The sequence below is a fragment of the Streptomyces sp. SID8352 genome, assembly GCF_009862265.1.
In the GTDB taxonomy this organism is placed as follows: Bacteria; Actinomycetota; Actinomycetes; order Streptomycetales; family Streptomycetaceae; genus Streptomyces.
Genome location: NZ_WWGX01000038.1, coordinates 1 through 181,228, shown reverse-complemented (window position 1 = coordinate 181,228; position 181,228 = coordinate 1). Strand labels below are relative to the sequence as shown.

155 protein-coding genes, 1 tRNA gene, 1 rRNA gene and 5 pseudogenes are annotated in these 181,228 nt (G+C 74.8%); 60 read left to right on the top strand and 102 right to left on the bottom strand.

What is annotated here, in order from left to right:
- The 7 genes from GTY84_RS13735 to GTY84_RS13700 all read left to right on the top strand — a co-directional run.
- Positions 1-925, top strand: a 925-nt coding sequence (locus tag GTY84_RS13735; protein ID WP_161226522.1) for a hypothetical protein, incomplete at its 5' end; no start/stop codon positions are given.
- A gap of 47 nt (positions 926-972) precedes the next feature.
- On the top strand, positions 973-1,869 hold the full coding sequence (locus GTY84_RS13730; RefSeq protein ID WP_237532251.1) for a hypothetical protein: 897 nt from the start codon (positions 973-975) through the stop codon (positions 1,867-1,869).
- 600 nt (positions 1,870-2,469) lie between these two features.
- Complete coding sequence (locus tag GTY84_RS13720; RefSeq protein WP_161226519.1) at positions 2,470-4,029, top strand: NlpC/P60 family protein; 1,560 nt, start codon at positions 2,470-2,472, stop codon at positions 4,027-4,029.
- Positions 4,030-4,101: 72 nt separating this feature from the next.
- Positions 4,102-5,022: an N-acetylmuramoyl-L-alanine amidase gene (locus tag GTY84_RS13715; protein WP_161226518.1), complete on the top strand. Its 921-nt coding sequence runs from the start codon at positions 4,102-4,104 to the stop codon at positions 5,020-5,022.
- A 14-nt stretch (positions 5,023-5,036) separates the two neighbouring features.
- Positions 5,037-5,216, top strand: coding sequence for a hypothetical protein (locus GTY84_RS13710; protein WP_161226517.1), 180 nt, complete (start codon positions 5,037-5,039; stop codon positions 5,214-5,216).
- A complete protein-coding gene (locus GTY84_RS13705; protein WP_161226516.1) occupies positions 5,216-5,641 on the top strand; it encodes a hypothetical protein in 426 nt (141 codons plus the stop codon). Before GTY84_RS13710 ends, GTY84_RS13705 begins: the two co-directional genes overlap by 1 nt.
- Positions 5,631-5,999, top strand: coding sequence for a hypothetical protein (locus GTY84_RS13700; RefSeq protein WP_161226515.1), 369 nt, complete (start codon positions 5,631-5,633; stop codon positions 5,997-5,999). Before GTY84_RS13705 ends, GTY84_RS13700 begins: the two co-directional genes overlap by 11 nt.
- A gap of 48 nt (positions 6,000-6,047) precedes the next feature.
- On the opposite strand, the gene GTY84_RS13695 is transcribed toward GTY84_RS13700, so the two are convergent.
- Positions 6,048-6,731, bottom strand: coding sequence for a hypothetical protein (locus tag GTY84_RS13695; RefSeq protein WP_161226514.1), 684 nt, complete (start codon positions 6,729-6,731; stop codon positions 6,048-6,050).
- 221 nt (positions 6,732-6,952) lie between these two features.
- Positions 6,953-7,384, bottom strand: coding sequence for a hypothetical protein (locus GTY84_RS13690; RefSeq protein WP_161226513.1), 432 nt, complete (start codon positions 7,382-7,384; stop codon positions 6,953-6,955).
- 432 nt (positions 7,385-7,816) lie between these two features.
- On the opposite strand from GTY84_RS13690, the gene GTY84_RS13685 reads away from it, so the two are divergent.
- On the top strand, positions 7,817-8,506 hold the full coding sequence (locus GTY84_RS13685; RefSeq protein WP_161226512.1) for a hypothetical protein: 690 nt from the start codon (positions 7,817-7,819) through the stop codon (positions 8,504-8,506).
- 262 nt (positions 8,507-8,768) lie between these two features.
- Here the strand turns inward: GTY84_RS13685 and GTY84_RS13680 are convergent, their stop codons facing one another.
- Complete coding sequence (locus GTY84_RS13680; protein ID WP_161226511.1) at positions 8,769-9,437, bottom strand: HAD family hydrolase; 669 nt, start codon at positions 9,435-9,437, stop codon at positions 8,769-8,771.
- Between the two features lie 80 nt (positions 9,438-9,517).
- On the opposite strand from GTY84_RS13680, the gene GTY84_RS13675 reads away from it, so the two are divergent.
- The 4 genes from GTY84_RS13675 (at position 9,518) to GTY84_RS13660 (ending at position 11,805) form a co-directional block, all read left to right on the top strand.
- Entirely contained in the window at positions 9,518-10,720 is a 1,203-nt protein-coding gene (locus GTY84_RS13675) for a helix-turn-helix transcriptional regulator (protein WP_161226510.1), read from the top strand.
- A gap of 103 nt (positions 10,721-10,823) precedes the next feature.
- Positions 10,824-11,333, top strand: coding sequence for a hypothetical protein (locus tag GTY84_RS13670; RefSeq protein ID WP_161226509.1), 510 nt, complete (start codon positions 10,824-10,826; stop codon positions 11,331-11,333).
- Complete coding sequence (locus tag GTY84_RS13665) at positions 11,330-11,659, top strand: hypothetical protein (protein WP_161226508.1); 330 nt, start codon at positions 11,330-11,332, stop codon at positions 11,657-11,659. The genes GTY84_RS13670 and GTY84_RS13665 overlap by 4 nt, the downstream gene beginning before the upstream one ends.
- On the top strand, positions 11,656-11,805 hold the full coding sequence (locus GTY84_RS13660) for a hypothetical protein (RefSeq protein WP_161226507.1): 150 nt from the start codon (positions 11,656-11,658) through the stop codon (positions 11,803-11,805). The genes GTY84_RS13665 and GTY84_RS13660 overlap by 4 nt, the downstream gene beginning before the upstream one ends.
- A gap of 46 nt (positions 11,806-11,851) precedes the next feature.
- Here the strand turns inward: GTY84_RS13660 and GTY84_RS34655 are convergent, their stop codons facing one another.
- Positions 11,852-12,085: a helix-turn-helix transcriptional regulator gene (locus GTY84_RS34655; protein WP_161226506.1), complete on the bottom strand. Its 234-nt coding sequence runs from the start codon at positions 12,083-12,085 to the stop codon at positions 11,852-11,854.
- A 498-nt stretch (positions 12,086-12,583) separates the two neighbouring features.
- On the opposite strand from GTY84_RS34655, the pseudogene GTY84_RS13650 reads away from it, so the two are divergent.
- Positions 12,584-12,718, top strand: a pseudogene (locus GTY84_RS13650) (3-hydroxyacyl-CoA dehydrogenase family protein); the annotation flags it as partial.
- Between the two features lie 214 nt (positions 12,719-12,932).
- Here the strand turns inward: GTY84_RS13650 and pheT are convergent.
- The 7 genes from pheT to infC all read right to left on the bottom strand — a co-directional run bounded on the left by pheT (position 12,933) and on the right by infC (position 20,372).
- Positions 12,933-15,446, bottom strand: coding sequence for a phenylalanine--tRNA ligase subunit beta (gene pheT / locus GTY84_RS13645; protein WP_161226505.1), 2,514 nt, complete (start codon positions 15,444-15,446; stop codon positions 12,933-12,935).
- The gene (gene pheS / locus GTY84_RS13640) at positions 15,446-16,567 is read right to left on the bottom strand and encodes a phenylalanine--tRNA ligase subunit alpha (protein ID WP_161226504.1); all 1,122 of its coding nucleotides are present in this window, start codon (positions 16,565-16,567) and stop codon (positions 15,446-15,448) included. The genes pheT and pheS overlap by 1 nt, the downstream gene beginning before the upstream one ends.
- Positions 16,568-16,712: 145 nt before the next feature.
- Positions 16,713-17,864: an ATP-binding protein gene (locus GTY84_RS13635; RefSeq protein ID WP_161226503.1), complete on the bottom strand. Its 1,152-nt coding sequence runs from the start codon at positions 17,862-17,864 to the stop codon at positions 16,713-16,715.
- A gap of 53 nt (positions 17,865-17,917) precedes the next feature.
- On the bottom strand, positions 17,918-18,778 hold the full coding sequence (locus GTY84_RS13630; protein WP_161226537.1) for an RNA methyltransferase: 861 nt from the start codon (positions 18,776-18,778) through the stop codon (positions 17,918-17,920).
- Positions 18,779-18,918: 140 nt separating this feature from the next.
- Positions 18,919-19,302, bottom strand: coding sequence for a 50S ribosomal protein L20 (rplT, locus tag GTY84_RS13625; protein WP_004002577.1), 384 nt, complete (start codon positions 19,300-19,302; stop codon positions 18,919-18,921).
- 97 nt (positions 19,303-19,399) lie between these two features.
- The gene (gene rpmI / locus GTY84_RS13620; RefSeq protein ID WP_003977225.1) at positions 19,400-19,594 is read right to left on the bottom strand and encodes a 50S ribosomal protein L35; all 195 of its coding nucleotides are present in this window, start codon (positions 19,592-19,594) and stop codon (positions 19,400-19,402) included.
- 106 nt (positions 19,595-19,700) lie between these two features.
- Complete coding sequence (gene infC, locus GTY84_RS13615; RefSeq protein WP_161226536.1) at positions 19,701-20,372, bottom strand: translation initiation factor IF-3; 672 nt, start codon at positions 20,370-20,372, stop codon at positions 19,701-19,703.
- 399 nt (positions 20,373-20,771) lie between these two features.
- On the opposite strand from infC, the gene GTY84_RS13610 reads away from it, so the two are divergent.
- The gene (locus GTY84_RS13610; RefSeq protein WP_161226502.1) at positions 20,772-21,128 is read left to right on the top strand and encodes a DUF1844 domain-containing protein; all 357 of its coding nucleotides are present in this window, start codon (positions 20,772-20,774) and stop codon (positions 21,126-21,128) included.
- 36 nt (positions 21,129-21,164) lie between these two features.
- Here the strand turns inward: GTY84_RS13610 and GTY84_RS13605 are convergent, their stop codons facing one another.
- From GTY84_RS13605 to GTY84_RS13595, 3 genes are all read right to left on the bottom strand, one after another.
- A complete protein-coding gene (locus GTY84_RS13605) occupies positions 21,165-21,896 on the bottom strand; it encodes an SseB family protein (protein WP_161226501.1) in 732 nt (243 codons plus the stop codon).
- Positions 21,897-22,008: 112 nt separating this feature from the next.
- A complete protein-coding gene (gene mycP / locus GTY84_RS13600) occupies positions 22,009-23,199 on the bottom strand; it encodes a type VII secretion-associated serine protease mycosin (protein ID WP_161226535.1) in 1,191 nt (396 codons plus the stop codon).
- Between the two features lie 53 nt (positions 23,200-23,252).
- Entirely contained in the window at positions 23,253-24,068 is an 816-nt protein-coding gene (locus tag GTY84_RS13595; protein ID WP_161226500.1) for a hypothetical protein, read from the bottom strand.
- A gap of 2,058 nt (positions 24,069-26,126) precedes the next feature.
- Here GTY84_RS13595 and GTY84_RS13590 point away from each other — a divergent pair.
- Positions 26,127-27,329 carry an amino acid deaminase/aldolase gene (locus GTY84_RS13590; RefSeq protein ID WP_161226499.1) on the top strand — a complete coding sequence of 401 codons (1,203 nt, stop codon included), beginning with the start codon at positions 26,127-26,129 and terminating at the stop codon, positions 27,327-27,329.
- 10 nt (positions 27,330-27,339) lie between these two features.
- On the opposite strand, the gene GTY84_RS13585 is transcribed toward GTY84_RS13590, so the two are convergent.
- Complete coding sequence (locus GTY84_RS13585; protein WP_161226534.1) at positions 27,340-28,329, bottom strand: DUF2510 domain-containing protein; 990 nt, start codon at positions 28,327-28,329, stop codon at positions 27,340-27,342.
- 673 nt (positions 28,330-29,002) lie between these two features.
- On the bottom strand, positions 29,003-29,956 hold the full coding sequence (locus GTY84_RS13580; RefSeq protein ID WP_237532250.1) for a LysR family transcriptional regulator: 954 nt from the start codon (positions 29,954-29,956) through the stop codon (positions 29,003-29,005).
- Between the two features lie 70 nt (positions 29,957-30,026).
- Here GTY84_RS13580 and GTY84_RS13575 point away from each other — a divergent pair, with 70 nt between their 5' ends.
- Positions 30,027-31,184: a TDT family transporter gene (locus tag GTY84_RS13575; RefSeq protein WP_161226498.1), complete on the top strand. Its 1,158-nt coding sequence runs from the start codon at positions 30,027-30,029 to the stop codon at positions 31,182-31,184.
- Here GTY84_RS13575 and GTY84_RS13570 read toward each other — a convergent pair.
- From GTY84_RS13570 to GTY84_RS13555, 4 genes are all read right to left on the bottom strand, one after another.
- The gene (locus GTY84_RS13570) at positions 31,111-31,836 is read right to left on the bottom strand and encodes a helical backbone metal receptor (protein ID WP_161226497.1); all 726 of its coding nucleotides are present in this window, start codon (positions 31,834-31,836) and stop codon (positions 31,111-31,113) included. The genes GTY84_RS13575 and GTY84_RS13570 overlap by 74 nt on opposite strands.
- Positions 31,833-32,402 (bottom strand): XRE family transcriptional regulator, encoded by a 570-nt coding sequence (locus tag GTY84_RS13565; RefSeq protein WP_161226496.1) that lies wholly within the window; start codon positions 32,400-32,402, stop codon positions 31,833-31,835. The genes GTY84_RS13570 and GTY84_RS13565 overlap by 4 nt, the downstream gene beginning before the upstream one ends.
- A 528-nt stretch (positions 32,403-32,930) precedes the next feature.
- Positions 32,931-35,549, bottom strand: a complete 2,619-nt coding sequence (locus GTY84_RS13560; RefSeq protein ID WP_161226495.1) for an ABC transporter permease/substrate binding protein — start codon at positions 35,547-35,549, stop codon at positions 32,931-32,933.
- Complete coding sequence (locus GTY84_RS13555) at positions 35,542-36,630, bottom strand: glycine betaine/L-proline ABC transporter ATP-binding protein (protein ID WP_161226494.1); 1,089 nt, start codon at positions 36,628-36,630, stop codon at positions 35,542-35,544. Before GTY84_RS13555 ends, GTY84_RS13560 begins: the two co-directional genes overlap by 8 nt.
- 192 nt (positions 36,631-36,822) lie before the next feature.
- Between GTY84_RS13555 and GTY84_RS13550 the strand changes: the two genes are divergently transcribed.
- The 3 genes from GTY84_RS13550 (at position 36,823) to GTY84_RS13540 (ending at position 40,326) form a co-directional block, all read left to right on the top strand.
- On the top strand, positions 36,823-37,728 hold the full coding sequence (locus GTY84_RS13550) for a 5'-3' exonuclease (protein ID WP_202551097.1): 906 nt from the start codon (positions 36,823-36,825) through the stop codon (positions 37,726-37,728).
- A 300-nt stretch (positions 37,729-38,028) separates the two neighbouring features.
- Positions 38,029-38,868, top strand: coding sequence for a siderophore-interacting protein (locus tag GTY84_RS13545; protein WP_161226492.1), 840 nt, complete (start codon positions 38,029-38,031; stop codon positions 38,866-38,868).
- A 489-nt stretch (positions 38,869-39,357) separates the two neighbouring features.
- Positions 39,358-40,326 (top strand): pseudouridine synthase, encoded by a 969-nt coding sequence (locus GTY84_RS13540; protein ID WP_161226491.1) that lies wholly within the window; start codon positions 39,358-39,360, stop codon positions 40,324-40,326.
- Between the two features lie 55 nt (positions 40,327-40,381).
- On the opposite strand, the gene GTY84_RS13535 is transcribed toward GTY84_RS13540, so the two are convergent.
- The 11 genes from GTY84_RS13535 to GTY84_RS13485 form a co-directional block, all read right to left on the bottom strand.
- Complete coding sequence (locus GTY84_RS13535) at positions 40,382-43,234, bottom strand: DEAD/DEAH box helicase (RefSeq protein WP_161226490.1); 2,853 nt, start codon at positions 43,232-43,234, stop codon at positions 40,382-40,384.
- Positions 43,235-43,292: 58 nt separating this feature from the next.
- Positions 43,293-44,240: a twin-arginine translocase subunit TatC gene (tatC, locus tag GTY84_RS13530; protein WP_161226489.1), complete on the bottom strand. Its 948-nt coding sequence runs from the start codon at positions 44,238-44,240 to the stop codon at positions 43,293-43,295.
- A gap of 48 nt (positions 44,241-44,288) precedes the next feature.
- On the bottom strand, positions 44,289-44,570 hold the full coding sequence (tatA, locus tag GTY84_RS13525; protein ID WP_161226488.1) for a Sec-independent protein translocase subunit TatA: 282 nt from the start codon (positions 44,568-44,570) through the stop codon (positions 44,289-44,291).
- 318 nt (positions 44,571-44,888) lie between these two features.
- Positions 44,889-45,083 carry a hypothetical protein gene (locus GTY84_RS13520; protein WP_161226487.1) on the bottom strand — a complete coding sequence of 65 codons (195 nt, stop codon included), beginning with the start codon at positions 45,081-45,083 and terminating at the stop codon, positions 44,889-44,891.
- A 164-nt stretch (positions 45,084-45,247) separates the two neighbouring features.
- Positions 45,248-45,481 carry a hypothetical protein gene (locus GTY84_RS13515; protein ID WP_161226532.1) on the bottom strand — a complete coding sequence of 78 codons (234 nt, stop codon included), beginning with the start codon at positions 45,479-45,481 and terminating at the stop codon, positions 45,248-45,250.
- A 56-nt stretch (positions 45,482-45,537) separates the two neighbouring features.
- Positions 45,538-46,680, bottom strand: coding sequence for a WYL domain-containing protein (locus GTY84_RS13510; RefSeq protein ID WP_161226486.1), 1,143 nt, complete (start codon positions 46,678-46,680; stop codon positions 45,538-45,540).
- Between the two features lie 17 nt (positions 46,681-46,697).
- A complete protein-coding gene (locus GTY84_RS13505) occupies positions 46,698-47,651 on the bottom strand; it encodes a WYL domain-containing protein (RefSeq protein ID WP_161226485.1) in 954 nt (317 codons plus the stop codon).
- A 123-nt stretch (positions 47,652-47,774) separates the two neighbouring features.
- Positions 47,775-48,146: an FKBP-type peptidyl-prolyl cis-trans isomerase gene (locus GTY84_RS13500; RefSeq protein WP_161226484.1), complete on the bottom strand. Its 372-nt coding sequence runs from the start codon at positions 48,144-48,146 to the stop codon at positions 47,775-47,777.
- Positions 48,147-48,205: 59 nt separating this feature from the next.
- The gene (locus GTY84_RS13495) at positions 48,206-49,216 is read right to left on the bottom strand and encodes an FKBP-type peptidyl-prolyl cis-trans isomerase (protein ID WP_161226483.1); all 1,011 of its coding nucleotides are present in this window, start codon (positions 49,214-49,216) and stop codon (positions 48,206-48,208) included.
- A gap of 143 nt (positions 49,217-49,359) precedes the next feature.
- A complete protein-coding gene (gene pafA, locus GTY84_RS13490) occupies positions 49,360-50,721 on the bottom strand; it encodes a Pup--protein ligase (protein WP_161226482.1) in 1,362 nt (453 codons plus the stop codon).
- Between the two features lie 9 nt (positions 50,722-50,730).
- The gene (locus tag GTY84_RS13485) at positions 50,731-51,990 is read right to left on the bottom strand and encodes an MFS transporter (protein WP_161226481.1); all 1,260 of its coding nucleotides are present in this window, start codon (positions 51,988-51,990) and stop codon (positions 50,731-50,733) included.
- 105 nt (positions 51,991-52,095) lie between these two features.
- Between GTY84_RS13485 and GTY84_RS13480 the strand changes: the two genes are divergently transcribed.
- Positions 52,096-53,133, top strand: coding sequence for a LacI family DNA-binding transcriptional regulator (locus GTY84_RS13480; RefSeq protein WP_161226480.1), 1,038 nt, complete (start codon positions 52,096-52,098; stop codon positions 53,131-53,133).
- A 325-nt stretch (positions 53,134-53,458) separates the two neighbouring features.
- On the opposite strand, the gene prcA is transcribed toward GTY84_RS13480, so the two are convergent.
- The 5 genes from prcA to arc all read right to left on the bottom strand — a co-directional run bounded on the left by prcA (position 53,459) and on the right by arc (position 59,305).
- Entirely contained in the window at positions 53,459-54,223 is a 765-nt protein-coding gene (gene prcA / locus GTY84_RS13475; protein WP_161226479.1) for a proteasome subunit alpha, read from the bottom strand.
- 71 nt (positions 54,224-54,294) lie between these two features.
- Positions 54,295-55,140, bottom strand: coding sequence for a proteasome subunit beta (gene prcB, locus GTY84_RS13470; RefSeq protein WP_161226478.1), 846 nt, complete (start codon positions 55,138-55,140; stop codon positions 54,295-54,297).
- A gap of 266 nt (positions 55,141-55,406) precedes the next feature.
- Positions 55,407-55,625 carry a ubiquitin-like protein Pup gene (locus tag GTY84_RS13465; RefSeq protein WP_161226477.1) on the bottom strand — a complete coding sequence of 73 codons (219 nt, stop codon included), beginning with the start codon at positions 55,623-55,625 and terminating at the stop codon, positions 55,407-55,409.
- A 176-nt stretch (positions 55,626-55,801) separates the two neighbouring features.
- The gene (dop, locus tag GTY84_RS13460; RefSeq protein WP_345943425.1) at positions 55,802-57,313 is read right to left on the bottom strand and encodes a depupylase/deamidase Dop; all 1,512 of its coding nucleotides are present in this window, start codon (positions 57,311-57,313) and stop codon (positions 55,802-55,804) included.
- Positions 57,314-57,538: 225 nt separating this feature from the next.
- A complete protein-coding gene (gene arc, locus GTY84_RS13455) occupies positions 57,539-59,305 on the bottom strand; it encodes a proteasome ATPase (RefSeq protein ID WP_161226476.1) in 1,767 nt (588 codons plus the stop codon).
- A 248-nt stretch (positions 59,306-59,553) separates the two neighbouring features.
- Between arc and GTY84_RS13450 the strand changes: the two genes are divergently transcribed.
- A complete protein-coding gene (locus GTY84_RS13450; protein WP_161226530.1) occupies positions 59,554-59,859 on the top strand; it encodes a ferredoxin in 306 nt (101 codons plus the stop codon).
- 97 nt (positions 59,860-59,956) lie between these two features.
- Here the strand turns inward: GTY84_RS13450 and GTY84_RS13445 are convergent, their stop codons facing one another.
- The 3 genes from GTY84_RS13445 to GTY84_RS33825 all read right to left on the bottom strand — a co-directional run bounded on the left by GTY84_RS13445 (position 59,957) and on the right by GTY84_RS33825 (position 63,896).
- Entirely contained in the window at positions 59,957-60,532 is a 576-nt protein-coding gene (locus GTY84_RS13445) for a hypothetical protein (RefSeq protein ID WP_161226475.1), read from the bottom strand.
- Positions 60,533-60,834: 302 nt separating this feature from the next.
- Positions 60,835-61,737, bottom strand: coding sequence for a tRNA (adenine-N1)-methyltransferase (locus tag GTY84_RS13440; RefSeq protein WP_161226474.1), 903 nt, complete (start codon positions 61,735-61,737; stop codon positions 60,835-60,837).
- Between the two features lie 47 nt (positions 61,738-61,784).
- On the bottom strand, positions 61,785-63,896 hold the full coding sequence (locus GTY84_RS33825) for a site-2 protease family protein (RefSeq protein ID WP_345943424.1): 2,112 nt from the start codon (positions 63,894-63,896) through the stop codon (positions 61,785-61,787).
- A gap of 151 nt (positions 63,897-64,047) precedes the next feature.
- On the opposite strand from GTY84_RS33825, the gene GTY84_RS13425 reads away from it, so the two are divergent.
- Both GTY84_RS13425 and GTY84_RS13420 read left to right on the top strand, forming a co-directional pair.
- Positions 64,048-65,013: a RecB family exonuclease gene (locus GTY84_RS13425; protein WP_161226473.1), complete on the top strand. Its 966-nt coding sequence runs from the start codon at positions 64,048-64,050 to the stop codon at positions 65,011-65,013.
- Between the two features lie 150 nt (positions 65,014-65,163).
- Positions 65,164-65,835, top strand: coding sequence for a response regulator transcription factor (locus GTY84_RS13420; RefSeq protein ID WP_161226472.1), 672 nt, complete (start codon positions 65,164-65,166; stop codon positions 65,833-65,835).
- A gap of 134 nt (positions 65,836-65,969) precedes the next feature.
- Here the strand turns inward: GTY84_RS13420 and GTY84_RS13415 are convergent, their stop codons facing one another.
- From GTY84_RS13415 to metH, 3 genes are all read right to left on the bottom strand, one after another.
- Positions 65,970-67,568 (bottom strand): ABC transporter substrate-binding protein, encoded by a 1,599-nt coding sequence (locus GTY84_RS13415; RefSeq protein ID WP_161226470.1) that lies wholly within the window; start codon positions 67,566-67,568, stop codon positions 65,970-65,972.
- 610 nt (positions 67,569-68,178) lie between these two features.
- Positions 68,179-68,883, bottom strand: a complete 705-nt coding sequence (locus GTY84_RS13410) for an HAD family phosphatase (RefSeq protein WP_161226468.1) — start codon at positions 68,881-68,883, stop codon at positions 68,179-68,181.
- Positions 68,884-69,096: 213 nt separating this feature from the next.
- Positions 69,097-72,609, bottom strand: a complete 3,513-nt coding sequence (gene metH, locus GTY84_RS13405; protein ID WP_161226467.1) for a methionine synthase — start codon at positions 72,607-72,609, stop codon at positions 69,097-69,099.
- A 412-nt stretch (positions 72,610-73,021) separates the two neighbouring features.
- On the opposite strand from metH, the gene GTY84_RS13400 reads away from it, so the two are divergent.
- The 4 genes from GTY84_RS13400 to GTY84_RS13385 all read left to right on the top strand — a co-directional run bounded on the left by GTY84_RS13400 (position 73,022) and on the right by GTY84_RS13385 (position 78,163).
- Positions 73,022-73,786, top strand: coding sequence for an IclR family transcriptional regulator (locus GTY84_RS13400; protein ID WP_161226465.1), 765 nt, complete (start codon positions 73,022-73,024; stop codon positions 73,784-73,786).
- A gap of 483 nt (positions 73,787-74,269) precedes the next feature.
- Complete coding sequence (locus GTY84_RS13395) at positions 74,270-75,061, top strand: MIP/aquaporin family protein (protein ID WP_161226463.1); 792 nt, start codon at positions 74,270-74,272, stop codon at positions 75,059-75,061.
- 334 nt (positions 75,062-75,395) lie between these two features.
- Entirely contained in the window at positions 75,396-76,934 is a 1,539-nt protein-coding gene (gene glpK / locus GTY84_RS13390; protein WP_161226461.1) for a glycerol kinase GlpK, read from the top strand.
- A gap of 242 nt (positions 76,935-77,176) precedes the next feature.
- Complete coding sequence (locus tag GTY84_RS13385) at positions 77,177-78,163, top strand: PAC2 family protein (protein ID WP_161226459.1); 987 nt, start codon at positions 77,177-77,179, stop codon at positions 78,161-78,163.
- Positions 78,164-78,232: 69 nt separating this feature from the next.
- Here the strand turns inward: GTY84_RS13385 and mshC are convergent, their stop codons facing one another.
- The 4 genes from mshC to GTY84_RS13365 all read right to left on the bottom strand — a co-directional run bounded on the left by mshC (position 78,233) and on the right by GTY84_RS13365 (position 81,759).
- Positions 78,233-79,462 (bottom strand): cysteine--1-D-myo-inosityl 2-amino-2-deoxy-alpha-D-glucopyranoside ligase, encoded by a 1,230-nt coding sequence (mshC, locus tag GTY84_RS13380; protein WP_161226457.1) that lies wholly within the window; start codon positions 79,460-79,462, stop codon positions 78,233-78,235.
- 138 nt (positions 79,463-79,600) lie between these two features.
- Positions 79,601-80,434, bottom strand: coding sequence for an SCO1664 family protein (locus tag GTY84_RS13375; RefSeq protein WP_161226455.1), 834 nt, complete (start codon positions 80,432-80,434; stop codon positions 79,601-79,603).
- Positions 80,398-80,988 carry a DUF3090 domain-containing protein gene (locus GTY84_RS13370; RefSeq protein ID WP_161226453.1) on the bottom strand — a complete coding sequence of 197 codons (591 nt, stop codon included), beginning with the start codon at positions 80,986-80,988 and terminating at the stop codon, positions 80,398-80,400. The genes GTY84_RS13375 and GTY84_RS13370 overlap by 37 nt, the downstream gene beginning before the upstream one ends.
- A gap of 84 nt (positions 80,989-81,072) precedes the next feature.
- On the bottom strand, positions 81,073-81,759 hold the full coding sequence (locus GTY84_RS13365; protein ID WP_161226451.1) for a histidine phosphatase family protein: 687 nt from the start codon (positions 81,757-81,759) through the stop codon (positions 81,073-81,075).
- 61 nt (positions 81,760-81,820) lie between these two features.
- On the opposite strand from GTY84_RS13365, the gene GTY84_RS13360 reads away from it, so the two are divergent.
- The gene (locus GTY84_RS13360; RefSeq protein ID WP_161226449.1) at positions 81,821-82,816 is read left to right on the top strand and encodes a magnesium and cobalt transport protein CorA; all 996 of its coding nucleotides are present in this window, start codon (positions 81,821-81,823) and stop codon (positions 82,814-82,816) included.
- 154 nt (positions 82,817-82,970) lie between these two features.
- Here GTY84_RS13360 and GTY84_RS13355 read toward each other — a convergent pair whose 3' ends face one another.
- Positions 82,971-83,762, bottom strand: a complete 792-nt coding sequence (locus tag GTY84_RS13355; protein WP_161226447.1) for a ferritin-like domain-containing protein — start codon at positions 83,760-83,762, stop codon at positions 82,971-82,973.
- A 267-nt stretch (positions 83,763-84,029) separates the two neighbouring features.
- Positions 84,030-85,085, bottom strand: coding sequence for an LLM class F420-dependent oxidoreductase (locus GTY84_RS13350; RefSeq protein WP_161226445.1), 1,056 nt, complete (start codon positions 85,083-85,085; stop codon positions 84,030-84,032).
- Positions 85,086-85,197: 112 nt separating this feature from the next.
- Here GTY84_RS13350 and GTY84_RS13345 point away from each other — a divergent pair, with 112 nt between their 5' ends.
- Together GTY84_RS13345 and GTY84_RS13340 are read left to right on the top strand one after the other, a co-directional pair.
- A complete protein-coding gene (locus GTY84_RS13345) occupies positions 85,198-86,184 on the top strand; it encodes an aldo/keto reductase (protein WP_161226443.1) in 987 nt (328 codons plus the stop codon).
- Positions 86,181-88,766 carry a helix-hairpin-helix domain-containing protein gene (locus tag GTY84_RS13340; protein WP_161226441.1) on the top strand — a complete coding sequence of 862 codons (2,586 nt, stop codon included), beginning with the start codon at positions 86,181-86,183 and terminating at the stop codon, positions 88,764-88,766. Before GTY84_RS13345 ends, GTY84_RS13340 begins: the two co-directional genes overlap by 4 nt.
- A 282-nt stretch (positions 88,767-89,048) precedes the next feature.
- On the opposite strand, the gene GTY84_RS13335 is transcribed toward GTY84_RS13340, so the two are convergent.
- Positions 89,049-89,807 carry a hypothetical protein gene (locus GTY84_RS13335; RefSeq protein ID WP_161226439.1) on the bottom strand — a complete coding sequence of 253 codons (759 nt, stop codon included), beginning with the start codon at positions 89,805-89,807 and terminating at the stop codon, positions 89,049-89,051.
- A 47-nt stretch (positions 89,808-89,854) separates the two neighbouring features.
- Between GTY84_RS13335 and GTY84_RS13330 the strand changes: the two genes are divergently transcribed.
- Positions 89,855-90,043: a DUF5703 family protein gene (locus tag GTY84_RS13330; RefSeq protein ID WP_161226438.1), complete on the top strand. Its 189-nt coding sequence runs from the start codon at positions 89,855-89,857 to the stop codon at positions 90,041-90,043.
- Positions 90,044-90,149: 106 nt separating this feature from the next.
- Here the strand turns inward: GTY84_RS13330 and GTY84_RS13325 are convergent, their stop codons facing one another.
- The 3 genes from GTY84_RS13325 to GTY84_RS13315 all read right to left on the bottom strand — a co-directional run bounded on the left by GTY84_RS13325 (position 90,150) and on the right by GTY84_RS13315 (position 92,761).
- Positions 90,150-90,794, bottom strand: a complete 645-nt coding sequence (locus GTY84_RS13325) for a chaplin (protein WP_161226436.1) — start codon at positions 90,792-90,794, stop codon at positions 90,150-90,152.
- 230 nt (positions 90,795-91,024) lie between these two features.
- Positions 91,025-91,258 (bottom strand): chaplin ChpH, encoded by a 234-nt coding sequence (gene chpH / locus GTY84_RS13320; protein ID WP_161226434.1) that lies wholly within the window; start codon positions 91,256-91,258, stop codon positions 91,025-91,027.
- Between the two features lie 177 nt (positions 91,259-91,435).
- Positions 91,436-92,761, bottom strand: coding sequence for a M20/M25/M40 family metallo-hydrolase (locus tag GTY84_RS13315; RefSeq protein ID WP_161226433.1), 1,326 nt, complete (start codon positions 92,759-92,761; stop codon positions 91,436-91,438).
- A 146-nt stretch (positions 92,762-92,907) separates the two neighbouring features.
- Here GTY84_RS13315 and GTY84_RS13310 point away from each other — a divergent pair.
- Positions 92,908-92,995, top strand: a tRNA-Leu gene (locus tag GTY84_RS13310).
- A 136-nt stretch (positions 92,996-93,131) separates the two neighbouring features.
- On the opposite strand, the gene GTY84_RS13305 is transcribed toward GTY84_RS13310, so the two are convergent.
- Positions 93,132-93,677 carry a GNAT family N-acetyltransferase gene (locus GTY84_RS13305; RefSeq protein ID WP_161226431.1) on the bottom strand — a complete coding sequence of 182 codons (546 nt, stop codon included), beginning with the start codon at positions 93,675-93,677 and terminating at the stop codon, positions 93,132-93,134.
- A gap of 78 nt (positions 93,678-93,755) precedes the next feature.
- Here GTY84_RS13305 and GTY84_RS13300 point away from each other — a divergent pair, with 78 nt between their 5' ends.
- Positions 93,756-94,130, top strand: a complete 375-nt coding sequence (locus tag GTY84_RS13300; protein WP_161226430.1) for a YchJ family metal-binding protein — start codon at positions 93,756-93,758, stop codon at positions 94,128-94,130.
- Positions 94,131-94,260: 130 nt separating this feature from the next.
- Positions 94,261-94,794, top strand: coding sequence for a gluconokinase (locus tag GTY84_RS13295; protein ID WP_161226429.1), 534 nt, complete (start codon positions 94,261-94,263; stop codon positions 94,792-94,794).
- 461 nt (positions 94,795-95,255) lie between these two features.
- Here the strand turns inward: GTY84_RS13295 and GTY84_RS13290 are convergent, their stop codons facing one another.
- Both GTY84_RS13290 and GTY84_RS13285 read right to left on the bottom strand, forming a co-directional pair.
- Positions 95,256-96,794, bottom strand: a complete 1,539-nt coding sequence (locus GTY84_RS13290) for an APC family permease (RefSeq protein WP_161226428.1) — start codon at positions 96,792-96,794, stop codon at positions 95,256-95,258.
- 64 nt (positions 96,795-96,858) lie between these two features.
- Complete coding sequence (locus GTY84_RS13285) at positions 96,859-97,809, bottom strand: hypothetical protein (RefSeq protein WP_161226426.1); 951 nt, start codon at positions 97,807-97,809, stop codon at positions 96,859-96,861.
- Between the two features lie 211 nt (positions 97,810-98,020).
- Here GTY84_RS13285 and GTY84_RS13280 point away from each other — a divergent pair, with 211 nt between their 5' ends.
- From GTY84_RS13280 to GTY84_RS13260, 5 genes are all read left to right on the top strand, one after another.
- A complete protein-coding gene (locus GTY84_RS13280) occupies positions 98,021-98,539 on the top strand; it encodes an NUDIX domain-containing protein (RefSeq protein WP_161226425.1) in 519 nt (172 codons plus the stop codon).
- Positions 98,540-98,905: 366 nt separating this feature from the next.
- The gene (locus GTY84_RS13275) at positions 98,906-99,298 is read left to right on the top strand and encodes a DUF202 domain-containing protein (protein WP_161226424.1); all 393 of its coding nucleotides are present in this window, start codon (positions 98,906-98,908) and stop codon (positions 99,296-99,298) included.
- The gene (locus GTY84_RS13270) at positions 99,295-99,600 is read left to right on the top strand and encodes a DUF202 domain-containing protein (RefSeq protein ID WP_321162654.1); all 306 of its coding nucleotides are present in this window, start codon (positions 99,295-99,297) and stop codon (positions 99,598-99,600) included. Before GTY84_RS13275 ends, GTY84_RS13270 begins: the two co-directional genes overlap by 4 nt.
- A 490-nt stretch (positions 99,601-100,090) precedes the next feature.
- Positions 100,091-101,116, top strand: coding sequence for a phosphotransferase family protein (locus GTY84_RS13265; RefSeq protein WP_161226421.1), 1,026 nt, complete (start codon positions 100,091-100,093; stop codon positions 101,114-101,116).
- A 6-nt stretch (positions 101,117-101,122) separates the two neighbouring features.
- On the top strand, positions 101,123-102,358 hold the full coding sequence (locus tag GTY84_RS13260; RefSeq protein WP_161226420.1) for an acyl-CoA dehydrogenase family protein: 1,236 nt from the start codon (positions 101,123-101,125) through the stop codon (positions 102,356-102,358).
- Between the two features lie 435 nt (positions 102,359-102,793).
- Here GTY84_RS13260 and GTY84_RS13255 read toward each other — a convergent pair whose 3' ends face one another.
- On the bottom strand, positions 102,794-103,387 hold the full coding sequence (locus GTY84_RS13255; protein WP_161226418.1) for a TetR/AcrR family transcriptional regulator: 594 nt from the start codon (positions 103,385-103,387) through the stop codon (positions 102,794-102,796).
- 306 nt (positions 103,388-103,693) lie between these two features.
- On the opposite strand from GTY84_RS13255, the gene GTY84_RS13250 reads away from it, so the two are divergent.
- Positions 103,694-104,941: a DUF1343 domain-containing protein gene (locus tag GTY84_RS13250; protein ID WP_202551068.1), complete on the top strand. Its 1,248-nt coding sequence runs from the start codon at positions 103,694-103,696 to the stop codon at positions 104,939-104,941.
- A 16-nt stretch (positions 104,942-104,957) separates the two neighbouring features.
- Here GTY84_RS13250 and GTY84_RS13245 read toward each other — a convergent pair whose 3' ends face one another.
- Entirely contained in the window at positions 104,958-107,774 is a 2,817-nt protein-coding gene (locus GTY84_RS13245) for a penicillin acylase family protein (RefSeq protein ID WP_161226415.1), read from the bottom strand.
- A 309-nt stretch (positions 107,775-108,083) separates the two neighbouring features.
- Here GTY84_RS13245 and GTY84_RS13240 point away from each other — a divergent pair, with 309 nt between their 5' ends.
- Positions 108,084-108,689 (top strand): hypothetical protein, encoded by a 606-nt coding sequence (locus tag GTY84_RS13240; RefSeq protein WP_161226413.1) that lies wholly within the window; start codon positions 108,084-108,086, stop codon positions 108,687-108,689.
- An 811-nt stretch (positions 108,690-109,500) separates the two neighbouring features.
- On the opposite strand, the gene soxR is transcribed toward GTY84_RS13240, so the two are convergent.
- Complete coding sequence (soxR, locus tag GTY84_RS13235) at positions 109,501-110,070, bottom strand: redox-sensitive transcriptional activator SoxR (RefSeq protein ID WP_161226412.1); 570 nt, start codon at positions 110,068-110,070, stop codon at positions 109,501-109,503.
- A 254-nt stretch (positions 110,071-110,324) separates the two neighbouring features.
- Between soxR and GTY84_RS13230 the strand changes: the two genes are divergently transcribed.
- Positions 110,325-110,789, top strand: coding sequence for a MaoC family dehydratase (locus GTY84_RS13230; protein ID WP_161226411.1), 465 nt, complete (start codon positions 110,325-110,327; stop codon positions 110,787-110,789).
- Here GTY84_RS13230 and GTY84_RS13225 read toward each other — a convergent pair.
- Positions 110,780-111,454, bottom strand: coding sequence for a TetR/AcrR family transcriptional regulator (locus GTY84_RS13225; RefSeq protein ID WP_161226410.1), 675 nt, complete (start codon positions 111,452-111,454; stop codon positions 110,780-110,782). The two genes, GTY84_RS13230 and GTY84_RS13225, sit on opposite strands and share 10 nt — an antisense overlap.
- Before the next feature lie 132 nt (positions 111,455-111,586).
- Positions 111,587-111,877: a YiaA/YiaB family inner membrane protein gene (locus GTY84_RS13220; protein ID WP_161226409.1), complete on the bottom strand. Its 291-nt coding sequence runs from the start codon at positions 111,875-111,877 to the stop codon at positions 111,587-111,589.
- Positions 111,878-112,173: 296 nt separating this feature from the next.
- Between GTY84_RS13220 and GTY84_RS13215 the strand changes: the two genes are divergently transcribed.
- On the top strand, positions 112,174-112,818 hold the full coding sequence (locus GTY84_RS13215) for a TetR/AcrR family transcriptional regulator (protein ID WP_161226408.1): 645 nt from the start codon (positions 112,174-112,176) through the stop codon (positions 112,816-112,818).
- Positions 112,819-113,004: 186 nt separating this feature from the next.
- Here the strand turns inward: GTY84_RS13215 and GTY84_RS13210 are convergent, their stop codons facing one another.
- From GTY84_RS13210 to GTY84_RS13200, 4 genes and pseudogenes are all read right to left on the bottom strand, one after another.
- Positions 113,005-114,336 (bottom strand): ABC transporter ATP-binding protein, encoded by a 1,332-nt coding sequence (locus GTY84_RS13210; RefSeq protein WP_161226407.1) that lies wholly within the window; start codon positions 114,334-114,336, stop codon positions 113,005-113,007.
- Between the two features lie 593 nt (positions 114,337-114,929).
- Positions 114,930-115,111 (bottom strand): annotated as a pseudogene (locus GTY84_RS33820) (hypothetical protein).
- Between the two features lie 140 nt (positions 115,112-115,251).
- The gene (locus GTY84_RS13205) at positions 115,252-116,103 is read right to left on the bottom strand and encodes a TetR/AcrR family transcriptional regulator (RefSeq protein WP_161226406.1); all 852 of its coding nucleotides are present in this window, start codon (positions 116,101-116,103) and stop codon (positions 115,252-115,254) included.
- A 167-nt stretch (positions 116,104-116,270) separates the two neighbouring features.
- On the bottom strand, positions 116,271-116,825 hold the full coding sequence (locus GTY84_RS13200; RefSeq protein WP_161226405.1) for a hypothetical protein: 555 nt from the start codon (positions 116,823-116,825) through the stop codon (positions 116,271-116,273).
- Positions 116,826-116,988: 163 nt separating this feature from the next.
- Between GTY84_RS13200 and hmgA the strand changes: the two genes are divergently transcribed.
- The 3 genes from hmgA to GTY84_RS13185 are packed head-to-tail and all read left to right on the top strand — an operon-like array spanning position 116,989 to position 120,260.
- On the top strand, positions 116,989-118,305 hold the full coding sequence (gene hmgA / locus GTY84_RS13195; protein ID WP_161226404.1) for a homogentisate 1,2-dioxygenase: 1,317 nt from the start codon (positions 116,989-116,991) through the stop codon (positions 118,303-118,305).
- A gap of 27 nt (positions 118,306-118,332) precedes the next feature.
- Positions 118,333-119,082, top strand: a complete 750-nt coding sequence (locus GTY84_RS13190) for a GntR family transcriptional regulator (protein ID WP_161226403.1) — start codon at positions 118,333-118,335, stop codon at positions 119,080-119,082.
- A 23-nt stretch (positions 119,083-119,105) separates the two neighbouring features.
- The gene (locus GTY84_RS13185) at positions 119,106-120,260 is read left to right on the top strand and encodes a type ISP restriction/modification enzyme (RefSeq protein WP_202551067.1); all 1,155 of its coding nucleotides are present in this window, start codon (positions 119,106-119,108) and stop codon (positions 120,258-120,260) included.
- A 445-nt stretch (positions 120,261-120,705) separates the two neighbouring features.
- Here the strand turns inward: GTY84_RS13185 and GTY84_RS13180 are convergent, their stop codons facing one another.
- Both GTY84_RS13180 and GTY84_RS13175 read right to left on the bottom strand, forming a co-directional pair.
- On the bottom strand, positions 120,706-120,972 hold the full coding sequence (locus GTY84_RS13180) for a hypothetical protein (RefSeq protein ID WP_161226399.1): 267 nt from the start codon (positions 120,970-120,972) through the stop codon (positions 120,706-120,708).
- Between the two features lie 656 nt (positions 120,973-121,628).
- Complete coding sequence (locus GTY84_RS13175) at positions 121,629-122,435, bottom strand: SGNH/GDSL hydrolase family protein (RefSeq protein ID WP_161226397.1); 807 nt, start codon at positions 122,433-122,435, stop codon at positions 121,629-121,631.
- 281 nt (positions 122,436-122,716) lie between these two features.
- Here GTY84_RS13175 and GTY84_RS13170 point away from each other — a divergent pair, with 281 nt between their 5' ends.
- Complete coding sequence (locus tag GTY84_RS13170; RefSeq protein ID WP_161226395.1) at positions 122,717-123,811, top strand: DUF5925 domain-containing protein; 1,095 nt, start codon at positions 122,717-122,719, stop codon at positions 123,809-123,811.
- Between the two features lie 80 nt (positions 123,812-123,891).
- Here GTY84_RS13170 and GTY84_RS13165 read toward each other — a convergent pair whose 3' ends face one another.
- Positions 123,892-124,260, bottom strand: a complete 369-nt coding sequence (locus tag GTY84_RS13165) for a GntR family transcriptional regulator (RefSeq protein ID WP_161226394.1) — start codon at positions 124,258-124,260, stop codon at positions 123,892-123,894.
- Positions 124,261-124,398: 138 nt separating this feature from the next.
- Between GTY84_RS13165 and GTY84_RS13160 the strand changes: the two genes are divergently transcribed.
- Both GTY84_RS13160 and GTY84_RS34650 read left to right on the top strand, forming a co-directional pair.
- Positions 124,399-124,899 (top strand): DUF402 domain-containing protein, encoded by a 501-nt coding sequence (locus tag GTY84_RS13160; protein ID WP_161226393.1) that lies wholly within the window; start codon positions 124,399-124,401, stop codon positions 124,897-124,899.
- A 118-nt stretch (positions 124,900-125,017) separates the two neighbouring features.
- Positions 125,018-125,152, top strand: a complete 135-nt coding sequence (locus tag GTY84_RS34650; RefSeq protein WP_265293011.1) for a hypothetical protein — start codon at positions 125,018-125,020, stop codon at positions 125,150-125,152.
- 740 nt (positions 125,153-125,892) lie between these two features.
- On the opposite strand, the gene GTY84_RS13155 is transcribed toward GTY84_RS34650, so the two are convergent.
- Positions 125,893-126,903 (bottom strand): hypothetical protein, encoded by a 1,011-nt coding sequence (locus GTY84_RS13155; RefSeq protein ID WP_161226391.1) that lies wholly within the window; start codon positions 126,901-126,903, stop codon positions 125,893-125,895.
- On the bottom strand, positions 126,900-130,544 hold the full coding sequence (dnaE, locus tag GTY84_RS13150) for a DNA polymerase III subunit alpha (RefSeq protein ID WP_161226390.1): 3,645 nt from the start codon (positions 130,542-130,544) through the stop codon (positions 126,900-126,902). Before dnaE ends, GTY84_RS13155 begins: the two co-directional genes overlap by 4 nt.
- 152 nt (positions 130,545-130,696) lie before the next feature.
- Between dnaE and GTY84_RS13145 the strand changes: the two are divergent.
- Positions 130,697-131,753: pseudogene (locus GTY84_RS13145) on the top strand (DUF3533 domain-containing protein).
- A gap of 246 nt (positions 131,754-131,999) precedes the next feature.
- Here the strand turns inward: GTY84_RS13145 and GTY84_RS13140 are convergent.
- The 4 genes from GTY84_RS13140 to GTY84_RS13125 all read right to left on the bottom strand — a co-directional run bounded on the left by GTY84_RS13140 (position 132,000) and on the right by GTY84_RS13125 (position 136,916).
- Complete coding sequence (locus GTY84_RS13140) at positions 132,000-133,082, bottom strand: S1 family peptidase (RefSeq protein ID WP_237532249.1); 1,083 nt, start codon at positions 133,080-133,082, stop codon at positions 132,000-132,002.
- Positions 133,083-133,507: 425 nt separating this feature from the next.
- Positions 133,508-134,419, bottom strand: coding sequence for a S1 family peptidase (locus GTY84_RS13135; RefSeq protein ID WP_161226389.1), 912 nt, complete (start codon positions 134,417-134,419; stop codon positions 133,508-133,510).
- A gap of 352 nt (positions 134,420-134,771) precedes the next feature.
- Positions 134,772-135,668 (bottom strand): DUF1684 domain-containing protein, encoded by an 897-nt coding sequence (locus GTY84_RS13130; protein ID WP_161226388.1) that lies wholly within the window; start codon positions 135,666-135,668, stop codon positions 134,772-134,774.
- Positions 135,669-135,764: 96 nt separating this feature from the next.
- Positions 135,765-136,916, bottom strand: coding sequence for a DUF5685 family protein (locus tag GTY84_RS13125; protein ID WP_161226386.1), 1,152 nt, complete (start codon positions 136,914-136,916; stop codon positions 135,765-135,767).
- A 289-nt stretch (positions 136,917-137,205) separates the two neighbouring features.
- Here GTY84_RS13125 and GTY84_RS13120 point away from each other — a divergent pair, with 289 nt between their 5' ends.
- Positions 137,206-137,640 (top strand): cell division protein SepF, encoded by a 435-nt coding sequence (locus tag GTY84_RS13120; RefSeq protein ID WP_161226384.1) that lies wholly within the window; start codon positions 137,206-137,208, stop codon positions 137,638-137,640.
- A gap of 75 nt (positions 137,641-137,715) precedes the next feature.
- On the opposite strand, the gene GTY84_RS13115 is transcribed toward GTY84_RS13120, so the two are convergent.
- Together GTY84_RS13115 and GTY84_RS13110 are read right to left on the bottom strand one after the other, a co-directional pair.
- On the bottom strand, positions 137,716-138,906 hold the full coding sequence (locus GTY84_RS13115; RefSeq protein ID WP_161226383.1) for an acyl-CoA dehydrogenase family protein: 1,191 nt from the start codon (positions 138,904-138,906) through the stop codon (positions 137,716-137,718).
- Between the two features lie 136 nt (positions 138,907-139,042).
- Positions 139,043-140,641 carry an MFS transporter gene (locus tag GTY84_RS13110; protein WP_161226381.1) on the bottom strand — a complete coding sequence of 533 codons (1,599 nt, stop codon included), beginning with the start codon at positions 140,639-140,641 and terminating at the stop codon, positions 139,043-139,045.
- A gap of 657 nt (positions 140,642-141,298) precedes the next feature.
- Here GTY84_RS13110 and GTY84_RS13105 point away from each other — a divergent pair.
- Both GTY84_RS13105 and GTY84_RS13100 read left to right on the top strand, forming a co-directional pair.
- Positions 141,299-142,477, top strand: coding sequence for a glycosyltransferase family 39 protein (locus GTY84_RS13105; protein WP_161226379.1), 1,179 nt, complete (start codon positions 141,299-141,301; stop codon positions 142,475-142,477).
- A gap of 312 nt (positions 142,478-142,789) precedes the next feature.
- Entirely contained in the window at positions 142,790-143,854 is a 1,065-nt protein-coding gene (locus GTY84_RS13100; protein ID WP_161226378.1) for a phosphatase PAP2 family protein, read from the top strand.
- Between the two features lie 66 nt (positions 143,855-143,920).
- Here GTY84_RS13100 and GTY84_RS13095 read toward each other — a convergent pair whose 3' ends face one another.
- Together GTY84_RS13095 and GTY84_RS13090 are read right to left on the bottom strand one after the other, a co-directional pair.
- Entirely contained in the window at positions 143,921-144,136 is a 216-nt protein-coding gene (locus GTY84_RS13095; RefSeq protein WP_161226377.1) for an I78 family peptidase inhibitor, read from the bottom strand.
- A gap of 409 nt (positions 144,137-144,545) precedes the next feature.
- Positions 144,546-145,340 carry a hypothetical protein gene (locus GTY84_RS13090; protein WP_161226376.1) on the bottom strand — a complete coding sequence of 265 codons (795 nt, stop codon included), beginning with the start codon at positions 145,338-145,340 and terminating at the stop codon, positions 144,546-144,548.
- 432 nt (positions 145,341-145,772) lie between these two features.
- Between GTY84_RS13090 and GTY84_RS13085 the strand changes: the two genes are divergently transcribed.
- Both GTY84_RS13085 and GTY84_RS13080 read left to right on the top strand, forming a co-directional pair.
- Positions 145,773-146,573: a hypothetical protein gene (locus tag GTY84_RS13085; RefSeq protein WP_161226375.1), complete on the top strand. Its 801-nt coding sequence runs from the start codon at positions 145,773-145,775 to the stop codon at positions 146,571-146,573.
- Positions 146,574-147,123: 550 nt separating this feature from the next.
- Positions 147,124-147,438, top strand: coding sequence for a hypothetical protein (locus GTY84_RS13080; RefSeq protein WP_161226374.1), 315 nt, complete (start codon positions 147,124-147,126; stop codon positions 147,436-147,438).
- A gap of 95 nt (positions 147,439-147,533) precedes the next feature.
- On the opposite strand, the gene der is transcribed toward GTY84_RS13080, so the two are convergent.
- The 5 genes from der to aroH form a co-directional block, all read right to left on the bottom strand.
- On the bottom strand, positions 147,534-149,012 hold the full coding sequence (gene der, locus GTY84_RS13075) for a ribosome biogenesis GTPase Der (protein ID WP_161226373.1): 1,479 nt from the start codon (positions 149,010-149,012) through the stop codon (positions 147,534-147,536).
- Between the two features lie 74 nt (positions 149,013-149,086).
- On the bottom strand, positions 149,087-149,674 hold the full coding sequence (locus GTY84_RS13070; protein ID WP_161226528.1) for a lysophospholipid acyltransferase family protein: 588 nt from the start codon (positions 149,672-149,674) through the stop codon (positions 149,087-149,089).
- Between the two features lie 128 nt (positions 149,675-149,802).
- Entirely contained in the window at positions 149,803-150,498 is a 696-nt protein-coding gene (cmk, locus tag GTY84_RS13065; RefSeq protein WP_161226372.1) for a (d)CMP kinase, read from the bottom strand.
- A gap of 109 nt (positions 150,499-150,607) precedes the next feature.
- Positions 150,608-151,693, bottom strand: a complete 1,086-nt coding sequence (locus GTY84_RS13060) for a prephenate dehydrogenase (RefSeq protein WP_161226371.1) — start codon at positions 151,691-151,693, stop codon at positions 150,608-150,610.
- Complete coding sequence (gene aroH / locus GTY84_RS13055) at positions 151,690-152,052, bottom strand: chorismate mutase (protein ID WP_161226370.1); 363 nt, start codon at positions 152,050-152,052, stop codon at positions 151,690-151,692. The genes GTY84_RS13060 and aroH overlap by 4 nt, the downstream gene beginning before the upstream one ends.
- A gap of 338 nt (positions 152,053-152,390) precedes the next feature.
- Between aroH and GTY84_RS13050 the strand changes: the two genes are divergently transcribed.
- Entirely contained in the window at positions 152,391-153,152 is a 762-nt protein-coding gene (locus GTY84_RS13050) for a nucleotidyltransferase domain-containing protein (protein ID WP_161226369.1), read from the top strand.
- Between the two features lie 58 nt (positions 153,153-153,210).
- Here the strand turns inward: GTY84_RS13050 and GTY84_RS13045 are convergent, their stop codons facing one another.
- From GTY84_RS13045 to GTY84_RS12995, 11 genes and pseudogenes are all read right to left on the bottom strand, one after another.
- A complete protein-coding gene (locus GTY84_RS13045; RefSeq protein ID WP_161226368.1) occupies positions 153,211-154,230 on the bottom strand; it encodes an ADP-ribosylglycohydrolase family protein in 1,020 nt (339 codons plus the stop codon).
- Positions 154,227-154,961 (bottom strand): NUDIX domain-containing protein, encoded by a 735-nt coding sequence (locus GTY84_RS13040; protein WP_161226527.1) that lies wholly within the window; start codon positions 154,959-154,961, stop codon positions 154,227-154,229. Before GTY84_RS13040 ends, GTY84_RS13045 begins: the two co-directional genes overlap by 4 nt.
- Before the next feature lie 316 nt (positions 154,962-155,277).
- A complete protein-coding gene (locus GTY84_RS13035; protein WP_161226367.1) occupies positions 155,278-156,345 on the bottom strand; it encodes a pseudouridine synthase in 1,068 nt (355 codons plus the stop codon).
- Positions 156,345-157,043 (bottom strand): SMC-Scp complex subunit ScpB, encoded by a 699-nt coding sequence (gene scpB, locus GTY84_RS13030; protein WP_202551062.1) that lies wholly within the window; start codon positions 157,041-157,043, stop codon positions 156,345-156,347. Before scpB ends, GTY84_RS13035 begins: the two co-directional genes overlap by 1 nt.
- 113 nt (positions 157,044-157,156) lie before the next feature.
- Positions 157,157-158,365 (bottom strand): annotated as a pseudogene (locus tag GTY84_RS13025) (segregation/condensation protein A); the annotation flags it as partial.
- Positions 158,366-158,384: 19 nt separating this feature from the next.
- Entirely contained in the window at positions 158,385-158,960 is a 576-nt protein-coding gene (locus GTY84_RS13020) for a hypothetical protein (RefSeq protein WP_161226365.1), read from the bottom strand.
- Positions 158,945-160,072, bottom strand: a complete 1,128-nt coding sequence (locus tag GTY84_RS13015) for a ParA family protein (RefSeq protein WP_161226364.1) — start codon at positions 160,070-160,072, stop codon at positions 158,945-158,947. The genes GTY84_RS13020 and GTY84_RS13015 overlap by 16 nt, the downstream gene beginning before the upstream one ends.
- A 437-nt stretch (positions 160,073-160,509) precedes the next feature.
- Entirely contained in the window at positions 160,510-161,625 is a 1,116-nt protein-coding gene (ald, locus tag GTY84_RS13010) for an alanine dehydrogenase (RefSeq protein WP_161226525.1), read from the bottom strand.
- A gap of 143 nt (positions 161,626-161,768) precedes the next feature.
- On the bottom strand, positions 161,769-163,796 hold the full coding sequence (locus tag GTY84_RS13005) for a tetratricopeptide repeat protein (RefSeq protein ID WP_161226363.1): 2,028 nt from the start codon (positions 163,794-163,796) through the stop codon (positions 161,769-161,771).
- Positions 163,797-164,114: 318 nt separating this feature from the next.
- Positions 164,115-164,741, bottom strand: coding sequence for an NUDIX hydrolase (locus tag GTY84_RS13000; protein ID WP_161226362.1), 627 nt, complete (start codon positions 164,739-164,741; stop codon positions 164,115-164,117).
- A 79-nt stretch (positions 164,742-164,820) separates the two neighbouring features.
- Entirely contained in the window at positions 164,821-166,470 is a 1,650-nt protein-coding gene (locus tag GTY84_RS12995) for a CTP synthase (protein WP_161226361.1), read from the bottom strand.
- A 529-nt stretch (positions 166,471-166,999) separates the two neighbouring features.
- On the opposite strand from GTY84_RS12995, the gene GTY84_RS12990 reads away from it, so the two are divergent.
- Both GTY84_RS12990 and GTY84_RS34645 read left to right on the top strand, forming a co-directional pair.
- Positions 167,000-168,802: a glycoside hydrolase family 15 protein gene (locus GTY84_RS12990; RefSeq protein ID WP_161226524.1), complete on the top strand. Its 1,803-nt coding sequence runs from the start codon at positions 167,000-167,002 to the stop codon at positions 168,800-168,802.
- Between the two features lie 597 nt (positions 168,803-169,399).
- Positions 169,400-169,552, top strand: a complete 153-nt coding sequence (locus GTY84_RS34645) for a helix-turn-helix domain-containing protein (RefSeq protein ID WP_345943427.1) — start codon at positions 169,400-169,402, stop codon at positions 169,550-169,552.
- Between the two features lie 401 nt (positions 169,553-169,953).
- On the opposite strand, the gene GTY84_RS12980 is transcribed toward GTY84_RS34645, so the two are convergent.
- The 5 genes from GTY84_RS12980 to GTY84_RS12960 form a co-directional block, all read right to left on the bottom strand.
- The gene (locus GTY84_RS12980; protein ID WP_161226360.1) at positions 169,954-171,096 is read right to left on the bottom strand and encodes a glycosyltransferase family 4 protein; all 1,143 of its coding nucleotides are present in this window, start codon (positions 171,094-171,096) and stop codon (positions 169,954-169,956) included.
- A 497-nt stretch (positions 171,097-171,593) separates the two neighbouring features.
- The gene (gene recN, locus GTY84_RS12975; RefSeq protein ID WP_161226523.1) at positions 171,594-173,312 is read right to left on the bottom strand and encodes a DNA repair protein RecN; all 1,719 of its coding nucleotides are present in this window, start codon (positions 173,310-173,312) and stop codon (positions 171,594-171,596) included.
- Between the two features lie 165 nt (positions 173,313-173,477).
- A complete protein-coding gene (locus GTY84_RS12970) occupies positions 173,478-174,383 on the bottom strand; it encodes an NAD kinase (RefSeq protein ID WP_161226359.1) in 906 nt (301 codons plus the stop codon).
- Entirely contained in the window at positions 174,380-175,195 is an 816-nt protein-coding gene (locus GTY84_RS12965; protein ID WP_161226358.1) for a TlyA family RNA methyltransferase, read from the bottom strand. Before GTY84_RS12965 ends, GTY84_RS12970 begins: the two co-directional genes overlap by 4 nt.
- A gap of 7 nt (positions 175,196-175,202) precedes the next feature.
- Positions 175,203-175,496, bottom strand: a complete 294-nt coding sequence (locus GTY84_RS12960) for a hypothetical protein (protein ID WP_161226357.1) — start codon at positions 175,494-175,496, stop codon at positions 175,203-175,205.
- Between the two features lie 39 nt (positions 175,497-175,535).
- Between GTY84_RS12960 and GTY84_RS12955 the strand changes: the two genes are divergently transcribed.
- Complete coding sequence (locus GTY84_RS12955; protein ID WP_161226356.1) at positions 175,536-175,883, top strand: sterol-binding protein; 348 nt, start codon at positions 175,536-175,538, stop codon at positions 175,881-175,883.
- 188 nt (positions 175,884-176,071) lie between these two features.
- On the opposite strand, the gene GTY84_RS12950 is transcribed toward GTY84_RS12955, so the two are convergent.
- Positions 176,072-177,103 (bottom strand): HAD hydrolase-like protein, encoded by a 1,032-nt coding sequence (locus tag GTY84_RS12950; protein WP_161226355.1) that lies wholly within the window; start codon positions 177,101-177,103, stop codon positions 176,072-176,074.
- 72 nt (positions 177,104-177,175) lie between these two features.
- Here GTY84_RS12950 and GTY84_RS12945 point away from each other — a divergent pair, with 72 nt between their 5' ends.
- Positions 177,176-178,468 (top strand): DUF1015 domain-containing protein, encoded by a 1,293-nt coding sequence (locus GTY84_RS12945; RefSeq protein WP_161226354.1) that lies wholly within the window; start codon positions 177,176-177,178, stop codon positions 178,466-178,468.
- Positions 178,469-178,492: 24 nt separating this feature from the next.
- On the opposite strand, the gene GTY84_RS12940 is transcribed toward GTY84_RS12945, so the two are convergent.
- The 3 genes and pseudogenes from GTY84_RS12940 to rrf all read right to left on the bottom strand — a co-directional run bounded on the left by GTY84_RS12940 (position 178,493) and on the right by rrf (position 181,062).
- Positions 178,493-179,392 (bottom strand): hypothetical protein, encoded by a 900-nt coding sequence (locus tag GTY84_RS12940; protein WP_345943426.1) that lies wholly within the window; start codon positions 179,390-179,392, stop codon positions 178,493-178,495.
- 87 nt (positions 179,393-179,479) lie between these two features.
- Positions 179,480-180,844: pseudogene (locus GTY84_RS33810) on the bottom strand (hypothetical protein); the annotation flags it as partial.
- A 101-nt stretch (positions 180,845-180,945) separates the two neighbouring features.
- A 5S ribosomal RNA gene (rrf, locus tag GTY84_RS12930) occupies positions 180,946-181,062 on the bottom strand.
- Positions 181,063-181,228 lie beyond the last annotated feature (166 nt).

Genomic DNA, 181,228 nt, shown 5'->3' with positions numbered 1-181,228 from the left:
CACCGGCACCGTCACGGCCCGCTGGACCGACGACCTCGGCCGGATCGCCGGATACCTCACCTACCCCGACCCCGCCAAGGCGTGGACCGCCCAGACCACCTACCTCGACGAGACCCGGAAGTTCCCCGGGGTGAACGCCGAGTCGATCATCCGCAGCCTCGTGAACGAGAACTGCGGGCCCAGCGCGCTCGCCGCCCGCCGGATTGAGCGGCTCGTCCTGGACACGGTCGCCGGGGTCGGCACCAACCGGACGATCAGCACGCGGTTCGAGCCGCTGCTCGACGCGTGCCGGGCCGCGGCCGTCAGCGACGGGCTCGGCTTCCGCACCCGCCAGGTCGGCAGCGAGATCCGCTTCGGGGTGTACGCCCCGCGCGACCGGACCGGGACAGCCCGGTTCTCCAGCGGCCTCGGGAACCTGCGGCGCGTCGCCTTCACGCTGGGGGCGCCGACCGGCACGTCCGCCCTGGTCATGGGCGGCGGCGACCCAGCCCAGCCGTCCACCCCGCCCAACCTGCGCTTCTACCTGGAGACGGCGTCGGGCGCCGCCGCCACCTGGTACCGGGTCGAGCGCCTGGTCCAGGAGNCCGGCACCGACGACGACAGCGAAGGCGANCTNACNCTCGCNGCCCGCCGGGCCCTGGCCGACGACGCCGCCCAGGTCTCCCTGTCCACCGAGACNGTGGACACCGACGACCTCCAGGCGGGCCGCGACTACGGGCTCGGCGACCGCGTCACGGTCGAGCTGCCGACCGGGCTGGAGGTCACGGACATCGTGCGGAGCATCCGCCTGGAGGCCACCCCCGAAGGCGGCGAGCAGGTGACCTCGGTCATCGGCTCCACTGACCAGACCACCGAGACCCGCATGGTGCGCACCGTGCGGGACCTGGCGTACCGCCTGGGACGAATCGAAGCGAAAGGCAGGTAGCCATGGCCCAGCAGTCCTGGCCGAGTCCGGAGCACAATGACCGCTTCTTGACCGATGTCGAGTACGAGCAAATGGCCCGCCACTTCACCGGGAGTGGCGTCTACGGCTCGCCTGCCGATCCCGCCGTCGTCACCGCCGGCGTCGGCCTGACCGTCAAGGTGCGGGCCGATCAATTCGCCTGTGTCTCTGGGCACGGCTGGACGTCGGGTACGACCGGCGACGTCCTCACCATCGACCCCAATACGTCGGGGCAGGCCCGCGTCGACCGGGTGATCCTGCGCCTGTCGCGCACGACCTGGACGGTGCGAGCCGTCGTGAAGAAGGGCACCCCGGGCGGCGGGCCACCGACCCTGGCCACCGGCCCTGACCTCCCCAACTACGAGACCTTGCTGGGGAACGTCACGGTTCCGCCGGGCGCTCTGTCGGTGACCGTGACGCGCGGTGAGCGGTACGTGGGCCGGACCATCCGAGTAGGAACGTCGACTGCCCAGACCAACCCGAACCCGGAGGTCGGGGACGTCACGTGGGAGACCGACACCAAGCGGCTGCGGATCTACGACGGTGCCAAGACGATCACCCTCTACGAGGCTGCGGGCACGGTCATCGTGACCGCCCCTCAGTCCGGCTGGGCCGTGGAGGCGGACTCGGTCCTCGACTACGCGGCCGGGCAGGTCAATCTGCGGCTCGGAACCTTCCAGCGGACCGGCGGGGAGGTCGCGCCTGCGGCGGAGTCGCGGCTCCCGGTGCTGATTCCGTCGACCTACAGGCACCCCACGCGGTCCATCCGGTCGATCGCCTANGTGTCCGGCGCGCGGCCGGCGGCGGTGACCATCCACGCCGCGAACGAATCGGCGAGGGCGGGTCAGGTGTGGCTGACCTCGCATCCCACCATCTCCGCCGGGGACTTGATTCTCCCCGGCCAGGTCTCTTGGGCGGTGAACTGAGTGCGGTACTCCTTCGGTGCAGGCATCGGGGACTTCGTGGTGATTCCGGTGGACGGACAGTGGGGCGTGGGCGCCGCGCGGGAGATCACCTTCTGGGACTCGAAGGTCGACGGGACCCGGTACACGGATCTGCTCGACTCGACGGGCGCCGCTGTCGAGTCGGTCTTCTCCGACGAGNACGGGGCGATCCCCGATCTCCAGGGCCCGCACTGGGTGGACGGGATGTGGGGGGACGCGGGCGGGCCNCGGGTGTGGCTGGACGCGCACGTCAGTGCCCGCCTGCGGGAGTCGTCGAAGGCGGTGGTCGTCACGGCGCCGGCGGCCGGGGCGTGGGTGATCTGGCGGGCGCCGAGTCCCGGCACGATCACCGCGGTCCGTGGCTACCGCGTCGGCGGGACCGGCCTCACCATCAACGCCACCAGGAACGGGGGCGACCTGCTGCCCACCGACCTGTCTCTGTCCGTGGCGGACACGTGGCTGTCGGGACCGGAGATCCAGGGCGCGACCTTCGACACCGGGGACACCTTCGCGGTCGCCGTGCGCAGCGCCTCCGGGGCGCCCACCGCGGTGACCATCCAGCTCGACATCAGGGGGCTCTGAATGCCGCTGCTCGCTGTGCTGGACGACCAGCACGACCGGCGCCCGCCGAGCGCACCGCTGGTGACGGAGGTGGTCGCGGGGGTCCCGCGGCTGCTGCGGGTGTACGACCCCCGCGGGCTGCTGGCGACGCTGACCGAGGGCGCGAAGACCGTGACCGTGCGCGGCGCGGCGCGGTCCTTCACCGAGGACAAGAGGCCGTTCGTCGACGTCTTCCAGCGGACGACCACGAGCGGATGGGGGGTGTCGCCCGCAGGCGGCTCCTGGTCCAACTCGAACGGCGTCGATACCGACTACACGGTGACGCCCGGCCGGGGCCTCATGGCGATCACGGCGGTCAACGCCTCCCGGCACACGTCGCTGGTCAACGACGTGACGGACCTGGACGCCCGCTTGTCCTGGTCGCTGGACAGAATGCCCACCGGCAACGCCTCGTCGCTCGCCTTGAGCTTCGCCTACACCACCAGCACCAGCCAGTACCGCGCGCGGCTGTCCGTCCTCACGAGCGGGGTCGTGCAGCTCGTGCTGGAGTGCCAGACCCCCAGCGCCACCACGACCCTCGGCGCGGCGGTCGAGCTGGGCACCGGCTACACGGTCGGGGACGTGTGGCACATCCGGGCCCAGCGGCAGGGCACGACGCTGCGGTGCCGGGCCTGGAAGGACGGCAGCCCGGAGCCCGCCACGTGGGCGCACGAGGTCGTGGACGCGACGCTCGGCGCCGGGCGGATCGGCGTCCGCGGCATCGCCTCGTCCGGCTCGACGGCCGTGCCGTTCGTCTTCCGCGTCCACGACGTGCAGCTCTACAGCGGGGCNTGGCCGGACCCGCCCGTGATCACCCACGACACCTGGGTGCGTACCTTGCCCCAGCCGTTCACCGGGCAGTGGTCCCCGGCGCTCGCCGCGCAGATCCAGGCATGGGCCGCCGACACCACCCCCGACGCGCTGGCCTACGCCGTCATGTACGCGACGGGCGCCCCGCCGGTGTTCGACCCTCGGCTCGGTGCCGGGGTGCAGGTGGCCGGGCAGTCCATGTACGGGCCGTCCGGCCCGGACGGATTGCGCATCGAAGGCGCCGACTTCCACGACTACATGGGCGTCGACTGGACCTTTCCCAATGGGGAGTCGGAGACCGCCAAGGCCACCGAGCTGGGCTGCATGGACTGCTCCGGATTCGTGCGGATGGTCTACGGCTNCCACATGGGCCTCCCGATGATCCGGACCCGCAGCGCCGACTTCAACGGGATCAACCTGCCTCGGCAGACGAAGAACATCGGACCGTCCGGGCCCGGGGTGATCGTCGCCCAGGCGGTGGACACCGCGCCGCCCCTCACCGCCATGCTGCCTGGGGACGTCCCGCACTTCGACGCCGACAGCTCCGACCCGGTCGCGGGCCAGCTCGACCACAACGGCATCTACCTCGGCGTCGACCAGCACGGCCGCCCCCGCTTCATCAACAGCAGGAAAACGCCCAATGCGGCCACCTTCGGCGACCTGGGCGGCAGCTCCGCGCTCGACGGCACCGGTCTCTACGCCACCAGCCTGCGCCTGATCCGACGCTTCTGACCTCCGCACACCCCGCCCGCCCCGCAGCCCCGCGCCGACCCGGCCGGGGCTTCTCCTATGTCTGGAGGCCCCATGGCCGACCCCATGCCCGCGCCCGCCTTCCTCGCCGCCCTGGAGGCCGAGGGCCTCATCGTCGTCCAGGAGGGCGCCTGGCCAACCCGCAACCGCGACCACAAGGGCCCCTGGGGCCCGGTGCACGGCGTGATGGTCCACCACTCCGTCACCCGGGGCACCGCCGCCACCGTCCGGATATGCCGCGACGGGCACTCCGACTTGCCGGGCCCGCTGTGCCACGGCGTCATCGCGAAGGACGGCCGGGTGCACCTGGTCGGCTACGGCCGCGCCAACCACGCCGGGCTCGGCGACCCGGATGTCCTCGCCGCGGTCATCGCCGAGCGCCCCCTGCCGCCCGACAACGAGGCGTCGACGGACGGGAACCGGCACTTCTACGGCTTCGAGTGCGAGAACCTCGGCGACGGCCAGGACCCGTGGCCCGGCGTGCAGGTCGAGGCGATCGTCCGCGCGGCCACCGCGGTCTGCCGGCACCACGGCTGGGACGCCCGGTCCGTGATCCGGCACCTGGACTGGCAGCCCGGCAAGGTCGACCCGCGCGGGCCGGGCCTGGACTGGGCGGACATCGAGCGGCGGATCGCGAAACGGCTCGGGGCCAAGACCCCGGCCCCCGCGCCGCGGCCGGTCCCGGCCCGGCCGGTCGTCGACCTGTCCGAGCTGGTGAAGGCCGCCCGCTCCAACCCGGGCCTGCGCGGCACTCCCGTGACCTACGCCGGGGTCCGGACCGTAGAGGCCGCCCTCGTCGACGAGGGCCTCCTCGCGAAGAGGTACAGCGACGGCCACTTCGGCACGACCACCGTGACCGCCTACGCGGCCTGGCAGCGGCGCCTCGGCTACACCGGCAAGGCCGCCGACGGCATCCCCGGCCGGGCCTCCCTCGACCGCCTCGGCGACCGCCACGGCTTCGCCGTCACCTCCTGACCGGAAGGACCCTCATGCGTATCTCACCCATCGCCAAGAGCATCGTCGGCGGCCTCGCGGCGGGCGCCACCGCCGCCGTCACCGCCGTCCAGGACGGCGTCCTGACCACCGGGGAGGGCATCACCATAGCCCTCGCCGTCCTCGGCGCCTGGGGCATCGTCTACGCCGTCCCCAACCGGCCGAAGGAGAGCTGATGCGGGCGCGGCGGCCCGCCGAGCGGCTCGGCCGCCGCGGCGCGCTGCTCACCCTCAAGGGGGTCATGGCCGTGGGCTACGGCGCCGGGCAGATCGTCCAGCCGACCGGCGACGAGCAGGGCCTGGCGCTGCTGCTGACGGTCATGCCGCTCGACTCATGGGGCTGGGCGTGGATCACGGCCGGGGCCGCCGCGCTGGCCTGCGCCTGGCTGCCGCCCCGCCGGGACTGGCCCGGGTTCCTCGCGGTCTGGGCCATCGCCTCCGCGTGGGCCGGCGCGTACCTCGTGTCCTGGTGGCCGCTCGGCGAGTCCCCCCGCGGCTGGGTCATCGCCACCATCTTCGCGGCGTTCGGCACGGTCTGCCTGGTGGCGATCGGCTGGGACGAACCGCCGCGCGCACGATCGGAGCCCCCGCGTGAGACCTGAAATGCTGACCGCGCTGTCCGCCCTCGCCGTCGCCGGCGTCACCGCGGTCGGCGGGATCACCACCGCCGTCATCGGCCGCCGCCAGCCCCGGGGCCAGCGCAGGCGGGACGACTTCACCGCGGTCACCGACCGCATGGAGCGGGAGATCACACGGCAGGGCGAGCGGATCGACGAGCTGGAGGCCGAGACCGAGCGGGACCGGGAACGCATCACGGCCCAGGACTTCGCGATCCGCTACCTCGCGGGCTGGGCCCGGTCTCTGGTCGGCTACATGCGCGCCCAGCACCTGGAGCCGCCGCCACCACCGCAGCCGGTCCCCGACGAGGTCCAGCCCTACCTGCACGACCTCACACCATGACCACGGCCCCGCCCTTCCCCCCGCCGGGGGAAGGGCGGGGCCGCTTCGTCATGCTCGGGGCGTGCGCTTCGTCGCGGGCCGCTTGGACCGTTTGGTCGGCTCCGGGAGCGGTGGGTGTCCGGGGTGCCCGGCGCCCTTGTGCGGGCAGGCGCGGAGGTTGTCCTCGGGCATCTGCCAGGCCCGGGAGCAGAACTTGCACTGCACCCACCAGAGCTGGCCCTCGCCGGGGTAGTCCTCCAGGGCCCGCAGGTTCTTCGTCTGGAGCTTGCCGGTCCGGTGCTTCACGACGTCCTGGAGCCACTCCCGTTCGGCCCTCTGGCGCCGCAGTTCGGCGACCTGCTCGGCGGTGTTTTCCGTCGGCCGGACCGGGTGGTGGCACGGCTTGACCGCGGCGGGGGTCGAGAGGCGCCGCGAAATCCCCTGGCAGGAGGTGCACCGCAGGTCCCATCCGGCGGACGTGGAGCCGGGGAAGGGCTCCGCGGGCTCCCACCCGGCGGCGCGGACCCGCTCTGTCGCCGCGGCCTCCAGCGCTGCGGCCTTCGCCTGCTGCGTGGGGGACAGGGGCTTGCCGTGGAGGCACGGGGACAGCATCGCGTACTGGCGCCGGACTTCGGCGCCGCACGTCAGGCAGCGCATCCGCCACCATTTCCGTGTGGAGCCGGGGTAGTCCTCAAGCGGCTGGAGCCCCCGCTCGGCGAGCTTCTCGAAGCCCCTCGCTTTCATGTAGTCCACGTGCGTCTCCTCCGTGAGGTCGGTCCGGGCCCCTCGTCCGGGTCGGGACCGGTGGGCGGTGCGGATCTGGTCGGCGTCGTACAGGGCGGTGATGCGTCCGGCCGTGGACTGTCCGGTCCCGGCCCGGGCGATGCCCCAGCGGGAGAGCTGTCTTCGTGCCGCGTCCGGAGTGAGGCCGAGGTGTACGGCGGCCTGGTCAGCGGACCAGAGTTCTCGGGTGATCAGTAGTCCCCCTTCAGTGAGGTGATGTAGAGCGAGGCCTTCGCGCGGGTCAGGGACTCGATCCCGGCGCGGTCGGTGGGGCCGTTCATGATGAAGCCGCCGCCGTCTCCGCTGCGGTGCCGCTGCGCGAGCAGGTCCAGGATGTACTCGACCTGCGCGGGTGTGGCCATCGGGGTTCCGGGCGGGGGCAGCACGGTTCCGGCGGCCTTCGCGGCCTCGGCCGCGGTGGCCTGCTCCTGGTCCCGGACGTGTCGGCGGATGCGGGCCCGGACCTCGTCGGCCTGGCGGGCCTTGAGGGTGCCGGTGTGGTCGGTGATGGCGAACTTGTATCCGCCGGCCTCCTCGGTCCACGCCTCGACCGTGGCGTCGGGGATGCCGGCGTCCTGGGCAAGGCGGTGGATCCTCTCGGCGTCGTGGCTGCTGATGGCCATGATGGTTCCCCCTGGGGTGGTGTCGGGCGGTCGCCTGACGACACCTCAACTATGCCTCACGTGAGGCATAGTTGGCAACTATTCTCCTCCGGGAGAGCGGGGCCGTTTCGTTGTGGGGCCCGGCACTGAGGAGCCGTTCGCTGGGCGGCGCGCCGGAGTTGACCGGCTCGACGCCTCGCCCCTATCGTCGGGGCCTGGCGGACGCGCCACTTTCCCCGCACTGCGGGGGTGGCCCAGTTGGGTGCTGTACACCCATCAGTGGGCGCTGTCGTTCCCCGCGTATGCGGGGGTGGCCCCTAGCCTTGCGTGGCTGTCGAATGGGCTTTCTCATTGTCCCCGTGCACGCGGGGGTGGTCTGCGAGAGCGTTAACAGCGGACGCAAGTGGAACACGTACTCCCCGTGCATACGGGGCGGGACGGAAGGACAGCAGGATGCCGCGCAGCAACGCCCGGCCACAACCTCACCCCCTGGCCGCATACGCGGACCAGATCGACCCCGTGACGACCTACGCGCTCCGGGACGTGGCCGCGTTGCTCGGCCTCTCCCTCTCCAACGTCTCCGGCATGGCCCTCCACGGCTGGCTCCCCGGCAGCCGCCTGCGACCCCACCGGCGCGGCGGCCGGACCTACACCTGGACCGGGAAGCAGCTACTCCGCATCGCCGCGCGCCCGATCCGGGTCGAGTACGACCACGACCGGTACGGGCCCGCCACGCTCTACCGTGTCGGTTGCAGGTGCCCCGTCTGCATGCGGGCTCACACCGCCGAGAGCCGGGAGCGGAAGCGGGCGCTGTCCGAGGAGGCGTTCCCTGCTGAGACGCGGGCCGAGGTCATCACCCTTGTCGCGGCAGGTACGCCCATCGCGGACGCCGCCGCCGAGGCCGGTGTAAGCCTGGCGAAGGTGTACGGCCGGGCGACCTGGGACCTCGCGTTCGGCGACCAGCTCGACGAAGCCGCCTGGTCCCTGTGCGTGCTGGGTGAGAACGCTCCGGGCTGCGGCTCCCCCGCCGGGTACCGGGGGAAGCCGAAGGGCCGGGCCACACGGCCGGCCTGCCGGGGCACCGGATGCCGGGAGTGGCGGCGGGCTCAGGCCCAGGCGGAGCGCTCCGCCGCCGAGGAGTAGAGCACCTCACCGCGGTGGAGGACGTATGCCGGAAGGGCCGGGCGCCCCGACGCGTATCCATTCGCCTGGATACGCGGCGCCCGGCCCTGTGTCTTCCCGCGTTCAGCAATACACAGGGACAGGGCGGAGCGTACTGGCTTCCCTGTCCAGGTGAATGGCTTTCAGCCAGGCGGGGTGCCCCGGCTTTCACCCTGTATCAGGCCCTCGGCCACTGGCCACCGGCCCCGTTCTCCCCTGCCATGGGGGAGGCGGGGCCGATTCGTCATGCGTTGATGGCGGCCATCACCGCGGGCAGGTCCGCGAGCGATCCGAGGACCTCGGCGGCCCCGGCGGCCCGCAGTTCGTCGGCGGACGCCCGGCCGGTGGCCACCGCGATGACCCGGACTCCCGCCGCGCGACCGCCGGTGACGTCGGCGGGGGTGTCGCCGAGGAACACAGCGGCTCCCGGGAGTACTTCCGCCCGGGCCAGCGCCCTGCGCAGCAGCTCCGGCCGTCCCTCCCCGTCCTCGCCGTAGGCTCCCTCCGCGAGGTTCACGTAGCTGTCCAGGCCGAACGTGGCCAGCTTCACCTCGGCGACGGCCCGCACGTTGCCGGTGACCACCGACTGGCGCACGCCCTGCCCGGCGAGGGTGGAGAGGACCGCCGCGGCACCGGGGAGCGCGTGGCCGCGCTCGCGCAGCTCTGCCGCGCGCCGCACGTGCGCCCCGCCGAGCGCGCGGGCGAACTCGGTGAACAGGTCCTCCGTGTAGGGGATCCCGTGCAGGCGGGCGGTCTCACGCAGGATCACACGCTCCGTCGACCCGGTGACATCGGCCTGCTCGCGCATGGATACGCCCGTCACCTCGGAGAACGCCTGCGCCCACAGAGCGCGGCCCAGGCCTCGCATCGCCATCAGTGTGTGGTCGATGTCCCATAGCACCAGCTCCGGCACCCGTGTCTCCTCTCGTCCCGAAACGCGTTCCCCGCGTAGCGGGCACCCTACGCTCGGAGACCGGAGCAAGGAGATGGCACATGGTCGCAGTGGACCTCCCGATCGGGGACCGGATTCGGCACTACCGCGGGGGCCGCCGCCAGGACGCGGTCGCCGGTCTGATCGGCATCACACCCGACTACCTGTCCCAGATCGAACGGGGGCTGAAAGTCCCGTCCCTGCCGATCCTCTACGCGCTGGCGCGCGAGCTGGGGGTGCCGGCCGCCGCGCTGCTGTCCGAGCAGCCACCCGCCGAGGCCGACGACGTGGACACGGCCGAGGCCGCCGTCGGCCGTGCGCTCCTCGGCTACGGCCCGGCACGCAGCGCGCAGCCCGTGCGGTCGGGGGAGCTGAGGGACCGGGTGGAGGCGGCGTGGTGTACCTGGCAGACCGCCGGTGACCGGTTCTCCCGGGCGGCCGAGACGCTGCCCGGGCTGGTGGCCGACATCGAGCACGCCGTGCGGGCGGCCCGGGCGGGCACGGACGCGGCCGAGCGGCGCGCGGTCCTGCGGGCGGCATCGGATCTGTACTGCCTGCTCCGCTCCTACCTTCGCCGCACGGGCCGGGTCGACCTCGCCACGCTGGCCGCGGACCGGGCGATGCGCGCGGCCGAGGACGCTGACGATCCGCTGCGGATCGCCGCGGCCCAGTGGAATCTCGGGCATGTGCTACTCGCCGCCGGGCAGCCGGCCGAGGCCGAGGAGCTGGCGCTGCACGCGGCCGAGCAGGTGGCGGCCGCGCCGCTGCCCGCAGTTGAGCAGGCGGCGATGGGCGGCGCCCTCCAGCTCGTCGCCGTGGTGGCTGCCGCGCGCCGCCGCCGGTGGTGGGAGGCCCGGGACCGGCTCGTGACGCATGCCGCGCCCGCGGCCCGCCAGGTGCCCGACACCAGCAACGTCGGCCGGACAGTGTTCGGTCCGACGAACGTTGCGCTGCACGCCGTGTCCATCGAGATGGAGGCGGGCGAGACGGGTGAGGCCCTGCACACGGCCGACGCCATCGACACCACCGGCCTGCCCTCCCTGGAGCGGGCGTTCACGTTCGGCCTGGAGGTGGCAGCCTGCCATAGCCAGCGGCGGGACGACGCCGCAGCCCTGCTGTCCCTGCTGGCCCTGGAGTCGGCGGCGCCGGAGGACCTCGCACGCAATCCGGCCGCCCGGCAGGTGGTCCTGACGGTGATCCGGCGGGCCCGGGCGATGCACGCCCGGCAGGCCGAGCACCTGGCACAGCGGATCGGCCTCGTCTGATCCGAGCCCGTGGTCCACCCGAACTGTCAGCTCGGTTGGACCACGGAACCCTACTTACGGTTACGTACATGAGACAGAATGCGATGACCGTAGAGGGCACGCCATGACCGCCGACGAGGCGGCCCTTCCCCGGCTGACCGCAGAACGCTGGCTGCTGTCGGCGCTCGACACCCCGTCCCGGGCCCGGGCCCGGGACGAGTGGGGCGCGCAGGGCATCACCCTGCTCCCGCTCGGCGAAGCCTTCTCGGCGGTGCGTCTGCCGCTGCCCCTCGTCCTGGCCGTCACCGGCGGCACGGGGCCGGGCGGGGCTGTCGACGCCGCCCTGGCCGCCGTTCTCCGGGGGGCCGTGATCTGCGACGTCGAGGGGCGCCGCTACTACGCCCTGGTCGCACCCGGCACGGCCGCTGCCGAGGTGGGCCACGCCCTCAAGGACGGCGTGGCCCACCTCGGCAGCGGCACATACCTCGGCGTCCCGCGCTGCGACCGGACCTCGTACAGCGCGACGACGCGGGCCTCGTACTGGTCCGTCCCCCCGAGCGCCAGCCGCCTGTGCGACGCCGCGATCGTGGCCCGGATGACCACCACGGCGGTCAGCGCAATGGGGACGCCATGAGCGCCCAGGCGGCGAGCACGCCGGAGCAGCGCGGTACGACCATGCTGGCGCTGCCGCAGTTGCGCCTCCTCTCCGACGCCCAGCGCGACGGCCGGGCCTGCCCCTGGTGTGCGACCTCGGTCACCGAGGACACCGGCGTCGACCTCGGCATCCGCCCCAGCCCCGCCGGCGTTCCCATCCACCCCCGCGGCTGCCGACCGTGCGTCCACCGCGTCGCCGCCACCACCTACACCAAGCACCCCAATGGCTGCGATCAGTGCGAGAGGCGGCGCCCGTGTGAAGCGCGCCGCACCCTCCAACTCCTCACGGAAGAAGGACCCCAGTGAACTGCGCACGCTGCGACAAGCCGATCAAGGGCACGTCGGAGACCATCCCGATCCACTCCGCGTCGGGCGCCGCCGAGGTCGTCGTGCACCCCGTCCACTGCCCGGCATCACGGAAGCAGACCGCCCCGGACGGGCCGGTGCGATGAGCCCGGGTCGGGACACCGCCGATCGCTTCGGCGCGGACCCCGGCGCTCACCGGAGGAGGTCGGCAGGTGGGACGTCCAGGACCCAGGCGATGCGGAGCAGGGTGGTGAGCTTCATCTCTCGCCCGGCCTCGATGTTCTGGACAGTACGGCGGTCGACCCGCGCGGCCTGCCACACCTCATCCTGGGTCAGGCGCTGCCGCCGCCGCTCAGCCCGGACGCGATCTCCGATAGCTCGGAGTCGCGCGGCCGTCCAGTCGTCGTCTTCGGGCAGGTCTCGCACCCGTCACACGTTCTGGCGATCAAGGTCGATTGTCTGCGTACTGCATTCCGCTTTTTGCGATCTTGGGGGATGGCAGGGGAGACTCAGGCTCGTACTACTCGGTAGGTGAGACCCGGCACACCTCTGGCATATGCCGCCCACCTGCCTGTACCGTGCAGTAATCGAACACACACTCGGGAGTATTGATGCGGCTCCCCTACCCGAGATCCGTCGCAACGTAAGGCCAAGCCGCGCCTGCACCCCGCCACGAGACCGCCCGCCGGCGACGCCTTGGGAAGCGCGCCGCCGGTATGGGTGGGACCCCTCTGCGCCCACGACCGGCGCAGAGGGGTTCGTCATTCTGGCATCCAGCACCCTCATCGCGAGGGAGGTTTCTGGGAGGTTCAAGGCCGTGAGGGAGTTCTCAGGGGGGCGCAACCTGAAAGTTCAGGGAACCTCGGGAAAGGTTGCGAAAGGGGATACACGCCTGGTCAGGGGCCTGTAGCCCTGGGCCGCCGGGTCGCCTCGGTCGCCCATTCGATGTACGAGGAGTTCAAGGAGCCGCTGTACGCCGCTCCCCCGCTGCTCCAGCGGATGGTCGACGCGGGCCGTCTGGGCCGGAAGAGCGGCTCCGGCTTCTACAGCTACGGCTGACGGCGGGCGAGGCCGCCGGGCCTCGGGGGGACCCTCTCGCGAAATGCGTGAGCAGATGTCGCCGAACCGTCCATAGGCCGCTCACATGAGTGGCGATGGAACATCCGGACGACAGATGCCCACGTATTTTTCTCTCCGCACACCACCAGGCGCCCCCCGCACCCGGAACACGAAAGAGCGGGGGAACCGGATCTCCGGTTCCCCCGCTCTTTCCCTACGCGCGCAGCACCGCGCCCGTACGCTCACCCGCGAGCGCCACCGCCGCGTCGCGCGCGGCCGAGGCCTCGTCGACGGTCAGGGTGCGGTCCGCCGCGCGGAAGCGCAGCGCGTACGCCAGCGACCGGCGGCCCTCGCCGAGCTGCTCCGCGTTGTCGTAGACGTCGAACAGCCGGATGGACTCCAGCAGCTCGCCCGCGCCCTCGCGCAGCGCCGCCTCCACGTCCGCCGCCGGGACGAAGGTGTCGACGACCAGGGCCACGTCCTGGGTGGCGACCGGGAAGGTGGAGATGCCCGGTGCCCGCGGGGTGTCGTCGCCGACGCTCTCCAGGGCGTCGAGGTCCAGCTCCATCGCACAGGTGCGCGCGGGCAGGCCGAGGCTCTTCAGCACCCTCGGATGCAGCTCACCGGCGTGGCCGATGATCCGCTCCGTGCCGTCGGCCGTGATGGTCAGCTCGGCGCACCGGCCGGGGTGCCAGGGCCCGTACTGGCCCTTGCGCACACCCAGTCCGGCACCGGCCTCGCGGGCCACGGTCCGGGCGGCCTCGACCGCGTCGGCCCAGTCGGCGGGACGGCCGGCGCCCCACCAGCCGCTCTGCTCACGGGCACCGGACAGCACGACGGCGACGTGCCGCGGCTGGAGGGGCAGCGCGGCGTTCAGCGCGGCCAGATCCTCGGCGCTGGGGCGCCGCTCGACCGACGGCCGGGCGGCGGGCCCGCCCCCGTCGCGCGGGTGGAAGACCAGTCCGGTCTCGAACAGGGCCAGGTCGTGGGCGCCCCGCCCGTCGTTGCGGCGCAGCGCGGTGAGCAGTCCCGGCAGCAGCGAGGTCCGCAGCGCGGGCTCCTCGTCGTTGAGCGGGTTCGCCAGCCGGACGACCCGGCGGTCCGGGTCGTCGGCGTCCAGGCCGAGCTGGTCGAAGACCTGCTCGGACACGAACGGGTAGTTCGGCGCCTCCACGTATCCGGCGCCGGCCAGCGCCCGTCCGACCCGGCGGTGCAGCCGCTGCCGGTGGGTCAGACCGCGGCCCGCCCGGGGCCGGGGCAGCGTGGAGGGAAGCTCCTCGTAGCCCTCCAGCCGGATGACCTCCTCGGCCAGGTCGTTCGGCTCGGCCAGGTCGGGCCGCCAGGACGGGACGGTGACGGTCAGCTCGTCCTGCCCGTACACGTCGCAGCCGACCTGCTGGAGGCGGCGCACCACGGTCTCGCGGCCGTAGGTGACGCCGGCGACCCGGTCGGGGTGGTCGGCGGCCATGGTGACCGTGCGGGGCGCGGAGGGGGCGCTGACCTCGGTGACACCGGCCTCGGCGGTGCCCCCGGCGAGCAGCACCAGCAGGTCCACGGTGCGCTGCGCGGCTGCGGCTGCGGCCCGCGGGTCGACGCCGCGCTCGAAGCGGCGGGACGCCTCGGAGGACAGCTTGTGGCGGCGGGCGGTGCGCGCGATGGCGACCGCGTCGAAGTGGGCGGCCTCGATGACGACGTCGCTGGTGGCGTTCTCCAGGTCGGCGTGGTCGGCGATCTCGGTGTTGGCGCCGCCCATGACCCCGGCGAGGCCGATGGGACCGCGCTCGTCGGTGATGACGAGGTCCCCGGAGTCGAGGGTGCGGGCGACCCCGTCGAGGGTGGTGAGCTTCTCGCCCGGCCGGGCCCGGCGGACACCGATGGTGCCCCGCACGAGACCGCGGTCGTAGGCGTGCAGGGGCTGGCCCAGCTCCATCATCACGTAGTTGGTGACGTCGACGGCGAGGGAGATCGGGCGCATGCCGACCTTCTGGAGCCGGCGCTGGAGCCAGATCGGGGAGCGGGCCTCGGGGCTGAGCCCGGTCACCGTGCGGGCGGTGAAGCGGTCGCAGCCGGCGGGGTCGTCGACCGTCACCGGGTAGCCGTAGGCGTTGGGGGCGGGCACGTCGAGCAGGGCCGGGTCGCGCAGCGGCAGGCCGTAGGCGATGGCGGTCTCCCGGGCGACACCGCGCAGGGACAGGCAGTCGCCGCGGTTGGCGGTGACGGCGATGTCCAGGACGTCGTCGACGAGTTCGAGCACCTCGACGGCGTCCTTGCCGACTTCGGTCTCGGGCGGCAGCACGATGATGCCGTGCGTGCCGTCGTCGCCCATGCCCAGTTCCTCGCCGGAGCAGATCATGCCGTGCGAGACCCTGCCGTAGGTCTTGCGGGCGCTGATGCCGAAGCCGCCGGGCAGGGTGGCGCCGGGGAGGACCACGACGACCTTGTCGCCGACGGCGAAGTTGCGGGCGCCGCAGACGATCTCCTGCGGCTCACCGGTGCCGTTGGCCGTGCCGACGTCGACGGTGCAGAAGCGGATGGGCTTCTTGAAGCCCTCCAGCTCCTCGATGGTGCGCACCTGCCCCACCACGAGGGGGCCCTTGAGGTCGGCGCCGAGGTGCTCGACGGCCTCGACCTCCAGCCCGGCCGAAATCAGCTTGGCCTGCACATCGCGGCCGGTCACGGTGGCCGGCAGGTCGACGTACTCCCGCAGCCAGGAAAGCGGGACCCGCATCAGATCTCCATCCCGAACGGCCGGGTGAACCGGATGTCACCCTCGACCATGTCTCGCATGTCATCGACGTTGTGGCGGAACATCAGCATCCGCTCGATGCCGAACCCGAAGGCGAATCCGCTGTACCTCTCCGGGTCGATGCCGCAGGCGGTGAGGACCCGCGGGTTGACCATGCCGCAGCCGCCCAGCTCGATCCAGCCCTCGCTGGAGCAGGTGCGGCAGGGCCGGTCGGGGTTGCCGACGGAGGCGCCCCGGCAGACGTAGCAGAGCATGTCCATCTCGGCGGACGGCTCGGTGAAGGGGAAGAAGTTGGGCCGCAGCCGGGTCTTCATCTCCGCGCCGAACAGGGACTGGACCATGTGGTCCAGGGTGCCCTTGAGGTCCGTCATGGTGAGGCCCTCGTCGACGGCGAGCAGCTCGACCTGGTGGAAGACCGGGGTGTGGGTGGCGTCCAGCTCGTCGGTGCGGTACACGCGGCCGGGGCAGATCACGTAGACCGGCAGTTCCCGGTCGAGCGCGGAGCGGATCTGCACGGGCGAGGTGTGGGTGCGCAGCACGACGCCGGAGTCGGTGCCGCCGTCCGGGTCCTGGACGAAGAAGGTGTCGGCCTCGCCGCGGGCCGGGTGGTCGGGGCCGATGTTGAGGGCGTCGAAGTTGAACCACTCGGCCTCGGCCTCGGGGCCCTCGGCGACCTCGTAGCCCATGGCGACGAAGATGTCCTCGATGCGCTCGGAGAGCGTGGTGAGCGGGTGGCGGGCGCCGGCCGGTACGCGGTCGTAGGGCAGGGTGACGTCCACCGCCTCCTCGACCAGGACACGGGCGTCGCGCTCGGCCTCCAGTTCGCTCTGGCGGGCGGCGAGGGCCTTGTTCACGGCGCCGCGCGCCTGGCCGACGCGTTTGCCGGCCTCGGCCTTGGCCTGCGGGGGCAGGGCGCCGATCTCGCGGTTGGCGAGCGCCAGCGGGGAGGACCCGCCGGTGTGGGCGACCTTGGCCTCCTGGAGCGCGTCGAGGGAGTCCGCGGCGGCGAAGGCGGCGAGCGCCTCGTCCCGCATGCGCTCGATCTCTTCCGGTTTCAACGCCTCGACCTCAACAGGGTCGTACGACTTATTCGGTGCCGACATCTCTTCCCGTGCTTCCGATTGGCTGGCTGGTACGCCCCGTCCACGGTCCGGAGACGTGCTGTCCACGGAACCGGACGCAAAGGTGCCAAAGACCGAGTCTAACGGGGCGGCGGAACGCGATCGTGCCCGTGGGGTCCGCCGTCTCTCAGGTGAGGTACGCGGGAATCGCCACGGGCAGGGTAAATCGGAACTCGGCGCCGCCGGCGGGGGCGCGGCCGACGGTGATGGTGCCGCCGTGGGCCTCGACGATGCCCTTGACGATGTAGAGGCCGAGTCCGGTGCCGCCGCGCTTGCTGCCCCTCCAGAAGCGGGTGAAGACGCGGTTCATGGACTCCTCCGGGATGCCGGGCCCCTCGTCGCTCACCGTGACCGACGTGCCGGTGTCCTCGCCCTCCCGGGGGGACGCCGCGGCCGTGATGTCAATGGTGACGGTTCCCTCGCCGTGGCGCACCGCGTTTTCCAGGAGGTTGCTGAGGACCTGGTCGACCTTGTCGGGGTCGGCCCAGAGGGCGGGCAGCGGCTGGGCGAGGCGGAGGAGGAAGCGGTCGGCCGGCTGTCCGGCGGCGACGTAGGCCTGGATGTGGCGGCTGACGGCGGCGCCGATGTCGACGGGCTGGCGGCGCACCTCCAGCCGTCCGGAGTCGATGCGGGAGATGTCGAGCAGTTCCGCGATGAGCCGGGTGACCCGGTCGGCGTCGGCGTCGACGGTCTCCAGCATCAGGCGCTTCTGGTCGTCGGTGAACCGGTCCCACTTGGCGAGCAGGGTGGCAGTGAAGCCCTTCACGGAGGTGAGCGGGGAACGCAGCTCGTGGGCGACGGTGGCGATGAGTTCGGCGTGGCTGCGTTCGGTGCGCCGGCGGGCGTCGGTGTCGCGCAGGGTGACGACGACGCGGTGGACGGGGCCGGTGGGTCCGGTGCGCACGTAGCGGGCGGCGACGAGGACCTCGCGGCCGCCGGGCAGGAGCAGGTTCCGTTCGGGCTGGCGGACGCGGATGGCGAGGCCGCCGTAGGGGTCGGTGAGCTGCCACCAGCGGCGGCCCTCCAGGTCCTCTAAGGGGAGGACCGTCTCCAGGCGGCGGCCGAGGGCGTCCCCGGCGGCGACGGCGGTGATGCGGGCGGCCGCCGCGTTGAAGCGGATCACCCGGCCCTGCTCGTCGGCGACGACGAGGCCGTCGGGCAGCTCGTCGGCGTCGAGGCAGGGGTCGGTCCCGTGGTCGTCCGCGTCGCCGGGCGCACGGGGAGCGGGCGGGCGCACCGCCCGGTGTGCCTCCGGTGCGCTGCTCGTGCCGACGCTCATTCCCGCACCCCACCTCTCATCTGTTCAAGTGGGCCCCTGAGCTGGTCACCCTACTAGCTCTCGGTGACGGAGCGGCACCCTCCGGCGGCGCGCTGCGCACGGGCGGAGGCGTAGAGGCAGACGGCGGCCGCGGTGGCGAGGTTCAGGCTCTCGGCCCGACCGTGGATCGGGACGCGGACGACGGCGTCGGCGAGGGCCCGGGTCTCCTCGGGCAGCCCCCACGCCTCGTTGCCGAAGACCCAGGCGGTGGGGACGCCCATGGTGCCGGCGTCCAGTTCGGCGTCGAGGTCGTCGTCGCCCGCGCCGTCGGCGGCGAGCACCCGGACGCCCGCCTCGCGCAGCCCGGCCACGGCCTGTTCGACGGGGACGCCGACGGCGACCGGGAGGTGGAAAAGGGAGCCGACGGAGGCGCGGACGGCCTTGGGGTTGTACAGGTCGACGGAGGCGTCGGTGAGGACGACGGCCTCGGCTCCGGCGGCGTCGGCGCAGCGCAGCACGGTGCCGGCGTTGCCGGGGTCGCGGACGTGGGCGAGGACGGCGACGAGCCGGGGGCGGGCGGCGAGGACGGCGGCGAAGGGGGTGTCCAGGAAGCGGCAGACCCCGACCAGCCCCTGGGGGGTGACGGTGGTGGAGATGTCCTCGATGACCTGCTCGGTGGCGAGGTGGACGCGGGCCCCCGCCGCGTCGGCGGCGTCGACGATGTCCGCGTAGCGGGCGGCGGCCTCGGCGGTGGTGAAGAGGTCGACGAGGGTGGCGGTGCCGCGGACCCGGTGTCCGGCGGCCTCCCGGACGGCCTGCGGGCCCTCGGCGAGGAACAGCCGTTCCTTGCCGCGGAAGTTCCGCCGGGCCAGCCGCCGTGCGGCGGTCACCCGGGGCGAGCGGGGGGAAATCGGCTCGGGACCGGCGGGCGCCATCTCTTCCATCACCTTCACAAGTATCCGGAGCAGGGGAAAGCTTCACCTGCGGCGCGGGGGAACACCTTCCGCGCAGCAGAGGACCCGCAGGGCGTCAGCACCTGCGGGTCCTCGGCCCGGCCCCTAGGCCGAGCGCGGTGTCACGCGGCCTTCGGCGCGTTCACGTCGCTCGGGAGCGCCTTCTGCGCGACCTCGACGAGCGCCGCGAAGGCACCCGCGTCGTTCACGGCCAGCTCGGCGAGGATCTTGCGGTCGACCTCGACGTTGGCGGCCTTCAGGCCCTGGATGAAGCGGTTGTACGTGATGCCGTTGGCGCGGGCAGCGGCGTTGATGCGCTGGATCCACAGCTGACGGAAGTCGCCCTTGCGCTTCTTGCGGTCGTTGTAGTTGTAGACCAGCGAGTGGGTGACCTGCTCCTTGGCCTTGCGGTACAGGCGCGAACGCTGACCACGGTAGCCGGAGGCCTGCTCGAGGATCGCCCGGCGCTTCTTGTGGGCGTTGACTGCCCGCTTGACGCGTGCCACTTAGTTACTCCTTGTAGCGGGGCCGCGGTGATCCTCACGCGGCCCGGTATCGAATGGGTCCCGGTCCTGCCGTACGGCGCTCAGTGGCGCCCGTACGTCACTTGCCGAGAAGCTTCTTGATCTTCGCGGCGTCGCCCGGGGCCATCTCGGCGTTGCCGGTGAGGCGGCGCGTCACGCGGGACGACTTGTGCTCAAGCAGGTGGCGCTTGCCGGCGCGCTCACGGAGCACCTTGCCGGAGCCGGTGATCTTGAAGCGCTTGCTGGCACCGCTGTGCGACTTGTTCTTCGGCATAGCGCCGTACTCTCCTCGTCGGTGGCGCTCCGGTGCCCGGTCGTGAAACCGGGCACGGTGGAGCGTCGTTCTTGAATCGGTTGTCCAGGGGCCGGGGCCCCCGGGGTCACGCCTCCGCGGAAGCCCCCGCCGGAGCCTCGGCCTCGTCCTCGGCGGTGTCCGTCGCGGGCGCCGTCTCGGCGGCGTTCTGCGACTTGCCGGGGTTGGCCTTGGCGTCGGCCTTGCGGGCTTCCTGCGCCTGACGGGCCTCGGCCATGGCCTCGGTCTTCTTCTTGTGCGGACCGAGGACCATGATCATGTTGCGGCCGTCCTGCTTCGGGTTCGACTCGACGAACCCGAGGTCCTGGACGTCCTCCGCGAGGCGCTGCAGCAGGCGGTAGCCGAGCTCCGGCCGGGACTGCTCGCGACCGCGGAACATGATCGTGATCTTGACCTTGTCGCCCTGCTTGAGGAACCGGACGACGTGACCCTTCTTGGTGTCATAGTCGTGCGGGTCGATCTTCGGCCGGAGCTTCATCTCCTTGATGACCGTGTGCGCCTGGTTCTTGCGCGCCTCACGGGCCTTCATGGCCGACTCGTACTTGAACTTCCCGTAGTCCATGAGCTTGCACACGGGCGGACGGGCGTTCGCCGCCACCTCGACGAGATCGAGGTCGTACTCCTGCGCAAGCTCCAGGGCCTTGGCAAGCGGGACAATCCCGACCTGCTCGCCGCTGGGACCGACAAGTCGCACCTCGGGAACGCGAATCCGGTCGTTGATGCGGGGCTCGGCGCTGATGGATCCTCCTCGGTAGCACCACGCGACGGTCTGGCGGACAGCCGCGTAACGTCTCTGTTCGTTGGACCTGACCGGGCCGGCACACAAAAAATGCCCCGGACGGTCACATGCGGGGCTCCTCGAACTGCTACCGGAGCACCACCACGACGGCCGCGGGGCGCGCTTTCGGGCCGGTCACCGCCTCGGGGACGGGACCGCCTGACCGGAGACCCGCCGTCCCGGGGGACGGTCGGGTGGGAGTTCGAAGCCTCCACTTGTGGGTCGGATCCGCTGCCCATGGGCGCGCGACTCCGACCGGTCGTTACACAAGGTTAGCAGCTCGAGAACGCGTGCGCGAACCCCGGGGCGCACCCGGTCCTGCTGTCAAGGGGGCGGGCCGGTGGCCCTATCGTGAACGGCATGAGTGAGACCTCCCCTGAGACGCCCGACTTCGACGCCATGGCCCGCGACATCGCCGAGGTCCCGGCGGTCGAGGTGATCGTGACGGTCGCCGTCAACCTGATGAGCGCCGCCGCCGTGAAGCTCGGTCTGTCCGAGGAGGGCGAGGAGCACAAGGACCTGGACGAGGCCCGCAAGCTGGTGCACGCGCTGGCCGGCCTGCTGGACGCGAGCACGACCGAGATCAGCTCGTTCCACGCGGCGCCGCTGCGCGACGGGCTGAAGTCGCTCCAGCTCGCCTTCCGCGAGGCGTCACTGGTCCCGGACGAGCCGGGCCGGGGGCCGGGCGAGAAGTACACCGGCCCGCTCTACGCCTGATCCCCCTCCGCCCCTCCCCCGTACGCGGCGCCCGCGTCATCCCCGTACGTACAGCGGCTCGCCCGGTGGCGTCGCCCCGGCCGGCAGCAGTGCCAGGTCGAGGCCGCGCACCAGACGGGCCCTCAGCGTCTCGTCGGCGGCCAGCCGTCCGGCGACGGCGCGGGCGGCCTCGGCGGGGACCGCGCCCGGGTCGAGGACGAGGGCGAGGATGCCGTCGGCCTGCCCCGGCCCCAGGTGGGCGCGCAGGACGGCGGACTCGGCGGCGACGGCCCCGCGCACGGCGTCCACGACGGCGGGGTCGGTCAGCGGGTCGGTGCTGCTGCGACCCTCGGCCAGGGCCGTCAGCGCGGGCCCGGTCAGTTCGAAGGGCACCGGTCCGGCCATGTCCAGGACGATGGTGTCGGCCTTCTCGTGGGCGGCGGCCCGCAGCGCCTGGTGCAGCGGTACGGCGACGGGGCGGGCCCCCGGGTCCCAGCGGGCCAGGGCGTCGGTCGAGGTGAAGGCGGGCAGCGCGGTGCGGCCGTCGGCCTTGAGCGTCGGGACGGCCATGTCGCTGGTCTTCTCGCGGCGCAGCCCGTTCTCGTCCTCCTCGACCTCGCCGAGGACCGCCACCACGGGGACGAGCAGCCGGGTGCCCTTCAGTGCCCGCAGCACCGGTCCGACGGCGGTGCGGTCCTCGGCCCAGGCGGCGAGGGCCGCGCCGAGCCGGGGGTCGGCGGAGCCGTCGTCGTCGGAGTAGGCGGAGTCGGGGATGTTCTTGTTCGCCACGGTTCCCGAGCCTATCGGGGGACGGGCGGCGGCCCGCACCGGCCTCCCGGTCCCGGTGGCGGCCGGGAGCCCGGTCGAGGAGGTGCCGGGCGGGGCCAGGCGGTGGTGGGTCTCAGTGGTCGTCGGAGGGCTCGCGCCGGGTGCGCCAGAGGACGCCGGCCGCGGCGATCAGGACGGCGCCCGCGCCGCCCGCCAGCGGGGCGGTCCAGGCGGCGGGCCCGTCGTCGGGGGCGGCCTCGCGCGGTCCGGACCCGAAGTACCGGGCCCCGTGCGCCGCGGGCCCCGGCGTCTTCGGCGACAGCCGCCCGGCGGCTCTGATGGCGGCGGCGGGGTCGACGAAGCCGAAGCCCCGGGAGTCGTCCCGGCCGCCCTCGGGCGCGTTGCGGGCGGTCTCCTCCAGGACGGTCCTGATCTGGGCGGGGCTCAGCCCGGGGTGGGCCGACTTGACGAGCGCGACGGCCCCGGAGACGAAGGCGGAGGCGGCGCTGGTGCCCCAGCCCTCGTAGTAGCGGTGGTCGGGGTCGGCGATGATCACGTCGACGCCGGGCGCGCTGACGGAGGCGTACCAGCGGCGGGTGGAGAAGGCGGCGCGGGTGCCGTACCGGTCGACGGCGGTGGCGGCGATCACCCCGGGGTAGGCGGCCGGGTAGGAGACGTGGTCGCCCTTCTCGCCGCCGTTTCCGGCCGAGGCGACCACGACCACGTCCTTGGCCAGGGCGTACTGGATGGCCTCGTCCTCGGCGGCCTCGGGGTGGGCGGAGGCGGAGTCGTCGCCCAGGGAGAGGTTGATGACGTCCGCGCCGTGGTCGGCGGCCCAGCGGATGCCCTCGGCCAGGGCGTTGCCCCGGGTCTTGCGGGCGTTCGCGCGGGAGGGGTCGCCGTCCTCCAGGATCACGCGGACGGGCAGGATCCTCGCCTCGGGGGCGACCCCCATGACGCCCTCGGAGTTGCCGGGCCCGTGGCCGTGGCCGGCGATGATCCCGGCCATGGCGGTGCCGTGCCGGGCCCAGGAGCGCTCGCCCCGGCGGGCGCCGAAGCCGACCAGGTCACGGCCGGTGAGGACGTTGCCGACGAGGTCGGGGTGGTCCGCCTCGACACCGGTGTCCAGGACGGCGACGGTGACCCCGGCGCCCTTGGTGGTGCGCCATGCCTCCTCGGTGTGCAGGGCGGTCAGCCCCCACTGCTTGGCCCGTATGCCGTCGGCGTGCGCGACGGGGGCCGGGGCGAGCAGGAGGGCGCCGGCCAGCAGCAGGGCGGCGACGGCGCGGCGCGCGGCGGCACGGGACGCGGAGGCACGGCGCATGGAGGCACGGGGCGCGGAGGTTCCGGCGGTGGCCCGGCGGCCGGTGCGGGGGGTCACTCGGGCGGCTCCGTGGCCGCGCCGACCCGCTGGCGCAGCCGTCGTTCGACACGGTCGGCGAGGCCCCGCGCCTCGTGGCCGAGTCCGGCCTGGGCGGTGGCGGTGGCGGCGTCGGTCCGCAGGGCCTCTCCGGCGGGGACGGGCCGCTCGACGGCGCGGCCGTCGGCCCAGCCGGAGACGGCGTAGACGACGACGGGGGCGTCGGTGAGGACGGAGACGGTCCAGGAGGCGCGCTGCCCCGGGCCGAAGCGCGCGGCGGCGGTGCCCCGGGCGGCGTACGGCATCGGGACGTGGTCGGCGCGCCCGGTGAGCTCCTCCCGTTCGAACCGCCGCGCCAGGGTGCTCATGGCTGCGGCGTCGCCCTCGGTGAAGAGCAGGCCGACGGTGGTGACATGGCTCCGGGTGGCGTCGGTGTAGGTGGCGCGCAGCAGGCGGGCGCAGCCGACGGGGGCGAGGGCCCTGGCGAGCGGGGGGTCGAAGGCGCCCGCGCAGCCGCTGTCGGGGGCGACGGCGACCCGGGTCCAGGTGCGGTCGGCCCCGCCGGGGCCCGCTCCCCGGCCCGCGAGGGTGGGCGGGAAGAGCCGGTCGACGGGGACGCTGTGCCACAGCTCCCCGGCGGCGGTGAAGGCGCTGCGGGCCGCTCCGTCGCCGTTCCCGGCGGAGAGCCGGCTCCCGGTGAGCGCGCCGGTGAGCAGGGCGAGCCCGAGGACGAGGCAGACGGCCGCGGCGACGGCCCGGGGCCGCAGCCGGGCTCCGAGCCGGCGGGGCCGGGCCAGGCGGCCGTCGTACCCCTCGGGTTCGCCGAGGGACACGGCCCACAGCGGGGCGGCGTCGGGGTCCGGCAGTGGCCGGGGGCGGGCGGTCCACTTCCGGTGGGCACGGGGACCGGAGCCCCGGGACTCCGGGGCGGCGGAGGGGTACGGGCGGTGGGAGCCGGTGCCATCGGGCCCGGTGGCCCGGGGGCCGGTGCCGGGGATTGCGGGGGCCCGACGCGGCGCGGGGGCGGGCGGGGCGCTCCGGCGGGCGGCCGGGGCGGCGTCGGGGCGGGGGGACGGCACCGGGGCGGAGGGGCGGCGCGGCACGGGGGCACGCTCGCCGCCGGGATAGGCGTCGCCGTCGCGCCCGGCGGCCCGGGTCGCGGTGGCACCCCGCCGGGAGCCCCGGCCCTCGGGAGGCGGGGCGAGGGGAGCGGTGGGCCGGACCGGTACGGCGGCCCCGGGCGCGGCGGACCGGCCGTCCGCCGCCGGAACGGCATCGGAGCGGCCCACGGGCCGGGGGCACAGCGCACCCGGGGCGTCCCGGATGTCCGGGATGTCCGGGATGTCGTGCGAGCCATGCGTGCCGTGCGTGCCCGGTCCCGGCGGCACCGGGCGGGCGCCATGGGGCGGAGGGGCGGAGGGGCGACGCGGCACGGCAGCCTCCGTCGTTCCCCCGTCCGTGCCGCCCCCCGGCGACGGGGCGTCCCGGTCGTGCCCGGCGGTCGGCGGGGCGTCGGGGAAGCGGGCGGAGGCGGGGGGCGGCGGTGGCGGGGCGGGAAGACCACGGCGGTCGCCCGGCGGCCCGCCGCCGGGACCGGGCCACGGGGGGCCGTCCTGCGCGGGGCCGTCGGGCACGCCCGGTTCCCCGGGGGTACCGGAGCCACCCGGCGCTGCGGGCTTCCCAGAGGTACCGGAGCCACCCGGCACGCCGTGCTCCCCGGGGGCGCCGGAGCCGTCGGGCGGGAGAGAACCTCCGCAGACGCCCCCGGTGTCCGGAGCCCGCGGCGGCCGCCCCGGGGCGGCCCCGGGGACCGCCCGGTCCCCGGGAGGGGCGGCAGGTGTCCGGCCGTCCCCGCCGGGCGCGCCGGTGGCCGGGGGCCGGTCCGGGCGGTGCGGGGCCCTGAGCCCGGGAGGAGTGGGCGGACGCGGTGGCCCGTCCGGGGGCGGTGGGAGGGCGACGGGTGCCGCCCCCTCCGCGCGGAGCACCGGGCGGCCGTCCTGGGCCGCCGGTATGCCACCGCCCACGGCAGCCGGCGGGGCCACGGCGCCCGGACGGGCGGCAGGGAGCACCCCCCGCGACGGCGGTACTGCCGGGGGCACGGCACCGGCTGCGGAGGCGGAATCCGGAGGAGCCCCTACTTCCGGCCCGCCGGAGGCCAGCCGGAGCCCCGGGACCGCCGACGAGCCCGAGGAGCCCCAGGAGCCGCCGCCCGGCCGGGCCCCCGCGGCGGCGGAGCCCCCCGGCGGGGGCGCGACCATCGACGAGGTCCGGCCGGCGGCGGGACGCCCGCAGGCCCCTTCCGTCGCGGCCCCGGGAACCGCGCGGCCGTCCGGGCCCGCGGGCCCGCCGGCAACCGGGCCGTCCGACGGCGCCGGAGCACCGGCCCCGGAGGGCGCCGCGGAGGACGCCCCGGAGCACGGCGAAGACCCGGAACCCGGGACCCGCTCCCCTCCCGCACCCGCGTCGGGGCAGCCGCCCGGCCCTGTCGGCAGGCCGCCGACGGCGGCACCCGGCAGGGACGCGGCACCGGAGGCGGGGGACGCCGCGGGCGGCGGAGGGGTGGTGGTGTTCGCGCGTGGCGGGAAGGCGGTGCGGCGCGCGTCGGTGGTCATGCACCCCCCGTTTCCCCGGGCCCGGCCGTCTCCGGCGCGGGCCGCTGCTCCACCACCCCGGCCCGGCGCGGACTGGCCGTCCCGGGCACGCATACCCGCGCCGACGGACCGTCATCCCGGCGCGGATTCCCGGGAGAACCCCGCCCGGGGCCGTTCCGCCGCGCGTGCGCGTCACTCTACGGCGTGCCCCGGCGCCCGGGGGAACCAGTCCGCGCGCCCGTGGCATTGGCCCGGAACATCCCCCTACCCTCCGGTAGCCCCGTCTGGCAGGCTGCGCCCATGAGCACGCGCGCCGCCGACCGGGCCCGTTACGACCGGGCCACCTCCCACCTCGACGCACCCGTGGCGATCGTGGACCTGGAGGCCTTCGACGCCAACGCGGCGGATCTGGTCCGCCGGGCCGGCGGGAAGCCGGTCCGGGTCGCCACCAAGTCGCTGCGCTGCCGGGCGCTGATCGAACGGATCCTGGCCCGGGACGGCTTCGCGGGCGTCATGTCCTTCACACTCGCCGAGTCGCTCTGGCTGGCCCGCTCGGGGATCGGGGACGTGCTGCTCGCCTACCCCTCGACGGACCGCGCCGGTTTCGCCGAACTGACCTCCGATCCGGCGCTGGCCGCCGCGGTGACGGTGATGGTCGACGATCCCGCGCAGCTCGCGCTGATCGACGGGGCGCGCGGCGAAGGACGTGAAGTGGTGCGGGTCTGCCTGGAGTTGGACACCTCGCTGCGGCTGCTGGGCGGCCGGCTGCGGATCGGCGCCCGCCGCTCCCCGCTGCACTCCCCCGCGCAGCTCGCGGAGCTGGCCCGGGCGGTGGCCCGGCGGCCGGGCTTCCGGGTCGTCGGGCTCATGGCGTACGAGGGCCATGTGGCCGGTGTGGGGGACGCGGTGGCGGGAAGGCCGCTGCGGTCGCAGGGGGTGCGGCTGATGCAGGCCGCCGCCCGGCGGGAGCTGGCGGTGCGGCGCGCGGCGGCGGTGCGCGCGGTGCGGGCGGTCGTGCCGGACCTGGAGTTCGTCAACGGGGGCGGAACGGGCAGTGTGCAGCACACGGCGGCCGAGGAGGCGGTGACGGAGGTCGCCGCCGGGTCGGGGCTGTACGTGCCGCGGCTGTTCGACGACTACACGTCGTTCTCCGGCCGTCCGGCGGCGCTGTTCGCACAGCCGGTGGTGCGCAGACCGGGGGTGGGGGCGGTGACGGTGCTGGGCGGCGGCTACCCGGCCTCCGGGGCCGCCGGGCCGGACCGGTCGCCGGTGCCGTACCTGCCGCCGGGGCTGCGCCTCGACCCGCTGGAGGGAGCGGGTGAGGTGCAGACGCCGCTGCTCGGCTCCCCCGCCGACGACCTGCTGATCGGGGACCGGGTGTGGTTCCGGCACGCCAAGGCCGGCGAGCTGTGCGAGCGGTTCGACACCCTGCACCTGGTGGAGGGGGACCGGGTGACGGCGGCCGTGCCGACCTACCGGGGCGAGGGCCGGGCCTTCCTGTAGGACGCGGCGGTCACCGGGGGCGGTCGATACCGCTTCCGACCCCGCCACCGGTGGCCGCGTCGCCGATGGGACGGATGCCCCTGGTGATGCGGTCCATCCCGGCCGGCGGCGGTCCGTCCTCCCCGGCGTCGAAGACGTAGCGGACGAGGACGGGGGATCCGGTGCCGACGGTCGAGGGGAAGACCGTCGACTGCACATAGCCGCCGGGGCCCTCGGCCGTGGTCACCCGCCAGCGCACGTAGTACCCGGCGCGTCCGGCGACCGCGACCTGGCCGGAGCCGACGACCCGGTGGGAGACGATGCCGCCGTAGGGCTTCCGGCCGATCAGGTCCTCGTCGTAGGCGTCGTCGGCCGCCTCCTGGATGTCCTCCAGCGCGAGCTCCTCCGGGGTGGCCTCGGCATGGGCGGTGACGGTGCGGGAGATGACGAGGCCGTGGTGGCAGACGCCGCTGTCGCCGGGGCAGTCGTAGGTGCCGTCGGTGGTCATCATGACGTCGTCCCGGGCGGTGTACCGGGGCCGGGTCCAGCCCTGCGGCAGCGGGAAGGTGATGCCGTTGAGCTGGTCCTCGACGACGGTCGGGTCCTCGACGACGGTCGGGTCCTCGGCGGCAGTCGGGTCCTCGGCGCCGGGGGCGGTGCGGGACGGCGGGGGCGCGGGCGGTTCACCCGCCGGGGAGCCGGTGGCGGCGGGGGCGGAGCGGGGCGTGCTCCCGTCGTCGGAGGCGCCGGAGGCTCCATCGCGGTCGAGGAGGACGACGGCCGTGACCACGACGGCGGTGACGACCGCGGCGGCGGTGACCGCGACGGCGACGGCCCGGGCCCGGCCGGTGGCGTCACCGCCTCCCCGCCCGGGGCCGCCGGGGTCCGGGGGCGCGGCCGGGGCGGGCGGCGGTCCGAAGGTCCCGGGGTCGCGGTGGTGCCCGGTCCAGGCCGCGCCGTCCCACCAGCGCTCCCGGTGCGGGGCCGTGGGGTCGGGGTACCAGCCGGGCGGGGGCGTCATGCTCATCCCGGCACTGTAGGGCGGCGCCCGGAGCGGCCGCAGCGGTATGCCCCGGACCCGCGCGGGTTCGCGCCAACCCTTCGCGGAACGCACCCGGAACGCACCCTGAACGCACTCGGCATGCGCCAACATCCTTGCGGGACGGGCTGGTTGAGCCGTACGTCATGGCGCCCCACCGGTCGCGCCGGGACCGCGCCCTCCGGTCCGGCACGCCGGGCCCGACGGGCCCCGCGGCCCCGTGCCGAGCCCCGTGCCGAGCCCCGTGCACCCCGGGCCCGTACACCCGGGCCCCGTACACCCGGGGCCGGTACGTCCCCGGGTTCGGCGGCAGCGCCGCAGCGGTGGAGGCGTCATCACCCCCCGGTGCTCGACGGGCCGGGCGCCGAGTGGGCACGGGCGCCCGCGTCCGACGGCGGCCCGACCCCCGGCCCGACCCGCCTCCGGCGTCGGCCACGGACTCCTGCCCGCGTCCGCGGGCGCCCCCTCCGCACGACCGGCCCACCGGCCCGGCCGTCGGCCCGGGCCCGCCCCGCGGCCCGCCGGAGCCGCCCGCCCCCTGGGTGGTCGGCGCCCCGAGCCCAAGCCGCGCCGCTCCCTGAGTGGCCTCGCCCCGAACCCGAAGCCGCGCCGGACCGGACGGACCACCCCCGGCAGCCCCCGTCCCGTCCCGCCCCTACGCCCGCGTCAGCGACAGGAGTTGCCGGGCCGGGCCGGTGGGACGGTGGCCCGTGGGCCAGACGGCCCGGAGGTCGCGGGCGAGGGCGATGTCCGCGACGGGGACCCGCACCAGGCGGCGCATGGCGAGTTCCTCGCCGACGGCCAGTTCGCTCAGGACGGCGGGACCCGCGCCACCGACGGCCGCCGCCTTGACCGCGGTGGTGGAGGACAGCTCGATCAGGGGTCTGGCCAGTCCCCCGAGAGCGGTGTCCAGGACCTGGCGGGTGCCCGAGCCCTTCTCCCGCAGGATCAGCGGGGTGGCCGCCAGTTCCCCGGCGCCGAGCGGGCGCCGACGGCGTGCCCAGGGGTGGCCGGGGGCGGTCACCACGATCAGCCGGTCGTGGGCGATGACCACGGAGTCCAGTCCGGGCGCGACGCTCACCCCCTCCACGAACCCGAGGTCGGCCTCGCCGGTCAGCAGCCGCTCCACGACCGTCGCGGAGTTCCCCGCGTGCAGCGACACCGCCGTGTCCGGGAGCTGGGCGCGCAGCGCGACCAGCCACCCCGGCAGCAGGTACTCGGCGATGGTCATGCTCGCCGCGACCCGCAGCCGCGAGTCCCGTCGGTCCCGCAGCGCCTGCGCCCCCGCGTCGAAGGCCTCGGCGGCCTCCACGATCCGGCGGGCCCAGTCGGTGACCAGCGCACCGGCGTCGGTGAGCCGGGACCCGCGCGGCGAGCGGTCCACCAGGGCCACGCCGAGCTGGCGCTCCATGGAACGGATCCGGCTGCTGGCGGCGGGCTGGGTGACGCCCAGCTCGCGCGCGGCCCCGCCGAGGCTGCCCAGGCGGGCCACCGCCAGCAGCAGTTCCAGGGCCCCGAGGTCCGGTACCCGGTGCGCCAGCGAACCCGGCGCGTGCCGTTGCGGACCGTCCTGTCCGCCCTCCCGGCCGTCCTTCACACTCCTGCTCATAACGTCAGCTTATGCCCTCATAGGGGCGTGGTCCCTGGTCAGCGGCTCCGGCCGCGGCGACGGTGGAGTCATGGTCACCGCAGCTCCGCCCCAGCCCGTCCGCCCGGCCCCGGTCCCCCGGGCCCCGGCGGTGCGCCATCTGGGGCCCAACTGGTACGCGTGCGTCATGGGCACCTCCATCGTCGGCACGGCGGGCGCCGGGCTCCCCTGGCGGGTGCCGGGCCTGCGGGTCCTGTGCACGTCGCTGTGGGCGCTGTCGCTGGTCATGCTGGTGGTGCTGCTGGCCGCCCGGTCGCTGCACTGGCGCCACCACGGGGACCGGGCGCGCGCGCATCTCCTCGACCCCGGGGCGGCCCCGTTCTACGGCTGCCTGTCGATGGCGCTGCTGGCGGTCGGCGGGGGCACCCTGGCGGTCGGCCGGGACTGGATCGGGCTGCCGGCGGCGGTGGCCCTGGACGCGGTGCTGTTCACCGCCGGTACCGCCGTCGGGCTCGCGGCGGCGGTGGCCGTCCCGTATCTGATGGCCGTGCGGCACCGGATCGAGCCGGGGCAGGCGAGCCCGGTGTGGCTGCTGCCGCTGGTGGCACCGATGGTCTCGGCGGCCGTGGGGCCCGCCCTGGTCCCCCACCTCCCGGCGGGACAGCCCCGGGCGACACTGCTGCTGGCCTGTGTCGCGATGTTCGGGCTGAGCCTGCTCGCCACCCTGGTGACGCTGCCGGTGGTCTTCGGGCGGCTGCTCACCGGCGGACCGCTGCCGCTGGCGCTGACCCCGTCGCTGTTCCTGGTGCTGGGGCCGCTCGGGCAGTCGACCACGGCCGCGGGACGCTTCGCGGACGCGGCGCCCGGGGTCGTGTCCGCTCCGTACGCGACGGGCTTCGGGGTGCTGGCCGTGCTGTACGGAGTGCCGGTGATGGGCTTCGCGCTGATGTGGCTGTGCCTGGCGGGCGCGCACGTGGTCCGGGCCCGGCGGCGGGGCATGGGCTTCTCGATGACGTGGTGGTCGTTCACCTTCCCGGTGGGCACCTGTGTGACCGGTGCCGAGGCGCTGGCCCAGCGCACCGGGCTGGCGGTCTACGGGGCGCTGGCGGCCGCCCTGTTCGCGCTCCTGGTCGCCGCCTGGGCCGTCGCCGCCGTCCGCACGGCGCGGGGGCTGGTCAGCGGCGCGCTGCTCGCAGGGCCGCGGCCAGCCGCCGGGGCGCTTCGGCCAGCGACGGCCCGTACCACGTGAGGCACCGGCCGTCGACGAGGGCGCAGGGCAGCCCGGGGAACGCCTCGGGGCCGTCGTCGGCGGTGAAGCGGTAGGGCTCGTCGGGGAGGACCACGAGATCCGGGCCGGCGGCCCGCAGCTCGGCGAGCGGGATCCTCGGGTAGCGCTCGGCGTGGCCGGCGTGGAGGTTGGCGACGCCGAGCCGGGCGAGCAGGTCACCGGCGAAGGTGTCGCGGCCCAGGACCATCCAGGGGCGGCGCCAGACCGGCACCACGGCGGTGACGCGGCCGCCCGGGCCGGGGAGGGCCGGGGCGGACCAGACGGCCTCCGCGTCGTCCAGCCAGCGGGGGCGGGAGCGGGCGCCGCAGGCGGTGAGGACCCGGTCGAGTTCGGCGATACCCTCCGGGACCGTGCGCACGTCGGTGACCAGGACCGGGAGGCCCGCGGCTCGGAGGGCGGCGATGTCGGGGGCGCGGTTCTCCTCCTCGTTGGCGATCACGAGGTCGGGGGCGAGGGCGGTGATCCGGGCCGTGTCCGGGTTCTTGGTGCCACCGATCCGGACGACGTCGAGTCCGGCCGGGTGGGTGCACCAGTCGGTGGCGCCGACCAGGGTCCCGGGCAGCGTCCGGGCCACGGCCTCGGTCAGCGACGGCACCAGGGAGACGACCCTCATGCCTGGGGGCGGTCCGGTACCGCCTCGATGTGCTCGGAGACGGCCACCACCAGCAGCCGGGTGTCGGGCACGGTGGCCCGCCAGCGGTGCCGCACCCCTCCGGTCAGGTACAGGGTGTCGCCGCGGCCGAGCCGGTAGGCGCGGCCCTCGGCCTCGATCTCCACGGCGCCCTCGGTGACGAACATGAGCTGGTCGTTGCGGCTGAGCAGCTCGCGGCCCGCGTCGTGGTCGCCGGTGAACTCGGAGGCGTGCATCTGGTGGTGTCCGCGCACCAGGGACCGCACCCGGGGGGCATGCCCCGGATCGGGGTCCTCGGCGCGGACCACGTCGACGCTGCGCGCGGGGTCGGCGGCGGCGAGCAGTTCCACGGCGGTGGTGCGCAGGGCGTCGGCCACCTTCTCCAGGGAGGTGCGGCTGGGCCGCGCCCGGTCGTTCTCGATCTGGCTCAGGAAGGGCACCGACAGGCCGCTGCGCTCGGCGACGACGGCGAGGGTGAGCTCCAGGCCCCGGCGCCGGCGCCGTACGGCCGCGCCCACCCGAAGGGGCTGATCCTTGTGGTCGCCCATGGCTCCGGCTCCCTCCTCCACCGCCACCGTACTGGCCCCGTACCGCGTCCTCGGGGCGTCCGGTGCCCCGCGCGTTCCCTGCACCCTACGCATCTTCGCCGGACCGTTTCACGCGGCCTGCGCATCGGGGCCGGTTCGCGGCGGGCCGGACCCCCGCGGTTCCCGCCACGCCGGAGGCGGTCCGCGCCCCCTCGGCCGGGTACCCCCGGGTCCGGGGCCTGGACGGTCCCCCGTGTTCCCGGGTGTTCCCGCCCGGCCGGGCCCGGTCCCGCCGCGGAGCGACCGGCGGAGCGTAGCGCTCCGTGGTTGTCCGGATCGGTCCCCCGGGCAGGGGGCGCCGATGACGGCGGCGGGCGCGGAGCGCCGAGGACGGCGACGGGCGCGGGGCGCCGATGGCGGCGGGCACGGGACGGGGCCGAGGGGCACGGGCACGGGGCACCGTCGAGGAGTACGGCCGAGGGGCGGGCCCGGCCGCGCGCCGTGGGGCGCGGGCGGGCCCGCCCCTCGGGCGGCGGGTCGGTGCTCGGTCTACCGGGGGGTCATCCGGCCGACCATGTCCGGGTGCTCCTCCAGCCAGGCCGCGACGGCCTGCCGCTCCTGGCCCTGGCCGCGGTTCTTGATCTCGGCCTCCAGGCTGCCCAGCTCGTCCTCGCTCATCCGGAAGTTCTTGATCCACTCGGTGAGCACGGGGTACTGGGAGGGGAACTTCTTGCTGGCGATGGTGCGGATGGTGTTGCCCTCCCCGAAGGTCTTCTTCGGGTCGGCCAGCTTGGTCAGCTCGTACTCGCTGTAGGCCCAGTGCGGCGACCAGAGGACCACCGCGACCGGCTCCTTCTTGGCGTAGGCCCGCTTCAGCTCGGCCAGCATCGCCGGGGTGGAGCCGTCGACGACCTTGTACTCCTTGTCCAGGCCGTAGCCGGGCAGGACGTCGCTCTTGAGCAGGTCCATCTCGCCGGTGCCCGGCTCGATGCCGATGATCCTGCCCTTGAAGAGACCGGACTTGCCCTTCAGGTCCTCCAGGGACCTGACGTCCTTGACGTAGGACGGGACGGCGATCTCCAGGGAGGTCGGCTCGTACCAGGTGCCCAGGTCGGTGAGCTTGTCCTTGTTCTTGTCCCAGTAGTTCTTCTGCGCGTGCGGGAGCCAGGCGTCGAAGTTGAGGTCGAGGTCGCCGGAGGCCAGCCCGGTGTAGACGGGACCGACGTCCATCTGCTTCAGGTTCAGCTTGTAGCCGCGCCGCTCCAGGACGTTCTTCCAGAGGTGGGTGACGGCCACGTCCTCGTCCCAGGGGAACCAGGCGATGTCCAGCGTGCGCTCGGCCTCGGCCGGGGTGTCGCCGGAGCCGTCGCCGACCGGGGCCAGTTCGTCCACCAGACCGGGGTGCTGCCCGAGCCAGGTGCGCACGGCGTCCTGCTGCTTGCCCTTGGCGGCCTTGTTGATCTCCGCCTCCAGGCTGGTGAGCTGCTTCTCGGTGAGGGAGAAGTCCTTCAGCCAGTCGGCGACGACGGGGTTGTCACCGGCGAAGCCCTTGCGGGCCAGGGTGTGCACGCCGTCGCCCTCGCCCCAGGCGCCCTTGGGGTCCTTGAGCTTCTTGAGCCGGAAGTCGTTGTACGCCCAGTGCGGGGACCACAGGGTGACGACGATCGGCTCCTTCTTGGCGTAGGCCCGCTTCAGCTCGGCCAGCATCGCCGGGGTGGAGCTGTCGACGACCCGGTACTCGCCGTCGAGGCCGTACTCCTTGAGGACCTTGCTCTTGAGCAGGTGCATCTCGCCCGCGCTGGACTCGATGCCGGTGATCTTCCCGTCGAAGAGGCCGGCCCTGCCCTTGAGGTCGGCGAGCGAGTCGACGTCCTCCATGTAGGCGGGGACGCTCAGCTCCAGGGAGGTCTCGTCGTACCAGGCGCCGAGGTCGTCGAGCCGGTCGCCGTACTTCTTCCAGTACTGCTCATGGGTGGTGGGCAGCCAGGAGTCGGTCTGGAAGTCGACGGTGCCCTGGGCGAGGGCGGTGAACAGCGGTCCGGCCTCGAACTGGCGGGCGTCGACGCGGAAGCCGCGCTGTTCGAGGATCTCCTTCCAGAGGAAGGTGGAGGCCACGCCCTCGTCCCAGGGGATGTAGCCGATGGAGACCTTCTTGCCCTGTCCCACGTTGCCGCGGGAGGTGGAGGCCTCGGCGTCACCGCCGCCGCCGCCGAAGACGCCCATGCCGCCGGCGACCAGGCCGAGGATCACGACGCCGACCACGGCGACCTGCGGACGGGGCCGGTAGGACCGGATCTTCAGGCCCTGGGCCGCCCGCGCCTTGGCCGCGGCACGTCGGCCGAGCGGCGAGACCTGGGTGCCGAGGGCACTGGTCATGCGGTCGAGGTAGATCGCGAGGATGACGATGGCGAGGCCGGACTCGGTGCCGAGGCCGACGTTGAGCTGGCCGATGGACTCCATCACGGCGCCGCCGAGGCCGCCGGTGCCGACCATGCCGGCGATGGCGGCCATGGACAGGCCGAGCATGATGACCTGGTTGACGCCCGCCATCACCGTGGGCAGCGCCAGCGGGAGCTGGACGCGCAGCAGGGTGTTGCGGGGGCTGGTGCCGAACGCCTCGGCGGCCTCGACCAGGTCCTTGTCGACCTGGCGGATGCCCAGCTCGGTCATGCGCACACCGGGGGCGAGCGCGAAGATCAGGGTGGCCACGATGCCCGGCGCGGAGCCGGTGCCGAAGAACAGGATCGCCGGGATGAGGTAGATCATCGCGGGCAGCGTCTGCATGAGGTCCAGCACCGGCCGGACGAGGGAGCTGACCCGGTCGGAGCGGGCCGCCCAGATGCCGACCGGTACGGAGACGGCCAGCGCGATGATCGTGGCGACCAGCAGCAGGGCCAGGGTCACCATGGAGTCCTCCCACAGCCCCATGGAGTCGATGAAGGCGAACCCGAGGAAGGAGAGGACACCGGCGACGGCGCCGCGCAGCCAGAAGGCGAGCACCGCGAAGATGCCGGCGAGCAGCAGCGGTTCGGGGGCCTGGAGGACGGCGTTGATGCCGTCGTAGGCGCCGGTGAAGACGGTCTTGAGGAAGGTGAAGAGCCAGGAGACGTTGCCGAGCAGCCAGTCGACCGCGGTGTTGACCCAGTCGCCGAGGGGGATTCTAGGCACGGGCCATCACCTTCCCGGAGCCCTGCCCGCCCGGGGTGTCGCAGACACCGGGGCCGTTCTGCTCGTCGCCGAGGAACCCGACCAGCCGCTGCCGCCGCACGACGCCGACCGGCGTGCCCTCACCGTCGAGCACCGCCACGGCGTGGGGTACGCGGGCGCTGATGGCGCACAGTTCGGTGAACGGGGTGGCGGTGGTGGCCGTCTCGCAGCCGCAGTCGGCCTCGTCGCCGCGCAGTTCGCGGTCCATGACGGCCCCGGCGGTGAGGACCCGGGAGCGGTCGACGTCCTGGATGAAGGAGGCGACGTAGTCGTTGGCGGGGCGGATCAGGATGTCCTCGGCGGTGCCGAGCTGCACGATCCGGCCGTCGCGCATGACGGCGATGCGGTCGCCCAGGCGCATGGCCTCGTTGAGGTCGTGGGTGATGAAGACGATGGTCTTCTTCAGGCTCTTCTGCAGCTCGATGAGCTGGTCCTGCATGTCGCGCCGGATCAGCGGGTCGAGGGCGCTGAAGGACTCGTCCATCAGCAGCAGGTCGGCGTCGGTGGCCAGGGCGCGGGCCAGGCCCACGCGCTGCTGCATGCCGCCGGACAGCTCGTCGGGCCAGGACTTCTCCCAGCCGGCCAGGCCGCACAGGGCCAGCGCCTCGTCGGCACGGCGTTCGCGCTCGGCGCGGGGCACGCCCTGCACCTCCAGGCCGTAGGCGGCGTTGTCGCGGACGCTGCGGTGCGGGAACAGGGCGAAGTGCTGGAAGACCATGCTGATCCGCCGGGAGCGGACCTCGCGCAGGGCGCGTTCACCGATCTCGGTGAGGTCCTGGCCGCCGAAGCGGACCCGCCCGGCGGTCGGCTCCAGCAGTCCGTTGAGCATGCGCAGCAGCGTCGACTTGCCGGACCCGGACAGTCCCATGACCACGAAGATCTCGCCGGGCTCCACGGTGAAGGAGGCGTCGATGACGGCGGCCGTGGTGCCGTCGGCGCGCAGCTCCTCCCGGTCGGCTCCCTCGCGCAGTCGTCCGACCGCCTGGTCCGGTTTTCTCCCGAACACCTTGTACAGGTGCTCGGCCTCTAGTCTCGCTGACACGCTTACCTCTTGACTCGGGGACAGGGACGCGGGTCCGAAGCCTTGCTAACAGTTGAAGCGATCAACCATGATTCGGCCCGGCTGCGCGCCTGCCCGGATCATTCGGACCCAAACACATGAGTGACCCGCTTCACATGTCCGCCGCCGTCCGGGCGGGCACTGCGGCATGATCGGGACGTGACCGGACGACTGATGCTCCTCGACACCGCCTCCCTCTACTTCCGCGCCTATTTCGGCGTGCCGGACTCCGTGCGGGCCCCCGACGGCACGCCGGTGAACGCCGTGCGCGGGCTGCTCGACTTCATCGACCGGCTGGTCCGGGACCACCGGCCGGACCGCCTCGTCGCCTGCATGGACGCCGACTGGCGGCCCGGCTGGCGGGTGGAGCTGATCCCGTCCTACAAGGCGCACCGGGTCGCCGAGGAGCGCCCGGGCGGCCCGGACGAGGAGGAGGTGCCGGACACCCTGACGCCGCAGGTGCCGGTGATCGAGGCGGTCCTGGACGCGCTGGGCATCGCCCGGGTCGGCGTGCCGGAGTACGAGGCGGACGACGTGATCGGCACCTACACCGCGCAGGCCCGGGGCCCGGTGGACATCGTCACCGGCGACCGGGACCTCTACCAGCTCGTCGACGACGCCCGCGGGGTGCGGGTGCTCTATCCGCTCAAGGGCGTCGGCACGCTCCAGCTCACCGACGAGTCGGTGCTGCGCGAGAAGTACGGCGTCGACGGACGCGGCTACGTGGACCTGGCGCTGCTGCGCGGCGACCCGAGCGACGGGCTGCCCGGGGTGCCCGGCATCGGCGAGAAGACGGCGGCGAAACTGCTGGCCGAGTACGGGGACCTGGCCGGCATCCGCGCCGCCGCGGCTGACCCGGCGGCGAAGCTCACGCCCGCCCGGCGCCGGCGGCTCACCGAGGCCGAGCCGTACCTCGCGGTCGCCCCGAAGGTGGTCCGGGTCGCCGACGACGTGCCGCTGCCGGACGTGGACACCGCCCTGCCGCACGCCCCGCGCGACCCGGCGGCGCTGGAGGAGCTGGCGGCCCGCTGGGGACTGGGCGGATCACTGGAGCGGCTCCTGACGACGCTGACCGGCTGAGGGTCCCCGGCCGGGGGCGCCCCGCGGCCGCACGGGGCGGGAGCACCGGGCCGGGAAGCCACGACCGGGGTCCGGCGGACGCGGCGGTTCCCGGCCGGAGGGCGATGCCGGTCCGGGTGCCGTCCACGCTCCGGTCCGGACGTCCGCACCCCCCGGCCGGGCGGCGGAGCCGGTGGCGCGGACGGCGCCCGGACCCGGCCGGCGCTTCGGGTTCCGCACGGGGGAAACCCGGCACATGCCACGCCGAGCGGGAGGAATGCTAACTTAGGTAAACCTAACTCTGGTTGCAGGGAGGCCGTCATGGCAGACCGTCCCGAACGCAAGCCCCGCAGGCACCACACCGCGCAGGTGGTACGGACCGAGCGGCTCACGCCCCACATGCAGCGTGTGGTGCTGGGCGGTGAGGAACTCGCCGCCCTCCCGGCGGACACCTGCACCGACCACTACGTGAAGCTGCTGTTCCCCGCCGAGGGCGCCGTCTACCCGGAGCCCTTCGACATGGAGCGCATCCGCGAGGAGCTGCCCCGCGACCAGTGGCCGGTGACCCGCACCTACACCGTGCGCCACTGGGACGCCGAGCTGCGCGAGATGACCCTCGACTTCGTCATCCACGGCGACGAGGGCCTGGCCGGCCCCTGGTCGCAGCGGGTGCGGCCGGGTGAGACCGTCCGCTTCCTGGGCCCCGGCGGCGCCTACGCCCCCGACCCGGAGGCCGACTGGCACCTGTTCGCCGGGGACGAGAGCGCGCTGCCCGCCATCGCCCGCTCCCTGGAGGCGCTGCCCGACGGTGCGCGCGCCTTCGCCTTCGTGGAGGTCGAGGGGCCCGAGGAGGAGCAGAAGATCGACTCCGACATCGAGGTCGTCTGGCTGCACCGCGGCGACCGGCCGGTGGGCCGCGCCCTGGTCGAGGCCGTGCGCGCCCTGGACTTCCCCGAGGGCCGGGTGCACGCCTTCGTCCACGGCGAGGCGGCCTGCGTCAAGGAGCTGCGGGCGCTGCTCCGCGTGGAGCGCGCCATTCCGCGCGAGTCGCTCTCCATCTCCGGCTACTGGCGCCTCGGCCACAACGAGGACGGCTGGCAGGCGTCGAAGCGGGACTGGAACGCCCGGGTCGAGGCCGAGCAGGAGACCCGCGCGGCCTGACCCGCGTCCCGCGGCCACCGTGGCCCGACCCGGGCACCGGTTCCCCGGCACCACACGCCGGACGCGGGACCCGGAACACCACCGCCGATACCTCCGCACGGGCAGCACCCCGGTACGGGCAGCACCCCGGCACGGGCGCCAGGGCCCTGTTCCCAGGGCACCCGGCGCCCGTGCCCTCGGGCGGGCGCGGCGTCGCGCCTGCCCGCCCGGCGCGGCCCGACCGGTTCCGCGCGGCCCAACCGGTTCCGCGCGGCCCAACCGGTTCCGCGCGGCCCGATCCGTTCCGCACGTCCCGGCACACCCAGGCACGCCCCGGCACACCTCGGCACAGGCGTACCCGGCCCCGCCAGGAGTCCCACCGGCCTTCCCCCGCCCCGGAACGGCCCGGCCGCCCGGCGAAGGCGCGCGCCCCCGCCGGGACCGGTCCGCGCCCCGGCCGCGAGCGGGCACCCCGCGCACCGGCCCGCCCCGCCTCGTACCCTGGCCCCGATGAGACGCCGCACCCCTCCCCCGCCACCGCCCCTGCCGCAGCGCGACGGGGTGGACCCGGTGCGGCTGCGGCTGCCCGCCGACGGCCCGTGGGCCACGGTGCGCGAGCACCTGGTGGAGCGGCTGTCCGGCGCCGCCGCCGGCTCGGTCGGGGCGATGGTCGACGCGGGCGGGGTCGTCACGGCGGACGGCCGCCCCGTGGCCCCGGACGCGCCCTACCGGCCCGGCCTGTACGTGTGGTTCCACCGGGATCCGCCGCCCGAGGTGCCGGTGCCGTTCCCCGTGGAGGTCGTGTACCGGGACGAGCACATCGTCGTCGCCGACAAGCCGCATTTCCTGGCCACCACCCCGCGCGGCGGCCATGTCAGGCAGACCGCGCTGGCCAGGCTGCGCACCGAGCTGGGGCTGCCCGCGCTGGGAGCCGCGCACCGGCTGGACCGCCTCACCGCCGGACTGGTGCTGTTCACCGTGCGGCCCGAGGAGCGCGGCGCCTACCAGGGCCTGTTCCGCGACCGGCTGGTGCGCAAGGAGTACGAGGCCGTCGCCGTCCACGACCCCGCCCTCGTCCTCCCGCGCACCGTGCGCAGCCGCATCGTGAAGGAGCGCGGCGTCCTGGCGGCCCGGGAGACCGACGGCGAGCCGAACGCGGTCACCCGCGTCGAGGCGGCCGGACACCGCCCGCGGCCGGGCGGCGGCCCGGGGCTCGGGCGCTACCGGCTGGTGCCCGCCACCGGGCAGACCCACCAGCTCCGGGTGCACCTGAGCACGCTCGGCGTGCCGATCCTCGGTGACCCGCTCTATCCCGAGGTGACGGACCCGGTGGCGCCCGGTGACTTCCGGCGCCCGCTCCAGCTCCTGGCGCGCGGGCTGGACTTCACCGACCCGGTGACCGGACGGGAGCACCGCTTCCGCAGCGGGCGGACCCTGACGGCCTGGGAGTCGTACGCCGACTGGGCGGGGGGCCGGTAGGCAGCGCCGGGCACGCCGGACCGCGCCGACGGGGCGGGCGGCGGCCCGACGACCGCTAGCCCACCGACGAGTACGCCACGACCCCGCGCAGCAGCCCGTCGACCGCCTTGCGGGCGTTCTTCGGCACCGTCGAGCCCTCGCCCGGCGCGGCGGCCGAGATCTGCCCGAGCACGTCGATGACCTGCTTGCACCAGCGCACGAAGTCACCGGCCGGCATCTCCGCCTCGCGCAGCACCTCGTCCAGGCCCTTGCCGGACGTCCACATGTAGGCGGCCCAGGCGAAGCCGAGGTCGGGCTCGCGCTGGCCCACGCCCTCGGTCTGCCGGATGCGGAACTCCTCCTCCAGGGCGTCCAGCCGCCCCCAGATCCGCACCGTCTCCCCGAGGGCGGCCCTGGCGCGGCCCGAGGGCAGCTTCGGCGCCACCGCGTCGTCGGCCGTCCGGGACTCGTAGACCAGGGCCGAGACGCAGGCGGCCAGCTCCGCCGGGGCCAGCCCCTCCCAGACGCCCTCGCGCAGGCACTCGCTGGCCAGCAGGTCCAGCTCGCCGTAGAGGCGGGCCAGCCGCTTGCCGTGCTCGGTGACCTCGTCACCGCGCAGGTAGTCCAGCTCGGTCAGCAGCGCGACGATCCGGTCGAAGGTGCGGGCGATGGTGTTCGTCCGCCCCTCGATGCGCCGCTCCAGCTGCGTGGTGTCGCGCAGCAGCCGGTGGTAGCGCTCGGCCCAGCGGGCGTGGTCCTCGCGGTCGTCGCAGCCGTGGCACGGGTGGGCGCGCAGGGCCTTGCGCAGCCGGTCGATCTCGCGGTCGTCGGCGGCCGGGGAGCGCTTCTTGCGGTGGCGCTCGGCGGTGATGTGCCCGGCCTTGGTGCGCAGGGCGGAGGCGAGGTCGCGGCGGGACTGCGGGGAGCGCGGATTGAAGGACTTCGGGATGCGCATCCGCTCCAGCGGCTCGACCGGCACCGGGAAGTCCATCGACGCCAGCCGCTTGACCTGCCGCTCGGCGGTCAGCACCAGCGGGCGCGGCCCGTCGTGGTGGTCGAGGCCGCGGTGCCCGTTGGAGCGCCCGGCGGGCAGGCCGGGGTCCAGCACCAGGGCGAGCCCCGCGTACTTGCCGGTGGGGACGTGGATGACGTCGCCGGGCTTGAGCCGCTCCAGCGCGACGGCGGCCTCGGCGCGGCGCTGCTGCACGCCCTCCCGGGCCAGCTCCGTCTCGCGGTCCTTCAGCTCGCGGCGCAGCCGTGCGTACTCCTCGAAGTCCCCGAGATGGCAGGTCATGGAGGCCCGGTAGCCCTCCAGCCCCTCCTCGTTGCGCTGCACCTGGCGGGAGATGCCGACGACCGACTTGTCCGCCTGGAACTGGGCGAACGAGGTCTCCAGCAGCTCCCGGGAGCGGTGCCGGCCGAACTGCTCGACGAGGTTGACCGCCATGTTGTACGACGGCTTGAAGCTGGAGCGCAGCGGATAGGTGCGGGTGCCGGCCAGTCCGGCCAGGTGCTCGGGGCTCGTCCCCCGCTGCCAGAGGACGACGGCGTGGCCCTCGACGTCGATGCCGCGCCGTCCCGCCCGGCCGGTGAGCTGGGTGTACTCGCCGGGGGTGATGTCGGCGTGCTGCTCGCCGTTCCACTTGACGAGCTTCTCCAGCACGACCGAGCGGGCCGGCATGTTGATGCCGAGGGCGAGGGTCTCGGTGGCGAAGACGGCCTTGACCAGTCCGCGGACGAACAGCTCCTCCACGACCTCCTTGAAGGTCGGGAGCATGCCCGCGTGGTGGGCAGCGATGCCGCGCTCCAGGCCCTCCAGCCACTCGTAGTAGCCGAGGACGTGCAGGTCCTCGGGCGGGATGCCGGCCGTGCGCTCCTCTACGAGGGCGCGCACCCGCCCCCGGGCGTCCTCGTCGTTGAGCCGCAGCCCGGCGTAGAGGCACTGCTGGACGGCGGCCTCGCAGCCGGCCCGGCTGAAGATGAAGGTGATCGCGGGCAGCAGGCCCTCGGCGTCGAGCCGCTCGATGACCTCGGGGCGGCTGGGCGTCCAGATCCGGGAGCGCTGCCGGCGCTCGCGCTCGCGGTCCGCCTCGCGCATGTGCCGGCCGCGCCGACGGTCCTGGTAGGAGGGGCGGCTGGCCTCCATCCGGGCCATGCGGGTGAGGTCGGGGTTGACGGCCTTCTTGTGGCCCTCGCCCTCCTCGAACAGGTCGTACATCCGCCGCCCGGCCAGGACGTGCTGGAACAGCGGCACCGGCCGGTGCTCGGAGACGATGACCTCGGTGTCGCCGCGCACGGTGTCGAGCCAGTCGCCGAACTCCTCGGCGTTGGACACGGTCGCGGAGAGCGACACCAGGGTGACGGACTCGGGGAGGTGGATGATCACTTCCTCCCAGACGGCGCCCCGGAAGCGGTCGGAGAGGTAGTGCACCTCGTCCATGACGACGTGGCCGAGGCCGAGGAGGGTCCGGGAGCCCGCGTACAGCATGTTCCGCAGCACCTCGGTGGTCATCACGACCACGGGGGCGTCCGAGTTGACGCTGTTGTCGCCGGTGAGCAGGCCCACCCGCTCCGCGCCGTAGCGGCGGCAGAGGTCGGAGTACTTCTGGTTCGACAGGGCCTTGATGGGCGTCGTGTAGAAGCACTTCCGGCCCTGCTGGAGGGCGAGGTGGACGGCGAACTCGCCGACGATCGTCTTGCCGGAGCCGGTGGGCGCGGCCACCAGGACTCCCTTGCCCGCCTCCAGGGCCTGGCAGGCCTCCAGCTGGAACGGGTCGAGGGCGAAGTCGTACATCTCGCGGAAGGAGGCGAGCGCCGTGGCCTGCTCGGCGGCCCGCAGGCGGGCTGCCGCGTACCGCTCGGCCGGTGAGAGATCCTCTGTCATCGTGCTTTCGAGCGTACCGGGCCGCACCGACAACGTGACGATCAATATCGGGATCGGCTCCGGCGGGGGCGGTGACGGGCGCGTGTCACCGCCCCGGCGGGGCTCAGGTCACGTCGTCGTACCCGTTGACCCGCTCCGCGGTCGGCTGCTGGGGCAGGGCGCGGGGCGGCCGGACGGCGTCGGTGTCGTCCAGGGGCTCGGGCGTGAGGTCCAGCTCGGAGGCCTCGTCGTCGGAGGGCCCCTGGTCGTCGCGGCGGCGGCGCCTGCGGTCGTTGAGCATCGAGACGAGCACGGCGGCGAAGTAGAGGATCCAGATCGGGGCCGCCAGCGACATCATGGTCAGCGGGTCGGTGCTCGGCGTGGCGATGGCCGCGAACAGCGTGATGCCGAGGATCATGCCGCGCCACCAGCCGAGCATCCGCCGGCCGGTGAGCACGCCGCCGAAGTTGAGCATGACCAGGAGCAGCGGCAGCTCGAAGGAGAGGCCGAAGACGACCACCATGCGGGTGACGAGGTTGAGCAGATCGTCCAGCGGGAGAAGGTTGTTGACGCCGAACGGGGTGAACTCGATGAGCACCTTGGCCGTGGTGGGCAGCACCACGTAGGCGAAGTACGCGCCCGCGAAGAAGAGGGGGGCGCCGGTGGCCACGAAGGCGTAGGCGTACTTCTTCTCGTTCCCGTGCAGGCCCGGCGCGACGAATCCCCAGAGCTGGTACAGCCAGACCGGCGAGGCGAGGACGATGCCGGCCATCAGGGAGACCTTGAGGGCCAGGGTGAAGGGGCCGAGCAGACCGTTGATCGTGATCTGCGCACAGCGCTGGTGCTCGGGGTCCTTCGCGAGTTCCGCGAAGGACTCCTTGCAGCCGACCGATTCGAGGACCGGGTCGGTGAAGAAGTTGATGATCTCGTTGTAGAAGAAGGCGGCGACGATCGTGACGACGACGATGGCCAGCAGCGCCTTCGCGAGCCGGTTCCGGAGCTCACGAAGGTGGTCGATGAGGGGCATGCGCCCCTCGGGGTCCTTCTCCCTTGAGCGGGCGGACTTGAGCAACCCACGTCCTCATCTCGTGCGGTGGACCGGTGATCACCCGGCCCTGCGTCAGCGCTTGGTGGTGTCCGTCGGCTCGGTGACCGGGCGGGAGCTGGTCACGTCACCGGGGGCGGCCTGGATGGTGCGCTGCGACGAGGACTGCTCGGGGTTCGGCGGGTCGGCGGGGGCCTCGGTCTTGCCCTCGTCCTTCATGGCCTTGGCCTCGCTCTTGAGGATGCGCGCCGACTTGCCGAGCGACCGTGCCATGTCGGGAAGCTTCTTCGCGCCGAACAGCAGGACGATGACGACGAGGATGAGAATGATCTCGGGGGCGCCGAGCCTTCCGAACATAATCTTTACCTTCTCACCGAGGCGGCTGGGGTGGGGGTGCTGCCGAACCGGTCGGACAGATGTCCGACCCATTGTGCTGTGCAGCGATCGTAGCGCTCCGGGGTAAACGTCAGGCAATGCCCCGGGATCGTACTCCCGTCCGCGGCCGGGCCTCGTTTTCCGTGCCGCGACCAGCAGCGTACCTGCCGGGACCCGCCCGACGACAGGGCGAAGCGGCCCGTTCCGCGGCGCGGGGACGTCGGCCGCGTCACGTCCCGGGGCCGGGTGCGGTGTCCGCTGACCGGAGAGGCGCGCCCGCTCACCGGTCGGAGGCGGAGGTCACAGGGCGTCGGCGGAGCGGGCGGCGTGCCGTGCCGTGCGCTCCAGCTCCTCCGCGGCGCGGCCGATCCGGTGGGCCGAATCCGCCACCTGCGCCCCGAGCCGCCGGGTCTCCACGAACACCTTCACCGCGAGGACCGCGAGGACGGCGAGACCCAGGAAAGCCACGGCAACCGCGAACATCGGCCAGAACATGGGCCCGAGCCTAGCGCCCCGGCGGCCGGGGTCCGTCCGCCGGGGCGACCGCGCCACGTCCGCGCCGTCCACCCGGGAGCCCCCGTCCCCTTCCCGTCCTCCCACGGCGCTGTCCGCACCCGACGGCCACCCCCCGGACGGGGGCGCGGACACGGCGGCGGGACCTAGACGGTGGAGTGCAGCCGCAGGGTCCGGACCCCGCCGCCGGTGAGCAGCTCCACGATCCGCTCACCGGCCGGCTTGCGGACGGCGGCCCCGCAGTCGGGGCAGGTGAAGGAGTAGAAGGTGGTGCGGCTGGTGGCGCCGATGGCCAGCATCAGGGCGCCCGCCGCCAGTTCGAAGCGGCCCCGGCAGTCCGGGCAGCCCGCCTTGAAGACGACGGGGGCGACGGCCCTCATCCCGGCGAAGGCGGACGCCGCGGTCACGCCCTGGACCGTCGGCCCGACCGACTCGTTCAACGCCCTCGCTCCTGACTGTCGCTGTCGTCCCGGCCGCCGAGCGCCGCCGGTTCGGCCGCGGGGGCCGTGGTGTCCGTGCCGTCCGAGCGGGCCGCGGCGGCGGAACCCGCCGCGCCGGGCGTCCCGTTCGCACCGTCCGGTCCGCCCGCCGCGAGGTCCTCGGCGTCGTACGCGGCGAGCGCCTCGCGGGCGGCCCGGCCCGCGCTCGCGGCCAGTTCGGGCGGCGAGACGATCCGGCCGTCGCGGCCGAGCCGCAGCGCGAGCCGCCGCAGCGAGGCCGGGTCGGGGGTGCGCAGGGTGATCCGCAGCCCGCCGCCGGGCAGCTCCTCCGCGCTGTCGTGCGGGTAGTACTCGGCGACCCAGCGCCCGCCCGCGCCGACCTCGACGACGACCTCGGGGTCCTCGGCGGCGGGCTGGACCAGTCCCTCCGACAGGTCCCGCAGCTCCACCTCGGGCGGCGCGGCGGGCTCGTCCAGGATCCGGATCTCCGCGACCCGGTCCAGCCGGAAGGTGCGCCGCGCCTCGGAGCGGCGGCACCACGCCTCCACATAGGTGTGGCCGACGCTGACCAGCCGGATGGGGTCGATCTCACGCTCGGTCAGCTCGTCGCGGGCCGGGGAGTAGTAGCGGATCCAGAGGCGGCGGCGCTCCGAGATGGCGCGGTCGACGTCGGCGAAGACACCGCCCTCGGACTCGAAGGTCACCGACAGCCGGGAGCTGGCCCCGGCCGCCTCGCCCGCCGCCGTCTCCACCTTGGCGGTGGCCCGCAGCAGCGCCTGGCGGTCGCCCTCGCGCAGCCCGGGCAGCGTCGCCACGGCACGGGCGGCGACGAGCAGCGCGGTGGCCTCGTCGGCGGCGAGCCGCAGGGGCTCGGCGGCGTCCGCGCCCAGGGCGGCCGGGTTGTGCCACCAGATGCGCTCGCCGTCGGTGTCGATGTCGAGCAGGTCGCCGCCGCGGAAGCTGGTGCCGCACATCGGCAGCACGTCCAGGTCGGAGACGAGTTCGTCCTCGGTGATGCCGAAGGCGCGGGCCACGTCCTCGATCCGGGCGCCGGGGCGCTCGCGCAGATAGGTCACCAGGGAGAGCATCCGCCGGGTCTGGTCGATGGCGCTCGCGGGCCTGACCGGTTTGCCTGCCACTGTCTGTCCGCTTCCCCTCAGCCCTTGGCGACGGCGCGCAGCCGGTCCACCACGTCCGCGCGCAGCTCCGCGGGCTCCAGCACCACCACGTCCGGCCCGAACTCGACCAGCCAGGCGTCCAGTCCGTGCCCGTACGGAATCTCCAACTCGTCCCAGCCGTTCCCGAGTTCCCGGACGGCGGTGGCGCGGGCCCGCAGCGGGTACCCAGCGTCGGCGCGCAGCCGGATCCGCGCGGAGCGGTCGGCGGTCTCCCCCGCCCAGCTCGCGACGGTCTCGCGGACCGTGACGGCGTCGGGCACCGGGGCGGTGAACCGGCCGCCGCGCGAGCGGACCCTGCCGGTGATCCGGGACAGCCGGAAGACCCGCTCGGCGCCCCGGTCGCGGTCGAATCCGGCCAGGTACCAGTGGCCGCGCCAGCACTCCAGGGCCCAGGGCTCGACGGTGCGGGTGCCGGGGAGGGCCGCGTTGGCCTTGCGGTAGTCGAAGGCGACGGGGCGGCGGTCGCGGCAGGCCAGCATCAGCGGCTCGAAGGCGGCCTCGTGCACGGGGATGCGGGGCTCCAGGGCGCCGTGCGCCCCGTACGGGTCGACGTCCTCCGGGAGTCCGGCGGCGCGCAGTTTCTGCAGGGCTCCGCTGGCGGCGCCGGCGAGGCGGGCCTGCTGCCAGACCTTGGCGGCGAGGCCGAGGGCGGCGGCCTCCTCGGCGTCCAGGGTGATGGGGGGCAGCCGGTTGCTGTCGCTGCGGGCGACGTAGCCGGTCTCGCCGTCCAGGGCCTCGACCGTCTCGATCACCATGCCCAGCTCCCGCAGGTCCTCCTTGTCCCGCTCGAACATGCGGTTGAAGGCGTCGTCGGAGGCGGCCTCCAGATAGGCCTCCAGGGAGTCGCGCAGCTCGCGCTTACTGAGGGGGCGCCGGGCCCCGAGCAGGCACAGAGCCAGATTCATCAGCCGCTCGGCCTTGGCAATGGCCATCGACGCCCTTCTCCCTGTGGTGCTTCACCCGTGACCGTACCGTCCCGGGGTGGCGGGGCAAAAGCCGAGGGCCCATGCCCGGACAGGCATGGACCCCGATGACCGGTACTGATCGCCCGTTGATCAGACTCCGAGCAGGTCGACCACGAAGATCAGGGTCTCACCGGGCTTGATCGCCGGGGTGGGGCTCTGGTCGCCGTAGGCGAGGTGGGCCGGGATGGTGAGCTGGCGGCGTCCGCCGACCTTCATGCCCTGCACGCCCCGGTCCCAGCCGGCGATGACCCGGCCGCCGCCGAGCGGGAAGCGGAACGGCGCGCCGCGGTTCCAGCTCGCGTCGAACTCCTCGCCCGTGCTGAAGGCCACGCCCACGTAGTGGACGGTCACGTTCTGCCCGGCCTGCGCGACGGGGCCGTCGCCCTCCCAGATGTCCTTGATCTCAAGATCCGCCGGGGGCTCGCCGCCCGGGAAGTCGATCTCGGGCTTGTCGATGCTCACGTATCAGCTCCTGCTTGTTCTGCGGAAAGGCAACGGCCAAGTCTTACATCCCCGGAGGGTCACATCTTCGCGAGGATGTCGACGGAGAAGACCAGCGTGGCGCCCTTCTTGATGTCGCTGCCCTGCGGCGGGTTGTCGCCGTAGCCGAGCTCCGGCGGGATGACGATGAGGACCCGGCTGCCGACCTTCTTGCCGGTCAGCCCCTGCGACCAGCCCTTGACGACCTGCTGCAGGGAGAACGAGGTGAGCTGCTTGCGGGCGTAGGTCGAGTCGAACTCCTTGCCGCCGTCCCAGACCACGCCCTTGTACTGGACGAGGACGCTGTCCTCGGCGGCGACCTCGGCGCCGTCGCCCTCCAGCACGTAGTCGGCGACGAGCTTCTTCGGCGCGTCGCCCTTGGGGACCTCGATGGAGGGGGCCCTGCCGTCGGTGTTGGTGCCGACCTTGGGCAGCGCGGCGTCGTCCTGCGGGGCGGCCTTGCCCTTGGCGGAGCTGCGGGCGTTGTAGGTGTCCTGGATGTCGACCACGAAGACCAGCGTGTCGGTGCCCTCGATGCCCGCCTGCGCGTTGCCGTCCTCGCCGTACCCCCAGGTGGGCGGGACGGAGAAGAGGACGCGGCTGCCGGCCTTCTTCCCGGTCAGCGCGTAGCGCCAGCCGTCGATGATGCCGCCCTTGGCGAGCTGGATGACGAGGGGGGACTTGCGGTCGTACGAGTTGTCGAACACCTTCGCGTCGGACCAGATCTGGCCGAGGTAGTTGGCCGAGATGAAGTCGTTCTCCGCGACCGTGGTCCCGTTCCCGGCGATGACCGTCTTCACGGCGAGCTGGTCGGAGGGGTCACCGCTGCCCTTGGCGACCGTCGGCTTCTCGTCGAACCCGGTGCCCGCCGTGATCGCCGGCAGCGGACCGTCGACGATCTTCGGGGCGGGGGGTTCCGAGCCGGCCGAGGCGTCGGGCGACGCGCTGGCGGCGGCGCTGCTGCTGCTCGTCGAACCGGGCGAGTCGTCGCCGCACGCGGCGAGCGTGACCAGTCCGGCGGGAACGGCGATGAGGAGTGAGCGTCGGCGCACGGTGGGGGCCTCGTAATCGGTCGGTGTGCCTGTCGGGGTGCGCGCAAACTCTACGGCGTGAGTCGGGCGCCGTACGTGGAACGTACGGCGCCCGTGTGGCGTTCCGGCACCGGGTGCGGATACGCGTGCCCCCCGTCACCCGGTCACATTCCGGCGATCAGCTTCTCCACCCGGTCGTCCACGGAGCGGAACGGGTCCTTGCACAACACGGTGCGCTGCGCCTGGTCGTTGAGCTTGAGGTGGACCCAGTCGACCGTGAAGTCCCGGCGCTGCTCCTGGGCCCGCCGGATGAAGTCGCCGCGCAGCCGGGCCCGAGTGGTCTGCGGCGGGACGGACTTGCCCTCGAAGATCTTCAGGTCGTCGGCGACCCGGGCGGCCTGCCCCTTCCTCTCCAGCAGGTAGTACAGGCCGCGGCGGCGGTGGATGTCGTGGTAGGCGAGGTCTATCTGCGCGACCCGCGGGTTCGACATGGTCATGTTGTGCTTGGCCCGGTAGCGCTCCAGGAGCTTGTACTTCATGACCCAGTCGATCTCGGTGCCGACCCGGTCGAGGTCCTCGGTCTCGACGGCGTCCAGGGTGCGGCCCCAGAGCTCCAGCACCCGCTCGACGGTGCCGGTGCGGATTCCGCGGCGCTCGCAGAAGTCCACGGCCTTCTCGTAGTACTCCCGCTGCACCTCCAGCGCGGACGCCTCCCGGCCACTGGCCAGGCGCACCTTGCGCTGGCCGGTGATGTCGTGGCTGACCTCGCGGATGGCCCGGATCGGGTTCTCCAGGGTGAGGTCGCGCATGACGGTGCCCGCCTCGATCATGCGCAGCACCAGGTCGGTGGCGCCGACCTTGAGGAGCATGGTCGTCTCGGACATGTTGGAGTCGCCCACGATGACGTGCAGCCGCCGGTAGCGCTCGGCGTCGGCGTGCGGTTCGTCCCGGGTGTTGATGATGGGCCGGGAGCGGGTCGTCGCGGAGGAGACGCCCTCCCAGATGTGCTCGGCGCGCTGGCTGACGCAGTAGACGGCGCCGCGCGGTGTCTGCAGCACCTTTCCGGCACCGCAGATGAGCTGCCGGGTGACGAGGAACGGGATGAGGATGTCCGCGAGCCGGGAGAACTCCCCGTGGCGGGCCACCAGATAATTCTCGTGGCAGCCGTAGGAGTTTCCGGCGGAGTCGGTGTTGTTCTTGAACAGGTAGACGTCGCCCGCGATTCCCTCCTCGTGCAGGCGTCGTTCGGCGTCGACCTGCAGTCCTTCGAGAATGCGCTCGCCCGCCTTGTCGTGCGTGACGAGTTCGATCACGTTGTCACACTCGGGTGTCGCGTATTCCGGGTGCGACCCCACGTCGAGGTAGAGACGGGCCCCGTTGCGCAGGAAAACATTGCTGCTGCGGCCCCATGACACGACACGGCGGAAAAGGTACCTTGCCACCTCGTCAGGAGACAGGCGGCGCTGTCCCCTGAACGTGCACGTGACGCCGTACTCGTTCTCCAGCCCGAAAATGCGGCGGTCCATGACTGAACATTACGCCTTGTGGCCCGGGCTGAAACGGGGTTCGGCGGCACGATTTGGATCATTTTCCGATGAAGCCGTTTTTCCCGCCGCCCGGCCGGGCTCCGCGAGCACCCGTCCGGTGCAGGCCAGGACCAGCAGCGACAGGGCCCCGGCGGCCCCGGGCACCGCGAACCCCCAGAGCGATCCGCCCGCCTCGACGACCGGTCCGGTGAGGCCGGTCCCCACCGAGGCGCCCACGGTGAACGTGGTCACCAGCCAGGAGAACGCCTCCGTCACGGTGCCCCGGGGCGCGTGCCGGTCGACGAGGACGAAGGCGCAGGCGACGGCCGGGGCGAGGAAGACGCCCGCGAGCGCGGTCAGCAGCACCATGGGCACCGGGTCCGGGCGCAGCGTCAGCGGCAGGTAACACACCGCCAGCAGGGCCACCAGCACCCGCAGTCGGCGGGCGGGCTCGCCGGGCCACGCCCGGGCGCCGTAGACCGCGCCGCCGACGAGCGCGCCGAGCCCCAGGGCGGCCATCAGCCAGCCGTAGACGGCGTCGCCGCCGTGCTCGTCGGCGTAGGAGACGGAGGCGACGGTGATGGAGCCCAGGGCCATCCCGACGAACAGGAAGGCGCCGAGCAGCGCCAGCAGCCCCGCCGAGCGCAGGGCGCCCAGCCAGTGCGCCTCGCGCGGCGCCGAACGCCAGGCGCGCGAGGGGGGCGACAGCACCACGGAGAGGGCGCCGAGCACGCCGATGGCGTTGAGGACCAGCAGCGCGGCCCGGGCCGACCACAGGGACGCGCTCAGGGTCACGAGCAGCGGTCCGACGGTGAACATGACCTCCTGGGCGACGGCGTCCATGGCGTACGCCGCGTGCACCCGGCCCTCGCCGCCCAGCACGCCCGGCCACAGCGCCCGCAGCCCGCCCTCCAGCGGCGGGGTGAGGAGCCCGGCGGCGGCCACCGCCGCGTACGCCGCCGCGGCGTTCCCGGTGCCGAGGAGGGCGAAGGCCGCCATGGCCAGGGCCGACAGGACGGCGGCGGGCAACTGCACCCCCGGCTGGCCGCGCAGGTCCACGAGCCGGCCCAGCACGGGCTGCCCGACCGCGTTGGCGACACCGTAGACGGCCGCCAGCGCCCCGGCGAGGCTGTAGGAGCCGCCCTCGGCCCGGACGAAGAGCACGATCGCGATGGCGGCGGTGGCGTTGGGCAGCCGCCCCACGAGCGTGCCGACGAGCAGCCGCGCGGCGTGGCGCGCCCGCAGAATCTCCAGGTACCCGGCGACCACGGGCCATCCCCTGTCTCGCGAACGGTGACGTTGTACGTATAACTTCCGTCGTCATACGTACCATGTCGGCTGTTCACGAGTCCAGACGAAAGCAGAGGGGGAACGGTGTCACGAGGCAGCGCCCGCCCCACGAGCCGGGACGTCGCCCGCGCCGCCGGAGTCTCCCAGGCGGCGGTCTCCCTGGTCCTGGGCGACAAGTGGCGGGGGCGGGTCTCCGAGCCCACGGCACGGCGGGTCCGGGAGGCCGCCGACGCCCTGGGCTACCGGCCCAACCTCGCGGCCCGCAACCTCCGGCTGGGCCGCACCCGCACGGTGCTGCTGGTGGTGCCCGCGCTGACCACGGAGTTCTTCGCCGGGGTGTACACGGGGGCCGCGCGGGTGGCCGCCGAGCACGGCTTCGGGGTGGTGCTCTATCCCTCGCCGGAGGGCGTCGGCCCGGCCCGGGACCCCTTCGCCTCCGCGTCCGCCGCCCTCGACGGGGTCATCGCCTCGTCGATGGCTGCCGACGCCCTCACGGCCATCCGGGGCGACCAGCTGCCGCTGGTGATGCTGGACAGCGACCCGGAGGGCAGCCTGGGCGCGGCGACGGTCAACCTGGACATCGCGGACGGCATCCGGCAGGTCACGGAGCATCTGCTGGCCCTCGGCCACCGGCGCTTCCTGCACCTCGCGGCGGACGTGCCGTCCTGGACCTTCGAGGTGCGGGCGCGGGAACTGGCGGCGCGGCTGTCGGCCGTGCCGGGCACGACGCTGGTGACGGCGCGGGCGGCCATCTCGATCGAGGACGCGCTCGGGGCGGCGGAGGCGGCCCTCGCGCGGCCGGGGCCCCGGCCCACGGCGGTGGTCTGCGACGACGACAAGCTGGCGGCCGGGGTGTACAAGGCGGCGCGGCGGGCGCGGCTGCGCGTCCCGGACGACCTGTCGGTCACCGGTCTCGACGACCTGGGCCTGGCCACGGCGATCGACCCGGAGCTGACGACGGTGCGGCTGGACGCGGAGCTGTTCGGGGAGCGGGGCATGCGGGCCCTGCTGGCGGTCCTGGAGGGCGGCACCCCGGAGGCGGGCGACATCCCGGTCGCCCTGGTCACCCGCTGCTCCACGGCCCCGCCGCCCGCCGACGGCCCCGCCCCCGTACCGGGCTGATCGGGCGTTCTCGCGGACGAACTCCACCGCGTCCCGCACATCGGGGTCCGGATCGTCCGCGAGGAGGTCCGGCAGCCCGGCGATCCCGGGGGTGGACCCACCCGGCGACGGCTCACACCAGCCCGCGGCGCACCCCGGGGTCGGGATCCGACGACGAGCGGGGGAAGCCCCTGGACCGGCGATGAGGGCGACGCGGCACGGTGGAGCGCCCGGGGCCGGGAGGCCGAGCCTGCGGGGCGGCCCCGGCACCGCGGTGCAACCACCGGACTCCCGGTGGGGCCCCAGTCACCGGCGGGGGGCGGGCCCGCCCTCGGCGGGCCCGGGGTCACGCGTCCTCGTCGTCGCCCCCGGCCGAGGGCTCCGCGTCGGACGGCGCCGGGGCCGCCCCGGTCGCCTCGTCCAGCAGCCGCGAGAGCCGGTCACCGACGATCCGCTTGAACTTGCGCTTCTGCGGCCGCGTCCGGTCCAGCACCGCGACCTCCAGCCGCTCCGCCGGGATCTCCCGCTCGCTGCCGTTGGTGTCGCGGGAGAGCGCCTGCACGGCCAGCTTCAGGGCCTCCGCCAGCGTCATCCCGTCCCTGTGGCGCTGGTCCAGGTATCCGCTGATCTGCTCCGCGTTGCCGCCGACCGCGACCGAGCCGTGCTCGTCGACGATGGAGCCGTCGTGCGGCAGCCGGTAGATCTGGTCGCCCTCGGGCGTCTCGCCGACCTCGGCGACCACCAGCTCCACCTCGTACGGCTTCTCCCCCGCGCTGGAGAAGATCGTGCCGAGCGTCTGGGCGTACACGTTCGCCAGTCCCCGGGCGGTCACGTCGTCCCGGTCGTACGTGTAGCCGCGCAGGTCGGCGTAGCGGACTCCGCCGATCCGCAGGTTCTCGTACTCGTTGTACTTGCCGGCGGCCGCGAAGCCGATCCGGTCGTAGATCTCGCTGAACTTGTGCAGCGCGCGGGACGGGTTCTCGCCGACGAAGACGATGCCGTCGGTGTACTGCAGCACGACCAGGCTGCGGCCTCGGGCGATGCCCTTGCGGGCGTACTCAGCCCGGTCGGCCATCGCCTGCTGGGGTGAGACGTAGAACGGAGTCGACACCGGTTATCCGTCCCTTTCTGTCGAAGTCACTGGACCACCTGTCCTGCACACGCCGGAGGGCCCGGCCGCCGTCACAGCAGCGCGGCCCTCGGCCCGTCCGGCTGCTCCAGGCGCCGTTCCAGGACCGAGCGGGAGAGCTGGGAGGACTCGTCCTCGGTGAGCCGGCGGAAGCCGTCCCCGGTGATCACGGTGATGATCGGATAGATCCGGCGCGCGACATCGGGACCACCGGTCGCCGAGTCGTCGTCCGCCGCGTCGTAGAGCGCCTGGACCACCAGCGTGGTGGCCTGCTCCTCGGTGAGGTCGCCGTGGAAGAGCTTCTTCATCGCCCCGCGGGCGAAGACCGAGCCCGAGCCGGTGGTCGCGAAGTGGTGCTCCTCGGAGCGCCCGCCGGTCACGTCGTAGGAGAAGATGCGGCCGCGGCCCCGGTCCACGTCGTACCCGGCGAACAGCGGCACCACGGCGAGGCCCTGCATCGCCATGCCGAGGTTGGACCGGATCATCGTGGACAGCCGGTTGGCCTTGCCCTCCAGGGAGAGCTGGGCGCCCTCGACCTTCTCGAAGTGCTCCAGTTCGAGCTGGAAGAGCTTGACCATCTCCACGGCCAGGCCCGCCGTGCCGGCGATGCCCACCGCGGAGTGCTCGTCGGCCGGGAAGACCTTCTCGATGTCCCGCTGGGCGATGACGTTGCCCATGGTGGCCCGCCGGTCACCGGCGAGCACGACGCCGCCGGGGAAGGTGACGGCCACGATCGTCGTCCCGTGCGGCGCCTCGACCACGCCCTGCACCGGCGGGAGCTGCCGGTTGCCCGGCAGCATCTCCGGCTGGTGCTCCCCGAGGAAGTCCATGAAGGAGGAGGACCCGGGCGTCAGGAAGGCGGCCGGTAGACGCCCGGTGCTACGAGTGTTGGCTTCCACGCGTTTCCTTCCACGTACTCTGCGTCTGCTGGTCAGCCGTGCCCCTTGTCCGCCACCGGCCGCCGGCCGGTGCCCCCAAGTGAGCCGTGCCACGGACCCTACCCGCCTGGCGGCGGTGATCCACACACTCGGCGGAAACCGCGGAACGAACCCCCCGGCCCCCGTCGACGACGGAGCGCGGCGCGGTCCCACCGCACCGCGCGCCCCGGTCGAACCCCTCGCCCCGCCCCGGGCGCCGCCGGGGCGCGCGGGGCGGAGGGGTCGGCCTACTGGCCGCCCTTCTGCACGAAGGACCGCACGAAGTCCTCCGCGTTCTCCTCCAGGACGTCGTCGATCTCGTCCAGGACGGAGTCCACGTCGTCGCTGAGCTTCTCCTGGCGCTCCTTGAGGTCCTCGGATACCTGCGCGTCCTGCGCCTGCTCCTCGGCCTCCTCGGTGGAACGCGTGGCCTTCTGCTGCCCGCCGCCGGTGTCCTTGGTCGCCATCACCCTCACCCCGCTCGGTTCGCCCGACACAGTTGCTCGGTCAAGATCAGACCCTACTAGCCGGGTCCGACATCACCCCGCGTCCCTCCAACGCGCGGGGGCCACCTCAATGGTTCCCGGACCCGGTGGTTTCCACCCTGTCCGGCCGACTTTCCCCGGGTACCCACCCGGCCCTCTCACTCGCCGGACAGGACCCTGACCAGGTCCTCCGCGGTGCGGCAGCGGTCCAGCAGCGCCTTGACGTGGTTGCGCGTCCCGCGCAGCGGCTCCATGGTGGGGACCCGCTGGAGCGAGTCCCGGCCCGGCAGATCGAAGATCACCGAGTCCCAGGAGGCCGCCGCCACGTCGTCGGCGTACTGCTCCAGGCAGCGCCCGCGGAAGTACGCCCGGGTGTCCTCCGGCGGCTTCGTCCGCGCCCGCTCGACCTCGGACTCGTCCAGCAGCCGTTTGACCCGTCCGCGCTCCACCAGACGGTTGTAGAGGCCCTTCTCGGCCCGTACGTCCGCGTACTGGAGGTCGACCAGATGCAGGCGGGCGGCGTCCCAGTCCAGGCCGTCGCGGCGCCGGTAGCCCTGCATCAGCTCCAGCTTGGCCACCCAGTCCAGCTCACCGGCCAGGCTCATCGGATCGTTCTCCAGCCGGTTGAGGGTGTCCTCCCAGCGGCCCAGGACGTCCTTGGTCTGGTCGTCGGCGTCCGCCCCGTACCGCTCCTCGACGTACTTGCGGGCCAGCTCGTAGTACTCCATCTGGAGCTGGACGGCGGTGAGCGTCCGCCCGCTGCGCAGCGTGACCAACCGGCGCAGCGAGGGGTCGTGGGAGACCTGGTGCAGGGTGCGGACGGGCTGGTCGACGGCGAGGTCGACGGCGATGAACCCGTCCTCGATCATGGAGAGCACCAGCGCCGTGGTGCCCAGCTTGAGGTAGGTGGAGATCTCCGAGAGGTTCGCGTCACCGATGATCACGTGCAGCCGGCGGTACTTCTCGGCGTCCGCGTGCGGTTCGTCGCGGGTGTTGATGATGGGCCGCTTGAGGGTCGTCTCCAGCCCGACCTCGACCTCGAAGTAGTCCGCGCGCTGGCTGATCTGGAAGCCGTGCTCGTGCCCGTCCTGGCCGATACCGACGCGTCCGGCGCCGGTGACGACCTGGCGGGAGACGAAGAACGGGGTCAGGTGCCGCACGATGTCCGAGAAGGCGGTCTCCCGCTTCATCAGGTAGTTCTCGTGGGTGCCGTAGGAGGCGCCCTTGTTGTCGGTGTTGTTCTTGTAGAGGTGGATCGGCTGGGCGCCGGGGAGCTGGGCCGCCCGCTCGGCCGCCTCCGCCATGATCCGCTCGCCCGCCTTGTCCCACAGCACGGCGTCGCGCGGGTTGGTGACCTCGGGGGCGCTGTACTCGGGGTGGGCGTGGTCGACGTAGAGCCGGGCGCCGTTGGTGAGGATCACGTTGGCCAGGCCGATGTCCTCGTCGGTGAGCTGGCTGGAGTCGGCGGCCTCCCGGGCGAGGTCGAAGCCCCGCGCGTCCCGCAGCGGGTTCTCCTCCTCGAAGTCCCAGCGGGCCCGGCGGGCCCGGTGCATCGCCGCGGCGTAGGCGTTGACGATCTGGGACGAGGTGAGCATGGCATTGGCATTGGGGTGGCCGGGGACGGAGATGCCGTACTCCGTTTCGATGCCCATTACTCGCCGTACGGTCATGCGGCCCTCCTTGCCCGGCGCCCTCGGTCGGGGGCGTCGCTCACGTGGCGCTCCGGTGCGTGTGCGGTGCCCGTCCCCGCACCGCGCGAACCGGCGGTACGCACGAGCCTAGAACGCCTCTGCGCCGGCGGGGAGATCATTTGCGTCATTGCCCTGCTCCAGCCGTGGACCCCCAAAACAGCCGGCTGCGGGTACCCGCCGAGGGCACCCGCAGCCGCCCCGCTCCTACAGGTACTGCCCGGTGTTCGCCACCGTGTCGATGGAGCGTCCGGTGTCCGCGCCCTGCTTTCCGGTGACCAGGGTGCGGATGTACACGATCCGCTCACCCTTCTTTCCGGAGATCCGGGCCCAGTCGTCCGGGTTGGTGGTGTTGGGGAGGTCCTCGTTCTCCTTGAACTCGTCCACGCACGCCTGGAGGAGATGGGAGACGCGGAGGCCCTTCTGGTCCTTTTCCAGGAAGTCCTTGATCGCCATCTTCTTGGCGCGGCCCACGATGTTCTCGATCATGGCGCCGGAATTGAAGTCCTTGAAATAGAGGACTTCCTTGTCGCCGTTGGCGTAGGTGACTTCCAGGAAGCGGTTCTCCTCGGATTCGGCGTACATGTGTTCCACCGCCGTCTGGATCATGCTCTGGACGGTGGCCGCCTTGTCCTTGTCGTGCTCCGCGAGGTCCTCGGTGTGCAGCGGGAGCCTCTCGGTGAGGTACTTGCCGAAGATGTCCTTGGCCGCCTCGGCGTCCGGACGCTCGATCTTGATCTTCACATCGAGCCGGCCGGGCCGCAGGATGGCGGGGTCGATCATGTCCTCGCGGTTGGAGGCACCGATCACGACCACGTTCTGCAGGCCCTCCACGCCGTCGATCTCCGCGAGGAGCTGCGGGACGATGGTGTTCTCCACGTCCGAGCTGACGCCGGAGCCGCGGGTGCGGAAGAGGGACTCCATCTCGTCGAAGAAGACGATGACCGGCGTGCCCTCGCTGGCCTTCTCCCGGGCACGCTGGAAGACGAGGCGGATCTGCCGCTCGGTCTCGCCGACGTACTTGTTGAGCAGCTCCGGGCCCTTGATGTTGAGGAAGAAGCTCTTGCCCGCGGCCTGGCCGGTCACCTCGGCGACCTTCTTGGCCAGCGAGTTCGCCACCGCCTTGGCGATGAGCGTCTTGCCGCATCCGGGCGGGCCGTAGAGCAGGACGCCCTTGGGCGGCCTCAGCTCGTGCTCCTTGAACAGGTCGGGGTAGAGGTACGGCAGCTCGACCGCGTCGCGGATCATCTCGATCTGGCCGCCGAGGCCGCCGATCTGCTCGTAGCCGATGTCGGGGACCTCTTCGAGGACCAGCTCCTCGACCTCGCTCTTGGGCACGACCTCGTAGACGTAGCCGGAGCGGGGTTCGAGCAGGAGGGCGTCACCGGGGCGGATGGTCACCCCGCGCAGCGGCTCGGCGAGCCGGACCACGCGCTCCTCGTCGGTGTGGCCGAGCACCAGGGCGCGCTCGCCGTCCTCCAGGATCTCCTTGAGGGTGACGATGTCGCCGACGCTCTCGTAGGCCATGGCCTCGACCACGTTGAGCGCCTCGTTGAGCATCACTTCCTGGCCGCGCCGCAGCCCGTCCAGTTCGACGCCCGGACTGACGTTGACCCGGAGCTTGCGGCCGCCGGTGAAGATGTCGGCGGTGCCGTCCTCGTTCGCCTGCAGGAAGACGCCGAATCCGGCCGGGGGCTGGGCCAGGCGGTCGACCTCCTCCTTGAGGGCCACGATCTGGTCGCGGGCCTCGCGGAGCGTGTTGGCCAGCCGCTCGTTCTGCGCGGACACGCCGGCCAGGTTGGTCTGCAGCTCGACGATCCGCTCTTCGAGAATTCTCGTGTGCCGCGGAGAGTCGGCGAGCTTGCGTCGCAGGACGGCGATCTCCTGCTCAAGATAGGCCACCTGCCCGGCCGGGTCGTCGGACCCGCGTCCCGGGCGGATGCCGCGGTTCATGTCGTCGTCGTGGGCTGCCACGGTCCTCACCTCCTCCAAGGGGAGCTGGACGCTTCCAGACCCTACCTGGGTGGGTGTCGATTGAAACCCCTAGATCACAAAGACGGTCGGGGTGTGTCCGATCTTCACCCTTGCGCTCTCCCTCACGCCAGGGGAATACCCATCGGCCGTGAAGAGAATCCCGGCGGAGGTAGGGTCGAGATGTTCAACACCCGTCGGAGCTGGCCGGATTCCCGGCCGGGAACGGCGCAGGAAACGGCAGGATGGGAATGATCGTGCAGCAGGAGGCCGGTACCGGGAGCGAGGCACTGGAGGTCTGGATCGACCAGGACCTGTGTACCGGGGACGGCATCTGCGCCCAGTACGCGCCCGGGGTCTTCGAGCTGGACATCGACGGCCTGGCCTACGTCAAGGGCGCCGACGACGAGCTGCTGCAGGACCAGGGGGCGGCGGCCCCGGTGCCGTTGCCGCTCCTCGCGGACGTGGTGGACTCCGCGAAGGAGTGCCCCGGCGAGTGCATCCACGTGCGCCGCGTTTCGGACAGGACCGAGGTCTACGGTCCCGACGCGCCGTGACCGCGCCGTGAGGTGACGTGCGCGTCCGGTGACCGCCGCGGCGGCCCGCCCCGAGCGGGTGGCGCCGCGCGGCGCACGGGCGGTGGCGGCCGGCGGCTCAGACGCCCCGCGCCCCGGCGGCCGCTTCGCGGACGAACACGCCGTTGCCCCACCGCCACTTCACGTCGTCCGAGAGGTCGGGGCAGCAACTCGGCACCGTGGCCGAGGAATAGCCGAGCAGCGTGGCCAGAACCACTCCGTCCCGCACCGCGAGCCGGGTGACCGTCCGGCGCTCGGCGGGGTCCACCAGGGTCGCCACCAGCCGGGGGGCGCCGCCGTCCCCGCGCGTGAGGACGTACACCCCGTCGGGCGGGGTCCCCATGGGGGCGTCGCAGTGGACGGCGGCCACGGTCTCGGGCCGGCCGTCGCCGTCGAGGTCGCCGACGGCCTTCCTCGCCACCACCGCCCGGACGGGGCCGCACTCCAGGGGGAACGCCACACCCTCCGCGTCGGGCGGCGCCGCGCGCCCCGGGGCCGTCCCGGTGCCGGTGGCCGCCGTGTGCCGGGCCGTCGCGGGGCCGGGCGCGAGCAGCGGGGACAGGGCCACGACCCCGGCGACGGCGGCGGCCGTGGCGACCCAGTGGATCGGCCGGGCACGGGTGTGCGCGAGGTCCGGAACGGCGGGATGCTGCACGAGGAGTGTCTCCTGTGAGGGCTGTGCCGGTGGGGGTGGCCTGCATCGTGCCACAGCGTCGCGGGGCGGGGGAACGGCGGGGTGCGCGGGGCGGGGCCGCCACCGCGGGGCGGTGCGCCGGGGCCGTGCGGCGGGAGAACGGCGGCCGGTGCGCGGGTGGGGCGCGGCGGCCGGTGCGCGGGGAGGTACGGAGGCGGTGCGGCGGGGTGGGCGGTGAAGACGGCGGCGCCGCGTCGGAGTTGTGCCCGGTCTCGGGGAACTCCGCCGCGGCGCCGGTGCGTTCCACCGGGACGGGGCGCGCCTCAGCGGCCGGAGCCCCCGTCGGCGTTGGGGCCGGCGTAGTCCTCGCCGTAGGCGCCCTTGGCGGGGCGGCGGCGGCGCATGGGCGGCTCGACGCCGTCCGCGAGGCGGCGGGCGGTGAGCAGGAAGCCGGTGTGGCCGATCATCCGGTGGTCCGGGCGGACGGCCAGGCCCTCGATGTGCCAGTTGCGGATCATCGACTCCCAGGCGGTCGGCTCGTTGAAGCTGCCGATCTCGCGGATGGACTCGACGGTGCGGGCGAGCTGGGTGGTGGTGGCCACGTAGCAGCACAGGATGCCGCCGGGGACCAGCGCCTTGGAGACGGCCTCCAGGCACTCCCAGGGGGCGAGCATGTCCAGGATGACGCGGTCGACGTCGGTGTCGGACAGGTTGTCCTGGAGGTCGCCGACGGTGAGCTGCCAGGCGGGGTGCGGGCCGCCGAAGTAGCGCTCCACGTTGGCCTGCGCGATCTCCGCGAAGTCGGCGCGCCGCTCGTAGGAGTGCAGCATGCCCTGGTCGCCGATGGCGCGGAGCAGGAAGCTGCTGAGCGAGCCGGAGCCGACGCCGGCCTCGACGACCCGGGCGCCGGGGAAGATGTCGGCGAAGGCCAGGATCTGGCCCGCGTCCTTCGGGTAGACGACGGCTGCCCCGCGGGGCATGGACAGGACGTAGTCGGGGAGCAGGGGGCGCAGCGCCAGATAGGCGACGTTCCCGGTGGTGCGGACCACGCTGCCCTCGGGAGCGCCGATCAGTTCGTCGTGCGGGAAGGAACCCTTGTGGGTGTGGAAGTTCTTCCCGGCCTCGAGCGTGAACGTGTAGTGGCGGCCCTTGGGGTCGGTGAGCTGAACCTGGTCCCCGACCTTGAAGGGCCCGCGCCTGCGGGCGGCACCGGTCGGTTCGGACATGTGACCAGCCTACCGGTCCCCGGAGGGGCCGCCGACCACGCGGTCCGTCAGGAGGGGCGGGCCATGGCCTTGACGAAGGCCCGCTCGACGTCGGCGGCGGAGAGCACGCCGTAGATCTCACCGGTCTCCTCGACCACCAGGTACTCGGTGGCCGGGCTGGCGCGCAGGGCGTCCAGAAGCTCCTCCCCGGTCAGTTCGGCGGAGAGCCGCATGCCCTCGGTGATGTCCTGGGCGAGCCCGCTGACGGGGACCCACGGGCGGCGGTGCTCGGGCACGCCGACGATGGCGGCCTCGCGGACCAGGGAGACGGGCCCGCCGTCCGCGTCGACGACGACCAGGGCGCGGGCGCCGGCGGCGTTGGCGCGGCGCAGCGCCTCCGAGAGCGGGGTGTCGGCGGGGACGGGGACGGCGCGCCGGGTCAGGGCGCGGGCGCGCAGCTCGGGCAGGTGCTCGCGCAGCCGGGCCATGCGCAGGCTGTTGCCCGCGCCGGTCCAGATGATCGCGGCGAGGATGGCGGCCAGCAGGGCGTCCATCACGGTGTCCATGCCGACGTTGTCCACGGCCCCGGCGCCGAGGGCACCGGACTGGGTGAGCAGGGGCAGCCCGATCAGGACGCTGACGGCGAGCGCGCGGCCGACCCAGGCGGCGGCGACGGTGCCGCTCATGGGCTTGCCGGTGATCTTCCAGACGACGGCGCGCAGCATCCGGCCGCCGTCCAGGGGGAGGCCGGGGAGGAAGTTGAAGGCGGCGACGATCAGGTTGGAGATCATCAGGCCGGCCAGCAGGACGCCGGGGACGCTGCCGGGGTCGACGGGCAGCAGGGCGAGGTAGAAGACGCCGGCCAGGACGAGGGAGAGCAGCGGGCCGACGAAGGCCAGGACGAACTCCCGGCCCGGGGTCTCGGCCTCCTTCTCGATCTCGGAGACGCCGCCGAAGAACTGGAGCTGGATGCGGCGCACCGGCAGCTTGAAGCGGAGCGCGGCGACGGTGTGGGCGAGTTCGTGGACGAGGACGGAGGCGTAGAAGGCGACGGCGAAGAAGAGGGAGACGAGGTAGCGGGCGGCGCCGAGGTCGGGCAGGACGCGGTCGAGCTGGCCGCCGAACACCCAGGTGATCAGGATGGCGACCAGGAACCAGCTCGGCGCGACGTAGACGGGTACGCCGAACGGCCGCCCCATCAGCAGCCCGCCGCCGGGCTCGCGGCGGCGCCGCGGGCCCGGGCCCGGTGCCGCGTCGCCCCCGGCGTGGGCGCGGGAGCGCCGCTCGTGGTCGGGGTCGGTTCCCGCGGCGGGGCGACCGGTGACGTGGGCGCTCGGGGGGTGGGCGGGGTGGTGGGGGGCGCCGTGGCCGCCGCTGTCGGCGTGGGCGTGGCGGGGGTGGGTGTCACCGGCGTGATCGTCACCGCGGCGGTCCCGGTCGCCGCCGTCGTGGGCGGGGGCCGCGCCACCGTCGTGGGAAGCGGGGGCCTCACCGCCGGCGGCGTGCGCGTGACGCGGGTGGGTGTCGTGGGGGGCGTGGCCACCGTCGCGGGCGGGGGCCCCGCCACCGTCGTGGGAGGTGGGGGCCCGGTGACCGTGGCCGGCCCGGTCGCCGTCGCCGTGAGCGGGGGCCCGCCGGCCGTCGGCGGCGGGCGCGTGGCCGGGGCGGGTGCCGTGGGGGCCGGGGTCGCCGTCGTGGGACCGGCCGCCGCCGGGGGCGGGGGTCTCTCCGCCGCCGGGCCCGCCGCCGCGGGACTCGTCGACGTCGGGGGCGGGGGCGGGGTGTTCGCCGTCGCGGGCGCGGTCACCGCCGTCGCGGGCGGGGCCGTCTTCGTCGCCGTGCCCCTCGCCGGGGGTGCCGCTCCCGCCGTCGTCGGAGCCCGGCGGGGGTGCCGGGGGGCCGTGCGGGGTGCCGCCGGAGGTGGCGTCGTCGGGGCGGTCGGCCGGGGCAGTGTCCGCCGGGCCGCCCGGGGCCGTCTCCCCGGCACCGGCGGGGGCGTCCGAAGGACCGCCCGGGGCGTTGTCCGGGGTGGCCGGACCGGCGTCGGGGCCGGACGGCGCGCCCTCCGGCGGGCGTCCGGCGGGACCGGCACCGGCGGCCGGGGCCGCCGGGGTCGCCTCCGGCTCCGCCGGCTCGTCCTTGCCGGACCGCGGCTGCCCGCTCCCGCCGCTCACGTCCACGGTGTCCCCTCGTTCGATGCGTCTCCCGCGCCTGGCGGGCGGGAGGGTCTGCGGTCGATGGTATGCGTCCGGTGCCGCGTGCCCCGCCCCGGCACCCGGGGTTCCCTCGACGGTGGGTGACTGTCGGTGCCGGGCCGTAAGGTTCGTGGGCATGGAGACGAGCATCGAGGAGGCCGCGCGGGACGCCGACGGCACCGCACCGGCATCGGCAGCGGCGGAGGACGGCGGCGCGGCGGCGGGGGCGTCGTCCGGGTCCGTCGCCCCCGCGGCCGGGGCGACGGCGGCCGGCGCGCCCGCCTCCCTCTCGCCGTCCCGCGCCGGGGACTTCATGCAGTGCCCGCTGCTCTACCGGTTCCGGGTGATCGACCGGCTGCCGGAGAAGCCCAGCGAGGCCGCGACCCGGGGCACCCTCGTGCACGCGGTGCTGGAGCGCCTCTTCGACGCCCCCGCCGCCGAGCGCACCGCGCCGCACGCGCGGTCGCTGGTGCCGGGGCAGTGGGACCGGCTGCGGGAGAGCAGGCCGGAGGTGGGCGAGCTGTTCGCCGACGACCCCGGCGGCGAGCGGCTGGCCCGCTGGCTGGGCGAGGCCGAGCGGCTGGTGGAGCGCTGGTTCGCGCTGGAGGACCCCACCCGGCTGGAGCCCGCCGAGCGCGAGCTGTTCGTCGAGGCCGAACTGGACTCCGGGCTGCGGCTGCGCGGCATCATCGACCGGGTGGACGTGGCGCCCACCGGCGAGGTGCGGATCGTCGACTACAAGACGGGCAAGGCGCCCCGGCCGGAGTACGCCGAGGGCGCGCTGTTCCAGATGACGTTCTACGCGCTGGTGGTCTGGCGGCTCAAGAAGGTGCTGCCCCGGCGCCTCCAGCTCGTCTACCTCGGCAGCGGTGACGTGGTCACCTACGATCCGGTCCCCGCCGACCTGGAGCGGGTCGAGCGCAAGCTGCTCGCGCTGTGGGACGCGATCCGGCTGGCGACGGAGACGGGCGACTGGCGGCCCCGGCCGACCAAGCTGTGCGGTTGGTGCGACCACCAGGCCCACTGCCCGGAGTACGGCGGCACTCCCCCGCCCTATCCGCTGCCGGTGCGGGCGCCCGGCGGGGACCGGCTGTCCGGCTAGCGCGGTCCGGGCCCGCCGCGCGACGTCCCGCGCCACGCCCGGCGCCGCGCGGGCCGCCCCGCGCGGCGGCGCGCGGGGAGGGGGCGGGCCGCGGCGGTCCGGCGATCACGCTCAGGGCAGAATGGGGCCGGACTAGCGAAGGAGATTCACGTGGCCATCCGTGTCCTACTGGTCGACGACCAGCCGCTGCTGCGCACCGGTTTCCGGATGATCCTGGAGGCCGAGCAGGATCTCGCGGTCGTCGGCGAGGCCGGGGACGGCCTCCAGGCCCTCGACCAGGTCCGGGCGTTGCAGCCCGACGTGGTGCTGATGGACATCCGCATGCCGCGGATGGACGGCGTGGAGGCGACCCGGCAGATCACCGGGCCCGAGCGGGACGGCCCGGCCAAGGTGCTGGTCCTCACCACGTTCGACCTCGACGAGTACGTGGTGGAGGCGCTGCGGGCGGGGGCCAGCGGCTTCCTGCTGAAGGACGCCCCGGCCAACGAACTGGTGCAGGCAATCAGGGTGGTGGCGGCCGGCGAGGCGATGCTTGCGCCGAGCATCACCCGGCGGCTCCTCGACAAGTACGCCACGCATCTGCCCTCGGGCGACGAACCGGTCCCGGACACCCTGCACACCCTGACCGACCGGGAGGTGGAGGTCCTCAAGCTGGTGGCCCGCGGGCTGTCCAACGCGGAGATCGCCGCCGACCTCTTCGTCAGCGAGACCACCGTCAAGACGCATGTGGGGCATGTGCTGACCAAGCTGGGGCTGCGCGACCGCGTGCAGGCCGCGGTGTACGCCTACGAGAGCGGGCTGGTGCGCCCCGGCGCCCAGTAGCGCCGACGGGGGCCGCGCCGTGGCCGTCCGGGCCGTGGCCGGAGAAGGCCCCTCGCCTGCCCCGGGAACGCCCGAGGGGCGCCCGCTTCATGCGAAGCGGGCGCCCCTCGGGATCTTCCGGGCGCGGTGTCCGATCAGCCTCCGACGCCCTGGCCCAGCTCCCAGAGCTGGAGCCCGGAGGAGGAGTTGAGCAGGTAGGCGGCGCCGGTGACGGTGTCCCGGTAGGCGACGTACTGCTTGCCCTGCCAGAGCGGGATCATCGGCACGTCGTCGGCGACGATGTCCTGCACCTTGATCATGCTGTCGCCGGCGGCGAGCCGGTCGGCCTTGCGACGGGACTGCGGGAGCAGGGTGTCCATGATCTGGCCGTCGGCGTACGGCGAGTTCAGGATGTTGTCCTTGTCGAGGAACGGGGCGAGGAAGTTGTCGGCGTCCGGGAAGTCCGGGAACCAGCCCATGCCGAAGGCATCGAACCGGCGCTTCAGCTCGGCAGGCCGGAACTCGTCCCAGGGGTGGCCCTCGATCTCGATGTCGAAGAGTCCGCCGGCGTTCAGTTGCTTCTGCAACTGCTCGAACTCCTGCTTGGTCACGGTGCCGTAGTGGTCCGTGGTGTAGTGCAGGGTGAGCTTGACCGGGGTGCTCACCTCGGCGTCGGCCAGCAGGGTCCGGGCCTTGCTGACGCTCGCGTCGCCGTACTTGTTGAAGAAGGCGTTGGAGTGGCCGGTGACGGTGGCCGGGACCAGCGAGTACAGGGGTTCGGCCTGGGAGCCGTAGACCTCGGAGACCAGCTCGCTGCGGTTGATGAGCTGGGCCATCGCCTGGCGGACCGCCTTCTCCTTCACACCGGGCGACTCGGTCATGAAGGCGAGGTAGCGGATCTCCAGTCCGGGCATCTCGATCAGGTTGATCTCGTCGTCCTGGGTGTTCGAGAGGGTCCGGATCTGCTCGGGCGTCAGCGCGCGGCTCATGACGTCGATGTCACCCTTGCCCAGCGCGGCCCCCATCGCCTCGGGCTCCTTGAAGGAGACGATCTCGGCCTTGTCGTTGTTGAGCTTCAACGGGCCCTTGTAGTTGGCGTTCTTGGTGAAGACGGCCTTGGTCATCGCGCCGTCCTTCACCTCCGCCTTCATGGTGTAGGGGCCGGAGCCGTCGACCGAGAAGCCCTCGCGCAGGGCGTCCTTCTTGTAGTTGTCCGGGTTGACGATGCCGGCGACCGGGGCGGACAGCTTGAAGGGGAAGGTGGCGTCGGGCGCCTTGAGGTGGAAGATGACCTCCCGGTCCCCCTTGGTCTCCACCGTGTCGACGCTGGCGAGCAGGGCCGAGACACCGGTGGCGGCCTTGATGCCGCGGACCCGGTCGATCGAGAACTTGACGTCCTTGGCGGTGAGGGCGGAGCCGTCGGCGAACTTCAGCCCGTCGCGCAGGGTGCAGGCGTACCGCTCGTTGCCGGTGTCGGTGAACTCGCACTGCTCGGCCGCGTCCGGCACCGGGTCGCCGCCGCCGCGCGGCTGGGACATCAGGGTCTGGAGGCTCTGGCGCATGATGTTCCAGGCACCGACGTCGTACGCGTACGCCGGGTCGAAGGGCGCCGGCGCCTCCTTCGAAGCGCTGAACCGGTCCGTGGTGCCGACGACGATGGCCTCGCCCTTGCCGCCGTTGGACCCACCGCAGGCGGCGAGTACCGGCGCGAGCAGGCCGACGACGGCCGGCAGCACCAAAGTCTTGCGGTTCATGCTCGAGTTTCTCCAGAGCTGTCGGTCCGTGTATCCAGCACACAGGGGTGTCGCGGCGGATCACGGGGGTAGTGGCCGAGGTTCTCGCGACGAGATTAGTCCGCGCGCGTAGGAGCGCCCGAGGGCCCCGGAGCGCGGACTCATCACGGAGCGAAACCGGTCGTGGACGCACCGAAACGCCGACAGGGGAAGGATTAGTGCAGCATCTCACCAATCGGGACACATGGGCACTCCTCCACCCTCCGGAACGGGGCACGCAGGCACATCGGGGCACACCTGTCGATCCTCGAAAACGTGGGGAAAGTCACAGCTTGCCCCGGCCCCGGAGGTACTCATTCCGGTGGCGGGTGAACGGAAGTTCCCCCTCAGGGGGCCCTGTTCGGGAGGCAAGCCGGACATCCGGGACGTCCGGCCCCCGACCGGGTGCCACCACGGCCGCGGGAGGCGGCTGGGACCGGGGCGCGGCGAGGGCGGCGCGGGCGGAGTCGGGCGTGGGGGGACCCGGCGCGGGCCGCCGGGGCACGGCGGTGGGCGGGACGGGACAGGGGGCGACCGCGGCACGGACGGGGGGCGAGGGCGGGGGCGGACCCGCGCGGGCAACGGGCGGCGGTCACCGCCCCAGGGGGCTCACCAGGCCGCGCAGGAACGGCAGGTCGACCTCCTCCAGCGAACCGACCACGGTGCGCCGGGGGGCCGCGGTGATGGGCGCGACCGACGGCACGGCCACCACATGGCAGCCGGCGGCCTCCGCGGCGGCGACACCGGTCGCGGTGTCCTCGACCACGGCGCAGCGGGCGGGCTCCGCGCCCAGCCCGGCGGCGGCGGTCAGGTACGGGTCGGGGTGCGGCTTGGTGCGCGGTACCTCGTCACCGGCGACGGTGAGGGCGAAGTGCTGGGGGCCGAGCGTGGTCAGCACCCGGTCGATGATGCGGCGGTGCGAGGCGGAGACCAGGGCCGTGGGAATCCGGTGCGCGGCGAGCTCGGCGAGCAGCCGCCCGGCGCCCGGCATCAGGGGGAGGGTGCGGCCGATGCGCCGCTCGAAGCCGTCGTTGAGCAGCACGCTCAGCTCGGGCAGGGTGATGTCGGCGCCGGTGGCCTCGATCAGGAAGCCCGCGCTGCGGGTCATGGGCCCGCCGACCACCACGTGGCGCCAGGCGTCGTCGAGGGCGTGGCCGAGGGAGGCGAACACCTCGACCTCGACGTCCCACCAGAAGCCCTCGGTGTCGACCAGGGTGCCGTCCATGTCGAGCAGCACCGCCTGGAGGGCGGAGCCTTCGGCCGTCAGGGTTCCGAGCGCGGGGACCGTACTGGTCATCCACGTACCTCCTTGGGGGCGATCAGGCCGGTTCCCCGAGGGGAACCGGCCTGCAGTGGACCGACAAGTGTACGTGCCGGCGGGCGGGAGCGCGCGGGCTTTGCCCGGAGTGCTCCGGGCCCGCGCGGGGCCCCGGAGGGTGCCCGCCGCGGTGCTCGCCGCGATGCCCGCCGCGGTGCTCCCGGGCGGTGGCGCCCCGGGCCGTCCGGGGTGTCAGCGGGCGTTGAAGTACTTCGCCTCGGGGTGGTGGATCACGATGGCGTCGGTGGACTGCTCGGGGTGGAGCTGGAACTCCTCCGAGAGGTGCACGCCGATCCGCTCCGGCTGGAGCAGGTCCGCGATCTTGGCCCGGTCCTCCAGGTCGGGGCAGGCGCCGTAGCCGAGGGAGAAGCGCGCGCCCCGGTACTTCAGGGCGAACATGTCCTCCATCGCGTCCGGGTCCTCCCCGGCGAAGCCGAGTTCGGAGCGGACCCGCGCGTGCCAGTACTCGGCGAGGGCCTCCGCGAGCTGGACGGAGAGCCCGTGCAGTTCGAGGTAGTCGCGGTAGGCGTTGTCCGCGAACATCCGGGCGGTCTCCTCGCCGATCCGGGAGCCGACGGTGACGACCTGGAAGCCGACCACGTCGGTCTCGCCCGACTCCTCCGGGCGGAAGAAGTCGGCCAGGCAGAGCCGCCGGCCGCGGCGCTGGCGCGGGAAGGTGAAGCGGGTGCGCTCGTTGCCCGCGTCGTCGAGGACGATCAGGTCGTCGTCCTTGGAGACGCAGGGGAAGTAGCCGTGGACGACGGCCGCCTCCAGCAGGTTGTCCGTCTGGAGCCGGTCCAGCAGGCCGCGCAGCCGCGGGCGGCCCTCGGTCTCGACCAGCTCCTCGTAGGTCGGGCCCTCGCCGGTGCGGGCCTGCTTGAGGCCCCACTGGCCCTTGAAGAGGGCGCCCTCGTCGAGCCAGGAGGCGTACTCCTTGAGCTGGATGCCCTTGATCACGCGGGTGCCCCAGAACGGCGGGGCGGGCACCGGGTTGTCGGTGGCGACGTCGGAGCGGACGGGCCCCTCCTCGGGGCGCTCCTCGATCTCGACCGCGGCCGCCCGCACCCGGCGCTGCTTCAGCTCGGGCAGCTTGGCGCCGGGCACACCGCGCTTGATGCCGATGAGGGCGTCCATCAGGCGCAGCCCCTCGAAGGCGTCCCGGGCGTAGCGGACCTCGCCCTCGTAGATCTCGTGCAGGTCCTGCTCGACGTAGGCGCGGGTGAGGGCGGCGCCGCCGAGGATGACCGGGTAGCCGGAGGCGAGCCCGCGCTGGTTCAGCTCCTCCAGGTTCTCCTTCATGATCACCGTGGACTTGACCAGCAGCCCGGACATGCCGATGACGTCGGCCTTGTGCTCCTCGGCCGCCTCCAGGATCGCGGAGACGGGCTGCTTGATGCCCAGGTTGACCACGTTGTAGCCGTTGTTCGACAGGATGATGTCGACGAGGTTCTTGCCGATGTCGTGGACGTCGCCGCGGACGGTGGCGAGCACGATGGTGCCCTTGCCCGCCTCGTCGGTCTTCTCCATGTGCGGTTCGAGGTGGGCGACGGCCGCCTTCATCACCTCGGCGGACTGGAGCACGAAGGGAAGCTGCATCTGGCCCGAGCCGAACAGCTCGCCGACCACCTTCATGCCGTCCAGCAGGGTCTCGTTGACGATCTCCAGCGCGGGGCGCTCGGTCAGGGCGGTGTCGAGATCGGCCTCCAGGCCGTTGCGCTCGCCGTCGATGATGCGCCGCTTGAGCCGCTCGTCCAGCGGGAGGGCGGCCAGTTCCTCGGCCTTGGACGCCTTCAGGGACTTGGCGGTGGCGCCCTCGAAGAGCTGCATGAGCTTCTGCAGCGGGTCGTAGCCCTCGCGGCGGCGGTCGTGGATCAGGTCGAGGGCGGTGGTGACCTGCTCCTCGTCGAAGCGGGCGATGGGCAGGATCTTGGAGGCGTGGACGATCGCGGAGTCCAGTCCGGCCTTGACGCACTCCTCGAGGAAGACGGAGTTCAGCAGGATGCGGGCGGCCGGGTTGAGGCCGAACGAGATGTTCGACAGACCGAGGGTGGTCTGCACCCGGGGGTGCCGCTCCTTGAGCAGGCGGATGCCGTCGAGGGTGGCCACGCCGTCCTTGCGGGACTCCTCCTGGCCGGTGCAGATGGTGAAGGTGAGGCAGTCGATGAGGATGTCCTCCTCGTGGATGCCCCAGTTCTCCGTCAGGTCCTGGATCAGGCGCTCCGCGATCTCGACCTTCTTCTCGGCGGTGCGGGCCTGGCCCACCTCGTCGATGGTGAGCGCGACCAGCGCGGCGCCGTGCTCCCGGGCCAGGGCGGCGACCTTCGCGAACCGCGACTCCGGCCCGGCGCCGTCCTCGTAGTTCACCGAGTTGATCACCGCGCGTCCGCCGAGCTTCTCCAGCCCGGCGCGCAGGACGGGGACCTCGGTGGAGTCCAGCACGATCGGCAGGGTGGAGGCGGTGGCGAAGCGGCCCGCCAGTTCCTCCATGTCGGCGACGCCGTCGCGGCCCACGTAGTCCACGCACAGGTCCAGCATGTGGGCGCCCTCGCGGATCTGGTCGCGGGCCATCTCCACGCAGTCGTCCCAGCGGCCCTCCAGCATGGCCTCGCGGAACTTCCGGGAACCGTTGGCGTTGGTGCGCTCGCCGATGGCCAGGTACGAGGTGTCCTGGCGGAAGGGCACGGTCTGGTACAGGGAGGCGGCGCCGGGCTCCGGGCGCGGGTCGCGGGCGGTGGGGACGAGGCCGCGGACGCGCTCGACGACCTGGCGCAGGTGCTCGGGGGTGGTGCCGCAGCAGCCGCCGATCAGCGAGAGGCCGTAGTCGCGGACGAACGCCTCCTGGGCGTCCGCCAGCTCCGGCGCGCTCAGCGGGTAGTGGGCGCCGTTCTTGCCGAGGACGGGCAGACCGGCGTTGGGCATGCAGGACAGCGGGATGCGGGAGTGCCGGGCGAGGTAGCGCAGGTGCTCGCTCATCTCGGCCGGGCCGGTGGCGCAGTTCAGGCCGATCATGTCGATGCCGAGCGGCTCCAGCGCGGTCAGCGCGGCGCCGATCTCGGAGCCGAGCAGCATGGTGCCGGTGGTCTCCACGGTCACCGACACGATCACCGGCAGGTCCAGGCCCAGGGCCTCCAGGGCGCGGCGGGCGCCGATCACGGAGGCCTTGGTCTGGAGCAGGTCCTGGGTGGTCTCGACGAGCAGCGCGTCGGCGCCGCCGGCGACCAGGCCCTCGGCGTTGCGCTGGTAGGCGTCGCGGAGCGTGATGTACGGGGCGTGGCCGAGGGTGGGCAGCTTGGTGCCGGGGCCGATGGAGCCGAGCACCCACCGCTGACGCCCGTCGCGGGCGGTGAACTCGTCGGCGACCTCGCGGGCGACCCGGGCGCCGGACTCGGACAGCTCCTGGACGCGGTCGGCGATGTCGTACTCGCCGAGGGCGGAGTGGTTGGCGCCGAAGGTGTTGGTCTCCACGCAGTCGACGCCGGCCGCGAAGTACTCCTCGTGCACCGAGCGCACGATGTCGGGCCGGGTGGCGTTCAAGACCTCGTTGCACCCCTCCAGCTGCTGGAAGTCGTCCAGCGTGGGGTTCTGCGCCTGGAGCATGGTGCCCATCGCGCCGTCGGCGACCACCACACGGGTGGCGAGTGCCTCACGGAGGGCGGACACACGGGTCCGGGTGTCGGCGGAGGGGGTGGACGGCGACGAGGCCATGGACGGGCTCCCTAGGATGCGACGGCTGTCGGCTTTGCGCCCCGGAGGGCCGTCCACGGGGGACGATCCGGGGTGACGCACGCCGCCAGGGTAGCGGGGACCGGGCCGTGATGGGTCGAGGGGTCCGGGGGACGGACCGGTGCGAGCGCGGCGAAGTTGGCCGGAATCCATCGGTTCGGCGCCCGACGGGCGGGGTCGGCCGCCGTTTGGCGGGGGTTCGGCGGGGACGGGTAATGTTCGGCATTGCCGAACATCGGTGTGACCCGGGAGGCGCACGGGACGGACCCGGCCGGGGGCGGACCCGGCGGCACACGGCCGTCGGCCCCCGGGCACCGCCGCACACGGCGGGCCCCGGGGGCGCGGGCCCGCCCCGGGCGGCCCCGGCGGTCCGGAGGAACGGAGGAGGTGGGCGATGACCCGGAACATCCAGTCGCTCGAACGGGCGGCCGCGGCGCTGCGCCTGCTGGCGGGCGGCGAGCGGCTCCTCGGGCTGTCGGAGGTCGCCTCGTCCCTGGGCCTGGCCAAGGGCACCGCGCACGGCATCCTGCGCACCCTCCAGCACGAGGGCCTCGTCGAGCGGGACGAGGCATCGGGCCGCTACCGGCTCGGAGCGGAGCTGCTGCGCCTGGGCACCGCCCACCTGGACGGGCACGAGCTGCGGGCGCGCGCCCTGGTGTGGGCGGACGACCTGGCCCGTTCCGGCGGCGAGAGCGTCCAGCTCGGGGTCCCGCACCGGTGTGGCGTGCTGGTGGTGCACCACGTCCCCCGCCCCGGCGACACCCGGCAGGTCCTGGAGACGGGGACCACGCGTCCGCTGCACTCCACCGCCCTCGGCAGGGTGCTGGCGGCGTACGACCCGGTGGCGCGCGGCGAGGCGCTGGAGGGCGCGCGCACGGCGTTCACGGAGCGGACCCCGTGCGCGCGGGAGGACGTCGAGCGGATCCTGGACCTCACCCGCGCGCGGGGGTACGCCGCCGACGTGGAGGAGACCTGGGACGGCGTGGCCTCGGTCGCCGCCCCCGTCCACGACCGGCGGTGGCTGCCGGTGGGCGCGGTGGGCGTCACCGGGGCGGTGGAGCGGGTGTGCCGGGACGGCGAGCCCCGGCCGGATCTGGTCGCGGCGGTACGGGACTGCGCCCGCGCCATCTCCCGCGACCTGGGCGCCGGGCGCTTCTGAGGCCGGGTGCTTTCGGAGCCGGGCGCTGCTGAGACCGGACGCTTCTGAGTCCGGGCGCTGCTGAGACCGGACGCTTCTGAGTCCGGAGGCTTCTGGCCGGGGCGCCGCCGGGACGCGGGCCGCGGGCACGGACGGCGGGGCCGGGACGCGTGCCCCGGCGCCGCGCGGGAAGGCGCGGGGAGCGCGCCGGGGCACCGGGCCCGGGGCGCGGGGCCCCGGCGCACTCGGGGCCCCCGGGGCGCGGAACCGCTCCTGCCGGTGGCCGCGGGCGGCGCCCGCCGGCTCCCCGACGCGCCCTTGACGCGTACACGAAACCGCGACAAGACTCTCCGCCCATGGGTCGGCATGGTCGAACACCTGCCGGTATGCGCGAATGAGGGTGTGACGACGCCAAGGGCCGCCCCCGCCTCCGCACCGAGGCGCCGGGCCCCCGGAGCGACCCGGGGCCCGGATTCCCCTGGACGAAGGACAAAGGAGTCGCGGTTGTCCAGCTCCGACATCTTCCTCGGCGAGACCATCGGTACCGCCGTGCTCATCCTGCTGGGCGGCGGTGTCTGCGCCGCCGTGACGCTCAAGGCGTCCAAGGCCCGCGACGCCGGCTGGCTCGCCGTGGCCCTCGGCTGGGGCTTCGCCGTGCTCACGGCGGTCTACGTCGCCGCGCCGCTCTCCGGCGCCCACCTCAACCCCGCCGTCACGCTCGGCATCGCCCTGAAGGACGGCGACTGGAGCACTCTGCCCCTGTACTGGGCCGGACAGCTCCTCGGCGCGATGACCGGCGCCGTCCTGGTCCACGCCGCCTACGCGGGCCAGTTCCGCGCCCACCTCACCGACCGCGCGGTCGTCGGCCCCCCGGCGCCGGAGACACCCGACGGGGCGGTGGAGGCCCGGGAGCGGGGCGCGGGCCCCGTTCTCGGCGTGTTCGCCACCGGCCCGGAGATCCGCGACGCGGTGCAGAACGTCACCACCGAGGCCATCGGCACCTTCGTCCTGCTGCTCGCCGTGCTCACCCAGGGCCTCAACGACGAGGGCGACGGCCTCGGGCCTCTGGGCGGCCTGGTGACCGCACTGGTGGTGGTCTCGATCGGCCTCTCGCTGGGCGGCCCCACCGGCTACGCCATCAACCCGGCCCGCGACCTCGGCCCCCGCCTCGTGCACGCCCTGCTCCCGCTGCCCAACAAGGGCGGTTCCGACTGGTCGTACGCCTGGGTGCCCGTCGTCGGCCCCCTGCTGGGCGGCGCCGCCGCGGCGGGCGTCTACAACGCGGCGTTCGCCTGAGCCGGCCGCCGGGGCGGCGGGCCGGGGTGCCGCGCCGGGACGCCGGGGGCCGCGGGGAGACCCGGACCGGGGGCCGGTCGGGGAGACCCGGACCGGGGGCCGGAGACCGCAGCCGGAGACCCCGGCCGGAGAACCGAACCGGGGCCGGAGACCCCGGCCGGAGACCGGGAGCGGGAGCGCCCCGCGCCGGGCACCGGCCCGAAGAGCGGGCACCGACCGCCTGTCGCCGCGCCGGAAGGGGGTGACTCCGGCCAGACTTCCGCCCAACGGGTACCCGGCCCCTCGCACCCGCCGCACACCCCCGGCCACCCCATCACCGACCCAGGAGCGCACCGTGACCGACGCCCCCACCGCGGGCCCCTTCATCGCCGCCATCGACCAGGGCACCACCTCCTCGCGCTGCATCGTCTTCGACCGCGACGGCCGCATCGTCTCCGTCGAGCAGAAGGAGCACGAGCAGATCCTCCCGAAGCCGGGCTGGGTCGAGCACGACGCCACCGAGATCTGGGCCAACGTGCAGGAGGTCGTCGCCGGGGCGGTCGCCGGGGCCGGGATCACCCGCGAGGAGATCAAGGCCATCGGCATCACCAACCAGCGCGAGACCACCGTCGTGTGGGACCGGCACACCGGCGAGCCCGTCCACCACGCCATCGTCTGGCAGGACACCCGTACCGACGCGCTCTGCCGGGAGCTGGGGCGCAACGTCGGCCAGGACCGCTTCCGGCGCGAGACCGGGCTGCCGCTCGCCTCCTACTTCGCCGGGCCCAAGGCCCGCTGGCTGCTGGACCACGTCGAGGGGGCGCGCGAGCGGGCCGAGGCGGGCGACCTGCTGTTCGGCACCATGGACTCCTGGGTCATCTGGAACCTGACCGGCGGCACCGACGGCGGCCGGCACGTCACCGACGTCACCAACGCCTCCCGCACCCTGCTGATGAACCTGCACACCCTGCGGTGGGACGAGAGGATCTGCGAGTCGATCGGGGTGCCCCCGCGGATGCTGCCCGAGATCCGCTCCTCCGCCGAGGTCTACGGCGAGATCCGGGGCGGGCGGCTGGGCGGCCTGCTCGGCGGCGTCCCGGTCGCCTCCGCCCTCGGCGACCAGCAGGCCGCCCTGTTCGGCCAGACCTGCTTCTCCGAGGGCGAGACCAAGTCGACCTACGGCACCGGCACCTTCATGGTGATGAACACCGGCCGCAGGATCATCAACTCCTACAGCGGCCTGCTGACCACGGTCGGCTACCGGATCGGCGCGGAGCCGCCCGTCTACGCCCTGGAGGGCTCCATCGCCGTCACCGGTTCGCTGGTGCAGTGGATGCGCGACCAGATGGGCATGATCTCCACCGCCGCCGAGATCGAGACCCTCGCCCTGTCCGTCGAGGACAACGGCGGCGCCTACTTCGTCCCGGCCTTCTCCGGCCTGTTCGCCCCCTACTGGCGCTCCGACGCCCGCGGCGTGATCGCCGGGCTGACCCGGTACGTCACCCGGGCGCACCTCGCGCGCGCCGTGCTGGAGGCCACCGCCTGGCAGACCCGGGAGATCGCGGACGCCATGACCAAGGACTCCGGGGTCGAGCTGACCACCCTCAAGGTCGACGGCGGGATGACCTCCAACAACCTGCTGATGCAGATCCTGGCCGACGTCCTGGACGCCCCCGTGGTGCGCCCCATGGTCGCGGAGACCACCTGTCTGGGCGCCGCGTACGCCGCGGGGCTCGCCATCGGCTTCTGGACGAGCACCGACGACCTGCGCGCCAACTGGCGGCGGGCGGCCGAGTGGACCCCGCGGATGGACCCGGAGGTCCGCGACCGCGAGTACCGGAGCTGGCTCAAGGCCGTCGAGCGGACCAAGGGCTGGCTCGACGACGAGGACTGACGGGACGCCGGGCGCCCGGTTCCGGGGCGGACGCGGACGGGCCCGGAGCGGCGGTGGACGGGCCCCGGGGCGGCGGGCGCCCGCCCGCCCCCGGCGCCGCGAACCCCTGCTCGCCGGGGTGTTCGACCGGCGCGATCGGGGCAGTGTTCCGTTCACTCCCCCGTGCGAGGGGGCTGCGGTCGGTCCCTCGGTACGCCGTAAGGTTGGGGGGTACGCGAGGGCACGTCGGAAGGAGGCGCTGGGTGATCGAGCTCGAGGGGGTACCCGAGCTGATCGACCCGGTCATGGTGGCCGCGTTCGAGGGCTGGAACGACGCCGGCGACGCCGCCTCCACCGCGGTCGAGCACCTGGACCGGGAGTGGAAGGGCGAGGTGTTCGCGGCGCTGGACGCCGAGGACTACTACGACTTCCAGGTCAACCGCCCCACGGTCTTCATGGACGGCGGTGTCCGCCGGATCACCTGGCCGACGACCAGGCTCTCGGTGGTCCGCGTCGGCGGGGACAAGCCGCGCGACCTCGTCCTGGTCCGCGGCATCGAGCCGTCCATGCGCTGGCGCTCGTTCTGCAACGAGCTGCTCGGCTTCGCCCATGAGCTGGGCATCGAGCTGGTGGTGGTGCTCGGCGCGCTGCTGGGCGACACCCCGCACACCCGGCCGGTGCCGATCAGCGGCACCACCTCCGACGCCGACCTGGCCCGCCGGATGAATCTGGAGGAGACCAAGTACGAGGGCCCGACGGGCATCGTCGGCATCCTCCAGGAGGCGTGCACGCACGCGGGCGTGCCGGCCGTGTCGCTGTGGGCCGCGGTGCCGCACTACGTGTCGCAGCCGCCGAACCCGAAGGCGACGCTGGCCCTGCTGAACCGCCTGGAGGACCTGATCGACGTGCGCATCCCGCTGGGCGAGCTGCCCGAGGACGCGCGCGCCTGGCAGGTCGGGGTGGACCAGCTCGCCGCCGAGGACAGCGAGGTCGCGGAGTACGTGCAGTCGCTGGAGGAGGCGCGGGACACCGCGGACCTGCCGGAGGCCTCCGGGGACGCCATCGCCCGGGAGTTCGAGCGGTACCTGCGGCGCCGGGACGGCGGGAGCGGGCCGGGCGGGCACGCCACGGCCGACGGCGGGGAGGCCCCGCCGGGCACGCCGTACCTGCGGGACAACCCGGGCGGCCGGGCCCGGCCGCCCAAGCCGCCGAAGGCGGGCGGGGACGACGAGGACGCGCCGGAGGAGTAGGGCCGGGCACGGGTGAGGGGCGCCTCCGCGGCGGAGGCGCCCCTCACCCGTGCCCGGAGGGCCGCGCCCCTACAGGGCGACGCCCATCAGCGCGTCGACGGCACGGGAGACCAGGCCGGGGGCGCCGATGTCGTCGCCCCCGGTCTCCGTCTGGAGGGCGGCCCAGCGGTCGACCGCGGCCAGCGCGGACGGGGAGTCCAGGTCGTCGGCGAGGGCCTCGCGGATCTCCTCGACGAGCGCCTCGGCGGACGGCCCGTCGGGGCGGGAGACGGCGGCGCGCCAGCGGGCCAGCCGCGCGACGGCCTCCCGCAGTCCCTCGTCGGTCCACTCCCAGTCGGAGCGGTAGTGGTGGGCCAGCAGCGCGAGCCGGATGGCGGCCGGGTCCACGCCGTCGCGGCGCAGCCGCGAGACGAAGACCAGGTTGCCCCGGGACTTGGACATCTTCTCGCCGTCGAGGGCCACCATCCCGGCGTGCACATAGCTCTTGGCCATGGGGAACTCGCCGGTGAGCACCTGGGCGTGCGAGGCGCCCATCTCGTGGTGCGGGAAGACGAGGTCGGAGCCGCCGCCCTGGACGTCGAAGCCCATGCCGAGGTGGCCGAGGGCGATGGCCACGCACTCGATGTGCCAGCCGGGCCGGCCGCGGCCCAGCGAGCCGCCGTCCCAGCTCGGCTCGCCCTCGCGGGCGGCCATCCACAGCATCGGGTCGACCGGGTTCTTCTTGCCCGGCCGCTCCGGGTCGCCGCCGCGCTCGGCGGAGAGCAGCCGCATGGCGGCGGCGTCGAGGTGGGAGACGGCGCCGAAGTGCGGGTCGGACTCGACGGCGAAGTAGATGTCGCCGTCGAGCTCGTAGGCCGCACCGGCCTCGCGCAGCCGCTCGACCAGCGGGACGATGGCGGGTATCGCCTCAACGGCGCCGACGAAGTGCCGGGGCGGCAGCATCCGCAGCGCCGTCATGTCCTCGCGGAACAGGGCGGTCTCCCGCTCGGCGAGGGCGACCCAGTCGACGCCGTCCCGCTCGGCCCGCTCCAGCAGCGGATCGTCGACGTCGGTCACGTTCTGGACGTAGTGGACCTGCCGCTTGGTGTCGAGCCATACGCGCTGCACGAGGTCGAACGCGTTGTAGGTCGCCGCGTGCCCCATGTGGGTGGCGTCGTACGGCGTGATGCCGCAGACGTAGACGCGGGCGACGGGACCGGGGTCAAGGGCCACCGGGCCCCCGGTCGCGGTGTCGTGAATCCTCAGGTCGCGGCCCTGACCGGGCAGGGCGGGGACCTCGGAAGCGGGCCAGGCATGCATGTCCTGAGCCTAACCGGACCGCGGTTCGGCGCACGAACCGGCCGGGGCAGGACGGCCGAGACGGCACTGTTGCGCACGGCGGCCGTGTGTGCATGGGGTCCCCCGGGCCGCCGCGGCCCACCGGGGGCGGGACGGTGCTCAGACGGGCGGCCAGGGGATCGCGGGCCACTCTCCGCCGGGCTCCGGATGCCGGCCGGAGGCCAGCAGCGCGTCCACCCGCGCCCGCAGGGCACCGGTCTCCTCGGGGGCGAGCAGGTCCCCGAGGCGGAGGGCCAGCGGCGCGCCGTCCCCGAGGGCCTCCCGCAGGCCGCCGAGGACCACGACGGCCTCGTCGGTGAGGGGCTCCCCGGCCCAGCCCCAGAGCAGGGTGCGCAGCTTGTCCTCGGTGTGGAAGGTCACCCCGTGGTCGATGCCGTACAGCCGGTCCCCGGCGGCGGGGAGCAGGTGCCCGCCCTTGCGGTCGGCGTTGTTGATCACGGCGTCCAGGACCGCGAGTCGCCGCAGCCGCTCGTCGTCGGCGTGCACGAGCAGCGCGGTGCGCCCCTCGCCGACCTCGGCGAGTCCGATCGCCTTCCAGCCGGGGCCGGGCTCCCCCTCCTCCACCAGGGCGAGCAGCTCGGCCCCGGGCACGGTGTCGATCCAGAGCTGCACCATGCCCTCGCCGTACGGCCCGTCACGCAGCACCGTGGGCGGCACCAGGTCCCAGCCGGTCGCCTCGGAGACCGCGTGGGCGGCCGTCTCCCGGCGGGCGAGGGTGCCGTCGGGGAAGTCCCAGAGGGGGCGCTCCCCGGCGACCGGCTTGTAGACGCAGCGCGCCTCGCGGCCCTCGTGCGCCACGGTGCAGTACAGGGCGGCGTTGGAGGCCTCCCCGATGCGTCCGCGCACCGTCAGCTCGCCGTGGGCGAGCAGGCCGGTGACCGCCGGGTCGGCGGGGGTCAGGCTCCCCGTCGGTATCCGTTCTGGCGCGGACATACGTGTCCTTCCGGGTCGAGCGGGAGGCTGCACAGCGGGCACGGCGGCCGCCCGGCGTTGACGACGTCGAGGGCGCGCTTGGCGAAGGCCCGGGCCTGCGCGCCGGTGAGCCTGACCCGCAGCATGGGCGGGCCGTTCTCCTCGTCCTGGAGGAGGCGTTCCTCGGCCTCCGCCAGGTCCTCCTCGGAGTCGGCGTCCAGCTCGACCAGGGCCTGCGCCTCGACGATCATGCGCTGGTCCTCGCCGTCCCAGGCGAGCGCCATGGTGCCGACCCGGAACTCCTCCTCCACGGGGGTGTCCAGGGGGGCCGTGTCGGCGTTCTCGGTGGGGGCCACGGCCGGGACGACGGTGCTGCCTCCGCTGCGTCGCACGACCTCGTCGAGGAGTTCGTCCATGCGCTCGGCGAGGGCGGCGACCTGGGTCTTCTCCAGGGCCACACTGGTCACCCGGGTACCCGCGGACGCCTGGAGGAAGAACGTACGGCGTCCGGGCAGCCCGACCGTACCGGCCACGAAGCGTTCCGGCTGGTCGTAGAGGAACACCTGACGGGACACGTCCTGTCTCCATGGGAAGTCGGGGGCACGGAAAACGCGGTCACGGGCAGTGCTGCGACCGCCTCACCCTACTGCGGCGGACGATCACGGTGCGCCCGCACCGCCCCCGACCGCCGCGTCGCCGCCGGAGGGCCGCTCGGGCGGTGCCAGCGACGCCAGGTCGCCGGTGTCGCCGAGGCGCACCAGGAAGGGCCGCAGCCGGGTGTAGCGGATGGCGGTGACGGAGCAGGGGTCGACGGCGATCCGCTGGAAGAGGTCGAGATGCAGGCCGAGGGCCTCGGCGACGAGGGACTTGATGATGTCGCCGTGGGAGCACATCAGGTACACGGCGTCGGGGCCGTGGTCGCGCTCCACGCGCGCGTTCCACTCGCGCACCGCCTCGGCGGCGCGGGTCTGCATGGCGCGCATCGACTCGCCGCCGGGGAAGGCCGCCGCCGAGGGGTGCGCCTGGACCACCTCCATCAGCGGTTCGTCCCCGAGTTCCGCGAGTTTGCGGCCGGTCCAGTCGCCGTAGTGGCACTCCCCGATGCGTTCGTCGGTGTGCGCGCTCAGCTCCGGCCTGGCGTCGAGCAGCGGCCGGATGGTCTCCTGGCAGCGTTGCAGCGGGCTGGCGACGATCTCGGACAGCGGCAGGGCCGCTAGTCGTCCGGGCAGTGCGGCGGCCTGTGCGGCGCCGCGTTCGTCGAGGGCGACGCCGGGTGTCCACCCGGCGAGCAGTCCCTCGGTGTTGGCGGTGGAACGTCCGTGCCTGACCAGGATCAGCGTGGGCATGCGGCCAGAGTAGGCGTACGGCGCGGCGCGCGGGCGCCCGGGTGAGGGAGAGTGTGTTTCGGTGATCGTCGACTGTGCCGTCTACCGGGACGGGCGCCGTACGGACGGCCCCGCGGACCTCTCCGACGCGCTCGCCGCGGCCCGCGCCGCCGGCGGCTTCGTGTGGGTGGGGCTGCACGAGCCGACCGAGGAGGAGTTCGCGCTGGTCACCGAGGAGTTCTCACTGCACCCGCTGGCCGTGGAGGACGCCCTCAACGCCCACCAGCGGCCGAAGCTGGAGGTGTACGAGGACTCGCTGTTCGCGGTGCTGAAGCCGGTGGTGTACGAGCCGGAGAGCGACGTCGTCTCCAGCGGGGAACTCATGATCTTCCTGGGCGACGGCTTCGTGGTGGTCGTCCGGCACGGCGGGGGCTCCCCGCTGCGGGCGGTGCGGCAGCGGCTGGAGCGCGAGCCGCACCTGCTCGGCAAGGGGCCCACGGCGGTGCTCTACGCGATCGCGGACGCGACCGTCGACCACTACCTGGCGGTGGCGTCGGAGCTGCACAACGACCTGGAGGAGCTGGAGGCGGAGGTGTTCTCCCCGGACGGGGGCGGCTCGCGCACCACCGCCTCGCGGATCTACACCTTCAAGCGGCAGGTGCTGGAGTTCCGCCGTTCCACCGGTCCGCTGGCCCCGCCGCTGGCCCGGCTGGCGGGGACCGGTGCCTTCGGATCCGGGGTGCCGTTCGTCAACGACCGGGCGCGGCCGTTCTTCCGGGACGTCAACGACCACCTGACGCGGGTGAACGAGTCGGTGGAGGCGCTGGACCGGCTGGTCTCGGACATCCTGTCGGCTCATCTGGCCCAGATGAGCGTGCGGCAGAACGACGACATGCGGAAGATCTCCGCCTGGGCGGCCATGGCCGCGGTGCCCACGATGATCGCGGGGATCTACGGCATGAACTTCGAGCACATGCCGGAGCTGCGGTGGGTGGGGGCGTACCCGGCGGTGATCCTGGTGATGGCCGGGCTGGAGGTGCTGCTCTACCGGCTGTTCAAGGGACGGGGCTGGCTGTAGCCCGCCGGGGTCCGGCACCCGTCGCCCCGACCGGCCGCGCAGGGCCGCGCACGGGCGCGTGTCCGGGGCCGCCGGGCAGGGGCCGGCGCGGGCCGGTGTCCGTGGGCCCGGCGGGCACCCGGCACGGGCGGGCGGCCCCGGGCCGGGCGGGCCGTCAGGCGACCTCGGTGGCAGCGGCGGGCGCCGGGCCGCCGAGCGCGTCGCGGCGCTCGGGCATCCGCAGGGTGACCATCCGGCGCCAGCCGAACAGCCGCTCGTAGCCGTACACGGCGTGGATGCCGGCCGCGAGGACCGCCGAGCGGACCCGGGACCAGCCCAGCAGGCGGCCCATCCGGGCCATCACGGCGAGGCCGACGTCCCGGTGGACGCGGATCTCGGCGAACGCGCAGGCCCTCAGCGTGCGCTCGACGTACCGGCCGTGCCCGGCGGCGGCGAAGCGGAGCAGCTCCTCGTGGGAGTAGGCGAGGTGGTTGTCCTCGTCGGCGGAGATCATCCGGACCGCCCGGCCCAGCTCCGGATGGTCCGAGAAGTGCCGGCAGAGCATCCGCATCTGCTCCGCGGCGCGCTGCTCGGTGACCCTGCTGTGCGCCAGGTAGGTGATGACGTCCCGCACGGTGAGGGGGCGGTCGGCCCGGAGCCGGTCGTGCGAGAGGCCGATGCCCCGCTGCTCCAGCAGCATCGTGTAGTCCGCCTCGGGCGGTACGACGACGGGTCCGAGGCCGCGCTTGTTGAGCAGGGCGTTGAAGATCCGCCCGTGCTTGTCCTCGTCCGCGCCGTGCCGGGCGATCCTGGGCGCGAGGGCGCGCTCGCTCTCGGGGACCAGGGCGGCGATCCGCCCGTTCTCCCAGCCGCCCTGCGACTCGCCGCCGGCCGCGATGGAGCAGAACAGCCGGAACGACTCGTCGTGGTCGAGGATCTCCTGGAACAGACTCTTGGCCGAAAGCATCCGTGGCACCTCTCCGCCTCCGCAGGTCTCCGAGGCGGTCCGCCGGTCGCGGCACGCCTTTGCTCACGCGGACTCCGTGGAGACCGAGTCAAGTGCGGGCCGGGGGGCGCGGCAACAGGGGCGGCGGGCCACTGGGCCGTACGGGGGACGGACGGCGTCCGGAAAGGGCCGTAACCCGGCGGGCGCGGGCGCGTTGTTCCCGGTGTCGGCCGTGGCGGGGAAGACCCCCGAGCCCCCACCACGGCCGCGAGAACCCGAGGGTGCCGCTCAGCCGAGCCCGGCCCGCTCCAGGGCCTCGGCGCCGGCCCGGAGCGCGGCGATCCGCTCGTCCAGGGTGAAGCCGGCCGGGGCGAGGGTCAGGGTGGTGACCCCGGCGGCGGCGTAGGCCCGCATCCGGTCCGCGATCCGGTCGACGGAGCCGAGCAGGGTGGTCCGGTCGATCAGCTCGTGCGGTACGGCGGCCGCGGCGCCCTCCTTGTCCCCGGACAGGTACCTGTCCTGGATCTCGGCGGCCTCCCGCTCGTAGCCCATGCGCCGGGCGAGCCGGTTGTAGAAGTTCTGCTCGCGGCTGCCCATGCCGCCGACGTACAGCGCGGTGTACGGGCGGAAGACGTCGGCCAGCGCGGCGACGTCCCGGTCCTCGCCGAGGGCGAGCGGCAGCGTCGGGCAGACGTCGAAGCCGTCGAGCGTCAGCCCGGCCGCCTCGCGTCCGGCGCGCAGGTGCCGGACCGCGGTCTCCTCCAGGTGTTCGGCGGCGGAGAGGACCAGCAGCGCGCCGTCCGCGATCCCGCCGGTCTGCTCCAGGTTCCTGGGGCCGATGGCGGCGATGTAGAGCGGGATGTGCGGGCGCTCGGGGTGCACGGTCAGTTTGATCGGCCTGCCGGGCCCGCCGGGCAGGGGCAGCGTCCAGTGCTCCCCCTCGAAGGACAGGCGCTCGCGGGTCATGGCCCTGCGGACGATCTCGACGTACTCGCGGGTGCGGGCGAGCGGCTTGTCGAACCGGACGCCGTACCAGCCCTCGGAGACCTGCGGGCCGGACACCCCGAGACCGAGGCGGAACCGGCCGCCGGACAGGGAGTCGAGGGTGGCGGCCGTCATGGCGGTCATGGCGGGCTGACGGGCGGGGATCTGGAAGATGGCGGAGCCCACGTCGATGCGCTCGGTCCGGGCGGCGACCCAGGCGAGCACGGTGGCCGCGTCCGAACCGTAGGCCTCCGAGGCCCAGCAGACCGCGTAGCCGAGCCGGTCGGCCTCCCGGGCCACGGCCAGGTTGTCCGCGTCCATTCCGGCACCCCAGTAGCCGAGGCTGATCCCGAGCTTCATGGCCGACACCCCTTACCGATCAGTAACGTCCGACACGACCCGACCCTAGCGCGCGGGACCGGTTGTCCACAGGTCCCCACGGCGCGGGCCGCGGCCAGTAGTGTCGGCGTCCATGGAGCAGAGGCATCTGGGGCGCACCGGGCTGCGTGTGTCCCGCATCGGGCTGGGCACCCTCACCTGGGGCCGGGACACCGACGAGCACGACGCGGCGGACCTCCTGAAGACCTTCTGGGAGGCGGGCGGGTCCCTCGTCGACACCGCCGACGTGTACGGCGACGGAGAGGCCGAGTACCTCCTGGGGCGGCTCATGGAGGGACTGGTGCCGCGCCGGGATCTGGTGATCTCGACCAAGGCCGGCAGCGTGGCCGACTTCGACCGCCGCTTCGACGGCTCGCGCGGGCATCTGCTCTCCGCGCTGGACGCCTCCCTCGCCCGCCTGGGCACGGACCACGTCGACGTGTGGCACGTCCACGCCTACGACCCGGAGACCCCGCTGGAGGAGACGCTGCACGCCCTCGACCTCGCGGTCAGCAGCGGGCGCGCCCGCTACGCGGGGGTGGCCGGGTTCTGCGGCTGGCAGCTCGCCAAGGCGGGCACCTGGCAGCTCGCGGCCCCCGGCGTGCGCAACCGGCTGGCGAGCACCCAGGTGGAGTACTCGCTGCTCCAGCGGGGCGTGGAGCGCGAGGTGCTGCCCGCCGCGCTCGACCTGGGCATCGGGCTGCTGCCCTCCTCGCCGCTGGGGCGCGGGGTGCTCACGGGCAAGTACCGCAAGGACGCGACCCCCGCCGACTCGCGCGGGGCGTCGGAGCACATGGCGCCGTTCGTCGCCCCCTACCTCGACACCGCGGCCGGGCACATCGTGGAGGCGGTGACGACGGCGGCGGACGGGCTGGCGGTGACGCCGCTGCAGGTGGCGCTGGCGTGGGTCCGGGACCGGCCCGGGGTGGTCGCGCCGGTCGTGGGGGCGCGCAACGCGCGGCAGCTCACGGCGGCGCTGTCAGTGGAGGCGCTTACGCTTCCTGACGAGATCTGCCGGGCCCTCGACGACGTGTCGGCGCCCGTGCACCGCTATCCCGATCACGACTGGAGCACGCTGTGAGCACGGAGCCCGCCCCCACGGGGAGCACCGAGGGAACGGGGCCCGCCGCCCCCGCCGACGCGCCCGCCGGGTCGGACGGGGCGGGTGCCGCCGCGGGGATCGGCGGCGCGGACGGAGGCTCGGCCGCCGCCGGAGCGCCGGAGGCGGAGGCGGGCGGAAGCGCGGGGGCTCCGGACGCCGGGGACTCTCCTGCGGCCGTGGGCTCCGGGCCCGGGGCCCACGGCGGGCCGCGGGGCGAAGCGACGGGCGGCGGCGGGGCGGAGGGCGAAGCGGACCTCGGCACGGGGTCCGGCGGCGGGGCGGAGGCCCGGCCCGGCGCCGCCGACGGACCGCGGGGTGACGGTGCGGACGGGGAAACCGAGGAGCCGGGCACCACGGATTCCGGCAGTGGCGCCGACTCCGGGGGCGACGGGGACGCGGAGAGCACCGAGGCAGCCGAGGGCAAGGACTCCGTGTCGGAGGCCGCGGCCGAGCTGGCCGCGCAGCGGGTCGAACGGGAGCGGATCGAGCGGCGCAGGGCGGAGCGTACGGAGCCGATCGCCAGCGGAGCCGGGCTGAGCGGCACCGCGGCCGATCTCCTCGCCGCCGTACGGGCCGTGGAAAAGGGCGCGAAGCCCCCGGCCGGAGGGTTCGACGGACCGGCACCGGCCCCGCGCCGCCCGGCCCCGCCGCCGGCGCCCGCCGGACGGGCACCGGCAGCGCCGCCGTCCGCCGCGGTCCCCCCGGCGCCCGCCGGGCCCGCGCCGGAGACGGTACGGGCGGTGCGAGAGGTGCTGGCCGAGGGCGGCGCCCCCGAGGCGCTCGCCCCGACGGCCGCCGCGCTGCTGGGCGAGTCGGCGGGTTCCGTACTGCGCGAGGACCCCTGGCAGTTGCTCCGCCTCCCCGAGGTGCGCCCCGAGCAGGCCGACGGCTTCGCCCGGGCCCTGCTCGGCGCGGAGTGCGGTCCCGGTGACGAACGGCGGGGCCGCGCCCTCACCGTCCGGCAGTTGGAGCGGGCGGCGCTCGGCGGCCACACCGCCCTGGAGCTGTCCCGGCTCACGGCCGCGCTCGCCCGGCAGGGCGTCCCGGACGCGGACGCCGCCGTGCAGAGCGCGCTCGCCGAGGGCGACGCCCTGGTCTTCCAGGACGCCCTGGACGAACCGGGCGGCCACGCGGAGGACGCCCCGGCCGGGGAGGAGCGGGACGACGGTGAGGACCGCCCGGTGCGGGTCCTGGTCGGGCTGGAGCGGTACGCGCTGGCGGAGGAGAGCCTCGCGGACGCCCTGGCCCGGCTGGCCGCCTCCACGCCGAAGCGGGACGGTGCGGCGCCCGAGTGGGAGCGGGAGGCCGCCGCGGCGCGGGGGTCCGCGGCCGAGCTGATCCGGGCGGTCGCGGACCACGGGCTGGTCCTGCACACCGGCGGCGAGGCGTCCCTGGCCGAGCCCGCCGCCCTGCTCCGCGCGGCGCGCGCGCTGGGCCTGCGCGCCTGGGCCGCCGCGCACGGCCCGCTCGGCCGCGACCGACTCGCCGCCCTCGCCGCCGTGGGCGCGGAGCCCGCGGCCTCCCCGGACGCCGCGGCCGGGGGCCCAGCGCCGGACTCCCCCGCCCCCGGCGGGAACGCGCCCGACGGGGACGCGCCCGGCGCCTCGGCCGTCACCACGGTGGCCGGGCTGCTCGCCGGGAGCGAGGGCCCCGGCCGGGACACGGACGGCGCACTGGATCTCGACCTGCTCGTGGTGGCCGACGCGCCGCAACTGGACGTGGAGACCGCCGCGCTGCTCGCGGAGTCGCTGCCGGACGGGGCGCGGCTGGTCCTGAGCGGTGATCCTTCGGTGCTCGGGTCGGCAGGGCCCGGCCGGGTCTTCGCGGACCTGCTGGCGTCCCGCCTCTGCCCCCGCGTCGCCTCCCGTCGGCCGGACCCGGGGCCGCTGGGCGAGCTGGTCTCCGGCATCGGCGCCGGGGAGCTGGGCCGGGTGGAGGCACCCGGCAAGGAGATCGTGATCGTGCCGGTGAGGGACGCCGGGGAGGCCGTGCACCGGACGGTGCAGCTCGTCGTGGACTCGGTGCCGCGCGCGATCGGGGTGCCCGCCGGGCGGACCCAGGTGATCACCCCGGGCCACGGCGGCGCTGCGGGCACCCGGGCCCTCAACGCGGCGCTCAAGGAACGGCTGAATCCCGGCCCCGGCCGCTTCGGCGGATTCGACCCGGGGGACCTCGTCGCCTACTCCCCCGCCCCGGGCCGCACGGTGCCGGGCCGGGTGGAGGGCGCCGACGCGGAAGGGCTGCGGCTGTCGTGCGGCGGCGAGAGCGTGGTCGTCCCGAGGGAACGGGTCGAGCGGTCGGTGCGGCACGGCTGGGCGCTGACCGCGCATCAGGCAGTCGGCGGCCGGTGGCCCGCGGTGGTCGTGGTGCTGCCCGGGGACGCGGCGGGGGCGCTCAGCCGCCCCTGGGTCTACACGGCGTTCGGCCGGGCCGTGCGCCACCTCTCCGTGGTGCACGGGGTGGAACAGGCCCTGCCCCGCGCCGTGGCGGAGGTGCCGGCCGCGCCCCGGACGACCCGGCTGCCGGTCCTCCTCGCTCCGCACGCCCCGACGGACGGCTGACCCCCGGATCCTCCCCGGTTCCCCCTGGAGCGCCGACCCGCCGGTCCCCGCCGCCTGCCGACCTCCGGCACGCGGCACGCGGCACGCGGCACGCGGCACGCGGCACGCGGCACGCGGCACGCGGCACGCGGCACGCGGTGGCTGATCGACCGGGGACCCGGCCGGGACCCGGAACCCGGCCCGGGGCCCGCACCGGAACGCCGGAACGGCGACGGCGGCCACGGAGGGAAGATCCTCCGTGGCCGCCGCCAGCCTCCGGCCGGTGTCCGCGCGCCCGCCCCCTCAGCGGGCCGCGGGCGAGCGCGCCGGTCCCGTGCCGTCCCGGGACGGCCCGACGGCGCCGTCGTCCTCCGGCCCCTCGTCGTAGCCGTCCCCGTCCCTCTCGTCGTCCCCGTCGTCGTCCTCTTCGTCGTCCGCGCTGCCCAGCTCCTCGTCCTCGTCGTCGAAGACGGCGCTGACGTCGAAGCGGCAGACGACCTCCTCGGCGTCGACGTGGTCGAAGGGGGCCTCCAACCACTCGCCGGGCTCGGCGAGTTCGTCGGCGGCCGTCACCCACAGCGTGGAGTCGCCCTCCTCCAGGCCGAACTCCGCGTGGCGGGAGGCGATCTCGTCCGGCTCGTACTCGCCGAACAGGATGCCCAGGGCTCCGTGGACGGTGCCGGACGCGTCCCTGTCCGCGTCCCGCTCGTCGTCCGCCGCCTCGACCCGGCGGGCCTGCGCCATCAGCCGCCGCGGCTCGGCCACGGCGTAGTCACGGCGGATCAGCACGCTCACCGCGTGCGGTTCCTCGGGGCCCCTGTACGGCGGCAGGGAGTCGTCCGCACCGGGGATCTCGAAGGGGGTCACCTCGTCGTAGCGGTCGTAGAGCAACTCGTCGTACGCCTCCGCGGCCGCGGCCAACTGGTTGAACGCCTCGTAGACGGCCGGGTCGTCCTCCCCCGAGCGGCGTTCGACCGCGGCCAGGTGGCGGTCGAGCGCGGTCTTCACCGCCTCGGCGGCGGCGCGTACCTCGGCAGCGGTGGGCTGCGCAGCATCAGACATAGTGCAGACGCTATCCGTACCGGGCCCCGGCCCGCACAATAGATGCGATGCCGGAATACGAATTCGTCGACGTGCGCCTGCCGCGCGGGGTGTCCCGCAAGGAGACGACGCGACTGCTGACGGACCATGCCGAGTACGGACACTGGGAGTTGTACCGACTGACCCTGCTGCGCGACGGCAGCCGCAAGGTGCGGCTGCGGCGGCGGATCATCCGCCAGGTGCGCGCCACCTGGTGAGCGGTCGACGGACAAGGAGCGGGCCCCGCCGGTGCGGGGCCCGCTTCCTCACGTGGTGACATGCCTCACGCCGGTCCGGCGCCGTGGCGGCGGCCGGTGACCGGGATCACACGCCGGCGCGCGCCCTGCGGTAGAGCACGACACCGGTGAGCAGCACACCGGCGCCCAGCGGGACGGAGAGGCCCAGCGGGATCCCGTTGCCGGTCTCCGCGAGATTGACCGGCCCCTGGGGCCCGGGAGCGGGCCGCTCGGGGGTCCCGGGGGCGGGGGGCGTCTCGGTGCCGGGAGTGCTCGGGGTGACGGGCTTCTCGGGCTCCGGCTCGACGGGCGGCGCCTCGTGGCCCCCGCCGTTCTCGCAGTTGTTGCCGAGGGCCGGGTTGAGCAGGCCGACGACGTTGACGCTGTTGCCGCAGACGTTCACCGGCACGTCGACCGGCACCTGGACGTTGTTGCCGGAGCCGACGCCGGGCGAGTCCGAGGCGTGCCCCTCGGCGTGGGCGCCGCCGTCACCCCGGTTGACACAGGAGTTGCCCATCGCGGGGTTGAGGGCGCCGACGGCGTCGACCGTGTTGCCGCAGACGTTCACCGGGACGTGCACCGGGGCCTGCACGGTGTTGCCCGACACCACGCCGGGCGATCCGGCGCTCGCGCCGTGCGCACCCGAGTCGGCGTGGGCCGCGCCGCTCGCCGCGGCGATCACGCCGGTGGCGGCCGCCACCGTCATCAGACCCTTGCGGGTTGCCTGTCGCATGTACTGATTCCCTGCCTTGCCCCGGGCCCCTGAGGGCCGGGGGATACGAAGTACCGAGTGGTGCCCGCGGTACCGGGGGATCGCTGGTACCGGGGTTCCGTGGTGCCGGGGGTGCCGTCGTCGCCGACGTCCGGCGTCGTGTCCCGCGCCCCGAAGGCCGTCGGCCCCGGAGCGCGTGGCGCGTGCTCCGGGGCCGGCGGACTCAGACCCTCAGGGGGCGGGCAGCGGCGTCAGTCGTTGACGCAGACGTTGCCGAAGGCGGGGTTCAGCAGGCCGATCACGTCGATCGTGTTGCCGCAGACGTTCACCGGGACGTGCACGGGAACCTGGACGACATTGCCGGAAAGGACACCCGGGGAGTGCGCGGCGGCACCCTGGGCGCCGGAGTCGGCGACGGCCATGCCGGCGCCCGCGAGAACCAGGCCACCGGTGGCAGCCGCGGCGGCGACGACCTTCTTGATCATTATTCCTCCTAGTTGGCAAACGCGACCCCATCGTGCGGACCGCAACACCTGTAACGAGGAGGGGGTTGTCTGGCTACGAGCCCACGAGTGCGTTCACTCTTCCCGGGGGTCCTCCATACGCGCGAGCGAATCGGTGAACGGTTCGGAGGCGGCGGGCGCAGGGCCCGCCGCCGGGTTTCAGGAGGCGTCGATGAACCGGTCCAGCACCCGCACGCCGAACCTCAGCCCCTCGACCGGCACCCGCTCGTCGACGCCGTGGAACATCCCCGCGAAGTCCAGCTCCGGCGGGAGCTGGAGCGGCGCGAAGCCGAAGCAGCGGATGCCGAGGTCGTCGAAGGACTTGGCGTCGGTGCCGCCGGAGAGCATGTAGGGCACCGCCCGCGCGATCGGGTCCTCGGCGCGCAGCGCGCTCTGCATGGCGTCGACGAGCCGGCCGTCGAAGCCGGTCTCCAGCGCCTTGTCGGCGTGCACGTCCTCGCGGCGCACGCGGGGGCCGAGGATGCGGTCGAGGTCGGCGAGGAACTCCTGCTCGTAGCCGGGCAGGAAGCGCCCGTCGACGTGGGCGGTGGCCTGGCCGGGGATGACGTTGACCTTGTAGCCGGCGCCGAGCATGGTGGGCGCCGCCGAGTTGCGCAGGGTGGTGCCGATCATCCGGGAGATGCCGCCGAGCTTGGCGAGGGTCTCGTCCATGTTCTCGGGGTCGAGTTCGGTGCCGAGCGCGTCGGACAGCTCGTCCAGGAAGGCCCGCACGGTCTTGGTCACCCTGACCGGCCAGTTGCGGCGGCCGAGCCGGGCGACGGCGTCGCACAGCTCGGTGATGGCGTTGTCGTCGTTGGTCATCGAACCGTGCCCGGCGGTGCCCTCGACGGTGAGCCGCATCCAGTGCATGCCCTTCTCGGCGGTCTCGACGAGGTAGAGCCGCAGCTTCTCGTTGACCGTGAACGAGAACCCGCCGACCTCGCCGATGGCCTCGGTGACGCCCTCGAACAGCTCGGGGTGCCGGTGGACGAGGTGCTTGGCGCCGTAGGTGCCGCCGGCCTCCTCGTCCGCGAGGAACGCCAGCACGATGTCGCGCGGCGGCTTGCGCCCGCTGCGCATCCGCTCGCGCACGACCGCGAGGGTCATCGCGTCCATGTCCTTCATGTCGACGGCGCCCCGCCCCCAGACGCAGCCGTCCGCGATCTCGCCGGAGAAGGGGTGGTGCGTCCAGTCGTCGGCGTTGGCCGGGACGACGTCGGTGTGGCCGTGGATGAGCAGGGCGGGACGGGACGGGTCCTCGCCCTCGATGCGGGCCACGGTGGAGGCCCGGCCCGGGTGGGATTCGAAGATCCGGGGTTCGAGGCCCACCTCGGCGAGCTTCTCGGCGACGTACTCGGCCGCCTTGCGCTCGCCGGGTCCCGAGTGGTCGCCGTAGTTGCTGGTGTCGATCCGGATCAGCTCGCGGCAGAGGTCGACGACCTCGTCCTCGCCGGTGACATTCCCGGTCGTGCCCGAGTCGCTCACGTGGTTCCTCCCGCTGTCGCCGCTGATGGTCCCCTCATCCTCTCCCGCCGGGCGCCGCCGCCCAACCATGGGTGATCGCCCACCCGGGAAAGCCTGGTAATGTTTACGTCGTCGCCACGGGGGGAACCTCGCGCGGCAGACACCTTGTCCGGGTGGCGGAATGGCAGACGCGCTAGCTTGAGGTGCTAGTGCCCTTTATCGGGCGTGGGGGTTCAAGTCCCCCCTCGGACACCAGTACCAGTGGAGACCCCAGTCGATCTGGGGTCTTTCTGTTTCTCCGGCGTCGGCCCCGCGAGGGCGGCTCCGCCTCCGCGACGGGGTCACGGGCGGTGGCCCGCGGAAGCGGGCGGGCGCGGGCCGGGGGCCGGGGTCACGGTCGGGGTGGCTCGGGGTCGGTGGACAGGCGGGCGTGGCGCTCCACGTCGTGGCGGACCCCCTCGTACTCCAGCTTCCCGCGTTCCACTCCCTCCGCCCCGAAGCCCGCGGCGCGGGCCACCCGGCAGGAGGCCGGATTGTCCGTCCGGTGGCCCAGCTCCAGCCGGAACAGGCCCAGTTCACCGAAGGACCAGTGGGCCAGAGCCCGGCAGGCCCGGGACGCCACTCCGCGCCCCCGGGCCGGGGCAGCGGTCCAGTACGACACCCATCCGGTCCGGTGGCGCCGGTCGACCGCGCCGACGGCCACGTTGCCCAGTACGGTGTCCGCGCCGTCGACCACGGCGAAGGCGAAGGCCGTCCCCGCGGCCCACTGCTCCTCCCGTGCCGCCAGCCACCGGCGCGCCCCGAGCGGGGACGTGACGGGCTCCTTCGTCTGCCGGTCCAGTTCCGGGTCGGCGAACGCCGCGCGGACGGCCCGGGCGTCGCCGGGGGACCAACGGCGCAGCGACAGACCGGCGGACGCCTCGTGACACTCGCGCATGCCCGCCAGTGTCGCTCCGGCGCCGCCCGGCCGCCATCGTTTTCCCCGAGGACGGGAGCGGCGGGCACAATGGGGCGCATGAGCACGCGTTCCTGTCCCTGCGGGCTGTCCGGGGCGTATCCGGAGTGCTGCGGCCGCTTCCACTCCGGGGCCGCGGCCGCGCCGACGGCCGAGGCCCTGATGCGGTCCCGGTACTGCGCCTTCGTGAAGGGGGACGCCGGGTACCTGCTGCGGACATGGCATCCGCGCACCCGGCCCGCGCGGCTCGACCCGGACACCGGGACGCGGTGGACGGGGCTGGAGATCCTGGCGACCGGCGCCGGTTCGGCCTTCCACTCCGCCGGCACCGTGACCTTCCGGGCCTCCTACCGGGGCGGCTCGCTGCACGAGCGGAGCCGGTTCGAGCGGGTCGACGGGGCCTGGGTGTACGTCGACGGGGAGTTCCTCGACTGACCGGGCCCCCGGTCCTCCCGCCCCGGGGCGGGAGGCGGGGTTGCGCGCGGCACGGCCGGTGGGGTTCCGTGGCGTCGACAGCGCGGGCCGCCGGGGCGGGCCGCGGACCTCCACCGGACGGCGAGGCCGGATGCCGACGCAGCGGGCGCACGTCCTCCCGGTCGTCGCGGTGATGGGTGTCGCGGGCACCGGCAAGAGCACCGTCGGCGGACTGCTCGCGGCCCGGCTCGGTGTCGCCTGCGCCGACGGCGACGACTTCCACCCGCCGGCCAACGTCGCCCGGATGTCGGCGGGCACTCCGCTCACCGACGAGGACCGCGGGCCCTGGCTGGACGCCGTCGGGCGGTGGGCGCGGGGACGGGCGGGGCTCGGCGGGGTCGTGGCCTGCTCGGCGCTGAAGCGGGCGTACCGCGACCGGCTGCGGACCGCCGCCCCCGAGCTGGTGTTCCTGCATCTCACCGGGGACCGGGAGCTGATCGGGCGGTGGATGGCCCGCCGCGAGGGGCACTTCATGCCGACGGCTCTGCTGGACTCGCAGTTCGCGATCCTCCAGCCGCTGGAGCCGGACGAGGCGGGCGTGACGGTGGAGGTCACGGAGGGTCCCGGGGAAGTCGTGGAGCGCGCGGTGCGGGCCCTCCGGGCGCTCACCCGGCCGCCCCGGTGACCCCGGGCTCCCGGTGTGCCCCGGTGGCCGGCACCCCGGGGGACGGGTGGCCCCGGGTCCGGTGGCTCGCGGTTCCGATACGCCGGTGACCCCGGTGACGCCGGTGACGCCGGTGACCCCGGCGGCCGGGCCGATGCCTGACCACGGGGCCCACGCCCTCCGCACCCGTCGCCGGACACCCTCCCTCGGCTTCGGCACCGGCCGGTGGCGCGCCGCCCCCGCCAGGCACGGCGGCCGGGTCCCCGGTTCCACCCGTATGGACGCCCTCGTGGACGGGGGTCCGGGTGCCCCGGGGCACGCCCCCACGGACGGGGGCCCAGGTGCCCCAGGACACGCCCCCACGGACGGGGCTCAGGTCCCACACCTCCGCGGACGGGGGCCCACGTCCCCCAGGACACGCCCCCACCGGCGGGCGCCCCGGGGCACGCGACCCGGGCGGACCGCCCGGCCCCGTCCCGCCGCTACTCCGACGCCGCCTTCTCCAGCCGGAACGCCTCGTTGCCCAGGCCGATGCGGGCGTGCCGCTCCGGCGCGCGGGCGCGCAGGATCGCGCCCTGCACCAGCCCGGCGACCACCGCGAGGCCGATGAGCCCGGGCAGCACCCAGCTCAGCGCCGAGCCGGGGCCCGCGCCGACGAGCACGTCGAAGTCCTTCACCGTGTATCCGGCGATCACCAGCAGGGCGACGCCCGCCAGGACGGAGGTGGTCAGCCGCATCCACTGGGCACCGGCGGCGCCGCGGCGGACGAAGAAGGCGACCACGGAGAAGGAGGCGGCGGCCATCAGCAGGATGACGCCGAGGGCGCCGATGTTGCCGCCCCAGGTGAACAGGTGCAGCACGGGCTCGGTCGGGTCGCCGACCGGCTTGTCGTCCACGATCGCGAAGACGACGACGATGACCAGCGAGACGGCGGTCTGGAGCAGCGAACCGGTGCCGGGGGCGCCGCTGGTGCCGCTGGTGCGGCCGAAGGGGGCGGGCAGCAGCCCCTCGCGGCCCATGGCGAAGGCGTAGCGGGCGACCACGTTGTGGAAGCTGAGCAGGGCGGCGAACATGCCGGTCACGAAGAGCACGTGCAGGACGTCGGTGAAGGTGGCCCCGAGCCGGGCCTCGGTGAGGTTGAACAGCAGTCCGGCGCTCTGCTCCTGGGCACTGCCGACGATCCTGTCGGGACCGGTGGCGACGGTCAGCGCCCAGCTGCTGAGGGCGAAGAACACGGCGACTCCCGCGACCGCCAGGAACATCACGCGCGGCACCAGGACGTGCGGGCGGCTGGTCTCCTCGGCGTAGACGGGCGCCTGCTCGAAGCCGAGGAAGGCGGCGATGCAGAAGCACAGCGCGGTGCCGACGCCCGCGCCGGTCAGGGTGTCCGGGTTGAAGGCGTGCAGCGACAGCCCCTGCGGTCCGGGGTCGGAGACCGCGGCGATGTCGAAGACCACGACGAGGACGACCTCGATGAGCAGGAGCACTCCGAGCACCCGCGCGTTGACGTCGATCTTCAGCCAGCCCAGCGCGCCGACCGCGACGACGCCCACCAGCGCGGGGATCCACCAGGCGATGTCGACCCCGGCATAGGTGGACAGGAGACCGGAGACCGCGAAGCCGAAGATGCCGTAGATGCCGACCTGGAGGGCGTTGTAGGCGACCATGGCGACCAGGGCGGCGCTCGCCCCGGCGGTCCCGCCCAGCCCGCGGGAGATGTACGCGTAGAAGGCGCCCGCGTTGTGGACGTGGCGGCTCATCTCGGCGTAGCCGACGCTGAACAGGACGAGGACGACGCCCAGCACCACGAAGATCAGCGGCTGGCCGACGATGCCGATGACCGCGTACGTGGTGGGCATGACCCCGGCGACGACCATGAGCGGCGCGGTGGCGGCGAGGACGGACAGGAGCAGGCCCCCCGTGCCCAGCCGGTCGGCGCGCAGCGCCCGTTCCTCCCCCTTGAACGTGCTGATGCCGCCGTCGCGCCTGGCTTTCCGTGTGCTCGAAGTGCCCATGGCCATCGGGGGACCGTCCTTGTGTCGTCGTAGGGATGCGGGGCGGGGTGGGGGAGGTGGGGTCGTGGGGTCAGGCCGTCCCCAGCGCGTCGGCGCGGGCGGCGCGGAAGGCGGCGTACGGTTCCCGGTCCGGGTAGGCCCAGGGCGCGGGGGTGGCGTGCGGACCGATCCGGTGGAACAGGGCGGCGGCCTCGGCGCCGCGCCCCTCGCAGGACTTGGCGTGGGCCAGGAAGTTGAGGTCGATCAGCCTGCGCGGGTGGCCGTCCTGCTCCCATTCCAGCCACCAGTCGAAGGCGGCCTTCATCACCAGACGGGCGCGGCGGCCGACCCAGTGGCCGGAGGACCTGGGGTCGGCGGACTCGTGGCCGGCGGCGGCCAGGACGCGGTAGCGCTCGGCGTGAGCGACGACCGGCAGGATGGCCAGGGGGGAGTCGGCGGGGGCCTGTTCGGCGGCCCAGTTGGCGAAGTCGTAGACCTCGTGCAGCGGGTCCGGGCCGTCCTCGGCGCGCTGTTCGGCGAGGCGGGCGACCATCAGGTGGTGGGCGTGGTGGTGGTCGGCGTAGCGGCCCCGGACCGCCTCGAAGGCGCGGACGACATCGTCGTCGGTGCCCAGTTCGCGCTCCAGCACCAGCAGTCCCAGCCAGGGGGTGGGGTCCTCGGGGACGAGCGCGGCGGTGCTCCGGCAGGCCTCCCGGGCGGCGGCCGGCTTCTCCTTGCCGCGCAGCGCGCGTCGGACGAGGGCGAAGGCGAGCAGCAGGGAGGCGTCGGTGGAGTCGGGCTCGGCGAGGAGCCACTCACGGGCCCAGGCGGCGCAGTAGCGTTCGGCGGCGAGGACGGAGATCCGGTGTCCGCGGCGGTCCCACTCCACGCCCGTCCGGGTGATCAGGGAGCGCGCCGACTGCCAGCGTCCCTGCGCCAGCGCCGCGCGTGCCGTCGTGAGTTCGGCGTCGTCGAGCGCCTCGTCGAAAGGATGGCCGGCGCGTCTGCGGGCGCGGCCGAGGGGAGGCGGAGGTGGGGACACCGCGGAACTTCCTCACGCGACGCGCTGGTCGTCGTAGCCGGATTGCCATGGACTGATCACTCACAGCAAACCGTCGGCCGCACTCGTCGTCAAGGGCCGCTTGGGTGTTACACGCTTCAACTCCTGCGCCAAGAGGGGGATTTGCCTCCGTTGCCCCGGGCGGCCCGTTCCGTGTCGACCACTCGGCGTGCCCGGCTGCTTGGATGGGCGGATGAGTGCGGCTGACGAGATCCTCGATGTCGTGGACGAGAACGACCGGGTGGTGGGCCGGGCGCGGCGGGGCGATGTCTACGCCCGCGGGCTGTGCCACCGCGTGGTCTTCGTCCGGGTCCGGGACGCGCGGGGACGGTTCTTCGTCCACCGTCGCACACCGGGGAAGCTGGTGTACCCCTCGCGGTACGACATGTTCGTCGGCGGGGTGGTCGGGGCGGGCGAGTCCTACGACGACGCGGCGCTGCGGGAGGCCGGGGAGGAGCTGGGGGTGAGCGGCCTGCCCCGGCCGGAGTTCCGGTTCTCCTTCCTCTTCGACGACGGCGGCGGGCGCCGGTGGTGGTCGGCGGTGTACGAGGTGCGCTGGGCGGGGGCGGTGCGTCCGGAGGCGGAGGAGGTGGAGTGGCACGGGTTCCTCACCGGGGCGGAGTTGGAGCGGCGGCTCGGTGACTGGGACTGGGTCCCGGACGGGCTGGCGGCGTACGAACGGCTGCGGGCGTGGGAGCGGGAACGGGGGTGACGCCCCTTCCGGGAACGGCCCCTTCCGGGAACGCCCCCCTTTCTGGGACCGCCCCCGGTCCGGGGAGCCCCGGCCCACCCGGGCAACGGACGGGGCCGGACCGGGCCGGGCAAGCCCGGCGGCGGTTGCCCGGCACGGGTCCGGCGGCGGGACGGGGCGTGCCCGGAGGGTGGCGGCGGACCCGGGACCGAGGGGAGGCGAGGACCCGGCCACGGTGGCCGGGGGCCGGAGCGGCGCGGTCCGGTGCGGGTCCGGCGGCCGGACGGCGTGACCCGGTGACACGGTCCCGGCGCGGCCGGTGGGCCCCGGGCCAGGTGCGCCCCGGTCGCTCGCGCGGGGGACCGAGGGCGGGGTTAGGGTCCGGGGGTGAGGGAATTCGCCAGCAACGTGCGGTTGTGGTTCGCGCCCGAGGAGGTCCGGGAGGAGGGCCGCACCCCGGACTACCGGTTCTCGCTCGCCAACGAGCGCACCTTCCTCGCCTGGCTGCGCACCGCCCTCGCCCTGATCGGCGGCGGTTTCGCGGTGGACCAGTTCCTTCCCGCCCTGGGCCGGGGCTGGCGCGTCGGGCTCGCGCTCGCGCTGCTCGCGGCCGGCGTGCTGTGCGCGCTGCGCGCCGTCAACCACTGGGTGCGCTGCGAACGCGCCATGCGCCGCGGCGAGGACCTGCCCGTCTCCCGCTTCCCCGCCGTGATGAGCCTGGTCGTCGCGGTGGTCGCCGTGGCCATGGTCGTCGTGGTCCTCACCGGGTGGGAGGGGTGACCCGCGACCCCGGGCTCCAGCCCGAGCGGACCCGGCTGGCCTGGCGGCGCACGACCCTCTCCGCCACCGTCACGGCCGTGCTCGCCGCGCGCACCGCCCTGGGCCGGGGCGCCGGTCCCGTCCAGGCCGTCGCCGTCGCGCTCTGCGCCGCCCTCTGGCTGGGCTTCCTGTACATCGCGCAGCGCCGGACACAGGGCCTCGCCGGCTCCCCCTCCCCCGGGCCGCTGCCGCCGACCCGGGCCGCCGCGGCGGTCCTGTGCATCGCGGCGCTGGCGGGCTGCGGGGCCGTACTGATCCTCTGACCGGCACGGACGGCTCCGGCCGCCGCCCCGGCGGTCGGCCCGGCGGTCGGCCCGCCGACGGCGGCTTCCGCCGGCCCACGCCCAGCGCCCCGCTCCCTGCCCGAGGCGGACCTCGTCCGCGCCCCACCGGCTCCGCCGACCCGACCGGCCCGCAGCTGCCCGTACCCCTACCCCGCACCCCGCACCCACCGGAGTCGCCCCTCCGCGGCCCGCCGGACGCGGCGGTCCCGACGAGTCCCGGCGCACCCCGGCACCGCGCACCCCGACGCCTTCTCACCCCTGAGGCGCACCGGCACGCGCTCCGCCACCCCTTCCGCGCACCGGCCCGTCCGGTGACGACCGGCCCCGCCCGCGCTCCCACCCCAGGCCCGGCACCGCCCACGCTCCCGGCGTCCGGAACGCGCGCGGCACCCCGTACACCCCCTGGACGACATACCGACTGGTCGGCATCATGTGTGCGGTACGTTTCCCCTGCCCCGTAGGAGCGACGATGAGCACCGACCATCCGCCCGGGCTCGATCTCGACCGGCTGCGCGCGCTGCTCGACCGGGAGCGGCCCGGACTGCTGGACGGCCCCCTGTCCGGACGACTGATCGAGGGCGGGCGGTCCAACCTCACGTACGCCGTCTCCGACGGCACCGCCCGCTGGGTGGTGCGGCGGCCCCCGCTCGGCCACGTCCTGGCCACGGCGCACGACATGCGTCGCGAGCACCGCGTGATCACCGCCCTGCGCCCGACGCCGGTGCCGGTGCCGGAGCCCGTCCTGCTCTGCGAGGACGAGGAGGTGACCGGGGCGCCGTTCTACGTCATGGAGTTCGTCGACGGCACTCCCTACCGGACGGCCGGGCAGCTCGCCGCGCTCGGCCCCGGGCGCACCCGGGCCGCCGTGCTGGGCCTGGTCGACACCCTCGTCGCCCTGCACTCGGTCGACCCGGCCGCCGCCGGGCTCGCGGACTTCGGCCGCCCCGAGGGCTTCCTGGAGCGCCAGCTGGACCGCTGGGCAAGGCAGTTGGCCTCCTCCCACAGCCGCGACCTGCCCGGCGTCGACACCCTGCGGGCCTCGCTCGCGCGGACGCTGCCCCGCTCCCCCGCCCCGGCCGTCGTGCACGGCGACTACCGGCTCGACAACGTGCTGATCGGCGGCCCGGACGACGGCATCCGGGCGGTCCTGGACTGGGAGATGTCCACGCTCGGCGATCCGCTGACCGATTTGGGCCTGCTGGTGATGTACAGCAGCACGGCCGTCCTCGCCGGCTCCCCCGTCGCCACGACCGCCCACGCGCCCGGCCATCCGGCCCCGGCCGAGCTGGTCGAGCGGTACGCGCGGCTCTCCGGCCGGGACGTGTCCGCCCTCGCCTGGTACACCGCCTTCGCCTGGTTCAAGCTCACCGTGATCCTGGAGGGCATCCACTACCGCCACACGCTCGGCAGGACGGTCGGCGGGGGATTCGAGCGCATCGGGGAGCTCGTCCCCGTCTTCGTCGAGCAGGGCCTGAGCGCCCTGCGGGAGGGCTGATCCGCCATGGACTTCGCGTTCGACGCGCGCACCCGGGAACTCCGGGCCGAGCTGCTCGCCTTCATGGACGAGCACGTGTACCCGGCCGAGCGGACCGCCCGTGAGCAGCGCGCCCGCCTCGCCTCCCCCTGGGACACCCCGCCGGTGGTCGAGGAGCTGAAGACCGAGGCGCGGCGCCGGGGTCTGTGGAACCTCTTCCTGCCGGACCCGCGGCTCGGGGCCGGGCTGACCAACCTCCAGTACGCCCCGCTCGCCGAGATCACCGGCCGCAGTCCGGGGCTCGCGCCGACGGCGACCAACTGCGCGGCGCCGGACACCGGGAACATGGAGCTGCTGGCCCGGTTCGGCGACGCGGAGCAGCGCGAGCGGTGGCTGGCGCCGCTGCTCGCGGGGGAGATCCGCTCGGCGTTCGCGATGACCGAGCCGGACGTGGCCTCCTCGGACGCCACCAACGTCACCACGCGGATCGAGCGGGACGGCGGCGACTACGTCGTCACCGGCCGCAAGTGGTACATCTCCGGGGCGATGGACCCGCGCTGCGCGGTCGTCGTCGTGATGGGCGCGACGGACCCGGACGCCCCGGACGTCCGCCGCCGGCAGTCCATGGTGCTGGTCCCCCGCGACACCCCGGGTCTCACCGTGACCCGCGCCATGCGGGTGTTCGGGTACGAGGACCACGCCCACGGCGGCCATGCCGAAGTGGTCCTCGACCACGCCCGGGTGCCGGTGTCCCATCTGATCGGCGAGGAGGGCGGCGGCTTCGCCATCGCCCAGGCACGGCTGGGGCCGGGCCGGATCCACCACTGCATGCGGCTGATCGGGATGGCCGAGCGGGCCATCGAGCTGATGTGCCGCCGGGCGGTGGACCGCACCGCGTTCGGCGGGCCGCTGGCCGGGCAGGGCGTGGTGCGCGCCTGGATCGCCGACGCGCGGGTCACCGTGGAGCAGTTGCGGCTGCTGGTGCTGAAGACGGCCTGGCTGATGGACACCGTCGGCAACCGGGGGGCGCACACCGAGATCCAGGCCATCAAGATCGCCACACCGCGTGCGGTGACCGGCATCCTCGACCGGGCGATCCAGTTGCACGGGGCGGCCGGGGTGGGCCAGGACCTGCCGCTGGCCGAGTTGTACGCCGCCGCCCGGACGCTGATGATCGCGGACGGCCCGGACGAGGTGCACCAGCGCTCGCTGGCCCGCCGGGAGATCGCCCGGCACACCGGCGACCGGTCCGCGCGCCCCTGAGGCCCGTCCGACCGTTCCCGTCCGCCTCACGACGCCGTCCCCGCGCTCCCGTCGCACCGCCCCCGGCCCCGGGTACCTCCAAGTACGAAGGCCCGGGGCCGGAACGCCGAGAGCACACACCCGACACCGCGCGGCCGCCCCACGGGCGACGACGGCAATGGTCAGACAGGCCCCCGTGGGCGGTCCCGCTCCCGGCGGCGGGCGGTCCGGACCGGTCCCCGGCGGATGCCGGTGGCCGCCGGAGGAGCGGAGCCGGTGCGGGCGGGGACCGGTGTGGCGTTCGTGCCGCGTCGGTGTGGCGTTCGTGCCGCGGCCGACCGGGGAGCGGGCGGGGGCGCCGTGCGGGCGCGCCCGGCGGCCGGAGCGGGCCGCACCCGTGACCCCGGCCGGGCGTGTACCCGGCCGCGCGATCCGGTGGCGGCCCCCTCGATCACCTCACGGACGCAGCGCCCGCAGCAGGAGATCGGCCAGGTGGTCGGCCACCTGCTGGGGGGTGAGCGGGCCGTCGGGGCAGTACCAGGTGGACAGGTGGTGCACGGAGCCGAAGTGGTAGTCGACCACCAGATCGGCCGGGGTGGCCGCGGAGAAGACACCGCTCCGCTGGCCCTCCTCGATCAGCGCCCGGAAGCGCTCGTGGTAGCGGCGGCGTTCGGCGCGCACCTGCTGGTTCTTCTCGGGGCCCAGGTGGTGCATGGAGCGGAAGAAGATCGAGGCGTCGTCGAGGTTGTCGATGGTGGTGACGACGACGTCGGCCGCGGCGTCGCGCACCCGCTGTTCGACGGGCGCGTCGGCGTCGGCGAAGGCGTCCAGGCGCTCCTGCTGGACGCGCAGCACCCGGGCGTAGACCTCGTGCAGGAGGTCGTCCTTGGAGCCGAAGTAGTGGTAGAGGGCGCCCTTGGTGACGCCCGCGGCCTCGACGATCTCCTGTACCGAGGTGCGGTCGTAGCCGTGCTCGGCGAAGAGCCGGGTGGCGGCGGCCAGGAGCCGCTGCGGCACCGGGGTGCCGTCCCCGTCCGTGGTCCTGGGCACTGTCGCCACCTGCCTTTCCGTGTCATCGGGGGTCGTCGGTGTCCTGAGGGGGAACGCCGTTCCCGGCCGAGGATCTTCCCATTCGCCGTCCCGGGCCCGGCGGCCGGGAGGGCCGTCCGGCGCGCGGCCGTCCCGGACCGGCCGCGGGGGCGTGGCGGTGGGCCCCGGCGCCGCGCCGCCGCGTCACACTAACCAGTCGGTATGCGGGGCGGAAGGGGCGCCCCGGGGTTCGCGTCGTTCCGCGCGGCACGGGGCCGGGCTACTGTGCGTGAACATGACACCCGCATGGATCACGGAGGTCACCGCATGACGCTGTCCCGACGGACCCTGCTCACCACCACCACCGCCGTGGCGGCCGGCACCGCGGCAGTGCCCGGGGCGGCCCACGCTGCGCCCGGGGGCGGCCGGCGGTTGCGCACGGGCTTCGAGCGACTGGCCGAGGACGGCTACCGGGTGCTCGCCGGGCAGCGGGTCGGTGTCGTCACCAATCCGACCGGCATCACGCGGGACGCCCGGCACGTGGTCGACGTGATGCACGCGGACGACCGGGTGGAGCTGACCGCCGTGTTCGGCCCCGAGCACGGCTTCCGGGGCACCGCGCAGGCGGGCGGGTCCGAGGGGCGCCACGAGGACCCGGCGACCGGGCTGCCGGTGTACGACACCTACCTCAAGAGCGGCCGGGAGCTGGCGGACGTGTTCACCGCCTCCGGCGTGGACACCGTCGTCTTCGACATCCAGGACGTGGGCGCACGTTTCTACACGTACATCTGGACGCTGTACGACTGCATGGAGGCGGCGGCGTCGGCGGGCCTGCGGTTCGTGGTCCTGGACCGGCCCAACCCGCTGACCGGGCGGGCGGCGCTGGGGCCGGTGCTGCACAAGGAGTTCGCGACCTTCGTGGGGCGGCAGCCCGTCGCACAGGCGCACGGGATGACCGTCGCGGAGCTGGCCCTGCTGTTCAACGGCGAGTTCCTGACCACGCCGGTGCCGCTGCGGACGGTGCGGATGGCGGGCTGGCGGCGGTCGGACTTCTTCGACGCCTCCGGGCTGCCGTGGGTGCCGCCGAGCCCGAACATGCCGACGCCGGAGACCGCGCTGGTGTACGCGGGCACCTGTCTCTTCGAGGGGACGAACCTGTCGGAGGGGCGCGGCACCACCCGCCCCTTCGAACTGCTCGGCGCGGAGGGGCTGGACGGCCGCTGGGCCGCCGCCGCCAACGGTCTGGCCCTGCCCGGGGTGCGCTTCCGGGAGGCGTACTTCTCTCCGGTGTTCTCCAAGTTCCAGGGCAGGACGGCCGGAGGGGTGCAGCTCCATGTGCACGACCGGGCCGCCTTCGACCCGGTGCGCACCGGGATCGGCCTGCTGGTGACCGCCCGGCGGTGCTGGGAGGGGTTCGCCTGGCGGCCGGACGAGTGGATCGACCGGCTCACCGGGTCCGCGCGGGTGCGCACGATGATCGACGCGGGCGCGGACACCGATGAGGTGGTGGGTGCCTGGCAGCGGGAACTGGCGGCGTTCCGGGCGACCCGCCGCCAGTACCTCCTCTACCGGTGAGCCCCCGGCCGGCCGGTCACCGGTGGGACGCGAACTCCACGACCTGCTGGTAGGTCGGCCGGTTCTGCCAGGTCGTGGCACCGTGCCCGATGCCGCCCAGGGTGCGGTGGACGACCGAGTCGGCGCACCACTGGTCGCCGGCGGCGCACGCGGCGTCGCCGGGGTAGACCTGGGCGGCGGTGCGTCCCGCCGCCTCCACCAGGGTGGAGAGCAGGGTGTCCCGGCAGGCGGTGAGGTCGCCGCCGCCGCAGTAGGAGCGGGCCAGCGGCCCCCGGACGGGCTCGCCGAGCACGGACCTCAGGTCCTTGTCGACATGGCTCCACCAGCCGTACTGGAAGGCGCTGCCGGCGTGGGCGCCGGTCGGGCCGTGTCCGGCGGAGGGCGCCTCGTCGACGGGGAGGTTGCGGGTGAGGGCGGTGTACAGGCCGTCCCCGAGGCCGGGCGCGAACTCGGCCCGCACCAGCAGCGGCCACCAGGCGTCCAGGGTGCGGATCGCGTCGGCGTGACCGTACTTCCGGGACCCGGCCGAGGTCTCGGTGCGCAGTCCGCCGTCGGCGAGCCAGGCCCGGAGCCGGCCGACGGCGGTGGCCGCGGCGGGGTCGGTCACCGGCGCGGTGCCGATCACCCGGAGCAGGACGGGCAGCACGTCCTCGGCGCGCAGGTCCGCGAGGCCCGCCTCGGCCATGGCCCCGACCAGTGCGGCACGGGTGACCCCGCCCTCCGCGACCAGTTCCGCCACCCGGTCGTCGAGCAGGTCGCCGCGGTGGACGGAGCCGTTGCCCCAGGAGGCGGCCGGGTAGTCCCGGGCCTGCTTGTTGTTCCAGGAGACGTAGTAGTCCTGGTCGACCGACTGGGGATGGGCGGCGGGCGGGATGTGGCGGGCGCGGTTGTCCGCCGGGTTCCAGTCCCGCCACTCGTACTCGGGGAGCGCGAGGACGGGGAACTCGGCGTCGACGCCGTCGGCTCGGACCGGGTTGTCGCCGCTGTTGTAGTACGCCGTGTGCTCGGCGTCGGCGTAGAACCAGTTGAAGGTGTAGTTGATGTGCTGGACGGCGCTCCGGAAGCCCTCCGGGCCCTGGACGTGGCCGGGGTCGTTGAGCATCTGGAAGCCGATGATGGAGTCGGCCTCGTGCAGGAAGGACGACCGCAGCGCGGTGTAGGCGACCTTCTTGCCGCCGACGGTGGCACGGTGGGTGACCGGGCCGTACGCGGTGCGCCAGACCCGCATGGTGTAGGAGCCGGCCGCGGTGCCGTCGGCGACGGTCGGCTTCCAGGCGTTGACGCGCTCGACCTTCCGCATCGGGGTGCAGGTGCCGCGGTGGAGGTAGTGGTGGTCGTCCTGGCACAGCTCGACCGCGTAGCCGTCGATGACGTCCTGCCCGGAGGTGGTCGCGCTCCACGCGTAGTCCTGGCCCCGGCCCAGTTCGACGTACATGCTCAGACCGGCGAAGGAGGCGCCGCGGGCGCTGATGCCGGGGCCCTGGATCTCCTGGAGCATGAGGAGCTGGGGCGCGAAGTAGCCGGTCTGCGGCCCGAAGACGGCCACCGGGTTGCCGCTCGCGGTGTGCCTGCCGCTGACCACCAGGGCGTTGGACATGCCGCGCCGCGCGGAGCCGACGGCGGCGTCCGCGGCCGCGGCGGAGGCGTCCGTGGCCCGCGCGGCGGTGGCGCTGCCGGTGCGTTCGTGCACCAGGGGTTCGACGGTGACCGAGCCGGGGTCGGGCAGGGCCCGGCCGCGCGGGTCGTCGGGCCGGGGCAGGTAGGGGAAGCTGCCGGTGCGCTGGGTGAGCACGGCCTCGGGGTCGTTGCGCTGGCGGAAGGACTCCCAGACCCGGGTCCCCTCGGCGGTGCCGTACTTCTCCTGGGCGGCCATCAGGGAGAGCGCGTTGCCGACCTCGCCGCCGCCCCCGGAGCCGAACAGGGAGCCGATGACGGAGGCCAGGGCGATCAGGTCGGTGCGCTTGAAGCGCTCGATGGTGCCGTCGTTGGTGACGGCGTTCTTGTGCCCGGTGAGGACGTACTCGCCGGGGAAGTAGCGGCCCCTGTCGGACGCCTCGATGTAGGCGTTGACGCCGTCGATGTAGGCGTCGACGTCGGCGAGGGCCTGCCGGCCGCGCTCGCCGTTGCCCTCGGCGACCCCGAGGAACTGGGCCTCCAGGTCGGCCTCGGTGTAGGGGGCGTCGCGCCAGAACTGCTGTTCCAGGCCCTGGTTGGCGGGGGCGCCCCCGGCGAAGGGGGTCAACTGCCCGCGTCCGACGTGGCGGAGGAGGTCCATCAGCCAGAGCCGGTCCTGGGCGGCGGCGTACCCGGCGCCGAACTCGGTGCCGTAGCGGGTGGTGCCGGTGATGTGGGGGACACCGGTCCCGCGGTCGCGGACGATGGTGACGTCCTGCCGCCCGGCCGGGCGCAGGGTGGAGGCGACCTGCCCGGCGGGTACGCCGAACGACGCCTCGTTGAAGAAGGTGTTGACGGTCTCGTTGGTGAGTCCGGTCCGTCCGGACGCGAGGGCGGCGTAGGGGCCGAGCTGGTCCCCGGCGTGCGCGGGCCGGGTGCCGAGGGCCTGGTGGAGGAGGATCTCGGCGAGGGTGGCGTTGCCGTTCTGACCGGGCGGGAGGATGTCGGAGCAGCGTCCGCCGCAGTGGTCGGCGGCGGCCGACCCGGCCCGCGTCGCGGTGGCGGTCTTCTCCGTGCCGCCCGTTCCGACGGCCGTCGCCGGGGAAAGCGGTGACAGGAGGCCCGCGATGAGGACGCATACCGAGGCGCCCTTCAGGAACCCGTGGACGCCGCGGGGAGTTCTCAGTCTGTCGAGGACGTTACGTGGGGTGCGTGCCATGGCAGCTCCTCCCGACGGGGGTGGAGCCGGACGTTACCGCCGGTATCACCGGAGCGGAAGGTGAACATGCGTCACTTACCGCGGCAGGAGGTCGACTCATGAAGAACCTCGCACAAGCGGAGGGAGCCGATTCGCTTGCCGGTGCGTCCATGAGAGGGCGTCGGCACGGGAACCCGGTGGGAAGCGCCGCGGCAGCGCGGCGCGGCGCCGGTACGGGACCGGCGCGGCGCAGCCGCACGGCGGCGCGGGCACGGCGACGGGGGCATGACCGCAGGACGAGAAGTGCAGGTGTGACGGAGGTGCAGGGCGATGGCCGGTTTTCGAAGTCTGGCGAGACAGGTCCGCGATCCGCGGTGCGATCTGGCGCTGAGGCGGTATTCACTGCGCAAGTGCCTTGAGCGGTTCGCCCCGTACGGGCACAGAGCGACCTGGGACCATCTGTGCGCGCGGGCCGGCTTCGGCCCCGAGGACCGCTCCCCCGACCCGGTGCGGCTCGTGGCCGCGCTGGAGGAGCTGGAGGAGGCGCGCTCGGTGTGGCTCGCGTACGAGGAGGAGTTCGCCGAGCGGCGCAGGAAGGAGAAGCACGACGGGCTGCGGCGGCCCGGCAGCGTGGACGACTGGCACCGGCTGACCTGGGGCGGCTTCGGTGTGGCCTGGTGCGACGACCCCGGACTCCACCCCGACGGACCGCTGGCGGAGGTGCTCCGGCGGCTGACCTCGGCCCTGGAGCGCGAACCGGGCGCCCTCTGCCCGGTGTGCGACGGGGAGCGGCTGGTGTGGCGGTACGACCTGGACCACGAGCCGTCGTCGGGCCCGGTGTGCGCGGACTGCGGCATCCTCGTGCCGCGCCCCGTCCTCACCCCGGAGGCCCTGGCGAACTCCCGGCGCGGACCGCGACTGCTGATGTCGGCGTAGGCGGGGCGGGGCGGCCGGCCGGGCGTGCGTGCGGGCCGGAGGCCGGCCGCCGGGAGTACGGGCCGGGGCCCGGGTGACCGCGCGGCCGGGGCCCGGGGTCCGGGACGGCGGGGGCCCGGGAGGGCCGGGGTCGGGACGGCCGGGATCGGGGCCGTGCCAGGGTCGGTCCGGTGGCGGCGCCGGTGTTGGGCCGGTCCGGTGCTGGGCCGGTCGGGTGCCGGTGCCGGGCTTGGGCCGATTGCCGTGCTGGTCCGGTGCCGGGCTGGGCTGGCGCCGGGCCGGTCGGGTGCCGTGCTGGTCCGGTGCCGTACTGGGCTAGCGCCGTGCTGGGTCGATGCTGTGCTGGGCTGGCGCCGTGCTGGGCCGATGCTGGTCCGGTGCCGGGCTTGGGCCGATCCGGTGCCGTGCTGGGCCGGACTGCGCTGGCCTGGCCTGGCCTGGCACCAGGATGCGAGTGGGTGACCGGGCGTCAGTCCCTGCGGAGCGCGGGGGCGTCCGGCTGCCCGCCTCCGGGATACGCGGCCGTCGGGCCCCAACCCCAGCTCCGGGCCCCGGCCCCGGGGCACGCCGCCAGGGCGTGGGCGGACAGACCCGCGCAGGGCGGCCCGAGCCGTACGGGTCGGGGTCCGGCGGGCCGGAGCCACGGGCCGGGCGCTCCCCGGGCGGGGCGAGCGCCGACGGCGGCCGGGGCGCGGTGCGGACCGGGGCGCGGTGCCGTCCGGACCGGGGGCACGGTGCCGTCCGGGCCCGGGCCCGGGGCCAGGCGCCGGTCCGCTCCGGGTGGCCCTCCCCGCCCGGACCGGGCGGCCGCTCAGCCGGCGCACCCCGGGTCCGGCGCACCTTCCCGGGCCCCCCGGTCCGGCTCCGCCGCCCGGCCGGACGGCCGGTCCGGCGCGGGCTTCCGCGCGGACCTCGCCGGACCCCGCCGACGTTCCGGCAGCAGCCGGGAACCGGTGGCGACTTCGCCGAAGGCGTCGTCCGGGTTGGACAGGACGCAGCTCTCCAGGGAGAGGCAGCCGCAGCCGATGCAGTCGGTGAGGTGGTCGCGCAGCCGGTTGAGCTGCTTGATCCGTTCGTCCAGCTCGGTGCGCCAGGACTGGGAGAGATGGGCCCAGTCGTCCTTCGTGGGCGTGCGCTCCTCCGGCAGTTCCGCGAGGGCCTCACGGATGGTGGCGAGCGGGATGCCGACCCGCTGGGCGGCGCGGACGAAGGCGACCCGGCGCAGCGCGTCGCGGGTGAAGCGGCGCTGGTTGCCCGAGGTGCGGCGGCTGGAGATCAGCCCCTTGGACTCGTAGAAGTGCAGGGCCGACACCGCGGCGCCGCTGCGCGCCGAGAGCTGGCCGACCGTGAGCTCATGGATCTTCTCGGGAATCTGGGGCACTCCCCGAACCCTACCGATCCCGGCCCCGGAACGCCGCCGCTCCCCACCACTCCGCGCCACCCGCACACTTGACGATCCGTCAACTCGACCCGATCGCGGGCCCATTGACACGGGTCGCACCTGCGCCCACACTAAGCAGTCGCTTAGAATCGGACGCGAACAGCCGTCCGGCAGCCGCGCCCGGCGCCCCGGCCGGCCGGGGCGCCGACAGGCGCGGCCGGGACGCCGCGCCGGAGAGGAAGAGGGGCCGGAGGATGACAGGGCAGCCGAGGATCTTCGCGTCCGCCGACGAGTTGCGGGAGGCGGTGGGCGAGCCGCTCGGGTACACCGACTGGGTGGAGGTCGACCAGCGGCGGATCGACCTGTTCGCGGAGGCGACCGGCGACCATCAGTGGATCCACGTGGACCCGGAGCGGGCCGCCGCGGGCCCGTTCGGCACCACCGTCGCGCACGGATATCTGACCCTGTCCCTGCTCCCGCTGTTCGCGCCGCGGCTGATCGCCGTGGAGGGGGTGCGGATGGGCCTCAACTACGGCACCGACAAGGTCCGCTTCCCCTCCCCCGTGCCGGTGGGCTCGCGACTGCGGGCGACGGCGGTCGTGACGGGCGTGGCGGACGTCGAGGGCGGCGTCCAGGTCACCGTCGCCTTCACCGTGGAGCGGGAGGGCGGAGGCAAACCGGTGTGCGTGGCGGAATCCGTCTCGCGCTACTACTTCTGAGCGCCGCTTCCGGGCGCCGTCACCGCTTCCGGGTGGTCGGCGGACCGCGCCCCGACCATCCGCAGCACCAGACCGGCGTAGAGCGCGCCGACCTCCTCGGGGGTGCGGGGGCCGTTGACGTTGAACCACCGGGCCACGTCGATGCAGAGGGAGAGCACCGCGAGCGTGGTGCCCCGCACGTCCTCGACGTCGAACTCGCCCGAGGCCGCGCCGTCCTCGATGATCCCGCGCACCTCGGCGTCGACCCTGCGGCGCAGCGCGACGATCTCGGCGCGGGCCTCGGGGCCCAGCGCGTCCAGCTCGTACTGGACCACGCGCGCGGTGGTGCGCCGGCCCGCGTGCCAGCGGACGAAGGAGCCGACGGCGTCGGCCAGCCGCTCGGTCGCGCTCCCCTCGCCCTCGGCGGCGGTGCGCAGGATCGACAGGGCCCGCTCGTGGCCGAGCCGGCTGATGCGGTGGAGCAGTTCTTCCTTGGTCTTGTAGTGGATGTAGAGCGCGGCCGGGCTCATTCCGGCCCGTCCGGCGATGTCACGGGTCGTGGTGGCGTGGTAGCCGCGCTCGGCGAACGCCTCCACCGCGGCGACCAGCAGCCGCCGGGCCGCGTCGGGCACGACCTCTTCCCAGGGCTCGGTGTCGCCGCCCGCCGTCTCGGCCGCCGTACTCATCGCTGCTCGCCCCTCTCGGTGACAGATGCCCCCACCATACCGCCGAAGCTGAGCGAGCGCTTAGGGACGGGCGGTCGGCGGGTGGCCCGACGGTCGGGGCGGGCGGCCGACGGGATCGCGAGGGCCGGCCGGTCAGCCCAGCTTCTCGAAGGGGTCGTGCTCGGCGAGGAGCTTGTCCAGCCGGGCCTGGTCCACCCGGCTGACGATCTGCCCGGCCTCCTGGCGGTCACGGACGATCTTGGCCAGGGTGAACGCGGAGGTGACCAGGTAGAGGACGGCGATGGCGAGGAAGGCCCGTACCCACGCGTTCGCCTGGAGGTTGTAGATGCCGGCCGCGGTGGCGATCATCGCGAGGCCGAAGGAGGCCACGGCCTGCCCGTAGAAGGCGGTGGTGCTCTGCTGCTTGACCGGTGAGTCGTTCATGGGACCAGTTTCGGCCGGGGTGTCCGGAGCCACATCCGCCGACGTACTCAGCTCGGGTACTCAGACGGCGGAGGCCCGGACGGCGCGGGGAGCCGGCGGTCCGGTGTGGCGGAGGTCCGGGGAGCCGGAGGTCCGGAGCGGCGGACGGCCGGGGAGCCGGAGGCCGGGGCAGCAGGAGGCCAGGGGGGCCGGAGGCCAGGGGGAACCCGGGGCCGGGGGAACCGGGGCCCGCCGCCGGGACCGTCCCCGGCGGCGGGCCCCGCCCGTCCGCCCGCGCGGGACCTACGATGTGCGCCATGGCCCGACCGCGCACGCCCCTGCTCAGCACCGAACGGATCGTCGGGGCGGCCCGCGCGCTGGTGGACGCGGAGGGCCTCGCCGCCGTCTCCACCCGGCGGCTCGCGACCGAGCTGGGCGTCAGCGGTCCCTCCCTCTACAACCACTTCCGCACCAAGGACGACATCCTGGAGGCGGTCGCGGACTCGGTGAGCGCCCAGGTCGACCTGTCGATGTTCGCGGACGGCCGCGACTGGCGCACCGCGCTGCGCGACTGGGCGCTCTCCTACCGTGCGGCCCTGCGCGACCACCCCCACATCGTCCCGGTGCTGGCGCGCGGCCCCGGCCGCCGCCCCGCCGGGCTGCGCCTGGCCGACGCCGTCTACGGGGCGATGGTGGACGCCGGCTGGCCCCCGGCCCAGGCCACCTCCATCGGCGCGCTGATGCGCTACTTCGTGATGGGCTCGGCGCTCGGCTCGTTCGCGGGGGGCTTCGTGGACGACGCGAGCGCCTACGACCCCGCCGACTACCCGCACCTCGGGCAGGCCCATCTGCTGGCCGAACGGCAGGAGCTGATCGACGAACGGGCCTTCACCACCGGGCTGACCGCGCTCCTGGACGGGCTGGCCCAGCAGTACGAGCGGCTGGACACGACCGCACCCTGACCGGCGGGAGCGCGGAGCGGCACCGAGAACCCGGCCCCGGCACCCGGTCCGTACCCGGCGCACCGTGCCGTGGTCCCGCGCCCCGGCCCCCGGTCCGGCGACCGGTCATCCGGCGCCGCGCCCGAGGACAGGACCGACGGCCGGGACCGGGCCCGGCTCCCCGTCCAGCACCCCGGTCCCGTCGCCTCACGCCTCCAGATCCGGCAGCCACGCCGGTGCCGGGCAGATCCGCTCCCCCCGCTGGTCGAAGACGAACAGCCGGGCCGGGTCGACCAGGAGCGGAACCTGCATCCCGGGACGGAGCACCAGGTCGGGGGCGGTCCGCACGACCAGGTCACCGGGCGGTCGGCGGTCGGCCGCCGCGAACGGCGGCGGCGCGGGCGGCGCCTCCAGCACGGCGACGGGATCACCGCGCCGCCCGCCCGCCCGTTCCTTGAACCGCCCCAGGACGGTGCCGTCCCGGCGCCGCCGTTCCGGACGGACCGCGGGGCGCGGCGACTCCAGCCCGGGGACGACGACGGGCCGCGAGCCCGTGGTGACATGGGCGAGGCACTCGTGGCCCCGGTACTCGACGTGCTCCACCAGCCCGGTGAGCGGCATCTCGCCGGGACGCGCGGCGGAGGGGCCCGCGACGCGGACGGCGTCCGGGCGCAGCCCCACGACGATCTCGCGGCCCTGCTGGACGCGGAGCAACTCGTGGTCGCGGGAGAGCGGCTCGGGCAGGAACAGGCACTGCCTGCCGAGGCTGATGGTCATGGCGCCGCCCACCGGGGCGCGGACCATGCCGCGCAGCAGGTTGACGCGCGGGGTGCCGACGCAGGCCGCGACGAAGACGTTGCGCGGCAGTCCGTACACCGTGCGCGGCGGGTCCGCCTGCTGGAGCACGCCGCCGCGCAGCACGGCGACCCGGTCGCCCAGCGACATCGCCTCGGACGGGTCGTCGGTGACATAGACGGTGGTGACGCCCAGTTCCCGGGTCAGCCCGGTGATCTCGGCGCGCAGATGGGTGCGGAGCTCGGGGTCCAGGCCGGACAGCGGTTCGTCCATCAGGAAGGCGGTGGGGCGGCGGGCGGCGGTCCGGCCCGTCGCGACGCGTCGGCGTCCGCCGCCGGAGAGCTGGGAGGGGAAGCGGTCGAGCAGGTCCTCGATGCCCGCCGTCCGGACGGCGGAGACGCGGGCGCCGGGATCTTCGCGGAGCGTCTCGACGCGCTGCGGGAAGCCGGTGGTCCCGCGCCCGGTCGTGTTCGGGTACAGGAGGACGTCCTGGAGGACCATCGCCATCCGCCGCTCGGCGGGGAGCAGGTCGTTGGCGTACTCGCCGTCCAGCAGCAGGCTGCCCTCGCTGATCTCCTCCAGCCCGGCGATCATCCGCAGGAGGGTGGACTTGCCGCAGCCGGGGGGGCCGAGCAGGACGAGGAACTCGCCGGGTGGGACGTCCAGTGACAGCCGGTCCACCACGCGGGGGCCGCCGCGCGCGTAGGTCTTGCTCACGTCGTACAGCGAGATGGCGCGTGTCATTGCTGGTGCCCCCGGGAACTCACCGAGCGCCGAACACTCCGCGCCCGGCCCTCCCGCGCGGTGCGCGCGGCAGGGTGTGCGTCACGGAAGCTAACGGAAGGTACGCGTCGGACGGAAGACACAGGACGGCAACTTTCCGCCATCGTTCGCATTCCGGGCGGCCCGGGGCCCGGCTCCGTGACCCCTGGCGACCCCGTGCCGTCCCTCGTACGCCCCCGGCGGCGGACCGGACGGGCCGGGTCGGGCCAGGTCAGGCCGGTCGAGCGGGAACGGGTCAGGTCAGGTCGGGTCGGGTCGGGTCGGGCGGGAACGAGCCCGGCGGGCGGAGGGGCCGGAACTGGCCTGGCAGGCGAACGGATCCGGCCGGGCCGGAACGAGCCGGGCAGGGCCCCGACCGCGTCGGAGGTCCGGGACACCCCGGCGTTCCGGCTGCCGGGCATCACCCCCCGTCGGCCGCCCCGGGCGCCCCGGCCACCCCGGCCACCCCGGCCGGAGCCTTCCGGGCTGTCGGCACCGTCGGAGCCGGGGAAGCCGTCGGAGCCGTCGGAAACTGTCGGAGCCGTCGGCCATCCGTAAGGTCGGCGCCCGCGCCGTCAGTCGTCCGCGCCCCCGGCGTCGTTCCGCCTCCGGCCCGGACGGCGCGCCGGTTCGCCCGCCGTCAGGGTCGCCGCGGCGACCACCCGCGTCCAGCGCGGACCGCCGCGTGCCGCCAGGACCACACGGACGCAGCCGCCGACGGTCAGCGGGAGCACCCGCCCAGCACCACCAGGATCATTCCGGACCTCCCCCGGGCCGCGGCCCCGCCGGTCGTGCCGTCCGGCCGTCATCGGGGCGGCCCGGGCGCGCGCCACGGCGACGCGGGGCGGCGACGCGAGACGACGGCGCCACAGCGACGCGGGGCGACGGCGCGGGGCCTCACGACGCCGCACCGGCCCCGGGGAGCGTGGCCCCGTCGGGGTCCGCGGCGGGGGCGGGAGGCCCCGGCGGCGGCCCGTCGAGCACCCGGCCCAGGTAGGCCCGCAACAGCTCCCGGGCCTCCCGCAAGACCGCCTCGTCCCCGCCCGGCGCGACCCGGAAGGCCAGCCGCACCAGGGTGTCGGCGGTCTCCACGGCCACGAGGAAGGTACGCCGCAGCCCTTCGTCCGGGCGGCGGCCGAGGTACCCGGCGAGCAGGTCCGTCAGCCGCCGGGCCACCCGGTGGTTGGGCTCGGCGCGGGGGTCCCCGACGGGAATCTGGTTGCCGAAGTCGACGAGGGCGAAGCCGGGGGTGCCGCGCTTCATCGCGAGGTACTCGTCGAGCAGCACGTCCAGCGCCTCGCGCCAGCCGCGCGCCCCCGGCCCGGCCGCGCCGGGGCCCCCGTCCGCCCCGCCGGGTCCGCCCGCCCCGGCACCGCCCCGGCCGGGGCCGCCCGCCCCCGTGCCCTCCGCCCCCGTACCGGCGACGGCCGCGGGACGGGTCCCGGCGCCGTCGGCCGGGGCCGCGGTGCGGGCGCCCGCCGCGCCGCCGAGCAGCCGCTCGGTCACGGACTCCATGTAGTGCTCCAGATTGCGCTGGGCGAGGGCGCCGACCATTTCCCGCTTGTTGCCGAAGAAGCGGTACACCGAGCCGATGGGCACCCCCGCGCGCAGCGCCACGGCACGGGTGCTCAGCGCGTCGTACCCGGCCTCGTCGAGCAGGGCCGCGCAGGCGTCGAGGATCCGGGTCAGCCGCTCGGCGCTGCGCCGCTGCACGGGCACGCTGCGCAGCAGCGGGGCGGCACGCGGCACACCGGCCCCGGCCCCCTTCTCCCGCGTCCCGGAGCCGCCGGGACCGCCGGGGCAGCCACCAAAGGCACCCCGGCCACCGGACCCGCCGGAGGCACCCCGGCCACCGGTTCCGCCGGGCCCGCCCGGACTCCCCGGGCCGCCGGGCTGCGCCGGCGCACCGGGGCGGTTCACCGCGTGCCCTCCGTGCCGCGCTCCCCCGCCTCCCCGGCGGGCCCGCCCCCCGTGTCCGAGACCGTGAGGTCGGCGGTGCTCTCGACGGGGCGGCCGTCCACCGCCCAGACGGTGCCGTCGTCGGCGTACAGGCGGACGGTGAGCCGGTGCGTGCCGCGCGGCACCAGAGCGGCGTCGAGCCGGTGCCGGGGGCCGCGCAGCCGGACGAGGGGCTCGCCGTCCAGGAAGAGGCGCGCGAACCCCCGTCCGGCGACGGCGCGGTCGGGGGCGCCGGACGGGGAGAGGCGGAAGCCGCGCAGGTCCAGGCCCACCTCCCAGCCGCCGTCGGCGGAGGGCTGCACCTGGAGGCCCGCCCCGGGCGCCCCGGCGGCGTCCACCTCGCGGTAGCGGTTCCCCTCCTCGTCGGCGCCGTCGAGGAGCCGCCCCACCGGCGCGGCGGAGGTCCGGCCGGCCCCCGGCTCCCGGGTGCCACCGGTGCCGCAGCCCGTGGCCCCGGCCAGCGGCAGGAGACAGACCGCGAGCGCGGCGACTGCTCTGCGCGTCCACGACATGCCCCGGAGACTAGAACACCGGTCCGACGGCCCGAACGCCCCGGGGGGCGCGGTTCCGGCCAACCCTCACGGACCGGGCAGGAAGACCCGTACGGGCCCTTGCGCGGGGAGGACCGCAATCCTACGGTGTCCCATAGGAATCAGCTTGGCGAGGGAGCGAGTGATGAGCGGGGACGCGCGCAAGGCGGCGGAGGGGCTTTCCCACCTGTCCGGTTTCGGCAATGAGCACAGCTCGGAGGCGGTGCCGGGCGCCCTGCCCGACGGCCGCAACTCGCCGCAGCGGGCGCCCCTCGGGCTCTACGCGGAGCAGCTCAGCGGCTCGGCCTTCACCGAGCCCCGCGCGGAGAACCGGCGCTCGTGGCTCTACCGCATCCGCCCCTCCGCCGCGCACCCCTCCTTCACCCGCACGGGCAACGGCACCATCCGCACCGCGCCGTTCACCCAGACGGTGCCGGACCCCAACCGGCTGCGCTGGAACCCCCGGCCCGCTCCCCCGGCGGGGACGGACTTCCTGGCCGGGCTCTGGACCCTCGGCGGCAACGGCGACGCGACCCAGCGCACCGGCATGGCCGTGCACCTCTACCACGCCAACGCCTCCATGGAGCGCGTCTTCTCCGACGCCGACGGCGAGCTGCTGATCGTCCCGGAGCGCGGCGGGCTGCTGCTGCGCACCGAGTTCGGGCTGCTGCGCGCCGAGCCCGGCCACATGGCGCTGATCCCGCGCGGGGTCCGCTTCCGGGTCGAGCTGCTCGACGACGACGCCCGGGGCTACGTCTGCGAGAACTACGGCGCCCTCTTCCGCCTCCCCGACCTCGGCCCGATCGGCGCCAACGGCCTCGCCGCCGCCCGGGACTTCCTGGCCCCGGTCGCCGCCCCCGAGGATGTCGAGGGCCCGGTGGAGGTGGTCAACAAGTACTGCGGCAATCTCTGGACGGCCACCTACGACCACTCCCCGCTCGACGTGGTCGCCTGGCACGGCAACCTGCTGCCGTACGTCTACGACCTGCGCCGCTTCAACGTCATCGGCAGCATCTCCTACGACCACCCGGACCCGTCGATCTTCACGGTGCTCACCTCTCCGTCCGACACCCCCGGCCTGGCGGGCGTCGACTTCGTGGTGTTCGCGCCGCGCTGGCTGGTGGGCGAGGACACCTTCCGCCCGCCGTACTTCCACCGCAACGTGATGAGCGAGTACATGGGCCTGATCGAGGGCGCCTACGACGCCAAGGCGGAGGGCTTCGTGCCGGGCGGCGGCTCGCTGCACAACATGATGTCGGCGCACGGTCCGGACCGGGAGACCTTCGACCGGGCGAGCGCCGCCGAGCTGCGGCCGCAGAAGGTCGACGACGGGCTGGCGTTCATGTTCGAGACCCGCTGGCCGGTGGCCCTCACCCCGCAGGCGGCCCGCGCCGACCACCTCCAGGAGCGCTACGACGACGTGTGGCAGGGCCTGGAGCGGCACTTCCGCCCGTTGCACTGAGCGGACCGGACCGGTACGGATAGGCCCGTGACCTCCTTCGCCCCGGACTCCATCGTCCTCAACCGCAAGCTGCCGCTCTGGTACCAGGTGTCGCAGTCGCTGCGCGCCTCGATACTCGGCCGCTCGCCCCGGGACCCGCTGCGCCTCCCCACGGAGGAGCAGCTCGCCGGGCACTACGGGGTGAGCGTGCTCACCATGCGGCAGGCGCTGAAGGAGCTGGAGGAGGAGGGGCTGATCAGCCGCCACCGGCGCCGGGGCACCTTCATCGAGCCGGACGCCCGGCGGGGCGCCCCGGTGCGGCTGCTGGGCTCGGTGGACGCCATCGTCGCCCAGCAGTCGGGCATGACCAGCTCGCTGCTGGAGCACGGCGTGGTGCCGGTGCCCTCCGAACTCTCCGAGTACTTCCCCGACCTGGCGCGGGCGGCGGCCTACCACCGGCTGCGCTGCGACGAGAAGACCGGCGAACCGACCAACCACGCCCGCAACTACGTCCGGCCCGAGCTGGCCGCCCGGATCGACCCCGACGACCTGGCCCGCTGGCCGATGACGAAGGTGCTGCGGGACGTGGCGGGCCTGCGGATCAGCAGGATCACCGACACCGTGGAGGCCCGGCTCGCGGACCCGGAGACGGCCCGGCTGCTCCGGGTGCCGCTGCTCAGCCCGATCCTGCACTACACGGGCGTCACCTACGACCCGGCGGGGCGGGTGCTCGACGTGGCGGTCATCCACTACCGGGGGGACCGCTTCTCCTTCACGGTCACCCTGGACGCCACCTGACGGACCGGCGGCCCCGTCGTACGATGCCCGGCGTGACGCCCGACGACGCTCCGCGCCCCGCGGACCTCATGCCGTGGTCCGTCGCACCGCCCCGGCTCGGCCGGGGGTGGCCGGCGGGTCCCGACCCGGCCTCGCTCAGGGCCCGCTGGGACGCCCTGGTGGCGGCGGAGGGACCGGACCGCGAGGCCCTGTTCGAGCCGAGCCGCTCGCGCACCCCCGAGACCGCCGTGCCCCGGCTGCCGGGCACCTCCGGCGGCACGGAGCGGCTGGCGCGCCTCCCGGGTCCCTGCCCGGAGCCGGTGCGGGTGCTGCGCGGGCCCTTCGACGAGCAGTGGCTGCTGCCCGACCACCGGCTGATCGACGCGGCCCGGCCCGAGCTGTGGCGGGTGGCGGACGCCCGGCAGGTCTTCGTGGTGGAGGTGCCGGGCGCCGCCGGACCGCCACTGCTGGCGACCTCCCTGCCGCCGCTGCTCGGCCCCGGCCGGATCCGCCCGCTGTACCGCAGGCCGGGCGGCGCGGAGCCCAATCTGGCGCCGGGGCTCCTGGACCACCTGGCGGTCCGGCTCGGGGTCCGCCCCTCCCCCGCCGACGTGCTGGCGTGGCTGCTGGCCGCCGCCCGGCCGGGCCCCCTGGTCCCGCTCACCGCGGACCGGGCCCAGTGGGAGCACGGGGTGGAGCTGGGCCGCCGGGCGCTGTGGCTGATGCGCCGCGACGGGGAGCGGCCCCGGCTGCCCGGCGGGCGGCGTCCCTATGTGCGGGCGGCGCTGCCTCCGCGTCCGCTGACCCTCCGCTACGACCGCGAGGAGGAGACCCTGCACCTGGACGGGGGCCGCGTCTCCCCCGTCCCGGCGGGGGCCTGGGACTTCGAGGCGGGCGGGCACCGGGTCCTGGAGCGGTGGTTCGCGGAGCGCACCGCCCCGGGCCCGGGCGGACTCGCCGCGATCCGCCCGGCGGACTGGCCGCAGTCCTGGACCTCCGAGCTGCTGGAGCTGATCACGGTCCTGGCGCTGCTGGCCGAACTCGGTGCCCCGTGCGCGGCGCTGACGGTGACGGAGCCGGTGACGGCGACGGAGCTGCGGGCGGCGGGGGTGCTCCCGGCCCCGGCCGCGGCCCGCCGCCCGGCCTCGGTGCTGGACGACCGGGAGGAGGGTCCGGAGGGGCAGCTCGCCCTGCTGTGACCGTGCCCCGTCCCGGGGGCCCGGCCTCCCCGGACCCCGCGGAGGCGGGAGCGCCGGGCCGGGAGCACATGGAGGGGGAACGCGGACGCCCGTCGGCCCTGGGCGGGGCGTCCTGCACCCGGCCGAGGGCACGTGCGAAGGCGTTCGGGTCGGCAGGGCCTCGCGGACGGGCTCCGCCCCGGTGGGCGGTGCGTCGCCGCCGGGTGGGGTGCGGCGGTGGGGCACGGCGGGGCGGTGCCTCGGAGCGGGCCGCAGGGGGCCGCCTGCGGAGGGGTGCGGGACACGGAGGCCGGACGTCCGTACGGAAGGGACGGCGGGGTCGTACGGGGTCGCCGGGACCGCGCCCGCCCGGGGCACACCGGGGGCGCCTCCGCGTGCCGTGGGGATGACGGACGGGATGCGGCGCCGTGCCGGGACGGTGTCGTCGCCCGGGCGGGGCGGTCGGCTAGCCGGCGAAGAGCGAGCGGCGCAGCCGGCGCAGTGGTGCGAAGAGCAACACCCGGCGCACGCGGGCGCCCCTGCTGCTGCGCTCGCGCACCCTGTCGCGCGCGGTCAGCTCACGCATCAGCGATGTCGCCTCCAGCGTCTCGCGCTGCGGCAGGGCGGGCCCGCCGAGCACCGCGAGATGGCGGTCGAGGCGGGAGCTGGTCGCGCTGCTCCCGCAGGTGATCGCAGGGACCCTGGCCCTGCTGCGCATCGTTATCTGTTCCATGTCACTCCCCACCCGTACGAGTCCGCCCGGCCCCGGGCAGGGTAAGCCTATCTCCCCGGCCGGGCATGCGTGTATCGCGGTCACAGGATTCACCTTCCCCACAAGGGGGTTGACGATCACTCTCCGAATCCGACAGTTTCCAGGGCGAGTTGGTGAAGTGCCCGGCCCGGGGGCCGTTCCGTCCCCCGCGCGGGGTCCGGCGGTCACCGTCCGTCACGAGGCGGGCCGGTCCGTCCGGAGGGCGGTCAGGGGCGCGTCACCCTTGAGCATCCCCACGGAGCGCGGAACCACACCAGGGCGCACAAGCGGCACTTGGAGCACAGGGGTGGCCGGCGGCTCCCCGCGCCGCTCCCGGGGGCGACCGCCGTGCGCCCCCTCTCGGCGCGGGGCGGTGACCTCCGGTGAGCCGCCCGCCCGCTCCGGGTCCCGCGGACGGGCCCGCGCCGGGGCCGCGGACGGCCCTCGCGCCGGGCGCGCCCCGGGCCGGGAACGTGTCCGATCTCACGCCCTCCGGGCGGCGCGCCGGTGAACGGCGCACGGCGCCCGCCGCGCACGGCCGGTCCCGGACGGCGGGACCGCCGTGCCCCCGGGGCCGGCGGGGCCCGGGGACACGGCGGCGGGAGAGGGACCGCCAGACCTGGTGGTGCGGTGCGGGATCAGGCGGCTTTGGTGAGGGCGGGCAGATAGCCGCCGGACTGTCCGGCCGCCGTCGGGTGGTACGACTCACCGATGTTGAGCCAGTTCACGCTGTGCAGCCAGGAGTTCCCGGAGCAGATCTCGTGGCCCGTGAAGGGGGAGCGCACGTCGGCGAAGGTGAAGCCGTGCCCGGAGGCGCGCTGGGCGAGCACGGTGTTGAGGCGGTCGGAGGCCGCGTTGATCGCCTTCCGCTTGCCCTCGGAGAGGCCGACGCAGGTGGTGCCGAGCTTGTAGAAGCGCGGGTAGCCGACCACCACGACCTTGGCGCCGGGCGCCTTGGAGCGGATCGCGGAGTACACCCGGTCGAGGTTGCCGGGAAGCGTCGAGTTGACGTAGGACTCCGCCGTGGCGACCCGGGACAGGCAGGTGCTCTCGGACTGGAGCACACAGGTCGTCATGACGTCGGCGAAGCCCGCGTCGTTGCCGCCGACGCTGATGGACACCAGCGAGGTGCCGGAGCCGAGCGGGCCGAGCTGCCCGGACAGCACGTCCCCGGTCCGGGCGCCGGAGCAGGCGGTGAAGGAGAAGGACGAGGGCGAGTGGGCCGCCGCCCACAGGGAGGGGTACGCCTTCGTGCTGCGCTTGCAGTCACCGCTGGAGCCGATGTAACCGCCCGCCCCGAGCCCGGAGGAGTAGGAGTCGCCGAGGGCCACGTACCCGCCCGCGGCGGCGGTTCCGGCGCCCGCGGCGGCCGAGGTTCCGGTGAGGGCGGCGACCGCGGCGAGGGTGAGCGAACTGAGCAGGACGACGAACCGGGAACGTCTCATGGGACCTCCTTGTAGCAGAACGTCTGCCGCAACCGTGGTAGCAGCTACGCGCGTTGATTAGAAGTGTCCATGCCAAAAGTTCACCTCCTCCGCGCCGTCCTCCCCAGAACCTCCGGAACCCGGTGCTCCGGGGCGGCCGACCCCCGTCCCGCACGCCCCTCCTGACACTTCCTCCGGCCGACACCGCCCCCGCGGCGCCCGTCCCGCCCGCCCCGCGACACGTCGGCGGAGCCCGGGCAAAGCGGGTGCGCGGCGGGGGGGCCGCGGCGGATCATGGGGGCATGTCCGTGAATCCGTACGACGCCCTGCCGGTCCGGCTCACCGTCGACGACGGCGACTCGCCGTCCGACGTCGTCGACGCGCTCTTCCTCGGCCGCTTCGCGACGGGCGAGCAGCCGTACGCGCACGCCGCCAACATCGACCGCGTCCGGTCCGGCGCGACCCTGCTGCCGCCGGGCGCGCGGGTGCTGCGCTGTGCCCGTGACGACGACCGCAGCGCCACGCTGGCCGAGGGCGACGGCTGGACCGTGCTCGTCTCGCGCTGGAGCCGGGGCGCCGACGTGACGGTGACGGCGACCAGCGCCGAACTTGCCGAGAAGGTGCTCGGCGAGGCCACGGACGGCGCGGCCGACGAGCCCGAGCCGCAGCCGGGCAACGTCCCCATGGGCTTCTGGTACGTCTCCCCGCGGCGCGGCCCGCACCGCACCACCCGGCAGATCGCGGCCGGTTCCTGGGACGAGGTGCGGGCCAACTACACCGCCCCGGTGGCGCGGGCCATGGACGGCCTGATGAGCACCACCCCCGAGGACATCGCGGGCCGGCTGCTGCTCCTGCACGGGCCGCCCGGCACCGGGAAGACCTCCGCGCTGCGCACCCTGGCCCGCTCCTGGCGCGAGTGGTGCCAGGTGGACTGCGTCCTGGACCCCGAACGGCTCTTCTCCGACGTCGGGTATCTGATGGACATCGCCATCGGCGAGGAGGACGCGGCGGGCCGGAACCGCTGGCGGCTGCTCCTGCTGGAGGACTGCGACGAACTGATCCGCGGCGAGGCCCGGCACACCGCGGGCCAGGCTCTCTCCCGGCTGCTCAACCTCACCGACGGGCTGCTCGGCCAGGGCCGCAACGTGCTGGTCGGCGTCACCACCAACGAGGACCTCGAACGCCTGCACCCCGCCGTCGTCCGCCCCGGCCGCTGCCTGGCCCGCGTCGAGGTCGGCCCGCTGACCCGCCGCGAGGCGGTGGAGTGGCTCGGCACCGAGGAGGGCGTCGGCCGCGACGGCGCGACCCTGGCCGAGTTGTACGCGCTGCGCCGGGGCACCCGGCCCACCACCCTGCCGGAGCCCCGGGAGGGTGCGGACGCCGGGCTGTACCTGTGAGCCCGGGTGCCCCGCGCACCCCGCCGCGTCGGACCCCGCCCCACCCCGCCGCGCCCCGGACGGTGCCGGGGCGCGGTGCCTCAGTCCCGGTACGCGGCCCGCAGCGCGTCCCGCGCGGCGGCCAGCGCGTCCGGCTCGGCGAGCCCGAGCCGGCGCGCCCGCGCGGCGTAGGTCTGGGCGGCGGACGCCAGTTCCCGGTCCGCGGCCTGCCCGGCGGCGGCGACGAAGGTGCCGTTGCGCCCGCGGGTCTCGATCACCCCGTCCGCCTCCAGCGCCCGGTAGGCCTTGGCCACCGTGTTGGCGGCGAGCCCCAGTTCCCCGGCCAGCCCGCGCACGGTGGGCAGCCGGTACCCGACGGGCAGCGCGCCCGACCTCGCCTGTTCGGAGATCTGCGCGCGCACCTGCTCGTAGGGCGGGGCGCCGTCGTCGATGCGGAGGGTGAGAGTCACCGGCCGATTGTCGCGCATCCGGGGGGAACCGGGGCACCTCGAACCACCGGGCGGGCCCCGGCCCGCCCCTCAGCACCGCCTCCCGGGCCGGTCCGCGACAGGCGCGGGCCGGGCAGGAGGCCAACGGAAGGAGACGCCATGTCCCCGGAACCGGTCGGACCGCAGGGCACGGTGGACGTCGTCCTCGTCAAGGCGGGCCGTACGAAGATCCGTTACCCCGCCGCGCTGCTCCACGACGACGGCACCCGGCTGACCGTGCGCGCGCCCTGGGCCGGGGCGGGCGTCCGCGACTTCGGCTTCGTGCGCTTCGCGCCGGGCGACGTGTTCACCGAGCACTACCGGCGCGACCGGTGGTACGCGGTCAAGGAGGTGCGGACGGGGGCGGGTGAGCTGAAGGGCTGGTACTGCGACGTCACCCGCCCCGCCGTGCGCACCGGCGGGGAACTGGTCGTCGAGGACCTGGACCTGGACCTGTGGTGCTCCGCGGATGGCACGGACGTACGGCGCCTGGACGAGGACGAGTTCGCCGCGAGCGGACTGGCGGAGCGCGACCCGGCCGCCGCCGCGGCGGCCGTGCGCGCCCTGGACGAACTGGAACGGCTGGCCCGCGGCGGTGGTCTCGGCGGTATGCGGGCCTGAGTGCGGCCGGGGCCGGCCGGTCTCCCCCGGCCGGGACGCTTCGATGGGCGGGTCCCGGGGAAGGGGTGGGCTACCTCCGTGAGAACACGGAACCCGGTGAATCCGCGAGGAGGCAGCCATGCGCCGTCTGACCGTGCAGAAGCCCCTGAAGAAGACCGAAGCCCGCCGGGTCCGCGGGGAATCCGCCGAACACCCCGTCCGCCGCCCCGAGATCCGCGAGGACATCGCCCGGACCTGGTGGCCCGACAACTGACGCGGGTCCGCCGGGAGTCCGGCGCGTCCGGTGGACGGCGGCGGTTTCTGAGGACAGTCTCAGCGCTTCCTTAACTGCACCATAAGGATTGACTCCTTCCGTCTCCGGCGGGCGATTTTCCGGCTCCTCGGGGCTAGTTTGCTGATCACCCCCACGGGTTCCGGCATCCGCCACCCGAGTTCAGCAACTACTCCGAGGAGTCAGCCATGTCCGTGCCGCACACGGCCACCGCCGCCCTCCTCGCCGCTGTCGCGCCGCCCGGCCCCGACAGCTAGCCAGACCCACCGACCACGGGGGAACACGGGGCTTGCCCGGCGGCTCAGGCCGGGCAAGCCCCGCTCATCCGTGACGCCCCCGCCGTGACCGGGCGGGGGCGGCCGGGCAGGCACCCGCCGGCCGGCCGGGCAGGACGGCACGGCGCCCCGCGCCGGGGAAGCCGCTCACCCCTCAAGTTACGAGCGAGTAGCACAGACGTGTGGTTACGCGTCGGCAAAACTTCGGGGGCTCCGCCGCCCGCGCCGTGACCGGCGGAATGCCGCCGAAAGGGCCCTGACGCGCCATCGGACACGGCCCCGTCACCCCCGGACGGAACCCAGGACGGCGGGGCGCGACCCCAGGCGACGGACCCCGGACCGCACACCTGGTGCCGACGGCACCGCCCCGGAGCGGGCGGCGTCCCGGAGCGGGCGGCGTCCCGGAACACCCCCGCGCGGCGCGCCCGGTTCCGGCGGTCCGGTCCGTCAGGCCGCCAGGGAGCCCGGCATCACCGCACGGGGCCCGAACCTCGCCCGCGCCCGGTCCGCGACCTCCTCGATCCGGCGCGCCCTCTCGTCCACCGGGTCGAAGGTGAGCTGGTGGGCGGCCCGGCGGGCGGGACCGAGTCCCTCGGCGCGCAGGCCCAGCGAGCGCACCCGGGCGCGCTGGAGGCCGAGCGCCCCGTACATGCCGTAGGCGGCCCGGGTCAGGTCGGCCGTGTGTGCCGTGGGCTCCGCCAGGGTGCGGCTGCGGGTGGTGCCCGCGGCGGCCCGGCCCGAGCCCGCCCGGGAGGGGGGCGGACCGGCGTAGCGCACGGTGAGGGTGAGGGAGCGGCAGACCTGGTCCGCGGCGCGCAGCCGGGCGCCCAGCTCCCCGGTGGCCGAGAGCAGGGCGCGGCGGTGCCGGCCGGGGTCGAGTTCGTCGCGGGCGAAGGGGCGTTCGGCGGTCAGCGAGCGGGCGGCGGCGTTGGGGACGACCCGGCCCCGGTCGACTCCCCCGGCCCGTTCGCGCAGTTCGCGTCCGGCCCGCGCGCCCACCAGGCGCTGGAGCGTGGACAGGGGCGCGGCGGCGACCCGGCCGAGGGTGTCGAGGCCGTACTCGCACAGGGTGCGGGCGGTGGCGGGGCCGACGCCGGGCAGCGCCGTGACGGGTTGCCCGGCGAGGAACTCCCGCACCCCGTCCCCGGGCACCGCCCGGGTCGTCCCCGGCCGGGCCTCCCGCAGCGCCATGCGGGCGGAGAGCGGGCCGGGACCGGCGCCGATCGCGCAGTCGACGCCGTACAGCGCGAGGGCGCGGACCCGGATCACCGACGCCAGTTCCACCGCGCCGCGCCCGAAGTACCGTTCGGCGCCGCTCAGGTCGGCCAGGGCGCCGTCCGGCGGCAGTGCCTCGACGACCGGGGTGAACTGCTCCAGCAGGCCGAGCAGCCGGGACAGGGCCGGGCCGTGCTCCGGCGGCTGCTGGAAGCGCACGCAGAGGACGGTCGTGCCGCTCATCCCGCGCTCCCGGGGCTCCGGTGCCACAGCTTCCGGCCCGCCGCGGGTCCCTCGCCCGCGGGGCGCAGATCGGCCCACGGGTGCATCTCGTACCCCGTGGGCATGCGGATGCTCCGCCGCTCCTCCCCGGGCTCCCGGGCCGCGGAGCCGGCGGGCGCGGGGGGCCCTTCCGGACCCGCGGCGCCCCGTCGGCCCGCCGGGGTGCCGCCGGGCCCGCCGGGACCCTCCCGGCCACCGGCACCGCCGGAGCCGTCCGGTCCGTGCGGTCCGTCCGGGCCGCCGGAGCCGCCCGGGCCCCCGCCCGCCGCGGCCAGCCGGGCGGCGACGCCCTCCAGCCCCTCCTCCTCCCTCACCTCCAACAGCTCCGCGAGGTTCCAGACGGCGGAGCCCACCACGCTGAGGCTGCGCGGGCCCCGCCGCTGGACCACCCCGCGCACCAGCAGCAGCCAGGAGTGGAAGAGGGTGTGCGCGCAGGCGTCGTGGGAGTCGTCGAAGAAGGCCAGGTCCACCAGGCCGGTGCCGTCGTCCAGGGTGGAGAAGATGACCCGGCGGCCGGAGCGGACGGGCGGTGTCTGGGTGGCCGCCTTGGCGCCCGCCACCAGCACCACCTCCCCGTGCCGTGCCTCGCGCAGCCGCTTGGCCGACAGGACCCCCAGCTCGCGCAGGAAGCCGCGGTGGTCGTCCATCAGATGGCGCGAGGCGTCCATGGACAGCACGCCCAGCTCGGCGCTGAGCCGCTCCTCCGGACCGAGGTCGGGCAGCCCGGCCGGGGCCGTCCGGCGCCCGCCGGGCAGGGGGAGCTGACCGCCCCGCCCGCCCCGGGCGCCGCGGTGCAGCTCGGCGAGGTGCAGTTGCAGATCGCGGCGGTTGGCGCCGAAGGCGTCCAGCGCGCCGACCCGGGCCAGCCGCCCGGCCAGCGGTCCGCTGGGGCGGGCCCGTTCCCAGAAGTCGAGGAGGGAGGCGTAGGGCTGCTCCCCGGCGATCCGCTCCGCCTCCGCGCCGGTGATGCCGTGCACGTCGCGGAGGGCGAGGCGGAGCCCCCAGCGGTCCGGGCCGGGCGGAGCGGGCACCGGCTCGACGCGGTGGGTGACGCCCGACCGGTTCACGTCCAGCGGCAGGACCGGCACCCCGCGCCGCCGCGCGTCGGCCAGCAGCAGGCGCTTGGGGTACATGCCGGGGTCGTGGGTGAGCAGCCCCGCGTAGAAGGCCGCCGGGTGGTGGGCCTTCAGCCACGCCGACTGGTACGTCGGCACCGCGAAGGCCACCGCGTGCGCCTTGCAGAAGCCGTACGAGCCGAAGGCCTCGACCGTGCCCCAGGTGCGCTGAATCGTTTCTGCGTCGTAGCCGTTCGCCGCCGCGCGCCGGGCGAACCACACCCTGATCCGCCCCTGCGACTCCGGGTCGGACAGCCCGCGCCGCACCCGGTCCGCCTCACCGCGCCCGCAGCCGGTCATGACGGCGACGATGTCGATGACCTGCTCGTGGAAGACGACCACCCCGTGGGTCTCGCTCAGCGGCTCCGCCAGGTCCTCGTGCGGCAGGCGCACCGGCGCCCGCCCGTGCCTGGCCTCGATGAACGGCCGCACCATGTCGGCGGCGACCGGGCCGGGCCGGAAGAGGGAGATGTCGACCACGAGGTCGTGGAAGGTGGCCGGCTGGAGCCGCCCGACGAGGTCCCGCTGGCCCGGCGACTCGATCTGGAAGCAGCCCAGCGTCTCGGTGGAGCGGATCAGCTGGTACGTCGCCGGATCGCCCTGCGGCACCGCGTCCAGGTCGATCCGCTCCCCCGTCACCCGCTCCACCTCGGTGACCGCGTGCGCCATCGCCGACTGCATCCGCACCCCGAGCACGTCCAGCTTGAGCAGCCCCAGCTCCTCCACGTCCTCCTTGTCGAACTGGGCCATGGGAAAGGGGGACGCCCCTTCCTTCCCGGGGCCGTGCGGGATCTCGCCGCTGGTCGGCACGACCGGTGTGCGGGAGAGCAGGGAGGCGTCCGACAGCAGCACGCCGCAGGGGTGCATGGCGACGCCGCGCGGCAGGGCGTCGAGCGCCTCGACCAGGTCCCAGAAGCGCCCGTAACGCTTCCCGCCGTCCCGGGACTCCCGTGCCAGCTCCTTCAGTTCGGGCAGCTCCGCCAGCGCCGCGCGGGCGTCGCGGGCGCGGATGTGCGGGAAGGACTTGGCGATCCGGTCGATCTCGGTCGGGTCCATGGACAGGGCGGCGCCCACGTCCCGGACGGCGTGGCGCACCCGGTACGTCTCGGGCATGGCCACCGCGGCGACCCGCTCGGGTCCGAAGCGGTCGAGGATCGCCCGGTAGACCTCGGGGCGGCGCGCGGACTCCACGTCGATGTCGATGTCGGGCAGCACGACCCGCTCCCTGGACAGGAAGCGCTCCATCAGCAGCCGGTGCTCGACGGGGTCGGCGTGGGCGATGCCGAGGAGGTGGTTGACCAGCGAGCCCGCGCCGGAGCCGCGTGCGGCGACCCGGATGCCCAGGTCCCGCACGTCGTCCACGACCCGGGCGACGGTCAGGAAGTAGGAGGCGAAGCCGTGGTGGGCGATGATGTCCAGCTCGTGGTGCATCCGCTCCCAGTAGGCGCGCCGCCGGTCGTAGCCGCGCCGCACCATGCCCGCCGCCGCCCGGGAGGCCAGCGCCCGCTGGGCGGTGCGGCGGCCGGCGCCGACGAGGGCCGGCTCGGGGAAGTGGACGGCGCCCGTGCCGAGGTCGTCCTCGGGGTCGACCAGGCAGGCGGCGGCCGTGGCCCGGGTCTGCTCCAGCAGGGCGAGGGCGGCCCCGCGCCGGAACCCGGCGGCCTCGACGATCCGCTCGGCGGCGTGCCGCATGGCGTCCGCGTCCTTGAGCCAGGCCTCTCCGGAGTCCGGTTCCCGGGCGGCGTGCACCGGCACCAGCCGCCGGGCGGCGTCCAGCACGTCGGCGACGGGGCCCTGGCCGGGGTCGGCGTAGCGGACGGCGTTGGTCAGCACGGGCCGCACGCCCTGCTCGGCGGCGAAGCCCACGGTGCGGGCGGCCAGCCGCAGGGAGCCGGGGCCGGTGCCCTCGCGGCCGTGCCAGACCGCCTCCAGGCGCAGGGCGTCGCCGTGCACCTCCCGCCAGGGCGCGAGGAGCCGCGCGGCGCGGTCGGGGCGGCCCGCGGCGAGGGCGCGGCCGACGTCGGAGTCCGGGCCGAGCAGCACGGTCAGCCCGTCGCCGCGCTGCTCGGCCCAGGGCAGCAGTGGGGCGCCCCCGGCCGCGTGGGCCGCGGAGACCAGCCGGCACAGGGCGGCCCAGCCGCGGGCGCCGTCCCGGGCGAGGAAGGTCGCGCGGGGGGCCGACTCGTCGAGGAAGGCGCCGCCGCGCACCGGGGTCCGGAGGCGGTCCCGGCGCACGGAGGTGTCCGTACGGCCGCCGTCCGCGGCCTCGGGCGCCGCCACCGCCAGCCCGGCGCCGAACAGCGGCCGGATGCCCGCCCCGGCGCACGCCCTGGCGAAGCGGACCGCCCCGGCGAGGGTGTCGCGGTCGGTGAGGGCGAGGGCGTCCATGCCCCGCTCGGCGGCGCGCTCGGCCAGCCGCTCCGGGTGGGAGGCACCGTGGCGCGCGGAGAACCCGGAGACGGTGTGCAGATGCGTGAAACCCGGCACGCACACCTCCCGCTCTCGTGAACCCGGTGTTCTGTCGAACACGCGTTCCCATCACCTCACCCCACCATAAACCAATTCTCGAATATGTGTGCGATACCCGTTCGGCCCCGCCCCACCTGCGGGAACGCCGGCCGCACCGGAGCGTGGGGGGCATGGCGCACACCCCGGGCACCGGCCGCCGCGACGGCTCCTTCCTCGGCGAGGTAACGGGACGCCGTCACCCCGCGGGCCACCCTGCTGGTCCTGGGCGTGATCGCGCTCCAGCTCCTCTTCATCGCCTCCTACGTGGGCGCGCTGCACGATCCGACGCCGCGGGACGTGCCCTTCGGGGTGGTCGCGCCCGGTGCCGCCGCCGACCGGACGGTGGCCCGGCTGGACGCGCTGCCCGGGGCGCCGCTGGACCCCCGCACGCTGTCCGGCGAGGCGGAGGCCCGGCGGCAGATCACGGACCGGGAGATCGACGGCGCGCTGATCGTGGACCCGGCCGCCCCCGCCGACCGGCTGCTGGTCGCCACCGGCGGCGGCACCGTCCTGGCCACCACCCTGAAGGGCCTGGTCGGGACGGTGGAGGAGGCCGGGGGGCGGGCCGTGCGGACGGTGGACGTGGCCCCGGCCTCCGGCCACGACTTCGACGGGCTGTCGTCCTTCTACCTGGTCGTGGGCTGGTGCGTGGGCGGCTACCTGTTCGCCTCGATCCTCGCCATCAGCTCCGGCGCGCGGCCCGCCGACCCGGGGCGCGCGGTCATCCGGCTGGGCGTGATGGCGCTGGTGTCGGTGGTCGGCGGACTCGGCGGCGCGGTGATCGTCGGACCGGTCCTGGGCGCCCTGCCCGGCAGCGTGACGGCGCTGTGGGGGCTCGGGGCGCTGGTCACCTTCGCCGTGGGGGCGGCCACCCTCGCCCTCCAGGGGATCTTCGGCATCGTCGGCATCGGCCTGGCCATCCTGCTGGTGGTGGTCGCGGGCAACCCGAGCGCGGGCGGCGCCTTCCCGCTGCCACTGCTGCCGCCGTTCTGGAAGGAGATCGGCCCGGCGCTGCCGCCGGGCGCGGGGACGTGGACGGCGCGCTCGATCGCGTACTTCGAGGGGAACGCCGTGACCGGGCCGCTGCTGGTGCTGTCGGCGTGGGCGGTCGCCGGGACCCTCGTCACCCTGCTGGCGTCGACGCTGCGCCGAGGGCGCGACGGGGAGACGGCGGCGGGCGCGGCGTAGAGGGCGTGCGCTCCGGCGCGGAGCGTCCCGGCGGATACGGCGCGGAAGGCGCATCCCGGCGGGCTCGGCGCGGAGGGCGCATCCCCGGGCACGGGCGGGGCTCCGGCGCGCGGCATCCCGGTGCGGGCGCCTGGCGCGGGACGACCCTGCGCGGGGCACCGGACCCCGGCGGGCCCGGCGCGGGCGCCCCGGCGTGCGGAGATCCCGCCCCTCGCGCGCGGGGCGGGACCGTGCCGGGGCGTGCCGTCAGCCGATCTGCGTGCCCGTGGCCGACAGGGCCTCCGTGACGGGCTGGAAGAAGGTCGTGCCGCCCGAGGTGCAGTCGCCGCTGCCGCCCGAGGTGAGGCCGACCGCCCGGTCGCCGGAGAAGAGCGAGCCACCGCTGTCACCGGGCTCGGCGCAGACGTCGGTCTGGATCAGACCGTTGACGATGTCGCCGTTGCCGTAGTTGACGGTGGCGTTGAGCCCGGTCACCGTGCCGGAGTGCACCCGGGTGGTGGAGCCGCTGCGGGTGACCCGCATGCCGACGGACGCCTCGGCGGCGCCCGTGATGGCCTGGGCGGAGCCGCTGTAGAGGTTCACCTCGCTCGGATGGTCCACCCCGGCGGTGTACTTGACCAGGCCGTAGTCGTTGTCCGGGAAGCTGGAGGCCGCGTTCTGCCCGATCACCGCGCCGGAGGAGTCGGACCAGGTGGAGATGGCCTGGGTGCAGTGCCCGGCGGTGAGGAAGTACGGCTCGCCGCCCCTGGTCACGTTGAAGCCGAGCGAGCAGCGCCCGCCGCCTCCGGTGATGGCGTCGCCGCCCGCGGTGAACGCCCTGTACTCGCCCCCGGTGCGCCGCAGCTCGGCCTTGGAGCCGAGCCCGTCGACCACCTCGGACAGCGTGGTCCACCGGGCCCCGGAGACCGTGCGGTCGGCGGTGACGACCACCTTGTTGGTGACCGGGTCGGCCACCCAGGAGGTGCCCGGGACGGAGGCCTCCCGGGCCAGGACGGTCTGCGCGCCCCGCAGTTCGGCGAGCGAGTTCTCGACGATTCTGGCCCTGGCCCCGGCCCGCTCGGCCGTCCGCGCCGCCGTCCCGTCGAGCACGTTGACGACGAGGTTCCCGGTGCGGGCGTCGTAGTAGCCGCCGGCGGCGCCGTCGCCGAGGCCGTCGAGGAGGGACGCGGACAGGTCCCCGGCCGCGGCCGCCGTCAGGGTCCTGGGGGCGGGGGGTTCCGACGCCTCGCCGGCGTTCGCACTCCGGAAGGTGAATCCCGTGGCCATCAGCGCGGCGAGGCCCGCGCCCACCGCGATCGACCGTCGTGCGGATATGCGTAGGTGCTTCAACTCATGTCCTCCTGTGGGGGTCGGCCCGGGGAGTTGTGGGGACTCCCCGGGCCGGAAGGCCGGTTGACGAGCGGTCACTCTTCCGAATCCCCAGGAGGCGTACAAGGCCGCCGACAGGACGGGTACACGACAACTCCAGCGCGGGCACAGATCCTTCACCCCTCGCGGCCCTCCCCGGGGACGGGGCCGGGGCCCGGCGCGCGGAACGACGCGCTCGCAAACACCGGGCGGTCGCCGACGCGGCGTGACTCGGTGCGGGACGGCGGGTCCCGGGCACGGCGGAGCCCCCGCGCACCGGTCGGTGCGCGGGGGCTCGTGGTGCGGGGCCGGGGATGCGGGGACCCGTGGCGCGGGTCCCCGCGCGGCGGCCGGGGCGGGGCCCTCCAGTCCGCCCCGGCCACCGGCGCCGTCCGGTCCGTCCGGGATCAGTAGACGCTGACGCCGTAGGCGCTCAGGGCCTCCGTGACGGGCTGGAAGAAGGTCGTGCCGCCCGAGGTGCAGTCACCGCTGCCGCCGGAGGTCAGACCGTAGGCGACGCCGTTGCTGCCGTAGAGCGGGCCGCCGGAGTCGCCGGGCTCGGCGCAGACCGTGGTCTGGATCAGCCCCGAGACGATGTCGCCGCCGCCGTAGTTGACGGTGGCGTTGAGCCCGGTGACCCGGCCGCTGTGGGTGCCCGTGGTCGAGCCGGTCCGGATGACCGTGGTGCCCACGGTCGGTGTGGCCGCGCGGGTGATGTCCACCCCGCCGGCGGTGCCGGACTTGCTGACCGAGGTGTTGGTGTAGCGGACGAGGCCGTAGTCGTTGCCCGGGAAGCTGGACCCGCTGGTCGTGCCCAGGACCGTGGTCTTCCCGGAGTTGGACCACCAGGTGCCGGCGCCGTCGGTGCAGTGCCCGGCGGTCACGAAGTAGTCGGCGCCGCTGCTGTTGCGGACGTTGAAGCCGAGGGAGCAGCGCCAGCCGCTCGCGTAGATGGCGTCACCGCCGGCTATCAGCTTGCTGAAGGTGCCGGGGGTGCGCTTGATGGTCAGCGCTCCGGCACGGTCGCCGGCCTGTTCCTTGATCTTCGCTATCCCGGCCGGGGAGACGGTGCTGTCGGCCGTGACGACGAGCCGTCCGGTCGCCCGGTCGACGACCCAGGCGGTGCCCGGGACGTCGGCCTTGAGCACGGAGGCGCTCGCGCCCGCGAGGTCGGCCGCGCTGAAGGTGGTGGGGGCGGGGGTTCCGGAGGCGTTCGCGCTGGGCACCGCGAAGGCCGCCGCGGCGACGAGGCCGGCGGACACGGCGATCAGACGGGTGCGTCTCGTGCTGGTGCGGGGGGTCGTGCGCTTGATCCTCACTTCGTTCCTCCACAGGGGAAGTCAGGGGCCTTTTCGTGGGGTTGGGCCCGTGAGGCGCGGTCAGCGGCCGGACGTCCGGGAACGGATTGCCGTGCCCCTGACAAGCGCTGAAGTTGGAAGTATTCGGCCGGACGTCCGGTCGGCACAAGGGTGCCTTTCAGCCGTCACTCACGCACTCCGCACCCCCTGGCGCCACTCCCGCCCCACCCGCACGCGATCCGGGCGCAAACGGGCACCCGGCCCGGCCCCGGACCGGACGGGACCACCCGCGCCCCGCCCGCGGACACCCGCCCCGGGCCGCCCGGCGGCGGCCCGGCGGCACTTCCCTCCGCGGACCGCCGCCCCCGGCGGATCAGCCGGTCAGGAGCCTGCGCTCGCCCGCCTCGACGGGCGCGCCGAGGGTGTTGCCGGGCGGCGGGAAGGGGCAGACGAAGTGGTCGGCGAAGGCGCACGGCGGCAGCAGCGCCCGGTTGAAGTCGACCGTGGTGCGCCCCCGCGCGTCGGGGGCGGCCGGGCGCAGGAACCGGAAGCGGTAACTGCTCTCCCCGCTGGTGCCGTCCGCGAACACCGCCCACAGCGAGCCGTCCGCCTCGACGCTCACCTGGAGGGTGAACTCCCGCTCCCCGTCGGGGCCCATCCCTTCGGGCGACTCCGGGGACGGCAGGGAGAACGCCAGTTCGCCGCCGAGGGCCAGCCCGCGCCGCCGCCCGTCCGCGTTGGGCACCCGGACGCTGCGGTCCCCGTCACCGTAAGGAGTGAAGCGCCCCGGCACCGACCAGCGCGGATCGTAGGCGGTCGCCTCGATGGAGCGGAACGCCCGCCGCGCCCCGGACGCCGGGTCGAAGTCCCGTACGCCCCAGACGCCCTCCCGCACCAGGACGACCAGCCGGCGCTCGCCGTACGCCACCCGGGCCGCCCCGGCCGGGCCGGAGTCGGCGGCCAGCCGCGCCTCCCCCCGGAGGGGGTGCCCGTCCACCGTCAGCCCGTCCTCCGGGGCGGCCGTGAGCACCACCGCGTCGCCGTCGGCGGTCCATCGCCCCGGGATGTCCGGAAGTCGACCCTCCGGATGGTCCTCCAGCCAGTACGTGCCCACCAGGGCGAGCGGGCCGTGGGGCGCCGACACCGCCGCCACCCGGTCCTCGTGCCAGCGCCGCCACGCCCCGGCCGCTCCGGGGGCGGCGGGACCAGCGGAGCCGACGGGACCGGCCGGGGCGGGCCCCGGTACGGGGTCCTTCGCGGGATTCGTCATGGACGCACCCTGACACACCCCTCCCGCCCGGGACCGGGGCACGGCCGGGGCACGCCGCCCGCCGGGAGCGTCACCGGGCGGCGGCACCGGCGGGGGTCAGCAGTCGCAACCGCAGCCGTCGCCGCAGCAGCCGTCCTCCCCGCAGCAGCTGCAGCAGTTGCAGCACTCGCAGCAACTGCCGTCACAGTTGGCGCACTGGCTCTCCTTGCGCTCACCCGACCACGGATCCTCGTAGGTGCCGCAGCACATCTGGCAGGTGCAGGCGAGCCCCACCCACACCGCGCAGCCCGCGAGCAGCCCGCGCCGGTTGCCGCGCGGCGGCCCGGGGGGCGTCGGCGCGCCGGGGCCGCCGGGCGGGGCGTACGGGTGGCCGCCGTGGGCGCAGGAGGCGGTGCCGAAGGCACGGTCGACGGAGGTGCCCAGCTCGTGCACGAGGAGCCGGTGGGCCAGTCGCCCGTCGGTGAACTCGGCCTCGCGCAGCGCGAGTCGCACCCCGTGCACGGCGTCGTCGGCGAGCCGCCGGGCCTCGGTGAGGGAGGTGCCGGTGGCGGTGAGCGGATTCCAGGCGCCCGAGGCGGCGTCGGCCTCCCGGTCCTCCACGGCGTCCAGCAGGTGGGCGAGCCGTCCGAACAGCCGCCCGGCCTCGGCCAGCGGCTCGGCGTTGCCCGGCCGCCCCGCGAGGTGCGCGGTGTGCGCGAAGGCGGCGGCGGTCGCGGTCTCGGTGGGCTCGGTCACGGCGAGGATCGGAGTGCCGGGTCCGGCGAGCGCCTCGATGCCGGTCTGCCGGTCCACGGCGTCGACCAGGACGGCGGTGTCGAAGCCGACGGCGGTGCCGCCGCGGGCGCCGGCCGCGTCCCAGCCCCGGGCGACCCGGCGGGCGGCGAGCGCCACCGGCCGCCGGGCCAGCAGCCCGTCGCCGTCGGCGACGTGGTCGCGGACCTTGGCCGAGGCGAGCACCAGGGAGACGGCCGCCGCGAGCCGGGCGCCCTCACCGTGCGCGACGGAGGCGGTGCGCATGCCGCGCAGCGGGCAGGGTCCCGCCGTGCGCCGCCCGGCACCGGCGCCGCCGTCCGCGGCCTGAGCCTCCGTCAGCACCGATATGAGCAGCCCGTCATAGTTCGTCACGATACGGGCGAACTGTCCGTGGTCCTTGCGCAGAGCGAGGCACAGGCCGCACAAATGCGCCATCCACTGGCCGCCGAGGCTCTCCCCCAGCCGATGTCTGCATGGTCTGACGATCCCGAACACGACACTCCCCCGTGATCCGTACGATGTTGAGCTGCGGCATCGTACCGACTGTCGCGTTCACCCGTACGTACGGTCCCTCACCCGTACGCCGGGGAGAATCATATTTCACTCACAGTCAGCATCCGTTTGGGGAATGACCCTTGGGACACAAGGACTCTCGACGGATCCGCTGTGCACCAGTACCGTCACAAACCCCCCGCGAGACGTCGGTCCGCTTGGCGCGACGTCCGCATCATGGATGACCATGGGGATGCGGAAGCACGGAAGACCGCTGCGAGAGGAGGCGTCCATGGGATCGGTACGCAAGGCGAGTGCGTGGCTCGGCCTCGTCGACGACAACGACGACGAGCGCTACTACGACGACGACTACTCCGAGGGCGAGTCCCAGGACACCTGGGTCACGGACCCCCGGGTGAAGGTGGCCTCGGACGTCGCGGAGGAGAGGGGCCGGCGGATCGGCACGGTCACCCCGGACAGCTTCCGGGACGCCCGGGCCATCGGGGAGCTGTTCCGGGAGGGGGTCCCGGTCATCATGAACCTGACGGCCATGGAGGCCACCGACGCCAAGCGCGTCGTCGACTTCGCGGCGGGGCTGATCTTCGGGCTGCGCGGTTCGATCGAACGGGTCTCCACCCGGGTGTTCCTGCTGAGCCCGGCCGACACCGAGGTGATCAGCGGCGAGGCCGCCTCGCACCGTTCGGACGGCTTCTTCAACCAGAGCTGAGGCGGGGCCGCCCCACGGCCCCGCCCGCGTCTCACCGAATCCCCGCCCGCGCCTCGCCGGAACCCCGGCCGCGCCTCACCGGAAGGCGTCGAGTCCGGTGAGCGCCTTGCCCAGCACCAGCTGGTGCATCTCGACGGTGCCCTCGTAGGTGAGCACCGACTCCAGGTTCGTCGCGTGCCGCATCACCGGGTACTCCAGGGAGATCCCGTTGGCGCCCAGGATCGTGCGGGCCGTGCGGCAGATGTCGATGGCCTCGCGGACGTTGTTGAGCTTGCCGAAGCTGACCTGTTCGGGGCGCAGGCGGCCGGCGTCCATGCGCCGGCCGAGGTGGTGGGCGAGCAGGATCCCCTTGTGCAGTTCGACCGCCATGTCGGCGAGCTTGGCCTGGGTGAGCTGGAAGCCGCCGATGGGCCGCCCGAACTGCTCCCGCGTCCTCGCGTACTCCAGCGCCGTCTCGAAGGAGCTGCGGGCGGCGCCCATCGCGCCCCAGACGATGCCGTAGCGGGCATGGCCGAGGCAGCCGAGCGGGCCGCGCAGCCCGAGGGCGCCCGGCAGGACCGCGTCGGCCGGGAGCCGCACCCCGTCGAGGACCAGCTCGCTGGTGACGGAGGCGCGCAGGGACCACTTGTGCCGGATCTCGGGCGCGGAGAAGCCCGGGGTGTCGGTGGGCACCACGAACCCGCGGATGCCGTCGTCGGTGCGGGCCCACACGATCGCGACCCCGGCCACCGAGCCGTTGGTGATCCACATCTTCCGTCCGTCGAGGACCCAGTCACCGCCGTCGCGCCGGGCGCGGGTGCGCATGCCCGCCGGGTCGGAGCCGTGGTCGGGCTCGGTGAGGCCGAAGCAGCCGATGACCTCGCCGGCGGCCATCCGGGGCAGCCACTCCCGCTTCTGCTCCTCGCTGCCGAAGCGGTGCACGGCGTACATGGCGAGGGAGCCCTGCACGGAGACGAGCGAGCGGATGCCGGAGTCGGCGGCCTCCAGCTCCAGGCAGGCCAGCCCGTACTGCACGGCGCTGGCCCCGGCGCAGCCGTAGCCCTCCAGGGACATCCCCAGCGCTCCGATGCCGCCAAGCTCGCGGGCGAGTTCGCGGACGCCGGGCAGCTCGCCGCGCTCGTACCACTCAGCGATGTGCGGCAGCACCCGCTTCCCCGCCCAGTCCCGCACGGTCCCGCGGACGGCGAGGTCCTCGGGCTCCAGCAGGTCGTCGATGCCGAGGGGATCGGCGGGGTCGAACGGGGGCAGCGCGGGGGACGAGGCCATGGACACCCTCCGGGGACGGAAAACTAGCACCGCTAGCAGGCAGTTCGGCCCCGACGCTACGCGGCGCCCTCCCCCGCGTCCACCCGCCCCGGCCGTCCGGCGGCCGGGCGGTTCCGGCGCCCGGCCGGGGGACCGGTCACGCCGGGAGGCCCGCCTCGGCGGGGTCGCGCGGGCCGGGCAGCGCCACCGCCTCGCCCTGCACGGCCCGCGGCAGCCGCAGCGCCATCACCGCCCCGGCCAGCAGCAGCCCCGCGCTGACCAGCAGCGTCACATGCAGCCCCCGGACGAAGGCGTCCGCGGCGGCGCCGCGCAGCGCGCTCCCCGCGGGCCCGCCGAGCAGCGCCGCCACGTCGTACGCCTCCCCCAGCGAGCGCGCGCCCGCCGTGGAGGCCTCCGCCGGGACCCCGGGCACACCCCCGGTCAGCCGGGGCGCGTACGCGGCGTTCATCACGCTCCCCAGCAGGGCGATGCCGATGCCGGCGCCCAGCTGGTACGAGGTCTCCCCTATCGCCGCCGCCCCGCCGGCCTGCGCCTGCGGCGCCTCGCTCAGCATCGACTCGTAGGCGCCGAAGAGGGTGGTCTCCAGTCCGAAGCCGAGCAGCAGGAACCCGGCGAGCAGCAGCCCCCAGGTGTCCGCCCGGCCCATCGCGGTCAGCAGCACCACCGCCGCGGCGGTGACGCAGAACCCGGCGCACACCGTCCGGCGCGGCCCGAACCGCCGCAGCAGCCGCGCCCCGGCCAGTCCGGCGGCCATCGCGGCGAGGGTCAGCGGCAGCAGCCGCAGCCCGGTCTGGAGCGGGGAGAGCCCGAGGACCAGTTGCAGGTACTGCGCCGCGATCAGCTCCAGGCCCACCAGCGCCAGCATGGCCAGCACGATGCACCCGACCGAGGTGCTGAAAGCGGGACGGCGGAAGAGGCGCAGGTCCACCAGCGGATGGGGGCGGCGCCGCTGCCGCCGCACGAAGCCCGCCAGCAGCGCGGCACCGGCCGCCAGCGGCACCAGGGTGAGCGGGCCCGCCACCGCCTCGCCGCCGCCCAGCCCCTTCACCCCGAGCACCACGCCGAACAGCCCGGCAGCAGCCATCAGGGCCCCGGTCACGTCCCACGGCCCCGTGCGGTCGCCCGTCGACTCGGGCAGCAGCAGCCGCCCCACCGGCAGGCTGACCAGCATCAGCGGGATGTTCACCAGGAAGACCGAGCCCCACCAGAAGTGCTCCAGCAGGAAGCCGCCGAGCAGCGGCCCGACCGCCGCGCCGACCGCGGCCACCGCACTCCACACGCCGATGGCCAGCGCCCGCTCCCGGCGGTCGGGGAAGACCTGGCGCAGGATCGACAGCGTCGCGGGCATGATCATCGCCCCGCCGATGCCGAGCAGCGCCCGGGCCACTATCAGCACCGGGGCGCTGTCGGCGAGGGCCGCCAGGGCGGAGGCGACGCCGAACAGCCCGTAGCCGCAGAGCAGCACCCGCCTGCGGCCCACCCGGTCGCCCAGGGTGCCGAACAGGATCAGGAGCGAGGCGCAGACCAGGGGATAGACGTCGACGATCCAGAGCAGCTCGATCGAGCCGGGCCGCAGGTCCTCGGTGAGCGCGGGCACCGCCACGTGCAGCACGGTGGCGTCGACCGCGACGAGCAGCAGGCTGACGCAGAGGACGACCAGGACCACCCAGCGATCGGCGCCGGACCCGGCCTCCCGACGGCGCGGCGCGGCTGCGGCCGTGGGCGTCCCGGACATGGCGTACCTCCAAGATGTTCCCCCGCGTCCGGCGGGCCTCGCGGGGGTGGGGACTCCCCCGCGGCTCGGCCGGGAGGAGCGGTGCCTCCGGGGCCGTGCGACGGAACGCGAATGGGCCGCCAGCGTACGCGAGGCCCGCGGGGGCGACGGTGGCGGGCCTCACACGCCCCTCCCGCCCCGGCCGGCCCACGCCGCCGCGCCACCCGGCGGGGAGCGCGCGGGGCGGGACGCGGGGACCCTGCCGAGGGGCCGCGGCGGGGCCCGTGACCCGGCCGAAGGGTCCGGCGCCGCCCCCGTGGGGCCGAGGCCCGCGCGGCGTGGGGCCGGGGCCGCGCGCCGCCGGGGCGCGGGGTCCCCGGGGCGCGGGGTCCCCCCGGTCTCCCGGGCGGCCCGCCGGGCGCGCGAACGGAGCGGTCCACGCCCGCCACGGGAAGCGGTCCGCGCCCGGCCGAGCGGGTGCGCGGGAACGCTCCGCCCCCGGCGAAGCGCGTGAGCGGCATGGTCCGCCCCCGGCCGAGCGCGTGGGCGGGATGGGTCCGCCCCCGGCCGGGCGAGGGCAGGGACACGCCCCGCCCCGTACGGGCGAGGGCACGGGAACGCCCCGCCCCGGACGGGCGGGGACCCGCCCCGTCCCCGGCGCGGAAGATAATCGGGCGCGTGATCGATCTCGAAACGCGCCCGGCCCCGGTGCCGGACCGCCCCGGGCCGCTGCGCCGGGCCGCCCCCGCGCTCCTCGGCTACGCGGCGGTGCGCGTCCTGGGGCTGGCCGTGCTGGCCTGCTGGAGCGCCGCGCGCGGCAAGAGCGCCCTCACCCTCCTCACCGCCCGCTGGGACTCCGTGTGGTACTCCGGCGTCGCCGAGCGGGGCTACGGCCGCGTGGTGCGGCTGCCGAACGGGGACGTCCACTCCGACCTCGCGTTCTTCCCGCTGCTGCCGTGGCTGGAGCGGCTGGGCGCCGCGGTCTCCCCGCTGTCGCACGGGACCGCCGGCCTCGTCGTCTCCCTGCTCGCCTCCCTGGCGGCTGCCTGGGGGATCTTCGCGGTGGCGGAGCAGCTGTACGGCGGCCGGGCGGCGGTGGGCGCGGTGCTGCTCTGGGCGGTGCTGCCGGTCGGGATCGTGCAGTCGATGGCGTACAGCGAGTCGCTGTTCACCGCGCTCGCGGCCTGGTCGCTGTACGCGGTGCTGACCGGGCGCTGGGTGACCGCGGGCGCCCTGGCCTCCCTGGCCGGGCTGACCCGGCCGGTGGGGCTCGCGGTGACGGCGGCGGTGTGGGCGGCCGGCATCGCGGCGCTCGCCGGCTCCCGCCGCGCCGACCCGCCGCTCTCCGGTACGCGCGCCCGCGCCAGGTGCCTGGCCGGGCTGCTGCTCGCCCCGCTGGGCGCCGCCGGGTACGTGCTGTGGGTGGGCCACCGCACCGGGCGGGGCGCGTTCGGCTACCTCGACGTCCAGGCCGGGTGGCGCAACGGCTTCGACGGCGGCGCGGCCTTCGCCCGTTTCACCGCGGCCCTGTTCACCTCGTTCCCCTCCGCCCTGGCCGGGGCGGCGCTCACCGCCGGGGTCGGCCTGCTGCTGTGGCTGTTCGGGATCTGTGTGCGGCGGGGCCAGCCGCTCGCGCTGCTGGTGTACTCCGGGACCGTGACCGTCCTGGCCCTGTGCGCGTCGAGCTACTTCGGCTCGAAGCCGCGGCTGCTGCTGCCGGCGTTCCCGCTGCTGCTGCCCCTGGCCGTGGCCCTGGCCGGGGCGCGCGTCCCGCGGGCGGCGCTGGTGGTGGGCGGCGCCGCGGCGGTGTCGGCGGTGTACGGGGCGTTCTGGCTGAACGGGTCCGGGCCGCCCTGACCGGGGGCGACACCCCGGCGGACCGGGGGCGGGCACCCCGGGGGTCCCGGGCGCCGCGGGTCCCGGTGACGCCGGCGGCCCGGCGGGCGCCGTGAGCGGCGGGGAAATTCCGCACCAGTATTCGGTGAACGAATTTTAAAAGCACGATAAACCCGTCGTCCGGGCCGATCAAAGGAATTGAAGCCCACTCCGGCCACGCCCGCGCATTCACGGAGAATAGGGCGCCCCCTGAGAGCAATCCCACATCACATCGTCATCACAAAGCCGTTGATTCGTCGGGGTTCACTCCTCACTCGCTGTAACGTCGATTGGGTGCGTACCGAACGGAAGCCCACCCGGCTGGACCGGGTGTTCGCGAGACTGGACCGGGAGTCGGAACGACCGGTCCACCTCGCGGTGCCGTCGATGAGCCGGCACCGGACCGTGCTGTTCGCCGCGACCCTCGCCTTCTACCTCGCGATCGTCTGGGCCGTGCAGATCACCTCCTGGCTGGTCCGGCTCGACTGGCAGGTCATGTTCTTCCGGCCCTACCAGCAGTGGCCGGAGATCCACGCGTTCGTCGACTACTACGTGGTGCTGGGCCAGCGCGGCCCCACGGCCGTGATGGTCGCGGCGTGGCTCGGCTGGCGCTCCTGGCGGCAGCACACCCTGCGCCCGCTGCTCGCGCTCGGCGCCTCGCTGCTGCTGCTGAACGTCACCGTGGGCGCCGCCAAGATCGGCATGGGGCGGCTCGGGCCGCACTACGCGACCACCATCGGCTCGAACGAGATGGGCGGCGGCGGCGATATATTTCCGAGCGGTCACACCGCGAACGCCGTCGTGACCTGGGGCATCCTGGCCTATCTGGCCTCGACCCCGAGGGCCCGGCGCTGGCTGTCCGCCCTGTCGGCGATCACCTCGCTCGGAGTCGGGATGTCGACCGTGTACCTCGGTACGCACTGGCTGAGCGACGTGCTCCTGGGCTGGACGGCGGGGCTGCTGATCCTGCTGGCCCTGCCGTGGTTCGAGCCGCTGATCTCCCGCGCCGAGGCGTGGATCCTGGGGGTGCGCGACCGCTGGTTCGCCCGCCACCGGCGGCGGACCCCGGCCCGGGGGCCGTCCGCCGCCCCGGCGGCCGCCGCCGCGTCCGCACGGCCGGAGTCCCCCGCGCCGCACCCCCCGTCAGGAGCGGACCCGGGGGCGCGCCCCGCCGCGCCGGAGCCCGAGCCGGTCGGCGCCCAGCGGGTGGCGTGGGCGCCCGTCTACCTGGCCCCGGGCCCGCACACGAGCCGTCCGGACCGCACGCCGGTCACCCCGGCGGGGAGCCGCCGTCCGCCGCACGCGGACCGGCACCCGCGCAGCGCGGCACCCGCCGCGCGCCACCTCTCGGGCGGCTGAGCGCCGGACGCCGGGGCGCGGGCCGATGGGCGCCGGGGCCCGGTGCCGCGGCCCCGCGGGCGGCGGTCAGCCCTTCCAGGCGCGGACCACGCGGCCGTCCCGTACCTCGAAGTTGAGCCGCCCCACCCGGTACTCCATGGTGATGACCGCGCCCGGCGGCAACGACCGGACCGACGACCACCCCCGTTCCCGCGCGCGGCGCTCCGCGGCGCCGGAGGCGAGGCCGACGTACGCGTCCGGACTGTCCCGGGGTTCGGCCGGGGGTGTCGGTATCGGTGCCATACGGCCACGCTAGGCCCTGGCCCGGCGGCGGGGAAGCCCGGACCGGTGACACGGGGTGCGCATCGCCCTCCGGTCACACTTCTGTCACAGGATCACGACACGGCTTCCGGTCGCCCCCGGCCACCCGGACGGGCGTATCGCTCCCTCTTCAGGAGGCATGGCCGAGGTATTTCCGAACGACCGGACCACCCCTCGAATACATGGACGGAAAAGAGCCCGGGAAACGATTCGGCGGGGCCGCGCATTCCGCGCGCGATGGTTCGAACGAACACTCCGGAATCGGGCACCCGCACAGGAAATACCTGCGGCGCCCGTCCATTCCCCGCCCCGGCGGGGTTCCCCCCCGGGAGGACCGGGAAGGCGGCCGGCCCGAGGGGCGGGTGCGGGCTTCGCGCGGAGCCCGCCCCCCTCACAGGGCGGTGACCGACACCGACAGGTCGTTGTCCCAGGTGTAGTGCGGGACGGCCTCCAGAGCGCCGTGCGGGGTGGTCACCCGGGCCCGGGGGAAGCTGAAGACGGGCTGCTTGTCCGCGACGTCGTCCAGCAGCCGGGCCACCCTCACGGCGGGGCCGGCCTCCCCGGCGGGACGCAGCCAGAGGTCCCACACCCCGGGTTCGAGGGTCCCGTAGTCCACGTCGAGGCGGAACTCCGTCCGGTCGGCGGCCACGTCGAGCCGCCGGAGGCCCGCCCCGCCCGCGTCCGGACGGCGGCGCAGCTCGGCGTAGGCGGCCCCGGGGGCCAGTTCGGTGCCGTAGACCCGGCCGCGCACGGTCAGCCCGCCGTCTGCGGGGCGGGGCCCGTCCGTCTCGGCGTGCGGGGCGCGCAGCCAGCTCCGGACGGTGAGGTTGCCCCGACGGGTGGCGTACGGGATGCGGACGGCGACGTGGCCGAGCAGCCCGCTGGGGGCGCGGTCGGCGAGGGAGCTGAGGTCGGTGACACCGGGCAGCAGGCGCAGGGGCTCGCCGTCGGCCAGCCGGGCGTAGGCGTCCCAGCGGCCCTCGGGCAGGGCGACGCTGCTGGGCAGCGCGGCCCGCAGCCGGTCCTCGGCCACGGGGACCAGCGGCAGGCCCACCTCGTCGTCGCCGTCCCGGCGGCGCAGCACCAGATGGGCCGTGTCACCGCCCTCCCGGGCGGCGACGTCGAAGGTGAGACCACCCGCGGAATCGGCTGTGCAGTCGGCGCGCAGCGGGGGCGTCGGCGTCATGCGGTGCGATTCCTCCTCGGTCTTCTCCTCGTACGTTCAGACCCGGAACCGGACCCCCGGGTTGTCCCGAACCGGTTGCGATGTGGTCACGACCGACAGATCGGTACGCGCGCTCCTCACCGTTACCTCCAGTATCAGCCACTTTCGGCCACACCGTTCCTTCGCTGATTTCCTGATTTGTCGACTCCCCGGAGCGAGGGCCCCCGGGCCGTGATTCCGGCCCGGGGGCCTTGGGGGCACAGGGATGCGCGGCCCCGCGCGGTGTCCCTCCGGGCGGCCGGGGCCGGGGGCCGCCGCCGGGATCGCGTTCACGCCGGGGCGTGACTCCCGCCACCGGTCGCCCGTTGTCCTCTGTGTGAGCCGGGGACCGCCCCGGCTCCGGGCCGGGAGCCACCCGGTCCGGTCACGCACCACATCCCGAGGGAGCCACCCGTGCCGCGCATGCTCGACGTCAGCGACGAGGTACGCGCCGAGATCGGCGACGAAGAAGCCGACCGCCTGCTCGCCGGGGAATCCGCCCCGGGAAGCTACGACTGCACCTCCTGCCGCACCCCGGGCGACTGCGAGCAGGAGCGCACCAGCACCGTTCTGTTCATCGGCGACGAGACCGCCGTCCTCGCCTTCGCCCACGCCGGCTGCCTGCCCTCGCAGGTCGTCAAGGTCACCGAGGAGCAGCTCCAGGGCGCGGTGCGGTCCATCAGCGCCGACGGCGCCGACCGTCCGGAGCCGCCGCGGGCCGTGCCGGAGCAGGCCGTCCCCGAGCAGGCCGTGCTCGGGGTGACCAGCGGCCTGGTGCTGATCGCCGGGGAGCTGCACCCGGCCCTGGTCGTGGAGCCGACCGGCCCGATCGCGCGGCCGGGCACCACCGGTCCCGGCGACGAGTTCCTGCCGCTGCTGAGGGAGCAGGGCTTCGCCCCGGCGGCCGACCTGTCCACCACCCCGGCGGTGCTGCACGGCTGGTCGGTGCTGCTCGCCATGGGCCAGTTGCACGCGGTGCTCCAGCCGGGGGTGAACGGGGGCAGGCCGGTGGCGTGGTGGCAGGCGCACCAGCCGCTCCAGGTCACCGAGGGCTGGCGCACGGCGGCCAACAAGCAGCAGCAGGTGCTGATGTACGCGGCCCCGGTCGGCAGCATCGGGCGCCAGCCGCGCGAGGACCTGCTGAGGGACGCGCTGGACAAGGCGGCGGCGAACGGACGGCTGGTGGCGGCGGCCCTGCCGCTGGCGGGCACCTGACCCGGCCCCACGAGGGCCCCGTCTCCTCCGGCCCGTCCGCCGGGCCCTGCCGGGCCTGCCGCTTCCCCGGCCGAGCCCGGCGGCCCACCTGCCCCTTCCCGGGCCGAGCCCGGCGGTCCACCGGGCCCACCCCTGCCGGGTCCCGCCTCACCGTCCAGGCGGGCCCGGCCCCACCCGGACGGCCCCCGCCCGGTCGGCCCGGCCCGCCGCCCGATCAGCCCGATCCCTCACCCGGCTCTCCGGGTCCCGCCCCCGCACCCGCCCCTGCGTGACACGAGAACCCGCGGGGGCACCCGTTCCCCGCGGAACCCGGACTCAGCCGGCCGTCCGCCCCCGGCGCGCACGGCCAAGGGGCGTCCGGCACCCCGGCGGGTCCGCCCGTCCCGCCCCGAACCCGCCGGGGGCCCGCGTCCGCCCCCTCCCGTGGACACGGGCCCCAGTGGCCGCGGCGCACTCCCCCGTGCCCCGGGCGCCCCCGGACCGCCCCCGCCCCCGCCTCACGGCTCCCGTCCGGCCGCATCCCTTCCGGTTCGGGGTCGTTTGGACATACGTGCACGCATACGAGTCATTCCGACGCCACGGTGGCCCCTCGGCCACGCCGATCTTCGACGCGCTCTGCGCCGAGTACGTGAGGGCCTTCCGCTCGCTGCCCGGCGACCGCAGTGGCGAGGAGGACCTGGAGTTCACCGCGTTCGGGACCATGTCCCGCGGCCCCGGTGCCTACAGCGCCTACAGCGCGGGCTCCCACAGCGCCCGGCTCGGCCAGCCGTCGCCGTGGCAGCGCGTCGGCTATCTGGCCCCGCACGCCCCCGGGGCCCGGCACGTCCCGGCCGCGCTGCCCCCGGCCCCCCGCCGGGGGATCTGACCGCCCGGGGCAACGGGAGGAGGGGCCGCCCCGGCGGGGCGGCCCCTCCTCCCGTGCCCGCGCCGCGCGGCCCGGGGCCGCGCGGTGTCCCGGAGCTACTTCTTCTTCGCGCCGCGCTTCTCGCGCACCCGCACCGAGAGGTGGATCGGCGTCCCCTCGAAGCCGAACTCCTCGCGCAGACGGCGCTCGATGAAGCGCCGGTAGCCCGCCTCGATGAAGCCGGAGGCGAAGAGCACGAACCGCGGCGGCTTGGTGCCCGCCTGGGTGCCGAAGAGGATGCGCGGCTGCTTGCCGCCCCGCACCGGGTGCGGGTGGGCGGCGACCAGCTCACCGAGGAAGGCGTTGAGCCGCCCGGTCGGGACCCGGGTCTCCCAGCCCGCGAGGGCCGTCTCGATCGCCGGGACCAGCTTCTCCATGTGCCGGCCGGTCTGCGCCGAGACGTTCACCCGCGGCGCCCACGCGACCTGGCCCAGCTCGGTCTCGATCTCCCGCTCCAGGTAGTAGCGGCGCTCCTCGTCGAGGGTGTCCCACTTGTTGAAGGCGAGGACCAGCGCGCGGCCCGCGTCGACGGCCATGGTGACGATCCGCTGGTCCTGCACGGAGATCGACTCGGCGGCGTCGATGAGGACGACGGCGACCTCCGCCTTCTCGACGGCGGCGGCGGTGCGCAGCGAGGCGTAGTAGTCGGCGCCCTGCTGGAGGTGGACGCGCTTGCGAATGCCGGCCGTGTCGACGAACTTCCACGTCCGCCCGCCGAGTTCGATCAGCTCGTCGACCGGGTCGCGGGTGGTGCCGGCCAGCTCGTTGACGACGACCCGCTCCTCGCCCGCGACCTTGTTCAGCAGCGAGGACTTGCCCACGTTGGGCCGGCCGATCAGGGCGATCCGGCGGGGGCCTCCGACCGCCGAGCCGAAGGTCTGCGCCGGGGCCTCGGGAAGGGCCTCCAGGACCTTGTCGAGCATGTCGCCGGTGCCCCGGCCGTGCAGCGCGGAGACCGGATGCGGCTCGCCCAGGCCCAGCGACCACAGGTAGGAGGCGTCCGCCTCGCCGCTGGCGCCGTCGACCTTGTTGGCGCACAGCACCACGGGCTTGCCCGCCTTGCGCAGCAGCCGGACGACGGCCTCGTCGGTGTCGGTGGCGCCGACCTTGGCGTCCACCACGAAGACGACCGCGTCGGCGGCCTCGATGGCGTACTCGGCCTGCGCGGCCACGGAGGCGTCGATGCCCAGGACGTCCTGCTCCCAGCCGCCGGTGTCGACGACCTTGAAGCGGCGCCCGGCCCACTCGGCCTCGTAGGTGACGCGGTCGCGGGTGACGCCGGGCCGGTCCTCGACGACCGCCTCGCGGCGGCCGATGATCCGGTTCACCAGGGTCGACTTGCCGACATTGGGGCGGCCGACGACGGCGAGGACGGGCAGCGGGCCGTGCCCGGCCTCCTCGATCGCACCCTCGACCTCCTCCAGGTCGAAGCCCTCGTCCGCGGCGAGCTCCATGAACCGCGCGTATTCGGCGTCGCCAAGCGCCCCGTGGTCGTGCTCCTCGCCCGAGCCCTCGGAGTGGATGTCGTCGTTCATGAAGTCCGTACCTCGTTCATCGTGGTGATCGGTGGAACGCCCTGTTCAACGGGTGTTCCACTACTCAGTGTCGCCTAGCGCCCGGTGAGGCGCCCGGCGTTTTCCAGGTGCGCGGTGAGCCGCTCGCGGATGCGTTCGGTGGCCTCGTCCAGCGCCTTGCGCGTGCGCCGCCCGCTGCCGTCGCCCGCGGTGAAGGGATCGCCGAAGACGACGTCGACGCGGGAGCGCAGCGGGGGCAGTGCCCTGGTCAACCGTCCGGGGGTGCCGGAGCTTCCCAGGACGGCGACCGGGACGATCGGGGCGCCGCTGCGGACCGCGAAGTAGGCCAGCCCGGCGCGCAGCGAGGCGAAGTCCCCCTCGCCCCGGGTGCCCTCCGGGAATATGCCCAGTACGCCCCCGGCCTCCAGGACCCCGAGGGCGCGGGCGATGGCCGTGCGGTCGGCGGAGCTGCGGTCGACCTGGAGCTGGCCGATGCCGGTCAGGAAGCGGCCGAGCGGTCCGACGAACGCCTCCTTCTTGATCAGGAAGTGCGTCGGCCGGGGCGCCACGCCCATGACCATGGGGCCGTCGATGTTGTGCGAGTGGTTGACGGCGAGGATCAGCGGGCCCTGGGCGGGCACCCGCCAGGCGCCGAGCACCCGCGGCTTCCAGAGCCCGTACATCAGGCCGACGCCGATGCGCCGGCCGACCTCGGCGCCCCGGGCGGAGGGGGCCGCGGACCGCCCGGGGGCGGTGTCCTTCCGGGGGGCCGGGCGCCGCCCGGCGGGGACGGCCGGGGAGGGGGACGGGGTCACTTCCCCGCCCGCTTCTCCTCGACGAGGGTGACGACGCACTCGATGACCTGCGTGAGGGTGAGCTCGGTGGTGTCCACCTCGACCGCGTCGTCCGCCTTCGCGAGCGGCGAGGTCTTCCGGCTGGAGTCGGCGGCGTCGCGCTTGATCAGCGCCTCGCGGGTGGACCGGAGGTCGGCGCCCTTCAGCTCTCCGCTGCGGCGGGCGGCGCGGGCCTCGGCGGAGGCGGTGAGGAAGATCTTCAGGTCGGCGTCCGGGAGGACGGTGGTGCCGATGTCGCGGCCCTCGACGACGATGCCCTCCGGGGCCCCGGCGGCGATGGCGCGCTGCAGTTCGGTGATCCGGGTGCGCACCTCGGGGACGGCGCTGACCGCGCTGACCCGGGAGGTGACCTCCTGGGTGCGGATCGGGCCGGCCACGTCCACGCCGTCGACGGTGATGGAGGGGGCCGCCGGGTCGGTGCCCGAGACGATCTCCGCCTTGCCGGCGGCGGCCGCTATGGCACGGGGGTCGTCGGTGTCGATGCCGTTGGTCACCATCCACCAGGTGATCGCCCGGTACTGGGCGCCGGTGTCCAGGTAGCTCAGGCCGAGCCGGGCGGCGACGGCCTTCGAGGTGCTCGACTTGCCCGTCCCGGAGGGGCCGTCGATGGCGACAATCACGGCCGGGGCGGTCGGGGCGGCGCCGTATTCCACGGGGACACCTTCCTGGTGCGGTGCGGTGCGGGGTCGTGCGGGGCGGGAAGACGCCCCGCACAAGGTTACTGGCTCCCCGGGGCCGCTCCGACAGCCGTACGGCGCGGGCTCACCGGCGCAGGGCCCAGCCCCGTTCCCGCAGGGCCGCCGTGAGGACGGGCACGGCCCGCGGCTCCACCATGAGCTGCACCAGGCCGGCCTCCTGACCGGAGGCGTGCTCGATGCGCACGTCCTCGACGTTGACGCCGGCCCGCTCCGCGTCGGCGAAGATCCGGGCGAGCTGGCCGGGCTGGTCGTCGATGAGCACCGCGACGGTCTCGTAGGCGTGGGGGGCGCTGCCGTGCTTGCCGGGGACCCGGACCTGTCCGGCGTTGCCGCGCCGCAGGACCGCCTCGATGCCGGCGCCGCCCTCGCGGCGCTCCCCGGCGTCGGAGGACTGCAGGGCGCGCAGGGCCCGCACCGTCTCCTCCAGGTCGGCGGCGACCTGGCCGAGCAGGTCGGCCACCGGGCCGGGGTTGGCGGCGAGGATGTCGATCCACATCCGGGGGTCGGAGGCGGCGATCCGGGTGACGTCGCGGATGCCCTGGCCGCAGAGCCGTACGGCGGCCTCCTCGGCGTGCTCCAGGCGGGCGGCGACGGTGCTGGAGACCAGATGCGGCATGTGGGAGACGAGGGCCACGGCGCGGTCGTGGGCGTCGGCGTCCATGACGACCGGCACGGCGCGGCAGTGGGAGACGAGTTCCAGGGCGAGGTTGAGCACCTCGGTGTCGGTGTCCCGGGTGGGGGTGAGCACCCAGGGGCGGCCCTCGAAGAGGTCGGCGGTGGCGGCCAGCGGGCCGGACTTCTCGCGCCCGGACATGGGGTGGGTGCCGAGGTAGGCGGTGAGGTCCAGGCCCCGGGCCTCCAGTTCGCGCCGGGGGCCGCCCTTGACGCTGGCCACGTCGATGTAGCCGCGGGCGGCGCCGCGCTCCATGGCCTCCGCGAGCACCCCGGCGACCAGGGCGGGCGGGGCGGCGGCGACGGCGAGGTCGACGGGGCCGTCCGGCGGCTCCTGGGTGCCGGCACCGAGCGCGGCGGCGGTGCGGGCCTGCTCCGGATCGTGGTCGGCGAGGTGCACGGTGACCCCGCGCCGGGCCAGGGCGAGGGCGGCGGAGGTGCCGATCAGACCGGTGCCGATGACGAGGGCGGTTCTCACTGGGCGATGTCCTTGCGCAGGGCCGCGGCGGCGCCGAGGTAGACGTGGGCGATGTCGGCGCGCGGCCGGTCCGACTCGATGTGGGCGAGGATGCGCACGACGCGGGGCATGGCGCCCTCGACGGCCAGTTCCTGGGCGCATATCAGCGGCACGTCGACAATGCCGATGCCCCGGGCCGCGGCGGCGGGGAAGTCGCTGCGCAGGTCGGGGGTGGCGGTGAACCACACGCTGATCAGGTCGTCGGCGGCCAGCCCGTTGCGCTCGATCAGGGCGGTCAGCAGGGCGGCGACCCGCTCGGCCATGTGCCCGGCCTCGTCCCGGTCCAGTTGGACGGCGCCCCGGACCGCTCGTACCGCCACGGTGTTCGCTCCTCGCTGCGTCTGCTCCGGCTGCTGACCCGCACCACCCTAAGGCCTGTCCGACGATTCCCGTCCGCCTCACGAAGCCGTGCACGCGCTCCCGTCGCACACCGCCCCCGGCCCCGGGTACGTCCGAGCACGAAGGCCCGTGGCCGGCGCGCCGGGAGCACGCACCTGACACCGCGCGGCCGCCCCACGGGCGACGACGGCAGCGGTCGGACAGGCACCGGGGCCCGTCAGCGGGGCCGTGCCGCCGGGCGCGGTCCGCCGGGACGCGGCGCCCGGGGGCGGGCGGAAAAGGCCGGGCCGCGCGGCGGCGGGCCGCGTAGGCTCCGGGCATGGTCCCGGCGCCCCTCGAAACCCGACGTGTCCCGGTCACGCCCGCGTCGCTGGTGCGCGACCACACGGTGTACTCCTGTGTGATGGGCTCGCGGGCCTTCGGTCTGGCGACGGAGGACAGCGACACCGACCGCCGGGGCGTGTTCCTCGCGCCGGCCCCGCTGTTCTGGCGGTTCGAGAAGCCTCCGACGCACTTGGAGGGCCCGGCCGAGGAGCAGTTCGGCTGGGAGCTGGAGCGCTTCTGCGAGCTGGCCCTGCGCGCCGACCCGAACGTCCTGGAGTGCCTGTACTCCCCGCTCGTGGAGTACGCCGACGCCACCGGACGCGAACTGCTCGACCTGCGCGGCGCGTTCCTCTCCCGCGGGGTGCGGACGTCGTTCCTGCGGTTCGCGGACGGCCGGCGCCGCCGGCTGGACGCCGCCGTGCGGGCGCACGGGGCCCCGCGCTGGAAGCACGCGATGCACCTGCTGAGGCTGCTGGCGAGCGCCCGCGACCTGCTGCGCACCGGCACCCTGGAGGTCCGCGTGGGCGACCGGCGCGAGGCGCTGCTCGCGGTGCGGCGCGGCGAGGTGCCGTGGGCGGAGGTGTCGGCCCGGCTGGACCGGCTGGTGGAGGAGTGCGAGGAGGCGGCGCGGCGCGGCCCGCTGCCGGAGGAGCCGGACCGGCGGCGCGTGGAGGACTTCCTGGTCCGCGTCCGCCGCGCCTCGGCGGCACTGCCCGATCCCTACGAGGAGGCCGTGCGGGACGGCGGGCGGGGCTGACGCCCCCGGGCCGGTCCGGCGGACCGGGCGCCCGGCGCCCGCCGGAGCGGACGCGGGCTCAGTTGTCCCAGAGGGCGCCGAGGGAGAGCAGACCGGCGCGGTACTCCACGCTGTCCGCCCACTCCCGCGGCCAGGCGCCGGCGCCGAGGTGCGCGCCCGCGAACGCCCCCGCGAGGCAGGCGATGGAGTCGGAGTCGCCCGAGGTGCAGGCGGCGCGGCGCAGGGCGGTCAGCGGCTCGTCGGGGAGGAGCAGGAAGCAGAGCAGCCCGGCGGCCAGCGCCTCCTCGGCGATCCAGCCCTCCCCGACCGCGAGGCACGGGTCGGTCTCGGGGGAGGCGGTGCGCAGGGCGTGCCCGAGGCGGTCGAGGGCGGCCAGGCACTCGTCCCAGCCGCGGGCGATGAACTCCCCCGGCCCGGTGTCCCCGGCGCGGGTCCAGAGGTCCCCGAGCCACTCCTCGTGGTAGCGGGTGCGCTGCTCCAGGGCGTGGGCGCGCAGCAGTCCGGGGAGCGCGCCGGGGGCGGTCCCCCGCGCGAGGAGGAGCACGGCGCGGGCGGTGAGGTCGGAGGCGGCCAGCGCGGTGGGGTGGCCGTGGGTGAGCGCGGCCTGGAACTGGGCGGCGCCCGCGCGCTGTTCGTCGCCGAGGCCGGGGAGGAGTCCGAGGGGGGCGACGCGCATGTTGGCGCCGCAGCCCTTGGAGCCGATCCGGGAGGCGTCCTGCCAGCGGCGGTCCCCGTCCTCCAGGAGCGCGCAGGCCCCCAGGCAGGTGGTGCCGGGGGCCCGGTCGTTCTCGGGCGAGCGGTACCAGTCCGTGAACTCCCTTCGCAGCGGGCCCTCCAGTTCCCGGGGGCCGAGCGGTCCCCGTTCCGTGGCGGCGCGCAGGGCGCGGCCGAGGGCGAGGGTCATCTGGGTGTCGTCGGAGACGACGGCGGGAAGCGGCAGCTCCCTCTCCCGCCAGGGGCCGAACCCGGCGAGGATCGTGGGCACGTCGTGGAACTCGGTGGGGAAGCCCAGCGCGTCGCCGAGGGCGAGTCCGAGGAGCGCTCCGGTGGCGCGCCGGGTGGCGGTGGTCGTGGTCATGCGGGGTGTCCTTCCCGGGGGGCGCGCGACAGGGGCGGGTGGAGGGCGGTGGCGGGCCCGGCGCGGTACAGGGCGGCGGGCTTGCCCCGGCCGCCGGTCAGCCGGGCGGCGCCGGGGACGGGCTCGACGAAGCCGGGGGTGGCGAGGACCTTGCGGCGGAAGTTGGCCCGGTCCAGCGTGGTGCCCCACACGGCCTCGTAGACCTGCCGCAGCTCGCCGAGGGTGAACTCGGGCGGGCAGCAGGCGGCGGCCAGGGGGGTGTGTTCCAGTACGGCGCCGACCCTGGCGCGGGCGTCGGCCAGGATACGGTCGTGGTCGAAGGCGAGGCCGCGGGCCCGCTCGTAGGGCACCCAGCGGGCGTCGGCCGCGTCGGTGGCGGCGCGCGGTTCGGCGGGGGGCCGGCCGGGCGGGGCGGGCAGCAGGGCCGCGAAGGCCACGGAGACGACGCGCATCCGGGGGTCGCGGCCGGGGTCGCTGTAGGTGCGCACCTGCTCCAGGTGCGGTCCGGCCGCGTCCGCGAGGCCGGTCTCCTCGGCCAGTTCGCGGCGGGCGGCGGTCTCGGCGGACTCGTCGGGCAGCAGGAAGCCGCCGGGCAGGGCCCAGCGGCCGGCGTAGGGCTCCTGTCCGCGCTCGACGAGCAGCACGTGCAGGGCGCCCGCGCGGAGCGTGAGGACGGCGAGGTCGGCGGTGACGGCGAAGGGTTCGTGGGCGTGCTTGTCGTAGCCGAGCAGGACCGGCCACCCCCTTTAAGAGTCACTTGGACTATAAAAGGGGGTGGCCGGTCGCCACAACCCCGGGCACCGCCCGTGCGGCCCCGCGGACCGCCGGGCTCCGGCTTCGCGCGGGCGGCGGAGCGGCCTGGGGCCCGGGGCCTGTCCGACAGACTCCCCGCCCGCCTCACGACGCGATGCACGCACTCCCGCCGCGCACCGGCCCTGGGTACGTCCACGTACGAAGGCACGGGGCCGGCGCGCCGGGAGCACGGACCTGACACCGCGCGGCCGCCCCGCGGGCGACGACGGCAGTCGTCGGACAGGCCCTGGAGTACTAGAGCTCGACCTCCTGCATCAGCATCCCGACCTCCGTGTTGGAGAGCCGGCGCAGCCAGCCGGACTTCTGGTCGCCCAGGGTGATCGGCCCGAAGCCGGTGCGCACCAGCTTGTCGACGGGGAAGCCCGCCTCCGCCAGCATCCGGCGGACGATGTGCTTGCGGCCCTCGTGCAGGGTGACCTCGACGAGGTAGTTCCGGCCGGTCTGCTCCACCACCCGGAAGTGGTCCGCGCGCGCGTACCCGTCCTCCAGCTGGATGCCGTCCTTGAGCCGCTTGCCGAGGTCGCGCGGGATGGGCCCGACGATGTGCGCCAGATACGTCTTGCGCACCCCGTACCGGGGGTGGGTCAGCCGGTGGGCCAGCTCGCCGTGGTTGGTGAGCAGGATGACGCCCTCGGTCTCGGTGTCGAGCCGTCCGACGTGGAAGAGGCGGGTCTCCCGGTTGGTGACGTAGTCACCGAGGCACTGGCGGCCCTCCGGGTCCTCCATGGTGGACACCACTCCGGCGGGCTTGTTCAGCGAGAAGAACTGGTACGACTGGGTCGCCACGGTCAGGCCGTCGACCTTGACCTCGTCCTTCTCCGGGTCGACGCGGCGGCCCTGCTCCAGCACGATCTCGCCGTTGATCTCGACCCTCGCCTGCTCGATCAGCTCCTCGCAGGCCCGGCGGGAGCCGTATCCGGCGCGGGCCAGGACCTTCTGCAGGCGCTCGCCCTCCTGCTCGGCACCCGGGAAGGTCCGGGGCAGCCGGACCTCCTTCTTGCCCGCGTACCGCTCGCGGTTGCGCTCCTCCGCCCGCGTCTCGTACTCGCGGGAGGTGGCCGGGGCGCTGCGCCCGTGCTGCTGGGGCCTCTTCGGCCCGCCCTTGGCCCCGCCGCGCGCGGCCCCCCCGCGCCCCGACTTCGGGCCCTCGGCGGAGGCGCCGGGACCGACGTCGTAGCGGCGCTCCTCCGGGCGGGGCTTGCGGGGGCGGCCCTGGCCCTGCCCCTGCTTCTGGTCCCTGCTGTTGCCGGCGCCGCGGTAGTTCCCGCGCCCGCCGCTCTTGCCGCTGCCGCTGCTTCGCATCAGATTTCCGTCGTCGTCGTGTTCGTGTGGGTCGTGCTCGCCGGGTCGGCGTCGTCCGCGTCGGGCGCGTCCGGGTCGAACGACGGCACGCCCTCCTGGCTCTCGGCCTCGACCGCCGCCGCCTCCGGGAGGAAGGGCGCGAGGTCCGGTAGCTCGTCCAGGTCCCGCAGGCCCAGCCGCTCCAGGAAGTGGTTCGTCGTCACGTACAGGATCGCACCTGTTTCGGGTTCCGTGCCCGCCTCCCGCACCAGCCCCCGCTGGAGGAGGGTCCGCATCACGCCGTCGCAGTTCACCCCGCGCACCGCCGAGACGCGGCCGCGGCTGACCGGCTGGCGGTAGGCGACCACCGCGAGGGTCTCCAGGGCCGCCTGCGTGAGCCGGGCCTGCTGGCCGTCCAGGACGAAGCCCTCGACGGCGGCGGCGTACTCGGACCGGGTGGAGAGGCGCCAGCCGCCCGCGATCCGCCGCAGCTCGAAGCCCCGGCCCTGGGCGGTGTACTCGTCGGCCAGGGCGCGCAGCGCGTCCGCGACGGACCGCCGGGGCCGCTGGAGGACCCGGGCCAGGTGCTCCTCGGTGGCGGGCTCGTCGACGACCATGAGGACGGCCTCCAGGGCGGGCCCCAGGTCGAGGTCCGCGACGCCGGGCGGGGTGCCGGGTGCCCGGCCCGTGCCGTCGCTCACCTCAGCCGCTTCGTTCATGCCGTGCCGTCCTCCGTCGTCCCCTGGTGGTCCCGTGCCGTCTCCCGGTCCCGCGCCGTCCCCGGCCCTCCCCCATGGTCCCCCGGGCCGCCCGGGGCGGCGGGGGCGCGCTCCTCCGGCGGCCGGTCGAACTCGTCGGTGACCAGCGGCACGGTGTCCCGGTCCCCGCCGGTCCAGCGGACCAGCAGGTCGCCGAGGGCGGTCTCCTGGTCCAGGGCGACGGCCCGCTCCCGGTACAGCTCCAGCAGCGCCAGGAAGCGGGCCACCACGGTCAGGGTGTCGTCGGTGTCCTCCACCAGGTCCCGGAAGCTCGCCTCGCCCAGCTCGCGCAGCCGGGCCACGACGACACCGGCCTGCTCCCGCACGCTCACCAGGGGCGCGTGGATGTGGTCGACGTACACCTGCGGCTCGGGCCGGGGCCGCGTCGCCGTCACGGCGAGCCGGGCGAGTCCCTCGGGCCCGATGGTCAGGACGACCTCGGGCAGCAGCTCGGCGTGGTGCGGCTCCAGGCCGACGGTGCGGGGGTGGCGGCGGGCCTCGGCGTCGAGCCGCTCGGCGAAGATCTCCGCGATCCGCTTGAAGGCGCGGTACTCGAGCAGCCGAGCGAAGAGCAGGTCGCGGGCCTCCAGCAGGGCGAGGTCGGCCTCGTCCTCCACCTCGGCGGCGGGCAGCAGCCGGGCCGCCTTGAGGTCGAGCAGGGTGGCGGCGACGACCAGGAACTCGGTCGTCTCGTCCAGGTCCCAGTCCGGGCCCCGCGCCCGGATGTGCGCCATGAACTCGTCGGTCACCCGGGACAGGGCGACCTCGGTGACATCCATCCGGTGCTTGGCGATCAGCTGGAGCAGCAGGTCGAACGGCCCCTCGAAGTTGGCCAGCCGCACCGTGAAGACGCCCTCGGCGCTCGGCGCCCCTTCCGGCTCCGCGTCCGCCGTTCCGGCACCGCCGGGCACCGGACCGCCGGCCGCGCCGGGCTCCCCGTCGGCCCCGTGCTCCCCGTCGCCGTCCCCGGCCGGGCCGGTGGGCGTCCCGGGAGCGGCGCCTGGCGGCGTCCCGGGGGCCGGTGCCGCCGCGGACGGCCCTTCGGCGGCCCGCGGCGCTCGGCCGGGTCCCGGGGCGGGCGACGGGGGTGGCGCGGGGGGTTCCGCGGCCCCGGGGCCGGGTCCCGCCGCGCCCGGTCCGGCGCTCCGCGGACCGGAGGCGGGCTCCGCGGTCCGCGTCCCGGTGGTGCCCGGCGGTCCGGGCGGCGGCGCCCCGGTGGGGGGCGGTGATGGGGTGCGGGGACCCCGGCCCAGGGGGCGGCGGGGGGTGTGGTTCGCGGGCATGGCCCTGGCAGGCTACCCGCTACCGCCCGCGCAGCCGCCGTACGAGGATGCTGGCCTCGCCGCGGGTCTCCAGGTCGGCGAGGACCACGGCGACCGCCTCGCGGACGATCCGGCCCCGGTCGACGGCGAGCCCGTGCTCGCCGCGGAGCACCAGGCGGGCGTGCTCCAGGTCCATCAGCTCCTCGGCGGAGACATAGACGGTGATCTTCTCGTCGTGGCGCTCCCGGCCGCTGGGGCGGCGCGCGGCGGCCCGGCCGCGCTTGCGGGGCTGGGCGGCGGGCGCCTCCTGCTGCGCTCCCGGGCCGCGCCCGACGGCCCGCGCGGCGCGCTCCGCGGCCCGGCTGTGCGGCTCACCGGCCGCGCCCTGCTCGGCGTCGGCCGCCGGGGCGTGCTCCGGGCCCCCGCCGTCGCCGCCCTGCGCGGGCACCGACTGCGGCGCGTCCTCGGCGGCGGCCGGGTCGTTCTCCCCGGCCGGCCCGGGGATCCGGGCCTCGCCGCCGCCCGGCGGCCGGCGCGGGGTGGACGACTGGAGCGCCGTCCCGCCTGTCGTACGGAAGAGTTCGTCGGCACCCGGCAGACTCACTCGGCGTGACACCGGGCGAGCACCTCCCTGGCGAGCTGGCGGTAGGCGGCGGCACCGACGGAGTTGGAGGCGTAGGTGGTGATCGGCTCACCGGCGACCGTGGTCTCCGGGAAGCGGACCGTGCGCCCGATGACCGTGTGGTAGACGTGGTCGTCGAAGGCCTCGACGACCCGCGCCAGCACCTCGCGGCTGTGCACCGTGCGCGAGTCGTACATCGTGGCGAGGATGCCGTCCAGCTCCAGGTCGGGGTTGAGCCGCTCCTGGACCTTCTCGATGGTCTCCGTCAGCAGCGCCACGCCGCGCAGCGCGAAGAACTCGCACTCCAGCGGCACGATCACCTTGTGCGCGGCGGTCAGCGCGTTGACCGTGAGCAGGCCCAGCGAGGGCTGGCAGTCGATGACGATGAAGTCGTAGTCGTCCATCAGCGGCTTGAGCGCCCGCTGGAGGGTGGACTCGCGCGCGACCTCGCTCACGAGCTGCACCTCGGCCGCCGACAGGTCGATGTTGCTGGGCAGCAGGTCCATGTTGGGGACCGCGGTCTTCAGCAGCACCTCGTCGGCCGCCATGCCCCGCTCCATGAGCAGGTTGTAGACGGTGAGGTCGAGTTCCATCGGGTTGACGCCGAGACCGACCGAGAGCGCGCCCTGCGGGTCGAAGTCGACGAGCAGCACCCGGCGGCCGTACTCGGCGAGCGCGGCACCCAGGTTGATGGTCGACGTGGTCTTGCCGACGCCGCCCTTCTGGTTGCACATCGCGATGATCTTCGCGGGGCCGTGCTCGTTCAGCGGGCCCGGGATCGGGAAGTACGGCAGCGGGCGTCCGGTCGGACCGACGCGCTCCCGGCGCTGCCGGGCCGCGTCGGGAGCGAGCGTCGCCGCGTACTCGGGATCGGGCTCGTACTCCGCGTCCGGATCGTAGAAGTGCCCCTGGGGCAGTTCGTCGTAGTCGGCGAAGTGGTTGCGGGGCGCGCCACTTCCGTCGCCGGCCATGGCGTTCACGTGTTGGCCATCCAAGCTCATGTGTGCTGTCCGAGTTGCCTGCGGACTCTGGTGGGCTGCGAAGGTGCGTACAGCGACGGAGCCGACGGCCTCAAGACGCCCGGGGGCCTCGGCCCGTGCGGTCATCCCTGGTTGACCACCCCCGGGAGTAAATGTCGACTTATTCACAAGTCGTCTTACCTCCTTGGTGACCAGGGAACTTCTGGACAGGTCAGCGTGGCACCATGCCGACGGTTCGCGACTCTATGGCGTGTCGGGCGTTCGCAGCAACACAATCCGCCGGACCCGGCCCGATGTGTCGGTAATGGAACATCCCCCTGTCAAGGGCGTACGACCGTCGCACAGCAGGATTCGGCGGTGTGCGAATCGGTCGAACCGTGGCGTTCGAGGCGAGTTGACCGAGCATCGCAAAGTGACCATACACACACTCGGCCGGACCTTGTCGGGCAAGGTCCGGCCGGGTGTGCTGGGTTGACGGCACGGGTTGACGTATCGCCTTGGGTGTCCGTCGACTTGGCCGATACGTCGACCCGCGCGGTCGCGACGGCTCCCGCCGGCGGGGCTCAGGCGAGCAGTGAGGCGAGCTCCACGTGCTCCAGGCCGTGGGCCTCGGCGACCTCCTTGTAGACGACCTTGCCGTCATGGGTGTTGAGGCCCCTGGCCAGCGCGGGGTCGCGGCGCAGCGCGTCGGCCCAGCCGCGGTTGGCCAGCTCCACGATGTACGGCAGCGTGGCGTTGGTCAGCGCGTAGGTGGAGGTGTTGGGGACCGCGCCGGGCATGTTGGCGACGCAGTAGAAGACCGAGCCGTGGACCGGGAAGGTCGGCTCGGCGTGGGTGGTCGGGTGCGAGTCCTCGAAGCAGCCGCCCTGGTCGATCGCGATGTCGACAAGGACACTGCCGACCTTCATCCGGGACACCAGCTCGTTGCTGACCAGCTTGGGGGCCTTGGCGCCCGGCACCAGCACGGCGCCGATCACGAGGTCGGCCTCCAGGCACGCCTTCTCCAGCTCGAAGGCGTTGGAGACGACGGTCTGGATCCTCGTGCCGAAGATCTTGTCGGCCTCCTTGAGCTTCGTGATGTCCTTGTCGAGCAGGGTCACGTGGAAGCCCAGGCCGATGGCGATCTGCGCGGCGTTCCAGCCGGAGACACCGCCGCCGATGACGACGGCGCGGCCGGCCAGGACGCCGGGGACGCCGCCGGGGAGCACGCCGCGCCCGCCGTTGGCCGCCATCAGGTGGTAGGCGCCGACCTGCGGGGCGAGGCGGCCCGCGACCTCGGACATCGGGGCCAGCAGCGGCAGGGCGCGACTGGGCAGCTCGACGGTCTCGTAGGCGATGGCGGTGGTGCCGGAGGCCAGGAGGGCGTCCGTGCACTCCCTGGAGGCCGCCAGGTGCAGATAGGTGAAGAGGGTCTGGTCCTTGCGGAGGCGGTGGTACTCCTCCGCGATGGGCTCCTTGACCTTCAGCACGAGGTCCGCGGCGGCCCAGACCTCGTCCGCGGTGGCGAGTATCTCCGCGCCGGCGGCGACGTACTCGGTGTCGGGGATCGAGGAGCCGACGCCCGCGTCGTGCTCGACGACGACCTGGTGACCGTGGCGCACGAGCTCGTGCACGCCGGCGGGGGTGATGGCCACCCGGAACTCGTTGTTCTTGACCTCGCGGGGAATGCCGACCTTCACGTGGATCACGGTCCTTGGCTCAGAGGGTGGGGCTCTTGCAGGGCGTACCCGTCCATAATCGGGCACACCAGGAGATACCGCAGGAGAACGTGCGGCAGATCCAGTCTAATGAAGGTGTTCCCGCTGTCCAGCCTTTCAAAGCATCAAACTTCATCGGACGCACTGCGGAATTCGCAGGCTTCTGCCGGATTCTCCCTCAGCAAACGATCCGCGGCCCCCCGGTGCAGTCCGGCCGCCGCGGGATCACCGAGTCGCTCCAGGGTGTCGGCCAGCCTGAGCCGCAGCGCCGCCTGGAGCCGGGTGTCCTCGGCCCGGCGCGCCCATTCGACCGCCTCCTGGCAGGTCTGCAGGGACTCCTCGGGGCGGCCCGCGTACTCCTGGACCCGGGCCAGCTCGCTCAGCGCCCGCGCGTGGGCGGCGACGTCGCCCGCCCTGCGGTGCCCGGCCACCGCCGCCCGCCAGTTGCGCTGCGCCTCGCCGTAGCGGCCCGCGTAGGTGTGGGCGGTGGCGATGCGGCCGTAGACCCGGGCGGCGTCGGCGCGCTCGTCGCGGGCGAGCCGCTGGGCGAGGGCCCGGCCGAACCAGTCGGCGGCCCGGTCGTAGTCCCCCAGCTCCAGATGGGCGCCGCCCACCGACTCCATGGCGCGGCCCGTCGCGTACGGGTCGTGCGCCTCGCGCCCGGCGTCCAGGGCGGCCCGGTAGCGGGTCAGGGCCTCGGCGGTGCGGCCGGTGCGGGCGTCCAGGTCGGCGAGGTTCAGCAGGGCGGCGGCCTTCTCCCGGGGCAGGTCGCGCCGCTCGGCCACGTCGAGGACCAGGCGGTGCACCCCGTACAGGTCGGCCGCGGCGGCCCGGGTGCCGACATGGGCGACCACGGCCCGCACGAGCTGGGACATCAACCGCCGGGCGAGCGTGTCCAGCTCGCCGTCGGCGACCGCGAGGCGGGCCGAGGCCAGCAGGGCGGGCCGGCGCAGCCGCAGCCACTCGGCGGCGGCCCGGGGGGTGGGGAAGCGCAGCGCCCGGGGCATCCCGAGGAGCTTCTCCCGGGCCTGCGGGCTGTCGGTCTCGGTGATCGCCCGGCAGGACATCAGCAGCCGCACGGTGCGCTCCAGCATGCGGGCGCGGGCCAGTTGCAGCTCGGCGGGCCGCTCGTGGGCGGCGGCGAGCGCGGCGAGCCGGGCGTGCAGGCAGCCGGGGACCTCGTACTCGGGCAGCGGGGAGTCGGCCCGGCGCAGCGCGCCGAGGGCGACGAGGTCGTCCAGGAGGACGCGGGCGCCGTTGACCGAGCACCCGGCGAGCGCGGAGGCGGTGTGCGGGTCGACCAGTCCGGCCGGGGCGAGGGAGAGCAGGCGCAGCATCCGGGCGGCGGAGCCGGGCAGGGAGGCGTGCACCAGGCCGAGGACCCGGCCGAGCGGGTCCCCCTCGTCGGGCTCGGCGTTCAGGTGCTTGGCGAGGTCGGCGACGGCCGCCTGGGGGCGGGCGGCGAGCCAGCCGCCCGCCAGGGTCAGGGCGGCGGGCTGGCCCTGGCAGATCTCGGCCAGGTGCTCGGCGGCGCGCGGGTCGACGGTGACGCGGACGGAGCCGGCGTGCCGGGAGAGCAGCCGGACGGCCGACTTGGTGTCCAGGCCGCCGAGCGTGCAGGGCCGCACGTCCGCGATGCCGGTGAGCGGGCCCCGGGCGACGGCGACGACGAGGCAGTCGGGGGCGTCCGGGAGCAGCGCGTCGACCTGTTCGGCGTCGGCCGCGTCGTCCAGCAGGAGCAGCGCCCGGCGGCCGTCGAGGGCCTCGCGCAGGGCGGCGGTCAGGTCCTCTTCCCCGGCCCCGGGCGGGGCGGGGCGGTCCAGGGCGGTGAGCAGGTCCCGGGCGAGGCGTTCGACCGGGACGCGGGTGCCGTCGGGTTCGCTGAGCCGGGCGCGCAGCACCCCGTCGGGGTAGCGGTCGGCGACGCGGGCGGCGAGTTCCCCGGCGAGCGCGCTGCGGCCGGAGCCGGGGCGCCCGGCGATCAGCAGCACGCGGGCGCGGGGGGCCTTGCGGCCGGAGAGGGTGTCCAGGCCGGCGCGCTCGATGTCGGCGCGCAGCTCCTTCAGCTCCCGCACCCGGCCGAGGAAGCCGTCCCCCCCGGACATGTCGTCGGTCAGCCGTACGGCCTCCGTGTCCACCGCCTGATCCGTCACGGGCCACACTCCCGATCCCACCGCGCTCCGGCGCCCGCCGGAACCCCGTACGGGCGGTTTCCGAGCCTAGTTCACGCTCTGCTACGTCCCGTGCGGAGCGCGGCGGACACATCCCCTGATCGGATCAGCGGATCGTCACACCTTCACTGGGCCGGATGGCCCCGCGGCCCCCGCCGGACGGCCCGGACCGGCCCCGGCACCGGGACGCGCGGCCGGAGCCGGGCGGCCGGTCGACGCGGGACCGGGGCCGCCTCCCGGGACCGGACGGCGCGGAGGCCGGACCCGGGACGCGGGCGGCCGGCGCCGAAGGCGGCGGCGTCAGGAGGCGAAGGGGCGGGCGGGCCACGGCGCCCCGGCCGGGCGGAGCGCGTCGAGCCCGTCCCCCTGACGGGCGGCGACCAGCGACAGCACGCCCACGACCAGGCAGTTGTTGTGCAGCTCCCCCGCGAGCACGCCCCGCACCAGCTCGGCGACCGGCACCCGCGCCAGCTCCATGTCGGCCTCCTCGTCCTCGACCGCGAAGCGCTCCCCCGCGGCCTCCGACAGGTTCCGGGCGAGGAAGATCCGCACGGCCTCGTCGCAGCCGCCGGGGGTGGTGTAGACGTCGGTCAGGACCCGCCAGTCCGCCGCCTCGACGTGGGCCTCCTCGTACAGCTCCCGCCGGGCGGCGTGCAGGGGGTTCTCGCCGGGCACGTCGAGCAGCCCGGCGGGGATCTCCCACAGCTTCTGCCGCACCGGGTGCCGGTACTGCCGGATGACCAGGACCCGGTCCTCCTCGTCCAGGGCGAGGACGGCCACCGAGCCGGGGTGCACCTGGTAGTCGCGGCCCGCCACGGAGCCGTCGGGCATGACCACCTCGTCGGTGCGCACGGACGTCTTCGCGCCGCGGAACGGGGTCGAGGTCGCCCGGACCTCCCACTGCTCGGGGGTGTCCCTGATGGTCATGCCTGTCCTTCCGGAGGTACGCGGGAACCGGGGCGCGCGTACTGGTCACGCGCGCCCCGGTCACCGTACCGCCGGTGGGCTAGCGGGCCGTCTTCCGCTCGACGGCGGCCTTGACCAGGCCGGCGAAGAGGGGGTGGGGCCGGGTCGGGCGGGAGCGCAGCTCCGGGTGGGCCTGGGTGGCGACGAGGTAGGGGTGCACGTCGCGGGGGTACTCGACGTACTCGACCAGCTTGCCGTCGGGCGAGGTGCCGGAGAACACGATGCCGGCCTTCTTCTCCAGCTCCGCGCGGTAGGCGTTGTTGACCTCGTAGCGGTGGCGGTGGCGCTCCTCGACGTACTCGCGGTCGTCGTGGACCTCGCGGACGATGGAGCCCTCGGCGAGCTTGGCCGGGTACATGCCCAGGCGCATGGTGCCGCCGAGGTCCCCGTCACCGGCGACGATGTCGAGCTGCTCGGCCATGGTGGAGATGACCGGGTGGGGGGTGGCCGGGTCGAACTCGGTGGAGTTGGCGTCGGTGATGCCGGCGAGGTTGCGGGCCGCCTCGACGACGATGCACTGCAGGCCGAGGCAGAGGCCGAGCAGCGGGATGCGGTTCTCGCGGGCGTAGCGGATGGCGCCGACCTTGCCGAGGACACCGCGGTCGCCGAAGCCGCCGGGGATGCAGACCGCGTCCACGTCGCGCAGTTGGGCCTCGGCCCCGGCGGGGGTGCGGCAGTCGTCGGAGGTGACCCACTTGACGGTGACCCGGGCGCGGTGGGCGAAGCCGCCGGCGCGCAGGGCCTCGGTGACCGAGAGGTAGGCGTCGGGCAGGTCGATGTACTTGCCGACGAGGGCGAGGGTGATCTCGTGGTCCGGGTGGTGGACGCGGTCCAGGAGGTCGTCCCAGGTGGTCCAGTCGACATCGCGGAAGGGCAGGTCGAGCTTGCGGACTACGTAGGCGTCGAGGCCCTCGGTGTGGATGACCTTGGGGATGTCGTAGATGGAGCGGGCGTCGGGGCAGGCCACGACGGCGGCCTCGTCGACGTCGCACATCAGGGAGATCTTCCGCTTGATGGCGGTGGGGACCTCGCGGTCGCAGCGCAGCACGATGGCGTCGGGCTGGATGCCGATGTTGCGCAGGGCGGCCACGGAGTGCTGGGTGGGCTTGGTCTTCAGCTCGCCGGACGGGCCGATGTAGGGCAGCAGCGAGATGTGGACCACGAAGACGTTGTCCCGGCCGACCTCGTGGCGGACCTGGCGGACGGTCTCCAGGAAGGGGAGCGACTCGATGTCGCCGACGGTGCCGCCGACCTCGGTGATCACGACGTCGACGTCGTCGGTGGCCATCCGGCGGATGCGGTGCTTGATCTCGTTGGTGATGTGCGGGATGACCTGCACGGTGTCGCCGAGGTACTCGCCGCGGCGCTCCTTGGCGATGACGGTGGAGTACACCTGGCCGGTGGTGACGTTGGCGGAGCCGTCGAGGTCGCGGTCGAGGAAGCGCTCGTAGTGGCCGATGTCCAGGTCGGTCTCGGCGCCGTCGTTGGTGACGAACACCTCACCGTGCTGGAACGGGTTCATCGTGCCCGGGTCGACGTTCAGGTACGGGTCGAGCTTCTGCATGACCACGCGCAGGCCCCTGGCCTTGAGGAGCATCCCCAGGCTGGAAGCCGTCAGGCCCTTGCCGAGCGAGGAGGCGACCCCCCCGGTGACGAAGATGTGCTTGGTCGTCGAAGACGTGGGCGGCATGGCCAAGGCGGGGCTCCCGTGGTCGCGGTCTGGGGTGCGGTGCGTTCGTCGTCCGGCCCGGGGGGAACCCGGTTCTCGTCGGCGGCGCCGTCGCTGCGGTTCCGGGGTTCTTCTCCCACCGGTCCACGGGCTACCAGAGTAACAGCGCCTCGGGGGGATGGCTTCCGGCCACCCTCCGCGGCCGGGCCGGTACACAGGCGCACCGTCACGGGTCCCCCACTCGGCGGTCACACATTCGGTGGACGCGGGTTGTCCGGAGCGGCACACAGATCGTCCGTGTGCGTCGTATCCTGCTCGGACGTTCGCTGCCGAGCCCGTCCGGAGCCGCGGCACCACCCCTTGCCGTACCTGCCGGAACAACGCGGGCCCGTCAGTCCGTTGCACAACAATCGTCCTTCGTGGCACAGCGTCCGGCCCAGGCCGGACGACCGCCGTGCCCACCGCCGACGACGCATGACCCACCCCCCTTGACCGCATCAGCGACCGCCCCCATTTGCGGGGTGACGTGGCCGTTCGACTGGAGTTGCACGTGGCCGGGCGCATCGAAGACTACGCACTCATCGGAGACATGCAGACCGCCGCCCTGGTCTGCCGGGACGGCACAGTCGACTGGCTGTGCCTGCCCCGCTTCGACTCGCATGCCATCTTCGCCGGTCTGCTCGGCACCGAGGACCACGGGTTCTGGCGCCTGGGCCCGGCCCATGACCCCGGCTCCCGGCCGCCCGCGGCGGACCGGCGCGGATACCGGGGCGACTCGCTGATCCTGGAGTCCGAGTGGGACACCCCCGGGGGCACGGTCCGGGTGACCGACTTCATGCCGCCGCGCGACGGCGCGCCCCAGGTGATCCGGATCGTGGAGGGCGTCTCCGGCCGGGTGGAGATGCGCTCGGAACTGCGGATGCGCTTCAGCTACGGGCGGATCGTGCCCTGGGTGCACAAGCACGAGGGCCGCACGGTGGCCGTCGCCGGGCCCGACTCCGTCTGGTTCGACACGGAGGCCGAGACCTACGGCGAGGCGCTCACCACCTACTCCGACTTCACCGTCTCCCCCGGCGAGCGGATCGCGTTCACCATCTCGTGGGAGCCCTCGCACAAGCGTCCGCCCGCACTGCCCGAGCCGGAGCAGTCGCTGGAGGCGACCGCGGACTTCTGGCGCGAGTGGGTCGAGCACTGTACCTACCACGGCCCCTACCGGGAGGCCGTGATCCGCTCCCTGATCACGCTCAAGGCCCTCACCTACGCGCCCACCGGCGGCATCGTCGCCGCGCCCACCACCTCCCTGCCGGAGGAGATCGGCGGCGTCCGCAACTGGGACTACCGCTACACCTGGCTGCGCGACGCGGCGATCACCCTCTCCTCGCTGCTGCGCACCGGCTATCGCGAGGAGGCCCGCGCCTGGCGCGAGTGGCTGCTGCGCGCGGTCGCCGGGGACCCGGAGAACCTCCAGATCATGTACGGCATCGCCGGTGAGCGGGAGCTGGGCGAGGCGGAGCTGGACTGGCTGCCCGGCTACGAGAACTCCTCCCCGGTCCGGGTCGGCAACGGCGCGGCCCACCAGCTCCAGCTCGACGTGTACGGCGAGGTGACCGAGGCCCTGCACCTGGCCCACATGACCGGCCTGGCCCGCAACGACTACGCCTCCGTGCTCCAGCTCAAGCTGATCCGCTACCTGGAGGACCACTGGCAGGAGCCGGACGAGGGCATCTGGGAGGTGCGCGGCCCGCGCCGCCACTTCGTGCACTCCAAGGTGATGGCCTGGGTCGCCGTCGACCGCACCATCAAGCTCATCGAGTCCGGTGACGCCGAGGGCCCGCTGGAGCGCTGGAAGCGGTTGCGCGCCGACATCCACCGCGACGTCTGCGAGAAGGGCTACGACAAAGAGCGGAACACCTTCACCCAGTCCTACGGCTCCCGGGAACTGGACGCCTCGCTGCTGCTGATCCCGCAGATGGGCTTCCTCCCGCCCGACGACAAGCGCGTCATCGGCACCATCGAGGCGATCCAGCGGGAGCTGTCGACCTCGGACGGCTTCATCCTGCGCTACCCGACCGACGGCGAGACCGAGGGCGTCGACGGCCTGCCCGGCGACGAGGGCGCCTTCCTGGCCTGCTCCTTCTGGATGGCCGACGACCTGGCGATGATCGGCCGGGTGGACGAGGCGCGCCGGCTCTTCGAGCGGCTGCTGGCGCTCCGCAACGACCTGGGCCTGCTGGCCGAGGAGTGGGACCCGCGGCTGCAGCGCCAGGTCGGCAACTTCCCCCAGGCGTTCAGCCACGTCCCGCTGATCGACACGGCCCTCCGCCTGACCGCCAGCGGCGCCTACGGCGGCTGAGCCACGGGGTGCCCGGCCGCCCGGCGGCGGGGCACCCCGCGCACCTCTCCGCACCCGTTCCCCCGTCGCGTCCGCGCGGGACCGGTGAATCCGGTCGCGGCGGGGCCGGACCGTCCGGTGGGCTGACCCCGTGGACGGAGCCGCGGAACGGCCGGGTAGTCCCGGGGCGCCGCGCTCGGGGGCCGGGGCGTGGGGTCCGCGGGGAACACCGATCGGCCGGGCGAGGCCGGACCCCGCTGGGTGCGCCCCCGCCACCGCCGCGGGCGCTCCGGTCCGCGCGCGGTGGGCCGGGGACACCGGTGGGTCGGCGGAGCCCTGCCCCGGGGGCTCCCTCCGTCCGCCGCCCCGGGGCCCGATGGCGCCGGGGACGCCCTCCGCGCGGCGGTGGGGTGGTGGGCCCGGGGCCGCGCCGGGCGGCTGTCCGGCGGGTCCGCCCCGGCCCATGCGACCGGCGTAGCGCCTGGGTACCGTCTTCCATGAGCAGCCCCAGCGTCCCCCCGCCGCCCTCGGGGATCACCGTACGGCGCGCCCTGGAACTCCCCGGGCTGCGCGGCGGCCTGCCGGAGATCCTCGCAGGCGCCGACCGGCTCCACCGCACTGTGCGCTGGGTGCACGCGGGCGAGGTCCCCAACGCAGACGCTGTACAACCGGCTGGCCCGGATCGGGGAGTTGCTCGGCACCGACCTCGACGACCCGCAGAACGTACTGGCGTTGAGCCTGGCCCCGCGCGCCCGCCGCCACGTGCCCTGAGCGCGGGGGCACCGGTCCGGAGGGGCAGGGGGCGGGACGCGGAGCGCGCGGACCGGAGCGCGGGCGGAGCCGGGAGCCGGCCGCGTGGCACGGCGCCCGCGCCGGGATGTGAGGGGCCGTCGGCCCGGTCGTGGCGCGCCCGGGAGGTGGTTCGTCCCGGCTGTCCGCTCGGGTGCGGTGCCTCCGGGGCACTGCCGAGCGGGCCCGGTGCCTCCGGTGCGCTGCCGAGCGGGTGCGGTGCCTCCGGGGCACTGCGGAGAAGGTGCCCGGAACGGAGGAAGGGCCCGGCGCGGAGGAAGGGCCGGGCACGAAGGAGGGCCCGGCGCGGCGGCGGGTGGCGACGGCGGCGCGGACGCGCGTGCCGGGGGCGCGCCCCGCGGCACGGTCCGCGGGGAAGGGCTTCAGAGCAGCGGGAGGGGCTTGGTCAACTCGTCGTAGACGCTGAGGACCTGGGCGACGGTCTCGTCCTCGGTGGGCCAGGTCGCCGCCTGGCGTAACCCGGCGTCCGCGAGCGCCTCCCGCCGCTCGGGGGCACCGAGCAGTCCCACGACGGCCTCGGCGAAGGCGTCGGCGTCGCCGGGCGGAACGATCTCGGCGGCGTCGCCGAGGAGTTCGCGGAGGCCGGACCCGGCGGCGACCAGCGGCACCCGGGCGTGCAGGGCCTCCTTCGCCACGGCGGGCCGCGCCGCGCACCCGGCGGGCAGCAGGGCGAGATCGGCGGCGGCGAGCAGGTCGGGGACGTCGTCGCGGTCGCCGAGGAGCAGCACGGGCAGCCGTTCGTCCTCGATCCGCCGCTGCGACTGCGCCCGCGCCGGGTCCTCCCCCGCGACGACGACCAGCGGTGCGGGGTCCAGCCGGCGCCAGGCGCGGGCGGCGTCGAGCAGCGGGCCGAGGCCGTGCCGCCGCTCCAGCGGTCCGGCCGCGACGAGTAAGGGGCGGCCCACGGCTCCGAGTTCGGCACGGAGCTTGGCGCGCGCCCCGTCGTGGCCCTCGGGCCCGGCCGGGGGTCGCTCGGGGCGGGGCAGCCCGACCGCGCCGAGCCGGGCGTCCCGGGCGCCGGACCGCCGGGCCGTGTCCACCAGTTCGGAGGTGGTGCCGAGCACCACGGAGGCGGCCCTCATCACCCGCCGCTCCAGCACCCTCAGCAGGTGCTCGCGGGGACCCTCGGTGTGCGTACGGCCGTGCCAGGTGACGACGAGCGGGGTGTGCACGCGCCGTCCGGAGAGGGCGAGGGCGGCGCGGAAGGAGGCGTGCAGCCCGTGGGCGTGCACCAGGTCGGCACCCGAACAGGCCGCCCGCAGCCCCGCCACCGAGACCGGGTCGCTGCTGCGCGGCACATGCACATGGCCGGCGCCGGTGCCGACGAAGTCGTGGGCCCGTTCGGCCTCCAGGGGGGCGCACACCGTGACGTGCACGCCCCTCGCGACGAGTCCCGCGGCCAGGGAGCGCACGTGCGCGCTGCTGCCGGCGTTGCCGCCGCCGAGCACCTGCACGGTGCGCAGTGGCGACTGGCCGAGCGGTGCGTGGCTGCTCACGGGGGTCACGTGGCCGGGCTCCTGGGTTCGGCGTGGGACGGTCACGGAGAAGGTACGGAACGGCGGCGCGGAGGGTCGCGCCGCGCGGCTTCCCGCACGTTACCCCGCTCAGCATGCCAGGCCGCACGGATGTTCCGGGAACGGCGGGCGGCCCGCCCGCCCGGCTCCGGACAACCCCCTGACTCCAATTCACTCACAAGAGTGAAGCCTCGCCCACCCCTCGCGCAGCTCCGTCGGCCGGGCGGCCCGCTCCCCGGGCCGCGGGCCCGCCCCAGCGTTCCCGGCAGTCACGGGAACCCCACCGGGGGCGCGCATTCAGAAAGTGCGCCCCCCGGCCGGAGGCCGTGGGAACCGGACCGGTTGGCGGGAAACGGCCCCTCTCCGGCACCGGCCGGACCCGCCCGCGCGGACTCCCGCCGACCGCGGCACGCCGCCCCCGTACCCCGCGCGGACGCGCACCCGGCGCACGCCCCGCACCCGGCCGCACCCCGCGCACCCCGCGCGGCCTACGCGTCCGTGCGGGCCGCCGCGAGCAGTTCCTCCGCGTGGGCGCGTGCCGTCTCGGAGTCCTCCTGGCCCGCCAGCATCCGGGAGAGCTCGCGCACGCGCTCCTCCCCCTCCAGGACCTTGACGCCGGACCGGGTCACCGAGCCGTCGTCGGTCTTCTCCACCAGCAACTGCCGGTCGGCGAACGCGGCGACCTGCGGCAGGTGCGTGACGACGACGACCTGCGCCGTCTTCGCCAGCCGCGCCAGACGTCGCCCGATCTCGACCGCCGCCTTGCCGCCGACCCCGGCGTCGACCTCGTCGAAGAGGTACGTCGGGACCGGGTCGGTGCCCGCAAAGACCACCTCGACGGCCAGCATCACCCGGGACAGCTCACCCCCGGAGGCACCCTTGGCGATGGGCCGCGGAGGCGCACCCGGGTGCGGGGCGAGCAGCAGCTCCACCTCGTCGGCGCCGTGCGGCCCGTGGGCCACGGTCCGGCCGCCGACCTCGATGCCGTCGGGGTCCTCGGTCTGCCGGATCGCGAACGACACCCGGGCGTGCGGCATGGCCAGCGAGGCCAGTTCGGCGGTGACCGCGGCGGCGAACCGCTCGGCGGCCTCCGTCCGCGCGTCGGTCAGGGCCTGCGCCAGGTGGCCCAGTTCCGTCCGCAGCGCGTCCCGTTCGGCGGTCAGCCCGCCGATCCGCTCGTCGTCGCCGTCGAGTTCCGCCAGCCGTCCGGCGCTCTCCTCGGCCCAGGCCAGCACGGCGGCCACGTCCTCGCCGTACTTGCGGGTCAGCGCGGTGAGCGCGGCGCGCCGCTCCTCGACCGCGGCCAGCCGCAGCGGGTCGGCGTCCAGGTCTCCGGCGTACCCGGCGAGTTCCCCGGCCACGTCGCGCAGCAGGATGCCGACCTCGCCGATCCGCTCCGCGAGCGCGGCCAGCGCCGGGTCGTGCGCGCGGACCGCGTCCAGGGCCCGCTGCGCGCCCGCGACGAGGGTCGCCGCGTCCACGCCCTCGGGGTCCTCGGGGTCGCCCGCGAGCGCGGCGTGCGCCGCCGTGGCGGCCGAGGCGAGCGCCTCGGCGTGGCCCAGCCGCTCGGCCTCACCGGCCAGCTCCGCGTCCTCGCCGGGGGCGGGGTCGACGGCCGCGATCTCGTCGAGGCCGTAGCGCAGCAGGTCGGCCTCCTGGACGCGTTCCCGGGCGCGGGTGGTGATCTCGTCCAGCTCGGCGGCGACGGCCCGCAGCCTGCGATGGGCGACCCGGTAGGCGGTGAGCGTGCCGCTGACCGCGTCGCCCGCGTACCGGTCCAGCGCCTGGCGCTGGCGGCCCGGCTTGAGCAGCCCCTGCTGGTCGGTCTGCCCGTGCACGGCGACGAGTTCGTCGGCCAGCTCGGCCAGCATGCCGACCGGCACGGACCGGCCGCCCAGATGGGCCCGCGAGCGGCCCTCGGCGGACACGGTGCGGCTGATCAGCAGCGCGCCGTCGTCCAGCTCGGCCCCGGCCTCGCGCGCGCGCACGGCCGCCGCCGCCTCGCCGGGCACGGCGACGCGCCCCTCGACGACGGCGCTCTTGGCACCCATCCGCACCAGGGCCGCGTCCGCGCGCCCGCCCAGGAGCAGCCCGAGGCTCGTGACCACCATCGTCTTGCCGGCCCCGGTCTCGCCGGTGACCGCCGTGAACCCGGGTGACAACTCGACCACGGCGTCGTCGATGACTCCGAGCGACCGTATCCGCATCTCCTCCAACACGCACCCGACCTTACGAGGTCCGGGCCGGGGAGTGCGACCGGCCCGCCCCCTCGCCCGCCGCGCCGGGCGGCCGCGAGGGGGCCCGGGGGCACGGCGGAGCGGCCGGAGGCCGTGCACGGCCTCCGGCGCCGCGAAACCACCCCTTCGGGTCTCCTACTGGGGCGCCCCCCGCCACCCGGAGACGGGCAGCGCGAACTTGGCGACCAGCCGGTCCGTGAAGGAGGCGTGGTGCAGCCGGGCCAGCCGAACCGGCACCGCGCCCCGGCGCACCTCCACCCGGGCGCCCGGCGGCAGCTCCACGGTGCGGCGGCCGTCGCACCACAGCACTCCGGGCGGGATGTGCGGCAGCACCTCCACCACGAGCACCGAGTCCGGCGAGGTGACCAGCGGCTTGGCGAACAGGGCGTGGGCGCTGATCGGCACCATCAGCAGGGCCTCGACCTCGGGCCAGACCACGGGGCCGCCGGCCGAGAAGGCGTACGCCGTCGACCCGGTCGGCGTCGACAGCACGATGCCGTCGCAGCCGAAGCCGGTCACCGGCCGCCCGTCCACCTCCAGCACGACCTCCAGCAGCTTCTCGGCACCCGCCTTCTGCACGGCGGCCTCGTTGAGCGCCCAGTCGGTGTGCACGATGTCGCCGTTGCGGTGGACGACGACGTCGACGGTCATCCGCTCCTCGACCTCGTAGGCCCGGTTCACCACCCGGTCGACGACCTTGTCGAGGTCGTCGCGCTCGGCCTCGGCGAGGAACCCGACCCGGCCGAGGTTGACCCCGAGCATCGGCACCCCCGAGCCCCGGGCGAACTCCGCGCCGCGCAGCAGGGTGCCGTCGCCGCCGAGGACGATCAGCAGCTCGCACCCGTCGAGGCACCCCGAGGCGTCCTCCCCCACCGGCTCCACCTCGGCCGGCAGCGGCAGGTCGCGCGCCTCGGCCTCCAGGACCCGTACCCCGAGTCCGGCCAGCAGCAGCCCCTTGACCACCAGTTCGGCGCTGCGGATGGCAGCGGGACGTCCGGTGTGGGCGAGCAGGAAAACAGTACGAGCTGGGTTCTGTGTCAACGCGGCCCCTCCGCCACTGCACGGTCAACGTCGTCCGGGTCGAGGCGGTCCGCCCCGGCCCGCAGCCACAGAAAGTACTCGACGTTGCCCGAGGGACCGGGCAGCGGACTCGCGGTGACGCCCTCCACCCCGAGCCCCAGTTCCCAGGCCCGGTCGGCGACCTGACGCACCGCCCCGGCGCGCAGCTCCGGACTGCGCACCACTCCCCCGCTGCCCAGCCGCTCCCGGCCGACCTCGAACTGCGGCTTGACCATCATGACCAGATCGGCGCCCGGCCGGGTGCATCCCACCAGAGCGGGCAGCACCAGCCCGAGCGGGATGAAGGACAGATCGCCCACGACGAGGTCCACGCGCTCCCCGTCGATGGCCTCGGGCGTCAGCTCCCGGACGTTGGTGCGGTCCTTCACGGTGACGCGGGCGTCCTGCTGGAGGGACCAGGCGAGCTGCCCGTAGCCGACGTCGACGGCGACCACGTGGGCGGCCCCGGCGCGGAGCAGCACGTCGGTGAAGCCGCCGGTGGAGGCCCCGGCGTCCAGGGCGCGCCGCCCCTCGACGACCAGCCCCCGGGGTACGAAGGCCGCGAGCGCCCCGGCGAGCTTGTGGCCGCCGCGCGAGACGTAGTCGGGATCGTCCTCGTCCCGGGTGACGACGATGGCGGCGGCGGTCTCCACCTGGGTGGCGGACTTGGTCGCGACGGCCTTGCCGACGGTGACCCGGCCGGCCGCGATGAGCTGCCCCGCGTGCTCCCGCGAGCGCGCCAGTTTGCGGCGGACCAGTTCCGCGTCGAGACGGCGGCGTGCGACTCCTGCCACGTTCGGTTCAGCTCCCTTGTGCGTACGGGCCCGGGGGCGCCGGGGGTCCCGGGCGGGCGTCGAGCGCGGTGAGCGCGTCGCGCAGCCCCCGGTGCACATCCTCGTACACCTCGGTGTGCCCGTCGGTGGTGAGGTGGTCGGCGTCGGCCAGCCGCAGCAGCCCGGCGTCCACCCCCGCGTCGCCGGTGGGTTCGCGGGGGACGCCCAGCGGGGCGGGACCGGGGGTGCCGGACTCCGGTTCCGGTCCGCCGTCCCCGTCCGGTGTGCGCGGGGCCGCCGGTTCCGCGTCTGCGTCGCTCATGCTCCGACGCTACCGCGCGCTGGGGTACGGTCGGTCCCCATGGCGACGACCGAGGAGTGCCGTGCCGCGCTCGACCGGCTCTCGGAGCGGATGGGCGAGGCCGACGGGGACCTGCGGGCCGCGGCCTCCCCGCCCCGCTCGGTGAGCTGCCACATCACCGATCTGGACCTCACCTTCGCGGGCCGGATGGCGGACGGCGGGATCGAGGTCCGCGAGACGCTCCCGGGGCCGCCCCGCCGACGGGCCGACATCCGGCTCGCCATGACGGGCGACGACCTGGTGGCCCTGGTCGACGGGGAGCTGCACTTCGCCCGTGCCTGGGGCTCCGGACGGGTGCGGCTGGAGGCGGGCCTGCGCGACCTGTTCCGCCTCCGCAAGCTCCTCTAGGACCTCTCCGGGACCGTGGCGCCGGGCGCCGGTGCCCCGCGCCGCCGGGTCGCCGGGGCACCGCGTCGGCCCCTCCCCACCCCGCTCCCTTGCGCGCCGGCCCCCGCCCCGGAAGGCCGGAAACCGCCGCCCCCCGGCGGGACGGGGACCCCAAGCGGGGCCCCCGCGCCGTGGTGGCGGCCCGCCGCTCAGAGCCCCAGCCGCGCCAGCGCCTTGCCCCCGTCCAGCCCGCATCCGCTCGCGCCGCCCGCCGTCCAGGCCGCGGCGCACAGGGCCCGCAGACCGTCCAGGGCCGCGCCGTCACCCGCCAGTTCCAGCCGCTCCGGGCCGGCCGTCGCCGTCCAGCCGCCGCAGCGGAAGCCGCCCGCCGCCTCCCCGGTGACCTCGGGCTGGCCGGTGAGCAGCCCGCGCAGATCGGCGTCGACATAGGTCGGCCGGTGCTCCGGGGGCGCCGCCAGCAGCCGGGCCCCGTCGGTGACACCGGTCAGCACGAGCAGCGAGTCGACCTCCCCGTTGAAGGCGCCCTCGATGTCGGTGTCCAGCCGGTCCCCGACCACCAGCGGCCGCACGGCCCCGGTGCGCAGTACCGTCTCCCGGTGCATCGGCGGCAGCGGCTTGCCCGCCACCTTCGGCTCGGCGCCGGTGGCGATCCGCACGACCTCGACCGCCGCGCCGTTGCCCGGCGCGATGCCCCGGGCGCCGGGAATCGTCAGATCCGTGTTGGACGCGTACCAGGGCAGCCCGCGCGCGACGGCGTACGACGCCTCCGCGAAGCGCCCCCACGGCAGTTCGGGCCCGCCGTAGCCCTGCACCACGGCCACCGGGTCGTCCCCGTCCGACTCGACCGGCACCAGGCCCCGCTCCCGCAGCGCGACGCGCAGCCCCTCCCCGCCGATCACCAGCACCCTGCTGCCCGCCGGCAAGTCGTCGGCGATCAGCCGGGCCACCGCCTGCGCCGAGGTGATCACGTCCTCGGCGGCGCTCGGTATGCCCAGCTCGGTCAGGTGCGCGGCCACCGCGTCGGGGGTGCGCAGCGCGTTGTTGGTGACGTACGCCAGCCGCATCCCGTCCCCGCGCGCCGCCGCGAGCGACTCCACCGCGTGCGCGATGGCGTTCCCCCCGGCGTAGACCACACCGTCCAGGTCCAGCAGCGCCGTGTCGTACGCCCGGCTCAGCCCCTGTCCGCTGCCCTGGGGACCCGTCCTGACGCTCCGGACCATCGCACACCGCTCCTCGTTCGACGACTTTCCCCCGATCATCCCCCATGCCCCCGGCGGACGTACGATGCCGGGATGAAGACCGCAGGCCACCCGGAAGCAATGGCGCGCCGGGGCCTGGAACTCACCCCGTTCCGAGGCCTCCGCTACGACCCCGACCGGGTCGGCAGTCTGGCCGCCGTGACATCCCCGCCCTACGACGTGGTGGTGCGCCCCGACGGACTGCTGCACCTGGAGTCGGCCGACCCGCACAACATCGTCCGCCTGATCCTGCCCCAGGCCGCGACGCCCCGGGCCCGCAACGCGCAGGCCGCCGACACCCTGCGCCGCTGGCGCGCGGAGGGCGTGCTCACCGCCGACCCCGAACCCGGGCTGTACGTCTACGAGCAGCGCGACGGCGGGGGGCTGCTGCAACGGGGGATCATCGGCACCCTGCTGGTGACGGACCCCGCCGAGCGGATCGTCCTGCCCCACGAGGACGTGATGCCCCACGTCGTGGCCGACCGGGCCGCGCTGATGCGCGCCACCTCCGCCAACCTCGAACCGCTGCTGCTCACCTACCGGGGCGACGACGGCGCCTCCGCCACGGCCGCCGTCGTGGAGCGCGCCTCCGGCCGCCCGCCGCTGCTCTCCACGACCACGGAGGACGGCTTCTGGCACCGCCTGTGGGCGGTCACCGATCCTGACGAAGTGGCCGCGGTGCGGCGGGAACTGGCTGGGCACCAGGCGCTCATCGCCGACGGCCACCACCGCTGGGCCACCTACCGCACGCTCCGCGCGGAGCACGGCTCCCCCGGCCCCTGGGACCACGGGCTCGTGCTGCTGGTCGACACGGCCCGCTATCCGCTGCGGGTGCGCGCGATCCACCGGCTGCTCCACGGGCTGCCGGTGGCCGACGCCGTGGCCGCCCTGGAGGGCCGCTTCCGGGTCCGCCGCCTCGGCACCGCGCTGGACGGCGCGCTGGAGGAGCTGGCCGGGGCGGCGGCCGGGGGCAACGCCTTCCTGCTGGCCGGGGACGGCGCCTTCCACCTCGTGGACCGGCCGGACCCCGCCCTGCTGGAGCGCACGGTCCCGGCGGACCGCCCCGCGGCCTGGCGGAGGCTGGACGCCACCGTCCTGCACGCAACACTGCTCGCCCATGTCTGGGGCGTCCCGGACGATTCCGCCGCCCATGTCTCCTACATCCACGACACGGCGGCCACGGTGGAGAAGGCGGAGCGGGACGGTGGCACGGCGGTGCTGATGCACCCGGTGCGCGAGGAGGTCGTCCGGGACCTGGCCCGGCAGGGCGTCACGATGCCGCGCAAGTCGACGTCGTTCGGCCCCAAGCCGGCCTCGGGGCTGGTGCTGCGCGCGCTGGACCTCTGACCCGGCGCGCGCGGCACCGCCCGCTCACTCCGTGCCGGTGTCCTTCCCGGTCTCCCCGGCCACGGCGCGCTCGCCCGCCTCCCCGGCGGGGGCGCCGTCCGCGGCCGCGCCGTCCGGGGCGGCCTCGTCCGTGTCACCGTCGTCCGTGTCACCGTCGTCCGGGACGGACTCGTCCGCGGCCTCGTCCCCGGTCGTCACGCCCTCGGTCGTCACGTCCTCGGTCACGGTGCCGGCCGCGGGGCCGTCCTCGTCACCGGTCCGGGCCTCGGCGGGCACGGTCGAACCGTCCTCGACGAGAGCGTCCACGAACTCCACCCCGTCCAGCTCGGCGAGCCGGTCGGAGGCGTCGGTGCTGCCGTCCCGGTCGGACTCGACGGCCTTGGCGAACCACTCGCGCGCCTCGCCCTCGCGCCCGGCGGCGAGCAGCGCGTCCGCGTAGGCGTACCGCAGCCGCGCGGTCCAGGGCTGCACGGAGTGGGAGGCCAGCTCCGGGCTCTGCAGCGTCACGATGGCAGCGTCCAGCTGGTCCATGTCCCGCCGGGCGCCGGCCGCGACGAGCCGCATCTCGACCTGTCCGGCCTTGTCCAGCTTGTGCACCTCGGGGGCGCCGGCCATGTCCAGCGTCTTCTCCGGGCGGCCGAGACCGCGCTCGCAGTCGGCCATGACGGGCCAGAGGTCGACGGAGCCGGTCATCCGCCGGGCGGCCCGGAACTCGGCCAGGGCCTCGCTGTACTTCTGGTTGGCGTACGCGGCGAACCCGGCCGCCTCCCGGACGGCGGCGACGCGCGACGCCAGCCGCAGCGCCACCTTGGAGTAGCCGTAGGCGCCCTCGGGGTCCTCGTCGATCAGGCGGGCGACCATCACGAGGTTGCGGGCGACGTCGTCCGCGAGCGTCTTGGGCAGGCTCAGCAGTTCCTGCCGCACGTCCTTGTCGATCTCCTCGCCGGTGACGTCCTCGGGGATCGGCAGCCGCTTGATCGGCTCACGGTCGCGGTCCCGTTCGTCGCGGAAGCTCCCGCCGCCGCGCCGGTCGTCACGGCGGTCGTCGCGCCGGTCGTCACGGCCCCGGTAGCCGCCGGGGCGCCCGCCCCGGTCGTCACGGCGGAAGCCTCCGCGGTCGCCCCGGTCGTCACGCCCGCGGAAACCACCGTGGTCGTCGCCGCCACGCCGGTCGTCACGGCGGAAGCCGCCCCGGTCGTCGCGCCGGTCGTCCCTGCGGAAGCCGCCCCGGTCGTCGCGCCGGTCGTCCCTGCGGAAGCCTCCGCGGTCGTCACGGTTGTCGCGGTCGTCACGGCGGAAGGCCGGACGCTCACCGCGGTCGTCGCGCCGGAACGGAGGACGGTCGCCACCGCGCTCGCCACCGCGTTCGTCGCGACGGAAGGCCGGGCGGTCGCCACCGCGCTCGCCTCCCCGCTCGTCGCGGCGGAACGGCGGGCGCTCACCGCGACCCCCTCGCTCGTCGCGCTCGTCGCGACGGAAGGCCGGACGGTCGCCGCCCCGGTCGTCACGGCGGAAGGCCGGACGGTCGTCGCGACGGAAACCGCCGCGGTCGCTCCCGCGGTCGTCACGCCGGAACGGCGGACGGTCGCCACCGCGCTCGCCACTCCGCTCGTCGCGGCGGAACGGCGGGCGCTCACCGCGACCCCCGCGGTCATCACGCTCGTCACGACGGTACGAGGGACGGTCGCCGCCCCGGTCGTCACGACGGAAGCCGCGGTCGCGGTCGTCGCGGCGCGGGCCGTACCCGCCGCCCCGGTTGTCGTCACGGCGGTCGTCGCGGCGGAAGCCGCCCCGGTCGCCGCGGTTGTCGTCCCTGCGGAACCCTCCGCGGTCGTCCCTGCGGAAGCCTCCGCGGTCGTCACGGTCGTCACGGCGGAAGGCCGGACGCTCACCGCGGTCGTCACGCCGGAACGGAGGACGGTCGCCTCCGCGCTCGTCGCGACGGAAGGCCGGGCGGTCGCCAGCCCGGTCGTCACGGCGGAAGGCCGGACGGTCGTCGCGACGGAAACCGCCGCGGTCGCTCCCGCGGTCGTCACGCCGGAACGACGGGCGGTCGCCGCCCCGGTCGTCGCGGCGCGGGCCGGAGTCCCGGTCGTCACGGCGCGGGCCGTACCCGCCACCCCGGCTGTCGTCACGACGGCCATAGCCGCCACCGCGGTTGTCGCCCCGGCTGTCATCGCGACGGAAGTCACGGCGATCGCCCCGGCTGTCGTCACGGCGGTCGTCACGGCGGTCGTCACGGCGGAAGCCGCCGCGGTCCCCGGAGCGTCCGCCCCGGTCGCCGCGGTCACCACTGTCCCGTCGCCGCTGGTCGCGCTCCGGTCGGTCGTCGGGAGAGTTGGTGGACATCGGTGACTCCTGTCTTCGGTACCGCACGTCATTCTCGCGCACCCGGGTACCCGGTGCGCCCTGGAAAAACGAAAGGACCCCTGGTCCCCAGCATGAACGCTGGGGACCAGGGGTCCTTTCCAAAGATTGTTCGGCGGCGTCCTACTCTCCCACAGGGTCCCCCCTGCAGTACCATCGGCGCTGTAGAGCTTAGCTTCCGGGTTCGGAATGTAACCGGGCGTTTCCCCTACGCTATGACCACCGAAACCCTAATGGTTTCGAGCGAACAAGCACACTTTTCACTTATGTGTTCAGCTCAAAGCCGGCAACGGTTCGTTGCCTCAGAACTAACACAGTGGACGCGAGCAACTGAGGACAAGCCCTCGGCCTATTAGTACCAGTCAACTCCACACCTCACGGTGCTTCCATATC

Excerpts from the sequence above, each read along its gene's own strand:
- GTY84_RS13300 (WP_161226430.1), top strand. The coding sequence starts at position 93,756 with ATGAGCACGCGTTCCTGTCCCTGCGGGCTGTCCGGGGCGTATCCGGAG.
- GTY84_RS13705 (WP_161226516.1), top strand. The coding sequence starts at position 5,216 with ATGCGGGCGCGGCGGCCCGCCGAGCGGCTCGGCCGCCGCGGCGCGCTG.
- GTY84_RS13070 (WP_161226528.1), bottom strand. The coding sequence starts at position 149,674 with ATGTACGGGCTCTGGAAGCCGCGGGTGCTCGGCGCCTGGCGGGTGCCC.
- GTY84_RS13045 (WP_161226368.1), bottom strand. The coding sequence starts at position 154,230 with ATGACCACGACCACCGCCACCCGGCGCGCCACCGGAGCGCTCCTCGGA.
- GTY84_RS13505 (WP_161226485.1), bottom strand. The coding sequence starts at position 47,651 with ATGGCCATTGCCAAGGCCGAGCGGCTGATGAATCTGGCTCTGTGCCTG.
- GTY84_RS12950 (WP_161226355.1), bottom strand. The coding sequence starts at position 177,103 with ATGGTCCGGAGCGTCAGGACGGGTCCCCAGGGCAGCGGACAGGGGCTG.
- GTY84_RS13280 (WP_161226425.1), top strand. The coding sequence starts at position 98,021 with ATGAGTGCGGCTGACGAGATCCTCGATGTCGTGGACGAGAACGACCGG.
- GTY84_RS13375 (WP_161226455.1), bottom strand. The coding sequence starts at position 80,434 with ATGTCCGCGCCAGAACGGATACCGACGGGGAGCCTGACCCCCGCCGAC.
- GTY84_RS13550 (WP_202551097.1), top strand. The coding sequence starts at position 36,823 with ATGCTCCTCGACACCGCCTCCCTCTACTTCCGCGCCTATTTCGGCGTG.
- GTY84_RS13575 (WP_161226498.1), top strand. The coding sequence starts at position 30,027 with ATGGTCACCGCAGCTCCGCCCCAGCCCGTCCGCCCGGCCCCGGTCCCC.
- GTY84_RS13710 (WP_161226517.1), top strand. The coding sequence starts at position 5,037 with ATGCGTATCTCACCCATCGCCAAGAGCATCGTCGGCGGCCTCGCGGCG.
- GTY84_RS13425 (WP_161226473.1), top strand. The coding sequence starts at position 64,048 with ATGGAGACGAGCATCGAGGAGGCCGCGCGGGACGCCGACGGCACCGCA.
- GTY84_RS13325 (WP_161226436.1), bottom strand. The coding sequence starts at position 90,794 with ATGCGACAGGCAACCCGCAAGGGTCTGATGACGGTGGCGGCCGCCACC.
- GTY84_RS13240 (WP_161226413.1), top strand. The coding sequence starts at position 108,084 with ATGGCCGGTTTTCGAAGTCTGGCGAGACAGGTCCGCGATCCGCGGTGC.
- GTY84_RS13630 (WP_161226537.1), bottom strand. The coding sequence starts at position 18,778 with ATGGCGCCCGCCGGTCCCGAGCCGATTTCCCCCCGCTCGCCCCGGGTG.
- GTY84_RS13540 (WP_161226491.1), top strand. The coding sequence starts at position 39,358 with ATGAGACGCCGCACCCCTCCCCCGCCACCGCCCCTGCCGCAGCGCGAC.
- GTY84_RS13440 (WP_161226474.1), bottom strand. The coding sequence starts at position 61,737 with ATGTCCGAACCGACCGGTGCCGCCCGCAGGCGCGGGCCCTTCAAGGTC.
- GTY84_RS13130 (WP_161226388.1), bottom strand. The coding sequence starts at position 135,668 with ATGACGAATCCCGCGAAGGACCCCGTACCGGGGCCCGCCCCGGCCGGT.
- GTY84_RS13565 (WP_161226496.1), bottom strand. The coding sequence starts at position 32,402 with ATGGGCGACCACAAGGATCAGCCCCTTCGGGTGGGCGCGGCCGTACGG.
- GTY84_RS13350 (WP_161226445.1), bottom strand. The coding sequence starts at position 85,085 with ATGAAGCTCGGGATCAGCCTCGGCTACTGGGGTGCCGGAATGGACGCG.
- GTY84_RS13295 (WP_161226429.1), top strand. The coding sequence starts at position 94,261 with ATGCCGACGCAGCGGGCGCACGTCCTCCCGGTCGTCGCGGTGATGGGT.
- rpmI (WP_003977225.1), bottom strand. The coding sequence starts at position 19,594 with ATGCCGAAGAACAAGTCGCACAGCGGTGCCAGCAAGCGCTTCAAGATC.
- GTY84_RS13520 (WP_161226487.1), bottom strand. The coding sequence starts at position 45,083 with ATGTTCTGGCCGATGTTCGCGGTTGCCGTGGCTTTCCTGGGTCTCGCC.
- GTY84_RS13210 (WP_161226407.1), bottom strand. The coding sequence starts at position 114,336 with ATGACACGCGCCATCTCGCTGTACGACGTGAGCAAGACCTACGCGCGC.
- GTY84_RS13690 (WP_161226513.1), bottom strand. The coding sequence starts at position 7,384 with ATGGCCATCAGCAGCCACGACGCCGAGAGGATCCACCGCCTTGCCCAG.
- GTY84_RS13230 (WP_161226411.1), top strand. The coding sequence starts at position 110,325 with ATGACAGGGCAGCCGAGGATCTTCGCGTCCGCCGACGAGTTGCGGGAG.
- GTY84_RS13015 (WP_161226364.1), bottom strand. The coding sequence starts at position 160,072 with ATGACCGCACGGGCCGAGGCCCCCGGGCGTCTTGAGGCCGTCGGCTCC.
- GTY84_RS13580 (WP_237532250.1), bottom strand. The coding sequence starts at position 29,956 with ATGAGCAGGAGTGTGAAGGACGGCCGGGAGGGCGGACAGGACGGTCCG.
- pheT (WP_161226505.1), bottom strand. The coding sequence starts at position 15,446 with ATGCGGGTCCCGCTTTCCTGGCTGCGGGAGTACGTCGACCTGCCGGCC.
- GTY84_RS13685 (WP_161226512.1), top strand. The coding sequence starts at position 7,817 with ATGCCGCGCAGCAACGCCCGGCCACAACCTCACCCCCTGGCCGCATAC.
- GTY84_RS13175 (WP_161226397.1), bottom strand. The coding sequence starts at position 122,435 with ATGAGACGTTCCCGGTTCGTCGTCCTGCTCAGTTCGCTCACCCTCGCC.
- GTY84_RS13590 (WP_161226499.1), top strand. The coding sequence starts at position 26,127 with ATGAGCACGCGCGCCGCCGACCGGGCCCGTTACGACCGGGCCACCTCC.
- GTY84_RS13330 (WP_161226438.1), top strand. The coding sequence starts at position 89,855 with ATGCCGGAATACGAATTCGTCGACGTGCGCCTGCCGCGCGGGGTGTCC.
- GTY84_RS13115 (WP_161226383.1), bottom strand. The coding sequence starts at position 138,906 with ATGGCCTCGTCCCCCGCGCTGCCCCCGTTCGACCCCGCCGATCCCCTC.
- GTY84_RS12955 (WP_161226356.1), top strand. The coding sequence starts at position 175,536 with ATGGCGACGACCGAGGAGTGCCGTGCCGCGCTCGACCGGCTCTCGGAG.
- GTY84_RS13035 (WP_161226367.1), bottom strand. The coding sequence starts at position 156,345 with ATGCGAAGCAGCGGCAGCGGCAAGAGCGGCGGGCGCGGGAACTACCGC.
- GTY84_RS13110 (WP_161226381.1), bottom strand. The coding sequence starts at position 140,641 with ATGTCCGGGACGCCCACGGCCGCAGCCGCGCCGCGCCGTCGGGAGGCC.
- GTY84_RS13155 (WP_161226391.1), bottom strand. The coding sequence starts at position 126,903 with ATGAGCGGCACGACCGTCCTCTGCGTGCGCTTCCAGCAGCCGCCGGAG.
- GTY84_RS13545 (WP_161226492.1), top strand. The coding sequence starts at position 38,029 with ATGGCAGACCGTCCCGAACGCAAGCCCCGCAGGCACCACACCGCGCAG.
- GTY84_RS13415 (WP_161226470.1), bottom strand. The coding sequence starts at position 67,568 with ATGAACCGCAAGACTTTGGTGCTGCCGGCCGTCGTCGGCCTGCTCGCG.
- GTY84_RS13290 (WP_161226428.1), bottom strand. The coding sequence starts at position 96,794 with ATGGCCATGGGCACTTCGAGCACACGGAAAGCCAGGCGCGACGGCGGC.
- mshC (WP_161226457.1), bottom strand. The coding sequence starts at position 79,462 with ATGCATGCCTGGCCCGCTTCCGAGGTCCCCGCCCTGCCCGGTCAGGGC.
- GTY84_RS13665 (WP_161226508.1), top strand. The coding sequence starts at position 11,330 with ATGAGCGCCCAGGCGGCGAGCACGCCGGAGCAGCGCGGTACGACCATG.
- GTY84_RS12960 (WP_161226357.1), bottom strand. The coding sequence starts at position 175,496 with ATGAGCGACGCAGACGCGGAACCGGCGGCCCCGCGCACACCGGACGGG.
- GTY84_RS13050 (WP_161226369.1), top strand. The coding sequence starts at position 152,391 with ATGGTCCCGGCGCCCCTCGAAACCCGACGTGTCCCGGTCACGCCCGCG.
- hmgA (WP_161226404.1), top strand. The coding sequence starts at position 116,989 with ATGAGCGGGGACGCGCGCAAGGCGGCGGAGGGGCTTTCCCACCTGTCC.
- GTY84_RS13715 (WP_161226518.1), top strand. The coding sequence starts at position 4,102 with ATGGCCGACCCCATGCCCGCGCCCGCCTTCCTCGCCGCCCTGGAGGCC.
- der (WP_161226373.1), bottom strand. The coding sequence starts at position 149,012 with ATGAACGACGACATCCACTCCGAGGGCTCGGGCGAGGAGCACGACCAC.
- GTY84_RS13570 (WP_161226497.1), bottom strand. The coding sequence starts at position 31,836 with ATGAGGGTCGTCTCCCTGGTGCCGTCGCTGACCGAGGCCGTGGCCCGG.
- GTY84_RS13670 (WP_161226509.1), top strand. The coding sequence starts at position 10,824 with ATGACCGCCGACGAGGCGGCCCTTCCCCGGCTGACCGCAGAACGCTGG.
- recN (WP_161226523.1), bottom strand. The coding sequence starts at position 173,312 with ATGCGGATACGGTCGCTCGGAGTCATCGACGACGCCGTGGTCGAGTTG.
- GTY84_RS12995 (WP_161226361.1), bottom strand. The coding sequence starts at position 166,470 with ATGCCGCCCACGTCTTCGACGACCAAGCACATCTTCGTCACCGGGGGG.
- GTY84_RS13095 (WP_161226377.1), bottom strand. The coding sequence starts at position 144,136 with ATGGCACCGATACCGACACCCCCGGCCGAACCCCGGGACAGTCCGGAC.
- GTY84_RS13675 (WP_161226510.1), top strand. The coding sequence starts at position 9,518 with ATGGTCGCAGTGGACCTCCCGATCGGGGACCGGATTCGGCACTACCGC.
- GTY84_RS13265 (WP_161226421.1), top strand. The coding sequence starts at position 100,091 with ATGAGCACCGACCATCCGCCCGGGCTCGATCTCGACCGGCTGCGCGCG.
- GTY84_RS13515 (WP_161226532.1), bottom strand. The coding sequence starts at position 45,481 with ATGAGGGCCGTCGCCCCCGTCGTCTTCAAGGCGGGCTGCCCGGACTGC.
- GTY84_RS13305 (WP_161226431.1), bottom strand. The coding sequence starts at position 93,677 with ATGCGCGAGTGTCACGAGGCGTCCGCCGGTCTGTCGCTGCGCCGTTGG.
- tatA (WP_161226488.1), bottom strand. The coding sequence starts at position 44,570 with ATGTTCGGAAGGCTCGGCGCCCCCGAGATCATTCTCATCCTCGTCGTC.
- GTY84_RS13225 (WP_161226410.1), bottom strand. The coding sequence starts at position 111,454 with ATGAGTACGGCGGCCGAGACGGCGGGCGGCGACACCGAGCCCTGGGAA.
- GTY84_RS13220 (WP_161226409.1), bottom strand. The coding sequence starts at position 111,877 with ATGAACGACTCACCGGTCAAGCAGCAGAGCACCACCGCCTTCTACGGG.
- metH (WP_161226467.1), bottom strand. The coding sequence starts at position 72,609 with ATGGCCTCGTCGCCGTCCACCCCCTCCGCCGACACCCGGACCCGTGTG.
- GTY84_RS34650 (WP_265293011.1), top strand. The coding sequence starts at position 125,018 with ATGCGCCGTCTGACCGTGCAGAAGCCCCTGAAGAAGACCGAAGCCCGC.
- pafA (WP_161226482.1), bottom strand. The coding sequence starts at position 50,721 with ATGGACCGCCGCATTTTCGGGCTGGAGAACGAGTACGGCGTCACGTGC.
- GTY84_RS13000 (WP_161226362.1), bottom strand. The coding sequence starts at position 164,741 with ATGACCATCAGGGACACCCCCGAGCAGTGGGAGGTCCGGGCGACCTCG.
- mycP (WP_161226535.1), bottom strand. The coding sequence starts at position 23,199 with ATGCGCCGTGCCTCCGCGTCCCGTGCCGCCGCGCGCCGCGCCGTCGCC.
- GTY84_RS13635 (WP_161226503.1), bottom strand. The coding sequence starts at position 17,864 with ATGAGCGTCGGCACGAGCAGCGCACCGGAGGCACACCGGGCGGTGCGC.
- GTY84_RS13465 (WP_161226477.1), bottom strand. The coding sequence starts at position 55,625 with ATGGCGACCAAGGACACCGGCGGCGGGCAGCAGAAGGCCACGCGTTCC.
- GTY84_RS13160 (WP_161226393.1), top strand. The coding sequence starts at position 124,399 with ATGTCCCCGGAACCGGTCGGACCGCAGGGCACGGTGGACGTCGTCCTC.
- GTY84_RS13335 (WP_161226439.1), bottom strand. The coding sequence starts at position 89,807 with ATGTCTGATGCTGCGCAGCCCACCGCTGCCGAGGTACGCGCCGCCGCC.
- GTY84_RS13260 (WP_161226420.1), top strand. The coding sequence starts at position 101,123 with ATGGACTTCGCGTTCGACGCGCGCACCCGGGAACTCCGGGCCGAGCTG.
- chpH (WP_161226434.1), bottom strand. The coding sequence starts at position 91,258 with ATGATCAAGAAGGTCGTCGCCGCCGCGGCTGCCACCGGTGGCCTGGTT.
- pheS (WP_161226504.1), bottom strand. The coding sequence starts at position 16,567 with ATGTCGGCACCGAATAAGTCGTACGACCCTGTTGAGGTCGAGGCGTTG.
- GTY84_RS13585 (WP_161226534.1), bottom strand. The coding sequence starts at position 28,329 with ATGACGCCCCCGCCCGGCTGGTACCCCGACCCCACGGCCCCGCACCGG.
- GTY84_RS13610 (WP_161226502.1), top strand. The coding sequence starts at position 20,772 with ATGAGTGAGACCTCCCCTGAGACGCCCGACTTCGACGCCATGGCCCGC.
- GTY84_RS13245 (WP_161226415.1), bottom strand. The coding sequence starts at position 107,774 with ATGGCACGCACCCCACGTAACGTCCTCGACAGACTGAGAACTCCCCGC.
- GTY84_RS13090 (WP_161226376.1), bottom strand. The coding sequence starts at position 145,340 with ATGACGCCGACGCCCCCGCTGCGCGCCGACTGCACAGCCGATTCCGCG.
- GTY84_RS13410 (WP_161226468.1), bottom strand. The coding sequence starts at position 68,883 with ATGACCAGTACGGTCCCCGCGCTCGGAACCCTGACGGCCGAAGGCTCC.
- GTY84_RS13200 (WP_161226405.1), bottom strand. The coding sequence starts at position 116,825 with ATGTCGTGGACGCGCAGAGCAGTCGCCGCGCTCGCGGTCTGTCTCCTG.
- GTY84_RS13355 (WP_161226447.1), bottom strand. The coding sequence starts at position 83,762 with ATGCTTTCGGCCAAGAGTCTGTTCCAGGAGATCCTCGACCACGACGAG.
- GTY84_RS13180 (WP_161226399.1), bottom strand. The coding sequence starts at position 120,972 with ATGGAACAGATAACGATGCGCAGCAGGGCCAGGGTCCCTGCGATCACC.
- GTY84_RS12945 (WP_161226354.1), top strand. The coding sequence starts at position 177,176 with ATGAAGACCGCAGGCCACCCGGAAGCAATGGCGCGCCGGGGCCTGGAA.
- dop (WP_345943425.1), bottom strand. The coding sequence starts at position 57,313 with ATGACCGTACGGCGAGTAATGGGCATCGAAACGGAGTACGGCATCTCC.
- GTY84_RS13170 (WP_161226395.1), top strand. The coding sequence starts at position 122,717 with ATGTCCGTGAATCCGTACGACGCCCTGCCGGTCCGGCTCACCGTCGAC.
- GTY84_RS13215 (WP_161226408.1), top strand. The coding sequence starts at position 112,174 with ATGGCCCGACCGCGCACGCCCCTGCTCAGCACCGAACGGATCGTCGGG.
- GTY84_RS13400 (WP_161226465.1), top strand. The coding sequence starts at position 73,022 with ATGACCCGGAACATCCAGTCGCTCGAACGGGCGGCCGCGGCGCTGCGC.
- GTY84_RS13345 (WP_161226443.1), top strand. The coding sequence starts at position 85,198 with ATGGAGCAGAGGCATCTGGGGCGCACCGGGCTGCGTGTGTCCCGCATC.
- GTY84_RS13120 (WP_161226384.1), top strand. The coding sequence starts at position 137,206 with ATGGGATCGGTACGCAAGGCGAGTGCGTGGCTCGGCCTCGTCGACGAC.
- GTY84_RS13450 (WP_161226530.1), top strand. The coding sequence starts at position 59,554 with ATGATCGTGCAGCAGGAGGCCGGTACCGGGAGCGAGGCACTGGAGGTC.
- GTY84_RS13365 (WP_161226451.1), bottom strand. The coding sequence starts at position 81,759 with ATGCCCACGCTGATCCTGGTCAGGCACGGACGTTCCACCGCCAACACC.
- GTY84_RS13185 (WP_202551067.1), top strand. The coding sequence starts at position 119,106 with ATGCCCGGCGTGACGCCCGACGACGCTCCGCGCCCCGCGGACCTCATG.
- scpB (WP_202551062.1), bottom strand. The coding sequence starts at position 157,043 with ATGAACGAAGCGGCTGAGGTGAGCGACGGCACGGGCCGGGCACCCGGC.
- GTY84_RS13250 (WP_202551068.1), top strand. The coding sequence starts at position 103,694 with ATGACGCTGTCCCGACGGACCCTGCTCACCACCACCACCGCCGTGGCG.